This window comes from Vibrio sp. 1069, assembly GCF_033340555.1.
The window spans coordinates 1-167,608 of sequence record NZ_JAWOWP010000011.1; the positions used below are offsets into that span (position 1 = coordinate 1).

Annotated in this window: 167 protein-coding genes and 7 pseudogenes; 113 read left to right on the plus strand and 61 right to left on the minus strand. The window is 43.2% G+C overall.

What is annotated here, in order from left to right:
- Nucleotides 1–155 precede the first annotated feature (155 nt).
- The 21 genes and pseudogenes from R7040_RS16050 (at nucleotide 156) to R7040_RS16155 (ending at nucleotide 13,481) form a co-directional block, all read left to right on the plus strand.
- Nucleotides 156–479, plus strand: coding sequence for a hypothetical protein (locus tag R7040_RS16050; protein WP_064354099.1), 324 nt, complete (start codon nucleotides 156–158; stop codon nucleotides 477–479).
- Nucleotides 480–638: 159 nt separating this feature from the next.
- Nucleotides 639–1,040 carry an HIT family protein gene (locus R7040_RS16055; protein WP_064354098.1) on the plus strand — a complete coding sequence of 134 codons (402 nt, stop codon included), beginning with the start codon at nucleotides 639–641 and terminating at the stop codon, nucleotides 1,038–1,040.
- A 156-nt stretch (nucleotides 1,041–1,196) separates the two neighbouring features.
- Nucleotides 1,197–1,430 carry a hypothetical protein gene (locus tag R7040_RS16060; protein WP_064354097.1) on the plus strand — a complete coding sequence of 78 codons (234 nt, stop codon included), beginning with the start codon at nucleotides 1,197–1,199 and terminating at the stop codon, nucleotides 1,428–1,430.
- A 192-nt stretch (nucleotides 1,431–1,622) separates the two neighbouring features.
- Entirely contained in the window at nucleotides 1,623–2,099 is a 477-nt protein-coding gene (locus R7040_RS16065) for a GNAT family N-acetyltransferase (RefSeq protein ID WP_064354096.1), read from the plus strand.
- A gap of 137 nt (nucleotides 2,100–2,236) precedes the next feature.
- A complete protein-coding gene (locus R7040_RS16070; RefSeq protein ID WP_054730956.1) occupies nucleotides 2,237–2,788 on the plus strand; it encodes a hypothetical protein in 552 nt (183 codons plus the stop codon).
- 150 nt (nucleotides 2,789–2,938) lie between these two features.
- Nucleotides 2,939–3,112, plus strand: a complete 174-nt coding sequence (locus R7040_RS16075; protein ID WP_153645908.1) for a hypothetical protein — start codon at nucleotides 2,939–2,941, stop codon at nucleotides 3,110–3,112.
- A gap of 76 nt (nucleotides 3,113–3,188) precedes the next feature.
- Nucleotides 3,189–3,515 carry a type II toxin-antitoxin system YafO family toxin gene (locus R7040_RS16080; RefSeq protein ID WP_104975396.1) on the plus strand — a complete coding sequence of 109 codons (327 nt, stop codon included), beginning with the start codon at nucleotides 3,189–3,191 and terminating at the stop codon, nucleotides 3,513–3,515.
- Between the two features lie 8 nt (nucleotides 3,516–3,523).
- On the plus strand, nucleotides 3,524–3,772 hold the full coding sequence (locus R7040_RS16085; RefSeq protein WP_318096907.1) for a hypothetical protein: 249 nt from the start codon (nucleotides 3,524–3,526) through the stop codon (nucleotides 3,770–3,772).
- 1,382 nt (nucleotides 3,773–5,154) lie between these two features.
- Nucleotides 5,155–5,622: an NUDIX domain-containing protein gene (locus R7040_RS16090; RefSeq protein ID WP_104975392.1), complete on the plus strand. Its 468-nt coding sequence runs from the start codon at nucleotides 5,155–5,157 to the stop codon at nucleotides 5,620–5,622.
- A 198-nt stretch (nucleotides 5,623–5,820) separates the two neighbouring features.
- A pseudogene (locus R7040_RS16095) lies at nucleotides 5,821–6,081 on the plus strand (transposase); the annotation flags it as partial.
- Entirely contained in the window at nucleotides 6,078–6,737 is a 660-nt protein-coding gene (locus R7040_RS16100) for an IS3 family transposase (protein ID WP_169644111.1), read from the plus strand. The pseudogene R7040_RS16095 and the gene R7040_RS16100, both read left to right, overlap by 4 nt.
- On the plus strand, nucleotides 6,721–6,927 hold the full coding sequence (locus R7040_RS16105; protein ID WP_169644108.1) for an IS3 family transposase: 207 nt from the start codon (nucleotides 6,721–6,723) through the stop codon (nucleotides 6,925–6,927). Before R7040_RS16100 ends, R7040_RS16105 begins: the two co-directional genes overlap by 17 nt.
- A gap of 302 nt (nucleotides 6,928–7,229) precedes the next feature.
- Nucleotides 7,230–7,391 (plus strand): annotated as a pseudogene (locus R7040_RS16110) (transposase); the annotation flags it as partial.
- A gap of 142 nt (nucleotides 7,392–7,533) precedes the next feature.
- Entirely contained in the window at nucleotides 7,534–7,818 is a 285-nt protein-coding gene (locus R7040_RS16115) for a hypothetical protein (protein ID WP_318096908.1), read from the plus strand.
- 348 nt (nucleotides 7,819–8,166) lie between these two features.
- A pseudogene (locus tag R7040_RS16120) lies at nucleotides 8,167–8,687 on the plus strand (ClbS/DfsB family four-helix bundle protein).
- 134 nt (nucleotides 8,688–8,821) lie between these two features.
- Nucleotides 8,822–9,277: a hypothetical protein gene (locus tag R7040_RS16125; protein ID WP_104980026.1), complete on the plus strand. Its 456-nt coding sequence runs from the start codon at nucleotides 8,822–8,824 to the stop codon at nucleotides 9,275–9,277.
- Nucleotides 9,278–9,988: 711 nt separating this feature from the next.
- Complete coding sequence (locus R7040_RS16130) at nucleotides 9,989–10,456, plus strand: hypothetical protein (protein WP_104979300.1); 468 nt, start codon at nucleotides 9,989–9,991, stop codon at nucleotides 10,454–10,456.
- Nucleotide 10,457: 1 nt separating this feature from the next.
- The gene (locus R7040_RS16135; protein WP_104975383.1) at nucleotides 10,458–10,688 is read left to right on the plus strand and encodes a hypothetical protein; all 231 of its coding nucleotides are present in this window, start codon (nucleotides 10,458–10,460) and stop codon (nucleotides 10,686–10,688) included.
- Between the two features lie 122 nt (nucleotides 10,689–10,810).
- A complete protein-coding gene (locus R7040_RS16140) occupies nucleotides 10,811–11,218 on the plus strand; it encodes a GFA family protein (RefSeq protein WP_104975382.1) in 408 nt (135 codons plus the stop codon).
- 51 nt (nucleotides 11,219–11,269) lie between these two features.
- Nucleotides 11,270–11,584 carry a hypothetical protein gene (locus R7040_RS16145; protein WP_258645098.1) on the plus strand — a complete coding sequence of 105 codons (315 nt, stop codon included), beginning with the start codon at nucleotides 11,270–11,272 and terminating at the stop codon, nucleotides 11,582–11,584.
- Nucleotides 11,585–13,145: 1,561 nt separating this feature from the next.
- A complete protein-coding gene (locus tag R7040_RS16155) occupies nucleotides 13,146–13,481 on the plus strand; it encodes a zinc ribbon domain-containing protein YjdM (protein ID WP_064354030.1) in 336 nt (111 codons plus the stop codon).
- Nucleotides 13,482–13,590: 109 nt separating this feature from the next.
- Here the strand turns inward: R7040_RS16155 and R7040_RS16160 are convergent, their stop codons facing one another.
- Complete coding sequence (locus R7040_RS16160; protein ID WP_064354028.1) at nucleotides 13,591–13,977, minus strand: hypothetical protein; 387 nt, start codon at nucleotides 13,975–13,977, stop codon at nucleotides 13,591–13,593.
- Nucleotides 13,964–14,272 (minus strand): hypothetical protein, encoded by a 309-nt coding sequence (locus R7040_RS16165; protein ID WP_064354026.1) that lies wholly within the window; start codon nucleotides 14,270–14,272, stop codon nucleotides 13,964–13,966. Before R7040_RS16165 ends, R7040_RS16160 begins: the two co-directional genes overlap by 14 nt.
- Before the next feature lie 549 nt (nucleotides 14,273–14,821).
- On the opposite strand from R7040_RS16165, the pseudogene R7040_RS16170 reads away from it, so the two are divergent.
- The 3 genes and pseudogenes from R7040_RS16170 to R7040_RS16180 form a co-directional block, all read left to right on the plus strand.
- Nucleotides 14,822–15,160, plus strand: a pseudogene (locus R7040_RS16170) (T6SS effector amidase Tae4 family protein); the annotation flags it as partial.
- A 505-nt stretch (nucleotides 15,161–15,665) separates the two neighbouring features.
- Complete coding sequence (locus R7040_RS16175) at nucleotides 15,666–16,199, plus strand: DUF6817 domain-containing protein (RefSeq protein WP_064354025.1); 534 nt, start codon at nucleotides 15,666–15,668, stop codon at nucleotides 16,197–16,199.
- 197 nt (nucleotides 16,200–16,396) lie between these two features.
- Nucleotides 16,397–16,762, plus strand: a complete 366-nt coding sequence (locus R7040_RS16180) for an OsmC family protein (protein WP_226975281.1) — start codon at nucleotides 16,397–16,399, stop codon at nucleotides 16,760–16,762.
- 202 nt (nucleotides 16,763–16,964) lie between these two features.
- On the opposite strand, the gene R7040_RS16185 is transcribed toward R7040_RS16180, so the two are convergent.
- The 3 genes from R7040_RS16185 to R7040_RS16195 form a co-directional block, all read right to left on the minus strand.
- The gene (locus R7040_RS16185; protein WP_064354022.1) at nucleotides 16,965–17,441 is read right to left on the minus strand and encodes an immunity protein YezG family protein; all 477 of its coding nucleotides are present in this window, start codon (nucleotides 17,439–17,441) and stop codon (nucleotides 16,965–16,967) included.
- A 110-nt stretch (nucleotides 17,442–17,551) separates the two neighbouring features.
- Entirely contained in the window at nucleotides 17,552–18,073 is a 522-nt protein-coding gene (locus R7040_RS16190) for a hypothetical protein (protein ID WP_064354020.1), read from the minus strand.
- Complete coding sequence (locus tag R7040_RS16195) at nucleotides 18,024–18,275, minus strand: PAAR domain-containing protein (RefSeq protein ID WP_226975280.1); 252 nt, start codon at nucleotides 18,273–18,275, stop codon at nucleotides 18,024–18,026. The genes R7040_RS16190 and R7040_RS16195 overlap by 50 nt, the downstream gene beginning before the upstream one ends.
- Before the next feature lie 491 nt (nucleotides 18,276–18,766).
- Here R7040_RS16195 and R7040_RS16200 point away from each other — a divergent pair, with 491 nt between their 5' ends.
- Together R7040_RS16200 and R7040_RS16205 are read left to right on the plus strand one after the other, a co-directional pair.
- Nucleotides 18,767–19,078 (plus strand): type II toxin-antitoxin system YafO family toxin, encoded by a 312-nt coding sequence (locus tag R7040_RS16200; protein ID WP_198039106.1) that lies wholly within the window; start codon nucleotides 18,767–18,769, stop codon nucleotides 19,076–19,078.
- Nucleotides 19,078–19,380, plus strand: coding sequence for a hypothetical protein (locus R7040_RS16205; protein ID WP_033907473.1), 303 nt, complete (start codon nucleotides 19,078–19,080; stop codon nucleotides 19,378–19,380). Before R7040_RS16200 ends, R7040_RS16205 begins: the two co-directional genes overlap by 1 nt.
- A gap of 191 nt (nucleotides 19,381–19,571) precedes the next feature.
- Here the strand turns inward: R7040_RS16205 and R7040_RS16210 are convergent.
- Together R7040_RS16210 and R7040_RS16215 are read right to left on the minus strand one after the other, a co-directional pair.
- Nucleotides 19,572–19,766: pseudogene (locus R7040_RS16210) on the minus strand (type II toxin-antitoxin system RelE/ParE family toxin); the annotation flags it as partial.
- Nucleotides 19,752–19,859: pseudogene (locus R7040_RS16215) on the minus strand (type II toxin-antitoxin system Phd/YefM family antitoxin); the annotation flags it as partial. The pseudogenes R7040_RS16210 and R7040_RS16215, both read right to left, overlap by 15 nt.
- 227 nt (nucleotides 19,860–20,086) lie before the next feature.
- On the opposite strand from R7040_RS16215, the pseudogene R7040_RS16220 reads away from it, so the two are divergent.
- From R7040_RS16220 to R7040_RS16295, 16 genes and pseudogenes are all read left to right on the plus strand, one after another.
- Nucleotides 20,087–20,608 (plus strand): annotated as a pseudogene (locus tag R7040_RS16220) (GNAT family N-acetyltransferase).
- Nucleotides 20,609–20,760: 152 nt separating this feature from the next.
- Nucleotides 20,761–21,126 carry a T6SS amidase immunity protein Tai4 family protein gene (locus R7040_RS16225; protein ID WP_053306977.1) on the plus strand — a complete coding sequence of 122 codons (366 nt, stop codon included), beginning with the start codon at nucleotides 20,761–20,763 and terminating at the stop codon, nucleotides 21,124–21,126.
- Between the two features lie 560 nt (nucleotides 21,127–21,686).
- Nucleotides 21,687–22,088 carry a DUF2007 domain-containing protein gene (locus tag R7040_RS16230; RefSeq protein WP_053306978.1) on the plus strand — a complete coding sequence of 134 codons (402 nt, stop codon included), beginning with the start codon at nucleotides 21,687–21,689 and terminating at the stop codon, nucleotides 22,086–22,088.
- Between the two features lie 143 nt (nucleotides 22,089–22,231).
- Nucleotides 22,232–22,840 carry a pyridoxamine 5'-phosphate oxidase family protein gene (locus R7040_RS16235; protein WP_065274601.1) on the plus strand — a complete coding sequence of 203 codons (609 nt, stop codon included), beginning with the start codon at nucleotides 22,232–22,234 and terminating at the stop codon, nucleotides 22,838–22,840.
- 141 nt (nucleotides 22,841–22,981) lie between these two features.
- Complete coding sequence (locus R7040_RS16240) at nucleotides 22,982–23,395, plus strand: RDD family protein (protein WP_258470444.1); 414 nt, start codon at nucleotides 22,982–22,984, stop codon at nucleotides 23,393–23,395.
- 143 nt (nucleotides 23,396–23,538) lie between these two features.
- Nucleotides 23,539–24,102, plus strand: a complete 564-nt coding sequence (locus tag R7040_RS16245) for a sugar O-acetyltransferase (protein ID WP_047102727.1) — start codon at nucleotides 23,539–23,541, stop codon at nucleotides 24,100–24,102.
- Between the two features lie 253 nt (nucleotides 24,103–24,355).
- On the plus strand, nucleotides 24,356–24,901 hold the full coding sequence (locus R7040_RS16250) for a GNAT family N-acetyltransferase (protein WP_017634585.1): 546 nt from the start codon (nucleotides 24,356–24,358) through the stop codon (nucleotides 24,899–24,901).
- A gap of 142 nt (nucleotides 24,902–25,043) precedes the next feature.
- Nucleotides 25,044–25,685, plus strand: a complete 642-nt coding sequence (locus tag R7040_RS16255) for an alanine--tRNA ligase-related protein (protein WP_053350311.1) — start codon at nucleotides 25,044–25,046, stop codon at nucleotides 25,683–25,685.
- A 143-nt stretch (nucleotides 25,686–25,828) separates the two neighbouring features.
- Nucleotides 25,829–26,116: a putative quinol monooxygenase gene (locus R7040_RS16260; protein ID WP_158173947.1), complete on the plus strand. Its 288-nt coding sequence runs from the start codon at nucleotides 25,829–25,831 to the stop codon at nucleotides 26,114–26,116.
- A gap of 143 nt (nucleotides 26,117–26,259) precedes the next feature.
- Nucleotides 26,260–26,556: an antibiotic biosynthesis monooxygenase family protein gene (locus R7040_RS16265; protein ID WP_025768092.1), complete on the plus strand. Its 297-nt coding sequence runs from the start codon at nucleotides 26,260–26,262 to the stop codon at nucleotides 26,554–26,556.
- A gap of 81 nt (nucleotides 26,557–26,637) precedes the next feature.
- Nucleotides 26,638–27,243 carry a hypothetical protein gene (locus R7040_RS16270; protein ID WP_318081244.1) on the plus strand — a complete coding sequence of 202 codons (606 nt, stop codon included), beginning with the start codon at nucleotides 26,638–26,640 and terminating at the stop codon, nucleotides 27,241–27,243.
- Between the two features lie 97 nt (nucleotides 27,244–27,340).
- Entirely contained in the window at nucleotides 27,341–27,694 is a 354-nt protein-coding gene (locus R7040_RS16275; RefSeq protein WP_017821465.1) for a DUF1428 domain-containing protein, read from the plus strand.
- Nucleotides 27,695–27,823: 129 nt separating this feature from the next.
- Nucleotides 27,824–28,450 (plus strand): LysE family translocator, encoded by a 627-nt coding sequence (locus R7040_RS16280; RefSeq protein WP_167415255.1) that lies wholly within the window; start codon nucleotides 27,824–27,826, stop codon nucleotides 28,448–28,450.
- Between the two features lie 327 nt (nucleotides 28,451–28,777).
- Nucleotides 28,778–29,404 (plus strand): LysE family translocator, encoded by a 627-nt coding sequence (locus R7040_RS16285; protein ID WP_167415254.1) that lies wholly within the window; start codon nucleotides 28,778–28,780, stop codon nucleotides 29,402–29,404.
- Nucleotides 29,405–29,573: 169 nt separating this feature from the next.
- Nucleotides 29,574–30,038: a DUF2846 domain-containing protein gene (locus R7040_RS16290; RefSeq protein ID WP_005377099.1), complete on the plus strand. Its 465-nt coding sequence runs from the start codon at nucleotides 29,574–29,576 to the stop codon at nucleotides 30,036–30,038.
- A 336-nt stretch (nucleotides 30,039–30,374) separates the two neighbouring features.
- On the plus strand, nucleotides 30,375–32,033 hold the full coding sequence (locus R7040_RS16295; protein WP_411978183.1) for an autotransporter assembly complex protein TamA: 1,659 nt from the start codon (nucleotides 30,375–30,377) through the stop codon (nucleotides 32,031–32,033).
- A 58-nt stretch (nucleotides 32,034–32,091) separates the two neighbouring features.
- Here R7040_RS16295 and R7040_RS16300 read toward each other — a convergent pair whose 3' ends face one another.
- The 6 genes from R7040_RS16300 to R7040_RS16325 form a co-directional block, all read right to left on the minus strand.
- Nucleotides 32,092–33,543, minus strand: coding sequence for a phospholipase D family protein (locus R7040_RS16300; protein WP_318081243.1), 1,452 nt, complete (start codon nucleotides 33,541–33,543; stop codon nucleotides 32,092–32,094).
- 101 nt (nucleotides 33,544–33,644) lie between these two features.
- Nucleotides 33,645–35,684, minus strand: coding sequence for a carboxylesterase family protein (locus R7040_RS16305; RefSeq protein WP_318081242.1), 2,040 nt, complete (start codon nucleotides 35,682–35,684; stop codon nucleotides 33,645–33,647).
- 210 nt (nucleotides 35,685–35,894) lie between these two features.
- Nucleotides 35,895–37,550, minus strand: coding sequence for a hypothetical protein (locus R7040_RS16310; protein ID WP_005377103.1), 1,656 nt, complete (start codon nucleotides 37,548–37,550; stop codon nucleotides 35,895–35,897).
- Nucleotides 37,551–37,851: 301 nt separating this feature from the next.
- Entirely contained in the window at nucleotides 37,852–39,207 is a 1,356-nt protein-coding gene (locus R7040_RS16315; RefSeq protein WP_005377104.1) for an FUSC family protein, read from the minus strand.
- Nucleotides 39,208–39,220: 13 nt separating this feature from the next.
- Nucleotides 39,221–40,084, minus strand: a complete 864-nt coding sequence (locus tag R7040_RS16320) for an HlyD family secretion protein (RefSeq protein ID WP_171346027.1) — start codon at nucleotides 40,082–40,084, stop codon at nucleotides 39,221–39,223.
- Nucleotides 40,085–40,094: 10 nt separating this feature from the next.
- On the minus strand, nucleotides 40,095–40,307 hold the full coding sequence (locus tag R7040_RS16325; RefSeq protein ID WP_005377106.1) for a DUF1656 domain-containing protein: 213 nt from the start codon (nucleotides 40,305–40,307) through the stop codon (nucleotides 40,095–40,097).
- Between the two features lie 427 nt (nucleotides 40,308–40,734).
- Here R7040_RS16325 and aspT point away from each other — a divergent pair, with 427 nt between their 5' ends.
- The 6 genes from aspT to R7040_RS16355 all read left to right on the plus strand — a co-directional run bounded on the left by aspT (nucleotide 40,735) and on the right by R7040_RS16355 (nucleotide 48,001).
- Nucleotides 40,735–42,450 (plus strand): aspartate-alanine antiporter, encoded by a 1,716-nt coding sequence (gene aspT / locus R7040_RS16330; protein ID WP_005377107.1) that lies wholly within the window; start codon nucleotides 40,735–40,737, stop codon nucleotides 42,448–42,450.
- Between the two features lie 95 nt (nucleotides 42,451–42,545).
- A complete protein-coding gene (locus R7040_RS16335) occupies nucleotides 42,546–44,141 on the plus strand; it encodes a bifunctional aspartate transaminase/aspartate 4-decarboxylase (RefSeq protein WP_318081241.1) in 1,596 nt (531 codons plus the stop codon).
- Between the two features lie 125 nt (nucleotides 44,142–44,266).
- Nucleotides 44,267–45,124: a pyridoxal kinase PdxY gene (pdxY, locus tag R7040_RS16340; protein WP_033906186.1), complete on the plus strand. Its 858-nt coding sequence runs from the start codon at nucleotides 44,267–44,269 to the stop codon at nucleotides 45,122–45,124.
- A 210-nt stretch (nucleotides 45,125–45,334) separates the two neighbouring features.
- The gene (locus R7040_RS16345) at nucleotides 45,335–46,504 is read left to right on the plus strand and encodes a patatin-like phospholipase family protein (protein WP_318081239.1); all 1,170 of its coding nucleotides are present in this window, start codon (nucleotides 45,335–45,337) and stop codon (nucleotides 46,502–46,504) included.
- A 17-nt stretch (nucleotides 46,505–46,521) separates the two neighbouring features.
- Nucleotides 46,522–46,950 (plus strand): hypothetical protein, encoded by a 429-nt coding sequence (locus R7040_RS16350; RefSeq protein ID WP_318096910.1) that lies wholly within the window; start codon nucleotides 46,522–46,524, stop codon nucleotides 46,948–46,950.
- Nucleotides 46,951–47,092: 142 nt separating this feature from the next.
- Nucleotides 47,093–48,001 (plus strand): LysR family transcriptional regulator, encoded by a 909-nt coding sequence (locus R7040_RS16355; RefSeq protein WP_318081237.1) that lies wholly within the window; start codon nucleotides 47,093–47,095, stop codon nucleotides 47,999–48,001.
- A 286-nt stretch (nucleotides 48,002–48,287) separates the two neighbouring features.
- Here R7040_RS16355 and R7040_RS16360 read toward each other — a convergent pair whose 3' ends face one another.
- The 5 genes from R7040_RS16360 to R7040_RS16380 form a co-directional block, all read right to left on the minus strand.
- The gene (locus R7040_RS16360; protein WP_318081236.1) at nucleotides 48,288–49,439 is read right to left on the minus strand and encodes an ABC transporter permease; all 1,152 of its coding nucleotides are present in this window, start codon (nucleotides 49,437–49,439) and stop codon (nucleotides 48,288–48,290) included.
- Nucleotides 49,436–50,602 carry an ABC transporter permease gene (locus tag R7040_RS16365; protein WP_258460806.1) on the minus strand — a complete coding sequence of 389 codons (1,167 nt, stop codon included), beginning with the start codon at nucleotides 50,600–50,602 and terminating at the stop codon, nucleotides 49,436–49,438. The genes R7040_RS16360 and R7040_RS16365 overlap by 4 nt, the downstream gene beginning before the upstream one ends.
- Before the next feature lie 22 nt (nucleotides 50,603–50,624).
- Nucleotides 50,625–51,605, minus strand: coding sequence for an HlyD family secretion protein (locus tag R7040_RS16370; protein ID WP_318081235.1), 981 nt, complete (start codon nucleotides 51,603–51,605; stop codon nucleotides 50,625–50,627).
- Between the two features lie 3 nt (nucleotides 51,606–51,608).
- Complete coding sequence (locus R7040_RS16375; protein WP_005387166.1) at nucleotides 51,609–53,024, minus strand: TolC family protein; 1,416 nt, start codon at nucleotides 53,022–53,024, stop codon at nucleotides 51,609–51,611.
- 130 nt (nucleotides 53,025–53,154) lie between these two features.
- A complete protein-coding gene (locus R7040_RS16380; RefSeq protein WP_005377125.1) occupies nucleotides 53,155–53,382 on the minus strand; it encodes a hypothetical protein in 228 nt (75 codons plus the stop codon).
- A 476-nt stretch (nucleotides 53,383–53,858) separates the two neighbouring features.
- On the opposite strand from R7040_RS16380, the gene R7040_RS16385 reads away from it, so the two are divergent.
- Nucleotides 53,859–55,478: a sensor histidine kinase gene (locus R7040_RS16385; protein ID WP_318081234.1), complete on the plus strand. Its 1,620-nt coding sequence runs from the start codon at nucleotides 53,859–53,861 to the stop codon at nucleotides 55,476–55,478.
- Nucleotides 55,475–56,161 (plus strand): response regulator, encoded by a 687-nt coding sequence (locus R7040_RS16390; protein WP_206970894.1) that lies wholly within the window; start codon nucleotides 55,475–55,477, stop codon nucleotides 56,159–56,161. The genes R7040_RS16385 and R7040_RS16390 overlap by 4 nt, the downstream gene beginning before the upstream one ends.
- 91 nt (nucleotides 56,162–56,252) lie before the next feature.
- On the opposite strand, the gene R7040_RS16395 is transcribed toward R7040_RS16390, so the two are convergent.
- Both R7040_RS16395 and R7040_RS16400 read right to left on the minus strand, forming a co-directional pair.
- Nucleotides 56,253–58,388, minus strand: a complete 2,136-nt coding sequence (locus R7040_RS16395; RefSeq protein ID WP_318081233.1) for a TonB-dependent siderophore receptor — start codon at nucleotides 58,386–58,388, stop codon at nucleotides 56,253–56,255.
- 99 nt (nucleotides 58,389–58,487) lie between these two features.
- A complete protein-coding gene (locus tag R7040_RS16400) occupies nucleotides 58,488–59,453 on the minus strand; it encodes a helix-turn-helix domain-containing protein (protein WP_005387160.1) in 966 nt (321 codons plus the stop codon).
- Nucleotides 59,454–59,990: 537 nt separating this feature from the next.
- Here R7040_RS16400 and zwf point away from each other — a divergent pair.
- From zwf to R7040_RS16420, 4 genes are all read left to right on the plus strand, one after another.
- Nucleotides 59,991–61,493 carry a glucose-6-phosphate dehydrogenase gene (gene zwf / locus R7040_RS16405; RefSeq protein ID WP_017634563.1) on the plus strand — a complete coding sequence of 501 codons (1,503 nt, stop codon included), beginning with the start codon at nucleotides 59,991–59,993 and terminating at the stop codon, nucleotides 61,491–61,493.
- Nucleotides 61,490–62,206 (plus strand): 6-phosphogluconolactonase, encoded by a 717-nt coding sequence (gene pgl / locus R7040_RS16410; RefSeq protein WP_005387158.1) that lies wholly within the window; start codon nucleotides 61,490–61,492, stop codon nucleotides 62,204–62,206. The genes zwf and pgl overlap by 4 nt, the downstream gene beginning before the upstream one ends.
- 38 nt (nucleotides 62,207–62,244) lie before the next feature.
- The gene (gnd, locus tag R7040_RS16415; protein WP_005377160.1) at nucleotides 62,245–63,693 is read left to right on the plus strand and encodes a decarboxylating NADP(+)-dependent phosphogluconate dehydrogenase; all 1,449 of its coding nucleotides are present in this window, start codon (nucleotides 62,245–62,247) and stop codon (nucleotides 63,691–63,693) included.
- Between the two features lie 226 nt (nucleotides 63,694–63,919).
- Complete coding sequence (locus R7040_RS16420; protein WP_005377161.1) at nucleotides 63,920–64,447, plus strand: hypothetical protein; 528 nt, start codon at nucleotides 63,920–63,922, stop codon at nucleotides 64,445–64,447.
- A gap of 10 nt (nucleotides 64,448–64,457) precedes the next feature.
- Here the strand turns inward: R7040_RS16420 and R7040_RS16425 are convergent, their stop codons facing one another.
- Entirely contained in the window at nucleotides 64,458–64,661 is a 204-nt protein-coding gene (locus tag R7040_RS16425) for a hypothetical protein (RefSeq protein WP_005377162.1), read from the minus strand.
- Nucleotides 64,662–65,239: 578 nt separating this feature from the next.
- On the opposite strand from R7040_RS16425, the gene R7040_RS16430 reads away from it, so the two are divergent.
- Nucleotides 65,240–65,377, plus strand: a complete 138-nt coding sequence (locus tag R7040_RS16430) for a hypothetical protein (RefSeq protein ID WP_005377165.1) — start codon at nucleotides 65,240–65,242, stop codon at nucleotides 65,375–65,377.
- 61 nt (nucleotides 65,378–65,438) lie between these two features.
- Here the strand turns inward: R7040_RS16430 and R7040_RS16435 are convergent, their stop codons facing one another.
- On the minus strand, nucleotides 65,439–67,205 hold the full coding sequence (locus R7040_RS16435; protein WP_318081232.1) for a sigma-54-dependent Fis family transcriptional regulator: 1,767 nt from the start codon (nucleotides 67,203–67,205) through the stop codon (nucleotides 65,439–65,441).
- 239 nt (nucleotides 67,206–67,444) lie between these two features.
- Between R7040_RS16435 and R7040_RS16440 the strand changes: the two genes are divergently transcribed.
- Entirely contained in the window at nucleotides 67,445–68,965 is a 1,521-nt protein-coding gene (locus R7040_RS16440) for an aldehyde dehydrogenase family protein (RefSeq protein WP_017634560.1), read from the plus strand.
- A gap of 126 nt (nucleotides 68,966–69,091) precedes the next feature.
- On the opposite strand, the gene exsE2 is transcribed toward R7040_RS16440, so the two are convergent.
- Both exsE2 and exsC read right to left on the minus strand, forming a co-directional pair.
- Nucleotides 69,092–69,397, minus strand: coding sequence for a T3SS regulon translocated regulator ExsE2 (gene exsE2, locus R7040_RS16445; protein ID WP_054728556.1), 306 nt, complete (start codon nucleotides 69,395–69,397; stop codon nucleotides 69,092–69,094).
- 8 nt (nucleotides 69,398–69,405) lie between these two features.
- A complete protein-coding gene (gene exsC, locus R7040_RS16450) occupies nucleotides 69,406–69,852 on the minus strand; it encodes a type III secretion system regulatory chaperone ExsC (protein ID WP_005377174.1) in 447 nt (148 codons plus the stop codon).
- Between the two features lie 388 nt (nucleotides 69,853–70,240).
- Here exsC and R7040_RS16455 point away from each other — a divergent pair, with 388 nt between their 5' ends.
- The 20 genes from R7040_RS16455 (at nucleotide 70,241) to R7040_RS16550 (ending at nucleotide 86,346) form a co-directional block, all read left to right on the plus strand.
- Entirely contained in the window at nucleotides 70,241–70,654 is a 414-nt protein-coding gene (locus tag R7040_RS16455) for a YscW family type III secretion system pilotin (protein WP_054579559.1), read from the plus strand.
- 609 nt (nucleotides 70,655–71,263) lie between these two features.
- On the plus strand, nucleotides 71,264–72,124 hold the full coding sequence (locus R7040_RS16460; RefSeq protein WP_005377191.1) for an AraC family transcriptional regulator: 861 nt from the start codon (nucleotides 71,264–71,266) through the stop codon (nucleotides 72,122–72,124).
- 148 nt (nucleotides 72,125–72,272) lie between these two features.
- On the plus strand, nucleotides 72,273–73,253 hold the full coding sequence (locus tag R7040_RS16465) for a T3SS regulon anti-activator ExsD domain-containing protein (protein ID WP_025768113.1): 981 nt from the start codon (nucleotides 72,273–72,275) through the stop codon (nucleotides 73,251–73,253).
- A 12-nt stretch (nucleotides 73,254–73,265) separates the two neighbouring features.
- Nucleotides 73,266–73,694, plus strand: a complete 429-nt coding sequence (locus R7040_RS16470; protein ID WP_017821346.1) for a YscB family type III secretion system chaperone — start codon at nucleotides 73,266–73,268, stop codon at nucleotides 73,692–73,694.
- A complete protein-coding gene (sctC, locus tag R7040_RS16475; protein ID WP_064353990.1) occupies nucleotides 73,691–75,565 on the plus strand; it encodes a type III secretion system outer membrane ring subunit SctC in 1,875 nt (624 codons plus the stop codon). Before R7040_RS16470 ends, sctC begins: the two co-directional genes overlap by 4 nt.
- Before the next feature lie 5 nt (nucleotides 75,566–75,570).
- A complete protein-coding gene (gene sctD / locus R7040_RS16480; protein WP_017821344.1) occupies nucleotides 75,571–76,872 on the plus strand; it encodes a type III secretion system inner membrane ring subunit SctD in 1,302 nt (433 codons plus the stop codon).
- A complete protein-coding gene (locus R7040_RS16485) occupies nucleotides 76,859–77,062 on the plus strand; it encodes an EscE/YscE/SsaE family type III secretion system needle protein co-chaperone (RefSeq protein ID WP_005377198.1) in 204 nt (67 codons plus the stop codon). The genes sctD and R7040_RS16485 overlap by 14 nt, the downstream gene beginning before the upstream one ends.
- An 18-nt stretch (nucleotides 77,063–77,080) precedes the next feature.
- Nucleotides 77,081–77,329, plus strand: a complete 249-nt coding sequence (gene sctF, locus R7040_RS16490; protein WP_005377199.1) for a type III secretion system needle filament subunit SctF — start codon at nucleotides 77,081–77,083, stop codon at nucleotides 77,327–77,329.
- A gap of 3 nt (nucleotides 77,330–77,332) precedes the next feature.
- On the plus strand, nucleotides 77,333–77,692 hold the full coding sequence (locus tag R7040_RS16495; RefSeq protein WP_005377200.1) for a YscG family type III secretion system chaperone: 360 nt from the start codon (nucleotides 77,333–77,335) through the stop codon (nucleotides 77,690–77,692).
- On the plus strand, nucleotides 77,689–78,324 hold the full coding sequence (locus R7040_RS16500) for a YopR family T3SS polymerization control protein (protein ID WP_064353988.1): 636 nt from the start codon (nucleotides 77,689–77,691) through the stop codon (nucleotides 78,322–78,324). The genes R7040_RS16495 and R7040_RS16500 overlap by 4 nt, the downstream gene beginning before the upstream one ends.
- A gap of 8 nt (nucleotides 78,325–78,332) precedes the next feature.
- A complete protein-coding gene (gene sctI / locus R7040_RS16505; protein WP_005387149.1) occupies nucleotides 78,333–78,677 on the plus strand; it encodes a type III secretion system inner rod subunit SctI in 345 nt (114 codons plus the stop codon).
- Complete coding sequence (sctJ, locus tag R7040_RS16510; RefSeq protein ID WP_086012989.1) at nucleotides 78,677–79,423, plus strand: type III secretion system inner membrane ring lipoprotein SctJ; 747 nt, start codon at nucleotides 78,677–78,679, stop codon at nucleotides 79,421–79,423. The genes sctI and sctJ overlap by 1 nt, the downstream gene beginning before the upstream one ends.
- A complete protein-coding gene (vscK, locus tag R7040_RS16515) occupies nucleotides 79,416–80,081 on the plus strand; it encodes a SctK family type III secretion system sorting platform protein VscK (protein WP_054728547.1) in 666 nt (221 codons plus the stop codon). Before sctJ ends, vscK begins: the two co-directional genes overlap by 8 nt.
- Nucleotides 80,060–80,698, plus strand: coding sequence for an HrpE/YscL family type III secretion apparatus protein (locus R7040_RS16520; RefSeq protein ID WP_213896123.1), 639 nt, complete (start codon nucleotides 80,060–80,062; stop codon nucleotides 80,696–80,698). Before vscK ends, R7040_RS16520 begins: the two co-directional genes overlap by 22 nt.
- A 134-nt stretch (nucleotides 80,699–80,832) precedes the next feature.
- On the plus strand, nucleotides 80,833–81,312 hold the full coding sequence (locus R7040_RS16525) for a type III secretion system chaperone (protein ID WP_318096911.1): 480 nt from the start codon (nucleotides 80,833–80,835) through the stop codon (nucleotides 81,310–81,312).
- Nucleotides 81,313–81,315: 3 nt separating this feature from the next.
- The gene (locus tag R7040_RS16530) at nucleotides 81,316–82,479 is read left to right on the plus strand and encodes a VopS family T3SS effector adenosine monophosphate-protein transferase (RefSeq protein WP_062730560.1); all 1,164 of its coding nucleotides are present in this window, start codon (nucleotides 81,316–81,318) and stop codon (nucleotides 82,477–82,479) included.
- Nucleotides 82,480–82,734: 255 nt separating this feature from the next.
- Nucleotides 82,735–83,181 carry a type III secretion system chaperone gene (locus tag R7040_RS16535; protein WP_021707758.1) on the plus strand — a complete coding sequence of 149 codons (447 nt, stop codon included), beginning with the start codon at nucleotides 82,735–82,737 and terminating at the stop codon, nucleotides 83,179–83,181.
- 10 nt (nucleotides 83,182–83,191) lie between these two features.
- Nucleotides 83,192–84,169 (plus strand): type III secretion system effector VopR, encoded by a 978-nt coding sequence (vopR, locus tag R7040_RS16540; RefSeq protein WP_017821338.1) that lies wholly within the window; start codon nucleotides 83,192–83,194, stop codon nucleotides 84,167–84,169.
- A 230-nt stretch (nucleotides 84,170–84,399) separates the two neighbouring features.
- On the plus strand, nucleotides 84,400–84,858 hold the full coding sequence (locus R7040_RS16545) for a CesT family type III secretion system chaperone (RefSeq protein ID WP_005377211.1): 459 nt from the start codon (nucleotides 84,400–84,402) through the stop codon (nucleotides 84,856–84,858).
- Between the two features lie 9 nt (nucleotides 84,859–84,867).
- Nucleotides 84,868–86,346: a hypothetical protein gene (locus R7040_RS16550; RefSeq protein WP_017821337.1), complete on the plus strand. Its 1,479-nt coding sequence runs from the start codon at nucleotides 84,868–84,870 to the stop codon at nucleotides 86,344–86,346.
- An 89-nt stretch (nucleotides 86,347–86,435) separates the two neighbouring features.
- Here the strand turns inward: R7040_RS16550 and R7040_RS16555 are convergent, their stop codons facing one another.
- The 10 genes from R7040_RS16555 to vscN form a co-directional block, all read right to left on the minus strand.
- On the minus strand, nucleotides 86,436–87,338 hold the full coding sequence (locus tag R7040_RS16555) for a DMT family transporter (RefSeq protein ID WP_373920823.1): 903 nt from the start codon (nucleotides 87,336–87,338) through the stop codon (nucleotides 86,436–86,438).
- Nucleotides 87,339–87,444: 106 nt separating this feature from the next.
- A complete protein-coding gene (locus tag R7040_RS16560; protein WP_213871878.1) occupies nucleotides 87,445–88,155 on the minus strand; it encodes a helix-turn-helix domain-containing protein in 711 nt (236 codons plus the stop codon).
- 102 nt (nucleotides 88,156–88,257) lie between these two features.
- Entirely contained in the window at nucleotides 88,258–89,307 is a 1,050-nt protein-coding gene (gene vscU, locus R7040_RS16565) for a SctU family type III secretion system export apparatus subunit VscU (RefSeq protein WP_042523790.1), read from the minus strand.
- A 15-nt stretch (nucleotides 89,308–89,322) separates the two neighbouring features.
- Nucleotides 89,323–90,108, minus strand: a complete 786-nt coding sequence (sctT, locus tag R7040_RS16570; protein ID WP_053307011.1) for a type III secretion system export apparatus subunit SctT — start codon at nucleotides 90,106–90,108, stop codon at nucleotides 89,323–89,325.
- Nucleotides 90,105–90,371 (minus strand): SctS family type III secretion system export apparatus subunit VscS, encoded by a 267-nt coding sequence (gene vscS, locus R7040_RS16575; protein WP_005377227.1) that lies wholly within the window; start codon nucleotides 90,369–90,371, stop codon nucleotides 90,105–90,107. The genes sctT and vscS overlap by 4 nt, the downstream gene beginning before the upstream one ends.
- Before the next feature lie 13 nt (nucleotides 90,372–90,384).
- The gene (gene vscR / locus R7040_RS16580; RefSeq protein WP_005377232.1) at nucleotides 90,385–91,035 is read right to left on the minus strand and encodes a SctR family type III secretion system export apparatus subunit VscR; all 651 of its coding nucleotides are present in this window, start codon (nucleotides 91,033–91,035) and stop codon (nucleotides 90,385–90,387) included.
- Nucleotides 91,032–92,000, minus strand: coding sequence for a SctQ family type III secretion system cytoplasmic ring protein VscQ (gene vscQ / locus R7040_RS16585; protein ID WP_053350340.1), 969 nt, complete (start codon nucleotides 91,998–92,000; stop codon nucleotides 91,032–91,034). Before vscQ ends, vscR begins: the two co-directional genes overlap by 4 nt.
- A complete protein-coding gene (locus R7040_RS16590; protein ID WP_053350341.1) occupies nucleotides 91,997–93,208 on the minus strand; it encodes a type III secretion system needle length determinant in 1,212 nt (403 codons plus the stop codon). The genes vscQ and R7040_RS16590 overlap by 4 nt, the downstream gene beginning before the upstream one ends.
- Before the next feature lie 9 nt (nucleotides 93,209–93,217).
- Nucleotides 93,218–93,679, minus strand: a complete 462-nt coding sequence (locus tag R7040_RS16595) for a type III secretion protein (protein WP_005377236.1) — start codon at nucleotides 93,677–93,679, stop codon at nucleotides 93,218–93,220.
- Nucleotides 93,676–94,998 carry a SctN family type III secretion system ATPase VscN gene (gene vscN / locus R7040_RS16600; protein WP_053350377.1) on the minus strand — a complete coding sequence of 441 codons (1,323 nt, stop codon included), beginning with the start codon at nucleotides 94,996–94,998 and terminating at the stop codon, nucleotides 93,676–93,678. Before vscN ends, R7040_RS16595 begins: the two co-directional genes overlap by 4 nt.
- Before the next feature lie 185 nt (nucleotides 94,999–95,183).
- On the opposite strand from vscN, the gene sctW reads away from it, so the two are divergent.
- From sctW to R7040_RS16670, 14 genes are all read left to right on the plus strand, one after another.
- Nucleotides 95,184–96,077: a type III secretion system gatekeeper subunit SctW gene (sctW, locus tag R7040_RS16605; RefSeq protein WP_017821331.1), complete on the plus strand. Its 894-nt coding sequence runs from the start codon at nucleotides 95,184–95,186 to the stop codon at nucleotides 96,075–96,077.
- Nucleotides 96,058–96,342, plus strand: a complete 285-nt coding sequence (locus tag R7040_RS16610; RefSeq protein WP_005377239.1) for a TyeA family type III secretion system gatekeeper subunit — start codon at nucleotides 96,058–96,060, stop codon at nucleotides 96,340–96,342. Before sctW ends, R7040_RS16610 begins: the two co-directional genes overlap by 20 nt.
- Nucleotides 96,329–96,703, plus strand: a complete 375-nt coding sequence (sycN, locus tag R7040_RS16615) for a type III secretion chaperone SycN (protein WP_137282051.1) — start codon at nucleotides 96,329–96,331, stop codon at nucleotides 96,701–96,703. Before R7040_RS16610 ends, sycN begins: the two co-directional genes overlap by 14 nt.
- Nucleotides 96,700–97,077 (plus strand): type III secretion system protein VscX, encoded by a 378-nt coding sequence (gene vscX / locus R7040_RS16620; RefSeq protein WP_005377246.1) that lies wholly within the window; start codon nucleotides 96,700–96,702, stop codon nucleotides 97,075–97,077. Before sycN ends, vscX begins: the two co-directional genes overlap by 4 nt.
- Nucleotides 97,078–97,082: 5 nt before the next feature.
- Nucleotides 97,083–97,424 (plus strand): type III secretion system chaperone VscY, encoded by a 342-nt coding sequence (gene vscY / locus R7040_RS16625; RefSeq protein ID WP_171343278.1) that lies wholly within the window; start codon nucleotides 97,083–97,085, stop codon nucleotides 97,422–97,424.
- Nucleotides 97,408–99,534: a SctV family type III secretion system export apparatus subunit VcrD gene (gene vcrD, locus R7040_RS16630; protein ID WP_086013853.1), complete on the plus strand. Its 2,127-nt coding sequence runs from the start codon at nucleotides 97,408–97,410 to the stop codon at nucleotides 99,532–99,534. Before vscY ends, vcrD begins: the two co-directional genes overlap by 17 nt.
- The gene (locus tag R7040_RS16635) at nucleotides 99,534–99,947 is read left to right on the plus strand and encodes an LcrR family type III secretion system chaperone (protein ID WP_005377252.1); all 414 of its coding nucleotides are present in this window, start codon (nucleotides 99,534–99,536) and stop codon (nucleotides 99,945–99,947) included. The genes vcrD and R7040_RS16635 overlap by 1 nt, the downstream gene beginning before the upstream one ends.
- 60 nt (nucleotides 99,948–100,007) lie before the next feature.
- Nucleotides 100,008–100,292, plus strand: a complete 285-nt coding sequence (locus tag R7040_RS16640; RefSeq protein WP_005377254.1) for an LcrG family type III secretion system chaperone — start codon at nucleotides 100,008–100,010, stop codon at nucleotides 100,290–100,292.
- Nucleotides 100,293–100,302: 10 nt separating this feature from the next.
- Nucleotides 100,303–102,126: a virulence-associated V antigen gene (locus tag R7040_RS16645; RefSeq protein WP_318081227.1), complete on the plus strand. Its 1,824-nt coding sequence runs from the start codon at nucleotides 100,303–100,305 to the stop codon at nucleotides 102,124–102,126.
- 12 nt (nucleotides 102,127–102,138) lie between these two features.
- Nucleotides 102,139–102,624 carry a SycD/LcrH family type III secretion system chaperone VcrH gene (gene vcrH, locus R7040_RS16650; RefSeq protein ID WP_005377258.1) on the plus strand — a complete coding sequence of 162 codons (486 nt, stop codon included), beginning with the start codon at nucleotides 102,139–102,141 and terminating at the stop codon, nucleotides 102,622–102,624.
- Nucleotides 102,625–102,631: 7 nt separating this feature from the next.
- Entirely contained in the window at nucleotides 102,632–103,831 is a 1,200-nt protein-coding gene (gene vopB / locus R7040_RS16655) for a type III secretion system translocon subunit VopB (protein WP_005377260.1), read from the plus strand.
- A gap of 10 nt (nucleotides 103,832–103,841) precedes the next feature.
- On the plus strand, nucleotides 103,842–104,846 hold the full coding sequence (gene vopD / locus R7040_RS16660) for a type III secretion system translocon subunit VopD (RefSeq protein WP_005377262.1): 1,005 nt from the start codon (nucleotides 103,842–103,844) through the stop codon (nucleotides 104,844–104,846).
- Nucleotides 104,847–105,199: 353 nt separating this feature from the next.
- Complete coding sequence (locus tag R7040_RS16665; RefSeq protein WP_017821699.1) at nucleotides 105,200–105,565, plus strand: hypothetical protein; 366 nt, start codon at nucleotides 105,200–105,202, stop codon at nucleotides 105,563–105,565.
- Between the two features lie 259 nt (nucleotides 105,566–105,824).
- The gene (locus tag R7040_RS16670; protein WP_005388171.1) at nucleotides 105,825–106,796 is read left to right on the plus strand and encodes a TAXI family TRAP transporter solute-binding subunit; all 972 of its coding nucleotides are present in this window, start codon (nucleotides 105,825–105,827) and stop codon (nucleotides 106,794–106,796) included.
- A gap of 294 nt (nucleotides 106,797–107,090) precedes the next feature.
- Here R7040_RS16670 and R7040_RS16675 read toward each other — a convergent pair whose 3' ends face one another.
- From R7040_RS16675 to R7040_RS16695, 5 genes are all read right to left on the minus strand, one after another.
- Nucleotides 107,091–107,861 (minus strand): sulfite exporter TauE/SafE family protein, encoded by a 771-nt coding sequence (locus tag R7040_RS16675; protein ID WP_054728528.1) that lies wholly within the window; start codon nucleotides 107,859–107,861, stop codon nucleotides 107,091–107,093.
- Between the two features lie 81 nt (nucleotides 107,862–107,942).
- A complete protein-coding gene (locus tag R7040_RS16680) occupies nucleotides 107,943–108,458 on the minus strand; it encodes an adenylate kinase (RefSeq protein ID WP_053307019.1) in 516 nt (171 codons plus the stop codon).
- Between the two features lie 279 nt (nucleotides 108,459–108,737).
- Nucleotides 108,738–110,264, minus strand: a complete 1,527-nt coding sequence (locus R7040_RS16685; RefSeq protein ID WP_005388177.1) for a tripartite tricarboxylate transporter permease — start codon at nucleotides 110,262–110,264, stop codon at nucleotides 108,738–108,740.
- Between the two features lie 19 nt (nucleotides 110,265–110,283).
- Nucleotides 110,284–110,778, minus strand: coding sequence for a tripartite tricarboxylate transporter TctB family protein (locus tag R7040_RS16690; protein WP_005388179.1), 495 nt, complete (start codon nucleotides 110,776–110,778; stop codon nucleotides 110,284–110,286).
- Nucleotides 110,779–111,016: 238 nt separating this feature from the next.
- Nucleotides 111,017–111,988 (minus strand): tripartite tricarboxylate transporter substrate binding protein, encoded by a 972-nt coding sequence (locus R7040_RS16695; RefSeq protein WP_005388181.1) that lies wholly within the window; start codon nucleotides 111,986–111,988, stop codon nucleotides 111,017–111,019.
- 266 nt (nucleotides 111,989–112,254) lie between these two features.
- On the opposite strand from R7040_RS16695, the gene R7040_RS16700 reads away from it, so the two are divergent.
- From R7040_RS16700 to R7040_RS16745, 10 genes are all read left to right on the plus strand, one after another.
- The gene (locus R7040_RS16700; RefSeq protein ID WP_017633774.1) at nucleotides 112,255–112,653 is read left to right on the plus strand and encodes a GFA family protein; all 399 of its coding nucleotides are present in this window, start codon (nucleotides 112,255–112,257) and stop codon (nucleotides 112,651–112,653) included.
- A 264-nt stretch (nucleotides 112,654–112,917) separates the two neighbouring features.
- The gene (locus R7040_RS16705) at nucleotides 112,918–113,631 is read left to right on the plus strand and encodes a GntR family transcriptional regulator (protein ID WP_042523755.1); all 714 of its coding nucleotides are present in this window, start codon (nucleotides 112,918–112,920) and stop codon (nucleotides 113,629–113,631) included.
- A gap of 12 nt (nucleotides 113,632–113,643) precedes the next feature.
- The gene (gene prpB, locus R7040_RS16710) at nucleotides 113,644–114,540 is read left to right on the plus strand and encodes a methylisocitrate lyase (protein ID WP_042523753.1); all 897 of its coding nucleotides are present in this window, start codon (nucleotides 113,644–113,646) and stop codon (nucleotides 114,538–114,540) included.
- 132 nt (nucleotides 114,541–114,672) lie between these two features.
- The gene (gene prpC, locus R7040_RS16715; RefSeq protein WP_005377283.1) at nucleotides 114,673–115,815 is read left to right on the plus strand and encodes a 2-methylcitrate synthase; all 1,143 of its coding nucleotides are present in this window, start codon (nucleotides 114,673–114,675) and stop codon (nucleotides 115,813–115,815) included.
- A 156-nt stretch (nucleotides 115,816–115,971) separates the two neighbouring features.
- The gene (acnD, locus tag R7040_RS16720; RefSeq protein WP_258470551.1) at nucleotides 115,972–118,563 is read left to right on the plus strand and encodes a Fe/S-dependent 2-methylisocitrate dehydratase AcnD; all 2,592 of its coding nucleotides are present in this window, start codon (nucleotides 115,972–115,974) and stop codon (nucleotides 118,561–118,563) included.
- A 9-nt stretch (nucleotides 118,564–118,572) separates the two neighbouring features.
- Nucleotides 118,573–119,769: a 2-methylaconitate cis-trans isomerase PrpF gene (gene prpF, locus R7040_RS16725; protein WP_258470552.1), complete on the plus strand. Its 1,197-nt coding sequence runs from the start codon at nucleotides 118,573–118,575 to the stop codon at nucleotides 119,767–119,769.
- A 77-nt stretch (nucleotides 119,770–119,846) separates the two neighbouring features.
- Nucleotides 119,847–121,724, plus strand: coding sequence for a propionyl-CoA synthetase (locus tag R7040_RS16730; RefSeq protein WP_053350355.1), 1,878 nt, complete (start codon nucleotides 119,847–119,849; stop codon nucleotides 121,722–121,724).
- Between the two features lie 189 nt (nucleotides 121,725–121,913).
- Entirely contained in the window at nucleotides 121,914–122,393 is a 480-nt protein-coding gene (locus tag R7040_RS16735; RefSeq protein ID WP_005377290.1) for a GNAT family N-acetyltransferase, read from the plus strand.
- 191 nt (nucleotides 122,394–122,584) lie between these two features.
- Nucleotides 122,585–123,916, plus strand: coding sequence for a trypsin-like serine protease (locus tag R7040_RS16740; protein WP_053307037.1), 1,332 nt, complete (start codon nucleotides 122,585–122,587; stop codon nucleotides 123,914–123,916).
- 385 nt (nucleotides 123,917–124,301) lie between these two features.
- Nucleotides 124,302–125,747 carry a bifunctional NUDIX hydrolase/phosphatase PAP2 family protein gene (locus R7040_RS16745; protein WP_053304405.1) on the plus strand — a complete coding sequence of 482 codons (1,446 nt, stop codon included), beginning with the start codon at nucleotides 124,302–124,304 and terminating at the stop codon, nucleotides 125,745–125,747.
- A 160-nt stretch (nucleotides 125,748–125,907) separates the two neighbouring features.
- Here the strand turns inward: R7040_RS16745 and R7040_RS16750 are convergent, their stop codons facing one another.
- Nucleotides 125,908–126,717 carry a Cof-type HAD-IIB family hydrolase gene (locus R7040_RS16750; RefSeq protein WP_017821691.1) on the minus strand — a complete coding sequence of 270 codons (810 nt, stop codon included), beginning with the start codon at nucleotides 126,715–126,717 and terminating at the stop codon, nucleotides 125,908–125,910.
- 216 nt (nucleotides 126,718–126,933) lie between these two features.
- Between R7040_RS16750 and queE the strand changes: the two genes are divergently transcribed.
- Nucleotides 126,934–127,584, plus strand: coding sequence for a 7-carboxy-7-deazaguanine synthase QueE (gene queE / locus R7040_RS16755; protein ID WP_031777254.1), 651 nt, complete (start codon nucleotides 126,934–126,936; stop codon nucleotides 127,582–127,584).
- 310 nt (nucleotides 127,585–127,894) lie between these two features.
- On the opposite strand, the gene queC is transcribed toward queE, so the two are convergent.
- From queC to eamB, 3 genes are all read right to left on the minus strand, one after another.
- Complete coding sequence (gene queC / locus R7040_RS16760) at nucleotides 127,895–128,551, minus strand: 7-cyano-7-deazaguanine synthase QueC (protein WP_005377298.1); 657 nt, start codon at nucleotides 128,549–128,551, stop codon at nucleotides 127,895–127,897.
- Between the two features lie 67 nt (nucleotides 128,552–128,618).
- Nucleotides 128,619–128,957: a helix-turn-helix domain-containing protein gene (locus tag R7040_RS16765; RefSeq protein ID WP_005388200.1), complete on the minus strand. Its 339-nt coding sequence runs from the start codon at nucleotides 128,955–128,957 to the stop codon at nucleotides 128,619–128,621.
- 308 nt (nucleotides 128,958–129,265) lie between these two features.
- On the minus strand, nucleotides 129,266–129,850 hold the full coding sequence (gene eamB / locus R7040_RS16770; protein WP_005388201.1) for a cysteine/O-acetylserine transporter: 585 nt from the start codon (nucleotides 129,848–129,850) through the stop codon (nucleotides 129,266–129,268).
- Nucleotides 129,851–129,962: 112 nt separating this feature from the next.
- Here eamB and R7040_RS16775 point away from each other — a divergent pair, with 112 nt between their 5' ends.
- Entirely contained in the window at nucleotides 129,963–130,862 is a 900-nt protein-coding gene (locus R7040_RS16775; protein WP_136976238.1) for a LysR family transcriptional regulator, read from the plus strand.
- A 1,226-nt stretch (nucleotides 130,863–132,088) separates the two neighbouring features.
- Here the strand turns inward: R7040_RS16775 and R7040_RS16780 are convergent.
- The 3 genes from R7040_RS16780 to R7040_RS16790 all read right to left on the minus strand — a co-directional run bounded on the left by R7040_RS16780 (nucleotide 132,089) and on the right by R7040_RS16790 (nucleotide 137,486).
- Complete coding sequence (locus tag R7040_RS16780; RefSeq protein ID WP_213872866.1) at nucleotides 132,089–133,018, minus strand: LysR family transcriptional regulator; 930 nt, start codon at nucleotides 133,016–133,018, stop codon at nucleotides 132,089–132,091.
- 145 nt (nucleotides 133,019–133,163) lie between these two features.
- The gene (locus R7040_RS16785) at nucleotides 133,164–136,304 is read right to left on the minus strand and encodes an efflux RND transporter permease subunit (protein WP_213891902.1); all 3,141 of its coding nucleotides are present in this window, start codon (nucleotides 136,302–136,304) and stop codon (nucleotides 133,164–133,166) included.
- 12 nt (nucleotides 136,305–136,316) lie between these two features.
- Complete coding sequence (locus tag R7040_RS16790; RefSeq protein WP_053304410.1) at nucleotides 136,317–137,486, minus strand: efflux RND transporter periplasmic adaptor subunit; 1,170 nt, start codon at nucleotides 137,484–137,486, stop codon at nucleotides 136,317–136,319.
- 378 nt (nucleotides 137,487–137,864) lie between these two features.
- On the opposite strand from R7040_RS16790, the gene R7040_RS16795 reads away from it, so the two are divergent.
- Both R7040_RS16795 and R7040_RS16800 read left to right on the plus strand, forming a co-directional pair.
- A complete protein-coding gene (locus R7040_RS16795; protein ID WP_005377321.1) occupies nucleotides 137,865–138,788 on the plus strand; it encodes a LysR family transcriptional regulator in 924 nt (307 codons plus the stop codon).
- Nucleotides 138,789–138,928: 140 nt separating this feature from the next.
- Entirely contained in the window at nucleotides 138,929–139,903 is a 975-nt protein-coding gene (locus R7040_RS16800) for a porin (protein WP_253657414.1), read from the plus strand.
- A 604-nt stretch (nucleotides 139,904–140,507) separates the two neighbouring features.
- On the opposite strand, the gene R7040_RS16805 is transcribed toward R7040_RS16800, so the two are convergent.
- Complete coding sequence (locus R7040_RS16805; RefSeq protein WP_005377323.1) at nucleotides 140,508–140,852, minus strand: DUF3316 domain-containing protein; 345 nt, start codon at nucleotides 140,850–140,852, stop codon at nucleotides 140,508–140,510.
- Nucleotides 140,853–141,313: 461 nt separating this feature from the next.
- On the opposite strand from R7040_RS16805, the gene R7040_RS16810 reads away from it, so the two are divergent.
- From R7040_RS16810 to R7040_RS16825, 4 genes are all read left to right on the plus strand, one after another.
- On the plus strand, nucleotides 141,314–142,102 hold the full coding sequence (locus R7040_RS16810) for a transporter substrate-binding domain-containing protein (protein ID WP_005377324.1): 789 nt from the start codon (nucleotides 141,314–141,316) through the stop codon (nucleotides 142,100–142,102).
- Between the two features lie 134 nt (nucleotides 142,103–142,236).
- Nucleotides 142,237–143,184 (plus strand): amino acid ABC transporter permease, encoded by a 948-nt coding sequence (locus R7040_RS16815; protein ID WP_005377325.1) that lies wholly within the window; start codon nucleotides 142,237–142,239, stop codon nucleotides 143,182–143,184.
- 14 nt (nucleotides 143,185–143,198) lie between these two features.
- The gene (locus R7040_RS16820) at nucleotides 143,199–143,933 is read left to right on the plus strand and encodes an amino acid ABC transporter ATP-binding protein (protein WP_086047138.1); all 735 of its coding nucleotides are present in this window, start codon (nucleotides 143,199–143,201) and stop codon (nucleotides 143,931–143,933) included.
- A 275-nt stretch (nucleotides 143,934–144,208) separates the two neighbouring features.
- Nucleotides 144,209–145,111 (plus strand): homocysteine S-methyltransferase family protein, encoded by a 903-nt coding sequence (locus R7040_RS16825; protein WP_213987445.1) that lies wholly within the window; start codon nucleotides 144,209–144,211, stop codon nucleotides 145,109–145,111.
- A 147-nt stretch (nucleotides 145,112–145,258) separates the two neighbouring features.
- Here R7040_RS16825 and R7040_RS16830 read toward each other — a convergent pair whose 3' ends face one another.
- Entirely contained in the window at nucleotides 145,259–146,251 is a 993-nt protein-coding gene (locus R7040_RS16830) for a zinc-binding dehydrogenase (RefSeq protein ID WP_005377328.1), read from the minus strand.
- A gap of 346 nt (nucleotides 146,252–146,597) precedes the next feature.
- Between R7040_RS16830 and R7040_RS16835 the strand changes: the two genes are divergently transcribed.
- Nucleotides 146,598–147,671, plus strand: coding sequence for a permease (locus tag R7040_RS16835; RefSeq protein WP_238939341.1), 1,074 nt, complete (start codon nucleotides 146,598–146,600; stop codon nucleotides 147,669–147,671).
- A gap of 98 nt (nucleotides 147,672–147,769) precedes the next feature.
- On the opposite strand, the gene R7040_RS16840 is transcribed toward R7040_RS16835, so the two are convergent.
- Nucleotides 147,770–148,531, minus strand: coding sequence for a transporter substrate-binding domain-containing protein (locus tag R7040_RS16840; protein ID WP_017635959.1), 762 nt, complete (start codon nucleotides 148,529–148,531; stop codon nucleotides 147,770–147,772).
- 120 nt (nucleotides 148,532–148,651) lie between these two features.
- Entirely contained in the window at nucleotides 148,652–149,170 is a 519-nt protein-coding gene (locus tag R7040_RS16845) for a cysteine hydrolase family protein (protein WP_054577005.1), read from the minus strand.
- A gap of 120 nt (nucleotides 149,171–149,290) precedes the next feature.
- On the opposite strand from R7040_RS16845, the gene R7040_RS16850 reads away from it, so the two are divergent.
- Nucleotides 149,291–150,202 (plus strand): GlxA family transcriptional regulator, encoded by a 912-nt coding sequence (locus R7040_RS16850; RefSeq protein WP_169629156.1) that lies wholly within the window; start codon nucleotides 149,291–149,293, stop codon nucleotides 150,200–150,202.
- Nucleotides 150,203–150,407: 205 nt separating this feature from the next.
- Here R7040_RS16850 and R7040_RS16855 read toward each other — a convergent pair whose 3' ends face one another.
- The 3 genes from R7040_RS16855 to R7040_RS16865 all read right to left on the minus strand — a co-directional run bounded on the left by R7040_RS16855 (nucleotide 150,408) and on the right by R7040_RS16865 (nucleotide 153,300).
- Complete coding sequence (locus R7040_RS16855; protein WP_213885718.1) at nucleotides 150,408–151,457, minus strand: alcohol dehydrogenase family protein; 1,050 nt, start codon at nucleotides 151,455–151,457, stop codon at nucleotides 150,408–150,410.
- Nucleotides 151,454–151,975, minus strand: a complete 522-nt coding sequence (locus tag R7040_RS16860; protein WP_053307056.1) for a TetR/AcrR family transcriptional regulator — start codon at nucleotides 151,973–151,975, stop codon at nucleotides 151,454–151,456. The genes R7040_RS16855 and R7040_RS16860 overlap by 4 nt, the downstream gene beginning before the upstream one ends.
- A 143-nt stretch (nucleotides 151,976–152,118) precedes the next feature.
- Nucleotides 152,119–153,300 (minus strand): MFS transporter, encoded by a 1,182-nt coding sequence (locus R7040_RS16865; protein ID WP_017635963.1) that lies wholly within the window; start codon nucleotides 153,298–153,300, stop codon nucleotides 152,119–152,121.
- 159 nt (nucleotides 153,301–153,459) lie between these two features.
- On the opposite strand from R7040_RS16865, the gene R7040_RS16870 reads away from it, so the two are divergent.
- A complete protein-coding gene (locus R7040_RS16870; protein WP_053350366.1) occupies nucleotides 153,460–154,344 on the plus strand; it encodes a LysR family transcriptional regulator in 885 nt (294 codons plus the stop codon).
- A 115-nt stretch (nucleotides 154,345–154,459) separates the two neighbouring features.
- On the opposite strand, the gene R7040_RS16875 is transcribed toward R7040_RS16870, so the two are convergent.
- Both R7040_RS16875 and R7040_RS16880 read right to left on the minus strand, forming a co-directional pair.
- A complete protein-coding gene (locus tag R7040_RS16875) occupies nucleotides 154,460–155,365 on the minus strand; it encodes a TIGR03571 family LLM class oxidoreductase (protein WP_053350367.1) in 906 nt (301 codons plus the stop codon).
- A 132-nt stretch (nucleotides 155,366–155,497) separates the two neighbouring features.
- On the minus strand, nucleotides 155,498–156,403 hold the full coding sequence (locus R7040_RS16880; protein WP_005377343.1) for a LysR family transcriptional regulator: 906 nt from the start codon (nucleotides 156,401–156,403) through the stop codon (nucleotides 155,498–155,500).
- A gap of 112 nt (nucleotides 156,404–156,515) precedes the next feature.
- On the opposite strand from R7040_RS16880, the gene dkgB reads away from it, so the two are divergent.
- Nucleotides 156,516–157,316 carry a 2,5-didehydrogluconate reductase DkgB gene (gene dkgB / locus R7040_RS16885; protein ID WP_053350368.1) on the plus strand — a complete coding sequence of 267 codons (801 nt, stop codon included), beginning with the start codon at nucleotides 156,516–156,518 and terminating at the stop codon, nucleotides 157,314–157,316.
- 198 nt (nucleotides 157,317–157,514) lie between these two features.
- On the opposite strand, the gene R7040_RS16890 is transcribed toward dkgB, so the two are convergent.
- From R7040_RS16890 to R7040_RS16915, 6 genes are all read right to left on the minus strand, one after another.
- A complete protein-coding gene (locus tag R7040_RS16890) occupies nucleotides 157,515–158,207 on the minus strand; it encodes an SDR family oxidoreductase (protein WP_053350369.1) in 693 nt (230 codons plus the stop codon).
- 106 nt (nucleotides 158,208–158,313) lie between these two features.
- Nucleotides 158,314–159,012, minus strand: a complete 699-nt coding sequence (locus tag R7040_RS16895) for an IclR family transcriptional regulator (protein WP_017635969.1) — start codon at nucleotides 159,010–159,012, stop codon at nucleotides 158,314–158,316.
- Between the two features lie 87 nt (nucleotides 159,013–159,099).
- On the minus strand, nucleotides 159,100–161,070 hold the full coding sequence (locus tag R7040_RS16900; protein ID WP_318096912.1) for a tetratricopeptide repeat-containing diguanylate cyclase: 1,971 nt from the start codon (nucleotides 161,068–161,070) through the stop codon (nucleotides 159,100–159,102).
- A gap of 187 nt (nucleotides 161,071–161,257) precedes the next feature.
- On the minus strand, nucleotides 161,258–161,611 hold the full coding sequence (locus R7040_RS16905) for a DUF2750 domain-containing protein (RefSeq protein ID WP_005377352.1): 354 nt from the start codon (nucleotides 161,609–161,611) through the stop codon (nucleotides 161,258–161,260).
- Between the two features lie 175 nt (nucleotides 161,612–161,786).
- The gene (locus R7040_RS16910) at nucleotides 161,787–162,401 is read right to left on the minus strand and encodes an OmpA family protein (protein WP_171343397.1); all 615 of its coding nucleotides are present in this window, start codon (nucleotides 162,399–162,401) and stop codon (nucleotides 161,787–161,789) included.
- A 2-nt stretch (nucleotides 162,402–162,403) separates the two neighbouring features.
- A complete protein-coding gene (locus tag R7040_RS16915; RefSeq protein WP_017821962.1) occupies nucleotides 162,404–163,714 on the minus strand; it encodes a TolC family outer membrane protein in 1,311 nt (436 codons plus the stop codon).
- Nucleotides 163,715–164,114: 400 nt separating this feature from the next.
- Between R7040_RS16915 and R7040_RS16920 the strand changes: the two genes are divergently transcribed.
- The coding region (locus R7040_RS16920; protein ID WP_318096913.1) for a tandem-95 repeat protein at nucleotides 164,115–167,608 on the plus strand (3,494 nt) is incomplete at its 3' end.

The window sequence follows — 167,608 nt, forward strand, 5'->3', positions numbered from 1 at the left end:
CGTTAGGTTAGCCAGTTAACAATCTGTTTAAGAGTGATTCGCAACGCGTGGCATTTTTGCTATGCGTTGCGTTTTTGCGTTTAAGGTGGTTTGCGGCGGCTTCGGCATTGCGTTGCTCACACCTTAACAGGGCGTTATGTTTTTTGGGAAAAATGATGGAATTCAAGCTAGAAATCTATACACCTGAAACAGAAGTTGTAGCTATCCGTGATGCACTTAACTCAGTTGGTGCAGGTGTTGTGGGTGACTATGACAGTGTTATTTCTATCGTAAAAATTTCAGGGTTCTGGAGACCAACTGAAGGCTCGGAACCTGTTACTGGCAAAAAGGGTGAAATTAACTTTGGTGAAGAGGTCAGAATTGACGTTAGATGCCAAGAGCCTTTAGTTCAAGCTCCACTTGATGCTATTCGAACAATTCACCCTTACGAAGAACCAGTGATCAACATTTTACCTCTATACAACCATAAGTTTGTCTAGCGACGTCAGCACAAACATAACAAACTGTTCAAGAGGGATTCGCAACGCGTGGCATTTTCACTATGCGTTGGTTTAAGTGATTAAGGTGGTGTGCGGCGGCTTCAGTATTGCGTTGCTCACCCCTTAACAGGGCGTTAGCATACTTTGATAGGAGTTCAGATGTCTACGATAGTCGAACAAATTGTTAATCGTGAAATTGACTCGGTCATCGTGTACGAATCTGACCAAGTTATAGCTTTTGCAGATCATGATCCAATCAACTTTGGGCATATTTTAATTTGTCCTAAGACTCAATACCGTACATTCATTGACCTGCCTGAGTCTGTGTTTTTTGAGATCACCGACGTTGCAAGAGATTTATATAAACGTATAGAAGCTAAGTTCAATCCCGATGGTATCGGCTTTATGCAAAACAATGGAGAGGCACCTCATTTCAACGAGCTCGATCACTACCATTTGCATATTTTCCCTAGGTTTCATGGAGACCAGTACGGTTGGGTTAGTAGTGAACTTGGAATTCAAACTATGGATAAACTAAGAGAATCACTTAAAGGTCTATGAGCATTGAAAAAGTATGCTAACAAATTGTTCAAGAGTGATTCGGCACGCGTGGCATTTTTACTATGCGTTGGTTTTGGTGGTTAAGGTGTTATGCGGAAGCATCGGTATTGCGTGCCTCACACCTTAACAAGGCGTTAGTATTCAGGAGGAAAATTAGTGCTTCATCAGATAGACAAATATCAGTGTTCTGCTTGCAACATTAAATCCAAACATATCACCGTATTGATTAGGAACCCTAGTCCTTTTGCTGGTGTAAAACATCAAAAGTGTAAAGAGTTTATAGCAGGGTTAATCAAAGGTTGGGCAGTTGGCCCATTTTTAGCTTCTATGGATGAGTTTTCTCGACATACGATCTGTGAAAACTGTGGTATCAAGACGGTAGAGAACTGATAAGTAAGACTTCTTTCTAAGTTCGGTGTAACAGGTTGGGTCTGAATACTAACAAACTGTTCAAGAGTGATTCGCAACGCGTGGCATTTTCGTCATGCGTTGATGTAAGTGATTAAGGTGGTATGCGGCGGCATCGGTATTGCGTTGCTCACACCTTAACAGGGCGTTAGGTGCTTGAAGGAAAAGGTAAGTATGGAAATTACTTTTCGGCAGATAAACATTGATGATTTCGAATTATGCGTTGCTGCAAGAAAAGATGCATACTTTTGTAGTTTTGGGCATTACGATGGTTTCGATGACTTCATCAGTGGTTATCGTGAACGAGTATTAGACCGGGTAGCAACATCAGGATGGTTCTATATCCATATATTTGTGGATGGTCAGTTTGCAGGGCAGTTAGAGTTTCGTAGCTTTTCACCCGAGCCGGGGACTGGCTATGTACATCTCATTTACTTAAAGCCGAATTTTCGTGGTTCAGGACTCGCTGCAAAATTGCAGGATTATATTGTAAGCACTTTGAGTAAAGCGGGTTGTTTGCGTGCTGTACTTTCAGTAAGCCGAACTAACCATCGAGCTCTTACATTCTATAAGCGTCATGGTTGGGAGTTCGTGCGCAAGAATCCCAAGCACGATGAAACAGACTTTTACCAACTTTGGCTACGCACCTAACAAACTGTTCAAGAGGGATTCGCAACGCGTGGCATTTTCACTATGCGTTGATTTTAGTGATTAAGGTGGTTTGCGGCGGCTTCGGTATTGCGTTGCTCACCCCTTAACAGAGCGTTAAATGTACAGGTGATATTGTAATGGATGAGCTTTCTGAAAAAATAATTAATAGAACGGAAGAGTTGTTTGTAGATACAGTTAAACTTGATGTAGAGATAGTTCAAGACCGCTTGACATATATAACATGGCTAACTGCTTTGGCTGTAGCGGGATTCACCTTTGCAATATCTTCTTTTGAAGCGGTTGATATAAAGGCAGTTCCTGAATTACACGGCATTAAGCTGCACTTACTATCTGTGGTCTTAGTTTTCGTATCAATAATTATCGGCGTTCTAGCGAAGTATCAAGGTCATCAAACGCTTTATTATAATCGTGGTCTAATAGCGATAGCTAAGACACAACGACTCCCATTTTATAGAAAGCGTGTTGAAGAGGAACCTTTGAGGTTTAGTAACAAGTACCATCGTTGTGGGTACTTACCCGAAGAGCACCAGAAGCGTTTTCAATATTTTCAAAGAAAGACAAAGCGTTGGTACTCTGAAGAGCATTTATTATATGCCCAAGTGACAGTTTTTTTAATCGGTTATGCTGGCGTGGCTACAGTTTTGCTAGAGTTGTGGGAATACATTTAACAAAGCATTCAAGAGTGATTCCCAACGCTTGGCATTTTTCATTCCATCGTTGGGTTTTGTGTTTACGGTTGTATGGTTAGGTTTCGTGGTAGCGTTGCTCACACCTTAACGCGGCGTTAGCCCTAAATTAAATAGAGAGGAAAGTGTAATATGCAACAAAGGAAAAAAGCGATAGTTCTCAAAAAAGAAAAAGTCTTAGATGGTGACAATAAGACAGAAGCACTCAAAAGAGATGAAATCAGGCGTTCAGCAGCGTTAACTGAACGAGCAACGATGAATGATTCAAAAATAAGGAACAAAGTAACTTTTATTGAAATGGAGTAATAAAAATGAACAAGGATGTAAAGGTTTTTGTAAGCTCAGGATTTAGAGATAATCTTGATAAAAGTAAACTAGATTTATTGGTCAGTTCAAAGATTACAAGAAAACGGGTGTTCCCCACAAATCATTTGGTCGAGACACTACTTATGATTTTCCAAGTCAGGTCAAGCAGGCTGGGATGTCCCACATCCATATTAGAGATTCTTCATCCAAACTTTGGCATTTGAAGAAGCTTTCATATCATAAGACCAGTAACACCGCGTTGATCTACTGCGAGGGCTTTTTGATTAAAAATTACTTTTTACTCTTAGGTTTTATTGAAAATGCTCATCAATTATGTAAATTAAAACCACTTTACTTAATGGAATTGGCCGACGTAGCTGAACGCTTTCGTGAAAAGTTTTAGGAGGTAGTATGAGCATTGAGTTTAATTGGGAAAAAGGACTGCCATCATTTGTTGGTATGTATTTTGTTGCGGTAAAACTAGGGCCAGCTGCAGGTGTTTATGATTTTGCTCAGTGGAATGGCTCGGTGTGGGAGTTACAAATAGAGGGTGACATAATTGCTTATGTAGGTATTCAAGAATTCAAGAACTCCTTGGATATCAAATGGCCTGAAGATGTAGTTATAGGAAAGAGAGCTTCAACAGCTATCAGAAGATGACTCTGAACTTTGGTCAGAATCCTAGGGCTAACAAAGCATTTAAGAGTGACTCCCAACGCTTGGCATTTTCAGTTCAAGGTTGGGTTTCGTGTTTACGGTGATATGGTTTGGTTTCGTGGTAGCGTTGCTCACACCTTAATGCGGCGTTAGCTCGCAAAGCAACCGTCGACAGTCGAACTACGTAATTATCAATTGTGTAAATTGCAAATTGCGTGTGAAGTTTAACTAATAAATTACAAAAGTATTTGTACCTTTTCTCAAAGAAAGTGACACTTCAAATGGTCTAGAGAGGAGGTTTTATGAGAGTTAATCGAGCGGTAATTGGTGCCGACCCTATAAAATATTATGCACAACTAATTGGCATGGAGAAGTACTTATCACGTTTAAGGCAACAGGCTAACTCTGTAGTTATAATGACAGGAATAGTCCTGTATAGAGAGCTACTAAGAAACAAGCAGTCAGAGGTTCTTCGCAAAATACTAGACTTGCCTGACAATCAGCTGAAATCAGCCTTGTATGGGTTAATATCACAAGTAGTTGGCAAATCCATATTGGTTTTCTTGGTCACTATCGGATAAAGAAACTTAGAAAATTTTTCGATACGAACAATGATGTTACAGACGCAATTAAGCTAATTGGTATCGATATTACAGTTCCAATAACGGTTGCTAGCGTTGCAGGCGTTTTATACAAAGTATCTGAAAAAGGGGTAAAAGAAGCCCCTCGGCACATATCAAAACAATTTAAAACGACTATTACATCTACTGTCGTAGCTCAGGTAGGCTCAAAGGTTGGGTTAAACGAAATCAATGCTAAAAGGGCTTCCGCCATTTTGGTAATAATGGTCAGCATAATTGCTTGTCAAACGCACTCAAACAGTAAAAGTGCACAAGACGAGTTGTTGAGAAGAGGGCTACTAAAAGCAGGTGATTTATAATGTTGATTTCCGTGTTAGTTATTATTTTTGCACTAGCAATAGTTCACTCGTCTCATGTGTTAATAATGTTACACATGTTGACACAGGAAAAGTTGCCTTTCTCCGTAACCTTTTTGAGGCCTCTGGCGCTGTGTCTAATGGGAGCATTCTGTCAGCATTCCCTAACAGTAGCGATTTCAGGTAATAGTTTGTCCATTATGATCATTTTTGTTTTTGTGATAACAAATGCTTTGTTCTTTATAGGTCTAAATTCAGCATTTCGAGCAAAGATGAAGGTTGGTACAGAGGAATCTTGAATCCAAGTGAGCTAACAAACAATTTAAGAGTGATTCAGCACACGTGGCATTCTTGCCATGCGTTGGCTTTCGGTGTTGAAGTGCTATGCAGCGACTTGGTCAATGCGTGCTTAACACCTTAATTGGGCGTTAGCTTTCAAGGAGGAAAATTGAGCGCAAGTGACTATATCAAAGAGGTTCGTTCTAAGATTGGAACGATGCCACTTCTTATCCCCGGCGTTGCGGGTATCATTTTAAATGAAAACAAAGAGCTACTACTTCAGCAAAAATCAGATGGTACATGGAGTCTTCCTGCCGGAATGATTGAACCTCAAGAGTCGTCAGTGGAAGCATTGACCAGGGAAGTGCGCGAGGAAACAGGTTTAGATGTAAAAGTAGATCGCCTACTTGGTGTATTTGGTGGTGAGGGTTTTGGTTTTACATACCCAAATGGTGTTCAAGTTGAATACACAGTCATCATGTTCAAATGTGTAGTAGAAAGTTCTTCTCAATCCGTAATCGATGATGAAGCGGTAAGCCTTAAATGGTTTTCAAAGGGGAATATGCCAAGGTTTGAGCTTCCTTACCCGTTAGACTGTTTGTTTGCAGAAAATGATTCAGCGTACTTCGTTGGCTAGAAAGCTAACAAATTGTTCAAGAGTGATTCGGCACGCATGGCATTTTTACTATGCGTTGGTTTTAGTGGTTAAGGCGTTATGCGGCCGAGTACCCCACGTTTAGTAGACACTTTACTAAGTTAGATCTAGGGTCTAATTGAGAGGTGATTTATGGCTAAACATCGTAATCCAGCGTACACCGAATAGTTCCGCAAAGAAGCAGTCCGCTTGGCCAGTCTTCCTGGCCGAACAGCCGTCTCCGTTGCCAAGGAGCTGGGCATCAGTGCCCAGCAGAACCGGAACTGGAAGCGCCAGTTCACACGCCTATCTGATAAACAGTTTAACACCTTAGATAGTGTCGATTATTCGAAGAAAGAGTCCGAAGAGCTTCGAGCGTTAAGGCGCGAGAACAAGCGACTCAAAGATGAAATGGAATTCCTAAAAAAGGTCTCGGCGTACTTCGCGAAGCAACAAGAGTGAAGTACGAATTCATCGAAAGCTATGTCGGTGAGTATTCCATTAGCTTAATGTGCCGTGCGTTAGAGGTGAGTCGAGGTGGTTATTACAAGTGGTGTCATCATACGCCAAATGAGCGTTCAAAGAGGCGAAAGCGCTTTGAACAGCTTGTCATGTGTACCTTTGCCCAATATCGGGCACGTTACGGCTCAGTGCGAATAGCCGAAGAGCTCAACGAAGCAGGCTATGCCTGCTGCGTGAATTATGTGGCTGATATCATGAAGGAAAAAGGTATCAGGGCACGTAATGGTAAAGGGTTTAAATACAGCAAGGATGTGGCTGCGATGAGGAATGTTGCTGACAATTTACTGCGAAGAGACTTTGAGTCTGAGATGCCAAATCAGAAGTGGGTCACGGACATCACGTATATCTGGGTGAAGAGCCGTTGGCTCTTCTTGGCGACAGTGATGGGCCTGTATTCAAGGCGTATCGTGGGTTGGTCGCTAGGGACAACGATGACCGTCGAGCTCATCACTAATGCGTTAAAAATGGCGTTTGAGTCACGTAAGCCGTCTAAGGGCGTCATTATCCACTCAGACCGTGGTGTACAATACAGAGCATATATATCAAGACTTCATGCGCAAGCATGGAGGTGTACCGAGCATGAGCCGACAGGGTAACTGTTGGGATAATATGGTGATGGAGTCGTTCTACAGCCGACTGAAAGTCGAACTGATATACGCAGAAGACTACCAAACTCTCGAAGAAGCCCGAATGGGCACCTTCGAATACATCGAGGTATTTTACAATCTCAGAAGAAGGCACTCAGCGTTAGGGCATGTCAGTCCGGTCGAGTACGAAAGTATGTAGTTATGTACTGTCTACTTTTTGTGGGGTACACCACTTTTCATGGCTATTACACACGAGTTTTAACTCCATCGTATATTTAATATCGACAATTAGGTCACTTGTTAGTTCGTAATTAATGTTCAGGTTTTATTTCATCTGGAGTTAATTATGTTTCCGAAAGATTTTTATTTTCAGCCCTAAACCACCTACTTCAGTAGGTGGTTATCATCCGCTTTGGCTTTGCCTGTAAATCTACTCATGCTAAATGCATCTTTGATTTTTCCAGAAGTCAAAGAGGACAAATAACATGAGTAGATACAATCAAGTTTCTTCACCTTAGGAAGAACAGGCTTTGGGGTAATCACTTTTGGCAAAGAGGCTATTTTGTCGATAGTGTTGGAATCAATGAAGAAATAATACGCCGATATGTAAGACATCAAGAGAAGCAAGAGCGAGTAGAGCAGCAGCAATTGGCGCTGGACTAAACAAAGGCCCTCTTTTAGGGGGCTCACACAAAGCCACCTTCTTTAGAAGGTGGTAATTTACATCTTACCCGAAGAACTATTTAGGATTGGTAATAAGGAAACTCCCAAGCTATCGCATGTGAGATCTAAGGATGTGGACACGATGCAGTTAAATGGTATAACGGTAATAATTGCTAATGGAAAGGGGATCAGTGTATTTGACAAGACTGGTATTAACCAATCTAACATGACGGGTTGGGTTTGGAGGTTTCCACCCAACACGCGCCCTCCTCAGGGGCTAAAGCTTGTAAATGATAAGCCACATCATTACGGTATCGCACCTGTCACAAATATGCCTTTAGATAAGTATAAGGGGTTACTGGAAGAGATGGCTTTGAAAGCAACAATGGTGTTTAAAAACGAGGGTAAAGTAGTTTTAGACGGATAACTTTAGATTTAGCACCTTCGGATATGAAATTAGTCCTAGAAGGTTTGGAGTCATTGGAAAAGCAATGGGCACATGTTTGTGAGAACTCTGACGATGAAATATCAGACTACGGTAACGATCTGATTGAATTGAGGTTGCTCATTAAATCACTACGAAACGATGCTATAAGTGTATTTGGAGATAATGTGGTTAATTTTTCAAGAGACCTTCTCTAAAATAAAGCTAACAAACTGTTTTAGAGTGATTCGCAACGCGTGGCATTTTTGCTATGCGTTGCGTTTAGTGGTTAAGGTGATATGCGGAAGCATTGGTATTGCGTTGCTCACACCTTAACAGAGCGTTATGTGAATGGAGGTCAAAATGTCTTCTGTGCCAAGAAATAAGGATGAATTGGAGTTGGCTATAAACTCAATATTTCCGAAACTCATGGCTGACTATCGTTCAATTCCGGAAGGCAAAGCTCGCAAACCTGGAGTAGAGGGAAACGTCAAAGGTAAAGCCATTAGCGTTAGTGATACAGTGGCTTACTTGATTGGTTGGGGAAACTCATTCTTAAATGGCATCACTTAAGATATCAAAACCAACATGTTGATTTCCCGGAAACTGGTTATAAATGGAACCAATTAGGCTCACTCGCTGAAAGCTTCCACGAAGAGTACTGTGAGTGGAAATATGATGATTTACTCATTGAGCTTGAGTCTACAGTTAACGAGATACTTTTACTCATTTCAAGCTTAAGTGACCATGATTCCTATGGTGTTGCGTGGTATGAACAATAGACTTTGGGGCGCATGATTCAGTTTAATACATCATCACCTATGAAAAATATGCGTACAAAAGTTCGGCGTTTCAATCGAGAATTCACATAACAAACTGTTTAAGAGTAATTCGCAACGCGAGGCATTTTTACTATGCGTTGGTTTTAGTGTTTAAGGTGGTATGCGGTCACTTTTGTATTGCGTGCCTGCGCCCCTTAACGCGGCGTTATGTTGAGAAGGGAGTTATGAAAACTTTATTGAGACAAAGTAAATTGGTCAGTTTTAAATTAATGTATAGCTTTATCACTAGAGTATTAATTTGTGGCATGTTTGCTTACTACTTAGTCGAGATATCTAAGGCTCCATTTTTAACACAATTAGGATACATCGCATTTTTTTGTGCTGTATCTTTAGCTGCTGAGTATTTAACATCCAAACCGAAACAGTCGCTAGAAGTTGTGCTTGATGGTAATAGTTTATCTCTTTTAGGTACAAGTATAAATACTGCTGATATTAATGAAATTTTGTATGCGCAAACCAAAAGGTTTGAACATACGGTAAGGTTTCGTTTCAAAAATCAGACCTATCAAGACTTTGAACTAGCTTTTCCTGACTTAATTGAAGAGCTAAGATTTTACCATTTTCTAGTTGAAAACCAGTTGCCTGTGAAGATGCTAGATAGTCATGAACGCGTTACTTAACATCTCAACATAACAAGTTCTTCAAGAGTGATTCGGCACGCGTGGCATTTTTACTATGCGTTGGGGTTAGTGATTAAAGTAGTATGCGTAGGCTTTTGTATTGCGTTGTTCGCCCCTTAGCAGGGCGTTAGTACGGGTTTGACATCAAAGGTCATCAGTTTTGGTGTTTATCTGTTTTGGCGCTCATATTTACACCTTTAAGTTAGTGCCTTTCACGTTCTTTCCGGTGGCACTATATGCGGAGTGTTCGCTTTGATTTCACCGTTTACGGCTTCTAACTCTTAGCCTATTTCTTTGGCTCTTCTTCATTTTCGTAGTGGTTTTTGAGAGAACCTTGATTACTTTTGGTGTGGCTGTTGAAGTACGAGGAAAGAATCCTTTTCTAATTTGAAGCTAATGAATGTAGGGTAGTTCAGTACGTTTTTCTTCTAGCCAACTTTCGTCTCTCTATCGGTTTTAAGTTTTGTAGCTGCCCGTCTCACCTCAGTGTTCAAAGTCTTTCATATCATTTAAGTTTTCAATATCTTGGAGCGCATAAATAGAAGTAGCGCATGTACTAACAAATTGCTTAAGAGTGATTCGTAACGCGTGGCATTTTTACTTTGCGGTGGCTTATGGTGATTAAGGCGCTTTGCGGTATCTTTTGTATTGCGTTACTCACACCTTAGCAAGGCGTTAGCTCTCTCGAGAATTTAAGCAAAAGGAGGAAACATGGAAACTGTTACATTGCTAAAAGATGTGTTGTTAGATAAGGGGCAAATTCATAACTATTATGAGGGTAAAGTACCTCTTAATTTGTGGAGAGGATTAAATGTTAAAAAAGGTATGGAGCTTTTTGAACTAATTGAAGATACTCTACTTCTTTTAAATGGTAGACCTAGACCTGCTGACATTACTATTAAAGGAATGGGAGTTGATGCGAGAGTGTTAGTGAAAGACCGGCCAAGAGGCATCAGTACGTTTGATCGACCAGGGATACCACAGGGACCAAATTGGCAGCACTATCGGATACCAGAGGGCACACCTTTACCTTCTGGGTTGGCGATAGTTAAAGATCAGTATAACCCTCGTTTTGGTGCGTATCATTACACTATCGCTCCTGCTTATGATATGCCCTTGTCAAAGTTTAAGTTACTATTGAGTAAATTAGCGAAGTTAGCAGTAAGAGAGGCTGCGTAAGATGAATATACCTAAGCCATATGTACCGATGCTATTATCGGCAGTTAGAGATGCTGTTCTATATAATCAAAACTTGTTACATAGTGAAACTTTGCGAGAACGTGAAGATTATGAGGAATACTTAGTTCATTTGACTCAGTTTTTTGAATATTTGAAAGATGAATATAAAAGCAATGAAGCAGAATATGGTTTGAAGCTAGAGCAGTTGCTACCTGAACAAGCAGAGAGCTAACAAAGCATTTAAGAGTGATTCCCAACGCTTGGCATTTTGTATTTACGAAGGTATGGTTAGGTTTCGTGGTAGCGTTGCTCACACCTTAATGCGGCGTTATGCAATAGGGAGGAAAACTCAGGATGTGTGCAGGATTTGAAGGTTCATGTTTATGCGGAGGCGTCCGATTTTCTGTTAGTGGGTTTAGTGAAAAAGTAGCTAATTGTCATTGTTCTATGTGTCGAAAATTTCACGGTGCAGCGTTTGGGAAACTGGTTGGGGTCAAAGGTTTAAGTTGGCTTACAGGTAAGCATTTACTCAAAGAGTTTGTTGCATCAAACGGAACGACTAGAATGTTCTGTTCTAACTGTGGTTCTAGCCTCGGGTTCAGGGTGAAAGGTGAGTCTCTGGAAAAGATCGAACTGGCTATTTCGGTATTTGATGTTGATATACCTGTAAAAGTCGATGCTCAAATTTACACGGGCTATAAGGCTAAATGGTGTGAATTGCACAAAGGTTTAGGTCTTGTGGTGGCGTTGCTCACTACTTAACGTGGCGTTATGAGCTAAAGAATAATTAGGAGAATAGTTCTGTTGATCAGTGTGGCTGTTTTTTGTGTCAGTGTGGGGTTCTACTTTTGGTATGGAGAAAGTGATACGTCGGTAAAGGAAGCCGGTATTGCAATGCTTGTCTATATTGCGTATACGATTTTGTATTTGTTTGTTCCGCCTTTCCCTTTGGGTACGTCATCACAAATGGGGCAATTATACGGTTTTGTGCCACTGTTATCTTTTGGGGCCATTTTATTTCCTCATTTAAATACACAATCACCGGAAACAATAACACGAACAATCGGTTGGGGTGGCCTTATCACAGTTGCGCTTATCCTCGTTTGTTTCAAACTTTTTGTCTGGTAAGTGGGCAACATAAGTACGCTCATAACAAACTGTTCAAGAGGGATTCAGTACGCCTGGCATTTCTGATATGCGTTGATTTTAGTGGTTAAGACGGCATGCGGCAGCATAGGTATTGCGTGCTTCACCCCTTAACAAGGCGTTATGCTTAATCACGTAAAATCAGTGGTTTATTGTTTTTCTTTGTTCCCTCGGCTGGTTGGTTTCGAGTTTGTCGGCAAGTTAACTTCATTGGGCACTGTTTTTTGGACACTTATTCTTTGGCGCTGAAAATTCAGATAGTTGCCTCAATCAGCAATTTGATCTTCAGTTTTTGAGTTTTAGCGGCCGAATTTCAAAGCTCGATTTTCAAAACTATGAGTCATTTCGGTTTTCTACGTTTTGGCTTTGGTTTGTAAATCAAAGTCGAGTTAATTTTGTGCCTAATAAAGCGTAACCCATTGAAAATTAATCACAAAAAGCGTTCAAGAGGGGGTCATGCCGCGTGGCATTTTTGCTATGCGTTGATTTTAGTGTTTAAGGTGGTATGCGGTCGCTTCGGTAATGCGTTGCTCACCCATTAACAGAGCGTTATGTTTGCCAACGGCATCGAAAAGCTAATGTAATTCAATGTTATATGATAATTAGAGCTTTCGACTGAGCTCCAGAAGCCTACAACTGGCGTTATGATGAATATCATACTGAAATTACCCTTGTTGCATATTCGCGAACTAGTGACACATAGATGTATACGCCCATCAAATTCTATATTTCTTTACCTTTTGACTTGTTCTGGCTCGGACGCAAAACTAAGGCAAAGTTTGATTACATTCGAACGACTCCTCCACGAGATATGGAGGCTGTATGGGATTTTAAAATATACAATAAAAACGGAATTGAGTGCGTTGATTGTAAATCCGGAAGGCTGTCTCCTTCAATTATCGAAACCCTCATTTTGGTACGTTGTGGTGGAAGATTCCACAACATACTAAAATACCAAATGGTTTGCATGTTTCGCTGGGCGAAGATGGAGGTAAAGGGAAGCATCATTTCACAATTCGTCCGCTTCAAGATATGCCTCTTAGTTTATATTTGACAAAATTGCAGCAGTTAGAATCTAGTGCCAGACCATGTTTTATTAATTCTCCAAACTCACAGGTAGGTTGAAATGTTCAATGAAAAAGAGCTCCGTTATATTAGGCTGTGCTTAAAAGAAAAACTAGAAAGAGAGCATGTTCTGTTATCCCAATTGGGCGAAGACAGTGATGAGTATATGGAAAAAGCAAATGATCTTATGGTACTAGACTCTTTGATCGCCAAGCTTAGCCAATAGGCAAACATAACAAAGCGTTTAAGAGTGATTCCCAACGCTTGGCATTTTTCATCCATCGTTGGGTTTCGTGTTTACGGTGGTATGGTTAGGTTTCGTGGTTGCGTTGCTCACACCTTAATGCGCGTTATGGCTTTCGGAATAATTCGAGTTAGGTAGCACAGTTGGTATTACTAAATATAGTGCCCTAACTCTCGCTAATCGAGCGTTATCAACTTATCATATATCAAATGTTAATCGAAAAGTTGAAAGTTTATGTCATTCTCTCCTTGTCCAAATTGTCATTCTGAATATGTGTATCAAGATCAAGCTAACTTGGTTTGTCCGGAGTGTGCGTTTGAGTGGAACCCTGGTGAATTTGCCCAAGATGAACTTATTAATGTTAAGGATGCAAATGGTACTTTGTTAGCCGAGGGTGACAGAGTTACTTTGGCAAAAGATCTTAAAGTTAAAGGTAGCTCCCTGATGTTGAAAATCGGTACAAAAGCAGTTGTTAGACGTATTGTTGATAGTAAAGATCACCAACTCGACTGCAAGGTCGATGGTGCTGGAGAAATGATGGTAACAGCGGCGTTCGTGAAAAAAGCTTAGGCTCGCGAAGTTAAGTATCGCCATAACAAAGCATTTAAGAGTGATTCCAAACGCTTGGCATTTTCAGTTCAAGGTTGGGTTTTGTGGGGTACACCAGCTTTTGGGACGCTCAGTTTTTAGAGAACTCGTGGTCCCTAAGTTTTTGCAGAAAGTCGTCACTCATTATATCTAGCCCTAAAGCATCAAACGCACTCCGTGTATCAAATAAAAAAATAAACTCTCTCTCTATTTCAGACAGCTTTTCAGTGCCAATTGCCTTTTCGAGTTTTAACCTTAGTTTTTTGGTTTTTTCGGAAGGCTTCTCTTTTAAGCATTGCTCAACCGTCTTTTCAGACAAGTACATGACAGTATAGTATTGAATTTCCGGTGATAAACTATGTATCCAATGATCTTCAGAAATAACAAAGTCCCGCTCATTTACACAATCAAAAGCAAATGAATTTGAAAATGTAATGAGGGTAAATACAAAGAGTAACGTTGATTTATAAGCTTTCATATGTACACTGACAAAATTTAAGTTCTTTCCCTGTTTTACTCGTAAAGTGCATCAAAGCTTCATTCTTTATGATTTTTCGAGTAATTACAGGTATTGATGTTGCACCACGAGCGAAGGTTTCCCAATCTGCTGTTGATATATTGTATGTGGCTGTAGCAAATGTGTTTTTGAAGAAAATTTGGTAAGTCGCGGTTGATCCACCAAGCACAGAAAGTAGCTTCATGTTTGTAACTCGTTTGTTGATTTCACGGATGCTGTTATGAGAACTTTCAGATACTACAAGTCCTTGAATCATGAATTTTTTTACTGCTATGTCCTCTGCCTTAAATGGGTGTTTTGATGCATAATATTTGCTTCTGTTTAGTGGGTACGTTTTGTGAGTTTAAAATGTGACGTATAGCTCAATAAAAGGTTTTTTCATTCTTTCCTAAGATTAGAACAAACATAACAAAGCATTTAAGAGTGATTCATAACGCTTGGCATTTTTAGTTCCATCTTTGGGTTTTGTGTTTACGGCGGTAAGGTTACGGTTCGTAGTAGCGTTGCTCACACCTTAATGCGGCGTTATGTAACTTCATGATTAGTCAGTTTCAAAACAATATGATTTCAATTATAAAATTTTCTTCTCTTTTTTACATGAGGTCGAATCAGCGGCACATTATATATCTTAAGATACTTACTAAGGATTGAGGTGAAAATGAAATTGCCAACATGGGAAAATCTTCGTGCCAATTACCCTGCTTTACCAGCTAATGTGGTTTTTAAAAAAATTGGTGGTAAAGTAGGTTCGAAGTACGAACTAGGTATATTTTCAAACGCTTGTGCTATTTGAGTTTCCAAAGCTCTTAATGGTAGCGGCGTAGAACACAAAATTCCTCGTTACAACGCGATTAGTCCGGAAGGAAAAATGAGTCTTCAAGTCTCTTCGGGACAAGATAAATTTTGGTATATTTTTCGAGTCAAAATTCTTATCAAATACCTATCAGAAAAATACTTTAGCCCTGAAGAGCTGACTCCCGAAGAGCACCTAGAGAAAATTAAAGAGCGTAAGGGCATAATTATCTATCAAGTTGACGGATGGAGTGATGCGACAGGGCATGCTGACCTATGGGGTGGGAATAAATGCGTATACCAAGGGTATGCATCAGTCACTCACAAAGTTCTGTTCTGGGAGTGCACATGATCAAGGTTATGACTTTCATACTTTTACTGATGTCATTATCTTTAAAAGCTAATACTGGTCCCCAATCTAATATCGATGAACGACTAATACAATTCGCGAGAGCGAATTGTTTATATCAGTACTTTCAACATAAAAACTATGACTTAGGTGATATTAGAAATATCTCTGCAGGTATAGTGCAAATGAATTCTATATCACCAGACACTTTCGTTGAAGTATCTAGGCTAGTAAAAAAATATGAGCCCGCAATTAATTATAAGAATGAGACGTCTCCTTTACTCGCGAAGTGTTTTACTTTGGAATACGATCCTTTTTTTCTAGAAAATCTGAGCTTGTTAACTCAGGTTGAGTAAAGTTACATAACAAACTATTTAAGAGTGATTCGCAACGTATGGCATTTTTGCTATGCGTTGCGTTTAGTGGTTAAGGTGTTGTGCGGAAGCGTCGGTATTGCGTTGCTCACACCTTAACAGGGCGTTATGCGACCTAAAGGGAATTGAGATTTATGGATAAATTTGGAATGCTTCAAGAACTTGGAGCGGGTGACTTTAAGCACCTTAACGGTTCATTGGAAGTACACCTGAAAGGCACTGAACAAGTTCTAATTAACTGGGGTAGTAGCGAGTTACTTCAAATCGCAGGTCTCTTTCATGCCGCGTATGGAACAGCGGATTTCGATGAAAATATGGTGTCGCTAAGCCAGCGCCAAGAAATAGCGCGAATTATTGGTAATGATGAAGAAGCATTGGTTTATTTGTATTGCTCATGCGACCGAAAGTATGTATTCCCTCAATTTGGCAAAGTGCTAGAAATCCAATTTAAAGACAGATTTACTGGTTCAACATTCAAACTCGACAGTGCAATGGTGAAATTGTTTTGCGAGTTAAAGGTCGCTAATGAGTTAGAGCTTGTTTATAGCAGTGCAGAGTTCAAACTCAAATATGGTGCTGAGCTATTTGAACTGTTCCAAGGTATGGATAGCTACTTAAGTACCGAGGCTAGAAAGGCGTACAAATCAGCATTGTCGTATTTCGCATAACAAACTGTTTAAGAGGGATTCGCAACGCGTGGCATTTTTACTATGCGTTGAATTTAGTGATTAAGGTTTTATGCGGTGGACTCGGTATTGCGTTGCTCACGCCTTAATAAGGCGTTAAGTGCAATCAACAATAGTGACATCAAAAAGTAGGGAAGTATGAGTATTAATATAAAGTGGATGGTGATTGTCGTTTTAAAGTGTCAGCTGAAGACGGCTTTACGTTTAATGTTGACGCTACAACTGAGAAAGCCTCTTGCCCAACGGAAATTCTATTGTCGGCTTTAGGTTCATGGAGTGCTACGGATGTCGTCTTGTTACTGCAAGATCAAGGTGTTGAAGTTAAAGGCCTAGAAAATACGGTTACTTTCGCCCTAACAGAATCAGAGCCTCGTTTATATAAATCGGCAAACTTACACTTTACAGTAAATGGCAGTGGTTTTAAAGAGTCTGACATTTTGCGATCAGCTCAAGGAGAAGCGGTGGAAAAGCATTGTCATGTTTGTCTGTTGAGCCCTACGATCGATATCACTTGTTCAGCTGAAGTGGGTAAAAATTGCAACTAACAAACTGTTCAAGAGGGATTCGTAACGCGTGGCATTTTTACTATGCGTTGAGTTCAGTGATTAAGGTGGTCTGCTGTGACATAGGTGTTGCGTTACTCACCCCTTAATTGGGCGTTAGGTGATAAGCTAGGTCTTTTAGATTGAAGCCACAACCACTTACTTCATTTCGTAAGTGGTTGTGGAGTTTTATTAAAAGTTTGTGTTAGTCTTTTTTAAACATGGCTGAATCCGGATCAAACCAAGGGCGGTAAGCATTTTCACCAAGGCCATCCCATGTTTCAATTAATTGCATAGTTTCGCTATCAGGATATATATCTTTATCTGGAGCTAATGAACTTAACCATGCCCAATCCTCATCCCATTTAAATTCAATTTTAAAATCACCGTCAGGATGAACAACAAAACGAGCTTTATTCCAAGGCTTGCTCTGTTCTTTACTAGACATTAAATCAAATAAGTCACTAAAGGCATCATCAAGTTCAATGTTATCAGAACTATAGATGTCGAGATCCTTCACATCATCTGAGTTAGCATCTACTAAGTACCGGTCTTGAAAATATACCGCTCTAGTAGAAAGGTTCATAGCAATGTCAACCCAAGCTACACACCACTGTTCGGGAACCACCTCCGAGATAGCTCCTCCAATATGGTTATAAATTTCTTCCGCTGATGAAAACATAAATTTACCTTAATTCTTAAATACCAAACGATTGGTGGAGCCACCATTTACAGTCCACTTTGAAATAAGTTTGGACTGTGTCTCTCCTTTACCATACTTAATTCGGATATCTACTTCCACGTATTTTCCTTCATCAAGTGCCAGTGACCACCATCATAGTTTGGGTCATCCCCTCCATACTTTGATTGAGTAGATGAATTACGGTGCAGTTTATCACGCATAGCTTGATTTTTAATGGGAGACTTTTGCAGTTTCCCCGTTATTCGTATTGTTCTACCTTGTGCGTCGGTTTCGTAGGTGTACGTTACTGGGCTTCCTTCATGAGTTGAGGTTACCTCATATAGAGTATTCGGTTCAGGAGGTTCTAGTTCGATCGCCCACGATCTCTGTTTCCCTTTTATGCCTGAAGCTTGTCCTGCACTAACCTTAACAATTGGTTTCTGCTCACGGGGAATATTCCCAACTGAATCATTAGTTAGTGAGTTTGTCTGTGTCGCAGAGCCTGTAGCACTTTTAGGTTTTGGCGTAGAAGCTTGACTGCCACTGTCTCCTACGAGCACTGTTGGGTTTCCAATTACTATTTTACTGCCGTGAGCCGTTCCGTGCCCCCATACGAACTGCGAGCTTTCCATTGATAAACACCAAACTAGAATCTTGGCTTATGGAATCTGGTGGACCAACACAAACAAGACGGTCCCCTTTTCGAGCCGCAGGTAACCCACCAATTTTAACATTGGGTGAACCAACGACAACAGGGCCGCCCACATGCGGAATTTTAGCGGTGACTTTGAGGCAGATGTGCATTGATGTTATTGTTGCTGTGGGTTTTCCCATGGCCACCCCTTACTGTAGATTGAGTTGCATATATTGTTCCTGATAAGGCATCTATATTCTGTGGCTAGTGTAATATTTGAAGTCACATCAACTAACAAACTGTTTCAGAGTGATTCGCAACGCGTGGTATTTTCACTATGCGTTGGTTTTAGTTTTTAAGGTGGTATGCGGCGGCTTTTGTATTGCGTTGCTCACACCTTAACAGAGCGTTATTGGAATTTAGATTTAGATATTTAACGTTAAAGGAGTAAAAATGAAATAAAAATCAAGATCTAAGGCGAAAAAACAGGAAACTTTCCCCTCTCATTATGTTGCTATAAATAGAGCAAAAAGGAGCTTTGAGCGTGCTAAAGATAGGCAAAGTGAAAGTTTCACTGAATTTGTAGAAGTCAAATAAAAGAGAAACGGTTTAAACATGGAGGTCAAAGTATACGTAACTAGGGTTCTCAGTGAGGAAAGAAAACTTAACAAAGACCTAGATTTATTAATTCATGACTTTAAGCCGTCACAAGCAAGGTCATCAGATATCATATTTTGGTAAAGAAGTCCCATATCATAGACCAGCTCCTGCAGCAGAAGATGTTGGGTTAATGCATATTCATATACTAGATAAAGTTAAAACGCTAAAACTTGGCTATATTAATACAAGTGATAGTGTCTTAATTTATACTGAGGATGCTACATGCATCAATACTTACTTTATAATCGATTTCTTGGTGGATGGTGCTCATGCGCCGGCGAGAAGACCCGAGTCTATGAGTTGGTTAATTGATAAGGTGGAAGCATTTAGGAATCAGAAATAATGAGTAAAGTTAAGATCAAAGCTACATGGTTTGAGGGTACAGAGCCTAGCGAAATTGGTGTCTACTTAGTTGCAATAAGACATCTTAGTGGTTTTGGCTCGTATGACTACTTATATTGGGATGGTAAATGTTGGTTGAATAAAACGACTTCTGATATTGTCGGCTGGTCGCCAATATCTGACATGCTGACACAACTAGATGCTGGTTGGCCTACTGGTGACTTAGAAACAGATATAGAGTTTGAAAAATACAAGAAACAACATGGTGGTAAGTGTGATGATGATTTCATCGAAGTAGAGTAGCCCATAATAAATTCAAATAACAAAGCATTTAAGAGTGATTCCCAACGCATGGCATTTTTCACTCCATCGTTGGGTTTTGTCTTTATGGTGGTCTGGTTAAGTTTCGTGGTAGCGTTGCTCACACCTTAATGCGGCGTTAGTTTACATGGATAAACTCTCACCCTAATTATGCTTCTAAGGTGAAAATCGTGTTATTTCAGATGATTCTGGGGTAGCTGTGATTGACCTAATACAGCAACAACTAAGATAAAGTTATCTTCTTTGGTGAAACAAGCTGTGTGTTTTCCTATCGGGAAATAAAAGCCATTTGGGTACATCTCGTCACAACTTCTTCCTAAATCTGGATTATCAGCTAGCATCTGAAACCCTGATAGCAGAGTATCTTTACTGTTTTTGCTGATTTTTACTGGCTCGCGTTGTGCGCTTAGAAGTAGTTCGCCGAAATTTTGTTTGGCATCATTGGCTGTTAATGTATGCATGGCCAGTTCCCAATTGAGTGTACAGTTAGATCATAATATATCGCATGAAATGTTCAATTTAATTAAATCGCGTGATTCGTGCGAAATGTAAACTAACAAACTGTCTAATATTGATTCTCAACTCGTGGCATTAACTGGGCGTTGAGCTCAGTGATTAAATCGGTATGCGGCGGCTTTTGTATTGCGTTGCTCAACTCCAAAAGGTCATTAATACTCAAAGGTCAAATATGGATATTTACCCAGAAATCGAGTTATCTAAAGCGCAGCATAATGCAATTGAAGCTCTTAGAAACAAGTCGTTTCCTGAACACCAAGTTACTCGCTCTTAATATAAGCAACTCCCGCATATGAGAGTTCTGAATTACGAAGGTGATCAGTTAGTTGGTTACATGGGATTAGACTACAGAGTTGTTCGCGTTGGTGATGAAATTTATAAAGTATTAGGTGTGAGTGACTTTTGCGTCGAGAGCACAGTTCAAAGACAAGGTATTGGCACAACAATGTTGTCTCAACTCAGCGAGTATGCGTCCACTAAAGATGTCGACTTCATCATTTTAGTCTCCGTTTTGGAGCGTTTTTATCTGGCTAATGGTTATCAGCGCCTTAACTCTCTAAGTTCTTGGTTGCGAGTTCACGAACATAAAAATTACGGTGTTGCTGTAGAGCAACTAGATGATTTATATGTTAAACCTATCAGCGGAAAAACTTGGGCTTTTGGTCATATAGATTGGTTAGGGTATATGTATTAGTCTGTAGTGGGCTAATAATTGGTTCACAACAAGAGTGGTTACACATGGCATTTTCACTATGAGTTGATTTAAGTGATGTAGGGCAGTTTTGTATTGTGATACTCACTCCTTAATAATGTGCTGTAACTCTTAGGAAGCAAAAGGTTTAATTTATGAAATGTAGAGTACTAGTAACCAGCATAAGTATTGCTCTTTGTAGTGTAGGAGAGGCCGCGAATCCACTAAGTATTCAAAGCGATGAGCAACTGTTTAAAAACTTCGCTCTCTCATCTTGCATTGCGACTAATTACAAAGGATCAGCTGTTGCGAAAGATGCGATAACGGCGATGCAAGGCTACAGAGAGTTTTCCGAGCTTCCTTTGGAGTCATTCTTTGGGGTTAGCGAGCTATTGGAAAAATATGATATGGCTATTTACAAATCAAAAAATGGTAACGTGATCAAATTGGCCTACTGTATAGACTTTTCTAATTCAGACGATGTTCATAAGCTATACATTAATGCGAAATCAGAGTTATAACAAACTGCTCAAAGTTGATTCGCAACGTGTGGTATTTTTACGGCGCAATACGTTGAGTGATTAAGATGATTTTTAGTGGCTTCTGTATTGAATTACTCATCTCTTAGCGGGGCATTATGCGGTGATGTAAATATGAAGATATTTTTAATAGTAGCAACACTCGTTCAGTTTACTCTCCTGAGTTTCTCGAAATACTATTGCTCAATTGCAAATGAGGTGCTTAGAAAGGCGGTGGAAACTAAAGAGAGTAATTTTCTATCTTTCCTTGATAAGTATGATTATTACAATGACTTAGATAATTATCTAGGCTTAGCGTCCGCTACAGTGTGGGTTATGGTCGTGCTCGTGATAAAGTTGAAAAATGTATCAAGCACCGACATGGCTCATGTGGCTGTTTGTTTGCCGTTATTTTTTCATATGGTTTTGATGTCGATGTAGTTTCAATAGTTGTGGTTGGGTGATTAGGTACAACAAACGGTTCAGGCTAGCGTACCATACATGGCATTTCCAATTAGCGTTTCTTATACGTTACGAGAGCGCTTTCCCACAAGGAGTAATATGTGATTGTAGTAGCAAGGTTTTCTTTTCCTCATGAAGCTCATATTGCGAGAGCAAGCCTAGATAGTGTCGGAATAGAAAGTTACATCGCTGACGAGCACACGGTAAATACTCAGTGGCTTTATTCAAATGCAATAGGCGGCGTCCGTCTGATGGTGGCCGAAAGTGATGCAGAAGATGCGAAAAAAATACTTAGTAGCGATTTCTCAGAATCATTGGGAAATGAAGTTGACGTTGATGAAGAAAAAGACGTTTGCCCTAAATGTGGTAGTAAAGATCTATTTGCATTTACAAAAGGTAAACGCCCAGCTTTCTTAGTTTTTATTTTACTGGGTTTTCCACTGTTTTTTTACAAGCATGGTTATAAGTGTAAGCAGTGTGGGGAGTTTAGTGAAAAACTTTAAATCTTTAGATAACAAGGCATTAAAGAGATAACTTGTACTCGTAGTATTTTTACGATGAGTTAGGTCGAGTGCCTATACAAGAAGTCAGAGTTACTGCTTGCTTACAAGCAAAGTATTATACGATAGTGAAGGAATAACATTGAATGAGTGAAATTAACACAATAGAGCAGTTAAAAGAAATTTACGCAGAGCCAAGTGCGAGAGCTAAAAATAAAGCTCTGCCTGTGCTGGATGTTCATGCGATTACATTAATTAATAATTGCCATTTTGCAGTTCTAAGTACCGCTGATTCACAAGGGTATATCGATCTCTCTCCTAAAGGAGGAGAGCCTGGCTTCGTAAAAGTTTTAGATGAATCAACATTGTTGCTCCCTGATAGCTCGGGGAACAATCGTATCGATAGTCTAAAAAATATCATTAGTAACCCCAAGGTAGGGTTGTTATTGATGGTAAATGGTATTGATGAAGTGCTCCGTATTAAAGGAATCGCAAGTATTCACACCGACGCCAACTTGATATCTGCTTGCCCCGATGGAAGTAAAGATCCTAAGGTTGTTATCAAAATAGTCATAGAGAGTATGTATTTTCATTGTGCGAAAGCGGTGATGAGAGGGAAACTTTGGTCTGATGACTATAAAGTAAATCGCTCAATTCTCCCTTCATTAGCTCAAATCTTTAAAGATCAACAAAAGTTAGAAAGTAAAGCGCTTAATCAAGAAGAGATGTTGAAATATTACCAATCTAGCCTTTAGAACGAGCGTGGTAATATATTGAAAAGATAGCAAAATCAGGTTCGACCGTGCTTTACGGAAGTATGGATTAGGTTTAGTGGGGATGTTACTGTCTCAATAGCGTTAGTTCACAAATAAACAATTGTTAGTCCAAATTTTAAAATGAAAAATGCAGGAAAATTTACTCTAGAAAATTACGTTTTGGCTAGTCCGGGAGTTAGGTGTGTTGGACAAATTATTGATCTTTTTGTCAGTTTTAGCATTTTTACGCTCGTTTTATGGGGCGGCTTAGAAATCGGTATTGAAAAAGAGCTTGTGCGCGCTACAGCAGTAACTGCGACTGTATCGTATTACCTTTTTTCTGATTGTTTACCAAATGGTCAAAGTGTGGGTAAAAAACTTTTGGGCATTGCAGTTATAAGTGCAAGAACGGGTAAAAAGTGCAATATTTTTCAGTCGCTCTTTCGAAATGTTATTACTCCATTCTTAGGTTTTATTGACTCAATTTTCATTCTTGGTAAAAAGAGGCAACGGCTCGGTGATAAGTTAGTGAGAACGGTGGTGGTAGTGCACTAGTTTGTTGAAAAAATTGTTAACGCTGAGGACTAGGGTTCAAGTCGGGCTTTGTTTTCGTGGTGGAACAGCCTCGCTTAGGAGGTAGCGTTACTCACATACTTAATGTAGCGTTGTAAGAAAATTGGTATTGGAGTCCAAGTTTTATGTCAGAAAAAGAGAAAATGTTAGCAGGTGAGCTTTATGACCCAAGTGATGAAGAGTTATTAAAGTTAAGGTTGAGCGCTAGGTTACTAACTGAAAAATTGAATGCCACGTCTGTTGAGCATAAACAAAAGCGAGTTCAAATAACTAAGCGCTTGTTCGGTACAACAGGTGACGATATTCATGTTGAATCTTCTTTCAATTGCGACTACGGATCCAACATTCACGTTGGAGATAATTTTTACGCTAATTTTGGTTGTGTGATTTTGGATGTTGCGGAAGTTAAGTTTGGTGATAACTGTTTACTTGGGCCTCAAGTTGGAATTTATACTGCGACTCATCCCTTAGATCCTATCGAGAGGAACAGTGGTTTAGAGCTAGCAAAGCCCATAAACATTGGTGACAATTGTTGGATAGGTGGCCATGCCGTAATCAACCCTGGCGTAACACTTGGGAACAACGTGGTGGTAGCCTCTGGCGCAGTCGTTACAAAGAGTTTTAGAGACAATGTCGTTGTTGGTGGCAACCCAGCCAGAGTACTGAAGGAAATCGTCACTAAGCGATAATAAAGTATATGGACTATTTTGAGCCTGAGTTTAGGACTTATGATCAACTCACTCCAAGCTTTGATGCGTTCAGCGGTTACTTGTTGACGCACTTGAATGTCTAAAATTTGCTTCAATATAGAATCGTGACACGTGGCGCTTTTACCGTGCGTTGAGCTTGTTTAAAAGTCTCATACGAAATCATTTGTATTACGTGTCTCACACTTTTATTGTATTTTCGTCACCAATAACAAACCAAAAGGCTGGCTCCAAAATGTTAGTAACAAAGATTGAAACGGAACGATTAATTCTAAGAGAGCTAGTTGAAGATGATGCAAGCGAATTGTTTGATATCTTCTCAGACCATGAGGTCATGAAATATTGGAACACTGGCCCTTGGGTTTCAATTGAAGAAGCGCGGACATTTATAGCCAAGAGTACACAGGCCATGAATAGCAATACAGAAGTGACACTAGGCATCTTCCTAAAGAGCAATGGCCAACTTCTGGGTAAGATAATGCTGTTTAATCACGTGAAAGAGTCTAGGCGCGCAGAAATTGGCTTTGGCGTTAGTCGTCATTTCTGGGGTAAAGGCATTGTATTAGAGGCGGGAACTGCATTAATCGAACACGCATTCAAAACACTGAATCTACGTCGAATCGAGGCTGAGATAGATCCAGACAATGCTTCTTCAGGTAAAGTCTTGGAACGGTTAGGTTTTATAAAGGAAGGTTTCCTAAGGCAGCGTTGGGAAGTGAATGGAGTAGTCTCAGATTCCGCAATTTACGGGTTGTTAGCTAAACCCCTAGACAGCGTTTAGTATCCGGCCTTAAACGCATCTAATAGGTCTAGCCTGCTCGTGCTCTATACACAGCCTTACATTTGACGGTGAGGTTTCTTGAATTGACTTGGTGGTCACTGAATGTACTATCAAAGATAGGACTTACTGCAAGGATAGCAGCATGAGCGAGAAATTATTTTGGGTTAATCCCTACCAAACAGAACTTAACTCAAGAGTGAGCAATGTAGACGGAAATAAGGTTGAATTGGACCAGACTATCTTCTTTGCAGAGTCTGGAGGCCAAGAGAGTGATAAAGGAACGATTAATGGTATTCCGGTTTTGATTGCTCAAAAGTTAGGTGTTCGACTTATTTACACATTGGAATCCTCTCCAAATTTTACTCTTGGTGACATTGTAACTACGAATATTGATTGGAAGCGTAGATACGCCTTAATGAAGCTACACTTTGCGGCTGAAGTGGTGCTCGAGATGTTTTATCAGCGTCGGGAAGGCATTGTTAAGATAGGCGCGCATATTTCTGAAAATAAGAGTCGCATAGATTTCGAGTGGTCTGAAAGTATTGGCCCGCTATTGAAAGAAATTGAAACTGATGTGCAAGATTTGATTAACTCTGATTCAGTCATTATTAGTGACTTTTCCGATCAAGAGAGTGAAAGAAGGTATTGGAGAGTGGATGGGTTTGCGCAAGTGCCTTGCGGTGGCACTCACTTAAAGCGCACATCAGAAGTCGGCCAAATTCAATTAAAACGCAAGAACATCGGTAAAGGCAAAGAAAGGGTAGAGATAACCTTATGTTCGTAGGTCGATAGGGCATTAGAAATAGATTCCTAACACGTGGCATTTTAATTCATGGTGAGATTCACATTTGCGATATGATGGTTGAGATTGAGGGCGTGTTGGCTACTTCTTAACGAAACGCTACACGATAGGGGCGGGAGGATGATATGTCGAAAGTTACATTGAAAGGCTTTATTTTAGTTCCGGAAAAGGATTTAGAATTAGTAAAACATGAGTTAATAATTCACAAAAGGCTCACGTTAGAAGAGTCGGGCTGCCTTACTTTTCTTGTGACTCAAAGCTCGACTAATCCGTTTCGTTTTGATGTCTATGAGGAGTTCGTCGACAAAGCCTCTTTTAAACAACATCAGGAAAGAGTTCAAGCCTCACATTGGGGAAAAGTAACAGCCAATGTTAAACGGCAATACGAAATCTTTGAATGTGTGCATGACTAATCGAATCGGAGTGATTTAGAGCGTTTACGCTTTGTTTTTTAGATTGCTCTACGCTCTACTATGTTGCTTTATTCATCTATTAACCTGGCTTAGTGTTCTTGATACTTTGCCGTATTAAATCTAGAAATTTTAATGGAAGTGTTATGTTTAGAGTTGTGTATGAATGGCGTGTGCCAAGTGAAAAAATGGATGAGTTTCAAAATATATGGCGTTCGACGACAGATTCAATTCATCAGTCAGTAGATGGGGCGCTTGGTAGTTTTATGCTTCGTTCTTACGATGTACCGGAAAAGGTTTTAACTATTGCCAAGTGGCGAACACGTGAAGACTGGGAGCGGTTTTGGGGAACTAGTAACCCAGAAAAAATGAAGAAGATGAGTGAAATTGCAGAGCGTATTTCAGTTGAACCATTCGATGAAATTGAAGATAGAACTAAGTAGGGCAATAGAAACGTTAAAGTGATGCCTAATGAACAGTTTGACGGACAATATGAAAGACAACCTTAATCAAGGAATAGGGTTATGCAGATTTTAATTGTTGGAGGTAGTAAGGTGCTAGGAAGGTTCTTGGCTACGAACTTACAGGGTACAGATATTTATGCGGTTTCTAGATCAAAGCTAGTTGAGGAGGGAGTCGCTTCTGTTTGTATTGACGTTGATCCCGGTAAAAAGCCAGATTATACGTGCTTCAAAGGTGTAGAGTTTGACATCATCGTTTATTTGGCGTCGATGTGGGGAGAGTCTTCAGAATTGACAACAAGCGAACTGATTGAGTTTATGAATGTTGGCCCGATTGGGTATCTTAATTTAGTCAATGAGATTAACGCTTTAGGTTCACTTAACGATAAATGCAATATTGTATCTATTGGCTCTACAGCAGAGCTTTCAGAAAGTAGTGAATACCCTGCATTCGCCCTCAGTAAAAGATTACTCAAAGATATTTCTAGCCAGCTGCAAAACGTTTATCGTGATTACCGCTTTACTCATTTTACAATAGGTGGGATCGGGCATGCTGAAGAGGAACGTATTGAGTATTCGAGTGTTTTGGAGATTATAAATATGCTAACTAAGCTTGATCCAAACACATACCTTTCAAATATGTATATAAAGTCCAAGCTAGGAATGTAGCTCTCAAGCTGTATTACGTACCTGCTCCTATGGTTTGGCATCATGTGCATTCTTTTTATTGAGCTATGGTTATAACTCCAATGAAAGGAGTTTACTTATGTCATACATTGATGGTTTTGTCGCTGCAGTACCGACAGCGAATAAAGAAAAGTATATCGCACACGCAAAAATAGCAGCAGAAATGTTCAGGGAGTTTGGGGCCTTAAAGGTTGTTGAGACGTGGGGGAGTGAAGTACCAGATGGTGAGATCACATCATTTCCCATGGCAGTTAACGCTGAAAGCAACGAAACCGTTGTGTTTTCGTGGGTAGTCTGGCCTTCAAAAGAAGTTCGGGACTCAGGGTGGCAGCGGATCATGGGTGATCCTCGAATGAGTCCAGATAATAACCCAATGCCCTTTGATGGAAAGCGTCTCATTTATGGCGGATTTGATGTTATTTTGGAGCAGTAAAATACCAAAGAATCTCAACTCGATTCGTGACACTTGGTGTTTTAATCAGTATTACGCTTCTGATGTACGTTCAATAGACTATTCTGCGATAAGTGTTGATAAAACTCCATTTGGAGGCTTAGAGTAAAAATGGAAGAGATAAATTATTCACTGATTGTCGTATCAGCTATCGCTGCCATCGCTAGCCCCGGACCTGCAACTCTTGCGATAGCAGGCACGTCAATGAACCACGGTCGGCGCTTTGGTGGGTATTTGGCTGCAGGTGTTTTAACGGGGTCTTTATTTTGGTCAACCTCAGCCGCTTTTGGTCTCGCAACCATACTCTATAGCAATGTTTGGCTTTTTGAAATTCTTAGATATTGTGGGGCATTTTATCTTTTATATTTGGCTTTAAAGTCTGTACATTCTGCCTGCAACATCGAGCAGCTAAAGTTACCCAAAACATACGTAACGACAGAGAAGGGTAACTACTTAACCGGAGTGTTAATTCACTTAACTAACCCAAAGGCTATTCTGTTTTTTGGTGCGCTTTATTCGATAGGGGTTCCTCCTACGGCCAGTCCGTTGGAATTGTTGTCGGTCATTTTTGTTGTGGGGCTGGTTAGTGCTTTGGTTTTCTTTGGCTATGCTTTTCTTTTCGCGCATAAAAAGGTCAGACAAACCTATCTCAGATCCAAAGCAGTTTTTGAAGGCGTGTTCGCGTTATTTTTTGGTGTAGCAAGTATTAAGTTGCTGCTTAGTGAGGCAGGAAAATGAAGCACAAAAGGCTTGAAGAAATAAGAATAGATAATCTATCTGATTTGACGGTCTATTAAGTATACTAAGTAGCCGATTTGTTAACTTCCATAAGAGCTGCTGGCTAGAAAAAGCTTACAACCAAATGATGCTAAATATTATCATTCAAAGGGCTAACAAAGGCCCATAATTTAATTCGTATCACTGTTCATGATTGTGCTCTTCGCGCAGTGCTGTAGTATTAGTAACGTGTTGTTAATACGAAATATAACCAATTGAAACTTGGACGTTGCATTACTTGTAGTTCGATGAAATGTTATCCCGCAAGACGTTAATTTGGAGAAAAGAATGGATTCAAACTCACTATTATTATTTGTTGTCGCTTGTCTCGCTATCAACATGATTCCTGGACCTGATGTAATTTATATTGTTTCCAATACAATGAAAGGTAAATTATCTGCTGGGCTGAAAGCGGCTCTGGGGCTTGGTGTTGGTTACTTTTTTCATACACTAGCGGCATGTTTAGGTTTGTCAGCAATAATTCTGAGTTCATCTTTGGCTTTTAGCGTTGTTAAATGGTTAGGGGCCGCTTACCTAGTTTATTTAGGTGTTCAGTCATTACTGTCCATGTGGCGTGGAGAAAATAAAATCGTTGAAAACAAAAATGTTGATAATAATAAAAATGTGTTTGTTCAGGGGGTTATCGTCAGCGTCTTGAATCCAAAAGTAGCGCTATTCTTTCTCTCGTTTCTGCCTCAATTTATTGATACGTCTGCAAGCTCAACATCAATGCAATTATTAGTACTTGGCTTGCTGTTCAGCGTACTTGCGACGACATGTAACGTTTTGTACGCCTCTGTGGGTAATTGGGTATTTAGTCGTCCACACTCTCAGCGTTATGCAAGAACTCTTGAAGGTGTTTCAGGTATTCTACTTATCAGTCTAGCGAGTAAAGTGGCATTTAGTGATCGTTAGATACGGGGTATTTTATTCTCGTGATTATTATATGGCTAATGTTTGCTCAATCCATACGTTAAATGAGTGCTATTGCATAGGTTGAATCACAAATTTCAAAAATACCAATAAGTGAACGTATTTATTTATAGTATGGTTGGCGCGATTTTATCGTAGCTAGGTTAATAACATGAAAAATAAAGTAATTCTGTGTTCCGCATTCCTTTTGGGTTTGTCAGGTTGTGCTTCTGTTCCTACTGTTGATTCGACAGTATCAAATCAAATGAAATCATTTGAAGCACCTCAAAAGGGGAACGCAGGGATTTACATTTACCGAGAAGATGCTTTTGTCGGAGCAGCGCTTAAAAAGTATGTTTACGTCGATGGGGAATGTATTGGTGAAACCGCTCCTGGTGTATTCTTCTACCATGAGGTCGAAGGCAATAAAGAACATCAAGTAAGTACAGAGTCTGAGTTTTCTGAAAATCACTTAACTATCTTAACGGAAGAGGGCCGTAACTATTTCGTTAATCAATACATTAAAATGGGTGTATTTGTTGGTGGTGCGGGCGTGGAACTCGTAGACGAAAGCAAAGGTAAAGCAGAAGTACTAAAAGTAGACATGGCAGAAAAAGGAAACTGTTCTTCGATCTAGTTTTACTAACAGACCGCTTTTTAGATTAAAAAACACATTATCAATGTAACCCAACGCTTGATGAGATCCATACAGCGTTGGGTTTTGTATTTTTGACAAACAGTATACCTATTTCAGACCGCATGATTTGCCACCTCCTAGCTTGAGCCAATTTATCGTTCAAAGTATCTACTTGTGAAACGTGAATTTTCGAGAGGATTTCGTAGGGAGCAATCCTACAAACGCGATTAACTGATATGCCATTCCATCATTAACCTTGTCGAGTGTATTGCTAAACTAGGTAGCGGTGTGTCTCCTCTCATTAAACAAATAATAGGTATATCAGTTTTAGCTTCTATGCCTTTACATCATGCACTCGGAGCGCAATTTAAAATCAAAGGGCTAACACCAATATTAGAGAAAAATCTTGAAAGTCACCTTACACCACTAACGAAACTCTCTGTTTCAAACATTACCTCAAATCGACTAACGCAGATGGTTAATAATGCGTTAAACCCTTATGGCTACTATCATTCCGAGCTCAATGTTCAGAGATCAGAGAATGATCTCATCACGCTTGAGGTTGACGCAGGGGAGGTGATGTTAGTCAAAAAATCTAACCTTGCTGTGTCGGGGGAGGCCAGTAACGACCAGGATTTCATCGAACTAATTAATCAAGCTCAACTTAAACAAGGGCAGCCGTTGCTTCATTCTGAGTACGATACGCTAAAGCGAAACTTGATTTCATTGGCTCAGCAAAAAGGTTACTTGGATGGACGTTTTATCGAATCGTCTTTGGAAGTCATTCCTAGTGTGAATCAAGCCCATGTGAATCTGCATTTCTCTAGTGGTTCTCGTTACCAATTTGGAGAGCTGTCTGTCCTTACGTCGGGTATCGAAACGGCACGAATAGAAGCGATGAGAACATTTGAAAGGGGCGACGATTTTGACACTGTGAAATTGAGTCAATATCAGGCCGATCTCTCCAGTACTGATTGGTTTCGCAGTGTGATTGTGAAAGCGGATTTCGAGGCGATATCCGATGGCTATAAAGTGCCGATAGAAGTGCTCGCAGAGCCGAATTCACGCAATATTGTGCAAGTCGGTAGTGGGTATTCGACAGACTTGGGATTACGCGCTTCGCTAAACTGGACCAAGCCTTGGTATAACGCAAGTGGGCACAGTTTTGAGGCACAAGCGTACGCTTCCAAACCGGAACAATCGCTATTACTAGGTTACAAAATTCCCACACAAAATGTTCTAACGGATTACTACGGGATTCAGTTTGAATCTAAGCATGTCGACTATCGAGATACATCGAGTTTTTCTAATGATTTATCGTTTGAAAAGCACTGGCAGTTAGACAGTGATTGGCAAAGCACCATGCACGTTCGTTATTTGCAAGAAAGTTATCAACAAGCGTCGGAGAATAACGAATCACAGTTGTTATTACCGGGGGTGACATTTTCACTGCTTGATCGTAAGAACGATCAATTAGAAGTAAAGCACCGTCACGTCTACTCATTGGAATACTCAGACCCTAATTTTTTCTCCGATTCTCGTTTGCTGCGTGTTGAGGGCAATAGTGTTCTGTCATGGGATATTAGTGAAAAACACAAGTTTCACTTTCGTTATAATGTCGGTATTAATGTCGCTGACACTTTGAGCGATATTCCATCCTCGTTACGCTTCTTTGCGGGAGGTGATGGCAATCTTCGTGGTTATGGTTATGAGTCTATCTCTCCTAGAGATGAGAATGGCGATTTAACGGGTGCCCGTTACATGTTTACTGCTGGGCTGGAATATCAATATCAGGTCTACCGCCAATTGTGGCTTGGGGCATTTTATGATGTTGGTGATGCCTTCAACGATAAGGTGGATTGGAAAAGTGGTACAGGTTTGAGTTTGATATGGAATTCAAAATACGTGCCCGTCAAAGTGGACTTTGCTTATGGTTTAGATGCTCCGCAAGGAGACCAATTCCGCGTTCACTTTTCGCTCGGAACGCAGTTTTAGCGGGGATTAAAAAGGCTCTCATCCTTGCAGATAGAGAGCCTTTTTAAGTCTTGATTGTTTAGAGTTCGAACTCACCATTCAGTTTCTTGAATATCCAGTTAGGTGTCTTATGCCATCCACCATAGTTTGGATTCTTAGTATGGATCTCATTCATTGATTGCCACTGAGTTTGGCCTTGTCTATCTCGAGATACTCGCCAAAACAGTTCATCTTGTTGTCGAGTTAAGTAGTGCATGACATGTTCTGCAAAAGCTTCGCTTTGGACCAACACACCAAATTCCACATTGAGGAAGTCCGATCTTGGGTCGAAGTTTGATGAGCCGATATAAGTCAGCCGATCATCGAGTATCACCGTCTTGTTGTGATAATAAGTATCCGCATGGAAGTAATGGTCATCATTTTTCGCTTGGTTTTTGTACTCAAGTATATGAACGCCCTTATTCAACAAGGTTTGGCGGTGCTCCTCGTAATAAGCCGGAATAAAGCCAGAGTCATTAGAAGCAGACGAGTTCGTCATTAACGTGATGTCCGCTTTTTGCTCCATCAAGGTATCAATAAAGGCAAATTCACCATCACTTGGTACCACATAAGGCGTTGATATCACAGCGTTGGATGCAGAGGTTATTTGTTGCCAAACTTGGTGTTCTGCACGTTTTCTAAAGTAGGGTTTGTTGTTTTCTAACTTGTTTAATGAGTCGAAAACGGGGGTGACTTGTGCGGCGATGAAGTCGGGACTGATCAGGTGTTTAACCTGTTTTTCAACTTCAGCCAGAATGATGCTTTTGTCTTTCTCACCTTTATTAAGCGCTTTAGTAAACGCGGAATAGTTTGGGGTAACGTTAACGATGTTTTCTATTGGCGTGACATGCTCGCTGTCCCAAAGTTGTTGGTAGTTCTGGTCGAACGTTCGAATAATGCTGCCTTTGAACAAGACATCCATATCAAAGAAGTTGGCTTTGCGGCTGTAACCAAAATAGTCGTTGCCAATGTTACGTCCACCTAGAACCATCCATTGGTGGTCGACGTTGAAGTACTTCTCGTGCAGACGATTGTCCAAACGTTGTTGATGAGTAGAGAAGTTGACGGCGCGACTAATCCAGCCTGACTTACGTGAATCAAACGGATTGAATAAACGGATTTGAATGTTGTCGTGAGCACTGAGATCAGCAAGCCATTTCTCGTTAAACACCAATAAATCATCGAGAGTGAGTCGAACTTGCACGCCTCGATCTGCTGCTTGTTTGAGTTCATTGAGTAGCATCAAACCAAGCGTGTCACTCTCCCAAGAAAAGTAAGTCATATCGATGCTTTGCTGAGCATTTCTTACCAGCTCAACGCGACGAGCAAAGGCTTCTGGAGCGGTAGGAATTAAGTAAACTTCGGCTTGATGCTGAGTAGTTTGCCAATTGGCTTCAAAATCCGGTTCAATTTGCGGGTAGGGCTGGGCACAGCCAACCAATAGCATGCTGAAGGTAAAGATCAGCAGAGCGCGAAGGGCGTTAGAAAACATGAGTAAACCTTCCTAATTATGTTCAAGGAATAAGGATGAAAAAAGCCAGCGAACTGGCTTTTAGGTATTTGGTAACGAGTTTTTAGTAGCTGAGGATAAAGTTACATGTGGCTAAGAATCAGCCCGAGTTCCTCGAGACCGTTGAGACGACCTTGGCGCAGTTTTGGATCGATGCCTGAGTGATGAGCATTGTCCCAGTCTTGTGTGGATTGAATGCCGCCATCGTTATCGATCAGCAGTACTCGGTCAGTAGCATTGTTGTATTGGAAGTCCTCAAATAAACGTTCGCTAAACCACATACGAGAGAGCTCGTTCATCATTGCTTTGTCTTTGCTACCTGGACGAACACTTGAACCATCAAGCTTTAATGCTTTATTAAACACAAATGGTAATTCCGATGCATTGCAAGCGCCGACAATACAACTGATGCTTTTGAGTAAATCGCCAACGTCGAGATCGCCATTTTCACCTTTGGTATTGTAAGTCCATACGTTGAATCCAGGTTTGTAGTCAAAGTAGTAGAAGCTTGGCGTTGCCCCTGTTGCTTCTTCAGTTGAAACTTTATGACGGTTTGGACCCGTGAAGAGCAAATCATGCAACGTGGTTTTGAATTGCTGCATGTTTTTGGTCGCACCATTTAGTTCGCTTTCATCGTTGGGGAAGAAGTCAGCCAGAGCAAGTAACTCCGTTGTTGAATCGGAGTTCCCCAAACCGAAGAACAACTTAGTCATCGCCTCATAAGCGGTGCTAGGCAGCAGTTCCAATAAGTCAGAAAGATCGAGTTCAATCGAAGCTGAATCGTTGAGTAATGAACGATATTCGGTGCGTAAACGGTTTAAGTTCGTTTCCGATTCTAGCCACTCCACCATGTATTCGACGATTAAGTTTTCGTCACCACTTTCAATGATTTCTGGCGCTTCTTGGCTCAAGATTTCAATAATAGTTGGGATCAAAAATGTCAGGCTCGGCAGCATGCCTAGAGTATTGCTTTCTGCACTGTTTGAGCCAATTACCGTCGGTACGATCCATTCACTCTCAATCGCTTGTTCAGTAAAGTGATAGCCTGGTACTTCTTTCACTAGAAACGCTGGTGGGCGATGCTCGATGTAAGGCGCAAATGGCATCAACGTAGCTAATGGGCTGTTGTCTCGTGTTGGACTTATAACCGGAATATTCGCAGCGGTCAGTACCCAGTTCTTAAGACGTTGAATAGGATCAAGCATCTCGCTCTGTACCTTCATGACCTCTTCAAGTGGTAGTAGCGTTAGATCTTCAACACTTTGCTCTGGCCTTTGGCTCTTGGCAACATCGTAACTTTTATATTCAAAGCCGTACGCGTTGCTTTGCATGATGGCACGCTGAAAGTGCTCACCTGCGATTGCAGCATCGCCTTTTGATTGCTGTAAAATTCCCACCGACATGGCACCCGCACCTTGCCCCATGAGTGTCACGTTTTGCGGATTGCCGCCGAATGCATCTATGTTTTGTTGAACCCATTCAAGCGCGTGTTTTTGATCGCCTAGGCCAAAGTTACCGCCCTCAGGGTTGTCCAAACCATCGACCCAAACACTGCCCAGCAAGCCCAAACGATAGTTAAAAGTAACAGCAATAAACGGGTTACCATCGTCAGCACCTTGTGCAACCACCATATCACCATGAATCAGCGGTTCTGAGCCCGCGCCGTATTCAAAGTCTCCACCGTGAATAAAGACATAAACTGGCAAATCTGCGTACGCTTCTGTCCCGGCTGGTCGCCAAATGTTTAGATTCAAACAATCTTCTGACTGCGTTTGTGTGGTGGTTTTTAACTGCGGACACGCATCACCGAACTGAGTCGCATCAATATCGCCTTCAAGTGGGGCCACAATGCTGTGTTGAAAGCGGTCTGCTTGCGCAAATTGGATACCTTTGAACGCCTCTACCGCTGCCAGTTTTTCATCCGCATCAAGGGGTGTGATGACAAGGGACTCTTTAGTGGCTTGAATGGTCGCATCACCAATTTCCAAAGAGATTTGCTCTGGCGGTAACGGTTGTAATGGCTCCGGATCGTAAGGAACGCTAGGTTTACTTGAATCATCACCACAAGCCGCTAAGGCAAGAGTGATGGTAATGGCTAAAGTTGAGCGATTGAGTAAAGTCATTGTTATGTCCAAAAAGTCATTTGGTGCGTACACCGAAAATGTTAAACGGCATCTAACAAGCGACGTCCTGACGCTTTGGCATTAATCCGTGAATGGTTGGATGGCTTGTTGAATTGATGGCTCAAATGGTAGGACATCGGCGACAGTTTCAGTAATCGCCTTTGTAGGATGCAGTCCTACCATCGTATAGGGGCGGGCTCTTCCTGAGAGCTAGAAACGGTAACCAAGATTTAAGGTCACTGACTCTCGAGTTTCCCCTTTGTTATAGAGAAAGGTCAGGTTGTAGTTTTTGCCGATTTGCTTATTGAAACCAGTCAAAAACGCCCATTGATTAAGATCTACACCAATGTCGTAATCGAATTCGATATCACCGCTTTTTACATGCCCGTCCATTCGAGCGTCCAGTCCTTGATATTCTGCTCCGACAAAGAACTGCGTGCGATAATCGACAAGTTGATAACCCAACATCGGCTGTACAGTAACAATACCATCGCCCCAATCATCTAAGCCCTTTAAGCGAGTTTGCGAATAGGTACCAGTGACAGAAGCAAAGAATTCTTTATAGCCAACCGAAAGGGTTGTACCTATACCACGAAGGTCATATTCCAAATGCAGCGGCACGTCTAGGCGTCCGCGACTACAAAGTGCAGATAAACCATCGCAAAACTTATCACCTAATCCTGGCAGTTTATCGTTCAGCTTATCTTTTATGTACTGGCCACCTTCACCCGTGTAGGCGGCATCAACATTGGCATCGACATTAACTTTTCCGATGTAACCAAATACATTCCAAAATGGCAGGATGTTTACATCGCCACGAAGCGTCATGCTCTCAGCACTCACGATGCCGACACTGTCTTCGGGATCAAACAGTTCATTAAGGCCGATGCCTTCAATCGTGAAATCATTAAATGGAATATTCATATCTTGATTTCGATACGCTAGCGATACACCAAACGGCAGAGGCAAATCGATACCTTGACGACGAACCATATCACCCATTAAAGGAAAAACGCGGTCTAGCTTAACACTGGCTTCTTGCATGCGTGGATCAGAGACCTCATTCAAGCGTTTTTCGTCTAGTACTTGCACGCCAAGCTTATCTTCATAAATCGCTACCGGTTTTACGCTGCTCATCATTTCGAGGGGGTTATTTTTCTTTGAACCAACTATCTTGGTGTTTTTACTGGCAATCGCAATTTTGCCTGATGTTAACTTCTGGAAGAGGATCTCTTGATCGTAAGAATCCACTTGGTAGTTGTGATGTGTGAACGGTTTATCGTTGGTAATGACCATACGTTTCGGTTCACCATTAACCAACTCAATATCAACGCTTAAAAAGCGGAAGTAGGCGATATCTTGAGGAAGACCGTATTTTGAGTAATTAAAACTGATGATCACATTACCGTTTTGATCCTCTTTGGCTCTTACTGATGACGGATCAAAACTCTCTGCGTAGTTTCGAAGGCGGTATTCTGTTCGTGTGAAAGCTTCGATCTCATCAAGTACTTTTTCATTTTCATCGAGTTGTTCAGGGTTGTACTTGATACGCAGATCAATGTTGCCTTTGTTATCGGTGTTCTTAACCAAGTAGACGGACGAATCGCGAACGCTATCACCGATTTTAACACTTCGGTGGGCATGCTCTACCAAATGCTCGCCTTGAACTAGAGAGCTGATGGCCAGTTTTGGTAAATCATGACTGATACCGTATTTGTCGAACAGCGCTCGGCCTTGCTCGATTACTTCGTTGTAGGTCGTCGTCTCTTCAGCGGCGAAGCCAAAAGTGGGGGTAGTAAGCATTAGTGCGCTCGCGAGCACAGTAAGAGAAGACGTCTTGCCGGCGCGTAATTCAAAAAAACTCATGACAGTTTCCACTCTGAATAGTCTCAAACCTTCGAGACTCAGACAGTTAATGTGTCACTGAACTTCTTGTTCAGTTAGATAGATATGTTTGCTGTGATTGACGTTGTGAATGCATGGTTTTCGATTGCATTTCGTGAATCAATGAGAGGATTTTATGAGGTGAAGAGAAATCCCGTTAATCGCTTTTGATGGATACTATCCTCGCTTTATGGGTGAGGCAGGAATAGGGTAGTGAACAAAGCAAAAAGCCCCGCAGAGCAAAAGCAATGCGGGGCTTTAGTTTCAAGAACGGAGGTGACGCTTAGACCGTAACGCGAACACGAAACAGATCAGTAAACAACTTGGCAATCATCAAAATGATCATAATGTTTACCAGCATCAGCAAGGGCGTTTCAATTCGATATGCTGGGGTTAAATTGAGCGCTCCTGATGTCAAGACAACCAATAAGTTAATACCTAGAATTCTGTGTACCATCAGCTTTGGTGTGGAAAATATCTTCCAAATTACGATGATGTTGATGAAGTAGAATAGCCCAAGCTGCCAAAGCTCGGTCATCATTGGCATTAGGAAAATGTATTGCAATAGAATCACCGTGCCAGTGCCTATCACACCAAAAAATGCATCTTTAATAATGCTTGGTGGCATAGTAGGAACGATTGAAGAGAACACGCCAGCTAGCATCGGAAAAATGAAACCTCCGGGTACGGGCAGATAAATCCAGATCAACAAAGAAGTGACGAACATGGATACACCTTGCAATACCTTTCTGCCGTCTTCATTCAAATGCTGGATAAACGTTCGATGCTCGTGATGCCAAACTGTGTTTTTCTCTCTTTGCATGACACAAGCAACGTGACCAATGAGCGAAGTACTTGGATTTCTAATATCAAAGCTTTGAAGTTGCTGCGTTAGCGTTGGCCAATCGATCTCACGACTTTGCGATTTATCTGCTTGTTCTAGCAATCGGTCTTGGATTTGTGCCATCTCATTTAAACGCGCACGCCATAGCTGACGATGTTCTTTCAAGTGGTAGCTGCCAGTAAGTGGTAAGCCGACCAGTTGGAACAACTTTTCTATGTTGGCGCTGTTGGTCTCAAGAGCTTCAATATCTATATCATTGGGCGATTTCATAGCGTTAAGCATCGCCTCTCTGCTGGTCTCAAAACGTTGAATGAAGTTTTGTTCTGTACTGACTGGCCAGACTAATCGGTACACAACAGAAAACGTGATCACACCAAGAATCGTCTCTTGCATGCGAAGAACAGCGAAGTGGAACGTTGCTTGACTATCAAATCCTCCCATACATGCGATGATGGAGCACACAGCAAAACCGATAGAGAACACATAACCATACTTTTCGTCGCTCGACATAAAAATGCACGCACCTAAAAACAAGGTGAAGAAGGTGAGAAACAAAAAGCGATCTTGAGAAAACGTCGTGATGAGGAAAAAGGCATAACCGATGCCAAGGAGGGTTCCTAATAAGCGATTATGACCTTTGTTTATTGAGTGAGCGAAGCTTTCATTTAATGCCATTACCGCGACTGCGATCGCTGCCCAATACGGTTTCTCCCATTGAAACCATAAGGCAAGGCAGATCGCGATAACGATAGACAGCGCAGCTTTGATTGCTTCTTTGGTTGAGGCATTAAACATACATTCCACCGCATTATTGTTTGATGATTTTGATAGAGGCCGTCATACCAACACGTAGTTGAAAATCTTTCGGTAAGTGATCTAATTTAACTTTAATTGGAATGCGTTGAGCTAAGCGTATCCACTGAAAGTTAGGGTTCACATTGGGCAAAAGATCGTTACCAGTACTACCATCTTGCTTCGCAATGCCGTAGCCAATGCTTTTGATTTTGCCTTCCAGCACAGCTTCATTGTGCATCATTAAGGTCACGTAGGCTTTATCTTGTGGATCAACGCCAACTAAATCCGTTTCTTTGAAATATCCTTCGATCCAAAAGCTGTCTTCATCAATCAAAGCCACGACTGGGGAGTTAGCGACGACTTGAGAGCCGACGCGTAAGTTCAAATTAGTGATATAACCATTCGTTGGCGCATAAACTTTTGTGTAATCAAGGTTTAGCTTGGCTTCTTCAACATTGGTTTTCGCGAGTTCTACGTTGGCAACGGCTGTCTCCACCGCATTGTCTAGGTTATTCAATGTCAGTACAGGTACAGCGCCAGGTGTGCGCTTTTCTAACTTAAGTGCTCGCTGCTCTTCATTTTTGGCCTTTGCTAGTAATGCAATGGCTTGCTTTTGAGCTGCTAGCGCTTTGTGGTACGCCGCTTTATAGATGCTTGGGTCAATCTCAAACAGCAAATCGCCTTGTTTCACTTGCGAATTGTCTTCGACGTAGACTTGGATGATTTGTCCTGTTACGCGGGGGGTTATAGAAACGATGTGCGCGCTAACTTGGCCATCTCTAGTCCAAGGGTTGTCAGAGTATGATTGGTAGTAGCTGAAAATCACGGTGCCAGCGGAACACAGTAATAGCAGTGTGATGAGATAACGTTTTATCACGGAATTTGCCTCAAAATATGGTAATGAATCGACCAATAACGCCAGTAAAAATCACAATTAGGCTTAGCTCAGCGAGCGCAGGAAATGCAACGTATTTGTGGAGTCCCAGTTTTGTTGCAACGGTTCCAACCAAAATGGTGAGCATGTAAGCCAATGCAATAACCAGCAACAAGGGAGGGAAGTAAACTTCGCCCCACACAAGTTCATGTGGCATTGAGTTCATGGTGTTTTTCTCTATTAACATTGATGAATGTAAAGATAAGGCAAGTGATGGCATCAGTGATAATCGCTTTTGTAGGATCTAATCCATCAAGAGAAAGGTGTTATGCGCTATATAGAGGGAATAGCGCAACAAAGTAGCTTTTTGGACAGTGAAAATAAAAATAAATTTATTTTCCAATTTATTTGATGTTCATTTCAGACCACTAAGTTATTAAATTTTCGACAATTATTGTTCAATGTTTGCGTTTGAATATGCGAAGTGATGGTTTCATCCTTCAAATGGGATTACGAGTTGTGAGGTTTTGTTTCTAATATTCGCTTCGAAGCAAACGAGATGCTTTTTAAATTAAATAATCCAACAAATATGAGTGACAGATTATTCGTTAGATTATTTGAGTTTTATATTTATTAGTAAGAGTAAAATTGTCATGGAAATTATTTCTAACCTTTTTGACATGGCACCATTTGTTGCTCTCTTTATTACGCTCTCTCTCGGTTATATGGTAGGTAAAATTACCATTGGTCGATTTGTTCTTGGCGGTGTTGCGGGAACATTATTAATGGGTGTAATTATTGGGCAATTTGGTGTTCATATTGATCCCGGCGTAAAAAGCATTTTCTTTGCGCTCTTTATTTACGCAGTAGGGTATCAAGGTGGTGCGCAGTTCTTTAAAGCATTGAACTTTAGAACCATCAACATTCTACTTTCTGCTGTAGTGATGACGGTTTCTGGCCTGCTTTGTGTACTAGCAGCAGCTTGGATGTTTGATCTAGACAGAGGTACGGCAGCAGGCCTTGCAGCTGGTGGTTTGACTCAATCGGCAATCATCGGTACAGCGGGTGATGCGATCGCACGTCTTGGTGGTGTGACAGAAGAAGCGAAGCACCTAATGCAGACCAACGTCGCAGTAGGCTACGCGGTTACGTACATCTTTGGTTCGCTTGGTCCAATTCTGATGGTGACATGGGTATTCCCAACACTGATGAAGTGGGATATCCGAGCAGAAGCGATTGCGCTAGAAGAGAAAAATTCAAATGGTAAGCGTGATTTAGCGCCGGGTGAGTTCAACGCTATCACAGCGCTGGTTACACGAGCATTTAAAGTGAGCAAAGATGGTGGGCTAGCAGGCAAAACCTTAGCTCAGTTAAACCAACACGCTCTAGCTGCTTGTATTGAATTGATTCAACGTGATGGCAAAGTGCTAGAAGTGGACAAATTCACAGCACTGAAAGAAGGGGATGTCATTGTTGTAACTGGTCGTCGTAATGCGGTACATAAGCTGCAAGATGGTTTGGCTGACAACGAGATTGCACTTCCAGAAGGCTATGAAGTTATTGAAGAAAACCGTCAACTGATCGCAGACAACCGCAAACTGATTGGTAAGTCGCTGCAAGAGATTAAAGAGGCTTCGAACCAAGGCTCTATGCGCGGTATTTATGTGACAGACTATATTCGTGAAGGCAACTCAATTGAAATGACGCCGGATCTTGTGGTGAAGAAAAACGACGTCATCCAGCTTACAGGTACCGCAAAAGATATCAATCGCGTTGAGAAAAACATTGGTCAGCGAATGGGCTCAGCAAACGTGACTGACTTAATCGTGCTTGGTATGGGCATGGTGGTGGGCCTATTAATTGGTCTAATCAGTTTTAAGATTGCTGGTATTCCCGTCACTATCGGTTCTGGTGCAGGTTGTTTGATCTCAGGTTTGATTGTGGGTTGGTTGCGTAGCCGCAATCCGCATGTTGCTCAGTTTCCTGTGGGGGCCGCGAACTTTATTCGAGATTTCGGTTTGGCAGCATTTGTGGGCATTGTTGGCCTTGAGGCTGGGCCTCAAGCGGTCGACACCATCAAAGAACACGGTATGTCTCTGTTGTTCCTTGGCATGGGTGTAACGATTATCCCTCAGATTATTTCGTTCTTCTTCTCATATTTTGTATTGAAGATTAAGAATCCAGTTGAAGCACTTGGTTGTGTTACAGGTGGACGAAGTGCGAACCCAGCATTCGCGGCTTTAATGGAAAAAACAGGTAACGCAACGCCAGTATTCTCATTCACCGTGACTTATGCAGTCGCCAATGTACTGCTCACCCTATGGGGTCCTATTATTGTCGGCATTATTACTTTAAACGCAGGCATGTAATTTAAATAAATTCGAACACTCTTATCGCCTAATTAAATAGGCGGTAGGGGAAGTATTATCCAAATTTCACTAAATAATAAATTCAGGTAAATATTATGACTACGCCAAATACAACAATTGATTTTTCAAAATTTGCAGATTTAAGCCCATTTGAATTAAAAGATAAACTTATTGAAGTGGCACAAACTGTTCCTGACCGCGCGTTATTAGATGCAGGTCGTGGTAATCCTAATTTTCTTGCGACACTACCACGTAAAGCGTTCATTCGTTTGGGTGAGTTCGCAATATTGGAAGCCGAGCGCACTTATTCATACCTAGATGGTGGTTTCGGTGGCATTCCAGATGGTGTGGGCATTGTTGAGCGCTTCGATACGTTTGCAAGCAAGAATAAACAAGACCAAGGCGTACAGTTCTTGGAAAAGTCGCTGAGCTACGCAAAAGACCGTTTGGGTCTAGAGAAACAGGCATTTTTGAATGAGCTGGTTAACGCATACCTTGCATGTAACTACCCAGTGCCACCACGTATGTTGACGAACATCGAAAGGGTTGTGAAGCAGTACATCGCAGAAGAGATGTACGGCCCGATGCCAATGACAACAGACTTCGATCTGTTTGCAACGGAAGGCGGCACAGCGTCTATGACGTACACGTTCCAAACTATGTTCAACAACGGTCTGTTGAAGAAAGGTGACAAGGTCGCGCTAATCACTCCAATCTTTACGCCGTACCTAGAAATTCCAGAACTGAGTGAATACGAACTGGAAATCGTTGAACTACGTTTGGATGAGACAACATGGCAGCTGCCGATGTCTGAAATCGAAAAGCTTGCAGATACAGACATCAAACTGCTTTGTGTCGTGAACCCAGCAAACCCAGCGTCTGTGAAGTTCTCGGATGAGACTCTGGATAACCTATCAAATTTTGTGAACAACGAACGTAGCGACCTGTTCATTGTGACTGACGATGTATACGGCACATTTGCGGACGACTTTGTCTCACTGTTTGCAAAACTGCCATACAACACGCTTTGTGTGTATTCGTTCTCTAAGTACTTCGGTGCAACAGGCTGGCGTTTAGGCTCGATTGCGATTCAACACAACAACGTGTTTGACGATGCAATGCGTAGCCTTCCTGAAGTGCGTCAACTTGAGTTGGACGATCGTTACAAAACGCTGACTCCGGAACCTCGTGAGATCAAGTTTATTGACCGTATCGTTGCCGACAGCCGTAGCGTAGCGCTTAACCACACAGCAGGTTTGTCGCTTCCTCAACAAGTTCAAATGGCGCTGTTCTCATTGAATTGTCTGATGGACTCAGAGAAAAACTACAAAGAAGCATGTAAACGCATCATTCGCGAGCGTTACAAAACTCTGTACAAAAACATGGGTGTAGAAATTGAAGAAAACAAAGATCGTGTGGACTACTACACACTGCTTGAGCTCGACACTCTGGGCGGCAAATTGTACGGACCAGCATTCGTTGAATGGTTCAAAGCGAGCGAGAAGGGCAAAGACTTCCTGTTCCGCCTTGCACATGAAACCGGCGTTATCCTACTTCCAGGCCAAGGCTTCGATGTAGTGCATGCATCAGTTCGAGTTTCGCTAGCAAACCTTACTCACCACGAATACGAGCTTATCGGTCGTGCAACGCGCAAAGTGTTGGATGAGTACTTCGCTGAGTTCCAAGGCTAATTAATCCAGCCTGATTAAGAATAAGCCTCGGCGTTGTCGAGGCTATTCCGACCAAATAAGCACAGTGCGCGATATTGTGTTTATTTAGTCGCCAAGCTAACAAACTTCTCAATTAAGAGTGACTTATGAAAAGCATTATTTCTATTCAATCTCATGTGGTTTATGGCCACGCAGGAAACAGTTCTGCCGTCTTCCCGATGCAGAGAATGGGCCTCGAAGTCTGGCCAATTCACACGGTTCAGTTTTCAAATCACACTCAGTACCAGCAAGGTTGGACTGGACAGAAGTTTGGGGCAGATGAAATTCATTCTCTAATGAGAGGCTTAGATAACATTGAGAAGTTAGGCGAATGTGGCGCGATACTGTCCGGTTATCAAGGCAGCGCAGAGCAATGTCGAGCGGTGGCCGAAGCGGTAAGTTTAGTCAAATCGCGTAACCATAGTGCACTGTATGTGTGTGACCCAGTTATGGGTGATCCAGACAAAGGTTGCATTGTGGCAGACGGTGTCAAAGAAGCGATAAGCCATAGCTTGTTGCCCATCGCTGATGTGATTGTTCCTAACCAGTTTGAACTGAGCGAGTTAACAGGTGTGAAAATTAACTCTCTTTATGATGCGGTCACTGCATGTAAAAAAGCCTTAGAGTTAGGACCGAAAATGGTATTGGTGAAACACCTGCATGCACTAACAGATGACGCCTTCAGTATGATTTTAGCGACGCCGAAAGCAAGCTATTTGGCCCAACGACCTAGTGTTGAATTTGCTATGCAGCCAGTCGGAGTCGGTGATTTAATTTCTGCGATTTTTACCTCTTGTTTGGTGAAGAAGATGTCTCCTGTCGCAGCCTTTCGTCATACACATAACGCCGTTTACGGTGTATTGGAGATCACAAAAGGCTATGGCACATGGGAGCTACAGACGATCAATGCCCAATACGAATTTGTCGAACCGACGCATGAGTTCAACGTCGTGAAAATTGCTTAGCGCAGTACCTAATTAACGGAGAAGCGTAAAGTTAGCATATAGAAACTTGGCATAATTGCTTTGATGGATAGCATCCTACAATCGCGATTATGGGGTTTAGCCGTGCCTAGCTATAGTAACTCCAAACAACGAAACGGACTTCATTTTGACCCAATTAACTTCAAACTGAGTCTCTGGTCATACGCCAGAGAACATTAAATGAGACTGATTATGAATCGTTTAATTTCCTCTGGTGTGACGGTTGCACTTTCGCTGCTGATAGTAGCTTGTAGTTCACCTCATACGCTGGATGTTCGTGTTTCTCAAAGCAACTATAAAGATGTCGAGATCGCGAGTTCGATACCAAATGAGCCACTTCGAATGTGGGCCAATGAAGCGCCGGATTTTCTCTACTCAGCGCACAATCAAACCACACCGATCAAAGTAGAGGGTGAACAGCTCAATATTTTGGCCTTATCGGGTGGTGGCGTAAACGGTGCATACGGGGCCGGCGTTTTGATGGGGCTACAGGAAAAGGGGGAGCTAAAAGATTATGCCATCATTACTGGAGTCAGTGCGGGTGCCCTAATCGCTCCTTTTGTTTTCATTGGCGGTGATGCGATGCCAAAGATGAAAGAAGTCATGCTCAACATCAATGATAAGAATATTTTGGGTAAGAAGAACTTCTTAAATACCCTGTTTAAGGACGCGTTTACCGATGGTGAGAACCTCTATGATTTCATCGCAGACGCTTACCCTGAGCCCATGATCGAGGCGATGGCGCAGCAACACCGCAATGGTAAACGCCTCTTTATTGGCAGTACCCATTTTGATTCAGGCGAACTGGTGATTTGGAATATTGGTGCGATTGCGAACAGTGATTTAGCGGACAAATCTGAACTTATTTACAAGGTGCTTGCTGCGAGCGCATCGATCCCTGGTGTTTTCCCTCCACAATTTATCGATGTTGAACATGATGGAGAAACACTTGAGGAGTTACACGTAGATGGCGGTCTCGCAGCGCAGGTGTTCTTTAATCCGTCTAACTTCAACTATCAACAAATCTCAGATGCTTTGGGGTTAGAAAAAGCGCCTCAGTTGGATGTGATTCGCAATGGTGCGTTAAAAGCGCCGTATCGTCCACTAAAAGACAAAGGTTTGGACTTGGTATCGAAAAGTGTCTCAAGCCTTACGCTAGCGCAAACTCGTGGTGATCTCTATCGAATGAAATACATCAGTGAAATCAACGATATCGAGATGCAGTTTACTTACATCGACCAAGACTTCAGGTACGCCAAAGTAACGAAAGATATGTTCGATCACCGCTACTTGCTGACGATTTACGAATATGGATTCAAAAAAGCCACCCAAGGGCAACTTTGGGTAACTGAACTCCCTTAATACAGGAAAACGATACAATGAAAAAAGCCGTTCTTACACTCATGATACTTACCGCTTCCGCGACTGCATTCGCCCAAAGTGGAGCCCATCTTGACCAGCAAAAAGTGGATAGTGATATGCAGCAACTGTCTGCAATCAAAGAAGAAGGTGCAGCCTTTATCATGATTGACGAGAACTCGAGTTACGTGGCGGTCGAGTTCGTGGGAAAGTGGGAAGAGATCAACAACTATGTGTCACACAAAGAAGCGAAAAAACGTAAATTGGAAAAAGTGAACAAGCAGTTCGTGTACTCTCAGGTCGGTGAAACGTTGGAGTCACTTGAGCAAAAAGTCGTTGACCACATTTACGCTGATCAACCTAAATATTTCAGTGTCGATGTCTACCGCGATTACCATGGTGACTCAGGAGAATTCGACTATTTAGCTCGTGTCGTTGAGTACAACTAAGTTAGAGAAAACCTACTGAAGCTAGTAGGTTTTTTTGTGTCGTCGAGAAGGAATTCAAACGCAGATTGTTTCCGTTACCAAGTAGCAATTCTACGATCTTGTGGTAATTTAATTAGATAACTCTAAAAAGTAAGCACAACCTATGAATTTTAGTTTTGAACAACTTCTCGCGTTCGTAACCGTTTATGAACAGCTTTCGTTTAGTAAGGCGGCGGTCAAACTCAATAAGCACCGAACCACAATAGGGCAGGTGATTACCAATCTTGAAGACCAACTGGCGGTCAACCTGTTTGAGCGAGTGGGGCGCTCGGTAGAACCGACAGAAGATGGTCATCTTCTTTACCACTATGCTAAGCAAACCATCGAACAGGCACGTACTTTCGATAAAGTCGCATTAAGTCTAGCTTACGGTGGGTTAGAGAATGTTAGTATCGCCTATTCAAGCGCTATACCACACCGTTTTCTTGTATTGCTTCGTATTCAATTAGCAGCAGATTTTCCGATGATGCGAGTTAACTTTCTTGTTCGTAATCGCAACGAAATTAAAGAGGGTTTACAGAATGGTGATTATCAATTCGGTATTGTCAATGTGCATGATAGTCGAGCAATACATAGTCTGGATGCGACGTTTTTAGGTCATTTTGAATTTGTTCCTTTCGTCCAGAAAGGTGGTGAACTCGCTTCTATGGCACCAGATCGAGTATTGACAGCCTTGAGGAATAGTAAACAATTTGTACTGCGGTCTCTTATTGAAGAGGGAATGGGCGAAAAAGTCATCGTAAGTTCGAACCATGAAGAGGTCGACCAATTGGCCCTTGTAGTGAAAATGGTTGAAGCAGGTTTAGGATGGGCGATTCTCCCCAGAACGTTTGCCCATTCGGAGTTTTCTAATAATCATATAGAGCCAGTGGAAGCTTCTGAATTATTGGAAGGTTTTAAGTTTGGTTTTGGCCTATGGTGCCAACCCTCTAAGCAAGTCGGTGATGTAAAAAATTCAATCATGAAGGTCGTTACAGAATACCGAGAGAAAATAATCCGTGGTATGACTTAGCGGCGACATGTATCCTGCTCATCCCTATCAACAACAAGACTCAATGTGAGTCTTGTTTTTTTGTGTCTGAAAAACGTTATCTTTCTAGCGAAGACTAATGTCTATTGGAAGGATATGACCCTCTATATGAGAGTATGGAATCCATACTTTTTGGCTTAATCTAATCTCGCTCAATGGGTAAGCCCAGAGCAAAAAGTGTTTTTACCATATGTCCGCTGCAAGGACGCAGATTTTCAGCCGGGTTTAGTTACCCGGCTTTTTTTATAGTAATAGAAAATGTCAGCTGTCACCCCAAGCTCTCTGTTACAACTGGCTTGTTACTTCGCTTAGCAATCCAGTACGCAACGCTACCCCAAAGCACAGTGAGTGCCCAAAGTGCCGTCCAATGTAGAGCGACTTGTTGCCAGGTTGCCCCCATTTGGTTTAGCGCTAAGAAAGCTTTGATCGCCCAAGTGCTTGGGCTTAAATCAGCAATCCATAGTAAGGGAGTAGGTATGGCTTCAATCGGCCAAATAAAACCAGCCAAGAAAATGAGCGGCATAGAGCTCACTAAGACGACTAAGGTGACAAGTTCACGCCGAGGTAATAAGTAACCTAGCCAGAAGCCTAGTCCGCAACAACCTAAAAAGAACGGGAACAACATAGCCAGCAATTCGCCCGCATTGGCGATATGGTTTACGTTTAAGCGTTCGAAGCTAAAACCAAAATAATAGGCGCCGAGTAAATAATAAATTGCCACAAATACTAACGTTCTCACAAGCAGCAGCGATCCCGTTGATACTTGTGACCAATAGCCACGACCATGACGCTGTGTTCCCGTTTGCAATCCAACCGCCATGATCAACGTTTGTTGTAAAATCAGAACAAATACTGCCGGCACTACGTATTCGATGTAACCCATGGTTGGGTTGAACGTCGGTTTCATATTAAGCTTAATAGCAGAGTAATTATGGCTAGCCATACTCATGGGCATACCATCTATCACCATTTTACTGACTTTCACTTGGGCCCCTAATGTGCCTCCCGCTTGGGCCAATCCTTCTACCACGGTTCCGTACACGAGAAAATACGAGGCGTCCGCAGCGTAGGCCAGAGTCGGGCTTTTACCTAGCATTAGGTCTTTGTAAAAGTGTTCTGGTATGACTAAAAAACCGGTGATCTCTCGTTGTAAAAATGCTTGCTTTGCATCGGCAATCGTATGAAGTCGAGTGACTACGTTGACTTGTGGGGTGGCATCAACCATACGTTCCAGCTTTAAACTCGTCTGACTACCATCTAGATTAACAATCGCGATTGGTTGTTCACGAGGCGTTTGTTGTGCATAAGGCAAAGGGTATAAAAACGAGTAAAATACGACACCACCAAACACGGTCAACGTAACGACTGGATTGGTTAGAACGGCCTTAAGTTCCGCTTTAATCAGTTGCCACAATGTCATACCGCCTCCTTCGCTTGGCGTGTTGATGAAGCTGTTCGATGTTTACCCATCAAGGCTGCGGTAATGAGCAGAGGCATAACGTAACCAATCATAGGCCATAGCGAGCTTAAAGATTGCGCGGCCGATGCTCCATAGCTTGCTTGACTCACTTGTACTTCAATGTAATGGGTAATCGGCAATAATGAACGCCATGCATAAGCGAGCGTGTTCATGTCAGAAACTGGGAATGTAATTCCCATGAACGCGAAGCTTGGAGCCGTAAATGCGCCAGCAAAACTCATCGCACGTGCAGGATCCATCGACAAGAAGAAGAACAACGCTCCCATAATGATACAGGCGATAACCGTCGCCAATTGTGCTAATAGCATAACCACAAAACTGCCTTCCATTGGCCAATCAAGCACGGAATAAAACCAGTACAAGAACAACGCACCTTGCGCCATAAAGACCGGAATGTACCGACTTAATAAGGTAGTGAGCCTGGCGTATGGCTTTTCGCCCAAAAATGCAAAGCCATTCTTTCCACCATAAATGCGAAAGTGCGCGGCAAGAATCAAAATAGTGCTTACTACAATACATATTTGCCAAATGGCTGGCACGATAGCCGTTACCAAAAATTGTGCGTAGTTATTGTTACGGTTAAATAATGCGGTTATTTGTGTCGACACGGGTACAGCCTGCCCAGCCGCCGCTAACGTTGTGGTGTTACCCTTAGCCAAGTTGCTCATTACTTCAACCTGAGCATCGAAATAGCCTTGTGCTTGCGTAACGGCAGAGTTGATCAATTTCGCTACCAAAATGTACTGACTGTTGTAAAAGACAGAAAGTTGAGGTTGGCGGTGTTGGAGAATATCTTGGTCGAACTTAGATGGGATGACCGCGTAAGCGTAGATATCGCCTTCAATCATCGCATTTTTTGCTTCGCTTGCACTGGTGTAGTGATAATTAACAGCCAGACTCGACGACGCATCCAAAGATTGAATGAGCTTTCGAGAAAGTTGGGAATGTTGTAGATCAACCACACCGATTGGCAGATCCCGGGCAATGCCCGCAGAGAACACTCCCCAAATCATCATCGCGAGCAAAATCGGTATCCAAGTAAGGCACGAAAGTAACCACTTGTCTCGTCGTAAGATATGCCGCTGTGAAATCTTAATCGTCATAGCATTAACCTAGTGGTTGTGATTAAAGTTCAACGACAACACTCATTCCCATACGCAGTTCAGGTTCGGGTTGAGATGGACGAGCTTCTACTTCAAAGGTACGAAGATCAAAACCTTGAGAGGCATCGGTTGCTCTCCACGTTGCAAAGTCACCCATAACGGCAACATGCGTTACTTTGAACTCAACATTTTTATTTAAGGCAGGCAAATAGGCATCAAAGGTTGCTCCTTTTTTAAAGTGTTGAAGGTAATCTTCACGCACATTCAGTGTCGCCCAGGCATCTTCTGTATCTATTACAGTAACTACTGGGAAGCCCTGAGGTGCTAATTCACCACTTTGAAGCAGAACTTGAGAGACTTCGCCGTCGAACCAGCTGTAGATCTGAGTATCTTTCGCATACGCTTCTACTTCGGCTACGGCACCTGATGCCATGCGCGCTTTTTCCGCCGCAGCCACTTTGGTTTCACTTCTGGCGCCTTCTTTTGCCATTTCGTACATTTGAAACGCGGCACTTTCTGTGTATTTCGCTGCTTGCCACTGCGTTAAAGCTTCATCGCGCTTTTGTTCTGCAACCACGCCATCGTTATAAAGGTTATTCACACGATTGTAGGTTTTTTCCATTAAATTCGCAGCGGCTTTGGCTTTCATCCACTGATCTTTTGCTGCTTGGATTTGTTGCTCACGTGCGCCTTTCTCAGCTTCTTGAGCTAAGGCGTCCGCCGCTTTTTCACCTGCTTTTGCTTGTTCTAACTTCGCTTCAATTTCAGGACTATGAAGGGTAAAAATAAGCTGCCCTTTCTCTACATCGTCGCCTTTACGTACCATGACCTCATCAATACGCCCTGGAACTTTTGAGGAAATGCTGTATTGCTGGGCTTCAATTAATCCCTGTAAGCGGATCGGTTCCGGTTGATAGGCTTGGTAAAATTGATACCCAACCCAAGAGGCAACACCCAAAGCACAAAGTGAGAGTAAAACGGGTTTTAGTGATTTAGCTGCCATGATTTATTTCACCTCTTTGGATGTTGAAGCAGGGATATAAGCGGTATTTTGATATTGTTCGAAGCTGTTCATTTCACTGCTCAATGCGAGTAGCTTGGTTAAAGATATTAAATAGCGGAAACGCGCCGCCGAACGTTGTGTTTCTATACTCGCGACATAAAGTTGTGCATCCACAACATCCAGAGAAGACGACAGACCCTGAGTAAATGCTTTTTCACGCAAGCGCAGGTTTTCGTTAGCGAGTTCAATGCTAGATGCGAGCCCTTGTACTTCATCAATGGCTTGCTGAGCCTCCAAGTATGTCTTTTGGACTAACAGCGATAAGTCTTGTTTGGCTTGGGACTTTAATGAGTCGACCTGCGAGACGACGCTTTGAGCGGCTTTGACTTTTTCGCTTCGCCCTGATGATTCAATCAGTGGAATGCTGACACCAACACCAACTAACCAGTCTGGCTTCATTTGGCTTGCGAGAGAATCGTCTTCATACAAGCTGTAGTCGCCGTAAAGATAAACTTCAGGGTAGTATTTCCCTTTTTCTGCTTTGATTAAGCTAGAGGCTTGTTTGTGTTTAGCGCTCAGAAGTTCTAACCCCGGATAGGTAAGCAACGTTTGATCGACAAAAGCGGTAAGAGGGGGAAGACTGTCGTTGATAAACAAAGATTCAGCGGGCTCTACGGCGTCATCTTGTGCGAGTAATTTACCTAATGCAGCCTGAGCGATACTCAAATCGCTGGCAGCTTTACGTGTTTCTACGGATGCTTTATCTAAAGAAGCCTCGGCTTGCAGGCGCTCAACGTGCGCGATTTGTCCTTGCTCTTCAAGCTTAATGGCAAAATCTCGATGCTTTTTTAGCCCTGCTTCAACCGCTTGCCGCGTTGCGAGTACTTCCTTTGCCAGTACGACAGAAAAGTAGTACTTCGATAAATCTTCAAAACGCGCTTGTTGTTCCATTAAAAGCTGACTTTTCGCCTCATCCGTTTTGCCTTCTGCTGCTGATTGAGCCGCAGAAATTCTACCACCAGTAAAAATTGGCCAAATGGCACGAATAGACGAAGAGAAAATATCGCGCTCGGTTATGGTCGAAGTGGTATTAGCTAAGGCACCAAAAATAGGCTGAAAAGCAGGAGGTACGTTAATGTGTGCTCCTGTGCTGTCTAGAATCTGTTTTCCCGAAAGCGTGATATCGGTATCTAAACGCGTGTAATTCGCGCCAATGGTAACTTGAGGTAAGTTGAGATTGCTGGTGGCACTCTCTTGGTATTGGTAGTTCTCGACGTTTGAGCGTTGAGCTTTAAGAGAATAGTTGTTTTCTAGCAATAGCTGCCATGCGGTATCAAAAGTGATCGGTGCCGCATGACAGGCAAGGGAAATCGAGCTGCTAAGTAAGCCCAGTATCCAAAACTTTCCTGTTTTTTTCATAATGGCTGCTTTGTCGTAGAGTATTGGCTCTAATATAAAGGATTCGTAACTGCGTGTTAAGTAGGAGGGAAAATTGGGCAGTAGTATGCGCCCAGTTATATTTGTGCTGGGCGCGGGAGATGTTACAAATTTATTTCGTATATGGACAGTGAAACTCCGCTCTCCACTCGAGCTGACGAGAACCTCGCATCGTATTCAATAGATCTTTTCCACTCATTTGAGGGAACGATAACAGGACTTTGAGATCAGAAGTACCGCCTCCGTTTTTTTCATAAGCCCTGACGTGTGTAAATGTTGAATACATATTCTCTGACAGCATCGCCTTATTCAGGCATATTCCAAAGGTATCGCGTTCCATGTTTGGTGTTCCTTCTAACTATAAATGCACCTCTGTTTATAGTTTTCCAGTTTTCAGATGGTGTCTAAGTGTTTGTCATATAGTCAGTATTTGTGTTTTGTTTTATTTTTGTCCAAACCACTGACATCAATGTTGAGCTTTTAATAGACTTCCAGCTTCACTGCTTTCAAACCGAAACTCTCATTGGTTTCGTTGATTAAAAATTATACGTTGTAAAGTCTAAAAACGCCTCAAAAACCGCTAAAATCGATGTGATCGCGATCATGATTTTAAGGGCAATTTATGTATGGAATTGAGTATCAGAGAGGAATGCTAAATTTGGTGAATGGTTGTAATTTTATGTTTCAGCTCGTCGATTAATTAACCGTAAACTCTGCGGTTTGTTTGCCTTCCTCACAGATTTATCACCGCGACAACGTCATGCTGTTAACTGAGTGTTAACGTTACGCTCAAGAGTGAATCACAAGGATGTATCAATGAGTTGGAAAACCATCAGCTTTCGTAAGCGGATGCTCATTATCATGACGCTATCGGGGTTGATAGAGCTGTTATTGCTTGTCGCCGCGGGGTTCACTTATCTCAAAATCAATCAAGAGCAAGAAATGGGAGAAAAAGCACTGGGTGTTGCCCGTTTTTTAGCGGACTCAGCGGTTGTTCGTGAAATGATCGAAACCCAAAACCCCCAGCCATACCAACTTCGCTTTAGAGAATTAACCGAAGCCATAGGTGCTGCATTCATCGTTATTGGCGACCATAAGGGAGTACGCTTAATCCACCCTGTTGATGAGCGGTTGGGCAAGCCAATGAGAGGTGGCGACAATCGTCGAGCGCTAGAACAGGGGTTGTCTTATGTTTCGACGGCACAGGGCTCGTTAGGTTATTCAGTTCGTGGTAAAGCTGCGATTTTTGACGAGCAAGGGAACATTATTGGTGTGGTTTCAGTTGGCTATTTGCTCGACCGACTGCAAGACCGCATCGAACCATTTTTGGCCTTTTTGATTTTAATGGTCATCGTAGTTGTCGTCGCTAATGCCATGGTATCCAATTATGCGTCGAGAAAGTTTCAGCGCGCCATTTTAGGCTTTGAGCCTGAAGAGATAGGGCGGTTGTACGGCGAATTAGAAGTGACGATGAGCACCATCAAAGAGGGCGTGTTAAGCATTGATGCCCAAGGGATACTTCGCTCGATAAATCGTAGTGCCTGCCAGATTCTCGGTATTGATAGAGAATCAGCGCTTAATAAACCTTTGACTGATACGCTGCGTGATAGCGATCTATATACAGTGTTAGAAAGCGGGCAGGAAGATCATGATATTGAAATATTCCTTAATCATAAGCGCCTGATTGCAAATCGCTCTCCAATTTATGTTGATGGAAAAATCGTGGGGGCGGTATCGAGTTTCCGTTTAAGGGATGAAATTAATGATCTAACCGAGCAGCTATCACAAACCAAGGAATATGCAGATTTGTTACGTTCGCAAACCCATGAGCATCGAAATAAGCTCAACACCATTAGTGGGCTAGTACAAATGGGTGAACTTGATGCGGTGCAAAAGTTAATTGGACAAGAAACCGCACACTATCAAGCAATGATTGAGTTTTTAAGAGATACCGTTAAGGACCCGCTAATTGCAGGTATGTTGCTTGGAAAAACTGAACGTGCGCGCGAGTTAGGCTTACAACTGATGGTTGAGGAAGGTAGTCGTCTGGAGCCCCTGCCTGAGTGGCTAAATTCGGAAGATCTTGTCACAATTTTGGGTAATTTGATTGATAACGCTTTCGATGCCACGTTAACTTCAATTCGCGATGAATCAAATGTTGCGTCAGAACGCAGAAACATTGATGTGTCCGTTAGCGATTACGGAAATGAAGTGATACTTGAGGTGATAGATCATGGCTGTGGCCTCCCAAAAACAATGGATCCACAAACATTATTTACAAAAGGCGTTTCAACGAAATCTCGTCAAAATCGAGGTGTTGGTTTGCACCTTGTCAATCAGCTTGCTACTCGATATCACGGCCATGTTGAGATGATACCCAATACAAATTATGGGACAAGAATAACGGTGTATTTACCCAAGGAAGAACAATTATGAGTATGGCGACTCGCGTAATGATCATTGAAGATGATCTGGCTATTGCTGAGCTTCACCACAAATACTTAAGCCAACTGACAGGTTTGGAAGTGGTCGGAATTGCGACCACGAGAATGGAAGCGGAAATGCAACTCGACATTCTTAAGCCAGATTTGCTATTGATGGATGTCTATCTTCCCGATGGCACAGGGCTTGAGATACTAAATACACTGCGTGCAAGTAACCAAACGTGTGATGTCATTTTGATTACAGCCGCAAGGGATGTCGATACATTACAACAGGCGATGAGGGGTGGCGTTGTCGATTACCTGTTAAAACCAGTTATGTTTCCACGCTTAGATGCCGCACTGAAAAAGTATGTGTGCCAACGCCAACAACTAGACATCGTAGAGAGTTTGGATCAGAACCTCGTTGATAAAATGCTGCAGTCTCACGCCAATCAAGACAACTTGCCGAACCGATTACCGAAAGGGATTGATGGTGTAACGCTAGACAAGATCAGAGAGTTGTTCCCAAATGGCAGTGTACTGACCGCTGATGAGGCAGGCGAAAAGATCGGCGCGAGCCGAACAACGGCGAGGCGCTATTTGGAGTATCTTATCACTACTGGTGAACTAGAGGCTGATTTAAACTATGGGTCGGTAGGTAGGCCGGAAAGGTGCTATAAAAAAGTGACAAGGTAGCGTTTATATTGATGCTCTATGCAAAATAAAAAGCGATGGCTTGTTGTAGAAACCATCGCTTTACAAATTACTGCTGTTCCGTTCTAAGAGGTTAGAAGTTGTATTCTAACTTCGCTTCGATAGAGCGCTCAGCGCCAAACCAACAGTTATTTTTGTCGTAACAAGAATAGTATTCTTTATCGAATAGATTGCTTGCAGAAAGCGTGACGCTAGCCCCTTTCATTGATTCAGATACCGTTGAGAAATCGTAACTTGCTGCTAAATCAAACAAGGTGTAGTCCGGTACTTTTTGACTATTCTGTGCATCAATTTGTGCTTCTCCGACATAGCGAACGCCAGCACTGGTACGAAGGCCTGAAAGATTTCCTTCAAAGAAGTAATTTGCCCATAGAGAGGCCGTTTGCTCAGGTACCCAAACCGGCGTTTTACCTTCTTGGTTGTAATAACTGTCCTCGGTAATCTCCATATCGGTATATGTATAGCCTAGAGTGAAATCAGCTTGTGCTGTGGCTTGCCATTTTGCCTCAAGTTCAATACCTTGTGATACCACTTCGCCCGCTTGATAGTTCGGTGCATAAGGATTATTCGGATCGGTCAAGATCGCGTTTTTCTTCGTGATATGGAAGAGTGCTAAGTTACCTGAGATATCACCAGATAATGGTGCGTATTTAAAGCCTAACTCCCATTGATGACCGGTTGATGGCTCAAATGCTTTACCAGAAGAGTCAGCACCCGCAATTGGCTCAAAACTTTCCGAGTAAGTAAGATATGGCGAGAGACCAAAGTCTAGCTCATACAAACCACCGACTCGGAAAGATACGTTGTTATCGTCTAACTCTTCCTTGCTGTTGGATACTGCTCCTAGATAATCGCTAACGGCGTCTGTATTTGAATCGTATTTATCCCAACGAAGACCTGCAATCATTACAAGTTGGTCGTAACGAACTTGATCTTGGAAATAAACGCCAATCTGCTTCGTTTTGATATCTAAGTTTTGTTTGTATTGGAAATTCAGTGCATTACGATCAATGCTGTTGTGGTCAGGATTAAAAATGTCCTGAGTTAGCGAATACCCAAGCGTGTCTTTGTATTTTACATCTGAATCTAGATACTGATAATCAAGCCCGAACAATAAGTTATGTTCAAAATTTCCTGTTTTAACGTAGCCAGATAGTTGGTTGTCAATCACAAAGGATTTGGACTTTTCATCGGTTAAATAGGCATTTCGACCAACGGTACGGTTATCCGCTTCAAGTGCACCGTTATATGTGTTTTCCTGATAGGCATCGGCGGTCATGTAGCGGGCATTCTGTAGAAATTGCCAATTGTTGTTAAAGTCGTGTTGGACTTTGTAACCCATCATCAGAACTTCGCGTTCGTAAGTGTTCCAGTCCTCATCCCCTAAATAAGTGCTTGGTGACATCGAGCCAAGTGGGTTTTTAATCACTGAGCCAGATGCAGGCACAGTCGTGTAGATACCTGCTGATGGATCATTTTGATAGTAAACATTCACGTTCACTAATGTGCTTTCTGTCGCTTGCCAATTGAAAGATGGGGCGAGTACATAACGTTCATCTTCAGACGTATCGGCTTGACCATCTCGCTGTTTTGCCAGGCCGACGATACGGTAATCCACATTAGAATCACCAATTTGTCCTGTGGTGTCGAACGTCAGTTCTTTTAGGCTGTTAGTCCCTGTACTAATCGAGACAGAGTGCGAGGGTGTTGACTGAGGCGCCTTGGCGATAATGTTGACCATACCTCCTGGTGGAATATTGCCGTAAAGAACAGACGTTGGCCCTTTAAAAACCTCGATTTGCTCAAGAGCAACGGAATCGACCTGCGGTTGAAGGTTCCAACCGTTGTACAGCAAAGGAAGACCATCATAAAAGTTGGTGTAGTTAATAAAACCACGAATATTGAATAGGTCAAGTCGGGAAACGGCACCACCACGCAATTCTGTATTTACGCCAGGCGCATAACGCAATGCTTCGCTCACCGAGTTTACGCCGCGTAGGTCCATGTCATCTTTAGTGATTACCGTGATCGCTTGCGGTGTTTCCTCCGGTTCTAAAACGGTTTTAGTTGCGGTGTTTCGGTATGTTTCTCCTAGCACCGTAATCGTTTCGTGTTGGAATACGCTCTCAGTCGCATTGGCGTGGCCAGCGAGCAATGCGGATACGACGATAGCAACCGCTGAACGATGAAATCGAATCGGACTTTCCATATTTATAAATTCCACTACTTTTTCTATTTATTGATAATGATTGTTATTTGTATTCTATATTCAAAGAAATAGGAAAAGTTAACAATTTGGTGCAAAACACTAATCTTTGGAACTTATTCTTCTGTTCTTAGGTTTTAAAGATAGCGAGTCGTTTGGCTCGACAGGAATCCAATACTGCATTTGTGCTTGTTCGCTATCAACATCATAACCTTCTGGATAAAGCTCTAACTCATAACCATCGATAGCATGATAATTAGAGTAGGGTAGCCAATGTAAAATAAACCATTCCAGCGTTGAGGCGAGCTCTGATGCTTTGCCTATGTGTGTAATGACGGCGTAGGTTTGCTCAGGAACAGCCAAGAGGTCTAACCCCGAGTTGGAAGAGTTCGTTGATCTTGGTGCGTTTGCTGTTGGACTGCACTCATAACCTGCCCAATACTCAAGTTGTTGGTTGTTTGAATACGCTTGAGTCACATCAATCACGCCAAAGTAACTACTTTCCGAATTGTTAAGGTTTTCAGATGAATAAAGACGTGACCAAAGTGACGGTACTTTGGATTGGAAATCGGGCGTAGCGGAAAACAATCCGTGAATAGGTTCATGATAACCAGCAAGTTCAAAAGCCGGTTTTGTTTCTATTCGAACTTCAATAAAGCGCTGATGTTTTTTCTCTTCTTCTGGTGTCTTACGCAGCGTCAAAGGTTGCCTCAACCCGGAGAGTTGTTGCGTTTTTCGATATTCGCGGGGGCTTTTTGAAAACATATTCCTGAACGCTCGGCTAAATGCGTGTTCAGATGTAAATCCCATTTCTATCGCTATATCTAACGAGCGGTCAGAAGTATGGATTAAGCGCTCAGCCGCAAGGCTAAGTTTAAGCTCTCTGATGTAGTGAGCGACGGATACGCCAGTGTGTTGTTGAAATACGCGTTGCAGTTGCCAGCGCGACCAACAACTTGCTTTCGATATTTCATCTACGCTCAGAGTGCTGTCTAAGTTGGTGTGAATGTAGTCAAGCACCGATTGTATTCGGTTTATGGGATGTGGGTTAATGGCGCTTGATTTCATGGCGTTCTACTTTCACATTAATAGTGATTTCATTATCTTTAATTGAGTATCATTATCAATAGGGTGATGAAATAAAAAGTAAGTAACACAGATCACGATAAAACTGTAATGGATTGCAAGGATGAGTAATTATTGCCCATATTAGAGTTTTTGCTTAAATTTTGGGGCGTTCAGATGAAACTTTTTTTATCAATAAAATACAATCGCTTATGACGTTTTGTGCAACTTATTTAAACGTTTGCACTGGCAAGTGTTGATGTAAATCAAATAGTCGTAGACAATATTGCCCCGTGTCGGACTCTCCTCCAGCGAGTACAGTGTGTACTTTTGAGACATAAGTGACTTAAATGACCTCAATACGTCGTGTTTCCAAGAATCGGAAATGCAACTTCTTGAGGTTCTTTGGGCCCATAGACTTTACCTATCAACGTAATAGGTAAGACCAATTTTCTATTTTGAGGTGCCGTTGATAGGGTTGGCTCATTCTCTAGCCGTATCCGGGCACACAATAAGTACCTCGTTTTTAAGGGAAAGATGATGGTAATACCAGAAAACAGCAGCATCGTTATTTTTGGTGCTTCAGGTGACCTTACGTACCGTAAGCTCATTCCTGCTTTATACCACCTCTACGCGAACAAGCAGCTTCCAGAGAATTTTGCCATTCTGGGTGTAAGTCGCACTGAATACAGTGATGAGTCTTACCGCGCGAAGCTGAAAAAATCGCTTCAGGAAATGGAAAAGACTGAACCAGAAACGCTTGATGCATTTATTAACCATCTGCACTACCAAGCAATTAATACTTCTGACACACAAGATTACGGTAAGCTATCTTCTCGCTTAGACCAACTTGCGGACGAATATCAATTCGAGCAACGCAATACGCTTTTTTACTTAGCAACCCCACCAAGTTTATACAGTGTGATCCCTGCAAGTCTTGCAGCACATGGTCTTAACAGTGAAGAGGATGGCTGGAAACGCCTGATCATTGAGAAACCATTCGGCTATGATCTTGAATCGGCGCGTATTCTGGACAAAGAAATTCACGAGCACTTCCAAGAGCATCAAATCTACCGAATTGACCATTACTTAGGTAAAGAAACGGTACAAAACCTACTTGTGCTTCGTTTCTCTAATGCGATGTTTGAGCCGCTTTGGAACCGTAACTTCATTGATTACGTTGAAATCACAGGCGCAGAATTCCTTGGCGTAGAGGAGCGTGGTGGTTACTACGACAACTCTGGTGCTGTGCGCGACATGTTCCAAAACCACTTGCTACAAGTATTAGCAATGGTAGGTATGGAACCACCAGCGCAAATCAATGCAGACTCGATGCGTGATGAAGTGGTAAAAGTGCTTCAATGCCTAAAGCCATTAGACGAAAACGCTCTGCGCAACGATCTAGTATTAGGCCAATACACGGCGTCTGAAGTCCGTGGGCAAAGCCTACGCGGCTACCGTGAAGAGCCGGGAGTTGCAGACGATTCTCGTACAGAGACTTACATCGGTTTGAAAGCGTACATCAACAACTGGCGTTGGAATGGCGTGCCATTTTACGTGCGTACTGGTAAGCGTCTTCCAACACGCGTTACTGAGGTGGTTATCCACTTTAAACAAACACCGCATCCTGTGTTTGGTCAAAACGCACCAGAAAACAAGCTGATCATTCGTATTCAACCAGACGAAGGCATTCAAATGAGCTTTGGCTTGAAAGAGCCAGGCGCAGGCTTTGAAGCGAAGGAAGTGAAAATGAACTTCCATTACGCTGACCTGCAAGAAACGCAAATGCTAACGGCATACGAGCGTCTTCTACTTGATGCTTTGAATGGTGATGCTACGCTATTTGCACGTAGTGATGCGGTGGAAGCGTGCTGGCAATACGTACAGCCAATCTTAGATTTTAAGCAAGATCCACAATCCCTCTTCGGGTACGCATGCGGCACTTGGGGGCCTAAAGAGTCAGATGACTTGTTACAGCGTGATGGCCGTGCTTGGCGTTTCCCATGTAAAAACTTAACAGATACGGATTACTGTGAACTATGATCAACCATAAGATCTACCAAACAGCAGAACAGGTAGTTGAAAGCCTAGCTAACGATATGAAAGCGTTTAGCGAAATGGGCAGACCTGTTCACATCTCTCTTTCTGGCGGCAGCACTCCTAAAATGCTGTTTAAACTACTGGCTTCAGAGGCTTACGCAACCTCCATTCAATGGGAAAACCTCCACTTTTGGTGGGGTGACGAACGTTGTGTTGCCCCTGACGATGCAGAAAGCAACTACGGTGAAGCGAACACATTGTTGTTTAGCCAAGTAAATATTCCTGCAGAAAACATTCACCGCATCCGTGGCGAAGATGAGCCTAAAGCAGAAGCCGAGCGCTTTGCAAAAGAGATGGCAGAGGTAATCCCGAATGAAAACGGCACACCTGTGTTTGACTGGATCTTATTAGGCGTTGGTGCAGATGGTCATACAGCTTCTCTGTTCCCTGGCCAAACGAATTATGATGATGCGAACCTATCTCTTGTGGCGTCGCATCCTGAATCGGGCCAACTTCGTGTGTCGAAAACCGCACGCGTATTAGAAGCAGCGAAACGCATTAGTTACTTAGTGCTTGGTGCAGGAAAAGCGGACATTGTTGAAGAAATTAACAGTTCACCAGCACACGCACTGCCATACCCAGCGGCTAAGATTCAAGCGAAATCGGGCCTAACTGAATGGTATTTAGATTTAGACGCGGCAGCAAAAATTGCTTAAGACGCTGCTCGTCGATGAAATAAAATTGGAGAGAAACAATGAAAGGTGATATCGGTGTAATTGGCCTAGCAGTAATGGGTCAAAACCTTATCCTAAACATGAACGATCACGGCTTTAAAGTGGTTGCTCACAACCGTACTGCTGCTAAAGTAGACGAGTTCCTGGAAGGTCCAGCAAAAGGCACGAACATCATCGGTGCATACTCTCTAGAAGAACTAGTAGAGAAGCTAGAAACGCCGCGTAAAGTAATGTTGATGGTTCGCGCTGGTGACGTTGTAGACAAGTTCATCGAAGCGCTAGTACCTCTGCTAGACAAAGGCGACATCATTATTGACGGTGGTAACACTAACTACCCAGATACAAACCGTCGTGTTGCTGCACTACGTGAAAAAGGTATCCACTTCATCGGTACTGGTGTATCTGGTGGTGAAGAAGGTGCGCGCTTCGGTCCATCTATCATGCCTGGCGGTGCTGCTGAAGCATGGGAAGCGGTTAAGCCTATCTTCCAAGGTATCGCTGCGAAAACTGACGCTGGTGAGCCATGTTGTGACTGGGTTGGTAACGATGGTGCTGGTCACTTCGTTAAGATGGTACACAACGGCATTGAATACGGTGACATGCAGCTTATCACAGAAGCTTACCAGTTCATGAAAGACGGTCTTGGTATGTCTGCTGACGAGATGCAAGCAGTATTCGCTGATTGGAACAAGACTGAACTAGACAGCTACCTTGTTGAAATCACGGCTGACATCCTTGGCTACAAAGATGAAGACGGTGAGCCTCTAGTTGAGAAGATCCTAGACACAGCAGGCCAAAAAGGTACTGGTAAATGGACTGGTATTAACGCACTAGACCTAGGTATTCCACTAACACTTATCTCTGAGTCTGTATTCTCTCGTTGTCTATCTGCACTGAAAGACCAACGTGTTGAAGCTGAATCTCTATTCGGTAAGACAATCACTCCTGTTGAAGGCGACAAGCAAGAGTGGGTTGATGCACTACGTCAAGCGCTACTAGCTTCTAAGATCATCTCTTACGCTCAAGGCTTCATGCTAATGCGCGAAGCATCGAACGAGAACGGTTGGGACCTAAACTACGGTAACGTAGCCCTAATGTGGCGTGGTGGTTGTATCATCCGCTCTGCGTTCCTAGGCAACATCCGTGATGCGTACGAAGCGAACCCAGACATCGCATTCCTAGGTTCTGATGAGTACTTCAAAAACATCCTACAAGGCAGCCTAGCAGCATGGCGTAAAGTAGCAGCGAAGTCTCTAGAGTCTGGTATCCCAATGCCATGTACGATTTCTGCGCTATCTTTCCTAGACGGTTACACAACAGCTCGTCTACCAGCGAACCTGCTTCAAGCTCAACGTGACTACTTCGGTGCTCACACTTATGAGCGTATTGACCGTCCACGTGGTGAATTCTTCCACACTAACTGGACTGGTACAGGCGGCGACACAGCGTCTACAACTTACGACGTGTAATCGTTTTAAGTAAACCGACTAAATATAAAGATATAAAGGGATGCCCAAGTGGCATCCTTTTTTGTGTCTGTAAGATATTGGTAGATTTAAAAGTTACATTAAACGTTGATTCGTCACGCACTTCTCAGAAATGGGAGAGCATGCATTTGCTAGCAGTTTAATATTTCTCTTCGAAGAGTGAAGCTAAGCCGCTCTCTGCCGTCTCCTCAACTATAAGGTAATAGAAATGACACAACAGAAGCATCCATTTCACACAGCTTTCGTGTTGCTTATGTTCATATTACTGATTACTTACTCCATCTATCGCCTTTATCATCATTTCGTTTTCGAATCTCTACCGCTTCAGCTCAGTAGTGGTTTTCAAGTGGTCTACATTGATGCGTCATATGTTTTAAGTATCGCAAGCTTACTCTTGTGCCCTACATTATTGGTCTATATTTTATTTGATCGAATGACTCAGTTAGTCAAAGTGCCGATTAAAGTGATAACTATAACAATTGTCTTGTCCCTTATCGTTGCTATTCCAGGTCAAATTTTTGAATTTGGGCGATTGAAGTATATTGCAGAAAATAATGGTTACTCAGCGTGTCCACCTTTCACAATTGCATCAAGCGGAATGTTTGTAGAAGCTATGGTAAAAGAAGAAAAATACTGTATAGAACCAGAAATTAATCGTATTGGTATGTATGGTTATTTTCACGAACTCGAACGGATTGATAACTATATCAAGTCACACAGAAATGACATTCAATAGAAAAGAGCGCCTAGGCGCTCTTTTCAGTGGTCGTTTTCTTGTTTTGATAAAACCTGTCTTTTAGGTAGAGAATTGCACTGACCACAAGAGCCACTAAAGAAACAGTGAATAGGGCGTACATGCTGAGAATCCATGCGAATGTGGCCGTCAAGAATGCAATGAAGGAAAACATTCTGCTGAAAGACATCACATGGCCAAGTTTGTTACTTTTCATAAACGCCTCCCGAAGCTAAGTGGGGATAGACAATTGTGGTCATATACCACACTTTTAATTGTCTGCTCTTTTGGGACGTTTCACACAAAAAAGTGGCTAAAGATTTCTCAAAAAAGGTGAAATATTGAACTGGTAGACAAATCGTTAAACTGAGTTGCACAGATATGACTTCGGTTGTCTATCACTTCAAAGTTTTTAACTACACAGATTAAGGGCATGTAGCGCTATTATTATCGTATTCGAACTCTACGATACACAATTGCAAGTGAACCTACACTCGTAAGCTCATCCCTGTCGTCAGTTACAGTAAAAGCTTTTTTCTCTGTTTAACAATACCTTAGTAACGACGGGCAATTAAACCCGTTTTTCGATCGAAACTCAGATTGCACAAAAGGTGAAAAAGAGTGCTAGGTAAGCCTTTAAACTACGCCTATAATTAGCGCCCACATGGAGGATGTTTATTATATGAACATCCTTTATTTTTTGAAACTAGCAACAAGGATCCAGTAAAACATGTTTTTCTGGTTTTGTTTACGTCGACCAAGAAGGTAATTAACACAGCAAATTGAGGTTCTAAGATGACTCTTAACAAGTACTTTGTTTTCATTCCAGCAGAATTGGAACAGGAAATGCACAAGGACAATCAAGTGATCTCTGAGAAGGAAACTCAACGTCAGGCATTAGTAAAACAGGCACAACAACAAGGCGGCCTGTAAGCTAGGTTTCAAAGAGAAAGAGCACCGCAACGGTGCTCTTTTTGTATCTGAGGTCGTAGAATTAACTTAATATGCCAAGGCTTTTCAACTTTCTGTAAATGGTATTTCGGCTCACACCAAGCATACGAGACGTTTTGCTAATGTTCCCCTGGTTGGCTTGATATGTTTTGAGCAACTTATCTTCGACGGTTGCACGCAGTTCTGAAGTTGGTTCAGCGGATGCTGCCCCTTCTTGAGCTTGGCTGAGTTTCTTACTTAGGTGGGCTGGGACGTGTGTGAGTTCCAATATTTCTTCACCTTGCGCCATTAAGGCGGATACTTTGATTAAACTATCGAGTTCACGCAAATTTCCTGGCCATGAGTAAGACAGCATCAGAGAAAGTAGGTGAGGGCAAAGCTGTTGTTCAGATTCGGCGTGACGCCGATGAATGTTCTCAATCAGTTGTCGTTTATCTTCACGCTCCTCAAAGCGAGGTAGCTCAATGATCAAGCCATTAAGGCGATAATACAAATCTTGGCGGAACAATCCTTCGCTGACCAAATGTTCCAGATCTTTATGCGTGGCTGCAATGATTTGCGTATCGACTTGAATGCTTTGGTTGGAACCCACGGGAAGCACGGTTTTATCTTGCAATACATGGAGCAATCGGCTTTGAGCTTCCAAGGGTAAATCTGCGATTTCATCTAGAAACAAAATCCCTTTGTGTGCTTGGCGAATTTTTCCCTGATAGCCTTTGCTGTTTGCGCCAGTAAAGGCACCGGCTACGTAGCCAAATAATTCAGATTCAACCAGATCTTTTGGTAGCGCTCCGCAGTTGACGGAAACTAACGGTCCCGTTTTTCTCTGGCTGTTTTTATGGAGTGCTTTCACAAACTCGTTTTTGCCAACACCAGTCTCTCCGAGAATCAACAAACTGATGTCTTTATCGATGACGCGATTGGCTTGCTGCCAACAGTGCTCAAAAGCGGAGTCGCCATAATGAAGATCATTGGACGCCGCTACAGCACGAGACTTGACCTTGCTATCTTTATCGGTAAGCGGTTTTGTTTTGAAAACGAAAGGGTGCTCATTTCCCCGAGTGGATAGAATGTCGTCTAAGGATTGCCCAATGATACTTTTTTGCGCAAAAAGTTGAGAGGCTACTTGATTGTGAGCCAAAACTTGTCCGTCTTCATTTGCAATGATAATTCCTTGCCAACCACTATTCAGTAAACCTTTTTCGCACGCTAAATCCACACGAATATGCCCTTGTGGAATCAAGTTAAGTAGTTGATTCTCCACTTGCTGGACCATGTTTTGTACTAGTACTTGCGTTGAGAAGTCATGTCTCTTTTGCTCGCTCGTAATATCTAATACGCCAATGAGGTTACCAAGATGATCGAAAATAGGATTAGCCGAACAGCTAATAAAACGATGGTGTTGGATAAAGTGCTGATCACCAATAACAGAAACGGGCTTTGCTTCAACCAAGGCTGTACCAATAGCGTTGGTGCCTTTGACCTTTTCTTGCCAGCATGCACCAGAGCTTAGCGAGATTTCCGTTAACTTTTCACGAAATCTAGGCTGTCCCCAACTGCCGATGATGACACCATCTGAATCCGTCAAAATTAAGCGACTGTCGCTATGAGCAAATAGCTGATTAAACAAAGGGAGCGCAAATTGAGTGACTGCCTCTAGCAAAAAATTGAGTTGGTGACGCCTATCTTGGAGCGTCGCTGGCGTTACTCGAATATCTTCAGGGCGTCGACGCTGTTTTAAACCCGCTTGTTCACTTCTGACCCATGAAGTTGAAAGCCAATTGTTATCGCTAATATGTTGAAGTTCCATGACTGTACCATTTTGTCACAGTGAGGGTGTGCCATTTTGGAACACTTGAACATTGGTGTTCACACCATACATCCGCTCAAACATCGCTCACTTGGTTTGTTATCGCTTGGTAATCATAGTTTTACATTTAATTAACAACAAGTGTGGCGTAGTTGGCGTGTGACTTGCGTAATGCTCTTTGTGAACAGTGCGATACGACACTGCAATAACACATTGAACGAGAAACAAAAGGAAGAGTTATGATCTATGCACAGCCAGGTAGTGAAAATGCCATTGTTAACTTTAAATCGCATTACGATAACTTTATCGGTGGGGAATGGGTAAAACCAACGGGTGGTGAGTACTTTGACAATATCTCACCAATCAACGGACAAGCGTATTGTAAAGTTGCTCGCTCTGGCGAGGAAGATATTAATTTAGCACTGGATGCCGCGCACAACATCAAAGCAAAATGGGCCAAAACTAGCGTGACAGAACGTTCGAACATCTTGCTGAAAATTGCTGACCGTATTGAGCAGCATCTAGAAGAGCTTGCAGTTGCAGAAACTTGGGAAAACGGCAAACCAGTTCGCGAAACCCTGGCGGCAGATTTACCTTTAGTAGTGGATCACTTCCGTTACTTCGCTGGCTGTATTCGCGCACAAGAAGGCAGTGCGGCAGAACTGGATGAGCACACCGCAAGCTACCACTTCCCAGAACCGATTGGTGTGGTTGGTCAAATTATTCCGTGGAACTTCCCAATGTTGATGGCGGCTTGGAAACTAGCACCGGCACTAGCGGCGGGTTGCTGTGTGGTATTGAAGCCAGCAGAGCAAACCCCAACGTCCATTCTGGTTCTGATGGAAAAAATCGGTGACCTTCTTCCTCCTGGTGTCATCAACGTTGTAAACGGATATGGTTCTGAAGCGGGTCAAGCATTAGCAACCAGCAACCGCATTGCGAAACTCGCGTTTACCGGGTCTACGCAAGTTGGCAACCACATTCTGAAATGTGCAGCAGACAACTTGATCCCATCGACAGTTGAGTTAGGTGGTAAATCTCCAAACATCTACTTCTCAGATATCTTCGATTACGAAGATGAGTATCTTGATAAGTGTATCGAAGGTACGTTACTTGGTTTCTTCAACCAAGGTGAAGTTTGTACTTGTCCATCTCGCGTACTGGTTCATGAAGCGATTTATGACAAGTTTGTAGAGAAACTGACGGAACGTGCACAGCTGATTAAACAAGGTAATCCGCTCGATACCGATACTCAAGTTGGTGCTCAGGCTTCTCAAGAACAGTTTGATAAGATTTTAAGTTACCTGGAAATCGGCCGTGAAGAAGGCGCAAAAGTGGTCTTTGGTGGTGGAGTGTCAGAACAGCCAGAGTCTATCAACCAGGGGTACTACATTCAGCCAACCATGTTGGAAGGCCACAACAAGATGCGAATCTTCCAAGAAGAAATCTTTGGCCCAGTGATCGCTATCACCAAATTCAAAGATGAGGCTGAAGCGTTGGAAATCGCAAACGACACTGAATATGGCTTAGGCGCAGGTGTTTGGACACGTGATGCGAACGTTGCATATCGTATGGGCCGTAATATTGAAGCTGGCCGGATCTGGATTAACTGTTACCACGCTTACCCTGCACACGCAGCGTTCGGTGGTTACAAAAAATCGGGTATCGGGCGCGAAACGCACAAGATGATGCTGGATCACTACCAGAACACGAAGAACTTGCTGATTAGCTACAGCATCGACCCGTTAGGCTTCTTCTAGTGAAACTAAGTAATTAATAAAGAAAAAGCAGTATGAATCAAAACCCCGAATCTTCGGGGTTTTTTATTAGCGTGAGCTTGTCGGCTGAAGGGTAACTTAGGTGTTTAACCTGCTTATATTGTGATATCAGGAACGTTGAATTATCGCCACTTTTCGTTCCATAAGCTTTTCTACGGCGGCGTTTTGCTTGTCAATATTGAGTTGCGGATCAAAATCCAAAACGCGATTGCAAGATTCGAGACTGGCAAATTGATTTAAACATTCACCAAGCTCTCTTTTAGAGCTTGTTCGCGTCATGCTGCTGTCTGATGAGGAGAGTAGGGTGACTTTACGGCCATGAAACGTTCCTTGCGGCACTGCATCACTTTGCTGCGCTTGTTGAACGTCATGAACCGATGAATTGGTGTATGTGGATTGGATGTCATTGGACATAAAGACACCTAAACTCTCAAGTCTAAAGTTTGTGGCATCGGTGGTGCCTCATCAATGGTTACATGAGAAGACAATAACGCTTCCCACGACTCGCTGTGCGTCAGCAATTCTGCTAAAGCTGTTTCAAAATATTCGTAATCCAGTCGCCTAATGTTAATGAGTCGGTTTAAACATAGGACATGTCGGTGGTTATCTAAACTAAAAAATAACTGGTGCTCAGGCCAGTGATAATTAAAGGCCAAGAAAGAGCGATAGAGATCGGAATTTACAATTTGAAGGCCAACAATCTCAGCTTCGAGCTGCAAAGTGGTCGATTCAGGATGAAAGATGATATGCACCCTTAGATTATCATCAAAGGCTAAGCTTACTTCATTTTCCGTTAGATGCAGTGCAGGCAAGCCTATTTGATGAGCAAACTTTAGCAAAATCTCATCGATAGTTTGGCGTGCTGACATAGGAATAGTCCCTTTTGAAATTTTATCAAGGAAAATATTAGATGTATCTCTTCATGTTTATCAATATTAGTCGGTTGTTATTATATTTTGGCTTTTAAATGTGTTGAGAGAAATAGAAAGATAAAAGTAAGTGTGTTCAGATGCATATCTCGATGGCAATGATATATATGAATATCACTTTTCTCTAATGAACTTCAATTAAGGAAGGAATGAAAGAGAGCAGAAACTGTTTTTGAAATTACAGTCCATGTTAACTACGTGTTGTTGAAAAATGCGATTTATTGTCCGCTTGTAGTATAAATATAAGTTGATCTTTTATATTTTTACATAAAGAATTGTGTGAATTTCAAATGAGCTAGATTATATAAAATAAGTTTATGGGGTCATAATGAACAATTCTATATGGGCTGGTTTTATTGGGTTATTCATACTGAGTGGGTGCAGTCAGACTGTGTCCGTTAATGGGGTGGATGGCTTTGATACACAGAGTCAGGCATCAGTCTATGGTTGGGTTTCTGTCGACGGCTACTTTCCACCTTCGATTACTTCTCTTGAAGTGGAAATATGTAAAGTTATTGATAATCAATGTCTTAAGTCGGCATCTCAGAGCTACCAAGGCGTTCAGTTGCCTGTGCAGTATTCGTTTTTAATTGCACCAATTCAAGCTGGTGAAGGAAAAATGAAGATTATTGGAAAGCTTTATTCAAACGGTGAGCTCGTTGCTGAAAAAGAAAAGAACTATTTATTTTTAGAGGGAAATAAACAAGAAAACTTGATTCTTGTTCCAAAAATAAACAGATAAAATTTTAAGCACTACATTTTTATTAGAATTTTCTAATTTATAAAAATAAAGACCATATCTTTCCTTTTGTGAAAGATTTGTTGTCTTTTATAAACATTAATTACATGACTTTGAAGTCATCGGGTCAGTTGTTTTTTAGACTCATACTTGTTGCAAAAACAGTATTTTTTATGATTATATCTCGCTCCTTGAACACGTTGGCTTGGCGTTTTAGGCTATAAAACATACATTTTTATGATTTTGGAAATTTAATTTTGTTCTCGAAACGATGCCAAAATCTATTTAATTGTATTCTAATGTATAACAAAACAACCAAGCTTAAATAACGAAATGATATTTAAGTTTTGGCTAATGATAAACGCTATCTGATAAAAATAATAAAGACGGACAGCAGAAATTTACTAAGTCAAACTTTTACCTTTAGGTAAAGGTAATGCTTGGGTTATTCGCTAATTATTCGGGGGGTATGGTAAGTGATAGAACTTCTATGCTCTTTTCTTTGCTTCTTTAATTCATACAGCAGTACTTAGAAATAACAACAATCAAAGTAGTGCTTTGAAAGTTTCTCAACATTTGCACTGAGAAACTCAAAATAATGAAGGGTAGAAAATGGATGTGTCAGGCCAACTAAACTCAGAAAGGGTCGACTCGAGTTCACGAAAAATTCGTAGTTTTTCCTGCTATGAAAAATCTGACGAAGTATTTCACTCAGACCAGTCTCACATTGTTGTCGTTCACAATGGTCAGCTTCGAGTTCAAACAGGTGATTGCACAATCGATGTTGCTGCAGAAAATGGGGTATTTCTATCCCAAGGAGATTACTTGTTAGAGTACTCTCCGCTAGATGGGGCATACAAAGCGTCGATTATTGCCTACGACAATGAACTCGTTAGTCAGTTGCTGCAAAAACACAGTGATCTCTTGATGATGCTGCCTAAGGTAGACAAAGTTTGTTCTGGTTTGTTTACTTTTGGTTTGAACATACTCGTTGAACAAGTGCTTTCTAGCATGCAGACGCTTGAGCAACAAGCGTACCCTGATGCCATTATGTGCCTAAAATACGAAGAACTACTCATTCTCTTGCTACACAGCAAAGGAGGAGAATCACTGTATGCGTTGCTGTCACAACAAACAAACCGTACGTCGGAACGGTTACGTCGGTTTATGGAACAGCATTACTTAAAAGAATGGAAGTTGACAGACTACGCGCAGGAGTTTGGTGCCAGCTTAACCACTTTTAAAGAGCTTTTTAATGAGCACTATGGCATTTCTCCAAGAGCCTGGATCAGTGAGCGTCGACTACTGCATGCTCATAAACTGCTGTTGACGAGTAAGATGAGCATCGTAGATGTGGCGATGGAGGCAGGGTTTTCCAGCCAGTCTTACTTTACGCAGAGTTACCGTCGTCGTTTTGGAACGACCCCAAGCCGCGTACGTTCGGGAGACGATCAAGTGGCTATCGCGAAATGAAATGACTTGGGACTAAAATTTTCTGACTAATTTTGAAAGTCACTCACCAGTGTAAATTCTATTATGTATCGTGTAACAACGAACGATTAAAAATTATTACATCTCTTTCTTTCTGGATTGTTCGAAAGGGGTGCGGAGACGAACATAAATGAAAAAGCAGCATTGGCGACGCCGTTCGCTTTTTCCAGACAGCATAGTGACACAGCGGAAAGTGACTGTTTTACAAAGAGGAGCTCGTTATGAAAGCGCCTCGAAACCAACGCAGGATCTCAATGTTGTGCACGTCAATCACCGACAATTGTTGAGTGAAGGCGTCATAAATTATGAGCAGTTATCTTTACTTCAACGCTTGTTGGATAGAAATGTCGTCGATAGCTTGTGCGCTAGCCAGTTAGTAAAAACGTATCAAAAACTTGGTGCTTCGATAGACCGGTTTGCCATGCGTTTATTTTTGGAAATTGGATCGCAGCTCAGTGATAGCAGCACAATCACAACGTTCGAACAAAGGCTGGACTACATCAACTCTCGTCTGGGCTTTCGCTTTAATTTGGCTGTCCCAAAAACGTTGATGCTTTGTTTCCATTTATCACTCAACGAGTGGATTAACCGACAAGTCGATCAAAGTGCTCTTCATGCTTCGATTAAAGTTGAACAACTTATCAATCAACTCGATATTCAGAAGGAGTATTGGTCGAAGCTATCAGGGGAAGACACCAGTGCCGTCTTTGTTCAACAGCAACTCGATCTCATTAAGAGCCAGCAGCATCAACTTAAAAAGCAACTTGGGACGTTAAGCGAACAACAGTTGCAAGTGATTGAATGTCATCGTTCGTTAATTGAGAAGTGGCAACCGTCTTTAGACGAGCTGAAAGGGTTCGCGGAGTACACCTCTACAACCGAACAATTTATTTCTGAGTGGAAAAATTGGTGTTCGGAAGTGCGACTTGAGGCCCCCGAGCTGAACGAAGTTTGGGATGCATGCGATGTGGTTTACAACGACCAAAATGCGGTTGCGAAAGTATGGCAATGGTTCAAGAACATGCAAACTGTTGGTGATATCGATCACTACTATTTTGATACTCAAAGTGGTCAGTGCGGCCAGGCTTGCAATCACCTCAGCCAGATCTAAATAGGGCGTTAAATGTTAGATAAGATGATGAAATCTTTAGCGGAAGCGCTAAAGGTAGGGGATTTTATTGCCTCAGAAAATGGTTCTTACAACATCGAGGTTGACCAGTTATCACTGACCATCAAGCAACATGCGTCATGGATTTTATGGGAAGCGACGTTACCCTTCCAGTTTAAAGAGCATCTAGATTATCAACAAGAACAAGCGTTACAACGTTGCATGCAGCTCTCATTAAAAACCATTCGTGAGGATGGCGGCGTACTGACAACCAATGATGATCAGCAATTGATTTTGCAAAGTAAAGTAAGGGTTGAGGACTGTTCGGTGGAACGGTTCTCTGCTTTGCTTTCTAAGCACGTCAATCTATGCGAACGTTACATTGCATTACTGGAACAAGCACGCGTGAACCACACAATCAACCATACAGTGTGGTTACCATGATGCTAAAAATCTTTCCCAACATTAGGCGTGCTGCAACAAAGGCATTGTTATGCGCAGTGAGTGTTGTTCCTTTGGGATACGCGCAAGCAACAGACTTACACTGGCCCGAACAACCGTTCCGCTACTATGCAGATAACGACTCATTAAAAGAGTTGTTGAATAACTTCGGTGCAAATTATCGTGTCTCGGTTTCTGTTAGTGACAAAGTCAACGATCGAGTGAATGGGCGTTTTACCCCTGAAGATCCCGCGGAATTCCTCGATTACTTATCGCAAGTGTACAACTTGATGTGGTATTTCGATGGTGCCGTCTTACATGTCTATAAGGCGACAGAAACTCGCTCACGTTTACTTCAATTGGAATTACTTACGGCTAGAGAGCTACGCAGTACGTTAATTTCCACCGGCGTTTGGGATTCTCGTTATGGTTGGAGAGCCGCTGAGAGCAAAGGGTTAGTCTATCTTGCGGGTCCTCCACGTTATGTCGACTTAGTGGTACAAACGGCGGAGGCATTGGAAACGCGCTTGCTGCAGAAATCGAATTCAACCGACGAATTATTCGTTGAGATAATTCCTTTGAAGTACGCTTCTGCAACGGATAGAGAAATTGCATATCGAGATCAGACAATTACGGTCCCGGGCATCGCATCGGTGTTAAAACGGGTCGTGTCTGGTGTTCAAACGCAAGTGGCGAGTGCGTCTAGCAAAGAAGTTACCAGTCCAGATAAGCCTGTAAAAAGTAATAAAACCGCCTCAGTTCATGGTGGCGCAACAGTTGAAGCAGAGCCGGGCCTTAATGCGATTATCGTTCGTGATACTCAAGCACGATTACCGCTCTATCGTAAACTGGTCGCGCAATTAGACCAGCCGCAATCAAGAATTGAAGTCGCGCTATCGATTGTCGATATCAGTGCCAACGATTTAAGTCAGTTAGGCGTGGATTGGCGAGCAGGAGTGTCTGTCGGAAACAACCGCATTGTCGATATCAAAACAACAGGTGATGTGAATTCGGGGGATGTGACGCTCGGCAGTGGACAGAACTTTAAGTCCTTGCTTGATTCAACCAACCTAAATTACTTGCTGGCTCAAATTCGTTTATTGGAATCCAAAGGCAGTGCTCAAGTGGTTTCAAGACCAACATTGTTAACTCAGGAAAATGTCGAAGCGGTACTGAACAACAGCAGCACGTTTTACGTCAAGCTGGTTGGTAAAGAAACCGCAGCGCTGGAAGAGGTCACGTATGGCACGTTACTGAGAATTGTCCCACGTATCGTTGGTGATAGATTTGCTGCACGACCTGAAATTAACCTGAGCCTTCATCTCGAAGACGGTGCAAAGATCGCTGATGGTGGCGTCGATGATCTTCCTTCCGTTCGTAAAACTGAAATCAGCACCTTAGCGACGGTTAAACAAGGGCAAAGCTTACTTATCGGTGGTGTGTACCGAGATGAAGTGAGCCATCAGTTACGTAAAGTGCCATTGCTAGGAGACATCCCATATTTAGGCGCGCTGTTTAGAAGTAATACCAATACTAAGCGCCGCACAGTACGAATGTTTATTTTAGAACCTCGAATTGTTGTGGATGGTATTGGCGATAGTGTGTTGATTGGCAACGAATATGACTTGCGACCAAGTATAGGCAGGCTTAACAACATCTCCAACAATAGCGCTGAATTTAAATCGGTAGTGGAAGTATATAGCTGCACATCGAGGGTTCAGGCCGAGCGCTATCAACAAGACTTATTGTCACAGAAAAAGTCGTCTCAATTAACGCAGTGCCAATTACCAACAGGGCAAAAGGGTTGGCGGGTGAAAGTATTGGAATGTGATGACTCACAAAGTGAGTGTGTGCGCCCTTCAGAGGAGTCTTAACCGCGATGCAGCAATGGAAAATTCGTATTTTATCAGGCGTGCATACCGGAGTAGAAGTCACCTTACCTGAAGGTGCTCTCGTGCTTGGCAGTGACGACTTTATTGCTGATCTTGTACTGTCTGATGCTGGGGTCGAAGCGAACCATTTCACCCTCGTTTGCCAGCAAGACTCGGTCATTTTACGAGGCTGCGAAGAGGCAAATATTAACAGTGAAGACATCGCTGTTGCAGGTGATGGTATCGAGTTGTCACGCCATGCTGTTGTCTCGGTCGGCGTTGTGAAGTTCGCTCTGGGATACGCGGAAGATGCGTTAATTGTGAGTAACGTCAGCGACGAATCTAGCCAACAGAATACACCTGTGGTTGCTGTGCAACGCTCTAGCTGGAAAAAAACAACGCTCATCGCTTTGCTTTGTAGTTTTGTCCCGAGTGTCATTTTTGCCGGTATGTGGTACAGCCAAGCTAACGGAAACAACAATGAAATTGTTACAGAAGCAGAACCCATTGTTTTGGTACGTAACATCTTAGGCGAGCTCAAACTTAGCGACGTTCGTGTGGAATGGAATGCCGCCGCACGCCAAGCAGTCCTAGAGGGTTATGTTGAAGACCGAACACAGAAACTCGATCTGCTTGGTCGAATTGATGTCTTGGGCATCAATTACAAAAGTGACTTAAGAACGATGGAAGAAATCCGTCGCGGGGTTCGATTTATTTTGCGCAACCTCGGCTATCACCAAGTGAAAGTCGAAAATGGCGATGAGACCGGCACACTGCTGCTGACGGGCTATATCGATGATGCAAGCCGCTGGAACCAAGTTGAACAAATCTTGGAGCGAGACGTGCCTGGTCTTGTTGCGTGGAAGGTTGAACTGCAGCGAGCGGGTGCCTACATGGATACGCTAAAAGCGTTATTAACGGATGCGGAGCTACTGAAGAAAGTCCAGTTGGTCACCAGCGGTGATCGCATCGAAGTTCGTGGTGAGCTTGATGATATCGAAACGACTCGATTTTACGGTGTGACCCGAGACTTCCGGGAACAATATGGTGAGAAACCGTACTTAGTTTTGAAATCCATACCTAAGGTGAGTAAAGGCACTAACATCGATTTCCCGTTTCGTAGCGTTAACTTTGGCCAGGTTCCATATGTGATTCTGACCGATAACGTTCGCTATATGGTCGGTGCAAGAACGCCTCAGGGCTACCGAATATCCAGTGTTACACCTGCTGGTATTGAGTTGGTTAAAGGCGGGCGGGTGATAACAATAGAACTTGGATATGAAGGCGAGACGAACAATGACAAATCTTGAACAAATTTTAAATAACGACACAAACGGTGCGGAAGTGCACAAGATTAAGAGCAAGCTCTTAGAAGCACAAGCGGTGGTGAAACGTCAGTTGGATTTAGGGTGCTCACCACAGCAGTACCAATTGCTACTCAAACAGTATGAAGCTTACACAGCCGCCCATGCGGTCGTTGAATCATACGAAGCTAACTAAAAAATACGAGGAAGTCTTATGTCATTTTACGATGCTAGTAACAGTGTAAACCTTGATGATGTTAAAGCTAAGTTAGAACAACAAGCGAAAGATGCCAACACAGAAGTGACGGCAGCCATCAAGAACCTAGAAACCAATGCCGATGATCCATCAAAGCTTGCCGAGCTTCAGCACGCGATCAACAAATGGTCTGTTGTTTACAATATCAATGCGACCACCACTCGTGCGATTAAAGATGTGATGCAGTCGATTCTCCAGAAGGTGTAAAGCATGGAACGAGAAACGCGCCAACTGCTGGCTGAAATCGCGCTGATGGCAACAGGTATGCATCGTCATCAAGAAGCCAACACGATTGCAGATGGCCTTGAAGCAAGCTCAGGTTCTGAAGAGACCGTTGCGATGATTCGTGCAATGAGCCTCATGAATAAAGGCTTGTATGAAGAGGCTCATCAATTACTCGAACCGCTTTGTAACGCCTATCCAGATCTGATCAGCTTAGCGGCTCTTGCTTCTGCCAAAGCCGGTTTACTGAGCAAAGCGGAAAGCTGGGTAGAACTTGCGTCACAAGGAAGCGAAGAAAGCCAAGCATTTGCTGCGAGCTTTTCTCAGGACATTAGGAATCTTGGATGATCATTGATTCAAGTAACCTAAGTCTTCAACACCAATCTTTGCGTCAGTCGGAGTCGCGCCATTATGAGCGGAGCGATGAAGACAAGATGAAAGCACTCATGGAGCGAAGTGACAAGCAAGAGCAAGTTTCACATGTTTCTCCAAAAGAGACGCTAGAGAAAACAGAAGCCAAACTGGCGGATATTAAAGCGTGGTACGAATCATTAAAAGACGCAGAGGTTGTCAGTAAACAAAGTGTCTTATCATCGTTAAGTGAAGCGTTCTCCGACCCTCAAGTTAAACGAGAGGCAATGTGGTACGCCTTTCATGAGGCGAAGAGTGCAAAAGGCAACGAGCAGCCACAATCTGATTTGTTAAAGGTGTTGAAGCAGGAGTTACTAGGGAATTTTTCGGGACAGCTTATTGCCGAACCACCTGCTGATAAAACAGCACTAAAAGCAATGCTAGCGCAGCATTTTCTACTGGGTGCCCAGAAAGAACAAGCCTTATGGCATTGCTGGGCAGAGTTGAAGTCGTTACCTAATATGGCATCAACACTGGACATGGTTCGTGATGAACTTAGCTTCATGATCCAAAAAAATGCGATGGTGAAAAACATCATGACTCACAGTCACAAGTTAGATTTATCTTAGGAGTACATATGATAAACACGCAGTACACCGAGGTGATGCAAACCAACATTGATAAGTTGCAGGATGCGCAAGTCGAAGACGGTTTAAGCGAACGTTTTGAGCAAGCCATGTCGGTTCCCGAGGCAAGTAATGGCCTGGAGGGCGGTTTGCTAGAAAACATCAGCGAGTTGAAAAACACTATCGATAACGCGAAAAGTAACCTGCAAGACAACATGAAGATGGTGGGTGATGATCCGGCGCAATTACTGCAAATGCAGTGGGCGCTGACACGCATTACTTTTCAAGAAGAGCTGATCGCGAAAACCGTGGGTAAAACCACACAAAACGTAGAAACCTTATTGAAGGCACAATAGTGATGATGAATAAAATGAGAGCAGTTTTCATCATGCTCACGTTGTTTCTGGTAGGTTGTCAGACCGAGTTATACACCAACGTTACTCAGAAAGAGGGTAATGAGATGTTGTCGATCTTACTATCCGAAGGTGTCGTTGCAACAAAAGAACCTGACAAAGACAACACCGTCAAGTTAATGGTAGACAGTTCTCAAATCGCCTTCGCGGTAGATGCGCTAAAGCGAAAAGGTTATCCAAGAGAGCAGTTTTCCACACTGAAAGAAGTGTTTCCCAAAGACGATTTGATCTCGTCACCATTAGCAGAACGAGCACGTTTGGTATACGCGAAATCTCAAGAGCTCTCCTCAACCTTATCTCAGATTGATGGCGTGCTAGTGGCACGTGTTCATGTTGTTTTGGAAGATCAAGATCTGCGTCCAGGAGAGCGTCCAACTCCAGCTTCTGCCTCCGTATTTATTAAACACGCGGCAGATATTGCGCTTGATTCATATGTTCCGCAGATCAAATTATTAGTGAACAACAGTATTGAGGGGTTGAACTACGATCGAATCAGCGTAGTGATGGTACCCTCATCAGAGGTTCGAGTTGCTACTCAAAACAATCAATTTAAAAGCATTTTGTCGGTTCAGGTCACCAAAGAGACGGCGAATAATCTTATCGCCATTTTGGTGTTCTTGGTAGCGGCACTCATCGGCTCGAATATCGCTACTTTTACATGGTGTCGTAGGAACACGAAGCGTGGTTAAACCAGAAACACCACTCGCGCAGGTACAACACCAGTTTAACTATGCGCCTTGCCAGTACATCCATAGAAGTTGGATAGAGCAAAAGCAGCCTTGGTTACTAAATATCGAAGGCTGGAGAGATAACCCCATGTTCAACCAATGGTGTATCAATGAGTGGGCGTTATCTCCCGTTCCTGAGACGGCTTTTAACAGACCTTGTCATAGTTTGGCATTGCTCCCGACAGACGCGTTGAATCAACTCGTATTGATGGTGGGTGGAGCTTTGCATTGTGTTGCGATGCGAAGCGTTGTCTTAAAACACCCGAAACAGGTTCTGAACAACGTTTTTGGTTTGGAAGGCGCTCGGTTCTTAATTCAAAACGGGCCGATGCTGTTATCCAGCTGGCCGCAAGGCTGGCAGCGTTCGTTACCAGAACTACTGGATGAAAGGTCTGTTGAAGCAAGCATGAGGGCGCTGGGATATTTTTGGATGAGGTTTATTTTGATTAACTCACCGGAAGATGTTGTTCTTCGTTGGCAATTCAAATTAGAAAAGCAACTTAGCGAAAACGCGGAAACAGCTAACTGGTTGGAAGCGGATCAACGAGATCTGGCGTATCGACTCACAAAAAAAATCGCAAAACAGGTTATTCCTCAATGGTTTCATTTGTTGAAATAAAAACAGACAATTTGCATCTGGCACCTGGCTTAAAGGTGCTGAAAGCGAAAGATTATGCCAGTTATCTGGATTCGCAACACTTAGTTGAAGCCGCGAACTCCAAAGCTGAAAGCATCATTGCTAATGCCCAACAAGCCTACGAAACCGAAAAACAACGTGGTTATCAAGATGGCCTTGCACAAGCCAAGATTGAAAATGCGCAAACGATGGTTGAAACCTTAGCACGTTGTAATGACTACTATCAGCAAGTCGAAGAAAAAATGACAGGTGTGGTGTTAGAAGCAGTACGTAAGATCATCGATACCTTCGATGATGTCGATACCACGGTGAGTGTAGTTCGAGAAGCGTTGCAACTGGTGAGCAACCAAAAGCAGGTCATTTTACATGTCCACCCAGAGCAGGTTGTTGAGGTGAGGGAAAAGGTGGCTGGTGTATTAAGTGATTTCCCTGAAGTCGGTTACGTTGACGTGGTAGCAGATGCGCGCTTGAAAAATGGAGGCTGCATTTTGGAAACAGAAGTTGGGATCATCGACGCCAGTATTGATGGACAGCTGCATGCATTAAAGCAAGCCATGGTGAAGCAGCTCAGCGAGCGTAAAATTACGATTCATGAATAAACCTCAAAAACTCAGCACTTGCTGAGTTTTTTCATTTTAATGCCTTTAAACAAAAAAAATCCGACCATTTCTAAAATATTCACTGCCATAAATCCTTAAGAATACACCTAAGAAAGCTGCTTAGTTGATAAGTGTTGCAACCAAGCAGCGCCTCTAAAACAAAAATAGGATTATTTAGTCGAATGGCTAATGGATTTATAACTTCTTTACTGACAGATTTTGCCAGCCGCTGCCAATTGGAGCCGTTGGTTTTTGATGAAGATGATTGTTGCCATCTACTCGTTGAGCAAAACACAGCAATCACAATTCGTGCACAAGAAGATCGTGTGACGCTTATCGGGCTGATTTCAGGTGATGAACCGAGTGCTGATATTTTGCATCAACATATGAAAGATACCTTAACGCAAGGCTCTCCAACGGTATGCTGGGAGGAAGAGACCGGATATATCGGTTTCATACACCTGCCTCAGCAACTGCTAACTGCATCTTTTTTCGATGAGTCATTTGCGAATTTCATCGAGTGGTTAAAAAGTGCGAATACACAAGAAGTAACCAATAAAACAACCGAAGTACCGGAAACGAATACCACTCATTTTTCCACATTAAGGGTTTAAAACATGATCAGTTTTGGAAGTGTTAGCGCGTTGCAGGCCGCCATGCCGCAAGCTCGTAACGAGATACTTAACGAAGGTAAGCTGAGTATTGGTGGCAAAGAATACCAAATCAACGCAGCGACCCAAGAATTTACTCGCGCCAATCCTACGAATGGTGCAGTAGCGCGATTTTTTGAAGCGACAGGAAAACTGTTTCGCGAAGGTAGCCCACAATCGGTAGCGAAAGCCCTTACAAAAGCCGTATTTGATAATGAGCAAGGACAAGCTCAGCGTTTACAAGCTGCTTCTTCTGTTGAGCATGGACAAATGTTCTTCAAAGATGGAAGCATAAAAACCGCATCAGATGTCTTAAATGCCTTTGCGAAGTTAGACAGTAAATCAGTTCAGTCGAACTCTGCTGAGCTAAACCAGTTAGCAGAGCGAGCGATGACAGAGGCTATGTTAGAAACCGATTCTGGTAAAAACCTCACATCACTGATTGGCGAAAGTGCAGCGAAGTTGCTTGCTGGACGTGTAGTAAAAGACTACGGCGGTGGTGTATCTGCAGCGCAGAAAAACCCGGCAGGTAGCATTAATCAAATGCAAGCGGTGTTTGATATGGAGGTGATGCATCTTAAATCGGCGCAACGTCATATCGAAGGTCTAGCAAGCACCGATCTAAGCCAAGGTGTATACGCTGAAGGACTGGCAGAGGACGCGTTTAACAAAAGTGGCGTAACCAATAATGTTGAAAGAGCTGCGGCGTGGATCATTAATGCTTCTAACTCTAAAGGAAACGATGCCGAAAATATTACGTCTTTACTGAAAGAATACGCGTCTAATGGTAAAGATTTATTGAATATGGAAAACCTAAAAGAGCTACACGCTCGATTGGTGCCTAATGTTGAGCGTGATTACCGAGGGCCAAATATTTCGGGTGGCACTTTGCCTTCAAGTATTGGCGGTGAGGGCATGTTAAAGCAGCACATTGAAGGCTTTTTGAAAGAGAACCCTGTAGAAGATAAAGACTTAGGTAAGCATTTGTTCGCCGGAGTTATCGGGTACCATGGCTTTACCGATGGAAATGGTCGCATGGGTCGCATGCTATACGCGATAGCAGAACTTCGTAACGACTCGTTCAATCCTTTAGCTATGGATGCAGAAAATAGCCTTCACGGTATTAAGTGATTTTTTACTTCTATTTAATTTTTGGAGCGGCGATTGCCGCTCTTTTATTTTCCAGCTTAACCTTAATTTTTCTTCTCAATAAAACGGCTAATAGCAATAAAAATGAGACGTTGAAATAAAGTGTCGGTTTCTATCTCGCCATAAAATCTCTTTTATCCTTATTCGCTTATTTAAATGAGCCGTTATACCCAAGTGGCTTCGCTGCAATAAATATATCGATGTCACTTAGTTATAATAAATTAGACAGGACACAACATGGATACAGGAAAGATTAATATGCTTCTCTCTGAGCTAGGAGAAGTGCTGAACCTTGAGCGCGTGACAGCGTATGACAATCAAATGTGGTCACTGCATTTTGCTGAAAACAACAGTGTCGATGTTCTGCTCGTAGAGGAAAAAGGCGAGTTATTGATTTCCAAAAACCTGCTTATAGAACAAGATGATATTACGCTAGATAAACTTCAAGTTTTACTTGAATACAACTTCTTGTATCGAGAAACAGGTGGTGTGCAGTTTTGTGTGAATCCAACACGCAAAGACGTTGTTCTTCAAGTTGCTATCGCGGCTGGAAGTGAACTCACCAACATTGCTAACTTAATCATTCAGTTGAACGAATTAGTTGATACTTGGGGACAGTTATTTCAAAACAACACGGTTGTAGATTTTAGCCAAACAGACGTACACGCATTTATTCAAGTTTAAGGCATCACACATGGTCAATATTAATACATCGCAAATGCACTCGTTGAGTCAGTTAACGTCACATTTGGCGACACAAAATCAAGCTGACGACAAAGAGGTTCGAGCACACAACGGTAAAGATATTTTTGTTAAAGAGGGCGCACCAAAAAATAAAAGTATCAGCGCGCGTATTAGCCACCAGAATAAAGCGAAAGATATTGTAGTGAACCTGCTTACTAAGCAGGGTATTCCTAAAGATGTTGCGAAGCTGATGCTGAAAAATGTGTTGAACGGTGAAAACAAGTTAACGCTTGGGAGCCTGAAAAATCTTGAGAGATTGTCGTCTGGTCCTAGCTCAAATTGGCCCACTGCACAAACGGCAGCCTCTTCTTCCAAAACCAATAAAGCCTCATCGAGTGTCGCGCTTATCAACGAACATAAAGCCAACCTTCAAAAGCTTGGTGATTTTGCCTGTACGGACTTAAATACGTTCGGTGTTAAGGGGTCACAGTTTTATGAAACAAAAGGAAAGCCACGACTAAAAGAGCTTCACGCGGATCAAGCGCGAATCATGCAAGATCACAGAGCGACGATGTCCGCAAACGGAGTTCAAGCTGCAGCACAAAGAGGAACCGCACCGCAATTAAGCACTCTACAGAACATTGCTAAGGCAGTACAAACCGCGAAAGCCGGCTGCTGTACTACATTTGCCTTTGCTGCCGCCGCTGAGATGATTCAAGGCATGTCAGGAACACCTGAAAGTGAACCCAAAGTAGAAGTGGTTGCGTTTAAAAAGGGTCATTCAGGTACACACCTTTATGTACTGGTTGGTCGACAAGAGGGGAGCGACATAAAAGATCCATCAACGTGGAGTAAGGATGTGAAAATTGTTGACCCTTGGGCGACATCTGCATTCGGTGCACCAATGTTTGGAGATGCACAACGACCACCTGTTTCGAATATGTTCCCGCCAACAGAAGTCATTTTTGATAGCCATAAACTGGGTTAGTCACTCTGCAAAAGAAGTGAGCAAATACACCATGCTAAGCATCTAACCTTTATTGAAAGAGCAGCTCTGAGCTGCTCTTTTTTATTACTCTGGCAACTCGATTTTAGAGCGAGATTTCTGCGGAAAACCTCACAATGAAGGCGAAAAAGTGACAAAAATAAAGCCATTACCGACATCGTTCAATCTGCAATCGTTGTTCAATAGAGTTATTGAAACAAAAGGAAAAAGTTATGAACACGATTCAACAACTGCTCTTGGAGTTTTGCCAACTCAATGAGTTGCCCGAACTGAATTTTGAAGAAAATGAACGTTGTCAGCTACTGGTCGATGATCGCTACATGTTGTATTTCATCGCGACAGATACGGATGATTTGATGTTGTCTGTAACGTTCGGAGGGTTAGAAAAATCCGGTGAACAACGACTAAAAGGTTTAGAGCTTCTTGCTCATGCGAACTATCAAGGAATTGGTAGTGGCAACCTCGCACTTGCTTTGGCTCCAAACGGTCGACAGCTTGTCTTAGCAGGACGTAAACCCGTTGAGCATCTAAATACGACGAACCTTACCGCTTGGTTTCACGAAGTTATTGAACAGGCCGAGCTGTGGCAAGCGCGTTTCGCAATGTTGGATCAAGCGATTCCAACCACCTCTAATCATGAACAAGCTCATGTTCAATCACTTCGTGTGTAGGAGAGAAAAATGGTTAATACAACACAAAAAATCAGCCAAAGCCCAGTACCTGATCTAGAGCAGTTTCGTGCAGTTGCTGCGCAAAAAGATGACCGAGTGATCAGTAAAAGAGGTGAAGTAAAAGAACCTTCCACATTCCACAAAGGTCACAAGTTTGCTTCTATTCACGAAGGCGTATTGAGAAGCAAATACACTAAGTTTTTCCAAGAAAACATCAAAACTCACCTTGATTTAAAGCAAGCGCTACTTAAGCAAGAAAAACCTGAGGTTGCGCTGTTGGCTTACTCCCTAGTGAGTCCTTCAGGCTATCGCGGTGAGCCACTTACTGAGCGTAAAATCTTAGAAGTTGTCAGCCTATTGGATGAAATAAAAGTGAGCAGCGATACGTACCAGCAGCTTAAAAATACGTTTGATGCGATCAGCAAAGATCCGCGTATGCAGGTGAGCTTAGAAGCCCAGTATCCGGGAAAAATGGATGGCTTTGCTGCTGAACTGCTGCAGATGGGCAAAGAAAAGCTAAAAGGTTCTGGTGTTAACGCCGTTATTAACTTGGCATTACCTGGCGTTGGCTTATTGATTTCTACAGGTCGAGAGCTGCACAAAGCGGCCGTAAATGGTGATGCTGAGGCTTACCATCATCAGTTAGAACAAATTTCACAGCTGCCAGGGCGAGATCAACGTCTTTCTATGCCGATGCAGCAAACCTTGGCTCAAGGTCATGCGATACTGTCGGCTGAAGGTGGCATTGGAGCTACATTAGGTATGGCGACGGGGAGCCTGGGCACGTTCGGTGTTAGCTCTGTAGCAACGGTGGGCGTCACACCGATAGCAAAAGAGGCAATCGGTTCTGCGGCAACGACTGCTATCATGAGTGGTGGTGGTTTTGTTGCGAACCAAGCTGGAGCATACGGACTAAATACAGAAGTCAAAGAACAACTCATGCAAGGTGAGATGTCTGGTGTTTTACCAAGGCTTGAAGTTTCTAATGCCAAAGGAGACTTTACCTTTAGTATGCAAGATCCGGCTTCTGTCCGCGCATTAATGGCGTACCTTGGTCCTAAGGAGAATACTGAAATGACTTCTCCTCAAGCGCCTAAAGAGGCACAAGAGATGGAAGCCGCTCGATTAACACTGAAAAAGATGTTGGGTTCAGAACCAAGTGAGCACTTGGTTCCTGACGTAGACTCTATCTTGAAGCTAAGCCCAGAGGATGCACCAAGTAAAACCGAGTCTATTGCTAACGGGGCGTTTAAAAAACTGTTAGGAGAAGATTGGGATTGGCTCATGCCAGCTGTTCGAGCGATTGATAAAGGGGAAGCAAGTAAAATAAACGAAAAGCTAACCTACAAGCTCCCCCTAGATGCAGCAAACGGACGAGTTTATCTTGATAAATGCCCAAACCTGAGTGACGTCCAATTAGATGCGCTAGAAAAACTAGGCTCACCAAGTCAATTGCGATTGATGTACTTGGCAGAAGGCTGGGTGTAATTTCAAATGGTAAAGTAGGGAGTAGGTGCTGCTCCTTACTTTATCTACCGTCAGCGTTCCTTTTTGGGGCTGGCTAATATCGGTTGAATTTAACTTTTCGACTGAAGAAACAAACACACAAGTGTCAACGTTATACCAACCCAACCAATGAAAGAAATTTCTTCCCCAACAATCGCAACTGCTAGTGCTGCTGCGATAACAGGTTCAAATAGCGTGAGTATGCTAGCTCCGCTGGCTGTAACAAACCGTAGCCCAAACCCAAAAGCGACGTAACCTAACCCCATTGGAATCAAGGCCATGTAGAGCATGACCGTCGTATTAGTTGATGATGCAAATAGATTATCGCCCGTGATGAAAAGTGTTGGTAGAAGCAAAACTCCACCAATACCAAAAACACTTCCCATGGCCGTTTGCGATTCAATGCCGTGGTCAATCATAGCCTTTACTCCCCATGAGTAAATGGCGTACGTCAGACCTGCCAATAGGCCAAGTAATACACCCCAATGCTTCATATCCTGATCAAATAAGCTATTTGCGGATGACTCAGAAGCCAGCAACAAGGTAATGCCAATGACCCCGATTGCGAAACTCATCATCCAGCGCTTGGTTATGGTCTGATTTCGGCTAAAGAGGCACTCTAACAAAGCAGAAAAGAAAGGTGCAGTGGAGATAGAAACAACCGTACCAATAGCCACACCGGCGAATCGCATTGATGAATAAAAAGCCAGTGGGTAGGTGGCTAAGGCGATAATACTAACCAGTAACGTTTTCTTCTTATGTACGACTTTTCGAAAATCTCTCTTCAGTGACTTCGCAGACAGACATGCTTGCATAAATCCACCAATACCCATAGAAAATGCGCCAATGGCGAGAGCACTGACATCCGGTGCCAAGCTGGCAGCGGTGCCCGTCGTTCCCCACAGGGTTGAAGCAAAAAGTATGGATAAAGTTCCTAATTGATAGTCGGTGAAATGTTTTTTTAACACTGTAATTTCTACCTAGTGAATGGCTGTTTTAGGGTAGAAAGAATAAAAGAAAGCGATAGAGATTTTTGTGCTGAAAAGACGGAATACTTGTTCCAGAAGACTATTTTAGTGACTATCGGGAAAACTCTCTAGGAGACATACCAAAATGCATTGAAAACCGTCGACTAAACGCGGAAAGGTCACTATAGCCAACTCGTTCAGCTATCAACTGAACTGGAAGGTCTGTATGAGTCAGTAGTGCTTTGGCTTTTTCCATACGTTGTAGTGTAATGTACTTATGGACGCTTACTTTTAATTGCTCTTTAAAAAGCTTTTTAAACTGCGTCGGACTCAAGCAAGCGGCATTCGCTAATGAGGCAATGGTGAGTGGCTGATCAAGCTGCTCGGCGATCACAACCTGTACATCTCGAATACGTGAATCTACGGAGCGAGACCGCTTTTGCTGCTCTAGCAACAGATAGAAGGTTGCAACCATTGAGTTTTCAATTTCATCATTAACCTGATACTCAAGTTGCTTTTCGACAAACTGGATAAAGCTCAGTAGAGGCGGGCTAATCGAAAACACAGCCACACTATTATCCATCAAATGAGTGGGCAAAGTGGTCATATCCGCAACAATAAAGCGTGATGACTCTTCGGCATTAAAACCGTGGGCACAACTTTTGGGGATGACTATGCAGTCGCCAACCGCCACCTTTCCGACATAACTATCCATATCAATATGTATGTTGCCCTGGAGAGGAAGCACCAGTTGATGATAATCACTATGAGTATGTCGGCTCATACGTTTCGTGTAGGAGCGAATGCTTAAGTTAGATTTCATAAAAACAACATACAGTTAAAGAATACCGCATTATAGCGTTGAAAGTATCGAGGTTGAAAGCTGGGCAGTTGTAAGCCCCGATCTTGAATGGGATGTGGTTTGTTAGTCCGCCTCGGACTCTAACGAGGCCAACCAACGAAGCACTTCCGCAGTTGCCTCAATAAGATCGCTTGGGATGTACTGGTCGACGTTGCCGTCGGCGTATAGTGCACGAGCAAGAGGGACTTTTTGCATCACAGGAACGCCTTCTTCTTTAGCGATTGCGACCATACGTTTGGCTACCGCCTCGGTTTCCATCAAAGTGATGACGGGCAGGGGCGTTTCGCCTTTCTTGTAATAAAGGCCAACCGCGATATGTGTTGGGTTTGTAACTAATACATTAGAACGTTTAACGTTTTCGCGTTGATTGGAGGCTTGTAGCTCTTGGTGCAACTGACGACGTTTGCTTTTTATTTCTGGACTGCCTTCCATCTCTTTGTATTCGCGCTTCACTTCGTCCTTGCTCATTTTGAGCTTTTTCGTGTGATCAAACTTCTGGTACGCAAAATCTGCTGCAGCGATGACGATGAAGCCTACCGAAGAGATAATCATTAATTGTTTAATCATGACGCCAGTAATGGTCGGGACACATTCTAGCCCACAAGTTGGAATTTGCATTAAAGCGTTGATGTTACCGCGTAATGTCACCCAGATAATGCAGGAAAGAAGAGAGACTTTAAGGATCGACTTGATAAACTCAATCACACTCTTGAGGGAAAAAATGCGTTTGGCCCCTTCGACGGGATTGATCTTTTTGATGTCGGGTTTAACGGATTCACCACTAAATAGGAAGCCGAACTGCCCCATATTGGAAAAGATGGCGACGAGTGCAGCAACCAGAATAATCGGGGCGAGTAGATAGGCAATTTCTTTTGCGATGGCAATAGCGACATCGACTAGCGCATCTTGGAAACCCTGATAAGCAAGCTTACTTGGTAGTAGAATAAGCGCTGAGATGTGCGACATGTAATAATCGGCGAACGCAAACAGTACAATTATGAGCGCCAAAATTAATGCAGACGATACGATTTCTTGGCTTTTGGCAACCTGACCTTTCTGTCGAGCATCGCGTAACTTTTTTGCGGTGGGTTGCTCTGTTTTTTCTGCACTCATAAAGAATCCTAAGCGTTATTGCCAAATGGTATTGAGTTGTTCTGCGAATCGGGTAATGCCGTAAAACTGTACTTCAAAGTGATCCATCATTATTCCGAGATACACGATCAGTAAAACACTCGCGATGGCACTTTTTATTGGCATGGCAAGGAAAAAAACATTCAATTGCGGTGCAAAACGACTGATAAGCGCCAGACCAAACTCAGCAAGAAACATTGCCAACACTAATGGAGCGGACATCAACACACCAAGCCACATAAGCTGTTCAAATTGCGCGTAGAAGAAGCTCACCCATGCGTCGCTAACGGTTGGGAAAAAGTCCACGATCGGCCAAGATGTATAGCTTTTGAATAACGCATAGATAAAAGTGACAAAGCCCCCGCCAGAGAAGAACAGGGTAATCAACGTTTGGGTCAGTAATACCGCTGTTGGTGTGGATTGTGAGCCTAGCGTTGGGTTAAACATACTTGCCATGGCAGCCCCACGTTGGTTGTCGACCAGAAAACCGGCCGCTTCTATCGCCCAAAAAGGGATAGCAGCAACAAACCCTATCAATAGCCCAATTAATACCTCCTTACCCAAAATCACTATCAGCAAAATGCCGTCGGTTTCTGCAGGCAAGCTTTGCTGATTAATCATCGGAAATATAAACAGCGCGAGTGAGCAAAGTACACCATTTCTCACCATGGTGCCGCCTAGCATTTGCTTGCTCAAAATAGGCAAAAAGATGAAGCATGCCATTAACCGAGGTAACGTCAGGCTGTACAAAAATAAAGCCTGGTGTAAGTCGTGATAACTCATCGTATTTGAGGAATTTTATCCATAGCAAGCGAGGCGAAGGCGTGGAGCTCTGCCCCTAGCCATTGCGTTGTGACGAACAGCGTAATAATGACCGCGATAAGCTTGACCACAAAGCCTAACGTTTGTTCTTGGACCTGAGTTAACGCCTGAATAAGCGACACCAATGTACCAACCAATGCTGCGACTAAAATCGGCGGTAATGACAAGTACAACACTAGGGTTAATGCTTGAGTCGTGAAATGAATGATTTCAGCAGAATGCATACTTTCTCCGTGATTAACCGTAACTCAACACTAAGCCGTGGGTGAGCTTTGTCCAGCCGTCAAGCAAGACAAAAAGCAACAATTTGAAGGGGAGGGAAATCGTCATTGGCGATACCATCATCATCCCCATCGCGAGTAGGATATTCGACACAATTAGGTCAATAGCGATGAACGGTAAGTACAACAGAAAGCCAATTTCAAAAGCGCGAGTAAGCTCGCTGACGGTAAATGCGGGCAGTAAGAGCAATAAGCTGTCCGACTCTAAACGGTCTACGTACTTCTGTGGCCACAATGTGCGTGCAGCATCAGTGAAGAATATGGCTTCGGTTTCCCGAATATGCTTTTTCAAAAATTCTCGATAAGGCTGTAAACCGCTTTCAATGAGGCCTTCTACACTTGCAGAATCTTCAAGGGAGATATCATGCTGCTTTACGTAGTCGTAGGTTTCAAACCCGACGGGAGCCATGATGAAAATTGACAGAATGATAGCCAATCCGTAAAGCGCCATATTCGGCGGAATTTGCTGTACACCGAGAGCGTTACGCAGCAGTGAGAATACAACGGCGAGTTTCACAAATGACGTCGCCATCATGGCGATAAATGGGATCAGTGCCAGCAGTGCTAAGCTGACAATGAGATTGAGCTCGTCGGGTAACTGGATCATGCTGGCTCCTGCGTGCCACCGAACAGCTCCAGTACGCGCACACCTAAATGTTCGTTAACATTAACCAGTTCACACTCACCAATGATTTTGCCGTTGGCACGCAATGTTACCGGCTTAGATACAGGCTGGTTTAGCTCGAATACGTACCCTGGCTGAAGCTGGTTAAGCTGCTCTAGCGTGATGGTTTGATGGCCGATATCAAACGTGAGTTCCACAGGCAGTTGCTGGTGGTCGGTTAACATTTCTGAAGTGTTTACGTCATTCATATTGGTTTCTTTTTCAATAATGTGAAGAGTTTGGTCATCTAGCTGGCAGCGCCAGAGATTCTGGTTAGATACTTGAAAAATGGCTTGTTGCTTGGCGATGTAACCATCGTCAAAAAAGATGACATCTCCCAGCTCGAGCGAATTAAATTCGCTTAACGTCAAATGGGTCCTTCCAAGACTTAACCACACAGGTAAAGCGAGGTGTCGAGCTTGTAGAGCAGCGCTGTTTGGTAGCGCATCCAACAACACGTCTGATCCTTCGCTAACCCACAAACAAAGAGAGCCGTTAGGCTTATTGAGGGTTAACATTAAAGTATGCTCTTGGGCCTGGCTCGCCTCTAACGGCTGTAGTTGACTAAGAATGGGTAACTGACCAAATAGCGCTTTGATTGCCTCACTATGCGGTTCTATCTGTGAGCTCAAAAGTGCTAACTGGAGGGAGTTAGGCAGGGACTCAAACGCAGTAGCATTTAAGGTCGATTTCAGCCAATGTTGGAGCTGCGGACGAGAAAAGTCTACTTGTAGGGTTTGCCCTCCAATCAACGTGGTTAAACGGAACCCTTCAAATGAAGGGATTTGAGCAACAGTAATCGATACGCTCTGACCATCAGTCCCTTGGAAGTGGCACTGTTTTGCACAAAGTTGATTGCTGAGCGCGATACTTTCTGCATCCACTTTGGGTATTATTAACGGTGTCATAGGTCATTCTCCGCTTGCCATTCTTCATACACGCTGCGTTGTTGGCGTGAGTGTTGTTGTTCATGTTGTTGTTGATCGAGCTGTTGAGTTTGTTCGCTGATCGCTAAGCGAAGTGGCTGCTCACCACCGAATCGGTTTAGCCGTTCAGCAAGATCTTGTCTAGCTTGCTGGCTAATAATGGAAAGGGCATGCTCTTGTCGAATCGTCACGCTATACCCTTGAGCGTCCAACTTGATGTGGATTTCACCACCTTTTAATTGTCCTTCACTTAGAAACAGCCGAACCTCTTTGTTGTCCGATGCGGTTGGCAGAGCAACATAGATTTTGTCCACCAATTGCTGGAGTAATTGGTTTACGTCTCGCGTTGGGCTTGGTTGAGCCTGCGAAGCAACACTTTTTAGGATGACATCGCCTTGTGTTACCGCACTTGCAAAGGGTTGAGAAGGCACTTTTTCTTCATCCGTTTTAACGGCGACTAGTGCGCTTTTCGTCACGATTTTTTCAAGAGGCTTGGTTTCAGGCAGGCCACCAGTTTGGTCTAGTCGTTTGCCTGTATTCTGTAGCGACGGAGTTGCACGCTTATTGTGCGTTTTTTCAGTTTGCTTTTTCGTTAAGCCAACAATGTTAATCCCATATTGAGCGAGCTCTGTCTCTGTCGCACTTTGGGGAAGCAAGCCAGATTCAAGCGTAGAGAGACAATCCGGCGAGGTATGTTTATCCATCGGCGTCGGTTTATCATCTTTCAAATGAGCTTGAGCTTGAAAGTGAGGATCAACACGCTCGGTAGAAGGGGAGCTTAGAACTGTGTTGCCATCGCTTTTTCCATCATTTTTAAGCAATTTATTGTTTTCGCTAATTATTTCTTCGCTATTTGCTGCGTCGTCTTGCGGTTTCTCTATATCTCTCTTAGTGACGACGTCACTTTTACCTTTTAAAGTGGAGGTGTTTTTGTCAGCGTTGGCTTCTTGGTTCGATGAGTTAGGTTTCTTATCTAGACCTTGAGATGTCTTATGCCTTAGCGGTATGTCTTCTTCGCCAGTATGATTTTTTTGGGGATTCGCAACGATAGACTCCTTTCCCTTGCTAGGCTTCTTCGTCATTGCATGCTCGAATTGTGATTGAAGCTCGGCCTCCTTCTCGAGAGGCACTTGTTCCGGCGTTGATTTGTGCAGCGTATTCGATGTTTCAGTAGTTGGGGTAATGCGCATAGTGAACCTTTAGATAATGTCGACAGTGCGAAACTCTTCCTGTTCGAGTTCTTCTTGGTATTGCCTTTCTCGCGATTTTTCCGCGACTTCTTGTTGCTGCAACTGAACGAATTTTTCTTTGGTTTTATGGGCTTGTCGCGCCTCTTTTTGCTTTTCTTTAAGTGCCGAGCGTTCGATTTCAAGCGCTTTTTTTGACTCGGCCACACGTTGTTTAAGTTCGGCTTCTCTCTCTCTTAACAACGCGATTTCTTGTCTTAATGTTTCCAGCTCTTTAAGAACGAGCGTTTGTTGTTTTGCTTTAGCAAAACGTCGCTCTTCTTCTTCCTGGCGCCAAACGTGATAGTCCGCGACAGAACGTTCGGCCTTTTGAACCTGTGCTGCGGCGTTTGACACTCGGTATTCTTGACGCTTGACGGCTTTATCCGCACGGTCAGCGCGAATTTTTTTGATTTCTAATAAGCGTTCTATCATTGTTTCGCCATCCCTTTAAGTTGAGCGATAGCGCCATCAAGATCGCTTGGTTCATGAGTGCCTTGGCGTAAAAAGGCGCGTATATCATCACTTTGTGCAATGGCCATATCCGCTCGGCTATCTGCGCCATGTTGGTATTCGCCAATTTTGATTAGCAGTTCAACTTCTTCATACTTAGCTAACATTTCGCGAATATGAGCAGCAGACGCCTGATGATCGGATTCAACGATTTGATTCATCACTCGGCTTGCTGACCGAAGTACATCAATCGCAGGGTAATGGTTCATTGCGGCAAGTTTACGCGAGAGAATGATGTGCCCATCTAAAATGGAGCGAGTTTCATCCGCGACAGGCTCTGTCATGTCGTCACCTTCCACCAACACGGTGTACAGTGCTGTAATTGATCCTTTGTCTGATTGTCCAGCTCGTTCCATCAGCTTTGGCAAAGCGGCAAAAACGGAAGGCGGATAGCCACGTCGTGTTGGTGGCTCGCCTGCGGCTAGTCCAATCTCCCTCTGTGCGCGGGCGAAACGCGTCACCGAATCCATCAGCAGTAGCACGCGTTTACCTTGGTCACGAAAATATTCTGCGATAGAAGTGGCAACAAAGGCGGCTTTGGCGCGCTCCATTGCTGGGCGATCAGAGGTAGCGACCACTAAAACCGATTTGGCCATTCCTTCTTCGCCTAGGTCATGCTCAATAAACTCGCGCACTTCGCGTCCGCGTTCACCAATTAAGGCGAGAACGGTCACGTCAACTTCTGCGGAGCGAATCAGTTTTGCCAGTAGGGTACTTTTACCCCCGCCAGCCGCTGCAAAAATACCCATGCGCTGACCTTCACCACAGGTCAGTAGCCCATCAATGGATCGAACGCCAAGAGAGATTGGCTTTTCAATCAGTTTACGTTGCATTGGTGGTGGCGCATCGCGATAAACAGGATACCAAGCACTTGGTTCCTGACTTTGCGTACCATCGAAAGGACGCCCAAGCCCGTCAAGCGTTGTACCTAACAGGTGGTCGCCAACACCCACTTCGTGCATTTTGTCCATTGGGCTTACTTCTGTATTTGAGGAAATCCCAAACATATTTCCTAACGGGGTGAGCAGAGCGTGATGCTGCTGGAAGCCAACCACTTCCGCTAACAAAGACAGAGTTTGATCGGGATTACGCAACTCACACAGTTCACCTACACGAACGCCAGGGACGACAGCTTTGATAATGGTGCCGGTGACTTGTGTAACGCGCCCGCGAATTTGGATCAAACGCGTGTGTTTAATCGCAGATTGTTGGATATCAGTGATGTATGAGAAATCGTTCAAGGTAAAAATATGCGCAATGATTGATGCTGAGAGGATAGAAAGTATAAGAATCAATTTATAGTGAATATCAGTCGGGAGTTTTTAGAAAACTGAAAGCGCACTAAAAAAACACGTCTGATTTTGACAGCTTCAACAAAGCGCACTTCCTATAATTCGCCTGTATTGTGCGGAAGGAGTGCAAGTGAATGAGTATTATCAACAATCATATCGCAACAAATCCAAAGTTTGATGCGTCTATCCAAAACGGGTTGGAATCGTCTCGCCCCGACGTTTCACAAAAAGGCAATTATCGCGGTGAAACCGTCCGTGTTCACAATGCCACACAATCACTTTTTGATGCGATGGAAGAACTCACTTCACTCGGTTCCGAAAAAGCAGAGAAAGATCTGACTAAGCGCAAAGTGAAAGACAGTGGTGTTCGAGTTAATGAAGCACATGAACTCGTTTCGGACTACTTAAGAAAAGTCCCTGATCTTGAAAAGAATCAAAAGATCAAAGATTTGGCTACAAAAATGGCGGGAGGAAATATCTCGACCATCGCGCAATTACAAGCCTACTTGAATGGGTTTTCCGAGGAGAAAAGCCATCAATACCTTGCGCTAAAAGCCGTTAAAAAGTTTTTGAGTGCGAGTCCAGAAAGTAAACACCTACTAGCGCTGATTGACCAAGCACTTCTAAGAATCGAGCAAAACCCAGATACATGGTCTCAAATTGATACGGAAATCCGTGTCTCAAATTTTGCTGATGAATATAGCCAAGAGCAAGAGTTTAGCTCTTTGCATCAGCTGCGCGGCTTCTACCGCGATACCGTTCATAGTTATCAAGGGCTCGGCGCTGCTTATCAAGATGTGGTGGCGCGCTTTGGTGAGCAGGAGGTATCGACCGCTGTTGACTTTATGCTGCAAGGCATGAGTGCAGATCTTAGTGTTCAAGGTAGCAGTATCGATTCGGTTAAGTTGCAGTGGTTGATGTCCGATATGCAAAAACTCAAAACTCTAAATACGTTGCAAGATCGTGTGAGTCAGCTGTTCCAAATGTTTAAACCGGAAAGGACGAATTATGGCTTATCAAGTTTCTAATTTGATGGCTGATGTGATTGCGTTGGTAGAGCAGCGATGGGTAAGCAGTGATGAGATATGGAAAGTCGCCAACGCAATGGAATTGACGGCGGTAGAACAAAAAATCGATTTTTTTCGAGAGTTCCATAAGTTAGTTCGCGCAATCCCAATTGACGTATTCGCCGATGAAGAACAACGACAGAATTTAATCCAAGCGGTACAAAAGGCGCTAGACGAAGCCATTGATATAGAAGAAGAGGAAGCGTGGGAAGATGAGTTGGATTGATGCATCCGTCGATGAATTTTGCCGAGGAATGGGGCTCGATGCCGTCGATTTCTCATCAGCTGGACGGGTGCAGCTGGATTTTGAGCAAAGTGGTACGCTGCATATTGAGCGACAGGGTGAGCAGTTATTCTTGATGTTGTCTCGAGCGTTATCTTGGCATCAAACCAGTGACATGATTCAAAGTGCACTGTGTTTGTGTCATGCCGATCAAGGCTGGCCTTTCGAAATTAAAACCGGCTTGTTAGATGAACAAACTCTGGTTTTTTCAGCAAGGCTAAATGGAGAAGAAGTAACACTTCCGACCTTAGAGCAAGCGTTTACGCTTTTGGCTCGTCTACATAACGATGTGGCAGGCTCATGACTCGAGTCAGCACTTTAAACGTAGGCATCGAAGCCTTTACGCATGTTACTCATAGTGAAGTTAAGGCCGATTTCCCAGAGCGATTTCAATTGCTTCCTGATGGTCAGGCGGTCGCTACACATTTAGAGAAGCTCTATGACCTCCGGCCTTCAGACCAATATCTCATCGCGTTAACTAAGCCCAAGCTGCTGCACTCAGAGTTGTTGCGTCCAGAAAAATACCGTCAACAATTTGATGAAACGTTAGCTCAGCTGCAAGTTCTTGCACAGGATTCAGGCTCCGCTTCTTTTATCAAAGCATCTGAAACGCTACAAAGTACACAACTTGATCAGCGTTACCTCACTATGGCGCTCAATCTCCTTATCCAGGTCTAACCAACATGTTGAGATCCAAAGACATTGAACTCTTACTTGTTCACGCTGCGCTACAAGTTCAATACCAAAAGCCAGAGCATGCCATTTCTATTCTCGATGCGGTTCTAGAAGTAGAACCGCAGCACAAAGAGGCGATGCAAACACTTGCTGTGGCGTGTTTACAAAGTGGTCGATATACCCGGGCGATTGAGGTGTGTGAGCACTTATTAAAATCCGACCTTCATCCTGACTCGGCAGGACTCTGGTTTTGTTTAAGCCAAGCGCGTTGGAAACAAAATGACGTCGATGGCGCCCGTCAAGCGCACCGACGCTATCTGCAATCTTTAAATAGTGAATCACATGAATAAGTTGATCGATATTCTAAACAAAGTAGGGCAACGCAAAGACATCATGCTTGCGGTGATGTTACTCGCGATCGTCTTTATGATGATATTGCCACTTCCTACCGCACTGGTGGATGTGCTGATTGGCACCAACATGAGCATTGCGGTGGTGCTGCTTATGTTAGCGATTTACATCACCACGCCACTTGAGTTCTCTGCATTTCCTGCGGTGCTATTGATCACGACATTGTTTCGTCTGTCTTTATCTATCACGACAACCCGCTTGATCTTGCTACAAGGCGATGCTGGTCAAATCGTTTATACATTCGGTAACTTCGTTGTGGGCGGTAACTTAGTGGTCGGTATCGTTGTGTTCCTGATCATTACCATTGTTCAGTTTATGGTGATCACCAAAGGCTCAGAAAGGGTAGCAGAAGTTAGTGCGCGCTTCTCACTCGATGCGATGCCTGGTAAGCAGATGAGTATTGACGGTGACATGCGTGCCGGAGTAATTGACGTACACGAAGCTAGGCACCGACGATCACTGATTGAAAAAGAAAGCCAAATGTATGGCTCGATGGATGGCGCGATGAAGTTCGTTAAAGGCGACTCCATTGCGGGTCTGGTCATCATTGTGGTCAACATCTTAGGTGGCGTCACGATCGGGGTAACGCAAAAAGGCATGAGTGCTTCTGAAGCACTTGAATTGTTTGCGATTTTGACCGTTGGCGATGGTTTGGTATCGCAGATCCCGGCACTCTTTATCGCGATTACCGCCGGTATTATCGTGACGCGTGTTTCTCATGAAGATTCTTCTGATCTTGGGTCGGACATTGGTGGGCAGGTCATTGCTCAGCCACGTGCGCTTCTTATTGGTGGTGTGCTTTTGGTGCTGTTCGCACTCATCCCTGGGTTTCCAAAAATCACTTTTCTGGTCTTGGCCGCCGTGGTTGGTGGTGGTGGTTTCTTCCTTTTCTATCAACAGAAAAAACAAGCTGAATCAGATAGCACCGACTTATCAAGCTTTGTTTCGCAAGGGGCCGGTTCGCCAGCAGCGAAGCCAAACAAACCTACGCCTTCTAGAAACAGTAAAGGCAAATTAGGTGAGCAAGAAGAGTTTGCCATGACGGTCCCACTCTTGATCGATCTTGACGCGAGCCTTCAGGAAAGCTTGGAAGCGGTCGCATTAAATGAAGAGCTAGCAAGGGTTAGACGCGCACTATATCTCGACCTAGGCGTGCCTTTCCCAGGCATCCACCTGCGCTTTAACGAGGGGATGCAAAATGGCGAGTACTTAATTCAGTTACAAGAAGTCCCGGTTGCACGAGGACGAATTGTTAAAGATCAACTCTTGGTGACAGAAGGGAATGAACAGATCGATTTATTAGGCGTGCCTTATGAGCAAGATGAAGATTTTCTACCCGGTATTTCTAGCATTTGGGTGGCACAGAGTTATGAGCAAAAACTCGTAGCCAGTCATGTCGGTTTTCTCACACCCGACAGGATTTTAACGTACCACTTGTCTCATGTTCTTAAGGAGTACGCACAAGACTTTATTGGTATTCAGGAGACGCGTTATCTGTTGGAGCAGATGGAAGGCAGTTATTCGGAGCTAGTCAAAGAGGCCCAGCGTATTGTTCCGTTGCAAAAAATGACGGAAATCTTGCAACGCTTGGTTTCTGAAGACATTTCTATCCGAAACCTTCGCGTGATCTTGGAAGCGATGGTTGAGTGGGGCCAAAAAGAGAAAGATGTTGTACAGCTGACGGAGTACATTCGTTCCAGCTTAAAACGTTACATTTGCTACAAATACGCGAGCGGACAAAACATGTTGCCCGCTTACTTATTGGATCAAAATCTCGAAGACACAATACGCAGCGGTATTCGTCAAACCTCAGCAGGGAGTTACTTGGCGTTAGACCCGTCAGTAACGCAACAATTTGTCAGTGATGTGAAACAGACCATTGGTGACTTAAGCCGCATGCCGAATAAACCTGTGCTAGTTGTGTCTATGGATGTACGCCGATATGTGCGAAAGCTTATTGAATCGGAATACTACGATCTGCCCGTTTTGTCATTTCAAGAACTAACCCAGCAAATCAATATTCAGCCACTTGGAAGGGTGGGGATGTAATGAAAACAAAACTAATACTCTCGCTGGCGCAAGCGGGGATCGAAGTGACGCCATACTTTTGGCAACAAAGTGAAATTCAACTTGGTTATCGAATTGAAGTTGAGGGCTTAGAGCTCGTTTTTCGGGTGGAGGACGGTGAAATCATCATCGTTCTTCTGAAACGCGTTCGTCCAAAATTGGGGTTGAGTAACCCCTTTGCCGGCTTATTTCTCTTGGCTGAACATGCCATTCAACTTTATCCCTCCGATTGGGTCATTCGCGGCAACGTCGATGTGTTACGTGGTAGCAACATGAGCAGCCAGCGATTGGCACAGTTCTATCTAAAAGCATGCGGTGCAAGCCATGATGAGCTAGAAGACTGGTACTGTTTACGCCTAGCAGATTATAGACCTTTGAAAAAGTTGAAAAAGTAAAAACTCACGACTGTTACTGACAGCACCGATGAGATGACCCGCTTTAAGATAGGAATCAAGATGAAGCAACCGTTTACCGATGCGATTGAGAACGCTGAGCTTGCCATTAGAAAAGCTGAAGACAGAACCGATATTTTTAACGAGCTATTGGAAGGCTTAGGTGTTGGTCCTGTTGCGGGGGATGTTTTACTTGGCGGCATAAAAGCGCCAGTAGATACCATGAAACGTGCAGAGCAAGAGCTAATAGACGAAGTCCAGCGCCGCCGGCAGCAACAAACTCAGCTACAAGGTACGTCAGGTAAACGCAGAAAGCGTCCCACAGTGATGCGCGGCATGATGATTTAGAGGTTTGGAAATGACGAATATGAAAACGACTGGCTCTACGACAGGAGCAACAGACACAGCTGCGAGTAGTGCACCATTACCCACTTTCCAACAAAACTTGATAGAGGCATTTACCCCTGTACTGGATGAAGCAGAGACTCAGCAACTTGCCTCGATAATCTCTTCATTGCCAACTATCTCGGGACAAACGGAATCACAAAGCATCGCGCTTTATGTTGATACGCTTGAAAACCTAAAAGCGAAAAATAACGCGTTTGCTGGTATATCATTGACCGACACCGCATCTGTTTGGATAAAGTCGCTACAAAGTGCTAACTCAGATGGCGAATTAACCGCAGCCGAGTTTAATGCTCAAACAAACCAAACGCTATCAAATCAGTTTCAGGCTTGGTTTAGTAAGCTACTGACGGAAAACGTAGATAGCTCGTTATCTACTGAGTTTGTTAGTCAATTTAATCTGGGCACCCAGAGTAACCAAGCGGAGCAGATCGCAAACCTCTCCGAGACAGAACTGGCTAATGCCACCAAAGAAATTTCTCTTTTTGTTGCAGAGCTTGCTAATCAAATGGGCTCCCGTGAAGTGAGAGATGCTTCTATTTCTTTTCTTCGCAATGCCTTTAGTAGCTTAGGTTCCGTTAATCTCGCGCAACTGAAGAGCTCGGACTTTCTGTTGACTAAAGAGAGTTTCGCCCTTCAAGTCTCAGCTCAATTAAAAAGTAGTTTTCAAGGCATTGGTATTACTTTAAGCACCGATGACGCAAGTGCGCTAGCTAGCAGAATTACCTGGACTCCTGGTATTTCTAAACAGCAGCTTAAAGAAGCGTTAGATGAAATGGCCGCTCAAGTGAAAGGCCAATATAGCGCAGCTTATGGTGAGGCGAGTGGAACGAACAATCTAAAAGCAACACTTAATACTGTCATTGGTGGAACTGAGCCTTTGACCCTTTCTAGTCTGTTCGCCAACTTCGCGGTGAGTTTAACAAATATAGAAATCGATGACTTTTACCAGGACAGCGCGATAGCCGATGTCCAAAAGACACAAATAACGGCAGCTCAAGTTAATTTGATCAAAGAAAACACCGAACGAGATATCCGATTACAGTTTGAAAAAATAGTAAAAGGTGAATCTACCGGGGCTTCATTTACTGAGCGATACGAGGCATTGCGCAAAAACTTAGGGGCATTGAAAGAGCGTCTACTCAATATCACCGATAAAGAGAAAGCGGATCGCGAGGTGAGAGCAGAGCACTCTCTAACGGCTCGTGATTTGTTGGCCGTTGTTGAGTCCAGCATTGGAGACCGTTTTGATGAGCAAGTGCTGCTTGCACTAAATGAGCGTCGTGTTAACCGTTTAGAGAAACGTAATGACCAGAAAGAGGCATTAGAGGATCTCACAATACAGCTTAAAGTTTTTGGTGTTGTGCAATCAAAAATTCACTCTACGCAAAGTGTTGATGGGGTTTATAAACCGGGATATCCAGAAAGTAACTTCAAAGCGAGTGACTTTAACTACAGCAATCAAACGGATTTTGAAGCTTCACCTGAGTACAAGTATTTGACGGATAATAAGATAACAAACCATCGAGACTTCCTTCAAACACAAGGTATTACTATCGGTGATGGTGCTTCGTACCAAGACGAAGAGAAGTCGAAAAAGCTGTCTAATTTTTCTAGTTCTGTCAGTGCTAAATCCAAGTTGCTTAATGATGAAGTGCAAATCAAAACCACTGAGCTGAACGACACCAGTTCTCAATACAACTCGACCGTTGAAGCGATGAACAAGTTTGTTCAGAAGTACCACAGTATTTTACAAGAAATCCTACGAGCCATTTAAGGATAACCAACCATGACTAAAACAAACGCGACCGATCCATCTCAAATGCAAGCAGAAGAACTGCTGTCTTTTTTGGAAGAGGGAGGCACGCTAAAAATGTTGCACGATGTGTCTCAGGACACCATCGAACACATTTATGCCGTAGGTTACAACTTTTTCCAATCGGGAAAGATTGAGCAAGCAGCGAAAGTATTTCAATTACTCAGCATGCTTGATCATTATCAGGCGCGATTTTTCATTGGCCTTGGCGCGGCTCGTCAGGAGTTGGGTGAGTATCTGCAGGCAATAGACGCCTACAGCTACGCAGCGCTAGTGGACGTAAATGATCCACGCCCACCTTTTCACTCTGCTGAATGTCACCTTAAACTGGAACAACTGACAGAAGCAGAGAGTGGGTTTTACAGCGCGAAGGAGATGTCTGCCGGAAAATCACAATATGCAGATTTGCATGAGCGTGCAGGCATCATGTTAGAAGCGGTGAGAAATAAAAAGGAGTAATTAGACTATGAGTTCTATTGCACTTGACCGCATCCAGACACAGGTTTATAGCCCTGAATCTGGCCAAGCCACGTTAGATAACGTGCAGAAAACGGCGTCTACAGCGACGCCTTCTGTGACGGTAGAAAACGTGAAGAGTAAAGATGCAGATGTACTGAACACCGGAAAAGTAAAAGTTCAGTTAGATGCACCTAACGCAGCTGTTAGTGACAAAGTGAATGATTTGACGCTAAAAGCCATGGCACAGCTGCAAAAGATCGTCGATACCATTGCAAAATCTCTCCATGCAGTTGCAGACCAAACAGGTTCGATTGCCGTCAAAATCATCGCAGGATCTGCTGATGATTTTGAAGTAGAGCTTGCTGCTATCACGGATAAACTGAAAAGTGCTCAAAACGAGCTGAAAATTCAGGAAGTGAAGGTCGCAAAAGCTAAGCACGAAAAAGAGATGGTGGAAAACCAAGACAAAATCAAAGAATCGGAAGCCGCTGCAAAAGAAGCCCAAAAATCAGGCTTAGCAGCGAAGATCTTTGGTTGGATCAGTGCGGTGGTTTCTATTGTTGTTGGTGCCGTAATGGTGGCAACGGGTGTTGGTGCAGCAGCCGGTGCACTTATGATCGCTGGTGGCGTCATGGGAGCAGTGAGCATGGCGTTGCAAGAGCCAGCCGTTCAAGATGCGCTAAAAGAAGCGGGCGTAAATGTCGATGTGCTAAACAAAGTCGTAATGGCATTAGAAATCGCCGTCGCGGTTATCGGAGCTGTTGTGACGTTTGGTGGTGCAGCTGCTGGCGGTATCGCGAAACTTGCAGCAAAAGGTGCTGGTAAGGTAGCTCAAAAGGTCACGGAAATCGCTACGAAAGCCGCTGCAAACATGGCGAAAGTGGCGGATATGGGCACAAAAGCTGCGACAACAACAGCGAAAGCGATTCGTTATGGCGCAGAAACCGTCGATCTTGCCGTCAACGTGGGTAAAGGCGCAACGGACAGTGTCCATGCTGCTAACAATGCTCACGTAACAGAGATTCAGGCTGATATCACAGACCTTCGAGCCAAAATGACGTTAAGCCAGGCTGTCATTGATAAGCTCAAAGAAGAGATTGGTAAGTTGATGGAAGACTTCCAAGAGCTGATGAGCCTCATCATGCAAATGATTCAAGCGAAAAGTGAAACTATGCAAACGGTGTTAAGCCGTCCTGCAACGGTATAAGGAGTTTATTATGCTAGATAAAGTAGGCGGAACGGGTCGTGGTGAACTATACGGTTTAGGCGATACCATTAAAACCAACAAAGCAGAAAAAGCGCCGGAAACAAAGCTTGAAGCGGGTGCCGTTAAAAGCCAAAGTGAGTCAGGTGTTTCTGGTGCAGCACGCTACCAGTTAGAGACACCTAAAGCTCCCACAGTGAGTAACCAAGCTCAAGTTGTTGCAAACTTAATGAGTGCTCTTGCGCCGACGGTGAGCTCATTAATGAGCACAACGATGAAAGCGCTTAACGGTGAGGAGGTGATCAAGTCACCATCAGATGCGGTATCACAATCGTTGACGCTATTAACATTGTTGTATCAAGTATCAAAGCTGAGCCGTGAGCAGCAAGTGCTACAACGTGAAATTGCTGTTGAAGCAAACGTCGCGAGTTTAGAAAGCCAAGCGGCAGAACTCAACAACTCGGCAAGCGCAATGATCGCGATGGCAGTCGTTTCGGGTGTATTAGCGGGTGCTACCGCAATTATTGGTGCCCTTGGTTCTTTCAAAGCAGGGAAAGAAATCAAGAATGAAATGGCGAGCAATAATGTACTGAAAACGCAAAAAGCTGGCTTCGATCAAGCAGAAGAGTTATTAAATAACAATAGCTTGTCTAAAACGCAGCAAGATCAGGTTAAGCGTGCGCACTCACTAGCGAAAGACAATATCGCAGACACGACAGCGCAGCTGACAAGTGGTGGCCGTAAGTTCGATAAGTTGATGAGCTCAAACCAAGCGAAGAACGCGATTCTTCAAGCTTTGGGCCAGATGGCAAACTCAGCATCGAATGTAGAGCAAACCAAAGCGCAAGCGCGCAGCAAAGATGATGAAGTACAAGCGACTCGCGCACAAGCAGCCAAACAGAAAGCCGATGAAAACATTGGTTTCCAAGAAGGTTTATTGAAAGAGCTACGTGACTTGTTCCGATCTATCTCAGATAGCCAGAACCAAGCGTGGCGAGCGTCAGTCCCAACGGTGTAACCATCCGTTTCACTAACTACAAAGCGTTGTTTATACAACGCTTTTTTTATTTCAGCTATCTAAACTAGATACGGATATTTACTGGGTGATTTGTTTGTAAAGCAATATAACGTAGTGAGTTACATTGCATAAAAGTTACTGTTTTTGTTGAACTCAGCTCAAAGCTAACAACTTCATAGTAGCCTTGTTGCGTAAAATTAAGTTAAAGTGCCATTATTATTCACAAAAAGTGTGTTTAAGAATTTTTTGTAGTGAAGGGTGTAATTAGATACTCAATAACAAAATATGGTAGTTCGACTGGTGAGTATTTGGGAACAGAATTATATAAAACTCAACTTAATAAGTGGTCGAAGATGGAAGATATCAGTTTAGCATCAGATTTAGTGATTTATCTGACTACGGTTGGAATTTTAGGTATATTTGCTTGGTTTTTGTTTGTTATTTATTTGAAATCCAAGTGGTTGAAGTATCTTGAAGATGCTCTTGATAATGGAGTTCGATACTACACTCTGAATATATTCTTATCAGGTCACGGAGTACTACAATATGGAACTGTTTTTCTGAGCACTTTTCATGCGAAACGATATAAAATGTTAGAGAAGAGGGATAAGGTTCCAATTCATATTCAACGATTGTTTGTTCTCTCATTCGTATTATTTATTTCAAGTACATCATGTCTTCTGGCTGGAGTTATAACTCATCATATTTATATAGAATAAAGGTTATTTAACAAGATTATAGTAATTTGACCTGAGTATTTCTATTTAATAGATAATTTAGAATGGACATATCAGTCTAAAGATTTAATTTTCTAGACTATACGGTTTACGCTTATATAGAGCCATTATATAACGGCAGAATATGCCAATAAAATGGTGATTACTAAGCTAACCTCCAAGGATGAGAACTTAAACGTTATCAAATTGTTAACGATTGCTATACTTAAACGGTCATCAACACAAGTAAAAGGGATGTTCAATGTTTAAGTTTAAGCAAATCGCACTTGCGGCTTCTTTGGCTGCACTCACAACAGGCTTTTCTGCGTCTGCGGAGGAAACGTTTGTCACGATTGGTACCGGTGGAGTAACAGGGGTTTATTATCCGACTGGTGGCGCTATTTGTCGCTTGGTTAACAAATCGCGAGAAGATCACGGTATCCGTTGTTCGGTAGAAAGTACTGGGGGATCGATTTATAACATCAACACTATTCGTGCTGGTGAATTGGACCTCGGTATCGCGCAATCAGACTGGCAGTATCATGCTTACAAAGGAACCAGTAAGTTTGAAGAAAGCGGGCCTTTTAAAGAGCTACGCGCCGTATTCTCCGTTCATCCAGAACCGTTTACTGTCGTTGCACGTAAAGACGCGAACATCAAAACTTTTGATGATTTGAAAGGTAAGCGCGTTAACATTGGTAATCCTGGTTCTGGTCAGCGAGGTACTATGGAAGTGCTAATGAACCAGTATGGTTGGAGTAACGACGACTTTAAGCTTGTCTCTGAGTTAAAAGCAGCAGAGCAATCAAAAGCACTTTGTGATAACAAAATTGATGCGATGATTTATACCGTTGGTCACCCAAGTGGAGCGATTAAAGAAGCCACTACGTCGTGTGATAGTAATATCGTAACGGTAGCTGGACCTAATGTAGAAAAACTGGTTGCAGACAACAGCTTCTATCGTGTCGCAAATGTCCCGGGTGGTATGTATCGTGGCACAGATAGTGATGTTCAAACCTTTGGTGTGGGCGCGACGTTTGTTTCTTCTACTGCGGTACCAGAAGATGTGGTTTATAACGTGGTTAAAGCGGTATTTGAAAACTTCGATGATTTCCGCCGTCTCCACCCAGCGTTTGCAAACTTGAAGAAAGAGGAAATGGTAAAAGACGGTTTATCTGCGCCTCTTCACCCAGGAGCGCTCAAATACTACAAAGAAGTAGGGCTGATTAAGTAAGCGTTACTTTCTCTTATTATTGATGTAAAACGCCATCTTTCTCGATCAATGCCACTCGTTTAACCGCGAGTGGCATATTTCTATTTCTCGTCATCCTGTACAGCGACGAAGGAGCGTGATACAGGATCTTCTATCCGAGCACTTTGTGATCAAAATTGTTTCATTAGCCGCTCAGTGTAGTGCTATTAGATTCCTAACCTCGCTGGAGTGACACAAAAAATCGTTAAGCTATCTGCATTAATCTTTCGCGCTAGCGTTTTTTGTAGGAGTGTTATCCACTTGTACAAGTTTTGCTTAAACATAAACATCAATGAAAAAGTAGATAGTGATGAGAATAGAAGAAAGAGCAACAAACCCTTTAACATGATTGGGATTCAGTTGACGAGAGACACGAGCTGCAAGATACCCACCTACCAACGTACCGACCAAAACAACACTACCTGTCTGCCAGTCAATGGAACCATTGGCAACAAAAATCACGATAGCAATGAGTGAAACACACGTAGATACGAGCAATTTCAAACCGTTCATTAAATTAATGTCTTGGTGACCAGCTACTACCAGATAACTCAGAACAATAACCCCTAAACCTGCGTTGAAAAAACCACCGTAAGCAGAGACACCAACAAGTAGTAAACCCAACGCAATTGCTCCGAGTATGCCAGCATGTTTGTGCTCTTTCGCGACAGTTTTTATTAGCATTGTTAAACGAGAACCGGTGAGAAAAAGCACGGTGGCAAATAAGAGTAACCAAGGGATGGCTTCCATAAATAGCGATTCTGGCGTGTTGAGCAACAGATATGCTCCGACAGCGCCGCCGACTAAACTGAATGAGACTGTGAACAGCAGTTCATGCTTGTTCTTCATGATCTCTTCTCTGAACCCGACGGCTCCGCTAATGTAACCCGCACATGAAGCATACGTGTTTGTTGCGTTAGCCATAATAGGAGGAACACCAACTGCCAATAGAGCCGGAAAAGTAATAAAGCTTCCGCCTCCTGCTATGGAGTTAATGATCCCACCAATTACGCCAGCAACGAATAAAAGTGCGAGTTCTAAAAGCATAAACAATCCTTGTTATGTTCTTTTTCATTGTTAGAGCTTCAGATGATCCAACCTACATGCTCTAATGTTCTGATATGAGGTTTACTTTACCCGCTCCAAAACAAAATTGTTCAGTTCTGTAACGTTTTTGATGACATGAACGGCTTTAGTTTGAGAGTACCCCTCGAGGCGAGACATAAAGTCATCATTCCAGAATGCAGGGCATTGCTGAAGAACTTTGTAGCTTTGTAACGTTCCTTTCAGTACCGAACTACCATCAGGCCAACCTTCAGGTTTAATGAAAAGTCCTTTAAGGAGACGTTTCGTCACAAACCAATAGCTTACTGAGTATGGTAGATCAATATAAATGAGAGTATCGGCTGCATCTAAACGAGCGTTAAAAGAGCTGATCGGTCCAAGGCCATCTATAATCCAACGATCTGAGCTTAGTATATTGCTATGGGCTTCATCAAAAACGTTACGCTCAACGGGATCACCGTTTGGTTTATAGACTATTGAATCTAATTGATGAAGAGGAAGACCGGTAGCCGACGCGATTACTTTACTTACCGTCGATTTTCCACTGCCGGGTTTACCAAAAACTGCTATTTTTTGCATTGTGACCGCCTCCAAGAGAGCTTTTCCCATACGGTAGAGACAGAAAACCCACCGTTATGGGTGGGTTCGATAAATACTGAGCGCATCAAAAAATCCCACCATTCCTATGGAATGATGATAATTCGTTGGTTAAGTTGCGCTAAGTGTGTGTTCATACAATCACCTTCATATAACGACAGTGATTTGTCAATACCATCTGCACAATAAGCGAACGATTTGGAGGGCGGAAGATAAAGCCATCACGATGGATGGCTTTATCTAGGTTGAAAGAGACAGCGATTACTGCTCAACGCTGACTGGCTGTGCTTTAAACTTTTGAATCAGCTTTACGATTAGTGGACTTGCCAATACCAATACAGCTAAAACAGTAAAGGTAAGGGTAATAGGACGCTCCCATAGGAAACTCAGTTCTCCATCTGAAATCATTAATGCGCGGCGTAAGTTCTCTTCCATTAATCCTCCAAGGATGAAGCCCAGCAATAAAGGTGCGAGCGGGAAGTTAGCGAGCCGAAGTGCAATGGCAGCCATAGCAACAATCAGCATCACGAACACATCCATAGTGTTAAAGGAGACCAAATAAACCCCGGTGATTGAGAAGAATAAAATCATCGGTAGAAGCACCGTTCTTGGAACCGCCAAAAGCTTTGAAATGTACGGAATCAACGGTAAGTTCAGGATCACAAGTACGATGTTGCCGAAGTACATGGAAATGATCACTGACCAGAACACATCTGGGTGTTCAACAAACAGGCGAGGGCCAGGTTGAATACCATAAGCGATCAGCGCACCGAGCATTATTGCTGTTGTACCAGAGCCCGGAATACCAAGCGTTAATAGCGGTACAAATGAACCACTAGATGCTGCATTGTTCGCAGACTCTGGCGCAACCAAACCACGTATACTGCCTTTACCGAACTCATCCTTTTTCTCTTTAGGTGCGAGGTTGCGCTCCATACCATAGCTTAAAAAAGCAGCAATGGTTGCCCCTGCGCCAGGAAGAACGCCAGTGAAGAAACCTAATATTGAAGAGCGAATTGAAACAGGCGCAACATCTTTGATTTCTTCCTTGGTCACTTTCATTGAGCCAATGTTGCTCAGCTTTTCTTGTTCTTCATCGCTGGTGTCTTTTGATGGTTTAAGGATGCCCATCAGTGTCTCACCCAGTGCGAATGTCGCCATTGCAAGCAACAAGAAGCTAAAGCCATCCATTAAATCCGTTAAACCGAAGGTAAAGCGTTCAACGCCTACGCCTTTATCGATTCCAACTGTAGATAGCATCAAACCAAGAATGGTCATCATCCACGCTTTGATTACCTGACCTTTCCCCGCAAAAGCCGCGACAGCTGATAACCCAAGTAGCATCAACGCAAAATAGTCCGACGATTGGAAGCTAAGGGAGACGCTAGCCAATGCTGGTGCGGCAACAAGCAACATAATGGCAGATAGCGTACCGCCAGTGAAAGACGAATAAGCTGCCAAAGCTAATGCTTTACCTGCTTGGCCTTTTTGGGCCATTGGGTAGCCGTCAAATGCTGTGACCACGGTTGAAGAACAACCCGGCGCGTTAATTAAAATCGACGATGTAGAGCCACCAAATACCGCACCGTAATAAACACCCGCCATTAAAATAAGGCCAGAGGAGGGCTCTAGGCCATAAGTAATTGGGATCATCAAAGCAATGGCTGAGATCGGCCCAAGTCCAGGTAACATGCCGATAAATGTACCGACGAAGCAACCAACGATCACCATCATAATGTTCATTGGCATTACTGCGGTGGATAAACCTTGTAGAATTCCATCTAACATAATTCAGTCCTTTCTTTGACTACCAGATGGTGAAAATCAAACCCGGTTCGAGATAGATGTCCAAACCTTGAGTGAGTAATAAGTAGAACGCGATCACGAATGGAAACGACGCGCCAAACAGAACGGGTTTACGTCTTTCCCCGAGCAGATAAAAGCCAGCCAATAAAAAGAAGCCAGTAGCTATCACAAAACCTAAGTAAGTCAGGCCCACGCCGTAGAGCGCCATTAAAATTAAAAAGGCAATCAGTAACTTCCAATTGAAGGTCAGCACTGCGCCACTTTGTTTATCTGGTTGTCCTGTCACCAGCAATAGCAAAGAAAGGCCGACACCAACGTAAGTCAGGATGGTTGGCAGAGTACGTGCGGTGAATGGTTCATACTCATCACCTGGAAACAATGGAATTTGCGAGGTTTGATAACCGTAGCAAAGACAGAAGAGTAGAAAGATCATTGCGCCGACGCGGTCACGACAGAGCAAATACTCTTTGGTGAAAAAGTTGGTTGAACGAGGCATATTCAACTCCTAACAAAAGTAAAAAAGACCGCATATGGACGTCAATGAATAAACTAAACCATTAACAATTAAGCATTTCGCTGCTAGTCGATCCGCTTTGGGTATATAAACAAAGGAGTGTGCATGCCGATTGTCGACAATGTCCATATGCGGTGAAACTTAGAGTGCAAATACAATGGGGAAATACCAACCTACGTTATTCATTGAGGTTGGTATCTGAGGGACCCCAATTCGACTGTTACTTCAGGAAGCCTAACTCGCGCATTAAGTCACCCATCTGTTGCTCTTGATCTTCAAGAAACGCGAAGAATGCTTTATCCGCTTTATAGTTGTCGATCCAACCATTGCGGTCTCGAACGACTTGCCATTCGTCGGTGTTATACATTTTAGTAAATGCGGCATTCCATTCATCTAGCTTTTCTTGGCTTGTGCCTGGTGCTGCAAAGAATCCACGCCAGTTAGCAAAGACAGTTTCATTACCATATTCGGTGAGAGTTGGAATGTTAGGCGCAGCTTCTAAACGTTTTGGCGCTGTAATCGCTAACACTTTCACTTGCCCAGACTTAGACATTTCGAGTACTTCACCTAGCCCTGTAGAGAGCAGTTGTGTTTCGCCTGAAAGTAGGGCAGCCATGGCTTTTCCACCTGCATCATAGGCAATGTAACGAACTTTGCGCGCATCAAAACCTTCACCTTTGAAAGCTGCTGCTATAACCAAATGATCCATAGAACCACGAGCAGAGCCACCAGCAACCTTCACCTTACGTGGGTTTTCTTTAAAAGCTTTAACGACATCTTCCCAAGAGCTGTAAGGAGAATCGGCTGATGTAACAATGGCGCCATAATCGGCAACCGTTGCGGCAACAGGAGTCAAGTCGCGGAAAGATTGTGGGAAGATCCCACTGAGCGAGCGAACGACGATCGGTGTTGAGTTCACCATGAGTGTATCTTCTTGACGATCAGCCGTTTCAATCAAATGTGCGATTGCTTTGCCACCGCCGCCACCAGATAGGTTTTGAAATGATACGGTTTCGACGATGTCTGACTTTATTAATACATCACCAGTACCTCGGGCGGTCATGTCCCAACCGCCACCGGCACCTCCAGGGATAAGAAAGTGCATTTTTTCAATATCTGCAGCAAGAGCGTTGAATGAAAATGAAGCTGCGATGATTGAAGCGGCGAGCGTTGGTTTGAGTACCTTTAACATGTTCACGTTCCTTATGTTAGCGACTCTATTTAGTTGAGCCTTATTGTTTTTGCTCAGTTGTAATGCCTTGTAAGCGTTAAAGCTGAACTTGGTGTAAAGGTTAATTAAGTGTTAAATATCTGTCTGTAAAAGAGATATAAAGAGAATATTGAGCATTTCGGTTATTTTGTTCATAAAGTTCACGGCGAGAAGTTGGTGTTAGGTCACGCGGCTTTACGCTTTGGTAGGCCATAATAAAATGACGGAAAATGAACGAGGAAAAGAGAATGAAAGGGACGTGTTTGTGCGGCGCAATTGAAGTCATCGCTGAGGTTAAAAATGAGGTTAGCCTGTGCCATTGCTCTATGTGTCGAAAATGGTCGAGTGGCGCACTTCATGCGGTGCATTGTGGGCCTAACGTGACGTTTAAAGGTGGCGAACCTAAACGTTATCAGTCGTCAGACTGGGGAGTGAGGGGGTTTTGCGGTGAGTGTGGCACAAACCTTTTCTACCATTTGTTGCCGACAGGTGAGTACATTCTTTCCGCTGGTTTGTTCGATAACCCAGATTTCAAACTCACTTTAGAGATTTTTACCGATGAAAAGCCAGCTTATTATGACCTCAATTCCGCTTCACAAAAGATGACTTCGCAACAAGTCTTTGATCAATTTGTACCTAAAGAATAGTTTTTTATCCGATTATTGTTCGACAGCTGAGCTTTTAGTTTTTAGATCATAAGCTTAAAGGTTTATAAGTTGTCGACAATATGAACTCACCATTCTTTATTTCTGCTAAAAAAGGCACTTAATGGGCATTTTAGGCCCATTTAAATTACGACCTTAGTTTAAATTGTCGACAATTTACTTGATTGTCGACACTTTGATCGACTACTTTATATTCAGGTTAAGAAATTGTAGACATTTCGATGTCGGTAACAAGAGTATCTGAATATGAACTCTGAGTTGAAAGCTCGTTGTAAAGTGCTGGGTTCTGAGAAAGAACACACCAAATCCGAAACGCTGACCGAAACACTGATTGAAGTCATTGTTAATGGCGATGTGAAGCCTGGCCATAAGATATCAGAGCCTGAGCTAGCAAAGAAATATCAAGTCAGTCGTGGGCCTTTGCGTGAAGCATTGATGCGCTTAGAGGGGCTAGGGCTCATCGAGCGAATTCCTCATGTTGGGGCCAGAGTGACCACTTTTTCTCCGGAAAAGCTGATAGAACTTTATGCCGTTCGAGAAGCATTGGAAGGCATGGCAGCAAGGTTAGCTGCGCGACACATTACGCAAGAAGAGCTCTTAAGCTTGGAAATGCTATTGTCGACACATTCCAAGCATATAGACCAAATGGAAGGCGCGTCTTACTTCCATCAACATGGTGACTTTGATTTTCACTATCGCATCATCCAAGCGAGCAGAAACAGTAAGTTAATATCTCTGCTGTGTGATGAACTCTATCACTTATTACGGATGTATCGTTACCAGTCGCCACGTGCGCAATCTCGCCCGAATGAGGCGCTCACCGAACACAAATTCATTTTGGAAGCCATTCGCAATCGCGATGAAGAGCTTGCAGAAATGTTGATGAGAAGACACATATCAGGAAGTCGAAAGCTCATCCAATCTCAAATTATACATACAGAAAGTTTAGACAAAGACTAGAAGGAATTCGTCATGAGCTTAACACCGGGAGCGAAATTCAGACTCGCCATTGAACAAAATAATCCACTACAAATTGTCGGCACTATAAACCCGTATTGCGCCATGATGGCAAAAAACTTGGGTCACCAAGCGATTTACTTGTCTGGTGGCGGTATCGCAAATGCGTCATACGGATTGCCGGATCTCGGTATCACAACATTAAACGACGTTTTGGTTGATGTTGACCGCATCACTAACGCATGTGATTTGCCTCTTTTGGTTGATATCGACACGGGTTTTGGCGGTGCATTTAACATTGCTCGCACGATCAAAGCGATGGAAAAAGCAGGCGCGGCAGCGGTGCACATGGAAGACCAAGTCGCACAGAAACGTTGTGGTCATCGTCCGAACAAAGCAATAGTCAGCCAGCAAGAGATGGTTGATCGCGTAAAAGCCGCGGTTGACGCACGCAATGATGAAAGTTTCGTGGTTATGGCTCGTACAGACGCGCTAGCTGTTGAAGGCATGGACAGCGCAATCGAGCGTGCGATTGCGTGTGTGGAAGCTGGCGCAGACATGATCTTCCCAGAAGCGATGACCAAGCTGGATCAGTACCTTCAGTTCTCAAACGCACTTGAGCAAGCAACTGGAAAGCACGTTCCTATTCTGGCCAACATTACCGAGTTCGGCGCAACGCCACTGTACGGCTGCGATGAGCTTGCAAAAGCGAAAGTCGATATGGTGCTTTACCCATTAAGTGCGTTCCGTGCCATGAACAAAGCTGCTGAAACGGTCTACAAACATTTGCTAGAAGTGGGTAATCAGGAAGCACTGGTTGATTCGATGCAAACACGTAAAGAGTTGTATCAGCACCTGAATTACCACGACTACGAAGACAAACTTGACCAGTTATTCTCTGAAGGGAAATAGCGGGGGAAAAGCAAAAATAGACGGAAGCCCAAGAAAAAGATAATCGGAATTTATCTCATCTAACAACGTGAAATTCGTTTGGCTAAAAACACCCCAGAGAGGGAAAAGTCAGACAGAAAAGGAGTTCAAACAATGTCTCAAACTGCAGAAAAGAAAGCAGAATTAGGTGGCGCAGGCCTTCGTGGTCAAAGCGCAGGAAGCACAGCTTTATGTACTGTCGGAAAAACGGGAACTGGTCTAACTTATCGTGGATACGATATTACTGATCTTGCGAACAACGCACAGTTTGAAGAAGTGGCTCACCTTCTGTTACGCGGTCACTTGCCGAATCAACAAGAACTTGATGCGTACAAGACACATCTACTCAGCCTCAGAGGTTTGCCAGCCGAGCTAAAACAAGCTTTAGAGTTGATTCCTGCAAGCGCACACCCAATGGACGTAATGCGCACGGGTTGTTCTGTATTGGGTAACCTAGAGCAGGAAATGAGCTTCGAGGAGCAACTGAAAGCAACCGAACGTATGCTTGCCTTGTTCCCTGCCATCATCTGTTACTGGTACCGCTTTAGTCATGATGGCGTGCGTATCAACACCGAGGATCAGACTGAAGATTGCATCGGTGGTTACTTCTTACGATTACTTACAGACAAAGCGCCATCTGCGCTGCACAAACAAGTGATGCATTGCTCGCTCATTCTTTATGCTGAACATGAGTTTAATGCTTCTACATTCGCAGCACGCGTTTGTGCATCAACGTTGTCAGACATCCATTCTTGTATCACGGCAGCAATCGGTACGCTTCGTGGACCACTTCACGGCGGTGCGAACGAAGCGGCGATGGAAATGATTGAAGATTGGCAAACGCCCGACGAGGCGGAAGCGAACATCATGAAAATGCTAGCCAATAAAGACAAGATCATGGGCTTCGGTCATGCGATTTATCGTGAAAGTGACCCTCGCAACGCCTTAATAAAACGATGGTCCAAAGAGCTATCGAAACAAGTTGGTGATACTCATCTATATGCGGTTTCTGAGCGTGTTGAATCAGTGATGAAGCGAGAGAAAGGTCTGTTCTGTAATGCGGACTTCTTCCATGCATCGGCTTACCACTTCATGGACATTCCAACCAAACTATTCACCCCAATCTTTGTGATGAGTCGTTTAACGGGCTGGGCTGCACACGTTTATGAACAGCGTGCCAATAACCGTATTATTCGCCCAAGTGCCGATTATACGGGCCCAGATCATCAAGAATGGGTGCCTATCGAGAATCGCTAGCGCGAAGGTCAACGAGGGCATTATATGCTTTGGTTGACCACCTCCTTCCTTTGTCATTCTCTTTAGCAGAGGAAGGAGAACCTCTCATCACTGTGTTTCTGGAGCAATGGAAAACCTTGATGAAGGCAAGATGTAAAGACTGAATGGAAGCAAACCATGAACACAAATATTAATACCCAATATCGTAAGCCGCTTCCGGGAACTCAACTGGATTATTTTGATGCACGCGAAGCCGTCAATGCCATTTCTCCTGGAGCCTATGAAACACTCCCTTATACCTCTCGCGTGCTAGCTGAGCAACTGGTCCGCCGCTGTGACCCGAACACATTGACAGATAGCCTGAAACAGTTAATTGAACGCAAACGCGATCTTGATTTTCCTTGGTATCCAGCACGCGTTGTTTGTCATGACATTCTTGGTCAGACCGCTCTAGTCGATTTAGCGGGTCTGCGCGATGCCATTTCAGATCAGGGCGGTGATCCTGCAAAAGTGAACCCAGTGGTTGAGACACAATTGATCGTTGACCACTCTTTAGCGGTTGAACATGCGGGCTTTGACCCTGATGCCTTCGACAAAAACCGCGCGATTGAAGAGCGCCGTAATGAAGACCGATTCCACTTTATCGAGTGGTGTAAAACAGCGTTTGAAAACGTCAGCGTGATTCCAGCTGGGAATGGCATCATGCACCAAATCAACTTGGAAAAAATGTCTCCTGTGGTACAAGCAAAGCAGGGCATTGCCTACCCAGACACCTGTGTGGGTACGGACAGTCACACACCTCACGTAGACGCTCTTGGTGTTATTGCGATAGGTGTCGGTGGTCTGGAAGCAGAAACCGTCATGCTTGGCCGACCATCAATGATGCGTCTACCAGATATTGTCGGTGTCAAACTGACGGGTAAACGTCAACCGGGCATTACCGCAACGGATATTGTCCTCGCGATTACTGAGTTTCTTCGTAATGAGCGTGTGGTATCTTCATATCTTGAATTCTTTGGAGAAGGCGCACGTGATCTAACGATCGGAGACCGCGCAACGATTTCAAACATGACACCAGAATACGGCGCAACAGCTGGCATGTTTTATATTGATGAACAGACCATCAATTACTTGAAACTAACTGGTCGAGATGAAGAACAAGTTGCTCTAGTAGAAAATTACGCAAAACAAACCGGTCTTTGGGCAGACGGTCTTGATAGCGCCGTTTACGAGCGCGTACTTGAGTTCGATTTATCATCAGTTAGCCGTAACTTGGCTGGTCCGTCAAACCCTCATCGTCGTTTACCAACTTCTGAGTTGGCACAGCGCGGCATTTCTGGAGCGTGGGAAGAGAAAGAAGGCGAGTTGCCAGATGGTGCAGTGATCATCGCTGCTATTACCTCATGTACGAATACCAGTAACCCAAGAAACGTGGTTGCTGCTGGCCTTGTGGCGAAGAAAGCCAACGAACTTGGTCTTGTACGTAAACCGTGGGTGAAATCGTCTTTTGCTCCGGGTTCTAAAGTTGCACGCTTGTATCTGGAAGAAGCGGGCTTATTACCAGAGCTAGAGAAGCTTGGCTTTGGCATTGTTGGTTACGCATGTACAACTTGTAACGGTATGAGTGGTGCGCTGGATCCAAAAATCCAACAAGAGATCATCGACCGTGATTTATATGCGACAGCGGTGCTTTCTGGTAACCGTAACTTTGATGGTCGAATCCATCCGTACGCCAAACAAGCTTTCTTGGCTTCACCACCATTGGTTGTCGCTTATGCGCTGGCCGGTACCATTCGTTTTGATATCGAGCGCGATGCACTGGGCACTGACCAACATGGCAAACCAATTTACTTAAATGATTTGTGGCCAAGCGATGAAGAGATCGATGCAGTTGTCGGTACTCATGTTAAACCTGAGCAGTTTAAGCAAGTTTACATTCAGATGTTTAAGCTGAATGATCAAGAGCAAAATCCCAACCCGCTGTACGACTGGCGTCCGATGAGTACCTACATCCGCCGACCACCGTACTGGGAAGGTGCGCTAGCGGGAGAAAGAACATTGTCTGGTATGCGTCCATTGGCGATTCTGGGCGACAACATCACCACTGATCACTTATCACCATCCAACGCGATTCTTGGAAGCAGCGCAGCAGGTGAATACTTAGCGAAAATGGGTGTGCCAGAAGAAGATTTCAACTCTTACGCGACTCACCGTGGTGACCACTTAACGGCGCAACGCGCGACCTTCGCTAACCCAAAGTTGTTCAATGAAATGGTGAAGGAAAACGGCGAAGTCGTGCAGGGATCTCTGGCGCGTGTAGAGCCAGAAGGGCAGGTGGTTCGTATGTGGGAAGCGATTGAAACCTACATGAATCGTAAACAACCATTGATCGTGGTGGCTGGCGCGGATTACGGTCAGGGGTCATCCCGTGACTGGGCAGCAAAAGGCGTTCGACTGGCAGGCGTAGAAGCCATTGTTGCTGAAGGATTTGAGCGTATTCACCGTACTAACTTGGTTGGCATGGGCGTACTACCACTGCAATTTAAGTCGGGCGTTAACCGCAATACGCTAGAGCTGGATGGTACGGAACTTTACGACGTGGTTGGAGAAATCAAGCCGGGCGCTGATTTAGCGCTGGTTATCACACGCAGCAACGGCGATAAAGTCGATGTTCCGGTTACTTGTCGCTTAGATACCGCTGACGAAGTTCACGTGTACAACGCAGGCGGTGTTCTGCAGCGTTTCGCGCAAGATTTCTTGGCACAATAAGGAGTGCGTATGGCAAATAATACTCCGAATCAAACAAGCCAAATAAAAGTGCCCGCGACGTACATGCGTGGCGGCACGAGTAAAGGTGTCTTTTTCAACCTAGAGGATTTACCTCAAGAAGCGCAAATGGCTGGAGCCGCGCGTGACAAGCTGTTGTTACGTGTTATCGGCAGCCCGGATCCTTACGCGAAGCAAATCGACGGTATGGGTGGTGCAACCTCCAGCACCAGTAAAACAGTGATTGTTTCGCGCAGTAGCCAAGACGGTCATGACGTTGACTATTTGTTTGGACAAGTGTCGATCGACAAACCATTCGTCGATTGGAGTGGTAACTGCGGCAACTTGTCTGCGGCAGTTGGTCCCTTCGCCATTCATGCTGGGCTGATTCCACAAGATTGCATTCCAGAAAATGGCATTGTGACGGTGCGTGTTTGGCAGGTGAACATCAGCAAAACCATCTTGATTCACGTTCCAATTGTTAATGGTTTCGTCCAAGAAACCGGCGAGTTTGAGCTCGATGGCGTGACGTTTCCAGCCGCTGAGATTCAAGTCGATTTCGTTGACCCTTCTGATGGCGAAGGCAGCATGTTCCCAACAGGCAACTTAGTCGATGATTTAGTGGTACCGGACGTAGGTACGTTTAACGCCACCTTTATAAATGCGGGCATTCCAACCATTTTTATTGATGCTGAATCGGTTGGTTATCAGGGCACTGAGCTACAAGACGATATCAACAACGATGATGCCGCATTGGCGATGTTCGAATCTATCCGTGCATATGGCGCGTTAAAAATGGGCCTGATTTCTGATTTAGAAGAAGCTCAAACACGCCAGCACACACCGAAAATTGCGTTTGTTTCTAAACCGAAAAGTTACCTGTCTTCAAGTGGTAAAGCCGTTAATGAGTCGGACATAGATGTGTTGGTTCGTGCGTTGTCGATGGGCAAACTTCACCATGCAATGATGGGAACAGCAGCTGTTGCTATCGCTTCAGCGGCGTGTGTACCGGGTACGTTGGTTAACTTGGCTGCTGGTGGCGGTGAAAAAGAGTCAGTGACTTTTGGCCACCCCTCAGGAACGTTAAAAGTTGGGGCACAAGCGAAGCAAACTGAGCAGGGCTGGGTGGTGCAAAAAGCCATTATGAGCCGAAGTGCGAGAATACTGATGGAGGGATTTGTGCGTGTACCCTTCTATGTCTTCGATTAAAAGAGACGATCTTTGGATTAAAAGAGCGATCTTTGAGTAGAACGAGAGCAATGTCAGGACATACTGGAGGAAGCAATATGTCTTCATACGAAAAAGAATACTTATGGGCGAAGAATGAACCGGAGAGTTTTTGGCGCGCTCAAGCGGAGAATATCGATTGGTTTGAATCTCCTAAAACTATCTTGAAATCTGATGAAAACGGCATAGAACGTTGGTTTCCAGATGGTGTAATGAATACGTGCTGGTTAGCATTAGATTACCATTGCGAGCAAGGACGCGGTGATAATACTGCACTCATTTATGACTCGCCAGTGACAGGTCGTAAAGCCACGTACACCTATAGCGACCTACGTGACCAAGTAGCAAAAATTGCTGGCATGCTGTCTGCTCAAGGTGTTGAAAAAGGCGACCGAGTCGTTATTTATATGCCGATGATCCCAGAAGCCGCAATGGCGATGCTTGCCTGCGCGCGTTTGGGGGCGATTCATTCCGTAGTATTCGGTGGTTTTGCACCTAATGAGCTTGCTGTACGAATTGAAGATGCAGAGCCGAAAGTGATCATGACGGCGTCGTGCGGGATTGAGATCAACAAAGTCATTCCATACAAACCAATGGTAGACAAAGCCATTATGGACAGCCGTTGGAAGCCTGAGAAAGTGTTTGTTTTCCAACGTCCAGAGTGCGACGCTGAGCTAAACCAAGAAAGAGACTTAGATTGGCAGCGAGAGTACAAACAAGCGCTGCCACATGGTTGTGTTCCGGTGTTAGCAACCGATCCGCTCTACATACTTTATACATCGGGCACGACAGGTAAGCCGAAAGGCGTTGTGCGTGATAACGGTGGCCATGCTGTCGCGATGAAGTACTCCATGAGCGCAATCTATAACATTCCTCAAGATGGCGTCTTTTGGGCGGCATCTGATGTGGGCTGGGTAGTAGGGCACTCTTACATTGTTTACGCTCCACTGATTCACGGTTGCACTACTATCCTATTCGAAGGCAAGCCTGTTCGAACACCGGATCCTGGCGCATTTTGGCGAGTGTGTGATGAATATAAAGTAGATGCGTTGTTCTCTGCACCAACGGCGTTTCGTGCGATTAAGAAAGAGGACCCGGAAGGCGAGCACTTAAAACAGCACGACTTGTCGAATCTGAAAACCATCTTTATGGCGGGAGAACGCCTTGACCCTCCGACACTGGAGTGGGTTCAGAGCAAAGCGGACAAGCCCGTTATTGACCACTGGTGGCAAACCGAGACGGGCTGGGCCATCGCTGGCAACCCGACAGGTGTCGAAATGATGCCAGTTAAAGCTGGTTCTTCGACGAAGCCCATTCCGGGTTATCAGGTCGAGATTCTGAATGAACTTGGAGAGGCTGTCGGGCCTAACCAACAAGGCTTTGTCGCATTAAAACGTCCGCTACCACCAAGTTGTCTGCCAACGGTTTGGCGTAATCATGACCGTTTTGAAACTGGTTATCTTAGCCAATTCCCAGGCTACTACGTGTCAGGTGATGGTGGCTATCTGGATGAAGACGGTTACCTGTTTATTATGGGACGTATTGATGACGTGATTAATGTCGCGGGACACCGATTGTCGACAGGTGAAATGGAAGAAATAGTAGGAGGCCACCCAGCGATTGCAGAATGTGCGGTGGTCGGTATCCACGATGATCTAAAAGGTCAGCTTCCACTTGGTTTTGTTGTACTGAAAGACGGCGTCAAAGTGGATGAGCTAGACCTTGAAGGTGAGCTTGTTGGCAAAGTGCGTAGTGAGATAGGTGCAGTTGCTTGCTTCAAGCATGCGTTGGTTGTAGACCGTTTACCGAAAACACGTTCAGGTAAAATTTTGCGTCGAACTATACGTCAAATAGCTGATGGTGAAAAATACACCGTTCCGTCAACGATTGATGACCCAAGTAGCTTGAACGAAATTGAGCGAGTGCTACGACGCTGATAAAAACTCAATTCTAACTAACCCCTGATCCTCGAACTCTGTAGGTTGGTTCTGCCTCTGTACGTTTATTAAGTACAGGGGCCTTTTTGTTGTTCAAACAGTACAAACGTATCGTGAAAGCATTTGTGACTTGCCAATACGACGTTTTCCTCACAAACTACAGCCATTCCATTTTTAGTGACCCTTTGTATGACCACGTTTGCGATTAAACCTGCGTGTTTTAGCGACCTAGAGTTGCTCAACGATCTTATGTTCGAGCTTCATGATGAGCATCATCTTCAATCTCCTGAGCTTTTCAAAACGGCAGAGGAGATAGAACAAGAAAAAAGCATTGCTCGATATATTGACGACCCTGAGTGCCTTGTTTACGTAGCAAAACAAGGAGATGAAATTATTGGCTTTATCTCTGGTCACTTCTGTGAACTTATTTCTACCGTCAGCCAGCCAGTTATGATGGGAAGTGTGGATGAGCTCTATGTGCTGCCTGAATATCGAAAACAAGGTACGGCGCAGGCATTGATTAATAAAATTGAGTCAACGTTCTCTGATTACGGTGCAAAACAGATGTTTGTTGAAGTATGGCATTTTAACCAGGGCGCAATATCTTTGTATGAAAAACAAGGATTTGCACATCATATCCACTATTTAAGAAAACCGCTGAACGAATAATCGTATTTAACTTTAATATTGTGATTTAGGTTCTATCGAATTGAAATCATTCAGTTCGTCAATAGACTTTTCTCTATAAGTTGCTCGCAATGTTAACAAATTGATATGCACCCACATTGGTATCGGCGTTTTTGTCTGCTTGTTTATTAGTAGCACGAGGATCGTGCTTACAAAAACAAGAGGACAATATTTTGAAACTAACAAAATCGTTACTTGCTTTAGCCGTTTTGCCAATGTTCGCAAGTGCTGATGATTTGTCACAGACGCAAAATCATACTATCCAACCCCAGATCGTAGGCGGAGTAACTGCCGACCCACGTGACTGGAAATTCTACACCCAAATTGTTAGTCGTTATGGTAACCGATCATATTGTGGGGCCAGTTATATCGGGAATGGTTACGTCCTGACTGCTGCGCATTGTGTTGAGGGTGATTCTCCGAATCAGATAGCGGTTAAAATCGGTGGCGTTGTTTATAACGGTAGTGACGGTGTTCGTGCAAACGTCAGTGAGATCCATATGCACCCGGCATATCGCCGCGCGACGCTTTCTCATGACCTCGCGGTATTGAAGCTCGACTCTGTGCCTCAAGGTGTTTCTTCAGTTGAGATTGCGAATGGCAGTCTAACGCAATACGCGAGCATCGGAGATTGGCTTAGTGTTGCTGGCTTAGGGCGAACTTCTGAAGGAGGAAGCTCTCCGTCTCGATTGCAAGAGGTTGACGTCCCACTTGTGTCGGATATGACTTGCCGTCAAGCCGGTGGCAACTACACAACGGTTGGAGAAGTGTCATTCTGTGCGGGTATTCCTCAAGGTGGGATAGATTCTTGTCAGGGAGATAGTGGTGGTCCAATCGTCATTAATCGCAGTGGTGTAATTACTCAACTTGGTGTGGTCAGTTGGGGAATAGGTTGTGCTCGTCCTGGTATGTATGGGGTTTATAGCGATATCGCTGCTATGCGCAATTTTGTCGATGGTGTTATCGGAACAGCAACACCACCAAAAGAAAATGTTTCTGTTGGATACACCACCGAACAGACACTGGCATCATTTAATGTTGGGGAGTTACAGCAACATAGCTTTGTTATCCAGAATTCAGGGAACACCACGTTCACTGTGGAAAATGTTCGCGCGTTTGCTTCGGGTGTTACTGATGCAGCTGTTATTGCCAATGATCAGTGCTCTCAGGCGACGTTAGCAATGAATGCAAGTTGTCGTGTTGATGTTGAATTTGGTGCTACTCAGAGCGGAGAAGCAAGAGTGGCTTTGAACTTCAACGTTGATAAGACCAGCACACAATACCAAGCGTTAGTATCTGCTCAAGCGAAAACGGTGACAACGCCTCCCACAGATAGCTGTACAACTGTATGGCAAGCCAGCTTAGTGTATCTCAAAGGAGATACGGTCACTTGGAATGGTAAAGTTTGGCAAGCGCAGTGGTGGACTCAAGGTGATAACCCAGCAGACTCAGGGCCTTGGGGTGTTTGGCAAAAAGTAGGCGATGAGAATTGCACGTCTAACTAACGATCGGGCCAGTGAATTTGATTCGTTGACCATGAGATAAGATTCATTCTTGGTTTCAACGATCAGTACATAGTTATCATAACTGGGGTTTATTGTTTGCGAATAATAAGCCCTTTTTTATTGTGTCAACTATGAGAACCCACAAAATGTGTATGACTTTGTCCTGACGTTATCTTTATATAACTGGCAGAATTGCGATCAACATTTTATGTTTTGTCTGATTTTTGTCAGGTTTGCATTAAATTATTCTCCAGTGAGCGTTGAGTTCAGGTTTTACGCGATCAACTCAGTTTGGCATAACTCGTTACTTAATTTTTGTCGAAAAAGATAAGATTAACTGCCATGATTCATTGGTTATCATTATGTTTATTTAAGGTCATATTTTGTGTTGAGACAGCTGTTATTACTCATCCTTTGTTTTATTTTGTTACCTGTTTCACCGATCTCTACGGCTAAAGCCACTGCGAGCGAAGTTAAAGGAGCGCTCTGTATTGTTCGCGCTGATGACAAGTTAGTGCTAGTTCATGAAGTATTAACGGATAAGATTTCTCTACCTGGCGGAACCATCATTGATGGTGAGTCTCCACAAGTTGCTGCTCAACGAGAAACGTGGGAAGAAACCGGTATAGTGGTTACGGTTGGAGAGGAGCTTGGCAGAACGGACACTGCAGTTTTTTACGACTGTATATCAGACTCTGACATTATCGCTTTTTCTATGAATAATTCTTTAGGTGGAAATGAACTGCCTATTTGGTTTGCCCCTCATTATGGAGTAGAAGTTGCGTCAGCGATGCTGCTTAGCCCATCTGAATTACCATCATCTTTGTATCGTTATCCTGAGCAATGGCCACAAGTCACTCAGTTTTTTGATCAAGCTACCAAGCAATCAGTATCTTATGTTACTCAGCTGATCGAATCCGCGCCTTCATTTCGTCAGGTTGAATTGGCGTGGCTGATAGATTTACAGAGTTGGGTTGGGGCGTTGTCAGAAACGAGTTACGAGGTAGCTAGTCAGATCTCGAAACTCGTTATAGATCTGACAGAACCAACGGTACTACTCTTTCTATTTCCTTTTGCCATGATGCGCTTTGGTAGCCGGTTTGTGTACCGACTCTTTTTCGCAATTAGTGCAACGTCGCTTATGGTGCTTGTCGCTCAACAAGGCTTTTCGCTACCGCGCCCACATGTCTATATACCAATGATGGAGTTAACGCACAGCTTTGGCTTTAGTTTTCCTAGCTTGCCTATCGCTGTGTGGTTTTGTGTGCTGACGTTCTTGTTTCATAGAACCCAGTATTTTGGTTTGAATGGAACAACGGCAGTCTTCGTGTTCATCACTCTTACTGTGGTGTTAGGTAAGTTTTTCCTCGGTAGTGCCTTTATTTTAGATATGTTATTTGGCGCGCTGTTAGGCAGCTTGGTGGCTTGGCATGTTCTTCGACTGGAGACAAATCAAGATGTGAACGTTGATCAAGTTCTAAGCTCAAAAGGCGTCTGGTTCGTTATGACTGCGGCAACAGCGGTCATCTCCGTCATCTGGCCATTACCTGTGTTTGGTCGCTGGCTAGCAATTTTAATCACTGCATCAGCGTTGGTCATGACATTTAAAGAGTCGAAAGCACATTTAGATACTCGGCAGATGATCTTTGTAACGCTGGCATTGTTGCTTGTTGATCAACTCTATTTGTACTCGGCTAATATCGTATCGTTTAGCGGTTTGTGGTCATTAGTCTTGTCGACGTTACATTATCCATTATTAATGTTGTTATTTATGCTGCTTGCAAGGAAGCTGACTTGTGAAAACCAACCGAGCAAAACGTTGCTAGATTGATGGCTGTATTTGTTATCTATTAGTATTTGAGTAAAAACAAAGCCTTGCATTACAGCAAGGCTTTTACACGTTTAGTCCACGAACAACGCCGCTTGCCTATCTTGGACGGCTAGGGGTGTTAAACGTAAGAAGCTTAACGCAACAGACATGGCGGAAAGGGCTATGCATTGAGCACGAACTTTTCTATAGCTTTAGCGACACCGTGCTCATCATTACTTGCCGTAATGTAGTCAGCGATTTGCTTGGTTTCTTCCATTGCATTTGCCATCGCGATACCAAGGCCAGCGTATTTCAGCATGTGGTGGTCATTTTCTGCGTCACCCATACAGATAACTTCTTCCGGTTTAATTCCCAGATACTCGGCAATTGCGGCAACACCAATACCTTTGTTGCTCGCAGGGTTAAGAAACTCAAGGAAAAACGGAGCGCTTTGAACAACCGTAAACGCTTCGCGCATTTCAGCTGGCAGTGCTGCTATAACTTCTGTTAGTTTGCTTGGCTCTGCAACCATCATAGCTTTGATGATTGGATGATCGTCTTCTAGTGATTCGAAGTTCATCTCGGTGACATTTAAGCCATTTATCTTTGCTTCAATATCGGTGTAAGGGTTGTGTTCGTTGGTGATTAAACCATGAACTTGACTAAAAGCATGGACGTACGCACCTAGCTCTTCGGCTTTTCGCGCCACCAATTTTGCAGCTTTACCATCTATGATTTGCTGGTGGATGATGTCGTTTGTGCCTACGTTCTTGACCATCGAACCGTTGTAGTAAAGAACAAAATCTCGATCGGAATGGATATTCAGTTCGTCGAGCTTGTCTTGCATTCCTTCTAATGGGCGACCAGAAGCGAGAACGACAGTAACGCCTGCTTCTCGAGCTTTTGCGATCGCTTGTTTGTTTTCTTCAGAAATGGCTTTATCACTATTGAGTAGCGTGCCATCCATATCTAGTGCGATCAGTTTATACATCATTTCTTACCTTAAAGTTTTTTGGGATCTGTCAGTGAAAAAGGCTTGGTTTAACGTTAACCAGAAACCTGCATTCATTACGCTATGAAACTACAAAATGGTCTATTTTAACAATTAATTTTTGGTTTAAATTGACCTAGACACGCGTGTCCATTATGGTCTTCGCCTTGAAATGTTATGAGTTGAGTGAGTTCTGCGTTGTATAAGCTAAATGAGATGTTTGAAACCATCCAAGGGGAAGGGATTTTCACTGGAGTCCCTGCTGTTTTTGTTCGGCTTCAAGAGTGTCCGGTTGGTTGCTCATGGTGCGATACCAAACAGACGTGGTATGCAGATGAGAATGATCAACGTCAAATAGGCGATATTCTGGTGAAAACGGAAGACTCTCCGACTTGGTGTGTTGCATCTGCCGAGAACATCGTAGAGCAATACCAACAGCAAGGCTTTAATGCTAAGCATATCGTGATTACTGGTGGAGAGCCTTGTATTTATGATCTGCGCCCTTTAACAAAGGCGTTTGAAGATATGGGGTGCCAATGCCAAATTGAAACCAGTGGCACATCAGAAGTGATTACTTCAGAAAATACGTGGGTGACAGTGTCACCAAAAGTGGCAATGAAAGGTAAATTGCCAGTGCTTAATAGCGCGTTAGAGCGAGCAAATGAGATTAAGCATCCAGTCGGCACCCAGAAAGACATCGACCACCTTGATGACCTTTTAGCAAATGCGAACGTAGCGGCCGAGACTATCATTGCACTACAACCAATTAGCCAGAAGCCTCGTGCTACGCAATTGTGTATTGATACGTGCATTGCCCGCAATTGGCGTTTGTCTGTTCAAACTCATAAATATTTGAGTATTGCTTAGACGAGAGACTCGTCATCATTCGAGGTAGCTTTTCTATCTAATTCCGGTTTCGCGAGTAATGCCGTTGGTAGCTTTGCTATCGAAACATTGTCGATATATCTAAACAATTTATAGCGTTGTAAAAGCTAAGCAGTGTTGGCTGCTGTGGTGTGGTGCTATCTTTGGTTCGACAATCGTTTCGCATTTAATTGATGCCACCAATCTGGCGGCATCAAAATGAAGCTCTGTTGGCTGGAGTTTCACGCTGAGATAAAACGTTTAGAAGCTAACGCAAAAGGTTTTATCCCAGCGCTATTACCGCTAACAAAGACTATTTGCTCGCTAAGTATTCTTCTAAGCCGCTTTGTCGCAGTAGGCACGCTGGGCATTCACCACAGCCTTTACCAACGATTCCGTTGTAACATGTTAAAGTATTGTTTTGGACAAACTCCAACATATTGTGCTTATCAGCTAGAGCCCAGGTCTCGGCTTTAGTAAGCCACATTAAAGGAGTCTTAATGTTGAAGGCTTTATCCATACCTAAATTGCAAGAGAGATTTAGAGAGCGAATAAAGTTGTCTCGGCAGTCAGGGTAACCACTAAAGTCTGTTTCGCAGACTCCCGTAATGATGTCTTGAATGCCAAGCTGGTAAGCATGGATACATGCGTAAGTAAGAAAGAGAATGTTTCTCCCTGGAACGAATGTATTGGGTACGTTAGCGTCGCTTAAGTCATTAGATACCGGAATGTTGTCTCTTGTCAGCGAGCTTATCGCTAACTCATTAATTGATTTTACATCCAGGACTTTGTGGCTTTTGATGTTAAGTTGCTTACCTAATTCGATAGCGATATCTATTTCATCTGAATGACGCTGGCCATAATCAAACGTTATAGCATGAACCTCATCATATGTATTTAATGCATCGATTAAGCAGGTCGTAGAGTCCTGCCCACCGGAAAAAACCACAAGTGCTTTTGTTGTAGCCATGTTGAACCCTTAGTTATGCTCTTTGATTCTTTGGTATTGATACGTATTCTTAGGCGTTTAATCCCAATTACGTACTCGACTTCGTGGCGATTGCGTCCGCAATCAGCTGGGCTGTGCTCTCAAGCACTCTTTGCTTGTCATCATTTGACAGCTTGTGGAGATTCACAGCAAGTTCAGCGGTGATTTCATCTTCACAAAAAAAATAGTTTAGAGGCACGTTTAGCTCATCTGCGATAAGTTTGAGCGTTTTTACGTCGGGAGTATGGCGCTCCCTTTCGTATTGATTCATCCTTGCACTTGCAGAACTATCATCCATGCCGATACGGATGCCCAGTGCTTTTTGGGACAGATTCGCTTGTTTACGCGCATGCTTAAGGCGGGCTGGGAGTGGGTTATTAAACAACACTTAAAGTTCATACGAAGGACTTGAATGACTAAGATTATCTTAGTTTTTCTGATTTGTGTATACTAAGTAATACTTAGTTATTGCCGAGGTCGCCAAGGCCGTGTATGTATAGCTAAACAAGATTTCGTATCTTTAGGTTGATTAAGTGACGTTGAATCTACTTCTTCAAAAACTGCCGTATGGAGGCGCGGGAGGAGCGAGTAAGGGCAGGAGAAACCGCAGCGATTTGTAGAGCAGAATTTGCTCTTCACATAAACGTAGTCGTCTAAGTTGAAGAGCAATATTGTTCTTGATGATCAACTATATACTTAAGTAAATAACTGTGTCGCACAATAGATCAGAGCTGCTGCTAAGCTCATATTGATGACTTTGCCATATCTCTGGAATTGCGATTGAAGTAGCTTTCCTGCAACGGCCCAAACTACGTTGCTAAGAAGTGCGATCAAAGCAAGAATGAGGCTAGTCGCTAAGATCCAGTAGATATTCTGAGTGTGGGGCAGTACGAACGTAGAAATAGAGGTAATTCCATAAAGAATGATTTTCACATTAACGAACTGCAAACCGAAACCTGTTAAGAAACTGATACCTTTAGAATTATCCGATGAAGTTTTGATCTCACTCGTAGCAAGCCCCCAAGCCAACCAAACAATATAAGCTGCTCCAATCCATGTTAGCCAAGGTGTAATCACGGGCAAGAGGCTGATCATGTTATACGTGAAAGCGCCACAAAGTAGCATCAAAACAACATAGCCACAAAACATCCCCGAAATCACTTTTGTTGAGCGTTTTAGTCCATATTGCGTCGCGATGCTGAGCGATAAAATGTTGTTTGGACCTGGTGTAATTGAAGTAATGATTACGTAAGTAAAAAATGCGGTGTAGATGGCTGTCATCTCTATCTCTCCTGTTTTTACTGCACTATACTTCGCTACAATTGATTAAAAAATTGAATAAATTAAAACTTAGACTTTTAATTTATTGAACTGTTGGTTGTGGAGTCTAGTCATGAATCTAAAACGCTTTCTTACTTTTAAAGCTATTGTTGAAGAAGGATCGTTTCTAAAAGCGTCACAGAAGCTTTATTGCACGCAATCAACCGTCACCTTTCAAATCAAGCAGTTGGAACAAGATCTGTCTCTGCAGCTGTTCGAAAAAATAGGGCGTAAGATGGTTTTGACTCAAGCAGGAGAAAAGATACTGCCTTACGTCTATGAACTGGCGCGAGTGATGGAAAATATTGAGGGAACAGCACAGCAAGAAAACTCGGAGCCGACCGGTGAATTGAAAGTGCTGATTGCTGAGACTCAACTTGCTTATAAGATGGCTAATGTTTTAAAAGAGTTCAGGATCAGAGCGCCCAATGTCAGACTCTCTCTGCAATCACAAAATTGCTATCAGATTCGAGATGAGTTGATAGAGGATAAAGCTGATTTAGGTGTGTTTTATCGAGTAGGTAATGACGATACGCTCAAGGTGCACGAGTTTGAGCACGAGCCACTGGTATTAGTTGCTTCACCGCTTTTAAAAGGGCTAGATTTAAAGAAGAGAGAGCAACATATTGATTTAGGGTTTATAAGCAATGGCCCTAAGTGCCTTTTTCGACAGATGTTTGAGAGCATTATTCAAGAGCGTGATATTAGCATCGACAACATGATCGAACTTAGCAGTATTAATACGATCAAAAATTGCGTTGAGAGTAATATTGGTATCTCTTACTTACCTCGTTTTACGGTTGAAAAAGAGTTGCAAGAGGGCAGTTTACAAGAGCTTGAGTTCACCGAATTTTCACAGATGATCAAGCCACTCTGCGCTTATCATGCTGGGAAGTGTGTGACGCCGGCGATGGAAGTCTTTATTGATTGTATGCGTAACGAGTATGAACGGCTTTCTACTCAGAGTCGGTGATCTTTAATATGTTCTATCTGATATAGTTTCGTTTTTACTCCTTTTTATTTTTTAAGTGGCTACTTCTAATTTATTGATTTTTATTACTTTGTTTTGAATCCGACTGTTGTGGGATGATAAATGGGATCTGATGTGAAGAGCTATTTATTGACGGAAAGAGATAAGATATAAAAACGACGGCGTGTGATAACTAGATTAGATTACATAATTAACAGTGTAATAAATGCCATTCTTTATGGATTATTTTCAACGAGACTTAATTGTTACGGTTCGTTATTATTAACTCGTTAACGCATCCATTGCTAGGAAGTTAACTTACGCATATTGTTTTTTTCATCATTTGCAGCAAATATAATTTGCTGCTTTTTTTTAACCAAAAAGTTCAAAGCTTGAACTACAAGCTCTGAACTCTTATTTATACTTAGTGATTTTCTACTTTAATAAGTAAAACACCGTTTAAAAGTATCGCGTAACCTAGTAACTCTAAGCTTTCTTCAACCAAGTTTTTCACATCTCTATTGTATGAGTTCCCCATGAACTCGACCCAAAAATCACCATACCCTGCAAAGCGTGAGAATAAGAAAACAATGAAAAATCCAATCGTTAATGTTGTGAAGCTAGAATGAGAAATGAAAAGTTTTACCTCATTTTTTATGTTAACTATATTATTAAAACAAAAATAACAGACCGAGACTATTATAATCCAAGCAGGATACTTCCATGAACCGTGAGGGAAATACTGCTCTATGTGGTAGTCCATTTCTCTAACGAATATAACCATAAAAAATGAAGACATTATTACTAATATGTGTTTGAGTTCAAGATATTCCTTAGATTTATACAAACACATTAACGATGAAAAAAGCACAAATGCTATTTGAGTCATTTCTATAAGAGAGTTCTCCGATGTGCTTTTGTCCATTTGTACGCTAAAATAAATCGTTGCTAACGTGTAAATAACCAAAAAAATAAGATAAGATGTTTTATATACTAACAAACTAGTGACCGAGGTGTGTTTTTCTTTAATATACATCGTAACTTGTATAGGTGATGGATTTGTTAGTATTATAAATCAAGAATGTTTTATATTTAGTGAATTAAGCGCCATTTAGAATGGAACTTAATTCACCTAACATTAAACTTCTATGAATTTTAAATATTCCTGTTTTAACTTATTAATTTTATTTGATTTTTATTTGCTGTTAATTTTGGTTAAATAGAATCACCTAGCTTTTATTGAAATGCTTTTCCCATATTGGTGGTATGCCAATTTCTTCTTGAACGATATCAATGAATGCCCTAACCAATGGTGATTGCTGACGGTGTGAGTACATGGCATAAATATCACCAAAATCTTGAGTTTCATATTCTGGTAAAAGTTGAACTAAATTAGAAGACTCTAGGTTGTTAGGGAGCATAAATTGACCTATAAGTGCTGCGCCCAGACCTGACTTTACGCTTTCAATTATTAGCTCAGCTTCATTTACCATGTATGACCCTGATATTGGGTATGTATCTAAACCATCTGATTTTGCTTTGTCGTAGAATTTAAGTTTATCGACAATAAAATTACCATTTGAATAAATAATAAAAGGTAGCTTAACTAACTCATCAGGCGTTTCTGGGTTACCATGTTTTTCAATTAAATTTCGAGAAGCAATGATTGCAGTCGTATTTTTTGCTAATTTTCTTGCTACCATTGATGAATCCCTCATAGGTCCGATTCGAAAAGCAATATCAAAATTACTTCTAATCACGTCTACATGAAGATCATCTAGCATTAGTTCAACACTTGCTTTTGGATACTTATGTAAAAACTTCTCTATCGAAGGTTGTAGATAGAGTTTTCCAAATAATGTTGAGCTTGAAATTCGTACTTTCCCTGAAGGCTCAGTCTGAAAGTTCTCCGCTATTTGTTGAGTATCATCAAGGAGTTGAGATATTTGGTCTGCTTTTTCAACTATTTGCTTGCCGACTTGCGTTAATGAAAGAGCGCGAGTTGTTCTGTTTAATAGCCTAACGCCTAAGTGCTCTTCTAACTGCTTGATGTGTTTAGATAAAACAGAGCGGTCGATATTCATCCCATCTGCTGCTTTTGCAAAAGATCCAGCTTTAGAGACTTCTAAAAGCAGGTGTAGTTTATTTGCTAAATCCACAATGTTTATCCAAGTTAGATATTAGCGTATTAGTTTCATGTATAACTACTGCTCTGTCTAGAAATTATTAATATACTTAATAACCAAAAGAAAAGGGAGCAATAGCTCCCTTTAGTATGAATTTAAATGAGTATTTATATTATGGTTATAGTGTTTGACGTTTTTTGTTTCGACTCACTAACATGTAAAAAACAGGTGTGAGTAGTAATCCAAATACCGTTACGCCTACCATACCCGAGAATACAGCAATACCCATTGCTTGTCGCATTTCCGCTCCGGCCCCTGTACCAATCATTAATGGAATAACACCAGCGGTAAATGCAATTGATGTCATTAGAATCGGTCGAAGACGTAAACGACATGCTTCCAAAATCGCTGATAAGGTATCTTGGCCATTGTCTTTAAGTTCTTTAGCGAACTCCACCATCAAGATGGCATTTTTACACGCTAGAGCCACAAGGACAATCAAAGCAATTTGTGTGAATATATTGTTGTCACCACCAATGAACCAAACACCTGCTAGTGCAGAAAAAATGGTCATAGGAACGATCAAAATGATAGCGAATGGCAGTTTTAAACTCTCGTACTGCGAAGCTAGCACCATGAAAACTAACAAAACAACAAGTGGGAATATATACACCATCGTGTTACCAGCCAAAATCTGCTGGTAGGTTACATCAGTCCATTCATAAACCATTCCCTCTGCTAGGTTTTGATCCAGTACTTCCTCAATAGCCGTTTGGGCTTGGTCAGAGCTGTAACCAAAAGCAGGACTGCCGTTTAGTTCTGCACTAGGGTAGCCGTTATAGTGCATCACGCGGTCAGGCCCAATCGTGGGTATGATCTCCAGTACAGCGCCGAGAGGAACCATTTTTCCGGCAGCATTTCTTACTTTGTAATTAAGTATTTGGTCAGGTTCGAGACGATAGTTCATGTCTGCCTGGGCATTCACTTTGTATGTTCTACCAAACATATTGAAGTCATTGACGTATAACGATCCTAAATAAACTTGAAGCGCATCAAAAACCTGCTCTAGAGGAACACCTTGCAGCATCGCTTGTTCACGGTCTATTTGGATGTCCATCTGCGGCACTTGTATACGAAATGTGGAATATAATCCCATCAGCTCGGGTCTTGTTGATGCCTCACTTATTACCAAGTTCAATTGCTTGAAGAGCTCATCAAACCCTTTGTTCGCACGGTCTTCGATTTGAAGTTTAAAGCCGCCAGTAGAGCCAAGTCCTTGGATTGGTGGTGGTGGAAAAATCGCAACGAAGGCTTCATCAATGATTGAAAAGCTCTTATTCAAAGATGCAACAATCGCATTTGCTCCGAGAGTTGGATCATTTCGTTTATCGAAGTCCTCAAGCGTAACAAAAACGATGCCACTATTCGGACTGTTAGTAAAACCATTGACCGATAAGCCTGGGAAAGAAATGGTTTGTGCTACGCCAGGTGTTGCCAGCGCGAGGTTTTCCATTTCTTTAATAACGGACTCTGTTCGATCTAAACTTGCTGCATCTGGAAGTTGGGCGATCGCAACTAAATACTGCTTATCTTGTTGAGGAATGAATCCTCCAGGAACCGCTTTGAATAGAGAAACCGTTCCACCGAGTAACGCAATGTATACCACCACAACAACAAGGCTATAGCGAATCAGCTTCTTGACCAGAGCTTGATATTGGTTCGAGCTATACTCAAAAATTCTATTGAATGGCGCAAAAACATACTTACCAAAAACCGCATCCAAGAGCTTGGTTAGCCGATCGGGTTTTGCGTTCTTATCTTGTAATAGCAGTGCTGATAAAGCAGGCGATAACGTCAACGAGTTAATTGCTGAAATAATCGTCGAGATCGTAATTGTTAGTGCGAACTGCTTATAAAACTGACCGGATAACCCTGTAATAAAGGTCGTCGGGATGAACACCGCACATAACACTAAAGCAATTGCAATAATTGGCCCGGTAACTTCGGTCATTGCTTGTTTCGTTGCTTCTAGTGGTGCAAGTCCATTATGGATGTTCCGTTCCACGTTTTCGACGACGACAATGGCGTCATCGACGACGATGCCTATGGCGAGAACAAGCCCAAACAACGAAAGCGTGTTAATCGATACTCCAAGCATTTGCATTACGGCGAACGTACCGATTAATGAAACAGGCACCGCAATGATAGGGATGATAGACGCGCGCCATGTTTGCAAAAACAAAATGACTACGACAACAACAAGTACAATTGCCTCTAGCAGAGTATGAACCACCGCGTCTATCGAACCACGAACAAAGACGGTCGGGTCGTAGGCTATTTCATATGAAACTCCAGCTGGAAAGGCTGTTTGTAAACGGTCCATGGTTGAACGAACCTGATTAGATAGCTCAATAGCATTAGCACCAGGGCGTTGGAATACGGGCATCGCCACCGCTGGTTTACCATTTAACAAGGCGCGCAGTGCATAAGAGTTTTGACCTAGCTCTACGCGTGCAACGTCTTTAAGACGTGTCAAAGCCCCTGTTTCGTCAACTTTTACTACAATGTCGTTGAATTCATCAATATTCTCCAAGCGGCCCTTTACGTTCAACAAAACTTGGAATTGGTTTTCATTAGCGGCTGGCTGCGCACCTAATGAGCCTGCTGCCACCTGTTGGTTTTGAGATCGGACGGCGGAGACAACATCCATTACGGTTAGATTTCTAGAAGCGAGCTCATCTGGATTTAACCACAAGCGCATTGAGTACTCGTCACCACCGAAAAGGCGCACATCACCAACGCCTCCGAGCCGAGCTATCTCATCTTTCAAGTTTAAATTAGCGTAGTTAGCTAAATAACTGACTTCACGGCTAGAATCTGGAGAATATATATGCACAACCATGGTGAGATCAGGAGAGGCTTTTTCGGCAACAACTCCTAACCGTTGGACGGCTTCTGGTAATCGGGGCAAAGCTGTAGTGACGCGGTTTTGAATTTGAACCTGAGCTTTGTCCAAGTCCGTACCCAAAGCAAAGGTTACGGTCAATGTCATTCTACCGTCACTGGTTGCTTGCGAAAACATATATAACATGTTTTCTGTACCATTAATTTCTTGCTCCAGAGGCGTAGCAACTGTTTCTGCGATTACTTTTGGGTTCGCACCAGGATAGTTTGCTGTAACTACCACTGTAGGAGGGACAACCTCTGGATATTCACTCACAGGCAACTGCAAAAGTGAAATTGCGCCTACTATTAATATCAATAGCGATAACATAGAGGCAAATATGGGTCTTTGAATAAAAAAGTGTGCAAATTTCATTCGGTTGTCTTCTTAGTCTTGAGCTAAACGTTTGTTTGGCAACGATGTTGAGTTTGAAGCCATAATCAATGAAGTATTGCTAATATCTAGCGTGACATTTTTTGGTGTGACTTTGCTATTTGGGCCAACTTTTGCTGGACCATTTACCGCAATAATTGAGTCGGCGTTCAAGCCATTCTCGATAGCACGAAATGTTCCGTAACGTTCGCCTAAGGTTACGATGCTGTATTGCAACGTATTCTCTTCATTGAGTGTTAATACAAAGCGGTTTTCTAGATCTGTGCCAATAGAACGCTCTGGAACGAGAACTCGTTCAACTGGTTTGGTTGTTGATATCTGAACTCGGCCAAACGATCCCACTTTTAAGTTTGATTTTGTTGCATCGAATACCGCTCGAACCTGCAAAGTACCGGTGTTTTCGTTGATGGAGTTGTCGACAAAGTCAACGCGTCCAAAAAACTCCTGCCCATTTTGTCCAGATAGTTCAAGACGAGTAGGTAAGTTAGAGTCGGCATTGATTGTCGAGAAGTAACGGTTCCAAGTTCGCTCATCGACATCAAAGTATGCATATACCTGATCGTTAGAGACAATGTTTGATATAACGCTTTGATTTGCGTTTACATTGTTTCCTTTAGTAATGAATGCTCTTGAAATAGTGCCGCTAATAGGGGCATATATCTTCGTAAACTCAAGATCTAACTTTGCGGATTCTAACTGAGCACGCAAAGCCATTAGTTCTGCAGAGCGTTGTTTTACTGCGGTATCTCGGGCCTCTGCTTGTTCCGCTGAGATGGCTTTTCGCTTAACCAGTTGAGCGGCTCTCTTTTGTTCGTTTGCTGCTTGCTCTAGCGCAGCTCGAGCACTCTTAACTTGCGCTTCAAGTCGTGAGACCTGAGCTTTGAAGGTTCGATCATCAAGAGTGACGAGTAAGTCACCTTTGTTGACACTCTGTCCGTCTTTGAATTCTACCGTTTCAATAACTCCGGAAACGCGTGGCATTAAAGAAACTTTCTCTGGGGCTTGAAGCCTTGTTGTAAAGGTGAACCACGATTGAACGGGCTCATAGATGACTTTGGAGACGTCTATCGTAGGTAAGGGAGTATTAGGTTGTTTGGTTATCTCTTCGTCTGCACAAGCAGCTAAAACGGATAAAAGGCCAATGCCGAAAACTTTCTTTAACATTTGTCGCGCCCTAAATGATTCTGTTCATACTAAAAGGAACGGCATTGTATTCATTGTACCTATGGGTAAATAGGCCCTCAGCGAACATAGAGTAGTGATAAAAATGCACGATTAAATATTGGTCAAAATGCTCGCATTTTGGTTTGAAAAAGGTCAGTTTAGGGTTTTAAAGACGTGGAGTATTGTTAAATGTAATAAGCCATAATAGATAGGAATAACTAAACAGAAGCTAAAGATAGCGACGAAAATTAAAGCGTTTTTAATTCGTGCATTATTTGCAATTCACTGATGCAATTTGAACCATAAAAAATTGAAATTAATTTTGTAAAATCCATTTCCCATCACATAAAGAATAAAAACTAAATAAGGAATTGTGCAGTGGATCTCGCAAGCCAACTTGAATTACTACTGGATGTCTCTGAATACGGAACTTTTGCTAAGGCTGCTGACAGAAATCATATAGATCGTTCAGCTTTGTCAAAACAGATCAAAAAGCTAGAGGATGAATTGGGCTTACGGCTGTTAAACCGTTCCACGCGTTCGCTATCCCTGACCAATGCAGGTGTTGAGATGGTGGCGCAAGCCAAGAAAGTAAGAGAGGTTCTAACCGAAACTCGTAGTATTGCTGCTACATTTCAGGATGAACCGAAGGGTAACTTGAAAATATCAAGCTCCACTTTCTTTGGCAGAGCATACTTAAATCAGGCAGTTAAAGAGTTTATAAAACAGTACCCAAACATTACTGTAGAGCTGCTGCTCGATGATAATCGAGTCGATGTTATCCACGAAGGTTTTGATGTTGTGTTTCGTATCGGACCAATCCGAGAGTCCAACATGATAGTACGTAAGTTGGCAAGCAATAATATGGCACTGGTTGCATCGAAGAGTTTTATTGACAAGTATGGAACCCCGAGCTCTCCAGAAGAGCTTATAAAAATGCCAGCAGTAATATACTCTAATGCTAACTTTAAGGCAGATAAGCTACGTATAGCACCAAGCCAGTCATCAAGCGACGTTAGAACGTATAATATCAATGGGCAGTACTTCGTGAATGAAACTGAGTTAATGCTCGATGCCGTAAAATCTGATCTAGGGTATGCTTTAATAGGGCAGTTCTTTCTTCAGGAGAGTTTGAGTAAACAAGATCTTGTACAGTTGCTTCCTGATTATAATCTTCCCGCGATAGGGGAAATATATGCAATGTATACTCACCGAAATCAACAACCATTAGCCAAACTGTTCATTGATACTGTTCAAAAAATAATAGGGACGCCTCCTGTTTGGATGGATTATCTCAACTAATATGAGTACTAGGACATAATGTTTTAGATTGAGGGCTTGTTTATATTTATCCATAGAATATGGTTGAATTTGCACTTTAAAAATAATTGCCACTGTTCATAATTTCACTCGATTCAAACAACACAAGTAGTGGTAATTAAATGAAAATGATAAGAACGTCGATCGCAATCGCTGCACTTTTTTCTGCAAGTGCTGCAAATTCAGACGTAGTTTATGAAGATCAAGAATCAGTATTAAATATTCATGGCCGAGCGCAAGGGATGTATTATTTCTCTGATGATAAAAATGCAGACGGAGATAATAGCTACATTCGTGTAGGACTTGCAGGTGAGTCTAAAATAAATGAAGATCTTTATGCCTTCGGCTTATATGAGTTGGAATTTAAGTCTAATCGCAGAGATGCTGATGGGATTGAAGATGATGAATTTGATATCCGAAAAGGCTATGTAGGAGTTGGTGCAGATTACGGAACAGTAAGTTATGGACGTCAATACGGTGCGGTCACTTTAGTATCTGACTACACGGATATTTTCCCGGAGTTTGGTAATGAAGCTGCTGGCGTAAGTGCGGATCTATATGGTACCGGTCGCTCCGATTCAGTATTTAAGCTAACGACAAGCTATGAAGGTTTGAATATTCATGTTAGCTATCAGGCTGAAAACGATGAAGTGTCAACAGATGCAGCCTCTTATGGTGCGGCGGCGGACTACAAGTTGCCATATGGCTTCAAAGTTGCGCTTGGTTACAACGAAGGTGAAGGGCAATCGGGTGCAGAAGATGCAGAGCTGCTAACGGGTGCTATTGCATTTGAATACGACAAGTTTTATGCCTCTGTTTTATACAGTGATGGTGAAAACTGGGCTAAAGATGGTTCTGAAAGTAATATTGATTACACCGGTATTGAAGCAGTTGCCACTTATGAAGTAACAGATAAGCTTTGGGCACTAGTTGGCTATAACAATCTAGAGCGTGATGATGAAGATGTCGTCGATTACTACTCACTAGGTGCAGAGTACGATTTGACTTCTAATTTTAAAGCACTAGCAGAATACAGAATTACAGATGTAGACAATGAAGACGATATTCTTGCAATAGCTGCGAGATATTCATTCTAAAAAATTAATAAATATAAAAAGCCTGAAACTATTTTCAGGCTTTTTTATTTATCGGTGTGATTTTATAAGTGCTGATTTTCATCCATATATAATGGATTATATTGATCGTTACTTGTTAAAGTGTTTTGGATATAATTGTTTTGTTAGCTAGTCCACTGCTAGTTTTCATTTTCATATTTTTTGAATGATGATTTTTTCTTTGGCAACAAGAAGTATCTTGTTGCCTTTTTTTTACGTCTTATGGTTAATTAAAACAAAAAGAGTTTTTTATATATTGCTATAAATGAGAAAAATATAACGACAATTGTCAATCTTAGGTTGAGTTAATCTTCATAAAAAAGTGAACTCAATTTCAAGGGTCTTTTTCATTTAAGTGATGTGGAATCCATATGGCGAACCAAGTGAATGATAAAGCGCCAAACGACGAAATGTATCTCAATGAAGATTGGAAAAATTATTTTTATGTAAACGATAGAGGTAGGGATTGATACTGTTTATGTAAGGAGAGAGCGATTTATGAAAAGCAGTCGTTTCAATGTGATTAGACACCTTTACTTTCTTAAAATAGGAAGGGCTCTAAGAAAGTAAAGGTGCAGATGATTTTTTAGTTTTTACCGCCGTCACTTGTTCTGAAGTGATAATCGAAGTTTATGATTGCACGATATTTAACTTCATCACGGTTAAGTGCGTATTCTTCAACTCTCACCTTACTATCATCGATTGCAATATCACGAGGGAAACCGCTTCCAATGATGTTTAGACGATTTCTAAGTTCATGTTTTGATAGCGTTTGGTATTCATCGACAAGATCAAACGCAGAGCTATAAGCGGCATCTTTTGTCGTAAAGTCATTGAGAACAACTTTGTTTGTAGAGTGTTCGACATGAATACCAGCAGTAGCAGATAAACTGAATAATAATAGTGATGAGAGCGTCATTAGTTTTTTCATATAGTCACCTTTTTATTTGTATTACAAAGTCAAGATGTCCAACGAATCCTTGTTAATATCTCTCGACAAAGGTGATAGTGCCATTATAGAAATGTGCTGTACATCACATTTGTGACCATTGACTATGGAAGAATTGTCAACAATAAAACTCAAGCACTTTTGACATTACGGTCAATGTGAAAAAGCGAATATCTGTATGGTTTCGTTAATAATTAAACCACTCTCGGAAACGCTGACTATTCAGTCAAAGCGTATGTTTCTTGTCGTTATAGTGACCTGCCTACAGCTCAATCACTTAATGCATGCAATTCAATTGCAATGCCTTGGTATAGATTTTCATTCAGATCTTCCGTCTTAGTGACGATTCTACAAACTCTAGTGATTAAAAAGTCATTGTTTGTGGTTTTTTATTCTATTGTCGTGTATAAAAAAACTTTACAACAAATGATAAAGGAATATCCATGAAAAAGTTATTGTGTTTTGCTGCACTGGGGTTAGCTGTTTCGACGACGGTTAATGCAGACCCAATTTTAGACGACATCAAAAGTACAGGGGAGCTAAAAGTCTGTTTTGATTCTGGGTATATGCCTTTTGAAATGACAGCAAAAAATGGGCAGTACATCGGGTTTGATATCGATTTGGGTAAGCAAATGGCGCGTGCCATGGATGTTAAGTTTGTGCCGGTAAACACTTCATGGGATGGCATTATCCCAACACTGTTGACTGGTAAGTGTCACATGATTATGGGCGGGATGACTATCACACCTATGCGAAATACTCAGGTGAATTTCGCTGATCCCTATGTGGTTATTGGTCAATCCATTCTCGTAGATCTCAAACATGAAGGTAAAGTGTCTAGTTACCGTGATCTCAATAGTCCAGAATATGTTGTTGCAACTAAGCTTGGGACAACGGGTGAGCAAGCGGTAAAACGATACCTTCCGAAAGCTAAGATAAATCTATACGAAACTCAGTCTGAAGCGGTACTTGAGGTTGCCAACGGAAAGGTAGATGCGTTTGTTTATGACTTTCCTTACAACTCTATTTATGTGGCGGAAAACAAAGGGCAGTTAATGCACTTGGCTAAACCGTTTACTTACGAGCCTTTGGGTTGGGCTGTGCCGCAAGGAAATCCAGATACGCTTAACTTCTTAAACAACTATTTACGTCAAATTAAGGGCGATGGAACTTACGATCGCATTTACGATAAGTGGTTTAACGACGATAAATGGTTAAAGCAAGTTAAGTAATCATTTTGTTATTGTAGAGGAGCGGCTAGCTTCTGGCTCGGTTCATCGCCAACCAAACGGTTCGTGCTGTGAAGCTAACGCTTTTCTTTATTCAAATACCCACCAACTTTAATCAAAGTCATTCTCGGAATCACATGCAAAATAACTTTAAATCCCTATTGTGGAACGCTGTTTTTGTTCTTGTTTTGCTATCAATTTGCGGTCTTGTCTATCTGTCAGGTAAGCGAATCGATTACAGCTGGAATTGGGAGCGTGTCCTTCCTTATATTGCCACCAACGCTGCTTCATCCATTACCGCGCCTGTCGATGGGAACATCATTCTCGACGAGAATAACCAACTGGCTCTGGAGAGTATTCATGGTGATATTGTTCTTGAACTAAGCCAATATAAGTCTGTGGACGTCTATGAAGGTGATCTTATTTTTGAAGGAGATACCTTAGCAACTATAAAAGAGTGGCGCTCTGGCCCAATTTTAGATGGTGTTGTGACGACCATTAAAATCTCACTCTGGTCACTTATCATTGCTCTAGCGTTGGGCTTAGTTGTTGGACTAATGCGCATATCCAGCAATCCGGCATTAAAAAAGCTGGCGCTTGTGTATGTCGAGGTCATTCGTGGAACGCCTCTTTTAGTACAGATTTTTATCGTTTACTTCTTTATTGGTACTGTGCTTGACCTTGAGCGTTTTACTGCGGGAGTGATAGCGCTCTCCGTGTTTACCGCCGCTTACGTCGCAGAAATTGTGCGGTCAGGAATCCAGTCAATCCCAAGAGGACAAATGGAAGCGGCGCGTTCACTAGGAATGAATTATCCCAAAGCGATGATTTATGTCATTTTACCTCAAGCGTTTAAGCAGACATTACCTCCCTTAGCCGGGCAGTTTATCAACCTGATAAAAGATTCCTCACTTGTCTCCGTGATTTCGATTACTGATCTGACAAAAGCGGGCAGGGAAGTCGTAAGTGGTAGTTTTGCCCCATTTGAAGTTTGGTTTACCGTTGCGGCCCTTTATTTGCTTCTAACTAGTACCTTATCTTGGGCAATACAAACGTTAGAAAAGAAATTGGCAGCAAGTGATTAATGGTGGAGTCATTAATGGAATACATTATTTCAGCAAAAACAATTAATAAAATTTACCCTAATGGCTGCCATGCGCTCAAGGACGTATCGGTAAATGTAGAAAAAGGGGAAGTGATTGTCATCGTAGGACCGTCAGGTTCTGGTAAGTCAACATTCTTACGGACGATCAATCAATTAGAGACAATAAATAGTGGGTCTATTATCGTAGATGGTATCGATATGTACCACAAATCTACGGATATCAATAAACTACGCGCTGATGTGGGCATGGTATTTCAAGGCTTCAACCTTTTTCCACATAAAACGGCGATAGAGAACGTCATGTTAGCACCTTTAAAGGTTTCTAAACGTGCCCCTGAATCGGTGAAGAAAGAAGCAAAAGATTTGCTTTATAAAGTCGGTCTGTCGGAGAGAATGGATAATTATCCTAATCATTTATCAGGTGGACAGCAGCAGCGCGTCGCAATCGCTCGTGCGTTAGCAATGAAGCCCAACATTATGTTGTTTGATGAACCCACATCAGCACTAGACCCTGAAATGGTTGGAGAAGTTCTTGATGTGATGAAAGATTTGGCCAAGGACGGAATGACGATGGTAGTGGTTACTCATGAAATGGGTTTCGCAAAAGAGGTCGCTGATAGGGTGTTGTTTATGGAAGATGGTGAGCTTTTGGTTTCTGACTCTCCTGAGCGATTTTTTGATAACCCCACCAACCCTAGATTGCAGAAGTTTTTATCTAAAGTCTTATAATAAAAAGAAAATTTGATTGAGGGCGAGTCCCTCAATCACTTCATGCACTATTGTGGCTCGTAACGCTCGCCTCGCCGAGAGACATAGATAATGGGCTTTTACTCGAAGTTAATGGCGATAACATTAGCTTGGTCCGAATGAAAGGTCTGGTAAATACTAGAGTGTTTAATCAGCCATTAAGTCTTTGTTCACTTTAAACATAACAATTTCATTTTGAATTGATAAAAATTGTGTTTGAATAGAGCTTATGGATGTTTGGCGGTATGGATGTCTAAATGAAGAAAGTAACAATTTTAGATGGTGGCATGGGGCGAGAGTTGAAACGTATTGGCGCCCCTTTTTCTCAGCCGCTTTGGAGTGCACAAGCGCTAATTGAATCACCACAATATGTAAAAATGGCCCATGAGAATTTCATAGACGCTGGCGCTGAGATTATCACTGTTAACAGTTATGCATGTGTTCCATTTCACTTAGGCGAGGAACTCTATGCGAAGCGAGGGATTGAGTTAGCAAAATCTGCAGCCAAAATTGCCAGAGATGTAGTCACCAGCTCTAACGATAGAGTGCTCGTTGCGGGGTCTCTTCCTCCTGTCATGGGGTCTTACAGGCCTGAATTATTCGAGCCGAAAAGGGCACTGGAAGTGGCTTCTGAGTTATTTGAAGCTCAAGATCAATATGTTGATATTTGGTTAGCTGAGACCGTGTCTAGCCTCGCTGAAGTTGAGGTTCTATCAATAATTTTAGCCAAAACAGATAAGCCCAATTATATTGCTTTCACCTTAATGGATGAGCCTAACTCTTTGCCTCGCCTTCGCTCAGGGGAATCTCTTAAAGTCGCGGTTAATACGCTGTTGAAAACAAATGTTTCAGGTATCTTTTTCAATTGCTCTATTCCTGAAGTTGTCGAGCAAGCGATCATTGATACACAAGCAGTATTGAGTGAGTCAGGTAGAGAATTGACGATAGGTGTTTTCGCAAATAGTTTTGCTCCGATAAAGCAAGCGCACCAAGCCAACGAGACCATTCAGGAAGTTCGTCATTTCTCTCCGACTGAATATCTTGAGTATGCTAAAAAGTGGCATGCGCAGGGAGCAAGCATTATTGGTGGTTGCTGTGGGATTGAACCACGTCATATTAAATTGCTAGCGGCTTGGAGAGACACTCTCGAAAACGCCTAATTTTGGTGAAGTGCAGGGAAGCATGACAAGAGATTTTGTTTTTCATTCATCGTTATAGATAAAATAAAAGTCTTTCGTATCTGGCAAAGTAACAAGATGCTTTAACTTGCTCATTACTTTGCCAGTGTGCCTCGAGATTTTTATTAATTATTTTTGGTTCAGATTAACGACAATCTTTCCAACTGTTCTCTGATTTCGCATGTCCAAGAGTGCGTTACCTACATCCTCTAAGCCGATGATCTTCAGTTTCGGTACTTCCAATTCTCCATTTTCTAATAGCTCAGACACTTCCTTTCCGGCATTAACGATACTTGCAAACCCTCTCTCGCCAAAGACATGACCAGAGCCCAAACTTATTTGGTGGAAGCCCAAGCCTTTTAAGAAGGCATCTGGATATTGAGAAGGGTCGACAGTCTTGACGAGCTCCACCATTTCTCCCTCAAAGGTTAACACCGAGGCTGCAATTCGGTCGTTATCACCGCCTACACAATCGAGTGCAACCTCAACGCCATGATTTCCGGTAATGTCCATTACTCGTTGAACTACATCTTCATGATGATAATCAATCGTATGGGTTGCTCCTAACGAGGACAAATATGCGTGATTAGCTTCTGAACTAGTAGCAATGATCTGTTCAACACCAAATGTCTTTGCTAACTGAATAGCAAAGCTTCCAACGCCGCCAGCACCTCCGGCGATAAAAATGCTGCTTCGATTTGAAATATCGAGCTTGTCTACCAAAGCGCGATATGCGGTCCAGGCTGCGCAAGGTGTAGATGCTGCTACTTCAACCGGAACCTGAGGGTGCTTTATAAGCGTTCTTGAATCATGGATAGCAAATTCAGCGAATCCTCCGTGATGGCGTCTCATGTTTCCGTGATACAACACTTTATCGCCAACCTTCCAATCAACGACCGCATCGCCTACAGAGACTATTTCTCCTGATACGTCTAACCCGCCAACAAAATTGTTATCCATGTTAGTGACCATGTCTGACCAATAATGAATTTTTGCATCGACAGGATTCAAACCAACAGCGTTAACTTTAACCAATACATCAAATTGGGTTTCTAGTTTTGGTGTAGGTAATTCGGATAAAGAGAAAGTATCGTTATCTCGTTGGTAAGTTATCGCTCTCATAGGTTTTCCTTATTATTAAGAATGGTCGAAAGTCATACTAACTCAGAGGGTGCTGCTGCAATAATTATGGTTTTTTCTTATTTTGATAATTTTAGGTTATGTTTGATAAAAAGGATTCGAGATGCTCTGAAATTATCATAGACAACCAGTCTGCATAGCTAACGACATGTAACTTTATGATAAGTAATGACTAGTTTTATTATTCCATTTTTATGGAAATATTCTGTTGATTTTTTGTTTTGTGATTCTATAATTCCAGAAATATCGAAATAAAGACTTGTCTATCAGGTAAGCTTGTTAGCGAAAAATGACGAGGAGAGTAAATGTGAATACAGAAATTATAACTATGGCTAAAGAAGCGCTGGATATGTTTGCGTTTCTAGCAACCGAACTTATCATCTTATTTCTGGCAATTAGCTACATTGTCGGTGTGTTGCAAGATTTTCTAACGCCAGAAAAAATTCAATCTATTCTCAGCTCGAAAAAGGGTAAAGGTTACTTCATTGCTGCGTTGCTAGGTTCGATTACGCCTTTCTGTTCGTGTTCGACCATTCCTTTCTTAAAAGGCTTGTTGCGTGCAAGAGCTGGTTTTGGACCTATGATGGTGTTCCTATTTGCAAGCCCGTTGCTTAACCCAGTGATTATTGGTTTGTTTGTGGTGACTTTTGGTTGGAAAGTTGCGGTATTTTACTTTGCTATCGCGATGTCAGTATCAGTGGTAGCAGGCTATGTACTTGAAAAACTAGGGTTTGAACGTTACGTCAAACCAGAAGCATATCAAGCGGTAGGTTCTTCTTCGTGCGGTACTTCTTGTGGCGATTCAAGCAAGAAAAAAGAAGAAGCGAGACCAGCATCAAGCTGTGATACCAGCGCCTGCAATGAACCTACGCCAGTTGCGGCGAAAACATCTTGTTGTGGTGATGCACCAAAACCTGAACCTAAAGTGGAAGTGTCTTGCTGTTCATCTGGCGGTAGTGCAACAGCGACAGTCGTGGAAGAGAAAGAGCCTAGCCGCTGGGTACGTATTTGGCAATCAACTTGGAAAGACTTTAAGCAAGTGTTCCCTTATCTCATGATGGGCATTGCGATTGGTTCATTTATCTATGGCTTCATCCCGACGGAGTTCATTGCGGAGTTCGCTGGTGAAGCGAAGTGGTACGCGATTCCGGTCGCAGCAATCATTGGTATTCCATTGTACATCCGTGCAGAGGCGGTCATTCCACTTAGCGCGGCACTAGTACAAAAAGGTATGGCTCTTGGATCTGTTATGGCGCTTATTATTGGTAGTGCTGGCGCAAGTCTTACAGAAGTGATTTTGTTGAAATCAATTTTTAAGAACCAAATGATCGCTGCCTTCCTAATCGTTATCTTAACGATGGCCATGGGAGCGGGTTACTTATATACGTGGGCTTTTTTATAAAAATAACCCTCGGGCGACTGCTCGAGGGCTCTGTTTTTGTCGCCATATAGGGAAAGGGAAGTTTCCTATACCGCGCAGGCTATAAAAAGATAAAGAGGTTACTCGTAAATACTATAGGAGAAATACTTGCTGGCGATGGTTTTATGCTTACCGCTTTGGATCAATTTTTGTATTCCGCTATCGAGTAATGCTTTTAATTCTTTGTCTTGTTTTCTCACTGCTACGCCAATGCCACGGCCGAACCACTTTTCCTCTGTAAACGCTGGTCCAGTAAAGTGATAGCCTTCACCTTGTGCAGTTTCAAGAAAACCAGCACTTAAACCGATTGAGCCGCCAAATACAGCATCTAACCGTCCATTGAGTAGATCGGTAAATGCCTCATCGAACGTACCATAACGACGAATATCAATATCTGGATACAAGGCAGAAAGGTACTTATCACCAATTGTGGCTCTTTGAACTCCAATAGATAAACGATTTAGGCTGCCGTCCTCCATGTTGATTTCTCTATCATTTTTCATTACAAAACGAGTCGGTACTTTTGCATAAGGGACGGTGAAATCGACTTTCTTTTCTCGTTCTTCTGTGATTGTCATTGCAGCAATAATCGCATCGTTCTTGCGACTAAGAAGAGAAGGGATGATGCCATCCCAATCCATTTTTGAGATAACGCACTTTACTTCTAACTCTTTGCATAACGCGTTAGCGAGGTCGACCTCAAACCCTTCTAGCTTTCCCTCTTTTGTCGTCCAGCTAAATGGAGGGTAAGCCCCTTCAACAGTGAAGCGAATTTGTTTCCACTCTTTCGCATGGCTGAAAACTGAAAATAAGCTAATAAACAATACGACTATCCATTTCATAAATGTTTCCTTGTAACTATTTGGAAACCAATGTTTAACACAAAGTAAGCAAATATCAATGAAAGTGCATATATGTGTGACCTTTCGCCCGCATTGTGTGAGCGAAAGGTTTTACGTGTATTACAGCTTATCTTCAATAGTTACGAGGGGAACTCTCGTTGAGACAGCGTGAAGTGCAATGTTGTGAATCATTTCATCGACCGTGGTACAGCTATCCATTAAGATCGAAACATCATACTTGTCCGCAGATTTTGAGATAGCAGTATGTGTGACGCAGTTTTGTGTCATCATTCCGCATACAAGTAACTCCGTTACATTTTTGCTTGCCAATACTTCTTCTAAACGTGTTCCTTCAAAGCTATCTGCGAAGTGCTTTACCACGATTTCGGAATTCGGCGCTAAAGCAAGAACTTCTGGGTGAATATTGGCACCGTCGCTGCCTTCATTGAAGAATGGGGCAATGCCCATGTCAGGATCGGCAATATGCTGAATATGAATCACAGGAATGTTTTGCTCATTGGCTTTAGTTATTGCTCTCTTAACATTGTCTAAAGTTGATTCTGTATTCCATAAAGGAAACTTTCCTTCTGGGAAATAGTCGTTTTGCAAATCAATTACAAGTAGGGCTTTTTGAGTCATTTTCTTTTCCTTTTATTCAGGATCATTGCGGTACGAATAATATAAAGACTTTTAGCTACCTTCTTTAGAGTCTAAAATGACACAAAAGAGTCAAAAAGCGACACTTGAAGATAATTGAAAATGAAAATAGCACTCGTTAATTACCCAGATAGCTCGCAAGCCTCCGTATATGGTTTAAGCGAACTCTTCGAGATGGCAAACCGTGCGGCGGCTAAATTGGGCGTTGATGTGCACTTTGAAGTAGAGATATTGGATCACTGGCCAAACACGCACTTCGATGTGAAAACAGCGGTAATGATTCCGCCTAGCGGCACTGGTCAATATTACTTAGAACCAGAGCCAGAGCTACTCGACTGGTTAAATGTCCAATATAGTAAAGGTGCGATTTTAGCCTCCGCCTGCGCTGGTACTTTTATTCTTGCTCAAACCCAGTTGTTGACCAATAAGTCTTGTACGACACACTGGGACTTAGCTCCTTCATTAGCGAGTCAGTTTCCCGATATCCACGTAAGACAAGAAGCCATCCTTATTAACGAAGGAACGATCATTACGGCTGGGGGTATGATGTCATGGGTGGATTTAGGTTTGGAGTTGGTTTCCTTATTTGCGTCACCGGCAGTAATGCGCCTGTTAGGAAAAATGTTGGTTATTGATACTGGTCCGAGAGAGCAACGCTTTTATCAACAGTTTACTCCAAACTTCCAACATGGTGATGAGGTAATTGTTCAAATACAGCACTATATAAACGATCATTATCAAGGAAAACTGAGCAATAAAGAGCTTGCAGAGTTGAGTTGTTTAACAGAAAGGACATTGCAGCGACGCTTTAAAAAGGCGACAGGTTTCAATGTTAACCAATACATACAAAGCTTAAGAGTACAAAAAGCTTGTGATTTACTTGAGTCGACAACCCTAACATTTGACGCAATATCATTTAGAGTGGGTTACCAAGATGTGAGCGCGTTCAGGAAAATATTTAATAGAATCGTAGGTTTAACACCGAAGTCGTTCAGATCTCGGTTCTGTTCATGAACGCCAGAAGTAAGATAATGTTGGTATTAAACATTTATAACTCAGAAGCAAACACCGCATATTTTTACAAGCTGGCTTAGCGTGATGAAAAGGGATAACAAGCTAAGCCAACCGTAGCGTACTCCTAATTACTGAACATTTTGTAGAATGCTTAAAGGGTTCTCAAATTACAATGACTTGTATAGGTCGTTGTTAATCACAAAAGCTATGTGATTTCCAAAACCAGTTTCCCAATATGTTGCTTGCGTGAAAATACTTCTTGCGCTTGACCTATCTGGTTCAAGGGAAATGACTCCGCGACTAAGGGACGAATTGCGTTCTGTTCGATATAGCGAACCAAGTTACCGAATACTTCTGATGCCAAAACGGTACAACCAAATAACGCTAGGTCTTTAAGGTAAAGAGTTCTTACATCCAGCTCGACAATTGGGCCGCCTATGGCGCCGGAAACAGCGTATCTTGATCCTGGCTTTAGTACCTGAAGAAATTGTGGCCACTGCTCTCCTGCGACCAAATCAATCACTACGTCAACGCTGTTTTCTCCGAGAGTCGCTGTTAAATTTGCATCGCGAGGGATAACTTGGTTTGCTCCTAATGCCGTGATCTGTTCTTTCTTTTCTGGGCTGGCGATAGCAATGACGTATGCTCCACGCGCCTTCGCCAGTTGGATTGCGGCAGAGCCAACACCGCCGGATGCCCCTGAAATCAGTACGGTATCGCTCGCTGTGACATTAGAGCGGACAAGCATGTTCTCGGCAGTTGAATAAGAACAAGGGAAGGAGGCCAAATCGATATCCGATAAACTACTATTCACAGCATATGCATGTTTACTGTCAACAACAGTGAACTGAGCAAAGCCACCATCACATTCTGAACCGAAGTACCAAGGCGAGCTAAGTGCTTGACTGTGGAAGCGCGTAATACATGGTTCGATAAGCACACGCTGACCGATTCGTGATGGGCAGATATTCTCACCAACAGCGACGATGGTACCGCATACATCGGCACCTTGGATTCGAGGGAGAGATAGCGCGTCTCCTGACCAACTTGCATCCATGCTATTGGCGTCATTTTTAGAATACCATGCTGTTCGGGTATTGATGTCGGTGTTATTGACTCCGGCAGCGGCAACTTGGATCAATACATCATCAGGCGAGGGGACTGGCACAGGTAGATCATCGCGGTAACGAAGCATATCTGGCCCACCATGACCGATAAGTTGGACGCCTTTCATGACTTTCGGGATTGTGGTCATTGATTGTTCTCCTTCATTAGTTCTAGCAGAGTGCGTTCAGCGGATGCAAAGGCAGCGTGACCGAGAACCGGCCATGCGTTGGATAGACCTTCATGTAACAAGAAGAGTGTGGTTGCGAGGTCTTCTCGCTGACTTAGTTGGCCCATAAGCTGACGGACCGCCAATTTGTGTTGTTTTACTGCTTGATTAATTGATAGATTTTCTGGATAGGCTGCTAATGCATTGATGGACATGCAGCCATTCGGTGCAAACTCCTTCATCCAATCCTCGAGGCGAGTGAATAGGTGTAATACAGCCGGTGTTCCATTGGCAGGGGCGTCTTCGAGCAAAAAACTCAAATACCTTTGATGGCGATGCTCGAGAGCTGCAACAATCATCGCTTCCTTGGAGGGGTAGTATTTGTACAGGGTTCTCAGGCTGACTTCGCAGGCGTTTTTGAGTTGGGGTACGCTAGGCTCGGCGAAGCCATACTGACTGAATGCTTTTTCTAGGCTTGCTGCGATTTTTTCTTTCACTATTTGATACACCAGGTAGAACGTTTGTTTTACCTAAGGGTAGAATAAACTTTCTACCTCAGTCAATGGTGTATTTGAACTCTGTATTGAAAGCCCGACGTAATGCCGGGCTAATTTAATTGATTTTTATCGATTTGGAACGTGAATCAGTGTGCCGTTGCGTGCTGCTCTCCACGCTTGTCTAGCATTCCGCTGAAACGGGTTAGTAGTAGAGCACCTAATACTACGATCGCGCCAATCCAAGGTGTGTGCATCAGCCCAGCATTGGCCACGATAAGGCCACCGCCCCAAGAACCCAGTGCAATACCTACGTTAAATGCAGCAATGTTGAGACCAGAAGCGACGTCGACTGCATCAGGTGAATATTTCTCTGCTAGTTTGACAACATAAACTTGAAGTCCTGGAACGTTACCAAAGGCAAAGGCACCCCAGACAAGAATAGTCACTACTGCAGAAATTGGATTAAATGCTGTGACACTAAACACGAGCAATACCACAATTAGGCCCGAGAAAATCGCTGTCAGAGCTTTGATTGGCCCCATAGAGTCGGCCATCTTTCCGCCCCAGATGTTGCCGAATGCGACTGATACACCATAAACCAACATAATTAGGCTGATAGCGCTAGAGCCAAACCCCGAAACTTCTTCCAAAATAGGAGCCAAGTAAGTGAAGGCTGTGAACGTACCACCGTAACCGAGCGCGGTGATTGCGTACACCAAAAGTAGACGAGGCTGAGTCAAGACTTTTACTTGCGATGACAGCTTGGTTGCTGGTGGTTGTTTCAGATTACTCGGCACTAGTAGAGCGCTTCCTATCAGTGCGATGATTCCAAGGATCGCGACGATTAGGAAGGTTGCCTGCCAACCAAATGTCTGGCCAATCCAGGTTCCAAGTGGCACGCCCGTCACTAGAGCTACGGTCAGACCGGTAAACATAATAGCAATTGCGCTAGCGGCTTTTTCTTTTGACACTAGGCCAGTGGCGATAGTCGAGCCGATCGAAAAGAACACACCGTGTGCAAGCCCGGTCAGTATCCTTGCTGTAACTAGTGTGTTGTATCCAGGTGCTTGCCAGGCTAACAGATTGCCAAGAACAAACAGTGCCATAACAGAAAGCAGAACGTACTTTCTTTTCCAGTTACCAGTCAGCGCTGTTAAAACGGGAGCACCAACCGCAACACCAAGTGCGTACAGGCTAACTAAAAGACCCGCTGAAGGTAATGATACGTTGAGGTCGGAGGCCATAGTCGGTATCAGACCGACAATTACAAACTCCGTGGTTCCAATAGCAAAGGCGCTCAGCGTCAATGCAAGTAAAGCTAAAGGCATAACAACTCTCTCTTATAATCATTGAATATGAATGGATAAACGAATAGCCCGTTTCCATGTCGTGTATTATTAAAGAGTTATTCGTTGCGAAAAATGGTATTTATTACAAAATACTTTTGCTATAAATGATGAAAATGCGCAGTTAAGAAAGGGGATGAAATGTTAACCCGATCAGATGAATTAGAGATTCTTATGGCAGTTGTGGATAGTGGTGGATTTTCTTCCGCTGCTGATGCACTAGGTATCCAAGTCGCTAGGGTATCTCGTGCGGTTAGTAAAGTTGAATCACAGTTGGGGGTAACCTTGCTGAATCGCACGACGCGCAGAGTGGAAGTTACTGAGGAAGGGCATCAGTTTGTTGAAGCGGTTCGCTTAGGTTTACTACAAATACAGCAAGCTGAAGAAGAGATCATCACACGAGGTGAATTACCCAAGGGGCGCTTAAGAGTTGATGCCGCTAGCCCATTTGTTTTACATCAACTCGTGCCGTTAATTCAGCCATTTAAAGAGGCTTATCCTGATATTCAACTCGATCTTACCTCTAATGAGGGTTTTGTGGATCTATTGGAAAAAAGAACCGATGTGGCAATACGTATTGGACGATTATCGGATTCAACACTGCATGCTAAACCTTTAGGAACAAGCCCACTATTTATCGTTGCCACGCCTGGTTATTTATCTAAACGAGGTTTCCCTGAAGCGGTGAGCGATTTGCGCAGTCATAACTTGATCGGTTTTTCTGGCGCTAAAGTGTTAAACCAGTGGCCATTACGAGGGTTTGAGATGATAGAGCCTGATATCCTATCCAGCAGTGGTGAAACGGTTAGACAGTTAGTGCTGGCAGGGAACGGCATTGCATGTTTATCTGGCTTTATGGTGAAAGATGATCTTGATTCTGGACGGTTAGTGGCATTGTTTGAATCGGAAAAAATCACAAATACTGGACGAGAACAGGTCAATGCTGTGTTCTACAAATCTTCTTCAGTCTCTAGGCGTATTTCCGCGTTCATCGACTTTATTCAACCAAGACTTACTTTAAAATAACACTATTATTGTTGTTTTAACAAAAGAGTTTTGTCGTTATTGCAGCCTTTGTTTTTCCAACTGCCAAGCCTAGCGTGCCACCCCTTAGTAAGGTGGCACATATTTTTATTTGATCTTAGTTAAAGCGTGGCAACACGTACTGAGCGATCCGTTCCATTGATTTCTCAATTGGTTGGCTATTACGACGGAAATGCAACCCGATGTGATTGACTCCTGCTTCTTGCATTTTTTCTAGCTCATCGATCAAGCCATTGACTCCGGCCCGGATACCAAAATGATGCCGAACGACTGGTGCATTTGGGTTATCGACTAAATCAAGATGAATAAAGCTGACGTAGGGTTTGTTTCCCGCTACGGAGCGCCAAAGTGCAACGCGGTGTTCATGATCATCAGGTGTGCCTGGGTAGGCGAGCCAGCCGTCTAGGTTTTCTCCTATCCATTGTGGACTTTGCTGCGCTAACCCTGCGACATAGATAGGAATATCAGCAAACTCGGGTAATAACTGTAGATCGTTACCCAGCTTATCATTTTGCGTATCTTTCAAAATCTCTACACTTTCTCGAAAAGCTGAGCCACGGCTGTCAAAGTTGGCATTAAAAACGGGATATTCACTAGGGCGGTCTCCACTAGCCACACCGAGTATCAGGCGGTCACCACTTAACTCGTTGATGGTCGCAGCGGCTTTTTTCACTAGCCAAGGTTGTCTTAACGGTAATACTATCGCTGCTGTCCCTAGTAGAATGTTGTCGGTGCACGCAGAGAGATAGCCAAGATAACTGAACGGTTCATAAATTTGTGCCGCGTCTCCAAAGTTAGGGTCGTACAACGGGACATCTCTCACCCACGCTACGTTAAAGCCTAACTTATCGGCTAACATAATACGCTGTTTATGTGCACTCATGTCTGGTACGCCGAACGGTTTTCGTTGGAGCAGGCGTTTTTTCTGGCCTTCTTGGGTCCAGTCATTATCTAGGGGGAGCTCAACCCCGATGGTGAATCTGTTACTTAAATCTTTATGCATTATGAAGCCTGACTATTACTTTGAGTACTAGGAGGCAAGGTGCCTCCCTGATATTCAGGACACTATGAGATTTTTGTTGTGAGAAAAAGCGGCAAAAAGACAAAAGTGTTTTGCCACAAACAGCGGTGGTCTTTAAAGGAACTGGTGGTTCTCTACCTTGATTTCTTGCTTGATGAAGTCAATAAAAGAGCTGATCCGGCGTGAGGTACTGGCATTTTTGTAATACACCGCATGAACTGGCTGTTCGACATTATGCGTGTGTTCACTAAGCACGCCCACTAAGCGACCAGCTTGTCGGTCAGAGTAGGTCATAAAGTCAGACAGGCAAGCTATCCCCGCACCATGTAAGGCTAAACATCTTAGCGTCTCGCCATTATCAGATCTTAGGCTACTCATAATACGCAGAAGTTTGTTCTTATCATCCATGATCGGCCATTCCTTAAGATACTCCGGCTTGTTGAATCCAAGTAGCTTGTGATTGAGTAACTGATCTATTGAGGTTGGAGTACCATGTTGTCTTAAATACTCTGGACTCGCGACGATTCGAATCCGACTTTTACCAAGAAATATCGCGCGCATGGTTGAGTTTTGTAGCTCACCGATACGAAAAGCAATATCGGTTTTTGTTCCCAAAAGGCTAATATTTTCCTCATTGGAATTGAGATCGATTTCGACTTCTGGATACAAGCTCTGATATTTAGCAATGTGCGGCGTTAGTACGTGCAGTAAGAAGGGGGTAGCTGCGTTTATTCGTAGGAGGCCAGAGGGCTTATATTTCTGGCTTTTCAGTTGTGCTTCGGCATTCTCTACTGCTTCTACAATATGTCTGACTTTATCGAGGTATATCGTTCCTTCATTAGTAACATCTAACTTACGGGTTGTGCGATTTAACAAAGTCGTTTCGAGTTTGGCTTCTAGCCGAGATACCGATCGACTCACCGCCGAGACGGTCATCGATAACAGTTCAGCCGCAGAGCTGATTGAACCCGTATCGACCACGGCCATAAAGGTGCGCATTTCATCTAGAGTAGCTTTCATTGTTGAATATATTTCAAATTAGATTTGAGTATTGTTAACTTTACGGAAAGTTTCTTGCGGCGTAAAGTTTTGCTTCGAATCAACTATAAAATCGATAATTCAGGAGATTTAGATGAAAGTACCATCATTTGGCGTCGGCACGTTTCGTTTAGAGGGTGAAGTAGTTAAGGATTCAGTCCGTAATGCGTTAGAAGTGGGTTACCGCGTAATTGATACTGCACAGATTTACGGTAATGAGGCAGAAATCGGTGAAGTATTGACACAGTCCGGTATTGCACGTGATGAGCTATTCATTACGACCAAGGTCTGGGTTGATAACATGAACACGGAACAACTCATTCCAAGTCTAAAAGAGAGCTTAGAAAAGCTAAATACAGATTATGTGGATTTGACCTTGATCCACTGGCCTGGCAATAACAATAACTTGAGCGAATACATGGCTTCATTACTTGAAGCTAAATCGCAAGGGTTAACCCGTAATATTGGCGTCTCCAACTTTAATATTGACTTGTTGCAACAAGCGATAGAAGTGGTCGGTAAAGAGAATATTGTTACCAACCAAATCGAGCTTAGCCCTTATTTGCAAAATCGTAAGTTGGTCAGCTTCATGCAGGAAAACGATATTCAGGTAACGTCTTACATGACCTTGGCATATGGGAAAGTACTTGGGGACCCAACTATTGCAGGTATTGCTGAGGACTATCAGGCCACGCCAGCTCAAGTCGCGCTTGCTTGGGCTTTGTCAAAAGGTTACGCGGTGATCCCGTCTTCAACTAAACGAGAGAATTTAGCAAGTAACCTGAAAGCACTTGAACTTAATCTGAGTGAAGAGGCGATTGCAAAGATAGATGCGTTGGAAAGAAATGGCCGCGAAGTAAACCCTGAAGGGCTAGCGCCTGAGTGGGATGATTGAGTGAGTTTCACGGGAAATCATTGCCTAAATGACACCTCTGCAATCGCTGACTTCCTCAGCGTTTGACGGTAGTACAACACCATAGACGATAACGGCTCGCTTGTCTGACGATAGTGCGAGCTTTTATCTTTTTGGCCTATTAGTTTACTGTATTCTCCCGGCCTTCAATTTGGCCGGGAGACGTCATTTAGAGAACAGTTACCATTCGATTGTAGAGCCATCAAATACGCGGAAGCTTCCGGATTGCTCAAGTGTTAGCTGTTCTGCGACCGAAACAATGCCTGCAACACTTTCCTCGGCAGAAAAGGTTGCGTTCTCACCGCCCATATCGGTTTTTACCCAGCCGGGATGAACTGCGACAGTTTTTACTCCTTGCGATTCGAGATTGCGTGCTGCTGATACTAGAACCTGATTAAGCGCTGCTTTAGATGCTCGATAACTGTACATGTTACCTGAACTGTTATCGCTTAAACTCGCAACGCGGGTTGAGATTCCCACGATGGTTTTGTGCTGACTTTTCGCAACGTTGTCTTGTAGGGCTTGAATTAGCAGGGCAGGTGCGACGGTATTTATGTTTAGTACTTCTAGCCATTTTTTCTGGGTCATTTCGCCAAGAGTTGCACACTCTTCGCCTAATACACCTGCATTCAGAATTAAATGATCGAGCGGACGCTCCGCTAATTGAGTGGCTAACTGATCGATATCTTGTTGGTTAGTGACGTCTAGAGCCATCAGTTGAAGTTGATTAGATTGGGTTACTAGTTCATTGAGCTGCTTAGCATTTTCTGGTGAACGACAAGTCGCGATAACTTGCCAACCTTTTCCAAGGTAGTGGCGGACAAATTGCAAGCCTAAGCCACGGTTAGCGCCAGTGATTAATACAGTAGACATCGCTTCTCCTACGTTGTTGAGTTGAACAACGACCATATTAGAGGCGACGTATAAGCATGTAATCAAAACAGTATAAAAATGGCCTAGGATTCGACACTGTCAAATCTTAAAGTTTGAGAAAGATGCTGGCAAAGTGTTTTAGCCTAGTGACCGTCAGTTCGGAGGCAGCACCGCTGACACCTGCAACAGCAACGACCTTACCATCCAAGTAAAGGGGGATCGCTAAGCAATTGAGGTTTGGCTCTGCCTCTTCTAAATCGAGTGCGTAACCTGATAATACAACCTGATTAAGTTCAGTTTCTAACGTGGGGGATATTTGGCTTTCAAGGCGCAATGTTCGGCGAAGCTCATCATCAAAACTAAGAAAAACCTTGCCGATCGCAGATGTTGTGAGTCCTTCTCGTTTCCCTCTCGGGCTACGGATAGTAAGAGGGTTATCCTGCTCTATAGCATCGATATACAAGTACTCTTTAGCGCCACTTTGTACAGCGAGGTAAGCAGTGTTGTTAGTCATTTGGGCCATTTTTTTCAGCAATGGAACAAAATGTTGTCGGATAGCTTCGTTTTTTTGTTCAATCGGCTTAGACAGTTCATAGCATCTAAACCCTAGGCTGTAGCTATGGTTGTGTTTGGATACATATCCAAGAGAGTGTAGAGTCGCAAGTAACCCGTGAACAGTCGTCTTATTTAACTGGATCGCATTACTGATCGTCTGTAATGATAGGGGAGACTCACTCATCGAGAGCAACTCGAGGATTAGAAAACCTCGCTCTAGAGACTGAATGTTTTTTCTTGCCTTGGGCACAAAGACTCCTTGATGATGGTGTTGCATCTGAATGGCTTACTGATGCTTCCACCTATAACAAACCACTACGCTGGTGGTTTGGCTTTATTAGAGAATATACTCAGCACTTAAACTGATCGGCTCGTTGTATGCGTCCACAAGGGAGTTTTTTCCTTGCTTCTTAGCATTGTATAACGCTTGGTCTAATATCGAATAGAGCTCATCAAAGTTGGTGAGTGGCATTGAGGTTGATAGATAGGCCAGACTCGCAGATATATTCAATTGATGGTTATTAAGCGAATGTACACTCTTTTCTGAAATTGTTTTATGCAGACTTTGTATTCTAAAGGGAACGTCAATCTCATCGACGTTTTTCAATAGCAAGATAAACTCTTCTCCACCTAAACGACCCAAGTACTCTCCCTTATTAAGTTTAGCTTTAAGCGCTTTGCACACCTGTTGTAGTACTAAGTCGCCAGTCGGATGACCATACTGATCATTAATCGCCTTAAAGTCATCTAGATCGATTAATGCTAGAACGTAGCGGAAGTCTCCTTCAGCTTTGGAGGTTTGGCTTTTAATCGTCTCTATAATTGCCGCTCTGTTTAATGCACACGTTAAGCTGTCTATTTTGGCTTTTAAGCGTGTTTGTCGCTGAACCATCAATGCCAGAGCGAGGAGAACCAATAAACAGAAAACAACAAAATTATAAGTGCGTTGTTGATCTGTGAGTTTTTCAAACTGGTACTGACTTAGAAGAGTTTCGTTGTTCAACTGCGCGACTTGTAGATCATATTCATACTCTTTTTTAGTGAGATCTAGTGCCTCTAACGCCTTAATATTACTCGCGTCTCGGTTCGTTAGTTCAATCTTCGAGTAGGCCTTGTGATGCTCCAGCGCCTTTTTGTAATCATTTTGAGCTTGGTATGCTTTTGAGAGGAGTAATTGGGCTTGCGCTTGCAATAAGGGCCTAGCGTTTTTTACCGCTAATCTTAACGCTATTGTAGTGTGTTCAATCGATTTTTCGGGTGTATGGTTCTTTAAATATGCCAATCCAGCAGCCAAATGACCCTCTGTTTCAAGGTGCGTATTCTCATAAGTTTGGGCAATGTTTAATGCTCTTCCAATGTAATCTACCGCGGTATCTAATTGCCCAGAATCGGCCAAAGCAGCAGATAACCCTAAATAGGTCAACCCTTGCCCGTATGGGTAATGAAGTTGTTCGAGAATCGTCAATGCATTTTTGTAGTGGCTGATGGACTTATCGAGTTCTTTGGATTTTCTGTACATCGCTCCTAGACTATGTTCGACTTGTGCAACTTCAAGAGGTGTCCCTTCATCTTGGCGAACCAGTAGGGCTTGAATGAGATATTGCTCTGATTGTTCAAATTGCCCCAGCTCTGCAAGTAAATTGCCGACGTCATTGTAAATCCCTGAAGGATCGCTTTGCGTCGACATGTTGGCCATCAACTGTCGATACAAACTTAAGGCTTTTTCATAGTCACCGCGGTAATTGTAGTTATTTGCTATTACGCGCAAAGCAAGATCAACAGGGAAGTTTTCTTGATGCTTATGATTTAAGTGGCTCTCTAAGGATGAGCAATAAAAGTTTGCTTTGTGATAACGACCTTGTTGATTCAGCGTATAACAAAGTTGATAGTTCATCAGAGCCTTGCCTTCGGAATAGGATATTTTCTTCATTGTCTGTCGCAAAGAAGAAAAGCTATCTACTGAGGCCTCGTAACTACCATGCTTACGTTCCTTTAAGGCAAGAATATATTCTGATTCTAATTGAGAAAAACGGTTGTCTAAGACTTGACTGCTGCCGTAGTAAGGCTGATTTATGTTTGACATATATTCATAAATCAATCCACTTACGTAGAGCTTTTCGCTGTCCGATTTCGCTGTATGGTAGCGATCTTGAAGCATGCTCAATGCCGACTCAGGGTTGCTTCGTAGTGTGGTTTGGTAGACAGAGTGCCACTGTGTGATATTTTGGTTTGGTTCAATATCTTGAGTGTCGCTTGCATATACTGGAGTGAGCAAAAGTGACGCAAGCAAGGGATAGAGCACGCGCATGTTTAAACGAGCCTTTAATTTAAGGTGCCTTTAAAGTTGAGTTATCATAGCGCTTTTAACGCATCAGCGTTGTGATTAAGTTGGGTGTACTAAGAAAAAGAGTAGTAAAACTATGCACTTGGTCGAGATATTGAAAGAAGAGGCATAAAAAAGAAAGACCTCAACATAAAGTTGAGGTCAGAAATCTTTAATCAATGTAAAGCTTTGCTAGATCTTGAGGTTCCATTTCTTTGCCTTCTAACTGATCGTTCCAGTTAGTTCCAACAAGAACACCATCTTCAGCAAGAGTCAAAAGCCAATCTTCAACAAAGATATCTAATGGGATTTCTAGTACAGTAAAATCTGCCCATTCTTCAACATTATGTGCTTCTGCATCTTCTTTAGAAGACCAGAAAGGCATGACTTCGCTGTTTTCGAATTCAGTTGAATCGCAAGATAGCCAACCTTCTTCATTGCGTAAACCCCAAACCAATTGGTTTTCTTTCGTTTCTGCAACAAAAAGGTCAAGGTTCGCTTGGATATCTGATGTAAGTTTGCTCATTTCAAAACTCTCGTTGTTATGACGTGGCTAGAGTAACACTAAAGTGCCGATTCCTAAAGCATAATACGGTTGTCGAAATGAGTAAAAATAAAGGAGCCGAAGCTCCTTTTCTGAGGTTAAGTATTCACTCGTTTTTGTTTGCTTTGTGCTTGCAGAGCAAACAAAAACAGGTACTTTACCTTTCTGGAAGAGTTGTGAATATTGTCCACTCTCTTTTTATCTCGCCTTTGTAACCAACGACTGATGCGGTGACTCGACGATTTAAAGCATGGCTGACTTCATCGCTCCCTTGCTGTGCTAAGTGAGTGTCACCAAAACCAACAATGCGGACTCTACTCGGTTCGATGTCGTAGCTTAGTAGGGCTTCACGGACATTGCGTGCTCGTCTTTCAGAAAGATCTTGGTTATGCTTCGAACCACCAACTTTACTAGCATAGCCGTGCAGCTCTATCGAAGTAGTAGGGTACTCTTTTAAAAAGTCGGAAAGCTCTCGAACTTGTCTTCTGAAGACTGGATTGATCTCATCAGAGTCGTTAGCAAAAAGTATCCGCACTTGCATGTTATCTGATGCTTTAATGTATTCTCCACAACCGTCGTTGTCGACCTCTGAGCCTTCAGGTGTACCTGGGCACATATCTCGAGCATTGATGACACCATCGTTATCGTCATCTTGCAAATCTGCTATTTGTTCTGCATTTGGTACAGGACGATACTCATATTCGTCTTCAGCAACAACGTGTTGAGTGATGGCGAGCATACCCAATGCAAATAGAATCTTCACTGGTTTCATGATCAGTACTCCACCTTTTCATTCCATTCTGTAGGTACATCGACACGCAAGGCATTTAACAATTGGCCAGTCGCGTTCATAACGCGGTACTTGGCGTACTGCTCTGAGTATCGAGCATCCAAGTAGTTCTTTCTCGCTTCGAAAAGTTCGTTTTCAGTATTTAACAAGTCCAGCAGAGTGCGTTTTCCAATGCGATACTGCTTTTCGTAGGCGATGACAGTTTCAGAGGCCGAATCTACGTGATCCGCTAGGAACTCTTTTTGTTGAAGTGTTAAATCTAACGCACTCCAAGATAGACGAAGGCCTTCTTCTACTTGGCGGTATGCACGTTCTCTTAGGTCTTTTGCTTTGTTTAGTTGGTAGGCAAAACTTTCAGCGTTGGCTACGTCACTACCACCGTTAAAGAGGTTGTAACGCATGCGCAACATCGCTGTTGTCTCTTCGCTGCTTCCTTCAATACCGCTTGCATCATCACGCCATGTTTGAGCCGCTTCTACCGATATCGTTGGGTAGTAAGCTCCCTTAGATTGCTTGTATTGGAACTTTGCAGAGTCCACATCAGCTACCGAGATTTTGATTACTGGGTGTGACTCGAATGCCAAGTCAATCGCTTCATCGATGGTGTAGGGAATAAAGTTTTGGTCCGCTCTTGGGAAAATCAATCCTTGTGGTGACTGCCCGACAAGGCGTGTAAAGGTGGTGTGGCTGTCATATAAGTTGTTCTGAGCTGCCACCAAGTTACCGTGAGCCTTTGCTAAACGAGCCTCTACCTGGGTTAGGTCTGCTGTAGAACCGATACCTGAGTTAACTCGCTTTTTAATGTCTTCATAGATCTTCTTATGCACTTTCAAGTTATTCTCGGAAAGTGTAAGAATTTCATAAGCTTTTACTGAGTCTAAATAAACTTTCGCGACCTCTAGAGCGGTGTCTTGGGCATCAGCTAGAAGTTGATAACGGACCGATTCAGCATCAGCTGCTGTTCGATCCATATCATTAAGTGTCGCTGAGCCATCCCATATTAGCTGGGTTAGTGTCACGGTGGCTTCTTTTCTTGTCAGATCGGTTGAATCTCGCCCTGACTCTGCGGGTTTGATTCCTTCGTAACCGATACCGGCATCTAAGTCTACGGATGGGAGGTAAGCACCACCAGATGCTTCATTCACATACTGCTTGCTAACGAATTCATTGAACGCACTTTTGATGTCAGGATTGGTTTTTAATGTGTTTTCAACCGCTTGCTCTAGCGTTTGCCCAAAAGCATGACTAGCGGTGAACATACCAATACAAAAGGCGTTGGCACGAGTCCACTTCACTGTGATTCTCCTAGATAATGGTAAAAATTCTCGAGGTGATAGGGCTTATAAGTGGAATACTTATAAGGGCGTCAATAATTTAGCGCACAATAACATTAATATGCGATGAAGTAACCTGTTGATTCGCTGTTCATTTGTTTCAATTTTGATAAATCAACCTACTAAATCTGCCTGAAACTTGAATTAAGATCTCAAATTAAAGATGAAGGTAATGGCTAGAAACGAGTGTCCAGATTTTAATAAAATAAAACACTTATGCATCTGGATTCTTATTGATGTATGACACATAATTACTTTATTGAGCATCAAATTGCTGTTATTGCACTATATATTCGGGCAATATATAGCAAATTAGTATTGTTAGTCAAAAACTTGACAGTTATTTAGGGTTAAGGTTTATATGGATCGTACAGCATTAGTGCCACTCGGTAATCAAGTCGTCGTAATAGGTTTGGATGGGCAGCTGAGAGTCCTTGCAGAAGGACAGCAGCCTCTACCAGGTGAAGTGATAGTGGCAATGACAGATGCTGCGCCTCAAGACCTGAAAATTCAGCTTGCTCAAGAGCAAGGTTTAAAAGATATTTCAGACGATGTAGCACAGATTATTAGTGCTATTGAGCAAGGTCAAGACCCTTCTGCTACTGATGAAGAACTCGCACCTGCAGCGGGTGAAAATAGTGGCTCCAGTTTGCAAAATAGTGCCACGATTGTACGAGATGGTACTGAAGTGCTAGCCTCAACAAACTTTGAAACTATTGGCTTAGAATCCCTCGGCTTATCTGAAACTCAAGCGTTGACCTTAAATGATTTCTTCACAACAGGTATCGAGACAAGTGGGGATGGCTCAAGTAAGCCACTTACTAATTCTCCAGTGACATTAAGCGCTGTTGAGGAAGATAGCGATCCAATCACGATAACTACTGAAGAATTACTATCGAACGTCAATATTGATGATGCCGATACTCTTGTCATTACAAACGTCACTATTGAGAGTGGGAATGGCACCTTAATTGATAACAGCGATGGATCTTGGACTTACATTCCAGAGGCTGACGATGACACTGAAGTGTCATTCTCCTATGACATTATTGATAACGATGGCGGTGTTATTAATGGCACTGCTAACTTAGATATTACGCCTGTTAATGACGCGCCAATAGCAACTAATGATGCGATTCAAACTGACGAGGATTCCCAGGTTGTAATTGATGTGCTCGCTAACGACAGTGATATTGAAGGTGATGATTTAATCATTACCTCTGCTTCTGTACCAGAAGAGCAAGGTATCGTTGAGATTATCAATGGTAAGCTTGTTTTCACTCCGGCTGAAAATTTCAACGGTAATGCAACGATTAGCTACACCATCTCAGATGGTGAGTTAGAGGATGAAGCTCAAGTTTCGGTAACAGTAAACTCAGTTAACGATGCGCCTATTGCCTCTAATGATACAACAATTACAGAGGAAGATAGCTCAGTAACGATTGATGTCCTGCCAAACGACACCGACATCGATGGCGATACGCTGTCTATCCAATCAGCCTCTGTGCCGAGTGAGCAAGGGACAGTTGAGATTGTTGATGGTAAATTGGTCTTCACGCCAGCTGAGAACTTCAATGGCGACGCTGAAATCACTTACACCGTGACCGATGGTGCACTGACCGACCAAGCGACGGTCAACGTCACCGTGAATGCGGTGAACGACACGCCTGTGGTTGAGAGCAACATTGCAGACCAAGCCTTGGCAGAAGACTTTACGCCATACAGCATCGATCTAAATACCGCTTTCAGCGATGTGGATAACGTGGATGGCGATCTGAGCTTCAGCGTTGCTGGCAACAGCAACATTCAAGTGGCGATCGTCAATGGGATTGCTACGTTCACTCCAACCGCAGACTGGAACGGCTCAGAAGCGTTGACCTTTACGGCTACCGACCCAAGCGGCGAAAGCGTTAGCCAAACGGTGAACTTCACAGTTGCGCCTGTGGCAGATATTGAATCTGACCGCGCGACGGTTGTGGAAGACACACCAACCATCATTAAGGTTTTAGGTAACGACACGTTCGAAGGCGACGACAAAGCGGTGTCGCTGGATACCAATCACGGTCCAGCCAACGGCACGGTCTCGGTCAACCCGGATGGCAGCGTAACCTACACGCCAAACGACAACTACCACGGGACAGACAGCTTCACGTACATCGTCACGTCGGGTGGGGTCAGTGAGTCCACCACGGTGAACGTCGATGTCACACCAGTGAATGATGCGCCAGTGGCGACCAATGACACGGCGATTACTGACGAAGACACGCCAGTGACGATTGATGTCTTGCCAAACGACACCGATATTGATGGCGATACGCTGTCTATCCAATCGGCGTCTGTGCCGAGTGAGCAAGGGACAGTCGAGATTGTTGATGGAAAACTGGTCTTCACACCGGCCGAGAACTTCCATGGCGATGCTGAAATCACTTACACCATTACCGATGGTTCGCTGACTGACCAAGCGACGGTTAACGTCACCGTGAATGCGGTGAACGACACACCTGTGGTTGAAAGCAGCATTGCAGACCAAACCTTGGCGGAGGACTTTACGCCATACAGCATCGATCTAAATACGGCTTTCAGTGATGTAGATAACGTGGATGGCGATCTGACCTTCAGCGTCTCTGGCAACAGCAACATTCAAGTGGCAATCGTCAATGGGATTGCTACGTTCACTCCAATCGCAGACTGGAACGGCTCAGAAGCGTTAACCTTTACGGCGACCGATCCAAGCGGTGAAAGCGTTAGCCAAACGGTGAACTTCACAGTAGCGCCTGTGGCAGACATCGTGGCAGATAAAGCGACGGTTGTGGAAGACACGCCAACCATCATCAAGGTCTTAGATAACGACACGTTCGAAGGCGACGACAAAGTGGTGTCGCTGGATACCAATAACGGTCCAGCCAACGGCACGGTCTCTGTCAACCCGGACGGCAGCGTGACCTACACGCCGAACGACAACTACCACGGTACAGACAGCTTCATCTACATCGTTACGTCGGGTGGGGTATCGGAGTCCACCACGGTGAACGTCGATGTGACGCCAGTCAATGATGCGCCCGTGGCAAACGATGACACGGCAACAACACAAGAAGATACCGCTGTCACGATTGATGTCCTACCAAACGATACTGACATCGATGGCGATAAGCTGTCGATTGAATCAGCGTCTGTACCTGAAGCGCAAGGCACAGTCGAGATTGTTGACGGCAAATTGGTCTTCACACCGGCTGAGAACTTCAATGGTGACGCTGAAATCACTTACACCATCACCGATGGTTCGCTGACTGATCAAGCGACGGTCAACGTCACCGTGAATGCGGTAAACGACACGCCTGTGGTTGAAAGCGGCATTGCAGACCAAACCTTGGGAGAAGACTTCACCCCATACAGCATCAATCTAAATACCGCTTTCAGCGATGTAGATAACGTGGATGGCGAGCTGAGCTTCAGCGTTTCTGGCAACAGCAACATTCAAGTGGCGATCGTCAATGGCATTGCTACGTTCACTCCAACTGCGGACTGGAATGGCTCTGAAGCGTTGACCTTTACTGCGACCGATCCAAGCGGTGAAAGCGTTAGCCAAACGGTGAACTTCACGGTAGCCCCTGTGGCGGACATCGTGGCAGATAAAGCAACGGTTGTGGAAGACACGCCGACCATCATCAAGGTCTTAGGTAACGACACGTTCGAAGGCGACGACAAAGCGGTGTCGCTGGATAGCAATAACGGTCCAGCCAACGGCACAGTCTCGGTCAACCCGGATGGTAGCGTAACCTACACGCCAAACGACAACTACCACGGTGCAGACAGCTTTACCTACATCGTTACCTCCGGTGGGGTATCGGAGTCCAC

Bases quoted from the DNA above. Each gene is read 5' to 3' on its own strand.
- R7040_RS16050 (WP_064354099.1), top strand. From the start codon at position 156: ATGGAATTCAAGCTAGAAATCTATACACCTGAAACAGAAGTTGTAGCT.
- R7040_RS16055 (WP_064354098.1), top strand. From the start codon at position 639: ATGTCTACGATAGTCGAACAAATTGTTAATCGTGAAATTGACTCGGTC.
- R7040_RS16065 (WP_064354096.1), top strand. From the start codon at position 1,623: ATGGAAATTACTTTTCGGCAGATAAACATTGATGATTTCGAATTATGC.
- R7040_RS16070 (WP_054730956.1), top strand. From the start codon at position 2,237: ATGGATGAGCTTTCTGAAAAAATAATTAATAGAACGGAAGAGTTGTTT.
- R7040_RS16075 (WP_153645908.1), top strand. From the start codon at position 2,939: ATGCAACAAAGGAAAAAAGCGATAGTTCTCAAAAAAGAAAAAGTCTTA.
- R7040_RS16085 (WP_318096907.1), top strand. From the start codon at position 3,524: ATGAGCATTGAGTTTAATTGGGAAAAAGGACTGCCATCATTTGTTGGT.
- R7040_RS16105 (WP_169644108.1), top strand. From the start codon at position 6,721: ATGAGCCGACAGGGTAACTGTTGGGATAATATGGTGATGGAGTCGTTC.
- R7040_RS16115 (WP_318096908.1), top strand. From the start codon at position 7,534: ATGCAGTTAAATGGTATAACGGTAATAATTGCTAATGGAAAGGGGATC.
- R7040_RS16125 (WP_104980026.1), top strand. From the start codon at position 8,822: ATGAAAACTTTATTGAGACAAAGTAAATTGGTCAGTTTTAAATTAATG.
- R7040_RS16130 (WP_104979300.1), top strand. From the start codon at position 9,989: ATGGAAACTGTTACATTGCTAAAAGATGTGTTGTTAGATAAGGGGCAA.
- R7040_RS16135 (WP_104975383.1), top strand. From the start codon at position 10,458: ATGAATATACCTAAGCCATATGTACCGATGCTATTATCGGCAGTTAGA.
- R7040_RS16140 (WP_104975382.1), top strand. From the start codon at position 10,811: ATGTGTGCAGGATTTGAAGGTTCATGTTTATGCGGAGGCGTCCGATTT.
- R7040_RS16155 (WP_064354030.1), top strand. From the start codon at position 13,146: ATGTCATTCTCTCCTTGTCCAAATTGTCATTCTGAATATGTGTATCAA.
- R7040_RS16160 (WP_064354028.1), bottom strand. From the start codon at position 13,977: ATGAAAGCTTATAAATCAACGTTACTCTTTGTATTTACCCTCATTACA.
- R7040_RS16165 (WP_064354026.1), bottom strand. From the start codon at position 14,272: ATGATTCAAGGACTTGTAGTATCTGAAAGTTCTCATAACAGCATCCGT.
- R7040_RS16175 (WP_064354025.1), top strand. From the start codon at position 15,666: ATGGATAAATTTGGAATGCTTCAAGAACTTGGAGCGGGTGACTTTAAG.
- R7040_RS16185 (WP_064354022.1), bottom strand. From the start codon at position 17,441: ATGTTTTCATCAGCGGAAGAAATTTATAACCATATTGGAGGAGCTATC.
- R7040_RS16190 (WP_064354020.1), bottom strand. From the start codon at position 18,073: ATGGAAAGCTCGCAGTTCGTATGGGGGCACGGAACGGCTCACGGCAGT.
- R7040_RS16195 (WP_226975280.1), bottom strand. From the start codon at position 18,275: ATGGGAAAACCCACAGCAACAATAACATCAATGCACATCTGCCTCAAA.
- R7040_RS16200 (WP_198039106.1), top strand. From the start codon at position 18,767: ATGACTTTAAGCCGTCACAAGCAAGGTCATCAGATATCATATTTTGGT.
- R7040_RS16205 (WP_033907473.1), top strand. From the start codon at position 19,078: ATGAGTAAAGTTAAGATCAAAGCTACATGGTTTGAGGGTACAGAGCCT.
- R7040_RS16225 (WP_053306977.1), top strand. From the start codon at position 20,761: ATGAAATGTAGAGTACTAGTAACCAGCATAAGTATTGCTCTTTGTAGT.
- R7040_RS16235 (WP_065274601.1), top strand. From the start codon at position 22,232: ATGAGTGAAATTAACACAATAGAGCAGTTAAAAGAAATTTACGCAGAG.
- R7040_RS16240 (WP_258470444.1), top strand. From the start codon at position 22,982: ATGAAAAATGCAGGAAAATTTACTCTAGAAAATTACGTTTTGGCTAGT.
- R7040_RS16245 (WP_047102727.1), top strand. From the start codon at position 23,539: ATGTCAGAAAAAGAGAAAATGTTAGCAGGTGAGCTTTATGACCCAAGT.
- R7040_RS16250 (WP_017634585.1), top strand. From the start codon at position 24,356: ATGTTAGTAACAAAGATTGAAACGGAACGATTAATTCTAAGAGAGCTA.
- R7040_RS16255 (WP_053350311.1), top strand. From the start codon at position 25,044: ATGAGCGAGAAATTATTTTGGGTTAATCCCTACCAAACAGAACTTAAC.
- R7040_RS16260 (WP_158173947.1), top strand. From the start codon at position 25,829: ATGTCGAAAGTTACATTGAAAGGCTTTATTTTAGTTCCGGAAAAGGAT.
- R7040_RS16265 (WP_025768092.1), top strand. From the start codon at position 26,260: ATGTTTAGAGTTGTGTATGAATGGCGTGTGCCAAGTGAAAAAATGGAT.
- R7040_RS16270 (WP_318081244.1), top strand. From the start codon at position 26,638: ATGCAGATTTTAATTGTTGGAGGTAGTAAGGTGCTAGGAAGGTTCTTG.
- R7040_RS16275 (WP_017821465.1), top strand. From the start codon at position 27,341: ATGTCATACATTGATGGTTTTGTCGCTGCAGTACCGACAGCGAATAAA.
- R7040_RS16280 (WP_167415255.1), top strand. From the start codon at position 27,824: ATGGAAGAGATAAATTATTCACTGATTGTCGTATCAGCTATCGCTGCC.
- R7040_RS16285 (WP_167415254.1), top strand. From the start codon at position 28,778: ATGGATTCAAACTCACTATTATTATTTGTTGTCGCTTGTCTCGCTATC.
- R7040_RS16290 (WP_005377099.1), top strand. From the start codon at position 29,574: ATGAAAAATAAAGTAATTCTGTGTTCCGCATTCCTTTTGGGTTTGTCA.
- R7040_RS16295 (WP_411978183.1), top strand. From the start codon at position 30,375: ATGCCTTTACATCATGCACTCGGAGCGCAATTTAAAATCAAAGGGCTA.
- R7040_RS16300 (WP_318081243.1), bottom strand. From the start codon at position 33,543: ATGTTTTCTAACGCCCTTCGCGCTCTGCTGATCTTTACCTTCAGCATG.
- R7040_RS16305 (WP_318081242.1), bottom strand. From the start codon at position 35,684: ATGACTTTACTCAATCGCTCAACTTTAGCCATTACCATCACTCTTGCC.
- R7040_RS16310 (WP_005377103.1), bottom strand. From the start codon at position 37,550: ATGAGTTTTTTTGAATTACGCGCCGGCAAGACGTCTTCTCTTACTGTG.
- R7040_RS16315 (WP_005377104.1), bottom strand. From the start codon at position 39,207: ATGTTTAATGCCTCAACCAAAGAAGCAATCAAAGCTGCGCTGTCTATC.
- R7040_RS16325 (WP_005377106.1), bottom strand. From the start codon at position 40,307: ATGAACTCAATGCCACATGAACTTGTGTGGGGCGAAGTTTACTTCCCT.
- aspT (WP_005377107.1), top strand. From the start codon at position 40,735: ATGGAAATTATTTCTAACCTTTTTGACATGGCACCATTTGTTGCTCTC.
- R7040_RS16335 (WP_318081241.1), top strand. From the start codon at position 42,546: ATGACTACGCCAAATACAACAATTGATTTTTCAAAATTTGCAGATTTA.
- pdxY (WP_033906186.1), top strand. From the start codon at position 44,267: ATGAAAAGCATTATTTCTATTCAATCTCATGTGGTTTATGGCCACGCA.
- R7040_RS16345 (WP_318081239.1), top strand. From the start codon at position 45,335: ATGAATCGTTTAATTTCCTCTGGTGTGACGGTTGCACTTTCGCTGCTG.
- R7040_RS16350 (WP_318096910.1), top strand. From the start codon at position 46,522: ATGAAAAAAGCCGTTCTTACACTCATGATACTTACCGCTTCCGCGACT.
- R7040_RS16355 (WP_318081237.1), top strand. From the start codon at position 47,093: ATGAATTTTAGTTTTGAACAACTTCTCGCGTTCGTAACCGTTTATGAA.
- R7040_RS16360 (WP_318081236.1), bottom strand. From the start codon at position 49,439: ATGACATTGTGGCAACTGATTAAAGCGGAACTTAAGGCCGTTCTAACC.
- R7040_RS16365 (WP_258460806.1), bottom strand. From the start codon at position 50,602: ATGACGATTAAGATTTCACAGCGGCATATCTTACGACGAGACAAGTGG.
- R7040_RS16370 (WP_318081235.1), bottom strand. From the start codon at position 51,605: ATGGCAGCTAAATCACTAAAACCCGTTTTACTCTCACTTTGTGCTTTG.
- R7040_RS16375 (WP_005387166.1), bottom strand. From the start codon at position 53,024: ATGAAAAAAACAGGAAAGTTTTGGATACTGGGCTTACTTAGCAGCTCG.
- R7040_RS16380 (WP_005377125.1), bottom strand. From the start codon at position 53,382: ATGGAACGCGATACCTTTGGAATATGCCTGAATAAGGCGATGCTGTCA.
- R7040_RS16385 (WP_318081234.1), top strand. From the start codon at position 53,859: ATGAGTTGGAAAACCATCAGCTTTCGTAAGCGGATGCTCATTATCATG.
- R7040_RS16390 (WP_206970894.1), top strand. From the start codon at position 55,475: ATGAGTATGGCGACTCGCGTAATGATCATTGAAGATGATCTGGCTATT.
- R7040_RS16395 (WP_318081233.1), bottom strand. From the start codon at position 58,388: ATGGAAAGTCCGATTCGATTTCATCGTTCAGCGGTTGCTATCGTCGTA.
- R7040_RS16400 (WP_005387160.1), bottom strand. From the start codon at position 59,453: ATGAAATCAAGCGCCATTAACCCACATCCCATAAACCGAATACAATCG.
- zwf (WP_017634563.1), top strand. From the start codon at position 59,991: ATGGTAATACCAGAAAACAGCAGCATCGTTATTTTTGGTGCTTCAGGT.
- pgl (WP_005387158.1), top strand. From the start codon at position 61,490: ATGATCAACCATAAGATCTACCAAACAGCAGAACAGGTAGTTGAAAGC.
- gnd (WP_005377160.1), top strand. From the start codon at position 62,245: ATGAAAGGTGATATCGGTGTAATTGGCCTAGCAGTAATGGGTCAAAAC.
- R7040_RS16420 (WP_005377161.1), top strand. From the start codon at position 63,920: ATGACACAACAGAAGCATCCATTTCACACAGCTTTCGTGTTGCTTATG.
- R7040_RS16425 (WP_005377162.1), bottom strand. From the start codon at position 64,661: ATGAAAAGTAACAAACTTGGCCATGTGATGTCTTTCAGCAGAATGTTT.
- R7040_RS16430 (WP_005377165.1), top strand. From the start codon at position 65,240: ATGACTCTTAACAAGTACTTTGTTTTCATTCCAGCAGAATTGGAACAG.
- R7040_RS16435 (WP_318081232.1), bottom strand. From the start codon at position 67,205: ATGGAACTTCAACATATTAGCGATAACAATTGGCTTTCAACTTCATGG.
- R7040_RS16440 (WP_017634560.1), top strand. From the start codon at position 67,445: ATGATCTATGCACAGCCAGGTAGTGAAAATGCCATTGTTAACTTTAAA.
- exsE2 (WP_054728556.1), bottom strand. From the start codon at position 69,397: ATGTCCAATGACATCCAATCCACATACACCAATTCATCGGTTCATGAC.
- exsC (WP_005377174.1), bottom strand. From the start codon at position 69,852: ATGTCAGCACGCCAAACTATCGATGAGATTTTGCTAAAGTTTGCTCAT.
- R7040_RS16455 (WP_054579559.1), top strand. From the start codon at position 70,241: ATGAACAATTCTATATGGGCTGGTTTTATTGGGTTATTCATACTGAGT.
- R7040_RS16460 (WP_005377191.1), top strand. From the start codon at position 71,264: ATGGATGTGTCAGGCCAACTAAACTCAGAAAGGGTCGACTCGAGTTCA.
- R7040_RS16465 (WP_025768113.1), top strand. From the start codon at position 72,273: ATGAAAAAGCAGCATTGGCGACGCCGTTCGCTTTTTCCAGACAGCATA.
- R7040_RS16470 (WP_017821346.1), top strand. From the start codon at position 73,266: ATGTTAGATAAGATGATGAAATCTTTAGCGGAAGCGCTAAAGGTAGGG.
- sctC (WP_064353990.1), top strand. From the start codon at position 73,691: ATGATGCTAAAAATCTTTCCCAACATTAGGCGTGCTGCAACAAAGGCA.
- sctD (WP_017821344.1), top strand. From the start codon at position 75,571: ATGCAGCAATGGAAAATTCGTATTTTATCAGGCGTGCATACCGGAGTA.
- R7040_RS16485 (WP_005377198.1), top strand. From the start codon at position 76,859: ATGACAAATCTTGAACAAATTTTAAATAACGACACAAACGGTGCGGAA.
- sctF (WP_005377199.1), top strand. From the start codon at position 77,081: ATGTCATTTTACGATGCTAGTAACAGTGTAAACCTTGATGATGTTAAA.
- R7040_RS16495 (WP_005377200.1), top strand. From the start codon at position 77,333: ATGGAACGAGAAACGCGCCAACTGCTGGCTGAAATCGCGCTGATGGCA.
- R7040_RS16500 (WP_064353988.1), top strand. From the start codon at position 77,689: ATGATCATTGATTCAAGTAACCTAAGTCTTCAACACCAATCTTTGCGT.
- sctI (WP_005387149.1), top strand. From the start codon at position 78,333: ATGATAAACACGCAGTACACCGAGGTGATGCAAACCAACATTGATAAG.
- R7040_RS16520 (WP_213896123.1), top strand. From the start codon at position 80,060: ATGGTTTCATTTGTTGAAATAAAAACAGACAATTTGCATCTGGCACCT.
- R7040_RS16530 (WP_062730560.1), top strand. From the start codon at position 81,316: ATGATCAGTTTTGGAAGTGTTAGCGCGTTGCAGGCCGCCATGCCGCAA.
- R7040_RS16535 (WP_021707758.1), top strand. From the start codon at position 82,735: ATGGATACAGGAAAGATTAATATGCTTCTCTCTGAGCTAGGAGAAGTG.
- vopR (WP_017821338.1), top strand. From the start codon at position 83,192: ATGGTCAATATTAATACATCGCAAATGCACTCGTTGAGTCAGTTAACG.
- R7040_RS16545 (WP_005377211.1), top strand. From the start codon at position 84,400: ATGAACACGATTCAACAACTGCTCTTGGAGTTTTGCCAACTCAATGAG.
- R7040_RS16550 (WP_017821337.1), top strand. From the start codon at position 84,868: ATGGTTAATACAACACAAAAAATCAGCCAAAGCCCAGTACCTGATCTA.
- R7040_RS16560 (WP_213871878.1), bottom strand. From the start codon at position 88,155: ATGAAATCTAACTTAAGCATTCGCTCCTACACGAAACGTATGAGCCGA.
- vscU (WP_042523790.1), bottom strand. From the start codon at position 89,307: ATGAGTGCAGAAAAAACAGAGCAACCCACCGCAAAAAAGTTACGCGAT.
- sctT (WP_053307011.1), bottom strand. From the start codon at position 90,108: ATGAGTTATCACGACTTACACCAGGCTTTATTTTTGTACAGCCTGACG.
- vscS (WP_005377227.1), bottom strand. From the start codon at position 90,371: ATGCATTCTGCTGAAATCATTCATTTCACGACTCAAGCATTAACCCTA.
- vscR (WP_005377232.1), bottom strand. From the start codon at position 91,035: ATGATCCAGTTACCCGACGAGCTCAATCTCATTGTCAGCTTAGCACTG.
- vscQ (WP_053350340.1), bottom strand. From the start codon at position 92,000: ATGACACCGTTAATAATACCCAAAGTGGATGCAGAAAGTATCGCGCTC.
- R7040_RS16590 (WP_053350341.1), bottom strand. From the start codon at position 93,208: ATGCGCATTACCCCAACTACTGAAACATCGAATACGCTGCACAAATCA.
- R7040_RS16595 (WP_005377236.1), bottom strand. From the start codon at position 93,679: ATGATAGAACGCTTATTAGAAATCAAAAAAATTCGCGCTGACCGTGCG.
- sctW (WP_017821331.1), top strand. From the start codon at position 95,184: ATGAGTATTATCAACAATCATATCGCAACAAATCCAAAGTTTGATGCG.
- R7040_RS16610 (WP_005377239.1), top strand. From the start codon at position 96,058: ATGGCTTATCAAGTTTCTAATTTGATGGCTGATGTGATTGCGTTGGTA.
- sycN (WP_137282051.1), top strand. From the start codon at position 96,329: ATGAGTTGGATTGATGCATCCGTCGATGAATTTTGCCGAGGAATGGGG.
- vscX (WP_005377246.1), top strand. From the start codon at position 96,700: ATGACTCGAGTCAGCACTTTAAACGTAGGCATCGAAGCCTTTACGCAT.
- vscY (WP_171343278.1), top strand. From the start codon at position 97,083: ATGTTGAGATCCAAAGACATTGAACTCTTACTTGTTCACGCTGCGCTA.
- R7040_RS16635 (WP_005377252.1), top strand. From the start codon at position 99,534: ATGAAAACAAAACTAATACTCTCGCTGGCGCAAGCGGGGATCGAAGTG.
- R7040_RS16640 (WP_005377254.1), top strand. From the start codon at position 100,008: ATGAAGCAACCGTTTACCGATGCGATTGAGAACGCTGAGCTTGCCATT.
- R7040_RS16645 (WP_318081227.1), top strand. From the start codon at position 100,303: ATGACGAATATGAAAACGACTGGCTCTACGACAGGAGCAACAGACACA.
- vcrH (WP_005377258.1), top strand. From the start codon at position 102,139: ATGACTAAAACAAACGCGACCGATCCATCTCAAATGCAAGCAGAAGAA.
- vopB (WP_005377260.1), top strand. From the start codon at position 102,632: ATGAGTTCTATTGCACTTGACCGCATCCAGACACAGGTTTATAGCCCT.
- vopD (WP_005377262.1), top strand. From the start codon at position 103,842: ATGCTAGATAAAGTAGGCGGAACGGGTCGTGGTGAACTATACGGTTTA.
- R7040_RS16665 (WP_017821699.1), top strand. From the start codon at position 105,200: ATGGAAGATATCAGTTTAGCATCAGATTTAGTGATTTATCTGACTACG.
- R7040_RS16670 (WP_005388171.1), top strand. From the start codon at position 105,825: ATGTTTAAGTTTAAGCAAATCGCACTTGCGGCTTCTTTGGCTGCACTC.
- R7040_RS16675 (WP_054728528.1), bottom strand. From the start codon at position 107,861: ATGCTTTTAGAACTCGCACTTTTATTCGTTGCTGGCGTAATTGGTGGG.
- R7040_RS16680 (WP_053307019.1), bottom strand. From the start codon at position 108,458: ATGCAAAAAATAGCAGTTTTTGGTAAACCCGGCAGTGGAAAATCGACG.
- R7040_RS16685 (WP_005388177.1), bottom strand. From the start codon at position 110,264: ATGTTAGATGGAATTCTACAAGGTTTATCCACCGCAGTAATGCCAATG.
- R7040_RS16690 (WP_005388179.1), bottom strand. From the start codon at position 110,778: ATGCCTCGTTCAACCAACTTTTTCACCAAAGAGTATTTGCTCTGTCGT.
- R7040_RS16695 (WP_005388181.1), bottom strand. From the start codon at position 111,988: ATGTTAAAGGTACTCAAACCAACGCTCGCCGCTTCAATCATCGCAGCT.
- R7040_RS16700 (WP_017633774.1), top strand. From the start codon at position 112,255: ATGAAAGGGACGTGTTTGTGCGGCGCAATTGAAGTCATCGCTGAGGTT.
- R7040_RS16705 (WP_042523755.1), top strand. From the start codon at position 112,918: ATGAACTCTGAGTTGAAAGCTCGTTGTAAAGTGCTGGGTTCTGAGAAA.
- prpB (WP_042523753.1), top strand. From the start codon at position 113,644: ATGAGCTTAACACCGGGAGCGAAATTCAGACTCGCCATTGAACAAAAT.
- prpC (WP_005377283.1), top strand. From the start codon at position 114,673: ATGTCTCAAACTGCAGAAAAGAAAGCAGAATTAGGTGGCGCAGGCCTT.
- acnD (WP_258470551.1), top strand. From the start codon at position 115,972: ATGAACACAAATATTAATACCCAATATCGTAAGCCGCTTCCGGGAACT.
- prpF (WP_258470552.1), top strand. From the start codon at position 118,573: ATGGCAAATAATACTCCGAATCAAACAAGCCAAATAAAAGTGCCCGCG.
- R7040_RS16730 (WP_053350355.1), top strand. From the start codon at position 119,847: ATGTCTTCATACGAAAAAGAATACTTATGGGCGAAGAATGAACCGGAG.
- R7040_RS16735 (WP_005377290.1), top strand. From the start codon at position 121,914: ATGACCACGTTTGCGATTAAACCTGCGTGTTTTAGCGACCTAGAGTTG.
- R7040_RS16750 (WP_017821691.1), bottom strand. From the start codon at position 126,717: ATGTATAAACTGATCGCACTAGATATGGATGGCACGCTACTCAATAGT.
- queE (WP_031777254.1), top strand. From the start codon at position 126,934: ATGTTTGAAACCATCCAAGGGGAAGGGATTTTCACTGGAGTCCCTGCT.
- queC (WP_005377298.1), bottom strand. From the start codon at position 128,551: ATGGCTACAACAAAAGCACTTGTGGTTTTTTCCGGTGGGCAGGACTCT.
- eamB (WP_005388201.1), bottom strand. From the start codon at position 129,850: ATGACAGCCATCTACACCGCATTTTTTACTTACGTAATCATTACTTCA.
- R7040_RS16775 (WP_136976238.1), top strand. From the start codon at position 129,963: ATGAATCTAAAACGCTTTCTTACTTTTAAAGCTATTGTTGAAGAAGGA.
- R7040_RS16785 (WP_213891902.1), bottom strand. From the start codon at position 136,304: ATGAAATTTGCACACTTTTTTATTCAAAGACCCATATTTGCCTCTATG.
- R7040_RS16790 (WP_053304410.1), bottom strand. From the start codon at position 137,486: ATGTTAAAGAAAGTTTTCGGCATTGGCCTTTTATCCGTTTTAGCTGCT.
- R7040_RS16800 (WP_253657414.1), top strand. From the start codon at position 138,929: ATGAAAATGATAAGAACGTCGATCGCAATCGCTGCACTTTTTTCTGCA.
- R7040_RS16805 (WP_005377323.1), bottom strand. From the start codon at position 140,852: ATGAAAAAACTAATGACGCTCTCATCACTATTATTATTCAGTTTATCT.
- R7040_RS16810 (WP_005377324.1), top strand. From the start codon at position 141,314: ATGAAAAAGTTATTGTGTTTTGCTGCACTGGGGTTAGCTGTTTCGACG.
- R7040_RS16815 (WP_005377325.1), top strand. From the start codon at position 142,237: ATGCAAAATAACTTTAAATCCCTATTGTGGAACGCTGTTTTTGTTCTT.
- R7040_RS16820 (WP_086047138.1), top strand. From the start codon at position 143,199: ATGGAATACATTATTTCAGCAAAAACAATTAATAAAATTTACCCTAAT.
- R7040_RS16825 (WP_213987445.1), top strand. From the start codon at position 144,209: ATGAAGAAAGTAACAATTTTAGATGGTGGCATGGGGCGAGAGTTGAAA.
- R7040_RS16830 (WP_005377328.1), bottom strand. From the start codon at position 146,251: ATGAGAGCGATAACTTACCAACGAGATAACGATACTTTCTCTTTATCC.
- R7040_RS16835 (WP_238939341.1), top strand. From the start codon at position 146,598: ATGGCTAAAGAAGCGCTGGATATGTTTGCGTTTCTAGCAACCGAACTT.
- R7040_RS16840 (WP_017635959.1), bottom strand. From the start codon at position 148,531: ATGAAATGGATAGTCGTATTGTTTATTAGCTTATTTTCAGTTTTCAGC.
- R7040_RS16845 (WP_054577005.1), bottom strand. From the start codon at position 149,170: ATGACTCAAAAAGCCCTACTTGTAATTGATTTGCAAAACGACTATTTC.
- R7040_RS16850 (WP_169629156.1), top strand. From the start codon at position 149,291: ATGAAAATAGCACTCGTTAATTACCCAGATAGCTCGCAAGCCTCCGTA.
- R7040_RS16855 (WP_213885718.1), bottom strand. From the start codon at position 151,457: ATGACCACAATCCCGAAAGTCATGAAAGGCGTCCAACTTATCGGTCAT.
- R7040_RS16865 (WP_017635963.1), bottom strand. From the start codon at position 153,300: ATGCCTTTAGCTTTACTTGCATTGACGCTGAGCGCCTTTGCTATTGGA.
- R7040_RS16870 (WP_053350366.1), top strand. From the start codon at position 153,460: ATGTTAACCCGATCAGATGAATTAGAGATTCTTATGGCAGTTGTGGAT.
- R7040_RS16875 (WP_053350367.1), bottom strand. From the start codon at position 155,365: ATGCATAAAGATTTAAGTAACAGATTCACCATCGGGGTTGAGCTCCCC.
- R7040_RS16880 (WP_005377343.1), bottom strand. From the start codon at position 156,403: ATGAAAGCTACTCTAGATGAAATGCGCACCTTTATGGCCGTGGTCGAT.
- dkgB (WP_053350368.1), top strand. From the start codon at position 156,516: ATGAAAGTACCATCATTTGGCGTCGGCACGTTTCGTTTAGAGGGTGAA.
- R7040_RS16890 (WP_053350369.1), bottom strand. From the start codon at position 158,207: ATGTCTACTGTATTAATCACTGGCGCTAACCGTGGCTTAGGCTTGCAA.
- R7040_RS16900 (WP_318096912.1), bottom strand. From the start codon at position 161,070: ATGCGCGTGCTCTATCCCTTGCTTGCGTCACTTTTGCTCACTCCAGTA.
- R7040_RS16905 (WP_005377352.1), bottom strand. From the start codon at position 161,611: ATGAGCAAACTTACATCAGATATCCAAGCGAACCTTGACCTTTTTGTT.
- R7040_RS16910 (WP_171343397.1), bottom strand. From the start codon at position 162,401: ATGAAACCAGTGAAGATTCTATTTGCATTGGGTATGCTCGCCATCACT.